Source organism: Paenibacillus sp. CF384 (assembly GCF_900106745.1).
GTDB lineage: Bacteria > Bacillota > Bacilli > Paenibacillales > Paenibacillaceae > Paenibacillus_Z.
The window spans coordinates 1-230,686 of record NZ_FNNV01000006.1 but is presented as its reverse complement, the minus strand read 5'-3'; the positions used below and the strand labels follow the sequence as shown (position 1 = coordinate 230,686).

The window sequence follows — 230,686 nt, the reverse complement described above, 5'->3', positions numbered from 1 at the left end:
CGCTCTTATTTTTACTGTTTCAAGGCGGTAAGACGTCTTTCATGTTGTTCTGTATCTTCAATGTCCTGCTGATTTATCTGGTCTTTGGCAGATGGAGCGGCATTGCGTCCGTGACCGGTGTTCGGAGGCTGAGCAACGGTACGAACTCGATCAGTGAGCAGTCGTTGTCTGCCGGAACCCGGCTTGAAGTCAGTTTGACCATGCAAATTCCAGGCGTCTGGCCCATCCCTTATGTACTCGTACGAGACCGTTTGAAGAGTATAAGCGGAACCGTGATCCCGATTGAAGCTTCCTTCGTGCCGAACTATCGCAGAAACGGCGTCGTTCAATATGTAACACCGCCGCTTGAACGCGGCGTGTACCGGTTCGATTCAACAGAATGCTCCACGCGGGATATATTCGGGTTATTCGAGCATAAGGGTTCTTTCGAATCGTCCGAGCCGTTCACGGTATATCCCCGTATCGTCGAGATTCGGCAGTGGAAGCAGATGAAACGCGGCTCGAAAGGGCCTTATTCGACCTCAGCCTCCCGTCTATCAGCGAAAGAAACGACACAGATCAATGGTGTCCGCGAGTATATTTATGGCGATCGGCTCTCTAGGATTCATTGGAACGCCACGGCTAAGACGGGGCAATGGAAATCGAAGGAATTCGAGCGTGAATCCCTTCCGCGAACCGTCGTCATGTTGGACCGTTATGCCGGCTCCTATGAGAACAAGGACCAATTCGAGCTGGCTGTGTCGGCTGCTGCCTCGCTGCTGGAATTCGGTCTTCGCAGAGCAACGGCCGTCGGGCTGATCTCCGTCGGAGCGAAGAGTGACGGGTATACGCCCAAAGCGTCGGCTGAGCAACGCGAGCTGATGATGAACCATCTGGTCCGCGTGAAAGCGGACGGGGAACAGCCTCTATATCGCGCAATCCGGCAGTCCGGGACGCTTACAGCGGCGGGCTCCTTTGTAGTCATTGTCAGTCCGCAGGTTGGCGAAGAAACCATTCGTGCCATGGAATGGCTGAATCGAACCGGCGTCGTGCCAGTTCTCATTCATTTGCAGTCCAAGGCTGCTGCCGGAAGAACCATCGCCGGTGATATCCGCGGCAACGAATGGATCAAGCTGCTGCGTAGGAGCGGCTTCGCTGTGCATATGATCAGTTCGCTGCAAGAGCTGCCAGATGCGCTTGAAGGAGGTCAGCTGTAATGAAAACCTTCAATCGTGCGGCAATCAAATGGTTTTCCGCAGACGTTTATCGTAAACTTTCGGCTATATTCTCCGCACTAATTGTCTATCAATGGATTCGATGTCTGGGCGACTACTGGTGGTCGGAGACCTATACGATCGTCAATGGCATTCTGTTCGCCGCAGTTGCCGCTAATCTGCTCATTCCTTCCAAGCTGCTTTCCGGCACCGTACAGCTGATTTCGCTGGTTGGTCTTAATGCAGCTTACTCCGGGTACATGTGGGTAGCCTTCGAAGGAGATAAACGGTCCGCCGCGCAGTGGCTGGATTGGTTCAAGCTCCAGTACGACCAGCTGACTCCGTTTATCTGGATCAGTCTTGGCGTATGGGCAGTCTTCCATGCGATCGTGCTTCTGCGTCATAAACGAGCTTATATGATGATCGTAGTGGGGCTTGCGATTCTTTCGCTGGCAGCGGCAGATTCCCTGTTTACACCGATTCACTTATGGGATGAGATCGCATGGCTTGTGTTCATCGGTCTTGGCTGGCTGGTTGCGAGCCACTTCTCTAGATTCAAGGAACGTCATCCGGAGAATTGGGCGCAGCTGCTTGAATATCCGCTCAGTTTGTTTCTGCCGATGCTGCTTATTATTACGCTCGTTATGGGAGCCGGATTGTTTGTGCCGGCTGTGAAGCCGATCTTGACAGATCCCTATACGGCGTGGAAAGAAGCGCGCGGCGAGTCCATACCGAATTTGGTCGGCGACAAGGCGATTATTGTTCCTGCCACCAAGAACAATGCAGACGGGAAATCCGGCTACAGTCGTGATGATAATGAACTCGGCAACGGATTTGAATTCGACTATACGCCGGTCATGACCGTCACCACCACCAAACGCAGCTACTGGCGAGGCGAAACCAAGGCGCTATATAGCGGGAAGGGCTGGTCGGAGGCGCCTCAGGAGAAGAAAGAGAAGGCGCTCGGCTCCATCGAAAGCAAGCAGGAGCTGCAACCAAGCGGCATTGCCGAAACAACGAATACAGAAGTTGTCGATCAGACGGTCACGATGCTGAAGAAGGATAAGTATCCGGTCCTATTCGGAGCAGGTCCGATCTCATCCGTAATTGCGGTTAATGGGAAGAATACATCACTGCCTAAACTGAATTGGATGTCTGATTCCTGGGAGATGCGGTTACCGAAGACCAGCTCGGCCAACTATCCGGAGAGTTATATTATTCAATCGAAGATTCCAATTCTTGATGTGGCTGCAATGGAAACCGGAGCACCTGCAAGTCTAAGCGAGGACATCGATCCGATGTACTTGCAGCTGCCTGATACGTTGCCGCTTCGCGTCAAACAGTTGGCTCAGAATATAACGTCTACCGTGACAACGCCTTACGATAAAGTGAACTTATTGGTCTCCTACTTGCAGGCCACCTACGCTTATACCAATACACCGGACTTGTCGAAGCGCGTGAGCGAGGATTTCGTCGATTCCTTCCTATTTGAAGTGCGCGAGGGCTACTGCGATTACTTCTCCACTTCGCTTGCCGTGATGTCACGCACGCTTGGCATTCCTGCCAGATGGGTGAAGGGGTATTCTCCGGGCTCCAAACCTGTTGATCCGGACATGCAGCGTCTCCAAGGGATGACAGGCATCGAACCGGAAGAGAGCGATGCGGGTACGTACACGGTGCGAAACGCGGATGCGCATTCTTGGGTTGAAATTTATTTTAACGGGTATGGCTGGCTGCCTTTCGAAGCGACTTCCGGATTCGCATTCCCTTATGCGGTACCGCAGGACGCTGCTGAACCCGAGCTTGCGCCAGTTCCGGTTCCGGAGTTGGACAACGAAGCACAGCCTGCAGAAGATAATGGCTTCGAAGTGAAAGCTTGGATGTTCTGGACTGCTGCCTCTGTGCTCGTGCTGTTGATTGGCGTGCTCGGCTTCCGTCCATTGCTAGGGCAATTCAAGCGATATCGCGGCGGTTCTGCCACGATTAATGAGCGCATTGTAAGAGATACGAACCGTCTAATCAAGCATTGCCGCAAGAAGGGACTCGACTACAACGAATATGAGACGGTCCGGGAAACGATGTCGCGCTGGTCGGGCAGACTCTCCTCGCTGCAGACGCAATTCCGAGAGGTTCAAGTGGCATTCGAGCAAGCGATGTACAGCAATAAAACGATGACGAGAGAAGAAGCGGATCGTTTGTCGTTGACGATGAAACATATTCGTGAGCATTTGGGATAAAAGAGCTTACAAGTCGCTAAAGAGGGGAGTTTACGCCTCTTTAGCGGCTTTTTTGCAACAAATTCACTAATTATGGTATAGTTTGCGTGATAGCGATAAGCAGGGGAGTCGAAACTATGTTTGAACGGCTGTTGCCGCACATGCGCGTCAATACCATTTATGATATCAATTTGCATACCTTGAAAGAGCAAGGAAAGAGAGGCATCATCACAGACCTCGATAACACACTCGTCGGAGCAAGAGAACCGCTGGCTACGCCGGAGCTTGTCCAATGGCTCGACGATGTGCGCGATAACCTTGGCTTCAAGGTTGTCATCGTATCCAACAATAATCAGACACGGGTTGGGAAGTTCGCGGAACCGCTGAACATCCCGTTCGTTCATGCTGCCCGGAAACCGGCAGGGAGGGCGTTTACTCGCGCGCTTAACGAGCTTGGTTTGTCAGCGGAGCAAACGGTCGTAATTGGTGATCAAATGATGACGGATGTGCTTGGCGGAAGAAGAATGGGATTGTTTACGATCCTCGTCCGTCCAATCGCACCAAATGATGAAGGAATCATGACCCGTTTCAATCGGTTTCTGGAACGCATTGCCCTGTCCCGTCTGCGGAAGAAAGGGCTATGGCCCGAGGAGGAACTTAAGAAATCATGACTACTTACCATCAAGAAGACAAACTGGCTTGCGCCGGCTGCGGCGTTAAGCTGCAAACTGAATCATCGGACAAGCTGGGGTATATCCCGCAAGCGGCGCTTGCTAAGGATCCGGCCATCTGCCAAAGATGCTTCCGCATCAAGAACTATAATGAAGCAGCGTCAATCGCTGTGGATCAAGACGACTTTCTGCGGCTGCTGAGCGGAATCGCGAATACGCAAAGCCTGGTCGTACATATTGTCGATTTGTTTGACTTTGAAGGCAGCTTGATCTCCGGCTTGCAGCGATTCGTTGGCAATAACCCCGTATTGCTGGTCGTGAACAAGATCGACCTATTGCCGAAGAGCATCAACCCGAACCGTATTCTTAACTGGGTACAGAAGCAAACGAAAGCGCAAGGCTTGAAGGTCGTCGATGTCGTGCTTTGCTCCGCGAAGCGCAATATCGGCTTTGACCGCGTTATCGAAGCCATCGGAACACATCGCGGGAAGCGGGATGTGTATGTTGTCGGCGCTACCAACGTAGGCAAATCGACGCTAATCAATAGACTGATTCGCGACTACAGCGATTTGGAGCGAGAGCTGACAACTTCCCGTTACCCGGGCACAACGCTTGATGCGGTTCATATCCCGCTGGATGATGGGAATGAAATCATTGATACACCTGGTATCGTATATACGCACCGCATGACAGAGATCGTGCCGCGCGAGGTGCTTGGTTCCTTGCTGCCGGATAAACCTATCAAGCAGCTTGTTTACCAGCTGAATGCGGGACAAACGCTGTTTGTCGGCGCATTGGCGAGGTTTGATTTCATAGAAGGGGATCGTCAATCCTTCTCCCTCTATGTCTCGAATGCGCTGCAGGTGCACCGGACGAAGCTTGAGCGTGCAGATGAGCTGTACGAAACGCATAAAGGCGAAATGCTCGCGCCTCCTAGCAAGGAGCAATTAGCGGAAATGCCGGCTTGGACGCGTCATCGGTTGACGATCAAACGCGGCACAGATACGGATGTGTTCATTTCCGGACTGGGCTGGATTCATATCAATGGCAGCAGCGGCGCATTGGTTGATGTATTCGCACCGAAGGGGATTCGAGTGCTGCAGCGTGATGCGCTGATCTAATCGAATAGGCCGATTCATCTTGCATGGGGAGAGTGGACAGAAGGATGGGCAATGCAGTGGACAGCCATACCGTGCTCTACAGTGTGATCGGGGATCCGATTCGGCATTCCAAATCGCCGATCATGATGAACAGGGCATTTCGTGAGACCGGAATCAATGGCATTTACACCGCTTTTCATATTACCGCCGACCGACTTGGCGACTTCGTAGCAGGCGTACGTGCGATGGGGATTCGCGGCGTTAACGTGACGATTCCGCATAAGCTCGATATTATGCCGCTGCTCGATGAAATCGACGAGAGCGCGCAGGCGATTGGCGCCGTGAACACAATCGTGAATACGGGCGGTCATCTGACAGGCTACAATACCGACGGTCTTGGTTACGTTCGGTCGCTTAAAGAAGAGGCGAAGTCGGATCTTACCGGCGCGAATGTGCTCATTATCGGTGCAGGCGGCGCTACACGAGGCATTCTGTATGCACTGGCCCGTGAAGGAGTCGGCTCCATCACGATCTCTAACCGTACGGTCGCTCGTGCCGAAGAGCTAGCAAATGCATTCCGTGCAATGGTGCCTTCGATACGCGCCATCGGGCAGGATGAATTGCAGGAAGCGTGCGGTCTTCATGATATCGTCATTAATACAACTTCGCTTGGCATGTATCCGAACGTGGAAGCTACACCGATCGACAGTGCTTGGCTGAAACCGGATACGGTTGCGAGCGATTTGATTTATAACCCGCTGACGACGAGATTTCTCGCGGAAGCACAGGAACGAGGCTGCCGCATACACGGCGGGCTCGGGATGTTTATTTATCAAGGCGCGTACGCCTTTGAATATTGGACGGGCTGTCCGGCACCGGTTGCCGCGATGCGGGAGACGGTGCTGGATGCGCTGATGGCCAAAAGCTAATTTGACGAGAGAAGGAATCACACATGCTAACAGGTAAACAAAAACGTCATTTGCGCTCGCTTGCGCATCATTTACAGCCGATTTTTCAAGTAGGCAAAGGCGGCACAAACGATCATCTCGTTCGCCATATCGAAGAAGCGATCGAGGTTCGTGAATTAATTAAAGTCTCCGTACTGAACAATTGCATGGATGACCCCAAAGAAGTAGGCCAATGGATTGCGGAAGAATCCGGCTCCGAGCTTGTACAAGTCATCGGCAAAACAATCGTATTGTACAAAGAATCGAAAGATAACAAAACAATCGAGCTTCCTTAAGGGTAGGTTCGGCTAAGGCGAGAGGAGTCATGTCGTTGATTAAAGTGGGATTTATGGGAGGAACGTTCGACCCCATTCATTATGGCCATTTGCTTGCTGCCGAATCGGCACGAGAAGCTTGCGGACTGGACGAGGTATGGTTTATTCCTGCCGGTCATCCGCCGCTCAAAGAAAACGGGCCTCTTGCTGATGGCCAAACTAGGCTGGAAATGGTGTACCGTGCCATTGACTTCCAACCCCATTTCCGCGGGATGGACGTGGAGCTGGAGCGCGAAGGCACCAGTTACACGATTGATACCGTCAAAGCGCTCATGGACCTTTATCCCGGCAGAGAGTTCAGCATTATCATCGGCTCGGACCGCGTCAATGACTTGCCGCAGTGGCATCAAATCGCTGAATTGGCAGCGATGGTTCGCTTTATCGGCGTACGCAGAGCCGGTGAAGAGCTGAAGATAGACGAACTTCCCGCCTATTTGCAGGAGAGGCTGACTATGATTGAGATGCCGCAGATCGGTATCTCATCGACGGATATTCGTAATCGCCGCGCGCAGGGGCGGTCGATTCGTTTCCTTGTTCCGGAGAAGGTATATTCGTTCATCAGAAAGAACGAGCTCTATGAATCGTGATGAGATGATTGCCAGGGTACAAGCCGAGATGCCGGAGCGGAGATGGAAACACACCGTTGGCGTAATGGAGACATCCGTTATACTTGCAGAGCGGTTCGGCGCCGATCCCGTAAAGGCAGAGCAGGCAGCTATTCTGCATGATGTCGCCAAATATTGGGCCACCTCCCGCATGGAAGCGATCATTCGGGAAGAAGGACTTCCCGCTGATTTACTGGCGTTTGATAAAGAACTGTGGCATGCGCCTGTAGGAGCGTTCGTCGCCGAACGCGATTATGGTGTCACAGACCTTGAAATTCTAGATGCGATTCGTTATCATACCTCCGGACGGGAGGGGATGACTTTGCTGGATAAGGTCGTCTGTTTGGCTGATTATATGGAGCCCGGGCGCGATTTTCCCGCCGTGCAAGCCATTCGGGAATTAGCAGAGCATAGCGTGGAACGTGCGCTGGTCGCGGGCTTTGATTCAACGATTACGTATTTGCTGCAGCAGGGTAAACGTATATATCCGCTTACATTTGCAGCACGCAATGATTTACTACTAACGATACGGGAGGCGGGGCTATGACGGTTCATTCCGACGAGCTGCTCAAGCTTGTAGTTAAGGCAGCCGATGATAAGAAAGCGCAAAATGTAATTGCGCTTGATTTGAAGAATATCTCGCTTGTAGCGGACTATTTTGTTATCTGTCACGGGAATTCAGACGTGCAGGTGCAGGCCATTACAACGGAAATCCGCAAACAGGCAGAGTCGCGCGGCGTACGTGTTCGCGGGATTGAAGGCCAGGATACGGGAAGATGGATATTGGTAGACATCGGCGATGTTGTCGTCCATATATTCCACCGCGAAGAGCGCGAATATTACAATATCGAACGTCTATGGTCTGACGCGAAGGTCGTGGAATTCGCATGAGCTTAATAGCCGGTACTACGATGAAGCTTAAACTGGCACGAGAAGTTTCGCCTTACGGTTATTTCATGACTGATGGCGAATCGGAGGTGCTCATGCACTATACCGAGCTTGTCGGACATCGTCCGCAAATCGGACAATTCTACGATGTATTTCTGTTCTTTGATTCGGAGGATCGCATCGCCGCAACGATGAAGACGCCTCTCATCCAGCTCGGCACCGTGGCGAGACTGGCCGTAGCGGATATTCATCCTCGCATCGGCGCGTTTCTCGAGATGGGCCTTGGCCGTCAGCTTCTGCTGCCGTTGTCAGAGCAGCCTGAACTTAAGGAGCTTCGTCCGAAACGCGGCGACGAGGTTCACGTCATTCTTGCCCATGACAAAATCGGCCGTCTGGTCGCTAAGGTAGCCTTCGAGGAAGAACTCTCGGAGCTGGCCTTCCATGCGCCGCAAGCTTGGCATAACACTTGGGTTGAAGGCTGGGTAACGAAGACGCTTAAGATCGGCTCGTTCGTGATGATTGACGGCGGCGTGATCGGTTTTGGCGCTTACGGCTTTATCCCTGCGGATGAGCGGACTCGTCTGCTTCGACTCGGTGAGCGTGTGAAAGCGCGCGTCACTTTCGTGCGTGAGGACGGACGTGTGAATCTATCCATGAATCAGCGTAAGGAAGTGGGCCGGGTTGAAGACTCGGAACGGATTCTTACCTTCTTGAAGGAGCGTCCCAACGGCGCAATGCCTTATTCGGATGAAACGCAAGCCGAGATCATCAAGGATAAATTCGGCATCAGCAAAGGCGCATTCAAGCGAGCGATCGGTAAGCTGATGCGTGAAGGACTCGTCGTCCAAGAGGGAAGCTGGACGAAGCTGACCGAGCAAGCTGCCGATACGGCGAAGTCGTCTGCTGCGGCAGACGCAGGAGAATAGAGATGGAAGCTTATCGGCACTTCGCCTCTGTATATGACAGGCTGATGGAAGAGATGCCGTATCCGCAGTGGTTGAAGTTTGCAGAGGATTGCTGGACGAGGTACGGAACGCCGAAGACCGTCGTTGAACTGGGATGCGGAACAGGCAGCATTGCGATACCGCTGGCACGAAGCGGCCACCAAGTTTTCGCGATTGATCTTTCTTCGGATATGCTGACTATTGGGCAAAGCAAGTGGGGGGATGAACCTTCACGCAGCGGCGGTACGATTACTTGGCTTCAGCAGGATATGACCGAATGGGAGATTGGCGAACAAGTCGACTCCGTCATCTCATTCTGCGATTGTATCAACTACCTGACGGAAGAAGATGAGGTTCAAGCTGCGTTCCAAGCCACCTATGAGGGTTTGAAGCCAGGCGGTTTGTTCCTCTTTGATGTTCATGCGCCGAAGACATTAGCCAGGTATGCTGCGGAGCAGCCGTTTGTACTCGATGAACCGGATGTGGCTTACATCTGGACGTGCGAGCTTGATGAAGAGCGGGTAGAAATCGAGCATCGGCTTACGATATTTGCGCAGGAGAGCGGCTCGCGAGACAACCGTTATTCTCGGATCGAGGAGATACACGTCCAGCGGGCGTATGATGCGGAGTGGATTCGGGAATCACTGCTAATGGCCGGCTTCAGCCGTGTAGATCAATTTGCGGATTTCACGATGAATGCGGCCGATTCGGAATCAGAACGGCTGTTTTTCGCGGCAATCAAGTGAATATGACAGATTCCGGGCGTTCTATGCCTTGACATGACAGGATTCGCTTCATTATAATCGAACTATCTATTTAGGTGTTGAAGAGGAGCAGTAGCTTTAGCAGCGTTTGGATCAGAGAGCCGGCGGTAGGTGCAAGCCGGACCAACGTGAAGTGAACTCGCCTTGGAGCCGCGCGTGAACACGATTGCAGTGGTAAACGTGCCGTTTCGCCTGCGTTAAGGGCAAAGAGTGAGCAGCGACAAAGCATGTCGTCTGCTAACTAGGGTGGTACCACGGGAGAATAATCTCTCGTCCCTAGCGTTGTCGCTAGGGACGGGAGTTTTTTTGTTTTCTGGGAAAGACTGGATCGGCATGGAAGAGAGAATAGGGAGGCAATTCGTATGACACAGGAACGTCAAGAGCAGGGGTATAACCCGTTAGTCATTGAACCGAAATGGCAGAAACATTGGGATGAGAACAAGTCGTTTAAGACGACTGAGGATGCCGGGAAACCGAAATTCTACGCGCTGGATATGTTCCCTTATCCATCCGGAGCGGGACTTCATGTCGGCCATCCGGAAGGCTACACCGCAACAGATATCGTCTCGCGATATAAGAGAATGCGCGGCTACAACGTGCTTCACCCGATGGGCTGGGATGCATTCGGCTTACCAGCGGAGCAGCATGCACTGGATACAGGCGAGCACCCGCGTGAGATTACGGTCAAGAACATCAACAATTTCCGCCGTCAAATTAAATCGCTTGGTTTCTCGTACGATTGGGACCGCGAGTTCAGCACAACAGATCCGGACTACTATAAGTGGACGCAATGGATCTTTATCCAGCTGTTTAATAAAGGGCTGGCCTATGTAGCTGAAGTGCCTGTTAACTGGTGTCCGGCGCTTGGAACGGTTCTGGCCAATGAAGAAGTTATCAACGGCTTGAGCGAGCGCGGCAACCATCCGGTTATTCGTAAGCCGATGCGCCAATGGGTGCTGCGCATTACGGAATACGCAGAGCGTTTGCTTGAAGATCTGGAAGAGCTGGATTGGACCGAGAGCATTAAAGACATGCAGCGCAACTGGATCGGTAAATCCAAAGGTGCTGAGGTTACGTTTGCGATCGACGGACATGATGCGTCCCTTGTCGTATTTACGACGCGTCCGGATACGCTATTCGGAGCTTCCTACTGCGTACTTGCACCGGAGCATGAGCTGGTAGAAGTTATTACAACTTCTGCGCAGCAAGCTGCTGTGAAGGATTATCAAGAGACAGCCGCACGCAAGAGCGATCTTGAACGTACGGATCTGAATAAAGATAAGAGTGGCGTATTCACGGGTGCTTATGCAGTCAATCCGGTGAACGGTGCGCTTGTTCCGATCTGGATTGCCGATTATGTCCTTGCCGGTTATGGCACAGGTGCCATTATGGCTGTTCCGGGACATGACCAACGCGACTGGGAATTCGCTAAGCAGTTCGATCTGGCGATTGTTGAAGTTGTTCAAGGCGGCGACGTGTTGGCTGAAGCATTCGCAGGCGACGGTCCGCATGTGAACTCCGGATTCTTGGACGGTCTCAGCAATGAAGCGGCGATCGCACGCGCTATCGAATGGCTGGAGGCGGAAGGCAAAGGTCAAGGCAAAATAACGTACCGTCTGCGCGATTGGCTGTTCAGCCGTCAGCGCTACTGGGGCGAGCCGATTCCGATTCTGCATTTGGAAGACGGCACAATGAAGCCGGTACCGGATGATCAATTGCCGCTGCTGCTTCCTGATGTTGAAGCAATCAAGCCATCAGGTACTGGCGAATCACCGCTTGCGAATGTGACGGAGTGGGTAGAAACCATCGATCCGGAAACGGGTTTGCGCGCGCGCCGCGAGACGAACACGATGCCGCAATGGGCCGGCAGCTGCTGGTACTACCTGCGCTTTATCGATCCGCATAACGATAAGGAGCTGTGCTCCAAAGAGAAGCAAGCCGAATGGCTTCCTGTCGATCTGTATATCGGCGGTGCCGAGCATGCCGTGCTTCACTTGCTGTATGCACGCTTCTGGCATAAAGTGCTCTACGATATCGGCGTAGTCGATACCAAAGAACCATTCCACAAGCTCGTCAACCAAGGGATGATCTTGGGCACCAACAACGAGAAGATGAGTAAATCACGCGGCAACGTCATCAATCCGGACGATATCGTAAACGTGTACGGCGCTGACACCTTGCGTATGTACGAAATGTTCATGGGGCCGCTTGAAGCGACGAAGCCATGGAACACGAACGGCGTAGAAGGTATGTACCGCTTCTTGGCTCGTGTATGGCGTTTGTTCGTAACGGACAGCGGCGAGCTTGCTGAGAAAATCGGCGGCAGCGGTGAAGTTACCGAGGCGTTCAAACGTACTTGGCACCGTACCGTGAAGAAGATCACTGATGATTACGAGAACCTTCGCTTCAATACGGCGATCAGCCAGTTGATGATCTTCGTCAATGATGCGTACAAAGCGGAATCCTTGCCTCGTGAAGCGATGGAGAGCTTCGTGCAAATGCTGTCGCCACTGGCGCCGCATATCGCGGAAGAGCTGTGGTCGAAGCTGGGACGTACGGATGCCTTGACATATGCGGCATGGCCGACTTTCGACGAAGCATTGACGGTTGACCAAGAAGTCGAAATCGTCGTGCAAGTGAACGGCAAGATCGTAGAGCGTATTTCTATTGCTGCGGATACAGAAGAAGCAGAGATGGAGCGCATCGCGAAGGAGTCCGAGAAGGTTGCGGAAGCAATCGCCGGGAAGACCGTTCGTAAGCTAATCGTCGTTAAAGGCAAGCTGGTTAATATCGTAGTAGGCTAATAAGGCGTGGGTTCTACCCGAATCCACCAATAATAAAGAAAGAGGTGAGCGACCTCTTAACGCAAAGCATGCGTTAAGGGCCGTTCACCTCTTTGCCGTATAAAGACACTTTCACGCGCTCTAAATCTTCGTTGTATTTGGCGTGTGTCGCTCGAATGAGGCGATTGAATACGCCGTCCATCTCGCGATTGAGCAGTGCCAGCGCTTGTGCGGTAATTCCGCCTGGCACGGATACACGCCTTTGCAGTTCCTCCGGAGACATACCGCCTGCCGTCAAGAGTTGGCCGGTACCTAAGAGCATTTCGCTGGCCACAATACGCGCCTCTTCACGCGGGATGTTGGTTTCCTCTACCGCTGCGTCGATGAAGCGCTGAAGGAGGTACGACATGATGGCTGGGCCGCAGCTGGATAAATCCGATACGATGCGCGTATGCTGCTCGCTGACCGGCATTGGCTCACTGATATAAGAGAGCAGATGATTTAATCGATTCTTATCGGCATCGGTCATCCGGTCGCCGAACATACACAAGGATACACCGCTGCACATATAGTTTGTGATGCTCGGAATGACTTTCGCTATTTTACAAGGAAGCGACTCTTCCAACTGCTCAATCATAACCGGGCTTGTGATCGAGATGACAATCTGCTGCGGCAGGATGACATCGCGAATTTGATCGATGACCTTCTTGAACTCCATAGGTTTGATACAAAGGAAAATCAGATCCTGATCGATGACGGCGTCGCGGTTCGAAGGGACAGCCTGAAGACCGGGATGGCGGTCAGCTAAGCAGATTGCTTTTGCTAGAGTGCGGTTGCTGGCTGTTATTTGCGACGGCTTCAAAGCTCCCGATCCGATAAACGTATCGATGAGCAAGCTGCCCATGCTTCCAATCCCGATAAATCCGACATTCATCGCAATCCCTCCTATGCGCTATAAGGCGATCAGCGCAGCTTTAACACAGTAATGGGTAAATGGCTCAATAAAGTCGTTGTGGTGCTCTTACTACGTTATGCCGGAAAGCAAGGCCATCATGACCAGCAATAACGTTAAAAATTACAAAGTTTTCTAAATCGGGGAGGGAGTATTGGTATGCTGCATATTAAATCAGGCCGATTGGATGGGCAAAAGCTGCTGATCCTCGCGTTGATTCTCGCCGCAATCCTATTGGCTGTAACAGCTATTATTCATCCAAAGGCTGAGGAGCCGCCGGGCTGGGTTTCGGTAAATGATGAGGTGGATTCGGCCTTAAAGCCGCTCGAGAAACGAATAGCCGACAAGCAAGGTGTGAAGTCTGCACCTGAGGTGACAGCTGCACAATCAGATCACTCGAGTAATCCGGAGACAGTGCCGGAAGCGGGATCTGCTGATGCAAAACCAGCCGTTGCGGGTAAGGAGGAAGAGGTGCGTTCATCCGAGACGACCGGCGGGAAGATTGATATCAACCACGCGACGGAAGGCGAGCTGGATGCGATTCCTGGCATCGGTGCCTCCAAGGCCAGATCGATTATTGAGGACCGCGAGAAAAACGGATTGTATGCCAGCATGGATGACCTGCTGCGCGTGAAAGGCATAGGCCCGAAGCTGCTTGAAAAAATGAAATCTTCCATTGTTCTCCATCCCTGATTATGCGACAATAAGAGAAATATCGGGAAGCTATTGCTATTATTGACGTACGAAGAAGGCAGTAAGGATTCGCTTATTAATGATCATACGTTCCCAAGCCCGTACTTGTGCCGCCGGAATGTATGAGAGGCATAGATGATATTTTGCATGATAGGAATCAGCGTGCAGCTTGCGAATGCAGATCGCATGGATGCACAAGGAGGAAGAGTTACAGAAATGGCAGAAGAGGTTCAAGACAGCGCCAGAAAAGACTGGGATACTTATTTTATGGATATTGCGTATATGGTTTCTACCCGCTCGCGTTGTCCGCGCCGACATGTCGGTACGGTGTTGGTACAGGGAAAGAAGCTGCTTGGTACGGCCTATAACGGCGCGCCTATGGGAGTTGCAGACTGTTCAGAGGATGGCTGTATGATCGTTGAGGAGTTTGAGATGACGCAAGTCGGTGAGGTCGAGCAGATGGTGAAGAAGCAGCGCTGCATCCGAACGATTCACGCCGAGCAGAACTTGCTTCTATTCACGGATCGGATTGACCGTGAGCGTTCGACCGTCTATGTGACGGATCAGCCTTGCTGGACTTGTGCGAATATGCTCGCTAACAGCGGCGTGCGCGAGATTGTGTATCATCGTGCATATGTCAAGGACAGCGATAAGGTAGTATCGCTTATGAGTTTGAAAGGGATTGTGTTTCGCAATCTTGCTGCTTATGAGCCGCCGGCTCAGGCAGGTATGCATGTAATCGGTTAATCAACAGCACAAGTGGGGAAGAACCTCCGACTGTGCCTAAGGAAGAGAGCTGTGCGGTGGTCCTCGATGGATCATCTAAATCGGCTGCTTTCGCGGGTATGGGCGGAGGTTTTTTGTTGTTTGCATGTTGGAAAATGGGGGGATGGGCGATGATGGCGCGAAGACCGCTCATCTGGTTTACGGTGTGTTGGGTGCTAGGCTCAAGTGCTGCCGCGGGATTAAAGGACAGCGGCGTTTATTTGACCGCTGCCGCGCTGCTTGCTGCCATGCTCGCGCTGGGGCTGCTGAAACGTGCATCATGGCCGCTTGCCGCAGCATGTTTGGCAGCTTACGTGGCTGCTGCAGGAGAGCGGATGTGGGTGGATTCACGGAATGTCACTGCGCTGCCAGAACTTCAGGCTGCTGCTTATGAGGCTATTCCTGTGGGCTCCGCCATGTTCGGGGCGGAGATCAGAGGGATTATTAGTTCAGCGGTGGAGATTGACGGTGATCAGGTTCGCTTCCGCGTTGCTGTGGCTGAGGTTGAGGTTGTGCAGGGCGGTGAGGTCAAAAGTCCCGTACAGCTCAGCGGTGAAGGAATGCAGGTGCAAGTACGATTAGCGGCTGAGGCAGAGCTTGTTGAGGCAGCTTCGTGGAAGAGAGGGCAGCAGATGTCGGCTGTCGGTGAGCTGTCCGCGCCTATGGCTGCCACGAATTTCGGCGGCTTCGATTATCGTCGCTATTTGAACAGCCAGCGCATTCACTGGCAGTTCAGTGTGGCTGGAGCCGCCTCGGTGCAGATAAGCGCCGGACCACGCTTGTCGGCCGCTGCGCTGCTCCGTTATGTCGATGACGTGCGCGCCGCGCTTGGGGCGCAAATGGACAAGCTGTATCCGGACCTCCAGTCCGGTTACATGAAAGGCCTCGTCCTCGGCATAAGCGACGATCTCGATCCCACCGTATACCGCCGGTTTGCGCAGCTGGGACTCACGCACATCCTGGCCATATCCGGCCTGCACGTCGCCGTGTTCCTCTACATGCTCGGCGGCCTGCTGCGCTTGGCGCGAATGACCCGTGAGCGCATGCTGCTGCTGCTCATGACGGCGGTGCCGCTGTACGTGCTCCTCGCCGGAGCCTCGCCGTCGGTCGTACGCTCCGGCATTATGGCCGTGCTCGGCCTAGGTGCAGCCCGCCTGCATAAGCTCGGCGACGGGCTGCACCTCCTGGCCGCCGCCGCGCTGCTCATGCTAGCATTCGACCCGTACATGCTCGGAAACGTCGGCTTTCAGCTGTCGTTTCTCGTAACGGCGGGTCTCATTCTCGGCGTGCCGCCTGTGCGCGGCTGCTTGCCTGCCGGGAAGCGCTGGTGGGCGCGCTCCCTGCTGGATTTGCTCACGGTCACTGTGGTCGCACAGCTCGTTTCGCTGCCGGTTACCATCTACTATTTCAACGCGGTACATCTGCTCTCGATCGGCGCGAACTTAGTGCTTGTTCCTTTCATTAGCTTCATCGTCATGCCGCTTGGCGGCGCTTCGATGCTGCTAGGCGCTTTATGGCATCCGGCCGGTTCGCTGCTGGCGCAGGTGACTGCCATTGGCAACGAATGGACGTTTGCATTTGTTGACCGCTTGAGCAGCTGGAACAGCTTGCGGATGATTTGGGCAACCCCGCCGCTCGGGTGGGTGGTAGGTTACTACGCCATGTTATGGATCTGCTTTGTATTGCTTGGCGGGTTGAAGCGGCGCCGACAGCCAGATTCGGAAGCAAGCTCTTCTCCTAATCCAGGATCGGATTCGGAAAAGCTGGCAGAACGGCAAGCAATCCCGTTCATAGATATGTCGGCATTGGAATCACCGCGTTCTCAACGCAGAAGTGTCGTGCTGCTGTCTCTCACGGCCACAGGCTTAAGTTTGCTTCTATTCTGGGCCTATTTCCCTGATTTCAGGGAGCGCCATGCGTATGTGGATTATATCGATGTCGGGCAAGGCGATGCGATATTGATTCGTACTGCGAGTGGAAAACATATTCTGATTGATGGGGGAGGAGCCGTTCAATTCGGCAATAAAGAGGACTGGCGGAAACGAAGGGATCCCTATGAGGTTGGCCGCAAGCTTCTCGTGCCGCTGCTGCAGAAACGAGGCGTGCACCAGCTGGATTTACTCGTCCTCTCCCATCTCGACAGCGACCATATTAAAGGCCTGCAGGCGGTGATAAGCGATATCAAAGTAAAGGCGATGATGTGGAACGGCACATTGAAAGCTTCCGAGGATGCGGTAACGCTGCTGCGGGCAGCAGTGGATGCGGATATTCCGCTCTATAAGAGTACGAGCGGTTTGGAATGGCGGGTCGACACCAGCACGACAATCCATGTGCTCGGTTTGGCGTCAGACGCCGACGAAGCCATTACGGAGGAAGACGAGCAGAACGGGCAGAGCGCAGCTTTACTCCTCGAATTGTACGATCGCAGGTTTCTATTTACGGGAGATGCAGATGCGCGAGAAGAGGGGCTTCTCTTGAAGCAGCTTCAATCCTATGATGTTGAATCGCCAGTCATGGACGGCTTCCGCCTACCGCCGCCGCTTAACCCTTTCATAGACGTCATGAAAATCTCCCACCATGGCAGTAAAACCTCGACCTCCGAGCCGTGGCTGAACTATTGGAGGCCGAAGTGGGCAGTCGTCTCCGTCGGGAGAACCAATACCTACGGTCATCCGGCTCAAGTCGTGATGGATCGGCTGGCGAATGCAAATATTCCAACGCGCCGCACGGATCGAAATGGCGAAATCCAATTTCGAATCAGCCCGGATCAAATAATCACCCGAAGAGAAAAAATCCCCGACTCCTAGCAGACAAGCTGCGAGGCACCGGGGAAACGCGTTTATTTTGTATTTAATTAGTCGTGTATCTATTTAGCCGATTAGTGAAGCGATTTAATTTTCTTCGCCAAATCCATGCGCTGAAGCTTCAAGGTTCCGATCAGCTCGCGTATCGTGCTTTCTTCGGCGGGATCGCTGCTCTGCTTCATTTGGGCAAGCAGATCCATCATTTGATGGTTGATCGTATTGAACTTATGCCACAGCTCTTCTTTGGCACTTCTTACAGCCTCTTCGCGGTCCAATGCATTCTTGTGACGCATCGCTTCGAGCAGCTCTTCCTGCCACTGCTGATCGCCAAGCTGCTTGGCGAAGTTGTAGAGGTCCAAATAATCGTCAAACCAATTGCTGGTCTTAGTCATCGTGGAGGACTCCTTTCGTGCGCTTGTCTACCTTATATTATACTGAGATTGGGATGAGAATCAAACCTTCCCGAACTTTATAAGTTTGACATCGTCTTCGGAGCGGTGGTAATCTGTGGCAAAGAACGGTTTGGAAAGGGGAACATCGCATGGGAACGATTGTGTCCGTACATCCTTTTGACGAAGAACAGGTGAAGGCCATACAACAGGCTTGTCCAAGTCTGGATTATTTATCAGTCAGCGGCTTCGGCGCCGACGAAGCAAGAGCGGCTCTTATAAAGGCAGAAGTGATTCTGGGCTGGAATCGCGATGTGCTCAAAATCATTCACGCAGAGGACATTTCGCTTCGATGGCTGCAAAACTTAGGAGCGGGAGTCGACCACATCCCGCTGGATCGGCTCCAGTCGCTCGGCGTCACATTGACGCATGCTTCCGGTGTTCATCCGAACGGAATATCGGAATCGATCTTTGCCATGCTGCTCTCCCTGACAAGAAACGTACATATCGCAATTCGCAATCAGCAAACGCAAACATGGAAACCGTCGAAGCGCATGGGGGAAGCACATGGGACAACCTTAGCGATACTCGGTACCGGCGCGATTGGACTTGAAACGGCTAAGCTGGCTCAAGCGTTCAGCATGAACGTGCTCGGTGTTCGCAAGTCTGGCGAACCGGCCGAAGGGGTAGATCGTATGTACACCATCGAACAATTAAATGAAGTTCTCGCACAAAGCGATTACATCGTCAATTGCTTGCCGCTCACTTCGCAAACGAGGCATATCGTAGGCAAGGAGCAGTTTGCAGTGATGAAGCCATCCGCGATTTACATTAATATTGGCAGAGGCGGCACGACGGATACAGCAGCACTGGTTGATGCTTTACAGCTCGAACGGATCGCAGGAGCTGGACTAGATGTATTCGAGCAGGAGCCCTTGCCGCAGGAACATCCGCTGTGGAACATGGAGAATGTTATTCTAACCCCGCATGAAACAGGCAATACGCCTTATTATATGGACCGAGCATTATCGATCGTGCTCGATAACTTAAAGCACTACAGCGTTCATGGAAAACCTTGCCGAAACCTGGTTGACTGGCAGGCGCAATACTGATTTACGTTACGTAGTCCTAAAGCCGTACTCCCGCTGGTAATATCTAGTAGGGTGTACGGTTGTTCTATTTTCTGCTATCATTTTGAATAGTATGTTTTCCTTCATCATTTCTCATTAATTGAAGCGAAAATGCATCGTTCTCCATGAATTCTCGTAGTAAGATGTGTGCCGATCGGCCCAGAAACGGCGATTAACTGCACTTTATCGGCACTTGTCCATTGAAATTCATTTGGCTTTATGACAACAGCTTAAATTTTTATAAAGAATTGTTTAGGCTTGGTGCAACATTATAACGAACCTTTCCGTCTGAAAGGTTGCAAGGGGGGATCCTCCGTGGTAGAGCCAGGCCTTATCAAAGCCGCACAAGCCGGCGATGGCGACGCTCTTATTTCTCTATTGCGCGAGATTGAGAATCATGTTTACCGGACAGCCTATTATATTGTAGGCAATGAGCAGGATGCGATGGATGCGGCTCAAGAAGCACTTATTCGTATTTATACGAAAATCGGCAGCTATGAAGAGAAAGCCCAGTTTAAAACTTGGGTACAGCGGATTGTCACTAATATATGCATCGATAAGTTTCGTCGAACCAAACCGACTGTATCCATTGACGAGCATGAAATGGTGTTCAAGGATAATCAATCGGTTGAGGAGGAAGTTCTTACTTCCTATGCTGCGCAGGATATCCGCAAAGCGATCGACAAGCTGCCTGAGCATCATCGGGCCGTTGTTGTTCTTCGCTATTTGCAGGATTTCTCGTACAACGAAATCGCCGATTCCCTTGATCTTCCGCTGAATACGGTCAAATCTTATTTATTCCGGGCAAGACAACAGCTGCAAACATACCTGCATGATTATCAGAGAGGGGGTGTCCGAGGATGAATTGTCAAGAGGTGATGGACTATATGCAAAGGCAGCTTGACGGCGATCTGGATGAGCAGGAAGCCGAATTCTTGATGACTCATACACGGCATTGCCCGGAATGTGCAGCCATGCTTGAACGGCTTGAATTGCTTTCCTCCGGACTAACCAACCTGCCGAGGGTCACGCCGAGCTACAGTTTAGTGGATGCGATACTGCCACGACTGGCAGAGCTTCAAGTCGCTCAAGATACCATTCAAGGCGATATTCCAATGCAAGACCGTGATGTGAACCAATCGGCAATGCCAAGACGAATTGCGCCAAGCACGGAGAAGAGAAGATGGACGGACCGATTCTCGATTCGTGCAATTGGCGGCATTATAGCAGCAGGTATCATAGCGGGACTGTTTATCGTCAACTACGACCCAAGCCGCTCGATGAACGATTCAGCAAAGGACATGGCCGCAGATTCTTCCAATACTTATGATACGGCGCAGAATACATCTTCAGCCGATGAATCCGCCAGTGTCAATCGTTCGGAGGAGACGACTAACGATGCAGCTACGATCAATGAGATTACGACTGAAGCTGCCGCACCGCTCGCTTCCATGTCCGATGAGAAGCCGCTGATGAAGTCAGAGAGCCGTAACGTGGATCCGAATGGTGAAACGATGCCTCCGCTCACGACAGAAACGGATGGCGGGGCGCCTCAAGTGAAAGGGCAGTCGCCTAACTACGAGGTATCCCGGACAAGTGATTCGGATTCCGGTAATGCTGCTGCTACGGACAGTGCTGCCAACGATCAGGCTGTGAACAGTAAGGCAGATAATGCCGATGCTGCAACAGGCAATAAGGGCACTAACTTTGATGCAACTAACGTAATCATGGCTTCGCCAATCTCGCCGGACAACATGTACCAAGCTTTTATTGTGGAGGATACCGTTCGCATTTACACCGTTCAAGACAGTTTAATGATTTTCCAAGGCGTGAAACGAACCGGCATTTCGAATTTGAAGTGGTCCGAAGACAGTTCCGTGTTGACGTACGAGGGAGCGGACGCGGATGGGGTTAAACAGGTGTATACCGTAGATCCCAAGAAAGCAACCGAGCAACAAGTACAATCTATTAAATAATATGGCGGTTGATGCACACTTTACGGGATGTTCGCGTATGGTGTAGGGAGCAGGAAACCAGTCATAGGACGGCACCTTGACGTCGTATGACCATTCGCAGCCGGTACCATGGACCGTTTGCTAGCGAGTGTTTATATAGATGTTCGGGGACAAAGGGATGAGTCGCAAGCTGACTTCATCCCTTTGTTGCGTTTTTTGCCAAATGGCGCTATCGTAGGGTTGGTGGTTTAAAGGGGGACTTATGCCGTGGAAATGAAGGATGTCATGAAGGAACTGAAAGCGGGAACGATCCGCCCCGTCTATGTCCTGTACGGGAAAGACAGATATCGCATGCGGCAGTTTGTGTCGAGCTTGACGGACAAGCTGCTGCCGGCTGAAGAGCGAGAGCTAGGTCTTATCAAATTCGATACATCGGAAACACCTATAGAAGAGGCAGTGGCAGAGGCCGAAACATTGCCTTTCTTCGCATCGCGCAAGCTTGTGCTTATTAGGGATTCCTCCGTGCTCGCTGCGGCTCAAGGCAAAGAAGGGAAGCTCGAGCATGGGACAGACGCGCTGATCGCATATTTGAAGCAGCCTTGCGAGAGCAGCGTCATCGTGTTTCAGGTGATGGCTGAGAAGCTGGACGAGCGTCGTAAGGTCGTCAAGCTGCTGAAGGAGCAGGATGCGTTAATCCCGTTCCAAGAGCTTCAAGAGAATGAGCTTCTGCAGTGGACGGTTAGACGAGCAGAGGAACAAGGGCGCGGAATGAGCCGTGACGCCGCACAACTGCTTCTGGCGCGCACGGGAACCAATATGCAGCAGCTGGCGCATGAAGTGGACAAGCTCTGTCTGCATGCCGGCAGCGGCGGCTCCATCAGCAGCAGTGATGTAGAGCATCTGATTGCATCGACCGTAGAAGAAGACGTCTTCGCACTTATTGACGCCATGGCATCGCTGCAGGTGGACCGAGCGCTTAAATTATATGGAGAGCTGCTGCTGCGCCGTGAGGAGCCCATTAAGATCGCAGCGTTAATTGCGAGGCAATTTCGCATCATGCTGCAGGTGAAAGAGCTGGAGCAGCATAATTATTCTCCTCAGCAGATGGCAGGGCAGCTTGGCTTGCATCCTTACGTCGTCAAGTTAGCCGCTGAGAAGGCCAGACGGTTCACCACTCAAACGCTCGGCAAACATCTGAACAAGCTGGCAGAGCTGGATTACGGCATGAAGACAGGTCGCATTGACAAGACGCTGGGTCTGGAGCTGTTTCTGCTCTCGCTTGCCGCATAAGAAGAACATAAAAAAAGTCCTGCTATTACGCACTAGGCGTAATAGCAGGACTTTCGTTTGATTGATTAGGCTTGTGCGCTAAGTGCGTTAAGCTTTTTAGCCAGGCGCGACTTCTTGCGAGCAGCTGCATTTTTATGAATCAGGCCTTTAGTTACAGCTTTATCCAGCTTTTTTGTAGCATTGATCAGAGCTGCTTTAGCAGCATCAACATCAGTAGCAACAACAGCTAGATCAGCAGTTTTAACGGCCGTGCGAAGAGCTGATTTTTGCGAAGCGTTCAAAGCGCGGCGTTTCTCGATTGTTTTAACGCGTTTGACTGCGGATTTAATGTTTGGCATTGCATTCACCTCCTGTAAAAAGGGAGAATCCCTTTGTAACAACACAACTTGACATAGTGTATCATGGGCAAAACCAAAAAGCAATAGCTCTCGCATGACTGAATCCATGTATTCCGGGCAGTAACCGCATAATTAGAGGTTCCCTTTCGCAAACTAGACACAAACGGATGGAAGGAGCGCCCTTATAACATGAGTGAGCTTGATCTGCAAGAGTTTAACGTGGGGATCGATTTGGCGCTTGAAGCAAAAGAATACGCAGAGGCAGCAGGGAACGGTCCGGTACCCGGTGTTCTATCCGATGTATCGGAGGACGACGGTATTACCATCACGAGACTAGAAGTAACAACTGAAGAAGGCTCCCGGATTATGGGCAAAATGATCGGTCATTACGTGACCTTCGAAGTGCCGGAGCTGCGCAAGCAAGACACCGTGCTTCAAGACCGCGTGGCCACGAAGCTGGCACAAGAATTTGCGGAGTTTCTTCTGCGGATTGGCATTAGCAAGACGGCGAACGTCTTAATCGTCGGACTTGGCAACTGGAATGTGACGCCGGATGCACTCGGTCCGATCGTCGTTGAGAATGCGCTTGTGACGCGTCACTTCTTCGAGCTGATGCCCAATGAGGTCGCGCCCGGCTACCGAAATGTAAGCGCGGTTGCGCCTGGCGTGCTAGGGATAACCGGCATTGAGTCGAGTGACATCGTACAAGGAATTGTAGATCGCTCGAAGCCGGATCTAATCATTGCGATTGATGCACTGGCGTCTAAGGCACTTGAGCGGGTAAACACGACGATTCAAATTGCAGATACCGGTATTCATCCCGGTTCAGGCATTGGAAACAAGCGGCGTGGGATTACCAAGGAAATTCTGGGAGTGCCGGTTGTTGCGATCGGTGTTCCAACCGTGCTGTATGCATCGACAATTGTCAGCAACAGCATTGATCTAATGCGGGAGCATTTGAAGAAACATGCGGCGGGCAAAGCGGATGGTTTCCTGGGCTTGCTTGATTCGATCGACGAGAATGAGCGGCTTCAGCTTGTCCGAGAAGCGCTCGGGCCCCTTGGTCATGATCTGCTTGTGACGCCTAAAGAAATCGACCAGTTCATTGAGGATATCGCCAACATCGTTGCCAGCGGGCTGAATGCTGCTCTGCACGAGGCAGTGGATAAGACGAATGTAGCTGCATATACCCACTAAGTTATTGAATCAAGCTACTCGCGTTACGTGAGAAGGGCACTCAGGTGCTCTTCTTTTTTGCGTTCCGATGATCCTTAATCAACTCTATTGATTTCCTATCAGTCTATTAATCTAGCAATCCTTCAAACTCTATTAAACTTTCGGTTCTATTAAATCGGCTTGCCTCATAAAGTGATACTAGCCTAGTGCGCGATGAAGCAATGCCACAATTGGAACTGGGAGGAGTACACGGAATGAAACGATGGATTGTGACCCTGAACCTTGCTAAAGGCAGCATGCGTTTGCGTCAGCTGCTGGTAGCAGGCCGTACCTTTGCGTTGTTGTCAATGGGATCGATGATCCTTGTCCTTGTAGTAGGAATTGGTGCGATTGTGCATCAGAACGCCGCGTCATCGCCGGTATCGTCGATGAAAGGGTTCGCGGCAGCGGTATCCGGCGGATTATTCAAAGACATGCTGTCGATGGAATTGCCGGGCACAAGCGATGGTTCGCCGAGAACTGCCATTAACGGCAGACAGATCAGTACGTTTCTGTTCCGATTGTTGACTGACATCAATCCGGAAGATCCGAGGAGCCTGCTCGCAAGTCAGTACCCCGGAATGAGCGGCGACACGACAGTCATCCTGCGACCGGGAACAGGTACAGATGCGGTAGTCGAATCCGGAGATCACGATTCGATTCCGGGTCAAGAGGAAGTCGGCGATGGATCAGGTCTTCCGGTCACGGACTCGGGCAGACCGGATCATGAAACGGGCGATACAGAACCGGATGTAACGGAGCCGGATACCGATGCGGAAACAGGTGAACAGCCAACGACGCCTGTGAATCCGCCGGTAGATACAAAGCCCGATTCAGATCCGGAGCAAGTAGAGCCGGTCAATCCGTCAACTCCGACAACCGGAGGTAAGAAGGTCATGTTTATCTACCATTCGCACAGCCGCGAATCCTGGTTTCCGGAAATCAGCAGCAAGAAATACGCCGAATCGCCCGTGAAGAACATTACGCTGCTGGGCAAACGACTTGCTTTTCAACTGGAGAAAAGCGGCATTGGGGCACAACAATCTTCCACAGATTATGTAACGGCGATTAAAAACTACAATTGGCTCCTATCCTATAAGTATTCGAAGAAAACGGTCGTCGATGCGATGGCCAAAAATAACGATCTTCAATTCTTCTTCGATATTCACCGAGATTCCCTGCGACGCAAGAATACGACGATCACCATAAACGGTGAAACGTATGCAGAGGTTTTCTTCATCATCGGGCTGGCCAATCCCAATTGGAAGAAGAATGAAGCACTGGCGAACCGTATGCATGAGGCGCTGGAGAAGAAATATCCGGGACTCTCTCGCGGGATTTTGGGTAAAACGACTGCCAGCGGCAATGGGGAATACAATCAATCGCTTTCGCCGGACAGCGTTCTGATTGAAGTCGGCGGAGTCGACAACACGCTTAAGGAATCCTATCGGACCATCGATGTGCTTGCGAAGATCATCTCCGATATCTACTGGGATTCAGCGAAAGTATCGGCACAGCCGGTATCGAAATTGAACAAATAGTTTAAACCATAGGGGAGAGAATCCAAATGCGTCGTCAATCGATGAAGATGGCACTGGTAGGAGGAGCGGTTGCGCTCATCATTTTGTTTGGCATAGATATGGCTTCGAGCGGTATAGAACGTGTTTATGGTCCGGTTGAAGGAAGCGTTCAAGCTGTTAACCCGGCTGGTTACTCCTCATCGATGTTGACCGATAGTGAAGAAGTATCCCGTGTATCAGATGCACCTGAAGTAACTAATATCGCCCAACTCCCCGAGAATCAAGTGGATCAAACTACACAACGACGCACCGTTGCGGATGCGCAGCATGGGAGAACAGAAGAGGAAATCCGCCAAGAATACGAGCGTAAGCTCCAAGAAGAGCTTAATAAACGACTGACAGGCTTACCTGATTTGCGCAGCGATGCGACCGTTAATAAGGTTGCAGATGGGACTGCAGGGGTGCTTCAAACAGTGTCTGCGAAGGGGATTCGGATGGTCGTTTCGTTTTTTGAATCGGTAACGGATTGATGGTGACCCTTCAAGCTGTTATACTTATAAGAATGATTAGCAATTAGGTACCTCTGGGGGTTTAGCATGGCGGACGTGCGTGACAGACAAAAACGAATTCGCAACTTTTCAATTATCGCCCATATCGATCATGGGAAATCAACGCTGGCAGACCGGATTCTTGAATTTACCGGCGCGTTGTCATCAAGAGAAATGCAAGAGCAAGTATTGGACCAAATGGATCTGGAGCGCGAACGCGGCATCACGATAAAGCTGCAAGCCGTTAGACTCGGTTACAAGGCCGATGACGGTGTAGAATACATTTTGAATCTGATTGATACACCGGGACACGTAGACTTTACATACGAGGTTTCGCGCAGCTTGGCTGCTTGTGAAGGCGCTTTGCTCGTTGTCGATGCCGCTCAAGGGATCGAAGCGCAAACGCTTGCCAATGTGTATTTGGCACTCGACAACAACTTGGAAATTATACCGGTACTGAACAAAATCGACCTGCCAAGCGCAGAGCCTGACCGCGTTAAACAGGAGATTGAAGATGTTATAGGTCTTGATGCTAGCGAAGCTGTTCATGCTTCTGCGAAAGCCGGCATCGGCATCAAGGAAATATTGGAGCAGGTTGTCAGCAAGGTTCCGGCACCAACCGGCGACCCGGACGAGCCGCTTAAAGCGCTTATCTTCGACTCGCACTATGATCCTTACAAAGGCGTTATCGTGTATGTGCGGGTTATCGACGGCAGTATCAAATCAGGCAAGAAAATTCGCTTCATGGCAACAGGAGCTGAGTTCGAGGTCATCGAAGTCGGTGCCTTCATGCCGCGCATGGGTATCGTTGACGAACTGGCTGTCGGTGACGTTGGTTTCGTCGTAGCAGGCATCAAGAACGTGAAGGATACACGTGTCGGGGATACCGTTACCGATGCGAAGAAACCGGCTCTAGAAGCACTGCCGGGTTACCGTAAGATCAATCCGATGGTATTCTGCGGCTTATATCCGATCGAAACGCAGGATTATAACGATCTTCGCGATGCGCTCGAGAAATTGGAGCTTAACGATGCGTCGCTTCGTTATGAAGCGGAGTCTTCTACAGCGCTTGGCTTCGGCTACCGTTGCGGATTCTTGGGACTGCTTCACATGGAAATCATTCAAGAGCGTATAGAGCGTGAATTCAATATCCCGCTTATTACGACAGCGCCGAGCGTAATTTATCGCGTCACATTGACGAACGGCGAAATCTTGGAGATCGACAACCCTTCTAATTATCCGGATGTCGCTAAGATTGAATATGTTGAAGAGCCATTCGTAAAAGCGGCTATCATTGTACCGAATGATTACGTTGGGGCAATTATGGAGCTTTGTCAGAACAAACGCGGTGAGTTCGTCAACATGGAGTATCTGGACACGAACCGTGTAACGATCACTTACGATATGCCGCTCTCTGAGATCGTGTATGATTTCTTTGATCAATTGAAATCAAGCACGAAGGGCTATGCTTCGTTCGACTACGAGCTGTCCGGCTATCGCCAGTCCAAGCTCGTGAAGATGGACATCATGCTCAATAACGAGCAGGTGGATGCCTTGTCCGTTATCGTTCACCGCGACCGCGCGTATCACCGCGGGAAGATCATTTGCGAGAAGCTCAAGGAGCTTATCCCTCGTCAAATGTTCGAGGTACCGGTTCAAGCATCGATTGGAAACAAAGTTATCGCTCGTGAAACGGTTAAAGCGATGCGTAAGAACGTTCTTGCCAAGTGTTATGGCGGCGATATCAGCCGTAAGCGGAAGCTGCTTGATAAGCAGAAGGAAGGTAAGAAACGGATGAAGCAAGTCGGCAGCGTTGAAGTGCCGCAAGAGGCATTCATGGCCGTGCTTAAGATCGACGAGGATTGAGTTTCTGCGTGAGAGAAGGCCTCCGGCCGGCAAGGGATTACGCTCGCTGTTGTAGTTCTGATTTCCTTGATTATGTAAGTGAGTAGATGTTGAATTCAGACTACAAAGGCTGAATGATTAGCGTGATACAAACTACGCCAATCACTCAGCCAAGGCGAACGCTATCGCTGCTACATCTCCTTGCCGGCCTCCGGCCATTCTCACGCTGAAACAATTAAGGGAGCATACAGCTCCCTTGTTTTTATTTCAAGGGAGCAATTGCACTGGAGGGAATAACCACATGTTTAACCACGCGCCGAAGGCGCTTTATATTCATATCCCGTTCTGCACGAACAAGTGCCACTATTGCGATTTTACGTCTTATGTCCTTCGCGGACAGCCTGTGGATGCCTATCTGGATGCGCTAGAGAGCGAGATGGAGCGGACTGTAGAGTCGCTTCCACCGGAAGAAATCCTGACGGTATTCGTTGGAGGAGGCACGCCTACGGTGCTCACGCCGCCGCAGATGGAGCGTTTTCTGACATCCGTGAAGAAATACTTCCCTATTCATCCGGATGCGGAATTTACGATGGAAGCGAACCCGGGGACAACGGATCTGGAGAAGCTGACGGCTATGAAGGCAGGCGGCGTAAACCGGATAAGTTTTGGCGTACAGTCATTTGATAACGGGCTGCTGGAGCGAATCGGCCGCATTCACAATGTCGAGGACGTCTATCGCAGCATCGAGAATGCGCGTACGGCCGGATTTAGTAATTTATCGATCGATTTGATGTTCGGACTCCCAGGACAGAGCGTGGAACAGCTTTCAGACAGCGTCAACCGTGCGCTGCAGTTAGGGCTTCCACATTATTCGCTCTACGGTCTTAAAGTGGAAGAGAACACGTTGTTCCACACTTTATATGAACGCAATGAGCTGCCGCTTCCTCCGGAAGAGGATGAGCTTGCGATGTACATGCTGCTGATAGACAAGCTTAAAGCGGAAGGGTTTCATCATTATGAAATCAGCAACTTCGCGAAGCCCGGCCACGAAAGCAGACATAACATTACGTATTGGCGCAACGAGCCTTATTATGGGCTTGGAGCAGGCGCGCACGGTTATGCCAGAGGCGAGCGCCATGTCAATATCAAAGGGATTCAGCCTTACATTGATGCGGCGGCCCAGCGGCTTCCGCGCCTTGAAACGAACCCGGTTCCCGAGCATGAAGCGATGGAAGATTTCATGATGGTTGGACTTCGTATGCTAGAAGGTGTGAACAATGATCGTTTCTCGGCTCAATTTCCCGGACAAACGATTGAAAGCGTGTTTGGTGAGGCGCTTGAAACGGTGCTCTCGCAAGGGCTGATTGAGCACACGGAAGGCAGCGGCGGCGGATATCGATTGTCGGAGAAAGGTATCCCGCTTGGCAATGAAGTATTCGGAGCCTTTATCAGCGGATAAGTCAGCGAATCCAGTCAAATTATTCTTGTGTTAACATTCATGATGTTGTATATTTATTCGTGTTCAAAGCAGTTTACTCTAGAGTTTATGGATGCGGAGGCGAGTGGGATGCAAGCGGTATGCAGAAAGGCGACCGAGAATGATATCGAAACATTAGTGGATTTAATAGCAGGGTACGCCGAGAAGGGAATTATGCTGCCGCGATCTCGCGATATGCTGAAGCGTCAAATTCATACATTCGTTGTGGCGGAGGTTTCAGGTGAAGTCGTCGGCTGCGGTTCGTTAACCCAGCTTGGCGCTGACCTCGTTGAAATCCGTTCGCTAGGCATATCGGAAGGCTATAAAGGTTTAGGCATCGGCAGTAAGCTTGTCGATCAGCTGCTTCATGAAGCGAAGGAACAGAACATCCCTAAAGTGATGGCGCTGACGTACGAAGTCAATTTCTTCGAGAAGAACGGCTTCACGATCGTGAACAAGGAGATTTTTCCCGAGAAGGTGTGGACGGACTGTATCCATTGTCCGAAGCAGCACGCATGTGACGAAATCGCCGTTCTAAGAATGCTGAACTAATACAGCTATAATGACCAACCATAACGCAATGAACAGCTCCATATTTCTAATCAACCACTGCGCCTTTCGATAAGGTTGCAGTGGCTTTTTTGATTCTTCCAGCCCGGAATCAGTAACTCGTTGTAAAATGTGGCTGTTTCATGCATAAACTGATCTTTCTTCCGGCCCAAAATATCGAACTGACTTGACAATCGGCAAGCGATTTTGGTATTTTTGTAGTAATGATTAGCACTCACCGATAACGAGTGCTAACGGTTGAAGGATGACCGTAATAAAGGGAAGCAGCTTTAGCATGAAACGATCTTAAGAAACCGGGAGGGACTGCGATGTTGACTGAACGGCAGCGAATGATTCTGAATGTCATCATAGACGATTATATCCGCTCAGCGGAGCCAATTGGTTCACGCAGCATTTCGAAACGAAGCGATGTCAGCTTTAGCCCGGCAACCATTCGTAACGAGATGGCTGATTTGGAAGAGCTCGGATTTCTGGAGCAGCCTCATACCTCGGCAGGTCGTATTCCATCGATTAAAGGTTACCGCTATTACGTCGATCATCTTGTAAGACTGAGTCAAGTTAATGAACAAGATGCGCAAACGGTTCGCTCTTTCTTCACGGAGAAAGTGAACCAAATGGAACAGATTATTCAACATGCAGCCATGATATTGTCCAATCTGACGAATTACACGAGCATCGTGCTTGGGCCGGAAACGTTTACGAATTCGCTTAAGCATTTCCAGCTCGTTCCGATCAGTGACGACACGGCCGTAGCGATTATTGTTACCAACACCGGTCATGTTGAGAACCGTACGATTTCCTTGCCGGATGATATGAGCATGGAGGAAATGCAGCAGGCTGTTAACATTCTTAACAGCAAATTGATCGGGGTGCCGATTGCGCGCCTCAAATCCAAGCTGTATTCCGAAGTCGGCCAGGAGCTTGGCCGTTACGCGGACCAATGCGAGCGACTGCTCGGTGTGCTGGACGATGCTCTAATGAGCGAAGACGATCACCGTGTGTTCTTGAGCGGTACGACTAACATGCTGACACAGCCGGAGTTCAAGGATGTCGACAAGGTGAAGACGCTGCTTGACCTGCTGGACGAGACGCCGACCATTATGCAAATGTTCAGCACGCTGCCAAGCGGTATTCAAGTTCGTATCGGAACAGAAAATACGCATGAGGCGATCAACAATTGCAGTCTGATTACAGCGACTTATTCGGCACAAGGCAAACAGCTGGGCACGATTGGGATTTTGGGACCGACACGGATGGATTACGGTAAAGTCATCAGCTTGCTGGATTTACTGTCCAAGGATATGGCGGTTCTGCTCGGTCGATGGTACAAATGACGCAAATTAACAAATGAGTGAAGACTTTTAGGGATTACTTTCAGGAGGTGTAAGCGCTCGTGTCTGTGAATGAACAGCATACAGATGAAGAACATAAACATGAAGAGAACCTTGCTGCTGAAGAAGCGCAGGAATCGGTGAACGAAGAGACGACAGCTCCTCAAGAAGAAGGAAGCGCAGGGGATTCCCGCGTGGAGGCTCTTGAGAAATTAGCCGAAGAGAACCAACAGCGATACTTAAGAGCACAAGCCGACTTTGACAATTTCCGTCGTCGTACGATGAAGGAAAAGGAAGAGCTTGGGCAATATGCTTCCATGAAACTAATCGGGCAACTGCTGCCGGTAGTGGATAACTTTGGCCGCGCTATTGAAGCTGCGAAGAACGGCGGCGATGGCGAATCATTCTCCAAAGGCGTCGACATGATCTTCCGCCAGCTGGAGCAAGTGCTTGAAGCTGAAGGGCTGAAAGCAATGGATGCCGTTGGACAGCCGTTCAACCCGGAATTCCATCAAGCCATTATGCAAGTCGAATCCGATGAGCATGAAGAAGGCATTGTTGTTGAAGAAGTGCAAAAGGGCTATGTCCTGAAGGATAAAGTGCTGCGTCCCGCTATGGTGAAAGTCAGCGGTTAAACGATCAGCTTGCCTATAGATGATTCCCATTATATCCATTTGAGGAGGAACTTTAATTATGAGTAAAGTAATCGGTATCGACCTTGGTACAACAAACTCTTGCGTTGCGGTAATGGAAGGCGGCGAAGCTGTCGTAATCCCGAATCCGGAAGGCAACCGTACAACACCTTCTGTTGTCGGTTTCAAGAAAGACGGCGAGCGTATTGTCGGTGAATCTGCCAAACGTCAAGCCATCACAAACCCAGACCGCACAATCATGTCCATTAAGCGTCACATGGGCTCCAGCCATAAAGAAGTGATCGACGGTAAAGATTTCTCCGCTCCAGAAATTTCCGCAATCATTCTGCAAAAGTTGAAATCCGATGCTGAGGCTTACCTAGGTCAAACGGTAACACAAGCTGTTATTACAGTACCGGCATACTTCAACGACAGTCAACGTCAAGCGACTAAAGATGCAGGTAAAATCGCGGGTCTTGAAGTGCTTCGTATCGTCAATGAGCCGACTGCTGCAGCACTTGCTTACGGTCTTGAGAAAACAGAAGATCACACGATCCTCGTTTATGACCTTGGCGGCGGTACGTTCGACGTTTCTATCCTTGAACTTGGCGATGGCTTCTTCGAAGTTAAAGCAACAAGCGGTGACAACCGTCTGGGCGGCGATGACTTCGACCAAGTGATCATTGACTACCTGGTTTCCGAGTTTAAGAAAGAACAAGGCGTTGACCTTTCCAAAGATAAAGCAGCTGTACAACGTCTGAAGGATGCTGCTGAGAAAGCGAAGAAAGAGCTTTCCGGCGTAGTGACTTCGACGATTTCCTTGCCGTTCATCACAATGGCAGACGGCGTTCCACAGCATTTGGAGCTTAGCCTGACTCGCGCGAAATTCGAAGAATTGTCGCAAGCTCTTGTAGAGCGTACGCTTGGTCCTACTCGTCAAGCATTGAGCGATGCCGGCATGTCCCCAAGCGATATCGATAAAGTAGTTCTTGTCGGCGGATCGACTCGTATCCCGGCTGTACAAGAAGCGGTTAAGAAATTGATCGGCAAAGATCCGCACAAAGGCGTTAACCCGGATGAGGTTGTAGCTCTTGGTGCAGCGGTTCAAGCGGGCGTATTGACAGGCGATGTGAAAGACGTTGTATTGCTCGACGTAACTCCATTGTCCCTTGGTATCGAAACAGCTGGCGGCGTGTTCACGAAGATGATCGACCGCAATACTACGATCCCAACAAGCAAATCCCAAGTGTATTCCACTTATGCGGATAACCAACCAAGCGTTGAAATTCACGTGCTTCAAGGTGAGCGTCAAATGGCTGCAGGCAACAAAACACTGGGCCGCTTCACGCTTGGTGATATTCCACTGGCTCCACGCGGCGTACCGCAAATCGAAGTTACGTTCGATATCGATGCCAATGGTATCGTAAACGTGTCTGCTCTTGATAAAGGCACAGGCAAGAGCCACAAAATCACGATTACGTCTTCCGGCGGTTTGTCCGACGAAGAAATCGATCGCATGATGAAGGATGCGGAATTGAACGCAGAAGAAGACCGCAAACGTCGTGAGCTTGTTGAAGCGAAGAACGCGGCTGACCAACTGGTCTATTCCGTTGACAAAACAATCAAAGATCTTGGCGATAAAGTAGATGCAGGCGAAATCGCAAAAGCGAACGAAGCCAAAGAGAAAGTGACTGCAGCGCTGGCAACAGACGATGTAGAACAAATCAATGCAGCTGCAGAAGCGTTGACTGAAATCGTGCAGAAGCTTTCCGTGAAGCTGTATGAGCAAGCACAAGCTGCAGGCGGCGCTGAAGGCGCAGGTCCTGAAGCAGGCGGCGAGTCATCCTCCAGAGGCAAAGACAACGTAGTCGATGCTGACTATGAAGTTGTAGACGACAAGAAGTAATTAGTGTAAGTTAAGTAAAACGTAAACGGTGTGCCGTCCGCTAAAATTTTGGACGGCACAGCCGTTTTTCGTGTGTCTAGATAGATAATGATTTTGCAGCGCAAATAGGAGACGGGGTGACGGAGTTGGCTGACAAGCGGGACTATTATGAGGTGCTCGGCGTCGGGAAAGACGCAGGCGAGGACGAGATCAAGAAAGCGTATCGTAAAATGGCGCGCCAATACCATCCGGACGTAAATAAAGCGGCGGATGCGGAAGATAAATTTAAAGAAGTGAAGGAAGCTTATGACGTTCTAAGCGATGATGGTAAGCGTGCTACGTATGACCGACATGGTCACGTAGATCCGAACCAAGGCTTTGGCGGCGGTGCCGGTGATTTCGGCGGCGGCTTCGGCGATATCTTCGATATGTTCTTTGGCGGCGGCGGCGGTGGCGGACGACGTGATCCTAACGCACCGCAGCGCGGTAATGACTTGCAGTACACAATGACAATCGAATTCAAGGAAGCGGTATTCGGCAAGGAAACGGAAATTACGATTCCACGCACGGAAACTTGTGATACTTGCGTAGGTTCAGGCGCGAAGCCGGGTACGAAACCGGAAACTTGTTCCGTTTGTCGTGGTACAGGTCAGCAAGAAGTGGTTCAGAATACACCGTTTGGCCGTATGGTGAACCGCAGAGCTTGTTCCAACTGTAATGGCGCAGGCAAAATCATCAAAGAGAAATGCACGACTTGCCACGGTGCTGGCAAAGTGAAGAAGCAGCGCAAGATCAACGTGAAAATTCCTGCCGGTGTCGATGAAGGCGCGCAAATCCGCTTAAGCGGCGAAGGTGAAGGCGGAACACGCGGAGGTCCAGCCGGGGACTTATATATCGTAATTCGAGTGAAGCCGCATGATTTCTTCGAGCGTGAGAATGATGACATCTACTGCGAAGTACCGCTAACGTTTGCACAGGCGGCACTTGGTGACGAGATCGAAATTCCGACGCTGACTGAGAAAGTGAAGCTGAAGATTCCTGCAGGTACGCAAACCGGCACTTATTTCCGATTGAAGGGAAAAGGCGTTCCGCGCCTTCGCGGTTACGGTCAAGGCGACCAGCATGTTAAAGTAACGGTCGTAACGCCTACTGCCCTGAATGAAGAGCAGAAGGATTTGCTTCGTCAGTTCTCCGGCGTTTCAGCAGCAGGCGGCAGTACGGATGGCGGGCAGCAAGAACACCATGAATCGATCTTCGAGAAGATGAAGAAAGCATTCCGCGGCGACTAATGGGTGAAAGCATAAGATCGCAGTCACTTGTTTATGCTAACTTTCGTGTCTGAATCAACTTCTACACGAAGGAGCATAACCATGAGCGATCAAGACTTGGAGAAACAAAACTTCGCAGAGCTGCCGATCGGCAAAAATGAAGACGTTGAATTCGCAGAGGAGCTAGCTGACGAAGCGGATAAAAAGGCGATGCAGCGTGCCGCCGAGGCCGACGCCAGAGCGCAGAATAAATGATGAGTCAGTCTCCTGTATGACAGTCATTCATGCCACGTTTCAAGACGGGGATGCAGCACGTGAGGCGCAGCTTAAGCTGATGGCACTGCGCGTGCTGAACGTGGATGGCGGCGCTGACGGCGCATCGTTAACTGCTACTGTCGGGGATGAGCTGGTCGACCGTGCTCTTCATTTGATTGAACAAACCGGAGGAACAGCTAACTTGTGAGGAATTGATAGGAATTTGGGATGCCATACCTGCAATGTTATATTGCGGTATGGTATCTTTTTTTTATCCTTGTGAAACGTTTCAACGTGTGGCAAAATTAACGTTAGTTTAACGTATGGGGAGGATGATTTTCATGCCGGTTAATTTCAAGAGTGCGACGCAAGTGTTTCCGGAGTGGAGTGAGCTTAGCCATTACGGTATCAATCATCTTAAAGTCGGTGATGTCGTTCAGCTGCATTATCATGATGCGAATGAATACTGGATTATTATAAGCGGCAGAGGGAATTGTACGACCGAAGGCGATGCCTACGAAATCGGTCCCGGGGATATGGTCCTCACGAAACGTGGAGACGAGCATTCCTTAGTCGTTACGGAGGATATGGTTGCTGTTTATATTTATGGCATTATGCCTGAAGGCGGCCGAGTGGGTTATCTATTCAGGGATAGAGGAGATGCACAATAATGACATTGAAAATCATTCAAGTGGGCCTCGGTATGCACGGGTTCGGCGTTGCGCTCCATTACGTAAAGAAGTCCGATGATTTCACCTATGCAGGCGTGGTTGAAATTAATCCGGCTCGGTTGAAGGAATGCGCGGCAGAGCTTGGCGTTGCAGAAGCGAATTGTTACACGGATTATTTGGAAGCGTTCGCATCCTGTGAGGCGGATGCCGTATTCGTAACGGCAGCTTCTCCTTATCATTATGCGATTTGCAAAGCTGCCTTGGAGCAAGGGCTCCATGTCCTGGTTGAGAAGCCTTTCGTGCTCGATATCGGCGAAGCTTGCGAACTGGTCGAGCTTGCGAAGCAGAAGCAGCTCATTCTGATGGTCAGTCAGAACTATCGCTATCAGAACCATGTCCTGTCTCTGAAGAAAGCCATCTCCGAGATGGGGAAACCGCTGTTTGTGCAGGCTCAGTTTTTCTATGATCATTTTGGCAAGGACTATCAGCAGGTTATGGAGAACTTCATGCTGCTTGAGATGGCTGTTCATCATGTGGATATGATTCGCTACTTAATGGAATCCGATATTCGGACGGTGTCCGGCAAAACATGGAATATTGAAGGAAGCATGTATAAAGGCCATCCGAATGTGCAGGCGAGCATGGAGTTGGACAACGGAATTCCGGTCTTCTACTTAGGCAGCCTCGTATCCAAGGGATTGTCAACGCCTTGGGAAGGGGATTGGCGCATTCAATGCGAGAATGGCTCGATTCATCTCGATGATCTCGGTCAAGGTTATGGCGTATATATCGTTGACCAAGAGCAGAACAAACGATTTATCTCTTATGCGGACGGACCGCTGCCAGACGACAAACAAGGCATTCACAGCGTATTGTCCGAGTTTGCCGCACGAATTAAGGACGGTGCAGAGCCAACGATTTCGGGCCGCGATAATTTGCGTACCTTAGCTGCGCTGATCGCATTCAGTGACTCCTCTCGAACAGGTGAAGTCACTTATCCGGAAAGTTACATTGTTTCGAAGTAAGGGGATGAGGACAAGTCTCTGCTGCCGACAGGCTGCGGAGGCTTGTTTTTTTGTGCGAAGCCCTTATCTGGTGTAGAATAGACAAGATAGGTTAAAAATGACTACTAGAAATGATAACGCGATCAGGGGGATTTACAAAGTGAAATGGCATGAACTGACAATCTCGACAACCGAAGAAGCGATCGAGATGATTTCCAACTTCCTGCATGAAATGGATGCCGACGGCGTATCCATTGAAGAATCAGGTACGCTGAACAAACAGCGGGACACATCGCTCGGACAATGGTATGAGCATCCGCTTAACGATATTCCTGAAGGCCAGGCGGTTATTAAAGGCTACTTCTCGGAGCTGGACTCGGACATCGACGCACTCATGGCCATATTGCCTGAGCGTATCGATCAGCTACGTGAATTCGATATTGATCCCGGCGACTACAAGATTACAAAGGCAATTGTAGACGAAGAAGACTGGGCTAATGCATGGAAGCAATATTTCAAACCGATCCGCGTGTCGGAGCGTTTGACGATTAAGCCGACTTGGGAAGAGTATACGCCATCCCCGGATGAGCGGATTATCGAGCTTGATCCAGGCATGGCATTCGGTACCGGTACTCACCCGACAACTGCGCTCTGCTTACGTACACTGGAGACGGTTATCAAAGGCGATGAAGAAGTTATCGATGTAGGGACAGGTTCCGGCATCTTGGCTATCGGCGCGATTCTGCTAGGCGCTCGCCGCGTGCTTGCACTAGATCTGGATCCGATTGCCGTTACTTCTGCTACGGAGAACACGCGTCTGAACAAGCTGGAAAACGATATTCAAGTGCATCTGAGCGACCTTCTCGGAGTATTGAATACAGAAGGCAATGGTGCGGATAAGCCGCTGAACGTGACGGTACCGGTTGACGTCGTTGTAGCTAATATTTTGGCGGAAATCATCCTGCTGTTCATCGACGATGTTTACGCAGCGCTGAAGCCGGGCGGCACCTATATTGCATCGGGTATTTTCAAGAATAAAGAAGATGCCGTTGCGGAAGGTCTTGAGCAAGCCGGCTTTACGATTATCGATCGTCAGCGTGACCAAGACTGGCTCGCGTTCATCGCGACGAAACCGGAGTAAGCTGAAGCTCCGCAAATATGTGTAGGAGGGTGAACGGTGTCGGACTTTTTGTGGTATCCGCTCAAAGATTTACCATTTATCTTTCTAGTACTAATGATTGCGTTCACGCTGCATGAGTTCGCGCATGCGTACAGCGCTTATAAGTTTGGAGATCGAACCGCATACGATGCCGGAAGGGTGACGCTTAATCCTCGCGCCCATCTGGATGTTATGGGCACCATATTGCTGCTTGTAGCGGGTTTTGGCTGGGCCAGACCCGTTCCGGTTAACCGAAGCCGCTTCAAGTATCCTCGATTGATGGGGATCGTCGTTTCGGCCGTTGGCCCGCTTAGCAATCTGCTGCTGACATTTATCGGCATTCTGGCCGTGTATGTGCTGAACCAGATTGGCTTGCTCAATGCAGGCTCCTTTGGCGTACATAGTGCAATCGTCCACTTTCTTAATTACTTAATTACGCTGAATGTCATGCTATTTATATTCAATCTTATACCTGTGCCGCCGCTTGACGGATACCGGATCATTCAGGATCTTGCTCCGACCCCGCTTCGTATGAAGATGGATCAATATGAAACATGGGGGATGTTTCTGTTCCTGCTGATCGTATTTGTCCCGCCGCTTCGCGCAGCAACGCTTGATCCGCTATTTGCCAATTCAAATTCAATTATTTCCGGCATTATGCATATTTGTGAATTGTTCTTTGACGATGTAAATTGGCCGCAGTTTGTAGCAGATTTCTACAGGTAAATACGGATAGCATCTTCGCTTCTGGAAAATGTTTAACGACCCTAGCGGAGCGAGTGTAAACCGTGTATGATGTAGGTTGGAGTTTTGACACAGTCCTTGTAGATTAGAGGGCTCGTGATTTGACTGGAAAGGTTCTACCGAAGATGCAACGATATTTTGTCACGTCCGAGCAGTTTACTGACAATTCGGTTGTTCTTACAGGCGACGATGCGCATCACGTTACGCGCGTGATGCGGATGGAAGCGGGAGATACCATCATTGTTAGTGACGGCCGCACACGTGTCGCGGAAGCGACAATAAGCGCCTTATCACCGGGCAAAGTGGAAGCTGAGATTTCCGAATGGCTGACCATGAGCGGCGAGCCGACTTGGTCGGTAACGGTAGCCCAAAGCTTGCCGAAGGGCGATAAAATGGAGATTGTCATCCAGAAGGGGACAGAGATCGGCGCAGCAAGCTTCGTGCCGTTCCAATCCCAGCGGATGATTGTTCAATATGATGACAAGAAAGAAGCCAAGCGACTTGACCGTTGGGGCAAGATTGCGAAGGAAGCTGCTGAACAGGCACACCGCAGCCGTATTCCGGTTATTGAGCCGGTTGCGTCATGGCGGGAACTGGTCAAACGGATTCCGGAGTACCACTTGGCGTTGTTTTGCTATGAGAAGGAAGGCGGTGGACTTGGTTTGCGTGACGCAATCCAGGCGCGCCGCGGAGCAGAAGAGGGCTGGAGCGACTATGAAGAGCCGCGCAATATTCTGCTCATCGTTGGACCAGAAGGCGGCTTCACTGAACGTGAAGCTGAGGAAGCAGAAGAGGCCGGTGCTGTCATTATCGGTCTTGGCAAGCGAATCTTACGCACGGAAACCGCTGCGATGGTTGGACTCGCCTGCCTCATGTATGAATCCGGAGAAATGGGAGGCGTTTAACAACTATGCCATCGGTTGCTTTTTACACATTAGGCTGCAAAGTTAACTTTTACGATACGGAAGCGATCTGGCAGCTGTTTAAGAAGGAAGGCTACGAGCAAGTCGACTTCGAAACAACTACTGCTGATGTCTATCTAATCAATACATGTACGGTAACAAATACAGGGGACAAGAAGAGCAGACAGATTATTCGTCGCGCGATTCGTCGTAACCCGGATGCGGTTATCGCGGTCACGGGCTGTTATGCCCAAACTTCACCTGCCGAAATTCTGGCGATTGAAGGGGTCGATCTTGTCATCGGAACGCAGGATCGGGACAAGCTGATGAATTATGTTACGGATTTGCAAAATGAGCGTAAACCGGTTAACGCGGTTCGTAATATTATGAAAACACGTGAGTTCGAGGAACTGGATGTGCCCGACTTTGCCGAGCGTACTCGTGCGTTCCTGAAGATTCAAGAAGGCTGCAACAACTTCTGTACCTTCTGTATTATTCCGTGGTCGCGTGGATTGTCCCGCAGCCGTGAAGCAGAGAGCGTCATTAACCAAGCCCGCCAGCTGGTGGAATCCGGTTACAAAGAAATTGTACTGACAGGCATTCATACCGGCGGTTATGGTGATGATATGGAGAACTACCGTCTCTCTGACCTGCTATGGGATTTGGATGCCATTGAAGGCCTTGAGCGGATTCGGATCAGCTCCATCGAAGCGAGTCAGATTGACGAAGCGATGATCGACGTGCTGAACCGTTCCAGCAAAATGTGCCGTCACCTTCATATTCCGCTGCAATCCGGCGATAACGACGTTCTGAAGCGGATGCGCCGCAAGTATACCGTGGAACAGTTTGCCGAGAAAATCAAGCTGCTGCACGAGGCGATGCCGGGCGTTGCAATTACGACGGATGTTATCGTTGGATTCCCCGGCGAAACGGAAGAAATGTTCGAGAACGGCTATGCGTTTATGGAACAAATGGGCTTTGCTGAAATGCATGTCTTCCCTTATTCCAAACGGACGGGTACACCTGCCGCGCGCATGGAAGATCAGATCGACGATGAGCTGAAGAACGAGCGAGTTCATAAGTTGATTGATTTGTCCGAGCGGATGCAATTGGACTATGCGAAGAAGTACGTCGGCGAAGTGCTTGATATCATTCCAGAGCGCGAGCACAAGGGCTCAGAAGGCTCCGGCTTGATTACGGGCTACTCCGATAACTATATCCAAGTTGTATTCGAGGGTTCGGAATCGCTGATTGGCGAGCTGTGCAGAGTGAAAATTACGGAAGCCGGCGTCAATGAATGCCGAGGACAGCTTGTACGCGTACTGGATAATAACCATACCGCGCCTACTGCCCGTATCGAAGCCGACTCAGAGCCACAAGCGATGCAGGCTTAAGCTTGTTCGAATTCAATAGCTTGAAGCGAGGATTCTAATGCGGCCGGGACAGGGCTGCAAGAGAGTCCTTGCTCTACATAAGAGCGCAGGTATCCAAGAAACGCGAAGGGGGAACGCAAAATGAAGGAGATTTCAGCAGGTGGCGTCGTGTTCCGTAAGGTCGGCAATGAACTGCAGGTGCAGTTGATCCAAGACCGATATGGCAAGATATCGCTGCCTAAAGGCAAAATGGAACCGGGCGAAACCATTGAGCAAACAGCCCTTCGCGAAATCGTCGAAGAGACGGGGATGGAAGGCGTCATCGTCTCGCCGATTGATCAAATCAAATACAAATACAATCATGAGTCGAAAGGATTAGTGGACAAAGAAGTTCACTACTATCTCGTGGAAGCAGTTGGCGGTAAACTTCAAGCGCAAGTGGAGGAAATTCGCGGCGTGGAATGGTTTGAGCCGATGGAAGCATGGCGCAGGCAGAAGCAATCCGGCTACAACAACAATGATCGGATTCTAGCCGGAGCGCTGCGCCTGCTTGGTTTGAACGTACAGAGCGGCAGCTAAATCAAGTTGCCGACAGCTTCCTTAGACGCGGGAGATAGCAAATCGGCAGGGCAATTAACGAGCACAGCACATTAAAGATCGTCTGGGCATGGGCAATTTGGCCGGCAGGCGATGAAGTTAATGAAGCCGCTATGGAGCCGAGCTCGCCTGCGAATGGTGCAAACAAGACAGCTCCGCCGACGTTAAGCAGCACATGAGCCCAAGCGACGAAACGGCCGGATGGCGTTCCTCCAAGTGCTGCGAGTACGGCAGTAATGCATGTCCCGACGTTGGCGCCGAGGACAATCGCGATGCCGACGTCGAGCGGCATCGCGCCGGACTGAGCGAGTCCCATAACGATGCCGATAACGGCGGCGCTGCTGTGAACGGCAGCTGTTAGCACGACGCCTGCTGCAAGTCCCCACAGGACGCTCTCTTCCGCACGGCTCATGAAGCCTTGGAAGAAAGGCGTAGCTTGTACGGCAGGCGCAACGGACTGCATGAGCCCGATGCCCAGTAACAGTAATGCGAACCCTCCTGTCACGACGGTACCGTTGCGGAATGGCTTTAGGAAGCGGCTGACCTTCTGCCCTGTGCGCGTGCCGCTGCCAAGGCCAATCTCGCCGAAGAGGGCGGTCAAGAGCCAGATGACGAGCGACAGCTTGAGCAAGGGCCAGCCTAAACTGCCTAGATTAAGGCCGATCAGCTCGGTCGTCAAGCAGGTGCCGATATTGGTGCCTAGAATGATGCCGAGCGTGCGCGGGAAGGTGAGCACTCCAGCGTTGACCAATCCAATTGCAATTACAGTAACGGCTGTGCTGCTCTGCAGTACAGCCGTTGTTGCTGTCCCCACGAGCAAACCGTGAAGCGGCGTAGCAGTGGATTTGCGCAGCACATCCTGCAGACGGTGGCCGACAGAACGATGCATGGCAAGCTCCATCGCCCTCATGCCGAGCATGAAGACGATAAACCCTCCGAGCACGCGGGCTACGATCGTGATTAGCATGGCAGTACGCTCCTTTAACAAGAATAACGATACATATGCAATAGACCGGACGAGCATGACAAGTTCGGCCCAGGTCAGCTTACGGAAAAGGATGAGGATGAACATGGAACGCGTGAAGGCAAAGGCGATATTACAGCGTGACCGCAAGAAACGATTGGAGGCCGGGCACCCATGGGTGTTTGCAGGCGAAATAAACCGTATCGAAGGAGAGGCGACTCCCGGAGATCTGGTTGACCTCGTAACGCATCAAGGCAAGTATTTGGCAACGGGCTATTGGAACCCGAAATCCCAAATTACGGTTAGGGTAACGTCTTATAAACCGATCGAAGCGATGGACGAGGCGTTCTTCCGGGAACGTTTCATGCAGTGTGCACAACATCGGAGCCGGTTCGTGCAAGGGCATGATTGCCGGATGGTTTACGGCGAGGCTGATTTTCTGCCGGGACTTATCGTAGACCGTTTTGGAGATGTGCTTGTAGTACAACTGCTGACGCTTGGCATGGAGGTTCGTCGCGATGCGATTGTTGCGGCCTTAGTTGCTGTATTTGCACCTCAGGGCATTTACGAGCGCAGTGATGTATCCGTTCGTGAATTGGAAGGTATCGAACAGCGGACAGGCGTTCTGTATGGGGAGTGTCCGCGTATCGTTGATATATTGGAAAACGGCTTGAAGATGGAAGTAGATATCGTTGAAGGCCAGAAGACCGGCTACTTCTTCGATCAGCGCGAGAATAGAGCTTCTATTGCACCTCTGATGCTCGGCTGGGGAGCACGCAGCGGCATTCAATTGAAGCCTGCTGCAGATGGCGAACCATCCTCGGCTCCGTCAGACGATACCGGCACATTGGCGGCTTTGAGCGAAGAGAAGCTAGTCCCTGTCAATGCGAATGGCAAAGTAGTCACGTTCCCGTATTGGGATGGCGCTACAGTGCTCGAGTGTTTCGCCCACACGGGCAGCTTTACGCTTCATGCCTGCAAATACGGCGCCAAGAAAGTGACCTGCCTTGATGTATCCGAGCATGCGATTGAAACGGCACGCCGCAATGTCGTTCGTAACGGCTTCGAGGAGCGAGTGGAGTTTGTCGTAGCGGATGCGTTCGAATATCTTCGCAGACAAGTGAAGGGAATCGAAGAGCGCCAAGAGCGCGGCAGTGCGAAGGCAGTGGATACGTCCAAGAAGATGGGGGAAGCAGGCCGTAAATGGGATGTAGTCATTCTTGATCCACCGGCGTTCACGAAATCGAAGAACGCAATCGAAGGCGCAGTACGCGGCTACAAGGATATCAACCTTCACGGAATGAAGCTCGTGAATGAAGGCGGCTACCTGGTTACAGCCAGCTGCTCCTACCATATGCGTCCCGAGCTGTTCCTCGAGACGATCCAAGCGGCAGCCATCGATGCAGGGAAAACACTCCGTTTAATCGATTGGCGCGCAGCGGGCAAGGATCATCCCCAAATCGTCGGCGTTAACGAGGGGCATTACTTGAAGTTTGGCATATTCGAAGTGCGAAGCCGCTAGCAGCATTTGATATTCGTTTTTAACGCCCCCTTACTTAAGTGATCGCTTAAGTAAGGGGGCGTTTTTTTTTGCTGTTTCATCCACCCTGTTGGCGGCAAAAGTGCCTTCATGTACAATGGAGGCATCCAACCAACTCCTAATCGAAAGCAGAGTGAATGACAGCGATGCGAGCATCCCTTCGAACGAAGCTCATTATCGGATTTCTGGCGGTTACGGTTCCGCTCTTTGCGCTTCTGCTTTACAACAATCTCTACGCGATGAATGTCGTGCGTGATGAAGTAGGTCAATCCAATAAGAATCTGCTCTCGATGTACCGTAATGAAATTGATCGCACGCTCGTTGATGCTGAGAGCTACTTGTATAATTTCGTCGTGTTAAATGAGGATCTGCGCAAGTACGGTAAGGCGGAGCCTGGCAGCGCGGAGTATTTCTTCTCCAAAGTGCGCGTGCAGAACAAAATGATTCAAGACATGGTGAATTATCCGAATGTCAATTTAGTGTTCACGTATGGAAAGTCGGAAGACGAGCTGCTCAGCACTTCCTTTCGCGGGGGAGATGCGGCCAAGCTTGAATCCGTCATCAACGTGCTCAAAAGCTATATGGCCGGCGAGTCGGATGCTCATCTCCACGAGAAGTCGTGGAAGGTGATCAGACAAGGCGGAGAGCTTGCCATTGTGCGGCTCGTTCCGACGGATTACGGTCAAATTGTCGGCGTCTGGACCGATATCGACAAGCTTATGGTGCCGCTTAGCTATCTAGCGCTTGGTAAGCAGGGGCAGGCAATGTTCATCGCTAGCGATGGTACACCGCTGACAAAGGCGGCCGTAAGAGGTTTAGACGCTGCAGGTACTAAACTATCCCTTCCGAGTGAGAATGAGCGCTACCGAAGATTACATACAACAGATCAAACGGATTATTTGCTCGTTTCGACCGCTTCCCGGTTCGCGCCGCTGCATCTTGCCGTGCTCGTCCCGGAGAGTACGCTTCTGCAGCAGCTGCCATATTTTCAACGATTGTTTTTCATCATTCCGTTATTCGGTCTGGCTGTTCTGGTCATTTATTTGTTGTTATTGCAGCGTGCTCTGCTCAAGCCCATGTACGAACTTATCAAAGGGATGAGGCAAATTAAACGCGGTGATCTGGAAACGAGGCTGATGGCGGGGAGTACGAGAGAGTTCGGCATCATCAACGATACATTCAATGATATGGCATCCCAGGTGCATGATTTGAAGATCCATGTATACGAGGAACAGATTCGAACACAACGAGCGGAGCTCAAGCATCTGCAGGTTCAGATCAATCCCCATTTTCTGCTAAATGCCATCAATATCATTTATAACTTGGCGGAACTGAACAAAACCGATCTCATCAAGAAAATGTCAACGCATATCTCCAAATATTTCCGCTTCGTCACACGAACGAATTTAAACAGCGTTAGCGTGAACACAGAGTTTGAGCATTTGCACAGTTACCTTGAGATTCAACAGCTGCGATTTCCGCAATATCTGCGATTCGAGATCAACATTTCACCGGGCCTGGAGAAGGAAATGCTGCCGCCGCTCATCGTTCAGCCTTTTGTTGAGAATGCCATCGTACATGGATTTGAAATGGGGCCGGAGCATTTTATGATCCGTATCGCAGCCAAACCAGCCACTGACTCAGATGCTGCTTATTACGAGGTAACGATTAGCGATAACGGTGTTGGGATTGCGGATGATCAGATGGTTGAACTGCAGCGCGGTGATATCGATGCGGATTTCGAGGACGGTCACCTCGGCATCTGGAATGTGCGGCATCGGCTAAAGCTGCAATACGGTACTTCGGCTGAACTGATATTTGAACATGGAGAGCCGAAAGGCACCGTAGTAACGCTCCGTATTCCCTATTCGGCGATAGCGACATCGTCCACAGCATAAGGAAAGGAAGGCTATCATGTATAATCTACTGCTTGTTGATGACGAATGGTTTGCGATTGAAGGACTGAAGAGCGGAGTGGATTGGCAAGGACTCAAATTCGGCGCGATCTATGAGGCCCATAACGCCGAGCAAGCCAAGCTAATCTTGCAGCAAACGGCAATCGATGTCATGGTTTGCGATATTGAGATGCCGGGAGGCAACGGAATCAGTCTCATGGAGTGGGTAAAAGAGCAGCAGCTTACACTTGAGACGATCTTCCTTACTTGTCATGCCGATTTCAAATATGCACAGCGCGCCGTCCATTTAGGAAGCTTCGATTATTTGCTCAAGCCGGTTGATTATCGTGAACTGCAAGATACGGTGCACAATGCGCTGGAGAAGGTCGCTGCCGCCCATGACGCGAAGCAGCGCAGCGAAGCTTACGAGAAAGTATACAGCAAGTGGGAAATGAGCAAGAACGTGCTGTTTGAACGGTTTTGGCAGGATTTATTCTGGCAGCGGCTACTTCCGACTCCCGGTAACATTGAACGTGCATTAACGGAAAATCTGATGCCGTTATCGCCGGAAGCGCGTGTACTCCCGATCTTGATCGGGATCGAACATTGGGGCAAGCCGCTGAACACGAGAGAAGAGGAAATGATGGAGTTCGCGCTGCGAAATGCGGCGAGTGAGATGCTGCTTGGCGGTTTACCCGGTCAGGTGCTGCAAGACGGCAGCGGCGTTCAATTCGCGTTGTTCTTCGACGATCCAAGCAGCGGAAATCGCAAGCCGCAGTATGATGAAATCAAACGAAGCTGTACCAGTTATATCGACGCTTGCGCGGCTTATTTATATTGTCACTTATCTTGTTATATCGGAGACTGGGTTCCGCTAAGCGATGTCTCCCGGCTTTATAACGCGTTGATCCAAATGGAGCATCACAATGTCACGAGGTCGCAGTCCGTTCTATTCTTCAAAGAGCAGCCGCTTGAGGCGCGCGAGACAAGGCTTCCCGCATTGTTCCAATGGTCAGAACTGCTCGAGCATGGGAAGCGGGAGGAGCTGCTGCTTCTGGCGGATGATGTGTTCGCGGATCTGCGCAAGGATACGAATGTGACTAGTGAAACGCTCCGTGCCTTCTACCATGCCCTGCTGCAAACGATCTATTATGTTCTGCATAGGCGTGGCATTTCTGTCGTTACGGTATTCCCGGGCGGCGGCCTGCTGGACGAAGCGAGTGCAACGCGCTCACTCCATGCCCTTCAAGAACGGACCCAGAGCATGATCGAAACGGTGACCATGCATATGTCGCTGCTGGACACGGAATCCACGGTCGTCGATAAAGTGAAGCGTTATATTAACGATCATCTGTTCGATGATCTATCCCGAGAAGAGCTGGCTGCTTTTGCCCACATTAATTCCGCTTATTTATCTAGGCTCTTTAAGAAAGAGGCCGGAGTAAGCTTGACCGACTTTATCGTAGAGGAACGGATGAAGAAAGCGAAGGACATGCTGCTGTACTCCGAGGAGTCTGTCAGCAATATCGCAAAAGCGTTTCACTATACCAACTTTTCGCATTTCTCCAAGCTGTTTCGCAAATATTACGGCATGAATCCTCAGGAATACCGAAGACAGTTCACAGAGGAGTAAGAGAGTCTGCTAAGGAGCAATCCTTTAGCAGGCTTTTTTTTTACATTTTTTATTCAAATGTCACAATCGGTATTGAGGATGTCACCAATCGAGTAGGTCGATATAACGGAAGTGACTAGAATAAAGCTATAGTTCACAAGAGGTTTGGAGAGATGAAGGATGCAGACGGTGCCTCAATCAGCGAAGAGATTCTCATTATGGAAGGCGTTCGTAAAATACCGCGTTTTGATTATTATGACGATCCCGGGACTGCTCTATTTTCTGATTAATAACTATTTGCCGATGTTCGGAGTCATTATTGCGTTTAAGGAGCTCAGCTACACGAAGGGGATTCTGGGCAGTGATTGGGTGGGATTCAAAAACTTCGAATTTCTGTTCAAGACGGAGAGCGCCTACATTATTACGCGAAATACAGTTCTCTATAATACCGTGTTTATCTTTATCAATGTCGTTCTATCGGTGGCCGTAGCCATTCTGCTAAATGCGATTAAACGTAAGATTGTTTCTCGATTCTACCAGAGCGTTATCTTGCTTCCGTATTTGCTCTCGGCCGTTATTATCGGTTATCTCGTATTCAGCTTTCTGAGCGTCGAATACGGCTTCGTCAACAAGCTGATCCTGGAGCCGCTCGGGATGGATACGGTTTCGTGGTACAGCGAGCCGAAATATTGGCCGTACATTCTCATTATCGTCAATGCATGGAAGAGCGTCGGATACTTCAGCATCGTATACTTGGCGGCAATCGTCGGCATTGATTCGGAATATTACGAAGCAGCTACGCTTGATGGTGCAAGCAAGTGGCAGCAAGTGAAGTCCATTACGATCCCGCTCATCATGCCGGTCATTATGACGCTGACGCTGCTGCAAATCGGACGTATTTTCAACGCAGACTTTGGCTTGTTCTTCCAGGTTCCGATGAATTCCGGTGCATTGATGTCGACTACGGATGTCATCGACACTTATGTATACCGAGCTTTGCTCCAAATGGGCGACATCGGCATGGCTTCCGCTGCAGGATTGTATCAGTCCATACTAGGCTTCCTGCTCGTATTCGGCGTGAATGCGGTCGTTCGAAAAGTCAACAAAGAGAATGCATTATTTTAACGGGGCAAAGGGGCATATGAACATGAACGTTATCTCTACAGGGCGGAGCAAGCAGTGGATCATTCATCTTCTGTTTCTGCTGTATATCGCCGCCACGATCTTTCCGCTTCTGCTCGTGTTTATGGTTTCGATCACGGAGGAGAAATCGCTGCTTATTCACGGGTATTCGATTCTCCCGCATCAGATTGATTGGAGCGCCTATCGTTATCTCTTCCATGACTCCCAAACGATTGTGCGTGCTTATGGCGTTACCATTCTAGTGACAGTTGCGGGGACGATTGGTTCGCTGCTCATGACATCCTTGTTCGCTTATCCGTTATCCAGGCGGGACTTCCCGTTTCGAACGGCACTTACCTTCTACGTATTCTTTACGATGCTCTTTAACGGCGGTCTTGTGCCATGGTATCTCGTTTATACCAAGTATCTCAGCCTGGATAATACGCTGCTCGCCTTAATTATCCCGAATTTGCTGATGAGCGGCTTCAATATCCTCATCATGCGAACCTTCTTTATGAACACGATCCCACCGTCAATCATTGAGTCGGCTTCCATTGATGGCGCCGGGGAGCTGCGAATCTTCTGGCAAATCATCCTTAGACTATCGCTGCCTGTCATGTCCACAATTGGACTGTTCTGCACGCTGGCTTATTGGAACGACTGGTACAACAGTTTGATCTTCATCAGCGATTCTCACAATTACAGCATCCAATACTTGCTGAACAAGACACTGCTGGATATTCAAGTGCTGCTCAGTCAGACGGGCAATTCCGGGCAATCTCAATTGCTCGCGAATGCACCTACGGAGACGATTCGAATGGCGATGGCCATTATCGGGATCGGACCGATCATATTGGCTTATCCCTTCTTCCAGAAATACATCGTGCAAGGCTTAACGGTAGGCGCTGTGAAAGGCTAAGTCTGGAATGTTGCGTTCCAGTTTAGTATAAAGAAACTAACGGAGAAAATCGGGAGGTTAACGAAAATGAGAAAGCACGTCAACAGGTATCATCTTGTCCTTCTTCTTCTGCTTGTCTTTTCACTGGTTGCAGCAGGTTGCAGCTCATCCGGCAACAACAACAGCAATACGAATACGGCTGCGAACACGGAAAGCAAGAACAGCAACAATGGCAAGACAGAAAGCACAGAAGCGGCAGATGCCTCCAAGCAAGATCCGTACAATATCGTCATGGTGTTCCCGGGTCCTGAACCGAAGGATCAGAAGCTTGTTCTGGATGAAGTGAATAAGATTCTTACAGCCAAAATCAATGCGACGCTGGAGATCAAATCGATCGACTGGAGCGCATGGAGCGACAAAACGAATCTGATGTTCGCTTCCGATGAACCGTTCGATCTGATGTTCTCTGCAGGCTGGTTCGGTTTCACACAGCAGGTTGCGAAAGGGCAGTTTATTCCGCTGGATGACCTGGTCAACCAATATGGCCAAGATTTCTTGAAAACGATTGATCCGGCAATCGTCGATGCGGCTAAAGTGAACGGCAAGCTGTACGGCATGGTTGCGAATAAAGAGTTCGCTGCGGATAAAGGACTTATTCTGCGCAAGGATCTGGTCGACAAATACAAATTTGATCTGTCCACAGTGAAAGAACTGGCTGATATGGAGCCCATGTTCAAAACGATCAAAGAAAACGAGCCGGGCGTTACCCCATTCATTACGACGGGCGGGGCATCTCCATCGGCGATGATTTTGGATTACGGCTACTACGATATGCTTGGCGAAGGACCGGGCGAGCTGGTTCGTACCGGTTCAGATCTAAAGGTCATCAACAAAATCGAAGATCCTAAATATATGGAATATGCCAAGCTGATGCGCAAATGGTACGAAGCGGGCTATGTCAACAAAGACGCGGCAACGCTTCAAGATATCGGTAAAGCACTCGGTGCCGGCAAAGCTTTTGCCCAAACAGGCTCGTTCAAGCCGGGCTCTAATCTTGACAATTCCCGCACGCAAGGAACCGATCTGGTAGAAATTCAACTGGCAACGCCGTTTACAAGTACTACCGACGCGACAAGCGCTGTATTCGCGATCTCCAGAACTTCCAAGGATCCGGCACGCGCTATGCAGTTTGTTAACCTGCTCTACACGGACAAAGATATTATGAATCTGCTCATCAATGGTATTGAAGGCAAGCACTATGTGAAGAAGTCCGACAATGTAATTGATTTCCCTGCCGGCGTTGATGCAGGCAGCTCAGGCTATCCGCCAACCCGAAACTGGATGCTGGGCAATTTGCCGCTCGTCTATTTATGGGCAAGTGAAGATCCGCAGAAGTGGGAAGCCTATGCAGCTTACAACAAGAGTGCCGAGAAGTCTCGTGCGTTGGGTTTCGCTTTCAACGCTGAGCCGGTGAAAACAGAGATTGCCGCAACAAGCAACGTAGAGAAAGAGTTTAAGAATATCATCGTAACCGGCTCCGTAGATCCGGAGAAATACATCCCGGACTTTACTGCGAAGATGAAGGCGGCGGGAATGGACAAAATTATCGCGGAGAAGCAGAAGCAATTGGACGAATGGGCGAAAGCCAATCAATAAGGGTTAAGGATGGGGAGCACCATGAAAGAGATTAAGATCGGTATTATCGGACTTGGCGGCATGGCGAACGTGCATATGGAGTATATGGCCAAAATCGAAGGTGTCAGCGTTACGGCTGTATGCGATTCGAATGCAGATGCAGTAGAGCGTGCTGGGGCAAAGCTTGGCATTCCGGCTGAGAAACAGTATACGAGTTATGAAGCGATTATTGCTGACAGCGATGTGGATGCCGTATTGTCCATTACTCCGAATCAAGTTCATCATGCGATTGTAAAATGCTGCTTGCAGCACGGGAAGCCGTTCATGACGGAGAAGCCGTTTACAAGGACCTATTCGGAGGCGCTTGATCTGCTCCAGCAGTATGAAGAGAACCCGATTCAATCGATGGTAGGTTTCTCCTATCGGTATGTTCCTTCTTTCCGCTATGCCCGTGATTTGGTTCGTTCCGGCAAGCTGGGGACTGTACGTCATATCTTCGTGCAGTATTTGCAATCATGGGGTGTTGCGATGGTCGGCACTCCGATGAACTGGCGCTACCGCAGTGAATTAACCGGAACAGGAGCGCTTGGCGATCTTGGCTCCCATATGGTCGATGCCGCGCGGTTTATCGTTGGCGAGATTACGGAAGTGTCTGCTCAAATGAAAACATTCATCGTGAATCGTCCGGACCCGGCTACAGGTGAGGATGGCATCGTGGATGTGGATGATTTTACAGGCTTCTTGGCAACCTTGGACTGCGGCGCTGCAGGTGTGTTCCAAACCTCCCGCAATGCGTATGGCTCCGGCAATCAGCTGGAAGTGACGATCTATGGTGACCTTGGGACGATCTCGGTCAGCTGTGAGCGCGGTCAGGAATTGACTTGGATTCAGCCGCAAACGGATGCAGCAGACCCTACTGTGAGCGTTAGTGGCGTTCATAAAGTGCCAGCGCACTATCACATTACGCAGATGCAGGATTTCATCGATATGCTCCGTGGTCAGGTTCGAGAGGAGCTTCCTTCCTTGTTGGATGGTTACCGCAATCAAGAGGTACTTGAAGCGATTCAACAAGCGGCCGAGCAGAAGAGAACCATTGCTTCAGCGGATGTCCGCGAAGCAGCAATGGCAGCAGGAGGTATAAGCTAGTATGACGCAAGTTACAATATGGAATGAGTATCGCCATGAACGGACCAATCCGGCTGCATCCTCTATTTATCCACAGGGGATACATCAGGCAATTGCAAGCGGCTTGCAGATTCATGGGTTAAACACTCGCACTGCCACATTGGATGAGGCAGAACACGGACTAACCGAAGAAGTGCTGCAGAACACCGATGTGCTAATTTGGTGGGGACATATGGCACATGATGAAGTCCGTGACGACATCGTTGAACGCGTTCACGCAAGAGTGCTGGAAGGCATGGGGTTGATCGTACTTCACTCCGGCCACTATTCTAAAATATTCAAGAAGCTAATGGGCACAACTTGCGCACTCAAATGGCGGGAAGCCGATGAGAAAGAGCGACTATGGGTTGTTGACCCCGCGCACCCGATCGCAGCGGGCATTGGCGAGTATATTGAGCTGGAGCAGGAAGAAATGTACGGTGAACATTTCGATATTCCTGCACCGGATGAGCTTGTATTCGTGAGCTGGTTCCAAGGCGGCGAAATCTTCCGCAGCGGCTGCACCTATAAGCTCGGACAGGGGAAGATCTTCTACTTCAGGCCGGGACACGAGACATACCCTACTTATCACAATCAAGACGTAATCCGTGTCATCGCGAATGCGGTGAAGTGGTCAGCAGCAGGGAATGGCGCAGCACCAAATTATGGCCATGTGCCAGTACCGCTTGAAACGCTATAAGGGGAAAGTGCAGCGCATTGTCGCTGCACTTTTTTTGTTTTTGGGGGGAACACACCGCCGAGCGCCAACTACGTACCACCGACCGCCGTGCGCCAACCACCAACCACCAACCACAACCACCAACCACCAACCACCAACCACCAACCACCAACCACCAACCACCAACCACCAACCACTTACCGCCAATCCCAACCGCCAACCCCCGTACGCAAAAATTCTAACGAACCGTAGAGGTCTTATTCGCCTCAAAACAGCTCCTAAAAAACTATAACGAACCGTGGAGGTCTTATTTGGCTGTTGTATGCATGTAGGTACTGGGCCGATTTCCCGAAATAACGCCTCTGTGGTTCGTTAGAATCTCAGCACCGAGAAATCCGGTCAAATAACGCCTCTACGGTTCGTTAGATTATCGGACCCGAGTAATGAGAGCACAATGAACAATTTACCTTATTCGAAAACGAACAAATGTTTGTGTTTTGAGGTGAAACAAGCGGAGGCGTATGGTAGAATAGTAGAATCGAATAACGAGAAGAGGTTGGCGGATTATGACGCTCCGATTTGTAATTGGCCGGTCAGGGTCGGGCAAGACCCATTATTGTTTGGATCAGATTCGCAGCAACGTGCTGGCACAGCCGGACGGGCCGCCGATTGTCATCTTGGTGCCGGAGCAGGCAACCTTCCAAACGGAATATGCATTACTGAACCATGCAGAGCTTAATGGTTCTATTAGGGCGCAGGCACTCAGCTTCCGCCGTCTTTCGTTCCGGATTATGCAGGAGACAGGCGGTACTGCACTGGTTCCGATTAGCGAGAATGGCAAGAATATGCTGCTTTACAAAATCGTCCACCGCCTTGAGGAGCAGCTGCAGCTGTTTAAAGGCAGCGAGTCGCAGCATGGTTTCATCGAGCGTCTTGGTGAACTAATGACGGAGTGGAAGCGGTACGGGATCGGCACAGATGAGCTTTCCTCTTTCGTCGAAAGCCGCATGCCTCAGAAGGGCAGCTCGCTGCTTGGGAGAAAGCTTCACGATTTACAAATGATAGCCTCAGGTCTTGAACGGGAGCTGGATGGGCTCTATGTCGATGCCGAGGATTATTTAAGCTGGCTGGTTAAGGGGTATCATCTAGCACCTTCCATGGCGGATACAGAGATTTGGGTAGATGGCTTTCACGGCTTTACGCCCAAAGAATTCGACGCGCTCGGCACGTTGATGAAGTACTCCAAAGGGATGACTGTGACACTATGCCTGGACAAGCTTTACGAACAAAGCGAACAGCCGCATGAGCTGGATCTGTTCCGGCCGACTGCGGAGACTTATATGAAGCTTCGCGATTTGGCAATCGAGAACGGTGTGGAGATCGAAGAGCCGGTATTGCTGGGCGGAACGCCGTACAGATTCAAGGAGAATCCGATGCTTGCGCATTTGGAACGTTACTACGGCGGAAGGAAGCCGCTTCAACTAACGGAGTCTGAGCTGGTGCAAGGGGGCGTTTCGCTCCATGCGGCAGCCAATCGCCGTGCAGAAGTGGAGGCTGTCGCTCGCGATATTACGCGCCGAGTACGTGACGAAGAGCTGCGCTATCGGGATATGGCCGTTATGGTACGTAATGCGCCGGATTACAACGATTATATTAAAGCGGTATTTGCTGACTACGGCATCCCCTACTTCCTCGATCAGAAGAATGGCGCGCTTCATCATCCGTTCGTCGAGTTTATTCGTTCTGCGCTGGAGATCGCGACACATGGCTGGCGTTATGAAGCCGTATTCCGATGCATTAAATCAGAGCTTCTCATCCCGGAGGACGGCAGTATAACGCGGGAAACGTTTGATTTGCTGGAAAACTATGCACTGGCATCAGGCATGAACGGCAACAGATGGACGACACTCAGCCAGTGGAAGCCATTAATGCGCGATACGCTTGATGGCGATCCCGTGCAGGCAGGCGAGAATGAGCTGCGGGAATACGATGCCATTATGGCCGCAAGGGAAGCGGTTGTACCGATTCTGCGCAAATTCGGCAGAGAGATGAAGAAAGCCGGCAGCGTCAGACAAATGTGCGAGGCCATGTACAGACTGCTGGTTACGATTGAAGCGCCGGATCGGATGGAGCGCTGGAGCCGCAAAGCCATTGCGGAAGGCAATCCTCTTCGGGCGAGAGAGCATCGGCAGCTGTGGGACGGCGTGATGGATTTGCTCGATCAGCTGACCGAAATGACGGGAAGCGAAGCGATGCCGCTCGAGCTGTTCACGGGCATGGTGGAGACGGGGCTGGAGAGCTTGAAGCTTGCATCCGTACCGCCTTCGCTGGATCAAGTACTGGTCGGAAGCATGGATCGAACGCGCTCGGGCCAAATCACAATCTGTTATTTGCTTGGCGCCAATGACGGCGTCATGCCGCAGCGCATGCAAGAGGACGGCGTACTGACCGAGCAGGAACGCGAAACGTTGGAATACGGCGGACTTGTCATGGCACCGGGCGTGCGCCGCAAGCTGCTCGATGAGCGGTTCATGATCTACAATGCTCTTACGACACCGAGCGAGCATCTGTGGATAAGCTGGCCGCAATCGGATGAAGAAGGGAAGAGCTTGCTTCCTTCGGAAATTATCCGCCATATTAAAGGACTATTCCCCGGCATGGTGGAGAAGGGAATTGCAGGCGAGCCGGTTCCCGCCATGCCGGAATCCGAGCAGCAGTCGTTTATGGCACATCCGGAACGAACGCTGTCTTACCTGATTACACAATTGCGGCTATGGAAACATGGCGGCGAGATTGCTCCGCTATGGTGGGAAGCTTACAACTGGTTTGCCGTTCGGCCGCAGTGGCAGGACAAGCTGCAGCGTCTAGTATCTTCCCTGCAATATACCAATGAAGAAGTGACACTCTCTGCGGCAACCGCCGAGCAATTATATGGGACGCTCCTGCGAGGCAGCGTGTCGCGAATGGAACGCTTCGTGTCTTGTCCGTTTCAGCATTTTGTGATCCATGGACTGCGCCTTCGTGAGAGAGCCCTCTACAAACTAGCTGCGCCGGACATCGGACAGCTGTTCCATGCTGCTCTAAACCGGCTGACGGAATCGCTTGGCGACAGCTGGGCTTCGCTCACACCGGAGCAGCTGCGTGAAGCATCAACGGAAATCGTAAACGAGCTGGCGATGAGGCTGCAATCGCAAATTCTGTTCAGCAGCAACCGCCATCAATATGTAGCGCGCAAGCTGCGCGATATTATTAGCCAAGCTGCGGTTATTCTGGGCGAGCATGCAAGGCGAGCACAGTTTAAACCGGTTGGACTTGAGATTGGCTTCGGGCCGCAAGGTCCTCTGCCGCCGGTTACGATTCCGCTGTCTAATGGAAAAATGCTGGAGATGGTCGGTCGAATTGACCGCGTTGACGCCGCGCAGACAACAGATGGGTTGCTGCTGCGTGTGATCGACTACAAGTCTAGCGCGAAACAGCTTCGCTTAGAGGAAGTTGCCTATGGCATGGCGCTGCAAATGCTAACCTACCTGGATGTTCTGTTAACGCATGCGCCGGAATGGCTTGGACAGCCTGCGAAAGCAGCGGGAGCGTTGTATTTCCACGTGCATAATCCGATGCTTTCTACCTCCAACGGAATGCCGCCTGCGAAGGCTCGCACGGAAATATTGAAGCGGTTCAAGCTTAAAGGACTCGTTCTGGCAGATGAAGAAACGGTCCGAATGATGGACGGTGCACTTTCGACGGGATATTCCGAGCTATTGCCGCTTGCGCTGAAGCGTGACGGTGGTTTCTATAGCAGTTCTTCGGTCGTATCCGATGAGCAATGGGGAACGCTGCGTCGTTCGGTAAGAGGAACACTTCGCCGAATCGGAGATCGGATCGCTGGTGGAGATGTTTCCATTACCCCGTATCGACTGGGCAATAAGACACCATGTCAATTTTGCGCGTATAAGCCGGTGTGTCATTTTGACCCCTTGGTAGAAGGCAACTGCTATACAAGGCTGAACAAGCCGGGTAAAGATGAAGTTTGGGAGCTGCTCGCGAGCGGCGAGGATACAGACGACAACAGCGATGTACAAGAGGATACAGGGAAGGAGCAAGAGTAATGACGACTACGTTAACCGAGAGTACGACCATTCCGCCAAAGCCGATCGGAAGCACATGGACGGATGATCAGTGGAGAGCTATCGTGACAGGCGGCAGCAACATTCTGGTAGCTGCGGCTGCCGGCTCAGGTAAAACAGCGGTTCTGGTCGAGCGGATTATCCGCAAAATATCGGCAGACACCGATGTCGATCGGCTGCTTGTCGCTACCTTTACGAAAGCGGCGGCCGCAGAGATGAAAGAGCGTATTCGGATCGCGCTTGAGAAAGAGCTGGATCGACATCCGGGCTCTGATCATCTGCGCCGTCAACTGGCCTTAATGGGGCGTGCCTCGATTACGACGCTGCATTCCTTCTGCCTTGATGTCATACGTCGCTACTATTCGCTCATCGGGCTCGATCCCGGATTTCGCATCGCTAATGAGACAGAAGCGGAGCTGCTTCGCATTGACGTGCTTGATGCCCTATTCGAGGAGCGTTATGGAGAGCCGGAATCGGAGGAAGGACAGGCGTTCCTTCAACTGGTAGACAAGTTTGGCGGGGAACGCGGCGATGAGCCGCTTTACGCGCTAGTTATGAAGCTCTATCACTTCTCGCAGAGTCATCCCTGGCCGAAGGTATGGCTGGAAGAGACTGCGAATGCGTTCCAAGTTCGAGATGCGGAAGAGCTCAGTCAAACCGAATGGGTGGCGAGCTTGACGGATGCCGTATCCTTGTCCCTGCAAGGCGCAGTCAGCCTACTCGAACAAGCGGAAGCTCTCACCTACCAGCCGGGAGGTCCTGATGCTTATGGCGAGACATTCCGAGATGATCTAGTGCTTGTTCGCTCCCTTCTTCAGCGCGTTGAAAGTCAGCCATGGACGACATGGCATGAAGGGTTCACCACTGCAAGCTTCGGGAAGCTGAAGAGCCAGCGCGGAGATGCATGTGATAAAGCGCTGCAGGAGCAGGTCAAAGATTTGCGCGACCGGGCCAAAACGATTATCGCCGATTTAACAGAAGAGCTGTTTACCCGTACGCCGGAGGAGTTTGCAGCGGAGCTCGCCGAAATGGCACCGCTCATGAAGACGCTGGCTTCGCTGGCTGATCAGTTCGGCAGCCGGTTCGAAGCGGCGAAGCTGGAGAAAGGTCTGATCGATTTCGGTGATATGGAACATTATTGCCTACGCATTTTGCGGGACAGTGAATCCACCGCTGAAGCGTTAGTGCCATCAGCCGCTGCTATAGAGTATCAACAGCAGTTTCAAGAGATTTTGCTTGATGAATATCAAGATACGAATATGGTTCAGGAAGCGATCGTATCGCTGATCTCGCGTTCAGGCAGAGGGAACCGATTCATGGTTGGCGACGTGAAACAGAGCATCTATCGATTCCGCTTGGCGGAACCGGGATTGTTTCTACGTAAATATAAGAGTTATCACATGGCTGGTGAAGTGGACGCTGCAGCTTCGGAGATTGTACCGGACGAGCAAGGCAGCGGAGAGTTTGGCGTTCGGATCGATTTGGCGAGGAATTTCCGCAGTCGGCAGGAAGTCGTCGATGGCGTTAACAATGTGTTTCGCGCCATCATGCGCGAGAAAGCAGCGGAAATGGACTACGATGCACGTGCAGAGCTCGTGTGCGGCGCAACGTATCCGTCATCAAGCGAAGGCGGCCCTGCGGAGCGCTATTCGGTAGAGCTTGCCGTACTGGACCGTGGCAAAGGGGAAGCGGCAGATCATTCTACTGAAGCGCAAGAAGAAACAGAATCGGATGGCGAAGGAATGTCGCAGGCTGAATCTGCGGAAGATTTGCAAACCGTGCAGCTTGAGGCGCGCTATATTGCAAGTCAGATTGTTCGGCTGAAAGGCATGCAGGCAGATGCCGCAAACGCGGAGCCGTTCGAGGTGTACGACGGCAAGAAGGGGCGTAAGCGCCCGCTTGCTTGGCGAGACATCGTTATTTTGCTGCGGGCAGATAAGCAATGGGCGCCGGTAATTATAGAGGAGCTCCAACATCATGGCATTCCTGCCTATGCAGAGCTCAGTAGCGGTTACTTTGAGGCGACAGAAGTCGAGACGATGCTCTCGCTTCTGCGCGTCATAGACAATCCTTATCAAGATATTCCGCTTGCAGGCACGCTTCGTTCGCCGCTTGTTGGGCTGACGGGGGAAGAGCTAGCTCTTATTCGAATTGCTGCGGGACGCGTTTCTTATTTTGAAGCGGTCAGAAATGCAGCGGATGATTCTGCAATACCGGAAGATACGCAGCGGAAGCTGCAAAACTTCCTGGTAACGCTTGAAGTGTGGCGTGGAGAGGCTAGACAGGGATCGCTTGCTGACTTACTATGGCGTATCTATCGCGAGACTGGCTATTACGACTTGGCAGGCGGCATGACAGGCGGCCTTCAGCGACAAGCGAATTTGCGCGCGCTTCACGACCGGGCAAGGCAGTATGAAGCGACAACGCTCAGAGGATTGTTCCGCTTCCTCCGATTTATTGATCGGATGCGCGAGAGCGGCGGTGACCTCGGAACAGCAAGAGCGCTCGGGGAGCAAGAAGATGTCGTGCGCATTATGTCGATTCACAAGAGTAAAGGGCTGGAGTTTCCGGTCGTCTTCGCTGCGGGTCTAGGCAAACAGTTCAACAAACGTGATCTTAGCAGTCCGTTCCTCATGCACAAACAGCTTGGCTTCGGGCCGCGTTATGTGGATACGGAGCTCAGAGTCAGTTATCCGACATTGCCGCAGCTGGCGATTAAACAGCGTCTGGCGATGGAAACGCTGGCGGAAGAGATGCGGATTCTGTATGTAGCCTTGACACGGCCAAAGGAGAAAATGTTCCTCGTCGGAACCGTCGCAGACGCAGCTAAGCAGCTGCAACGCTGGGAATCAGCGCTGGATGCGGACGGCGGATTAGCGGATTTCCGTATCGCCGGGGCGTCGAGGTTTCTGGATTGGCTTGGACCGCTCGCAATGGGAGCGGGAATTCCAACGGTTATGGTGAGCGAGACGGATGAAACGATGGTGGTATCCGAGGGGACAGAAGTAGGCGAAGGCGACGCGAGGGCAGAAGGTACGGAAGATTTCGATACCTCGGGAGCTATGCATGAATCGGAGGATGCAAGGACAACTGATAGAGCTGCAGAAGATGATACAAAGGTCATCTCCTTCCGCGATTGGCGGACCGCTGTCGTTCCGGCTTCGGTGCTCGGGCTTGAAGCAGCAGCCGGTACAGTGGAAGAAAGCGAAGAGGCAGCAGCATTCGCTGTGCGGATGCAGGCTGTCCAGGAGCTTGTTCCACTGCCAGAGTCGCCGGAGGCGGCGGCTGAGATTGATCGACGATTAAGCTGGCAGTATCCCTATACTGCGGCTACGATGACGGCAGCCAAAACATCCGTAACCGAGATGAAACGGCTTCATGCCGAAGCCGGCATGGACGAAGCAGCTTTCTTATTGCCGGAGCTGTCGGGAGATGATGGCTTGGCTGGCTGGGGATCTGCGGGAGAAGCAGTTGTTCATGAAGGGGCGTCTGAGGTTGAGTCGGTCCAATCATCACTTGCAGGCGTGGGGATTGAGGAGCAGGTCGAGTTTCTTTTTGACGAGGAAACGGAAAGTTTGGTTCATGAAGAGCCGAAGGCAAGGCGTCAAGTAGAAGAGACGTTAGATAAGGGACAGGAATCCGGTCATAGTGATTATACCTTCCGATTGCGCCGTCCGAAGTTCATGGAGGAAACGGCTTTAACGCCAGCCGAACGGGGGATGGTCAGCCATCTTGTCATGCAGCATATTCAACTGGCGGATGAAATATCGGAAGAGACGGTGCGTGGAACGGTCGCAAGTCTCCGTGAGCGCAATATGTTGTCTGCTCAGCAGGCGGCGGCTGTGGATATTACGGGTTCGGCGGCATTTTTTCAAAGCGATGTCGGCCTTAGACTGCTCCGGGCGCAGTGGGTGCGACGCGAGACGCCGTTTAGCTGCACGTTTCCTGCGGATCGTGTATATCCGAATGCATCGCATGTGCTGAGTGACGAACCGATCCTCATTCAAGGGGTTATCGACTGCTTGTTTCAAGATGAAGAAGGCAGACTTGTGCTGCTCGATTATAAGACAGACCGAATTACGATGAAACGATGGACGGAAGCGGCGGAGCGTCACCGTTTCCAGCTGACGCTGTATGCGGAAGCGATTCAGTCTATTATCGGACGCAAGATTGATGAATGTTACGTGTTCTTCTTCGATGGGGGAGAAGCGGTTAAATTGTTTTAAACAGAAGGGACGGGGAAACAAGCGATGCGAATACTGCATACGGCAGACTGGCACTTCGGGCGGTCGCTCGAAGGCCGCAGCCGACTAGAGGAACAAGCGGCTTTCGTCGATGAGCTTGCCTCTCTCGTCAAGGACGAAGAGATTGATTTGGTGCTGCTTGCAGGCGATGTCTATGATTCTGTCAACCCTCCGGCAGCAGCAGAGCAGCTGTTCTATGAGGCGGTTGCCCGATTGGCTGACGGAGGGAAGCGGACTGTAGCGGTTATCGCGGGCAATCACGATCATCCGGAGCGGGTGTCTGCATCCGCGCCGCTTGCAGCACGCAGCGGCATTCGGCTGGTCGGCATGCCGACAGACCAACCGCTCATCGTTGACGTTGCCCGCACCGGGGAGCAAGCGGTTATCGCAGCCTTGCCGTATCCATCGGAATCCAGGCTGCGCGAACTGCTTAGTGAAGCGACCGATGAGGCGCAGCTGCGCACGGCATACTCGGAACGAGTGGGGCGTCTTATGACGCAGCTCGGCAGTGCTTTTCGAAGCGACACGGTGAATTTGGCGATGAGCCACATCTATGTACTTGGCGGTTTGGAGACCGATTCCGAGCGTCCGATTCAAATCGGCGGTGCCTATACGGTTGATCCGTCCGCACTTCGAATCGGCGCGCAATATGTAGCGCTTGGTCATCTGCACCGTCCGCAGCGGGTAGCCGGGGATGAGACGATGCGTTACAGCGGTTCGCCGCTTGCTTACAGCTTCTCAGAAGCAGGCCAAGCGAAGTCGGTAACGGTATTTGATGCGCTGCCGGGTAAAGTGGTCGTGCCGCAGGAAATTTTGCTTAGCTCTGGCAGACCTCTGGTGAGCTGGAACGCCAAGGGCGGTCTGGCCGAAGTGTACAGCTGGCTGGAAGAAGGACGCGATTCGCGTGCATGGATAGACCTTGATGTGTGGATGACGGAAGCGATGATGCTTCAGCATATTCAGCAGCTGCGTAAGCTGCATGACGGACTGATACATATTCGTCCCATCTACCCGGAGTCTGCCGAAGCGAAGGAGTCAGGTGAACGCTCGCGTGAGCAATTGCCTGCCGAGGAGCTGTTCAGGCGATTTTTTGCCAAGCAGACCGGGGGCGGAGAGCCGGATGATCCAACCGTTCAGTTGTTCTTGGAATTGATTGCCGAAGAGGAAGATTTGCAGAGTGGCGCCGTGCCGACAGAACTTGACGGAGGTGAAAGCGCATGAAGCCGATATCCCTTCGATTAAGCGGCTTACAGAGCTACCGGGAACCGCAGGAAGTCGACTTCGAACGGCTGACCGAAGCCGGCGTCTTCGGTATCTTCGGTCCGACCGGCAGCGGGAAATCCAGCATTCTTGACGCGATTACGTTAGCGCTCTATGGCAAAGTTGAACGTGCTGCGAACGGAACACAAGGCATTATGAATCAAGCGGAGAAAACGCTCGCGGTGTCGTTCACGTTCGAGCTCTCCGGTGCCGGCGAGAAGAAGCGTTTCCGTGTCGAGCGGCAATTCAAGCGCGGCGGTGACGTGTCCGTCAGCAATACGATCAGCCGTTTCGTGGAGATTACCGAAGCGGGCGATGTCGTCCTGGCGGACAAGCTCGTTGATGTTACGCGCTGCGTGGAAGCGCAGATTGGACTTCACATGCAAGACTTCACGCGCGCGGTTGTTCTCCCGCAAGGGAAGTTCGCCGAGTTTCTGTCGCTGACCGGCAAGGACCGACGCTCGATGCTGCAGCGGCTGTTCCGCTTGGAGCGTTTCGGCGACGGCTTGGCGCTGAAGCTAAGCCAGCGCATGAAAGCGGCGGAAGCCGCGCTGAATGAGGCGGCGGCCGAGCAGCTAGGCCTCGGCGACGCCTCCGCCGAAGCGGTGGCTGCCGCGGAGGCTCGCTACCGCGAAGCGGCAGCCGCAGCTGCGGCGGCGCGCGCCGCGCTCGCGGAAGCGGAGCGGCTGCACGCGGAGCGGCTGCATGTGCGCGAGCGCCTCAGCGCGCTGCGCGGCAAAGAGGCGCTGCAAGCGCAGCTGCTCGCGGAAGCGCCGCGCGTCGCGGAGCTCGAGCGCGAGCTCGCGCGCCTCGCCGCCGCGGAGCGGCTCGCGCCCGCGCTCGGCGCAGCCGCCGCGGCCGAGGCGGCGCTGCGCGCTGCCGCCTCGCGCCGCGAGGCCGCCGGGCTGGCGCACGCTGCCCGGCTTGAGGCGGCCACGGCCGCAGCCGCCGCGCGCTCGGCGGCAGCTGCCGCGGCCGCGGACGGCGAGCCGCGCCTGGCACAGCGGCTCGAGCAGCTCGCGCAGGCGCAGCGGCTCGAAGGCGAAGCCGCCGCGCTGGCGCGGAGCGTCGCGGCCGGCGAGCTGAGCGCCCGCGACGCGGAAGAGCGCAGCCGCAGCCATGGCGAGCAGGCTGCCAAAGCGCAGGAGATGCTCGGCAAGGCCGCGGCCAAGCAAGCCGAGCTGCGCCGGGAGCTGAAGGCGGTGGAGCTCACCGCCGAGGATCGGGACAAGCGCAATGCGCTGAGCAAGCGGCTGCAGCAGCACAACCATCTAGCAGCGCTGGCTTCGACTTCGTATGAGGCACGGAACGCAGCGAGGGAGCTGCACAATCAAGCGAAGCTTCGGATGGAATCGGCGCAGACGGAGCAGCGTCAAGCGGAGAAGGAGCTGCTTGGACAGCTCCAGCAGTTGAAGCCGGTACAGGCCTCGTTGACAAGCTTGAACCGCGAGCTGAGCGAGTGGAGCCGTTCGTTACCGCAATGGATGGAGCGTGTCCGTAGGGAGCAGCGTGAACAACAACGGCTGCAGCTTGCCGCGCAATTAGCGGAGGGATTAGTTCAAGGCGAGCCATGTCCGGTGTGCGGATCATGCGTCCACCCCAGTAATCACGGGATTGCCGACGAGGAAGATAACTCAGCCCGGGATACGATCATTGCTGCATGGGAGCAGGTGATTCAACAAGCGCAGCAGCTCCAGCTGAGAGTATCGCCCCTGCATACCAAGGCTAGTTCAGCGATGGATAGATTGACGGACGTGATGGATAGCGGCTCGTTGATGATGAAGGATGCGGCAATGCCGGAGGCAGCTGCTGCATCCGAGGTCACCGAAAGGCTTTCATCGGATGCAACCGAAACAGCCTCTGCCGAGGCGCTTGCTGCTCATCAATCAGCTTTTAAGGCAATTGCTGAGATGATAACCATGCATGAAAGCTGGCTTGCGAATGCGGAGAAAGGTTTTGCAAGCAGTCGACTGCGGTTTACAGATATCAATCGCAGGAGTGAACAGATCTCCAACGACTACCGCACGCAAGCAGCGCTCTCAGACCGCGCTCAGGCTCAATATGTGCAAGCCGCAGAGGAATTGAAGCAGGAACAGGCCTTATGGCTGGAGCAGTTCGGAGCGGCATTGCAGCCTTCGCATGGGGAAGAGCGTCTACAAGAGCTGGAGCAGCGAGAAACGGCTGCCCTTGAATTAAGGAGCCGCCTTGAGCGGAGTGTCAGCTATATCGAAGAGACGACACGGACCCAGCAAGAAAGCTCGAGTCAGGCTCAGGCGGCACAGCTGGAATTCGCTACTTTATCGGCAACGCTCGCTGGCCAACAGCAGCAATTAGGCGAAAAGCGAAATCAATTGCAAGGCATTACAAACGGACTCCCAGCGGCAGATTTGATTGCGACAGCAGAACAAGAGCTGTCCATACTTCGTGCGAATTTGAAGCGGCTAACTGAGCATCATGAAACCGCCCAACAAGCGCTGTCGGATGCGGCGCAGCAGCGAAGTGCTGCTGACGAGGCGGAAATCGCAGCTGGCAACAGACAGAAGGAAACGGACACCGCTTGGCAGGAAGCCTTATCGGCCTCTCCGTTTGAGAGCAGCGAGGAAGTCACCGCATTGCAGCCGATGCTTGTCCATCAGGCTCGAATCAAAGAAGATGTCGCCAAGTATCATGAAGCACAGCAGCAGCTCGCCGCTCAGGTTGAGCTGCTTCGGGATCAATTGCAGGGACGAAGCCAGACCGAAGAAGAGTGGATAGAAGCGGTCACGCTGCTGGAGCAAGGGCGTTTGATGAACGAGAGCATGCTGCAAGCGGCAGCGAAAGCCGAGCGGGATATGGACGAGCTCAAAGCGAAGCAGGAGCGGTGGAACGGCCTGGAAGCGAAACGTCTGGAGATGGAGCAGCTTTGCGGCAGGCTGAAGTCGCTGCAAACCGTGTTCCGCGGGAATGCATTCGTGGAGTATGTCGCAGAAGAGCAGCTGGTTCAAGTATGCCGGGCAGCTTCTGAACGGCTTAGCTTCTTAACGAAGCGTCGTTATGCGCTTGAAGTCGATTCCAGCGGCGGATTTGTTATCCGAGATGATGCTAACGGCGGTATACGTCGACCGGTTTCGACGCTCTCCGGGGGCGAAACCTTCTTGGCCTCGCTGGCATTGGCGCTTGCATTGTCCGGTCAAATTCAGCTTCGCGGCAAATATCCGCTGCAATTTTTCTTCCTGGACGAGGGCTTCGGAACGCTGGATCCGGAACTGCTGGATACGGTTATTACGGCGCTGGAGAAGCTGCAGAACGATACGCTGTCTGTAGGTGTAATCAGTCACGTACCAGAACTTCGGGCACGCTTGCCAAGAAGGCTTATCGTTACCCCAGCCGAGCCTTCCGGCAGAGGCAGCAGCGTTGATCTCGAAACGATGTGACGGATCTGTTAACGTTGCTCCAATCCGGTTGCATTCCCATGCGGAACACGCTAACTTAGTGGAGGGCCCTGACGAGTAGGATAAACGTGGATGCCCATCCTGATTTGAACAAACCTTTTGGAGGTAACACCGTGGAGGAGCACAAGCCCAAACGACCGATTTTCACGCCAGTCGTCCTTATCTTGCTTACATTTAGTTTAATCGGCAATGTGTTTCTATACAGCCGCTCGATTCAACATGATAAGGATGCGCGCATTAGCCGTGGCACTTCGATTCTGCAGTCCGGCAATGACGCCAAGCTTTATTTTGATCAAGTGACGTCTGGAATTGAGGATTTGCTGAAGCATCAGGATATCCCGACCCGATTGGCGGCCAAGAGCTTGCTGATTGCCGCGTACCATAAGAGCTCTGCTATCACGACCTTTATCAAAGAGGCGGAGGCCGTGAATGGCACACCGTTTCCTGAGACTACCCGCAATGCGGCGACGTTCTTAGAACAATCGGAGAAGTCCCTGCAGACGCTCGGCAATCACACAGGTCCGCTGACGGACGAGGAACGGATCTATCTGAAATCCTTATTAGCCGTTAATCAAGCTTGCGCGGCTGAGATGGCAACCTTCAAGCATGATACGATCTCTGAAACGACTTCGCTAACGATTCTTGTCGATGAGAAGTGGGTCAATTCGGCCAAGAAGCTGGTGGAATCTATGAACAAGCCGGCGAATGTTATGTTCGGCAAGTAGACGAAGCTCTCTCGCCACAAAAGGCTGTTCCCCAAGTGCGGATAATGCACCGGAGGAGCAGCCTTTTTCTCATCTCTATTTGTTCTCCTCATCAACTCATCTCTATTTCCTCATCCCATCCCTCACCCATTCCTCAATTCTTTATCCCCTATCCGTAAGCAAAGCGGAGAGGCGCTTGTTCAAGTCTGCAGTGACCTGTTTATCGATAAGGTTGTCTTTCCCGTATTCGATTACTGTAGCTTTTAGTGCCAACCGCAGCTTAACGGTTACGTTTCCTTCGGGATTGATCGAGACATGCTTGGAGCGCTTTAACTTGACGACGTCGAAGGAGATGTACTCATTTACATCACCCGGCGCATCCTTCTTTCCATCTTCAAAATTCCGGGTCATCACGCAGATACCTTGGAGCTTGCCGCTTAGCAATAAGAGCATCATGGATTGATTCGCATTCAAGTGATACCCGGTATATTTGCGGTTATTCATCAGTGCAACTCCATCAATTTCAGCACGGGTTCCGACCTTTTTCAAGATGGGCAGAACCGAGTCGCGCCCCGGGTCGAAGAAGATGGGAAAGACAGAATGCAGGGTTACGTCCGGAATCGCTGTTTCATAACGAGCGCTAATGATGAGTTTTCTCAGGTATTCTCCTGTCGTCGCCGACCCGAATCGCTCAGACGGATTAAATCGCTGGCTTTGCCTTGAACGATGGCAACCATGGAGAGCATATGGACTGCAGAGCTTCGAAAGGTGGCATCGAGCAGAGCTGCCATGTCTTGACGTGCCAGCTTATCGCTGATGAGCATCACTTGATTCTTGGAGGTTGCGACAGGGCCGGTTAATTGCACGCCGATTTTCTGATATAGGGATTCTTCCATCGTGGCGCCTGATGCGGATATCACTTCATGTGTCGGAGCCGAGCGCTCCTTTCCCCCCGGGGATTGAATGGTTACGGTCGTTACAATCTCGTTCTTATCGTTCAAATCCAGCGAGGTGGCGTAGATAAGCTGTAAGTTTTTTATCTCATTATGATAGTTGCAACCTGAAACCGAGATGGCGGTGAGTACCACCAACATGCACAGAACAATTCGCTTCATGCAGCCTGACCTTCCTTTTTACCTGTCATCCAAGCAATCAGCAGCAGTACTATGGGGAATCTAAGCGCAAAATAAGCTCCGAATTCAACGATCTTTGTTAAGCGTTCAATCCCTGATTCCGATCTCCAGAACAACCCTGAAAGTCAGAAGAGAGGGGTCATATAGTCATCCGCTCCAGGAATGGCAGTGAGATCCCGTTCATGTAGTAAGGAACCGGCTGCGGGACGCGATCCAACGATTCCGGACTGAAGTTAAGGGAACAGGCGAGCACAACCATGAGATAGAAGAATGCAGCTGCCCCGTTTTCACATAACATCGGAGCGATCAAGCTTTTGCCATTCTTCTTGACCTCCGAACTGACGACAAACAGCAGCTCAAAGCCGAGGAACGAAATCACAGAGCTCTTCATCCCAAGCAATATGGCACTCCAACCTCTCTCACCGATAGGCAGCAAGTAACGGTAATCAAAGTTATCGTGGCCGAAGAACAATAGAGCTACCATGAGAATGAGGATGAATGAAATCATAGTATGGTATCGTGCGATGATTTGGGCGCTTTCCTTGGCGATGTAGAGGAGGATAACGCCATTTGCGATGATGACCAGCCATGGATTAGAGAATGGGAGAACCCATAATTCAACGAACACCATCTCAAGGAGAAGGATCAAAGTGGACGTCAATGCAAAATAATCAACATAGACCATGGACACTAGATTGCCTATCCATTTGCCAAGCAGAAGCGGCACAAATTCAAATTGGTTCCTCTGTGGGAACCTGGCGCAGAGTGCGATATAACCAAGCAGCAGAAGTTGAATGACAACTCCGGCCAGTATAATCGGAATCCAACCGTCCTGCCCTGCTGAACGATGCAATACATAGGGGAAAGCAAGCACGCCTAACCCGACTTGTGTTTGCAAAATAAATCCGAACAATTGAAAGCGTGACATGCCGGCTCACTCCTGCTTGGACGTCTTATTGCCAAATATCCGTACAGGCAGCTGTATAAGCGCCGGCAGCAGACGCCGGGGCTACAGACGAAGCGCAGCTTCCCGGAGCAGCTCAAGCACGATAATCATGAATAACGCTTCGATTAAGGGGTCAAACGGAATATTCTCAAGCGATGCTTTGAGTGAAAACACGAGATCGATCGGCAGCACTTCGAAATGATTGGATACGATCGCAATGTAAATTGAAGGCAGCGCAACGGTTAGCAGCATGCTGATATAACGAAGGAAGCGGAAGAATGTCCCATTCCACCATTTCGACACGTAATCGTCCGGTACTTGAAAAAAACATGAAGAAAGTAACCGGAAGAATGACCGCCATTGCATTGCCATCTATCAACAGCACAACTCTGCCCTCCATTAAATGGGACACCGTCGTATCGGGACGTTCTGAGTAAAGCGTTTGAGGGAAAAACGAGAATGTGCTGCTCTCCAGCATTTCCGTAATCTGACCGGCAGACTTTACATAATCAACCGAAATCCCGGCAACTTTGGCCGCGATTTGCTCGACCACATTCGAATCTGCGAGCCCTTGCAGATAAAGGAGGGATACGTTCAGCGTGCTCTTCTTGCCTAATACATAATTTCGTTCCACCAGCTCAGCTGACGTTAAACGCTTGCGTATAAGCTGGGAGTTAATGGCCAAATCATCGACGAATCAATCGTGCGAGCCGCGAATCGTTTGTTCGTTTTGCGGTACGGCAGCCTTGTCGGTCAGTTGGATGCTGACATCGGCCAACATGATCCCGGAGCATTGATTCACCAAAATCGCACATTTACCCTGTTTCATCCCCCTCGGCAGCGGAATGGAAGTCGTGTACACGCTTCAAATCTAATATGGGGAGCACGTCTTCAAGGCGATTCTCAGTCGCGCGCTGAAGCGGTTTAAGTACACTGTTTTGCAGACGCTCACGGTCTGTGTATGCAATATGGTAAAGGATACAGCCTTTCATTTCTTGCAGCCGAAATTCTCTGCTGTAAATATCGCCGGGAGATTTAAACATATCGGTTAAACCGCGGATATTCGACTCCAAGTCATCGGAAGTCGGCAATGTTTCACGATTAGCCATCGATTCGATCCCCCTAGTTAAAGCTCGATTAATCTCACTAAGTATGTGTATATAATGGAGTTTTCATCCAGATTTAGAACGACCGCCCAAAGCGGTCCGTTTCTCAGCTCTCTCTGCACTTCTATTATGAAAACGGGACTATAATACTATTTCACGATGAATGGCTTTCGTTTATATTTTAGTAATATATGGTAATAACCAAGGTGTAGAGCCCTATTCATAAAGCTTAAAGGGGGAGCATTCTAATGCTCCTCCTTCTCTCGGAGGGAAGTAAATTGAAAGTGAAAACGATTATAGGATTAATAAACTGATGGGAGATACGATCAAGGTAATGACGTGCAATCCCTCATAAAAAAGATGACTCCGCAACTGGTTAATCAGTCGGAGTCATCTTTTTCGCTCTTCTTAGCTTCGTTGCCTATACGTGCAATAACTCCTCTACCAGCCGCTCCGCGACCCGTCGACCGCTAGAGAAAGCCCGCTCAGCCAGCTCGCCTTTACCTTCGCAGCCATCTCCGCAGAAATAGAAGGGCATGCTCTCGATCCGATTAGGCACCAGCCGGTTGCTCGCGATGTTCTTCACGCTCTGTACCATGGCTTTCTTCGATACCCGTTTCACGGCAACGGCATCCCGCCAGTTCGGATAATGGCGATCGAATAAGGACTCCATCTGCTGCGTGCGCTCTTCCAAATACGCTTTACGGTCTTCATCGCTGCTGCTCTCCTCGCTTAAGTAGGCGATGCCCTGCAGCAGCTGACCGCCCTCCGGCACGAGGGTGTGGTCTGTGGCTGATACATCGGAAATGAACAGCTTATGGTTCATATCGCTGATATAGCTGAACGGCCTCGCTACAACATGGTCCAGTCCAATGTCGTACACCATGACTTCGGTTGCCGTATTATGCTCATACGGCTCTAGGAACGGCTCCCAAGGTGTTCCGCGCAGCAGCTTGACGACCTGCTGAATCGGCATCGCGAATATGACGCGATCGAAGGTTTCTTCCCGTGCCTTCGTTTTCAGCACGTACTTGCCTTGCTCATAACGGATGCCGTCAACGCCTTCCTGAAGCGCTATTGACCAACGCTCGGACAAATTGACTTTGTCGCGCAGCTGATTCGTAATAACCGCCCAGCTGCCCAGCACGTAATTTACAGGTCTGTGCGACAGAAACAGGTTATGATAATAGTCGCTAATAACGGGACCCGGAACACGGCGTGCATCCTCGGGCGTAATGAAGAAATTGCTGCACACCAGATGCTCCCACAGTTCTTTCACATCTTCAGCAGCACCTGATTCCGCTAAGTAATCCCCGAGCGTTGCGTAATGTTTAATTTGGTGGATATTTGCCATAATGGCTGTAATTTCACCGACGAATCTGACCTTCTGCATGGCTGTCAACAGATCTGTTTTGATTAAATTAACAAAATCAAGTGGAGCAGGCGTCAGATGTTCGCCTTTCTCATACACCACTTTGCGTTTGTCCACTTGTTTGCTGCTGAAATCCAATTTCAGCTCGCGTTCCATGACTGACAGCGTATGCCTGTCCAAGCCATAAATCGCATGTGCCCCATAATTCAGCGTGAAGCCGGCCTTCTCATACGTAAATGCACGTCCGCCAAGCTGCGGACTCCGCTCGAATAGAACACCTGTGACGCCGGACTGCTCTGATAAGTATGCGGCTGCGGTCAACCCCGCAAGTCCTCCGCCGATTATGGCAACCTTCATTTCCGATCTCCTCCTAGTGACAAGCGGCCGGGTTCTTGCATGCAAGTCTGCAGCGTGACGAGCAGCTCGTCCAATCCATCCCTTGGCAACTTATGTCCTTGTCCTTGTACATTATACGCCGCTTGTTTGGGGCCGATCTATCTCATTTCTGACTGAAAGACTTGCCGAATCGGCATCGGTTTTCTAGGGGACTCCAGCCCATTTTTAGCATGCACAGGCGCCATTTGCCTACGGGCGAATATCATGGTAGGAGAATGAAGGAGGTCATGATCCGCATGGAAAAGAAGGTTTCAACGTCGCCGGTTGGGAAAACGCCTAACCAGCCGATGTCCAATAAGTCGATGTCAAACAAATCGATGCCTAACAAATCAATGCCCAACAAATCGATGCCAAATCAGCCTATGCCCAAGCAGTCAACGGCTGTGATGCCGGCTCATCACGAGAACAAGCCAATGGTCATGCATGATATGAAGAAAATGTGCCAAGATCATATGCATCGCTATGTGTTTGTGCAAACGCATGACGGCTGGTGCTGCGATGGAATCGTTGAACATATCGACGACGAGCACGTTTGCATTGCTGTGCCGTATTGCGGTCCGCATATGGACCGCGGGTTCTTCCCAGGAGGAGGAGGTTTCTTTCCCGGAGGTGGATTCTTCCCAGGAGGCGGATTCTTTCCGCGCCGCCGGTTCGTTCGGCAAGTGTTTCCGCTTGGTGCACTGCTTGGCTTATCGCTGCTTCCGTATTATTGGTAAGCGCGATAATTGTTCCGTATCTGTTACAGCCGGCGTTCCATGGGGCGCTGGCTTTTTTGCATGTTCAAACCGTTATTCTGAATTGGACTTGCCCTTTATTATTCGCTATGATGGACGGAGAATCGTAAACTGGAGAAAAGGAGCAGAGTCATGGACTGTATATTTTGCAAAATTATAGAAGGTACTATTCCTTCAAACAAGCTATTCGAGAATGAGCGCATCCTTGCTTTCCGCGACATTCAGCCGCAAGCACCTGTACATACACTGATTATTCCTAAGAAACATATCCCGACGATGAATGATGTAACGGATGAGGATGACGCAGTAATGGCGGAATTATTCGCGGTTGCACGCCAGCTTGCAAAGGAGCAGGGGATTGCGGAATCCGGCTACAGAGTTGTCAATAACTGTAACGGGGACAGTGGACAAATCGTGTTTCACCTTCATCTTCACCTGCTCGGAGGAGAGAAATTAAAGCCTCTGGGTTAAGTGTATAAAAATAGCACAGTCTTTCAAGTTGACACTGCCTTTCCTTATAACATATAATTTAGTTTGATGAACCGTGTTAACTTTTACTGGACGGTCTGATTCGGAGGGAGGGAAAACTGGTGTCTGAAACAAAAGTTCGCAAAAACGAGACGATCGATGCTGCACTCCGCCGCTTCAAACGTACCATCGCAAAGGATGGCGTATTGGCCGAGGTGAAGAAACGCAAGCATTATGAGAAGCCTAGCGTAAAGCGTAAGTTGAAGTCCGAGGCTGCGCGTAAGAGAAAGTTTTAGGAGGATCCTTCCACAATGAACCTTAGCGAACGATTAAACGACGATATGAAGCAAGCGATGAAGAGTCAGGAGAAATTCAAGCTCACCACAATTCGAATGATACGAGCATCTATCAAGAATTTGGAGATTGACTTGAAACGTCCGCTTGAAGACGCAGAAGTGCTTGATATCCTAAGTCGTGAGATCAAACAACGTAAAGATTCCCTCCAAGAATTTCAAAAAGCCGGCCGCGACGATCTCACGAAAGATGTCGCAGCAGAAATTGAAATTATTAGTGTATACCTGCCTCAGCAGCTGACCGAAGAAGAGATCAAGTTGATTGTTCAGCAGACCATCCAGGAAACCGGTGCTTCTTCCAAAGCCGAGATGGGGAAAGTCATGAGCGCACTTTTGCCTAAAACAAAAGGGCGGGCTGATGGTAAACTAGTAAACACATTTGTGCAGCAATTTCTGCAATAAACATAGGCTGACAGCCAAGCACTCCCCTTACGGGGAGTGTTTTTTCGTTATATCTGGCCTTACTCCGGTCAAGACCTATTGACCATTTGCCTAAACTAGCCCAAAATTGAGGCTAACCTATAGAAACGAGGCATACTGCAGCATGTTGCGTAATTGGAAAGAAATTCTGGTTTTAGCAATTCCATCGCTTGTCTCTTTTGCAAGTATGACGATGACCGGTACCATTAATTTGATTTTGGTCGGGCAGCTAGGAGCGCTTATCATTGCGATAGTTGGGGTGTCCAACATCATCATGTATAACGCTTTCGCGCTGTTCTCCGGTATCGGACATACCGTCAATTATTTAGTCGCACAGAATCACGGCGCAGGCGATATGAAGAAAGGCATTCAGCGTACGTACATCGCGATGTACATGTGTCTCCTATTTGCGCTTCTGATTGCGGTTGTCGGTTGGATCGGTGCAGATGATATTTTGCGCTGGACCGGCGGCTCCAAGGAACTGGTCGAAACCGGTGATTTCTATTTGGAGCTGCGGTTTTATGCCATGTCCTTCGGTATCGTCAATTTCGCGTTCCATGGTTTTCTGCGCGGAATAGGCGCAACCAAATTGTCCATGGTCGTTTCGCTGCTCGTCAACGTACCGATTATTCTGCTCACGTACACGCTCACCTTCGGCCATTGGGGAATGCCCGACCTCGGATTAACGGGAGCCGGTATTGCCATATTAATCGGTGAAGGTTTGCAAACGCTTATTTGCGTCTTTATCTTCTTCATTCTGCTTCACAAGAAGTACCAAACTCGCAGCCGGATTGCCTTTGCGATCCAATGGGTGGAAATGAAGCTTCTTATGATCGAGAGCGGAAAACTTGGCATCCAAGAATTTTCACTCAGCATCTCGATGTACATCTTTACCGCGTTCGTGGCAAGGCTGGGCGATCATGCGCTGGCTGCCAATGAAGTGGCATTAAGCATCATGTCCTTCGGGTTCATGCCTGCATTTGCGTTCGGCTCGACCGCGACCATTCTCGTCGGTCAGCATGTCGGCAAAGGCACGCCGCTCAAGGGACGCCGAGTCGGTACCGATACCGCGATATTAGGCTCGATCTTTCTTATTTTGCTCGGCACGGTTGAATTTATTTTCGCCAAACAGATTACGCATCTCTACACGAGTGATCCCGAGGTCTATAAGCTTGCAGCGTATTTGATTCAGGTGTCTGCATTCCTGCAAATTTTCGATGGACTTCTGAACTTCTATGCAGGCGGCCTTCGCGGAATTGGCGATACAACGTTCCTGCTTCGCGTATCCTTCGTCGTAAGTTGGTTTATTTTCGTTCCGCTTGCTTATGTGTTCATCTTCGTCTTTCACTGGGGCAGTATGGGGGCGTGGCTTGCGCTCTACGCATTCCTCATGGTATTCGGCATAGCTGTGATGGTTAGGTTCTATCGAACAGATTGGACCGCAGTGCGCCTGAAGGAAGCCAGCCACTAATAACTGAAACGAATTGGTGTCATGTGCGTAACATTAACTTAGGAATGAAGCTTGTTAATGTACAAGGAGGGACTGGCGTGCAGCAAGCCCATAGGTGGAGATTGAAATTGGTGCTGCCTGCTCTGATGGCGCTGCTTTACATGTTGGCGATGGCAATTCCGGCCTTTGCCGCAGCAGGGAACTCGGACGGCGCAACAGTAGGCTCAACCATTTACGTCGTGAAAGTGAAGCAGACCGTTGAATCCGGGTTGCAGAAGACACTTGAGCGGGCTTATCAAGAGGCTGAAGAAGCTAAGGCGAAACGCATGCTGCTCGTTCTCAATACGCTCGGAGGGCGGCTGGACAGCGCACTCGAGATCGGGGAACTAATTAGAACGAGTAAAGTGCCGACCACGGTATATGTGCAGGGGAAAGCCGTTTCAGCGGGGACATACATTGCGCTGAACGCAGACCAGATCATCATGCAGCCCGGCAGCACGATTGGTGCGGCAGCGGTTGTTGATGAATCAGGCGACCTGATCACGAATCCGAAGACGCTTTCCTTCTGGACAGAGGAGATGAAAGCGGCAGCGCTGCTGAACGATCGCGATCCTAATATTGCGGCTGGCATGGTGAATCCGAATCTGGAGCTTGAACTAAGCTCTCTCGGGCGGACGAAAGCCAAGGGCGATATTCTTACGTTATCCGCCGGGGATGCCCTCAAAGTCGGGTATGCGGAGTATACAGCGGAGACAGTTGACGACGCGCTCGCGAAGTTGAACCTGCCACAGCCAAACATTGTGAATTACGAAGTTAGTGCAATGGAGCGGGTCGGACAATTCTTAACTCTGCCAATCGTAATGACGCTGCTGCTTATTATTGGAATAGCAGGCGTAACGATTGAACTGATGATTCCGGGGTTCGGAGCTCCGGGTATTATCGGAGTCATCGGTTTCGGATTGTATTTCTTCGGCCATTACATTGTCGGTTTTGCAGGACTTGAGGATGTGATCCTGTTTATCATCGGGATCTTGCTTCTTGTATCGGAACTGTTTGTACCGAGCTTCGGCATACTGGGCATACTTGGTTCCATATCGTTGATTGCCAGCGTGCTGATGGCAGCGCCGAATCCGAAGTCAGCAGGTCTATCACTCATCGTGGCTGTCATCGTCGCTGGCATTATCGTGTACATCATCGGCAAACGATTTGCCCATCGCGGGATATGGAATAAATTCATCCTTCGCGATCAGCTGACAACGGCTGAAGGATATGTCTCTACAGCAAGCAAAGTATCGTATCTGGGGATGAATGGCAAGACGCTCACACCGCTGCGCCCAGCAGGAACCATTCGAATTGGCGATGACCGGATAGACGTCGTCACTTCAGGCGAATTCATTCCATCCGGTGCCGATGTCACGGTCATTAAAGTCGAAGGCGCGAGAGTTGTAGTCGCCCAGCTTGGTGAGAATAACTAATTAATTGGAGGGGTTTACATGACACTGGATCCAACTGTAACGATTGTAATTATTGTAGTGCTTGCGGTCATCGCATTATCCGTATTTCTAACCTTCTTCCCAATTATGCTTTGGATCTCTGCACTAGCGTCCGGTGTGAGAGTCGGGATTATTACGCTCGTTGCGATGCGCTTGCGCCGCGTTGTCCCCAGCCGAATCGTCAACCCGTTAATTAAAGCAACTAAAGCCGGTCTTGGGCTTACGATTAATCAACTGGAGAGCCACTTCTTGGCCGGCGGTAATGTCGACCGCGTCGTTAACTCCTTGATTGCAGCACAACGCGCGAACATCGAGCTTGAGTTTGAACGCGCGGCTGCAATTGACCTCGCAGGCCGAGATGTGCTGCAAGCCGTTCAAATGAGCGTTAACCCTCGTGTTATCGAGACGCCAACCGTTGCCGCAGTAGCGAAGAACGGGATTGAAGTAAAGGTTAAAGCGCGTGTTACCGTTCGTGCGAACATTGAGCGTCTGGTCGGCGGCGCCGGAGAAGAAACCATCATTGCGCGTGTCGGTGAAGGGATCGTAACCACAGTCGGTTCCTCAGACTCCCATAAGGATGTCCTGGAGAATCCGGATCTGATCTCTCGTACCGTACTTGGTAAAGGTCTTGATGCCGGAACGGCATTCGAAATCTTGTCGATCGATATCGCGGATGTTGATGTAGGCAAGAACATCGGTGCTCATTTGCAAACGGAGCAAGCGGAAGCGGATAAACGCATCGCGCAGGCGAAAGCCGAGGAACGCAGAGCGATGGCTGTTGCGCATGAACAAGAAATGAAAGCGCGCGTTGTAGAAATGCGTGCACTCGTTGTGGAATCCGAGTCTCAAGTTCCGCTTGCCATGGCTGAAGCACTTAAGCACGGCAAGATTGGCGTACTCGATTATATGAACTTCAAGAATATTGAAGCGGATACCAGCATGCGTAATTCAATTGGTAAAACAGACGCATCGTCGCCGGAAAAAGAAGAACGTTAATCGCTGCCCCATTTTTGAGATGACAACGATAATCTGAAGGGGGTGAGCCTGTTGAATGAATTGATTAAGCTGTTGGTTTCCAACATCTACGTCGTCATTGTGCTCGTAGGTTTCCTGCTCACGCTCGTGAACAAAATGAGAACTAATAAGCCGGGCAATCCGGCGCCCAATCGAATGCCGACGTTTGGAGGAGAGCCTCCTCTAAGACGGCCTGGTGCGCCTCCAATCGATGCGCGTCCGGTACAGCCGCAAAGACAGGCTGTTCAGCAGCGGCCCGTAGAACGAACTCCGGAGCCGCAACAGGGCGTATATAAGTCGAAGTTCAATGCGCCCGGCGAAGAAGGCGTCAGTTCCGAATACGCGGATACTGATTTGCTGCGTACCGTGCAGCCGGTTCGTGGGAATGACAGAGCGCCGCTTCCGAAAGCCGCTCACATCGAGCAGACGAAGCAGGCGGATGCCTTCCGCGTTCCGCAAGGCGATGAGCTGCGCCGTGCATTTATATTGGCAGAAGTGCTTGGTGAACCGCGTTCGAAGCGGCCGCTGTGCAGGTAACGGAATCGAAGCAAATGGCTGTATGAAGCCGAATCAAGAAGAACCGACCCATTGGGTCGGTTTTTTTGTGTTTGATTGGATTGAAAGGCGCCATACTCCTCATATTTGGGGCCGCTCTCGCATAATTTGGTACAGTACGGGAAGGGGGCTTCTGCCTGCATGCGCCGATTAAATCGCAAACTGCGTAAGATGGCTGCGGACCTGCTTGATCTGCCGCCGGATGTCGTAATGGATTTGCCACGATTAACGATGATCGGCGATCGCCAATTATACATCGAGAATCACCGCGGCGTACTGCATTTCTCCAGTGACAAGCTGAGGCTTGCGCTCAGCAAAGGAGAATTGGAAGTAACGGGCAGCGAGCTGGTAATTCGAACGATTTGGACAGAAGAAGTTTTCATAGAAGGGGTTATTAAACATATCGAAGTGCGAGAATAGGGGGCAATTGTAATGAAAGCGACATGGATGCAGTGGCTCCGCGGATTTGTGTCAATTCGCGTGCGCGGCGGGGCTATAGAAAAGATGGTGAATGCTGCGCTCGCGAAAGGGCTGCAATTATGGTCCATTCGTCATACAAACGACCGCGAGCTCGTTTGCTATCTGCAGGTCAATGATTTCTTCCGGCTTCGCCCGATTCTGAAAGAGACAGGCTGTCGCATCCACGTCACTTCAAGGCAAGGGCTGCCGTTCTGGCTGCTGCGAGTGCGGAGACGTGTTTTTTTTGCGGCAGGGCTCGTCCTTTTCTTCGTTGGGATGTATTTGCTCTCCTCGCTCGTCTGGTCGATTGACGTGAAGGGGAATGATCGCTTATCGGAGGAGCAGATTCTTCAGGTGGCCAAGCAGGAGGGGCTGTACCCGTTTCAGTGGTCGTTCCGGCTTGACGATGCCTCCGTATTGTCCAAGCGTCTCGCTCAGCAGCTGCCTGGGGCGGCATGGGTTGGCGTAGAGAAGCGGGGGACCCGCATCACGATACAAGTGGTGGAAACGTCGATTCCATCGCCTAAGGTTGCCCAGAATCCACGGCATCTCGTTGCCTCGACGGATGCGGTTGTCACCAAAATATTAGCAGAGACCGGGAAGCCGGTCGTGAAGCGTAATATGAGGGTGAAACAAGGCGATATTCTGATCTCCGGCTTGCTCGGGGATGAGAATAATTCCGCTTCTGTGGTCGCGAAAGGCGTTGTGAAGGGAGTCGTATGGCATGAATATGATATCGTTTCTCCGCTTGAACGGAAGATGAAGGTATATACAGGCGAGAAGAAGATCGTCTGGTATGCTGTCGTAGCCGGAAGGGCGCTTAAGGTCAGCGGATTTGGCAAACCGCCTTTTGCCATGTACGAGAGCATCAAGCAGGAAGAGAAGGCAGCTTGGCGGACGATGAATCTGCCGTTTGGCAGATTGAAAGAGACCATCATGGAAGTCCGCATGGAGCACCAAACCGTCGGCGTAGAAGAGGCCAAAGCGGAAGGCATTCAGCAGGCGAGAGCGGATTTACTAGCGAAGGTAGGGCCTGATGCAGAGGTGCTGGCGGAAAACATTTTGCATGAAAAGACGGAGAATGGTAAAGTTTATATGAAAGTGCTTTTTGAGGTGGATCAGTCGATTGCGATAGAGAGACCGTTAGTTCAGATGCAAGGGGATTGAGTATTTTTGCAAAATGAATTCAAAGTAGCCAAAATTCCACTTGCAAACGCAGCGGAAGGACTTGCACTGCTTGGTCCGCAGGATAAATTTCTGCGCCTAGTCCAGCAGCAGACATCGGCGGACATTATGTCTCGCGATGCGGAAATTTCCATTTCGGGGCCAACCTCCGAGGTGGATTCTATTGAACAGCTTTATACGGTTTTGCAGCAGCTTATAAGAGGCGGATATTCGCCGACGGAGCGCGACATCGCATACGCCTTGGATCTCTCCAAGACGATGCAGGCCGAGCAATTGCTAGACCTCTTCAAAGCGGAAATAACGACCACGTTTCGCGGTAAACCGATTCGGGTAAAGACGATTGGTCAACGCCATTACGTCAAGACGATCAAGAAGATGGATATCGTATTCGGGATCGGACCCGCAGGTACGGGTAAAACGTACTTGGCAGTCGTGCTTGCCGTAGCGGCACTGAAGGAAGGCTCGGTCAAGCGGATCGTGCTGACGCGTCCTGCCGTTGAAGCGGGCGAGAATCTCGGATTCCTGCCTGGCGATTTGCAAGAGAAGGTTGATCCGTATTTACGGCCGCTGTATGATGCGCTTCATGATGTGCTTGGTCCGGATCAGACGACCAAGGCGTTCGAGCGCGGTCTCATTGAAGTGGCGCCGCTCGCCTACATGCGCGGACGGACGCTTGAGGATTCATTTATAATTTTGGACGAAGCACAGAACACGACACCGGAGCAGATGAAGATGTTTCTGACGAGGCTTGGGTTCGGCTCCAAGATGGTGATTACCGGAGACGTCACCCAAATCGACCTGCCGCGCGGCAAGCGCTCAGGACTCATCGAAGCGCAGCGCATCTTAGCGAACATCCCGGAGATCGGCTTTATCTTATTCACAGAACAGGACGTTGTACGTCACAGTCTCGTCCAAAAAATCATAACCGCCTACAATATCGACGCCGAAGTGCAAACCAACGAACCAATAGGCAAGCCTTATGACCGCAGGCCATAAGCGTCTAGCACTAGGTAAGCCTGTGACCGCAGGTCACAAAGCAGTAGGTAAGCCTTGTGACCGCAGGTCACAAAGCGATTCCTAGCACGGTAGTAACGCTAATCGCACGAAAGCAGCAGCGTTCCACCCGGGGCATCAAGCCGGGTAAGGACGCCGCATGAAGAGTGGTCCGCGTTAGCGGAGAAAAACGAGCCAACGTCGAAGTATGGTCGAAGACGGCCCAGGCGGCAGGCACGGTACATTCCGGGTCCAGGGACGGAGTCCTTGGGGTCCCCCTTAGTTAAGGGGGATTTAGGGGGATGTATCGGCAGTTGTAATCAAGTATTAATCTCTACAGGTGCATATAGGGTCCAGGGACAGTGTCCATGGGGATTTCTTTACTGTAAGGGTTCCAGGGATAAAGTCGTCCCTGGGGATCCCCTTTCGTAAGGGGGTCCGGGGGGATGTGTAGTTTCTAGGAGGATATCAACCATGGTAAATCAACAAGCCAACCCGGATGAGTCTAAGTGGACGTCATCGTCCTCCGGATGGAGTGGATGGAAGCACAGCTCGGCTGTTCGCTGGGTATTGCTGCTTCTGTTTGTTTTGCTATTTTATTTCTCTCTTGCCCCGCACGTGCTCCCCAAGACGTACAATATCGAGTTAGGCAAAGCTAGCGACCGCGACATTGAAGCGCCGGTGGATATTAAGGATGAGAAGGCTACGCTTCAGGCGCAGGAGCTTGCTGCCGATCGAGTGGAGCCGATTTATTCGATTGTGGCCCTCCGCAGCGAAGCGCTGCTGGAGCAGATTTTCGCACGCATGGAGCAGTTGAATCAGGACGACCAAGTCACGTTGGAAAATAAGGTGTCCATCTATCGCAACGAAATTCCGCAGCTGTATACGGAATACGTCGATCAATTTGTTCAGAATAACAAAGGGAATGGCACTTATAACGATACATTGCTTGATGAAATGGCAGTAGTGGTGAAATCGCAGGCTTATCGGATTCCGGAGGAAACGTATTATAAACTGCCTTCGCTCTCCGCGATTCAGCTGAGCGACATGCATCTGGTTGGCGTGAATATCGTCCGCAAGCTGATGAGCGATTCGCTCCGTGAAGCGGAGACGGCAAGAACGAAAGTCGCTGAGCTCGTCAATGCGAGTACGCTTACCGAACGCAAAACAAGGGAGATCGTGCAGGAGCTTGCCAGATACGCGATCATGCCGAATAAGTTTCTTGATTCGCAAGCAACCAATGATGCGAAAGTAGCGGCCAAAGAAAATACGACTCCTGTAGTGGTAAAGCAAGGCGATATCATCGTTCATAAAGGCGAGATCATCTCGAAGGAACTCTATGACCGTCTTTCCTCTATCGGCGTGCTTCAAACGAAGAAGTCCTATTGGCCGCAGCTTGGCTTGCTGCTGCTATCTGTACTCTTTCTGATCGTGATCTACAGTTATCTGGAGCGAGCGGCTGGATTGAGCAGCGGATCGACGAATTTGAAGTACAGCAATGCTCAGCTCTCGATGCTGCTCTTGATCTTCTTGCTCAATATTCTTGCCATGCACATCGTGGAACTGACACAAACGCAGGAGATGCCGTATGTCGGTTACTTAGCGCCTACCGCGATGGGGGCCATGCTGATCGTGCTGCTGCTGGACATTCAGCTGGCTGTTGTGAGCTCGTTTCTATTTGCCATTATGGGCAGTGTTATTTTCAATATGGAATCGGGTCAGCTATTTGACTTTAATTATGGATTCACGACTGCTGTCATCTCGTTCGCCGCAATCTTCGCGATCCATCGCGCAAGCCAGCGTTCGACGATTCTGAAGGCCGGTATCATGGTCAGCTTGTTCGGCTCGGCCTCTGTTCTGGCTATTCTATTGCTTGGCGAGCTTCCTCCCAAATCAGAAATGATCATGACGGTCGCGTTTGCGTTTGCCAGCGGGCTGTTGACGGCGATACTGGTAGTGGGATTAATGCCGTTCTTTGAAGTGACATTCGGGATTCTATCTGCCCTGAAGCTCGTGGAGCTGTCCAATCCGAACCATCCGCTGCTGCGCAAGCTGCTGACGGAGACGCCCGGAACGTACCATCACAGCGTGATGGTCGGCAATTTATCGGAAGCGGCGGCAGAGTCGATTGGCGCGAACGGTCTCTTATGTCGGGTAGGTTCGTTCTATCATGATATCGGGAAGACGAAGCGACCTAGTTATTTTATCGAAAATCAGACAAACTATGAAAATCCGCATGATTCCATTGAGCCTAAATTAAGTAAATCGATTATAATCGCCCATGCGCGCGACGGCGTGGAGATGCTCCGCAATCATAAGTTGCCGAAGCCAATCCGAGATATTGCCGAGCAGCACCACGGAACGACTTGTCTGAAATACTTTTATCACAAGGCTTACAAATTGTCTGAGGAAGCGGGCTTGGAGCCTGATTTTACAGAGGAAGACTTCAGGTATCCCGGGCCAAAAGCACAGTCGAAGGAAGCGGCGATCGTCGGCATCGCGGATTGCGTGGAAGCGGCAGTACGAAGCTTGCGTAGCCCGACCGTGGAGCAGGTAGAATCCATGATTCACAAGATCATTAAAAGCCGGCTGGACGATGATCAGTTCAATGAATGCGATTTGACGCTCAAGGAGCTGGAGAAGATCGCACAGACGTTGAAAGAAACGGTTATCGGGATTTTCCACTCGCGCATTGAATATCCGGAAGATGTTAAACAAAAGGAGCGTCTGGCATGAGTTTGAAGTTGGAATGGAGCAATGATCAAGAGAAAGTCGAAATTTCCGAATCCTTTATCGGGGTACTGGAGCAGCTGCTGCAGCTGGCTGCCGAAGCGGAAGGCATGACCGAAGGGGAAGTAACGCTCTCCATTGTGGATGATGAAGAAATTCATCAATTGAACCGCGAATATCGCAATATCGACCGTCCTACAGACGTGCTTTCCTTCGCTATGCAGGAGGAAACAGACGAAGAGCTTGAAATCATCTACGAGGTAGACGATGAGAGCGAGACGGTGCCGTTCGAAGGGATGCTTGGCGATATTATTATTTCGGCGGAACGGGCTAAACTACAAAGTGAAGAATATGGCCATTCCTTGGAGCGCGAGCTCGGATTTCTATTCGTGCATGGCTTCCTTCATTTGATTGGATATGATCACCAAGATGAGGCAAGCGAAGCTGTTATGACGGAGAAGCAGGAAGCTGTTCTCCGCCAAGCAGGTCTGACTCGTTAATGAAACGACTGCTGCGCAGCTTCTATTATGCGGGTTCAGGAATCCTATCAGCAGTGCGCACCCAAGCCAATATGCAAATTCATGTGGTTTGCGCAATCGTTGTTAATGTGGCGGGACTGATGGTCGGACTGACTCGAATAGAATGGGTTGTTATTATTGCAGCCCAAGCTGTTGTAATGGCAGCCGAACTGATGAATACGGCAGTCGAGCATGTCGTTGATCTGGCTAGTCCTAGCCAGCATCCGCTTGCCAAAGCTGCCAAGGATACAGCAGCCGGCGGTGTGCTGGTTGCTGCAATTGGGGCCGTTATTATCGGCCTGTTTGTATTTATTCCGCATCTATGGCCTTAATGAGAGGAGCTTTAAGGATGACATCAACATCAATCGGGGAATTATCGCCGGTTTGGCAGCAGCTCATGCAGCAAGCCATAGAAGCTCGCAGCCGGGCTTATGTGCCTTATTCCGGTTTTCAAGTCGGAGCGGCGCTGCTGGATGCCGAGGGCGGCGTGCATTTTGGCTGCAACGTAGAGAATGCAGCTTACAGTCCGACAAACTGCGCGGAACGTACGGCTTTGTTTCGGGCTATTGCAGACGGACATCATGCCGGCTCATTCGAAGCGATTGCGGTCGTCGGAGATACGGATACACCTATTACGCCTTGCGGCGTGTGCAGACAAGTAATGGTGGAGCTTTGCCCGCCGGACATGCCCGTCATTATGAGCAATATGAAGGGAGAATGGCGTGTATCGACAGTAGCGGAGCTGCTGCCGGGTGCCTTCTCATCGGATGCATTAACGAAAGCGTAAGAACGCGCAACATTCCGGAAGGGGATAAAGGAACAGCTTATGAATTCATCATCGTCAGGATCAAAAGGATCTAAAGGATCCAAGGAGAAATACCATTCCGGTTTCGTCGCGATTATCGGCAGACCAAACGTCGGCAAATCGACTTTAATTAACGAGGTTATCGGGCAGAAAATCGCCATCATGTCCGATAAGCCACAGACAACGCGGAACAAAATTCATGGCGTCTACACAAAGGACAATTCCCAAATTGTATTCCTGGATACGCCAGGGATACACAAACCGACTTCCAAGCTAGGGGACTTCATGGTGAAGTCCGCTGTAGGCACGCTTGGCGAGGTTGACGCAGCCCTATTCCTAATCGATGCTTCAGAGGGAATCGGTGGAGGAGACCGTTTCATTATTGAGGCACTTAAGAAAATCAAGACGCCGGTGTTCCTCATCATGAACAAAATTGACAAAATTGAGCCGGAAGCGCTGCTGCCGCTCATTGTGCAATATAAAGATCTGTATGATTTTGCGGAAATTATCCCGATCTCTGCGCTGAAAGGCAACAACGTGGATACTCTTCTTCGAGTGCTCAGCGGCTATTTGCCGGAAGGGCCGCAATATTATCCTGCCGATCAAGTAACGGATCATCCGGAGCAATTCGTATGTGCGGAGCTTGTCCGTGAGAAAATTCTTCATCTGACGCGCGAAGAGGTGCCGCATTCCATCGCCGTTGCGATTGAAACGATGAAGGTGCAAGAGAACGGCGTCGTCAATATCGGAGCTGTTATCTATGTCGAGCGTGATTCTCAGAAGGGAATCGTTATCGGCAAGCAAGGCGCATTGCTCAAGCAAGTTGGTAAAGAAGCGCGCCGCGACATCGAAACCTTGCTCGGCTCTCGCGTTTTTCTGGAGCTATGGGTGAAGGTGAAGAAAGATTGGCGTAACCAAGATCGAGTGCTGAAGGATCTTGGTTTCAGAAACGATTAGCCAGTTTCCTTTCTTCGGGAAAATGTCCGTAATTTGTCTGGCATAGCGTCATCATCTTCATCGCATCCTAATCCGTGAGCAACATTCTTGAGCGCGGAAAGGATGAATACGAATGCGAGACTTTTCGTGGAAGTATTTTACGCTGACCGGGGATGTGGAAGCTTTCATGCTTTACAGGGAGATGGACGAGCAGGCAGCTTCTCCGGAAGCTGTCGGCAGCGAGGAAGAGGGAGAACCAGCGCCCGAAACGGATTCCGTTTAGGACGCGCAGGTTGGGGGAGAAGCGATATGCAGTACCGAGTCGAAGGCATTGTCATCCGGAGCATGGATTATGGGGAAGGCAATAAAATCATTACGCTGCTGACGAATACGCACGGCAAGATCGGAATTGTCGTGCGTGGCGCCAAAAAACTAAAGAGCAGGCATGGATCGCTCGCGCAATTATTTACGCACGGCGAATATCTATTCTTCCGAAACAGCGGTCTGGGAACGTTAACGCATGGTGAGATTATTGAATCTCACCATGTTTTGCGTGAACAGCTGGATAAAACCGCCTATTCTTCTTATGCCGTGGAATTAGTAGACCGCGCGCTGCAGGAAGAGGACTTGGGTTCATTCATGTATGAGCAGTTAAAGGCTTGCCTGATCGCGATTGGCGAAGGAAAGGATTTACTGATTACGATCCAGCTCTTCGAGATGAAAATTCTTGCCGCAGCCGGATATGCTCCGGATCTTAGTGCATGTATCTCATGTGGTAATGAGAGCGGTCCCATGGCACTAAGTGTAAGAGGCGGCGGCATCATCTGCGGAAGATGCCGCTACAAAGACACTTCTGCAATCGAGCTTAGCGAAGGTGCTCTTAAGCTGCTGCGATTATTCTGGCAGCTCGATATGCGCAGACTTGGCAACATTCAAGTGAAGGACGAGACGAAGCAGCAATTGAAGCACATCATGCGTTCGCTAATGGACACTCATATTGGCTTGCAGCTGAAATCCCGCTCTTTTCTGGATCAAATGGATCGTTATTCGCTGTAATTAAGCCAATTAGGCAGGAGGTACAGTTTCGCTATGGCTTCACAGTCGACACCGAGAATTTGGTCGCTGACATGGCCGATTATGATTGAGATGATGCTGCAATTCATGCTCGGAACAGCAGACACCTTGATGGTTAGCCGAATTTCGGATGATGCCGTCGCTGTTGTCGGGATATCGAATATGTTCTTCAATGCGGTCATTATTTTGTTCACGCTTGTGACGAGCGGGGCCGGCATTCTTATCGCCCAGAAGCTGGGCGGGGGCAAGCCGGACGAAGCGCGCAAAATCGGCATTATGTCCGTTTCCATCACTGTATTATTAGGCATTATCATTAGTGTTTTATTGATTTATGGGACTCCGTTATTTACGACAGCCTTGCATGTGCCGGATAATTTGAAAGGTATGTCTCATACCTACATGTCGATCGTCGGCGGTGGGATGGTCATCACGGCGCTCAATTTATCGATGAGCACGGCTGTCAGAAATACAGGAAATACTCGTTCTCCCATGTATATTGCGCTTGGTATGAATGTCCTGCATGTTGTACTGAACTATGCATTTATATTCGGGGCGTTCGGTCTGCCGGAGCTTGGACTAATGGGGGTTGGAATTTCGACCATTATTAGCCGGACGGTAGCCTTCTTCTTCCAGCAGCATTTGTTCCGGCATGCATTTGGAGCACCGGTCTTGCTTCGTGAATTCGGTCGCTTTCATGCGAGGCTGCTCAAAGAAGTCATTAAGATCGGCTGGCCAATCAGTGTGAACGGTGCTTCATGGACGTTCTCGCAGGTTGTTATTTTCAGTATCATTGCCTCTATGGGTGAACAACCGCTTGCCGCTCGTACCTATATGAACACCATGGAGTCATTCGCCTTCACATTTGGCTGGTCGCTCGCGCTTGCTGCCCAAATCCAAATCGCGCATTTGTATGGAGCGAAGAAACTAAGGCAAGCATACTATAGTGCATATCGAGCCTTAGGCTTCGGGGTTATCGTTGTCCTTGCGAATACAGCCCTGCTGCTGCTGTTCCGAACTTCGATCATTTCGACATTTACGAAGGATCCTTGGATTATCGACATGGCCGTATCTCTTCTCTGGCTTAACTTAGCACTGCAGCCCGGCAAAATGCTGAATATGGCACTCGGTCAGTCGCTTGGTGCTGTAGGCGACAGCCGCACGGTTATGACTTACTCGTTGCCGAGCATGTGGATCATTGCGGTTGGGGTTTCCTATATCCTTGCCGTCCCGATGCATTGGGGGCTCTATGGTATTTATATAGGGATGATCAGCGACGAATATCTGCGCGGTGCGTTATGTTATTTGAGGTGGCGCAAGCATCGCAAGAAGCTGCTGTTTGCTGACGCATTCCGTGAAGATAGAAAGCTCGGCACCGCCGGAAATAGCAGTGATGCTGTGCCGCTGTAGGTGAATGAAGTTTCTCGTTGACACAAGTGGTTAGAATTGCTAAGATAGGATATTATGAAATATGAACGATGATGGAGAAAGTAATCACGTACAGTCGTCAGACAAGCGAGCCGGGGACAGTGGGAGCCTGGTCGGACGTTCGCGATGAAAGGCACTCCGGAGTTTATGCAAGCTTAGAAAAGAGGGTTTTCAAGCATCCGTGCGGATTAGCGCTTGAAGGCCAAGTAGGGTGGAACCGCGGGAGCGTAATAGCTTTCGTCCCTATGTCTGACATCAGACGTAGAGGCGAAGGCTTTTTTATATGCCTTTACATACGTATCGTTCAGACGCCATGCATGGCAAACAATTCGATAGGAGATGAATGACATGAACTTTCAAAACATGATTCTGACGCTGCAGCAGTTCTGGGCGGAACAAAATTGCATTCTCGTTCAGCCATACGACACCGAGAAGGGTGCAGGCACGATGAACCCGATGACATTCCTTCGTTCGATCGGCCCTGAGCCATGGAACGTTGCGTATGTGGAGCCGTCCAGAAGACCGGCAGACGGCCGTTATGGCGAGAACCCGAACCGTCTGTATCAGCATCATCAGTTCCAAGTCATCCTTAAGCCATCCCCGGACAACATACAAGAGCTGTATCTGGAAAGCTTGAAGCGCCTGGGAGTGGATCCGCTTCACCATGATATTCGCTTTGTTGAAGACAACTGGGAATCGCCTACACTTGGCGCTTGGGGTCTTGGCTGGGAAGTTTGGCTGAACGGCATGGAAATTACGCAGTTCACGTATTTCCAACAAGTCGGCGGCATTGATGCCAACCCGGTTGCGGTTGAAATCACGTACGGCATGGAGCGTCTTGCTTCGTACATTCAGGAGAAAGAAAATGTGTTCGATTTGGAGTGGGTAGACGGCGTCACCTATGGCGATGTATTCCTGCAGCCGGAATTCGAGCATTCGAAATATACATTCGAAACTTCCGATACGGCCATGCTCTTCTCGCTCTTCAACATGTACGAGGAAGAAGCGAAGAAAACGATGGAGCATAAGCTTGTATTCCCGGCTTACGATTATGTGCTTAAATGCTCGCATACATTCAACTTGCTTGATGCAAGAGGGGCAATCAGCGTAACGGAGCGGACCGGTTACATCATGCGCGTTCGTAACCTGGCACGTGCATGTGCGGCGACTTACCTGGAAGAACGCGAACGCCTCGGATTCCCGATGTTGAAGAAAGGAGTGAACGATAATGGCTAAAGACCTTTTACTTGAAATCGGCTTAGAAGAGGTACCGGCACGATTCGTCCGCGGTGCCATGAATCAATTGAAAGAAAAGATGACTAAATGGCTGGAAACATCCCGTATCGGTCATGGTGCTGTGGAAGCTTATGCGACTCCGCGCCGCCTTACCGTCCTCGTTCGCGATGTAGAAGAGAAGCAGGCTGATGTAAGCGAAGAAGTAAAAGGTCCTTCACGCAAAATCGCACTGAACGAGCAAGGCGAATGGAGCAAGGCGGCACTCGGCTTCGCTCGCAGCCAAGGCGTGGCGCCTGAGGATTTCTTCTTCAAGGAGCTTGCAGGCGTAGAGTATATCTACGCGAACAAGAGCAGCATCGGTACAGTAACGAGCGATGTGCTTCCGGAAGGTTTAGTATCGCTTATCACTTCGATGTCATTCCCGAAGAACATGCGTTGGGGCAACTATGATCTTCGTTTCGTGCGTCCGATACGCTGGCTGGTAGCATTGTTCGGCCAGGATATTGTTCCGATCGAAATTACGGCTGTACAGAGCGGCAGAACGACTCGCGGCCATCGTTTCTTGGGCAGCGAAGCCGTCATTGCAGAGCCTTCGCAATATGTAGAGCGTCTGAGAGAGCAGCAGGTCATCGTAGATACTGCTGAGCGTGAAGCGCTGATCGTTTCGCAAATTAATGCACTTGCAGCCGAGAAAGGTTGGCAAATCGGCATTAAAGAAGATTTACTCGAGGAAGTCGTATTCCTCGTAGAAACGCCGAATGTCTTGTTCGGTACGTTTGACCCGTCGTTCTTGAACATTCCACAGGAAGTGCTGATTACTTCGATGCGCGAGCATCAACGTTACTTCCCGGTGTTGGACGACAACGGCAAGCTGCTGCCATTCTTCGTAACGGTTCGCAACGGCGATCGTACTTCGATCGAGAACGTTGCTAAAGGAAATGAGAAAGTGCTGCGCGCACGCCTGTCGGATGCCAAGTTCTTCTATGGTGAAGATCAGAAGCTCGCCATCTCCGATGCGCTTGCGAAGCTTACTTCGATCGTTTACCATGAGGAGCTTGGTACAGTGGCCGATAAAGTCGCGCGTATCGTAGCTACTACCGAGAAGCTGTCGCAGGCACTGAGCACGGATGCTCAAACTGCAACGGATGCGGCTCGGACTGCAGCGATTTGCAAATTCGACCTGGTGACGCAGATGGTCTACGAATTCCCTGAGCTTCAAGGCATCATGGGCGAAGATTATGCACGTAAAGCCGGTGAGAGCGAGTCGGTTGCCAGAGCGATCAATGAGCATTACCAGCCGCGTTTTGCCGGTGACAGAGCACCAGCTTCATTGGTAGGAGCACTGGTTAGCCTTGCGGACAAAATCGATACCATTGTCGGCTGTTTCTCCATTGGAATCCTGCCAACAGGTTCGCAAGATCCGTATGCGCTGCGCCGTCAAGCTGCCGGTATCGTTCAAATCGTGCTTGCCCATGGTCTGAAGCTGCCGCTTAGCACATTATTTGATCTATCGCTTGAAGTTCATGCTGCGCGTTCGTTGAAACGCGATGCGGCTGAAATACGTAAAGACTTGTATGAATTTTTCTCGCTCCGCGTGAAGAACGTGCTGTCGGAGCAAAGCGTTCGGTACGACGTAGTCGATGCAGTAATGGCGGTCGGTTACAATGATTTGCGTCAGACGGTTGACCGTGCGGCCGCTGTAATGGCTGCTGCTGCAGGAGATCGCCGCGAGGAGTTTAAAACGGTGGTTGATTCGCTTAACCGAGTTTGCAACCTTGCATCGAAAGCAACGTCTAAGGAAATAAGTGAAAGCTTGTTCGTGGACGAGGCGGAAGGCGCGCTGTATGGTGCATGGTCAGAGGTTCGTAATGATATTGCTGTTCAGGTGGAAGAAGGTCGTACAGGAGAGGCGCTTGCAAAACTTGCCAGCCTGAAGATGCCGATCAACGTATACTTCGATAAAGTCATGGTAATGGCTGAGGACGAAGCTGTGCGGGCTAACCGACTTGCAACACTTGCTGCTATTGCCGGCAGTGTCACGAAAGTAGCGGATTTCTCGAAGATCGTTTGGTAGGAGGGGTAGAAATGGCTACAGATTCGCAGCCTGAAGTGATTATTTACGTCGTTTCCGATTCCGCCGGTGACACCGGCGAGCTTGTCGTCCGGGCTGCGATAGCCCAATTTCATCCCATCAACGCCGATATCCGCAGAGCGCCGTTCGTCCATGACGAAGCGTCGCTCGAGCGGTTCGTGCTGCAAGCTAAGGAGCATAGCGCGATCATGCTTTATACGCTTGTGCTTCCGGGGCTGCGTGACCGGATGGTGGAGTTTGCCCGCATTCACGAGGTAACCGCCATCGATCTGCTTGGCTCGCTAATAACGAGTCTCGAAAGCAAAACAAACCGCAAATCCAGGCAAGAGCCCGGACTCAATCATGTGCTCGATGAGGATTATTTCCGTAAAGTCGAAGCAGTTGAATTCGCCGTTAAGTACGATGATATGCGCGATACGACCGGAATTCTAAAGGCGGACATTGTGCTCGTCGGTGTTTCGCGCACATCCAAGACGCCGCTTTCTATGTATTTGGCGCATAAGCAGTTTAAGGTGGCTAATGTTCCGCTTATGCCGGAGCTTGACCCGCCTGATGAATTGTTCCAAATTCCCAAAGAAAAGGTAGTCGGACTTACCATTGATATCAATTATTTGAATGGCATTCGCAAAGAACGATTGAAAGCATTGGGGTTGCCGGACAGCGCTGCCTATGCAACGACAGCCCGGATCGAGCGAGAGCTGAAATACGCGGCGCAAATCACTGATCGCATCGGTTGTTTAGTCATTGATGTCTCCCATCGAGCTGTCGAAGAAACAGCAAGTTTGATTTTGGAATATATAGAATCCAATTGATGCAAGAGCGGGTGCAGGATTTTTTGGTTATTTGCCGTATATAATAGTACGGTAGTTACAAGAAGATGCGGTGATGCAACGAATGACAGCCATACCAACGATTGTAGTAGATGCTGATGCGTGTCCGGTTAAGCGGGAAATTGTCGAAGTGGCGCGAAAATTCGCGGTTCCTGTTCTGATGGTCGCTTCTCATGATCATCGGCTCCAAGAAGAAGAAGGCGTCGCGATTATGCAGGTCGATCGAAGTGACCAATCTGTCGATTTGTATATCGTCAACCATATTCGGCGCGGCGATATTGTCGTCACGCAGGATTTTGGACTAGCTACCATTGTATTGTCGAGAGGCGCGATTGCACTATCTCCGCGCGGCCAACAATATGATGACAGCAACATCGATTATCTAATGGAGCGCAGGCACGAGCTGGCGAAGAGACGTCGCAGCGGCGGAAGAACGAAAGGGCCGAAGGCGATGTCTAACGATGACCGTGCGTATTTTCTGCAAAACCTGACAAAAGTTTTGCAAACTCGGCAGGAGAATGCCAAGCCGTAGCGAATAGTATTACTTGTCATTTAGGATGAAGGTGAAGGTGTATGGCTTACGGGAAAATACCGGATTCTGTCATTGAAGCGGTGCTTAAGCATCACGATATTGTAGAGACGGTAGGAAAGTACGTTCACCTCTCGAAGCACGGGAAATACATGAAGGGGCTCTGCCCGTTTCATTCAGAGAAGTCCCCGTCGTTTACCGTCACACCGGAGAAAGGTATTTTTTACTGCTACGGGTGCGGTAAAGGCGGCAACGCCATTAAGTTTATTGAGGAGATTGAGGAATACTCGTTCCCGGAAGCTATTCGTGTAATGGCCGAGGAAGCGAATATCCCCGTCACCTGGTCAGGGTCGCAGGAACATCAACAATCCGCTGATGGGGGAGATCGCGATACTCTGATTGAAGCGCATGAGCTGTCCGTTAAGTTGTATCATTATTTATTAATGAATACGACGCATGGACAGGCTGCTCTGCAATATTTACGTAATCGTGGAGTAACGGATAAGCAGATCGATCATTTTATGATCGGGTATGTGCCTCCGGAATGGGACACACTTACGCGTTTTCTCGAGAAGCGGGAATACGATCTCGCGCTGATGGAGAAAGGCGGACTGCTCATTGCCAAGCAGGACAAGAGCGGCTACATTGACCGGTTTCGTGATCGGATCATGTTTCCGATCTGGAACCGTGACGGCAAGGTTATCGCCTTGGCTGGCAGAATGCTCGGTGAAGGTCAACCGAAATATTTGAATTCACCCGAGACGATGCTGTTTAACAAGAGCCGTAACCTGTATAACTTTCATCATGCCCGGACAGCTATGCGTAAGAGCAGGCGAATTGTTCTGTTTGAAGGTTATATGGATGTCATCAAGGCGTGGAGCGCTGGCGTGCATAACGGTGTAGCCTCTATGGGGACGGCACTGACAGAAGAGCATGCCTCGATATTGCAGCGCAATGTCGAAGAGGCGGTGCTCTGTTATGATGGCGATAATGCTGGACAGACTGCGGTGCTGAAGTCACTCCCGCTATTGGAGCGAGCGGGTTTGCGCGTTCAGGTTGCCATGCTGCCTAGAGGCATGGATCCGGATGAGTACATCGAGAAGCATGGAGCAGATGCGTTCATGCGAGAAACGATTGAACATCCGGTATCCGCAACTAAATTTAGACTACTATATGCTAAGAAAAACCATATACTCCTAGAAGAAGAGGGACAGAAGAACTACCTGCTCGAAGCGGTCGGCATCATTGCCGTGCTCGATTCTCCGACAGAGCGGGAGTTTTATCTGAAAGAGCTGTCCCGTGAGTTCGATATGTCTCTGGATTCATTGAAGCAGGACTGCTTTGATCGACGGCAGCAGCTGCAAAAAATGAAACCGCAAAGGGATAATAACGACAATTCGTGGAATAATGGTAGGAATGAAAACCGCGAGAACCGTCGTACGTCCTCTGCACCGCCTGTTTTGCCTGCTTATCAGGTCGCTGAACGCAAGCTGTTAGCACAGATGCTGCAGGATGCTGATACAGCAAACACGGTGCATCAGAAGCTCGGAGAGGCTTTTAATGTAGAGGATCACGCAGCGCTTGCTGCTTACTTATATGCTTACTATGCGCAAGGACATGATCCGGATGTTAGTCGGTTTATCGCTTCGCTCCAAGATAGCCGGCTTGAACGGACAGCTGCTTCCATATTGATGACGGACGATGACATTCCGTTCGACGAGCATTTGCTCGTTGATTATGTGAATGAAATCTTGAAGGTGCCAAAGTTTCGGGAAATCGAACAGCTGAAAGAAGCAATGGTACGTGCGGAACGTTCCGGGGACATGTTGAAAGCAGCACAAATTGCAATTGAAATGAATGCCCTAGAGAGACAGCTAAAAGGTCGGCAGGATGATCGTTTCTAGGGAGGAGGGAGTCGGATTATGGCGAATGATCAACATACTGAATTGGATACTGAACAGAAGCTGGAACTTGTCAAGGAACAGCTGATTGAACATGGGAAGAAAAGATCCTCCTTAACGTACAAAGAGATTATGGAGAAGCTTTCACCTTTCGATCAGGATCCGGAACAAATCGATGAGTTTTTTGAGCAGCTCGATGATATCGGCATTGAAGTGGTGAATGAGAACGACGATCTTCCGATAAGCAATCGGGATGATCAAGAGCGTGAACATGACGACTTCAACTTCGATGATGATCTGGCGCTACCGCCCGGCATCAAAATCAACGATCCGGTTCGCATGTACTTGAAAGAAATCGGACGTGTACCGCTGCTATCGGCAGATGATGAAGTCGAGCTCGCTAAGCGGATTGAGAATGGGGACGAAGAAGCGAAGCGCAGACTAGCCGAAGCGAACCTCAGACTCGTGGTCAGTATCGCCAAACGTTATGTTGGACGCGGCATGCTGTTTCTGGATCTCATTCAAGAAGGCAACATGGGTCTAATTAAAGCGGTTGAGAAATTTGACCATACCAAGGGCTACAAGTTCAGTACTTATGCAACTTGGTGGATCAGACAAGCGATTACGCGTGCGATTGCAGACCAAGCACGTACGATCCGGATTCCGGTTCATATGGTCGAAACCATTAATAAACTTGTTCGGGTTTCCCGTCAGTTGCTGCAGGAACTTGGACGTGAGCCAAGCCCGGAAGAAATTGCGGCTGAAATGGATTTGAGCACCGAGAAAGTGCGTGAAATCATGAAGATCGCACAGGAACCGGTATCGCTTGAAACGCCGATCGGGGAAGAAGACGATTCACATCTAGGCGACTTCATCGAGGATCAAGAGGCACTCGCGCCGGCAGATGCTGCGGCATACGAGCTGCTGAAGGAACAGCTGGAGGACGTGCTGGATACGCTAACGGAGCGTGAAGAGAACGTACTGAGACTTCGTTTCGGACTTGATGACGGTCGTACGCGTACGCTGGAGGAAGTCGGCAAAGTATTCGGCGTTACACGTGAGCGGATTCGTCAGATTGAAGCGAAAGCACTTCGCAAGCTTCGTCATCCATCCAGAAGCAAACGTTTGAAAGATTTTCTCGAGTAATAACCAGGACCTTTCTGCTTGAAGCAGCAAGGTCTTTTTTCCACCTTGTGAAATGAATAGTTGTCACTTCTAAGAATCCACCATGAGAGGAATCACTGTGACGTTATGGATCAAGAGCGCCGCAAGAGTATCGTAAGAGAGATCGAGCATTGGCAGCGCAGTAAACTGCTCCCCGAGCAATATTGTGATTTTCTGCTCAACTTGTATTTGGATGAAGGGGAGAAGCGCGCTCCGACGACCTTTGCGGGTCGAGCAGCGGTTGCAGTGAAAGGAGCGTCTGTTAAACAATGGCTCCTGACATTTGGTATTTTTTCCTTGATCTGTTTTGTTTTTCTTTATTTTACTGTTTTTCATCCGCTATTGCAAATTGCGCTGTCGGTAACCGGCGTCTACATCCTGCTCTTCATTGGACAACGATACCGCGCCAAAAACGAGTCGGTAGGAATCGGATTAATCGGGACCGGGATGCTGCTTATGTTAGGTGCAGGCTTATATATGCTGCAGCTCCATACGCTAGAAGCATGGGGATGGAAAGCCGGACTTCTTGCTTTCTGTTCGTTATTCTGGATCGCATTTGGTATTGGAGGCCGAATTCCGCTGCTGCATTTGTGCGGCTGGATGGCTTCCTTCCTCGTCTATGCATGGCTGTTGTTTAATAATACGGAATCGCCCAAATGGTTTGAAATTCAGCTGTACTGGCTGCCGGCTTCGTTCGTATTTGGCTGGTGCAGCTGGTTCTTCCATCGCTGGTCAAGACCGGTGGCGTCGATTCTGTTTGTTGCCGGTGCGCTCGTCTGGTTCATGCCTGAGCTGTACGCTGCTGTATTCGCAGATGCAGAGTTTGGATTACAGCTTCAATTAATGGTCAAAATTATGGCGGGGGGAGCACTGCTCTTCTCCCTTCGAAAACAATGGATTGCGTGGGTTGCATGAGATGATAAAGTTGTCTAAACGTTTACAGCAAATTGCAGATTTGGTTTCGGCACAAGCACGAATTGCGGATATTGGTTCCGACCATGCGCTGCTGCCGGTGTACCTGCTGCAAAGCGGTAAATGTCCATCCGCTATTGCGGGAGAGTTGAATACAGGGCCGTTTCAAGCTGCTAAGAAACAGGTAGCCGAAGCTGGTCTGACGAAGAAGATTGAGGTTCGACAAGGTGATGGACTAGCTGTTCTTGCCCCAGGTGAAGCAGACACGGTTACGATTGCCGGAATGGGTGGCAGCTTGATGGCCGATATTCTAGAAGCAGGTCGTCAGGCTGGCAAACTTGTAGGCGTTCGTGAGCTAGTGCTTCAGCCGAATGTCGGCGAAGAGATCGTTCGGAAGTGGCTCGTGCAGCACGGTTATGTCCTGCAGGATGAAATGATCCTCGAAGAGGATGGCCGTATCTATGAAGTACTGCACGCGCTGCATGAGCAATATAGCCCATCCGCAATTACTAATGAGGGCGTCTATCAGGCGTCGTTCCTGGAAATCCCGGCGATGACAGAGGCCGCGAAGCAGGAGTGGCTTTATCGCATGGGTCCCTATTTGCTGAGACGGCCAAGCGATTGGCTTCATAACAAATGGCAGCATGAGCATGGGAAGCTTGAGCGGATTTGCCGTCAATTGGGACAGTCGGACCTCGCGGAATCGCGTGAGAAGGAAGCGCAGCTGCGCGGTGAAATGAAAGGGATAGAGGAGGTGCTGACATGTTTGCGAACGGCCAAACCGTCATCCAGCTAATCGAGCAGCTGGCTCCCAAACATATCGCAATGGAGAACGACAAAATCGGTCTTCAGCTCGGCACTTTGCAGAAGGTAGTCAGTAAGGTGCTTGTCGCACTCGATGTTACCGACGAGGTAGTCGATGAGGCCATTGCACTCGGCGCAGAATTGATCATCGCCCATCATGCGATCATTTATAGACCCCTTGCGAAGCTGGATACTTCAACTCCGGCAGGCAAGCTGTATGAGAAGTTAATCAAGAATGACATCGCCGTTTATATCGCGCATACCAATCTTGATGTGGCCGACGGCGGGATTAATGATTGGATGGCTGATCTGCTCGGATTGCCGGCCGAAGGCCGCGCTTCCCTTGAAGATGTTCATTCAGACAAGCTGTTCAAGCTGGTCGTCTTTGTTCCGAAGACACATCACGAACAAGTGCTTCAAGCGATATGGAATGCCGGCGCAGGAGAAATCGGCGGCTACAGCCAGTGCAGCTTCAATATCGAAGGTGTCGGCACTTTCCTGCCGGGTGATACGGCCGAACCGTTTATCGGGGAGAAGGGCAAGCTTGAGCGCGTACAGGAAATCCGCGTGGAAACGATTGTTCCTGCAAGCGTGCAGCGTAAAGTTGTACAAGCGATGCTGAAGGCACATCCCTACGAGGAAGTGGCTTATGATTTGTATCCTGTCGATATGAAAGGACGCGTGTTCGGACTTGGCCGCGTAGGCAAGCTGCCTGCGGCAGTGAAGCTTCGCGAGCTTGCTGAACGGGCGAAAGCCGTATTCGAAGTTCCTGCGCTGCGCGTCGTTGGCGAGCTGGATCGCGATGTACGCAAGGTGGCGGTGCTTGGCGGCTCCGGTGCCAGATATGTACGCCATGCGTTGTTCGCCGGCGCTGATGTGCTCGTAACGGGCGATATGGACTACCATACGGCGCATGATGCGGCGATGGCAGGGTTGGCGATCATCGACCCCGGCCACAATATAGAGAAGCTGATGAAGCCTCGCGTTGCCGACTGGCTGCGCAGAGAACTCCAGCAGCGCAAATATGCGACGGAAGCGATTGCTTCGCAGGTGGAGACCGAACCATTCCAATTCCTGTAATCAACCTTCGCTCGTCTTGGTGGAAATCATTCAGACCTTGAGCTTTTCCTCCGATCAGCGTATACTGTGTTGTACACGGAAAGTTTGACAGACAATCGCTGGCGGCCTTGTTGCCGCGAGAGGAAAGTCCGGGCTCCGTAGGGCAAAGATGCTGGATAACGTCCAGTCGGCGCGAGCCGAAGGATAGTGCCACAGAAATGGACCGCCGATGGCCGGATGCAAATCCGGTACAGGTAAGGGTGGAACCGTGGTGTAAGAGACCACGAGCGCCATTGGTGACAATGGGGCTGGTAAACCCCATCTGGAGCAAGACCGAGAGAACGCAGCAGCCTAGAGCTGCACCTCTGCCCGGGGAGCGTTCGGGTTGGTCGCTTGAGCTGATTAGCAATGATCGGCCTAGATAGATGATTGTCGCTTCAAACGTGGGAGGGTAGTTCCCGTCACACCACAAGAGGCACAGAACCCGGCTTACGGCAAGCTTTCCACATGCTCAAGAAACCCGCAAGGCTTATGCCTTGCGGGTTTCTTCGTTTTCGATGAAGACCGTCCGACGCTAAACAGGTCAGACGGTTTTCATCCTATTTATTCATATTTGCTCGCGATCTGAGCCAACCGCCGTTCAACCTGCTGCGGAAATTGCTGCAGCGATACTTTCGACTGCTGCGCAGCTTTGAGCGCATTGACGACGTCGATTTGGCCGTAGCCGAAGTACTTATCCTTGCCTTTGTCGCCGAGATCCTTGGCAGACTTTCGCATGATATCCATGACTTCCACATTGGTCAGATCGGGGTTGATCGACCGAATGAGTCCGGCAAGCGCGGCTACATGCGGACTTGCCATTGAAGTGCCGGAGAGCGCAGCATATTGGCTGCCCGGATAGGTGCTGGCGATGCTGAAGCCCGGTGCGGCCACATCGATATAGCTTCCGTAGTTGGAGAATGTCGAGCGTGTGCCGTCCGAATTAGTGGAAGCTACCGCGAACACCTCGGGATACGCAGCTGGATAACCGGGGCGCTCTGTATTGTCATTGCCGCTTGCCGCTATCAGCACAACGCCTTTGTCATAAGCATATTTGATCGCATCGTGCAGAAACTGAGCTTCCGCGTAGTTGCCCAAACTCATATTGATGACTTTGGCTCCATGATCAGTTGCCCATATGACGCCTTCCGCGACCGTGTAGGTAGAGCCTGCGCCGCTGCTGTCCAGCACTTTGACCGGTAACACTTTGTTGTACCAGGTCATGCCCGCGACGCCTTCTCCATTATTGACAGCCGCGGCGATAATTCCTGCGACATGCGTGCCGTGACCGACATCGTCATCCGGCGTCGCATCGGGGACGACCAGGTTGGTGCCTTTTGCAAGCTTGCCTTTCAGATCGGGATGATCCATTTGCACGCCGGTATCGAGTACCGCAATAACGACGTTATTGCTGCCTTTTGAAACGTTCCAGCCCTTCTCGGTTTCGATGACAGGCAAATTCCATTGATATTCCGAATAAAGCGCATCGTTAGGGATAATATCCAATGTCGCATTCGTCATATATAAGTAGTGAGGCTCGGCATACACGACATGCCAGCTCGTTTGGAAGTAACGCATCATCGATTCCGCATCCATCACTCTGGAGCGGAAAACATACGTATACCCAAGCTTCTTCATGGAGAGAGCGGTAATATCCTGTTTGATTTGAGCTAATTGATCTACCGTTGGCGGTTGACGGAACTTCACCACAACCTCGTTCATATGGTAGTGACTGGCATTGCCGTTGTCTTCACCGGTTCTAACCGTAATATCTTCCGTAGAATTCGGTTTGACGGACTCGATCTTGTATTTGCCTTCAGCCGGATAAGGGACAAGCCGCAAGTTGCGCTGTTGGTGGCCTTGTACTTTCGTTACGATGTCCTGCAGCAGAATTGCGGCAATGCCGTCGCCTCTGTGCAACTTATCAGGCTCACCGATGATCATGTATCGATGTCCGTTTAATTGAAGCGGAGAGGAGGAATAAGCCTTCCCTGCAATGACATGCTGCTTCGCTTTCATCATTTCTTCGTTGAGCTGGGATGAATCACGCTTGCTGCCTTTCGTGATGGAATGACTTTGATGTCTCCACCAGACGTAAATCATTTGTTTATGCATCTTCATCAAGTGCGTGAGATGATGCTCGTTCGTTGCTGCCGAGGCTTCGTGCTTCATCAGCTTCTGGAAATTCTTCGCGCACTCCGCATGGCATAAAACTGCCGTAGCATCCATATCATGCTTTACCGTTGCCAGCTTGAGCTGACGCTCACGGTGCGCGGACATGGTGCGCATTTCGGGTTTCTTTTCTTTATTGGCGGGACTTGGCGAGCTGAACCAAGGTGTGAGCGGAATGAGCAATGCGGCAGCTGCCAGAATACAAAACCAGCCGACCCATTTGCGCCTCGTCATGGTGAATACCCCCTTGAATAACTGTACTTGCTAGGTTTGACTGAAAGCCCAGGTGGGCTGCTTGTCTTAGGGTGACGTCGGGTAGGTGAAAATATACGGGGGCGATTCGGCAATCCGGAGTACCATCTGTTTGCTATTTGTGGTACGATGTTGATGATTTAAGTATTGTTTGCGATGATGAAAGGGGATCTACCATAATGCCTTCGACTAACGTAAAAGCGATTAGCGAATCAACGAGAGACAAATTAAAACTTGCGGTCGGCCATTTGGAGACGTTTCTGAACCAGTATGCGCTCCCACAGCTAACAGAAGAAGATCAAGGAAGCGATTCCGAGCTTTTCTATAAAGGCTTGCTGGCAGATCTCAGACACATGCTTGTATTCTCGGAAGTTGCTTACGAAAAATTGGGTGTGGCGATAAGACGTCCTAATTTCGATATTGATTTTGCAGAGCGTGGTCTATACGAAGCTTATCATCAATGTGTAAATGCATTTTTCTACCCTAAGAACGAATGTTATTCCGAGGATGGCCGTTACGCTTACACTGGACAAGATGCGATCCGTTTCCGTAAGAAGCCGGTACGTGCCGCTCGTGATATCGTACTTACTGTATCGAAAATTTATGAAGAGCTCCGCGATGATCTATCTTACTATGAGAGCGACTACATGACTCAGCGCCGCATGCAGGGTCAAAAATAAGGAAAGCATACATCACCCCCGGTACGGGCAACTTGATACCGGGGGTGATTTTTATGCCGAATGGCGTAAGCTGCAGTGTTGCCAACTGTTCGTTCTGGAAAGAAGGAAATCAGTGCAATGCCGCGAAAATTGAAATCGACATCGACAGTCATGCGAACAATCATTTCGGATCTGAATTTGCTGAAGAGGGCTTTGGCGGTAACCATCAGGATACCGCAGCGAATCAGGCAGCTACTTGCTGCCATACCTTTAAAGCGAAGGAGTGAGGCTTGATGGAACGCGAATCAGAAGGGCAGTTCTCCCATAGCCCGCATGATGACTCATCGACTAATCCTTTGTATCATCCAGACATGAGGGCTTACAACGAAGAAATGTCTGCCGAAATTGCAGTACCGCGTCAGGCGATCCATTCCTATCCAACCCGCGAGAGCAATCATCTCACGAATGATGCCGTTCGTGAAACGAAATCTGCCGGCCGTGCTACAGGCTGGGCAGCGCTTATATTAGCGGCATTGTCTTGGGTGGTATGGCCTGTTGTGCTCGGTGCTACGGCAATCATTGTCGGTTTCATTGCTTACAGGCAGGGTGCTCGCGGTCTTGGCGTTTGGTCCATTACGCTGGGATTTATAGCTGCTGCCGCTTACTTGGTACTTGTTCCCCTTTATTACGCGATAACCTAATGGATCTGGAGCCGGTCAGAGATTAATCTCTGCCGGCTTCTTTCATGAAACCACATGATAACTTAATAAACGGCCTTCTATTAGCCGGGACTAATTGCTTACTGGCGAATCCTGCGAAAAAGTTGTAAAATAGTGTTATCTAATGTCGAATCGCCAAAGTGAATGTGGAGGTACACCATGAGCATTGATCCGCGAATAATGAAATCATTGCTGCAATTGCAGATGATGCCTAGTCTGGATTTGAACGGGAATGAGAATGTCCTATCTTCTGCGAGCGGCCAAGACGGGTCCTCCATGTTCGATTCATTGCTTCAGCAATACATGGCAGGCGGGACAGGCTCTTCAGCGCTCGCTGACATGACTGCACAGCCCGGAATGATCTCACTCGAGGCGCTGGGCGGATTAGTCCCTATGCTTCAATCTGCACCCGTTCAAAGCACAACAGAGGGCGACAGCAGTCCATCTGAATATGACGCTTATATTAACGCAGCAGCTTCCAAATATGGCCTTGATCCAGCTCTAATTAAGGCTGTTATACATACGGAATCTTCCTACAATCCAAACGCGGAGTCTTCTGCAGGGGCGAAAGGTCTTATGCAGTTGATGGATGGCACCGCTCGTGGTCTCGGCGTAACGAATTCCTTTGATCCGCAGCAGAATATTGAAGGCGGAACCAAATTTCTTGCTTACCTCATGCGCAAGTATGAAGGTAATGAACAAACGGTCTTAGCTGCTTATAATGCCGGTCCAGGGAGAGTCGACCGTGCCGGAATCAAGAGCAATGAAGACTTTACAGCGATGATGTCATTGCTGCCTCATGAAACACAGCGCTATGTAGCCAAAGTACAGCGCGCCAAAGATCAATACGACAGTTCGATTTAAGTATGCCGGCGCTTTGCAGCCAGCCGCAAAAGAACGTTAACGGTTGGAGAGAATAAGAAATCACGGGGATCAGCATTTTCGCTGATCTTTTTCGTTTGTTGTCAGAAGGATGAGAGGAAGCTGGATAAGATGTATTATTTTGACCACTGTGCTTCAACGCCTCCGCATGAAGAAGTCATTAGAACGATGGCAGAAGTCATGGCGAAGCATTATGCGAATCCGTCGTCGCTTCATAGAAGCGGCCAAGAAGCGGGTAATTTGCTCGAACGTGCAAGAGGAGCAATCGCATCGATATTTCCGGGTACGGATAATAAAGAATGGATCTTCACCTCAAGTGGGACGGAAAGCAATAATATCGCTATTATTGGGGCGGCCAGAAGCAGTAAGAAACGCGGCAATCATTTGATTACAACGGTTGTGGAGCATCCCTCTGTTTATGAATCATTCAAAGCGCTGGAGCGCGAGGGCTTTGACGTGACGTATTTACCGGTGGATTCGTTTGGCGTTGTATCTGTTACTGACCTTGAAGCCGCATTGACGAAAGAGACCATACTGGTAAGCGTCATGCATGTCAATAATGAAGTTGGAGCGATTCAGCCGATTAGGGAAATCGGTGAGCTGCTGAAAGGACGTAAAGGTGTTTGGTTCCACGTGGATGGCGTTCAAAGCGTCGGTAAACTGACGGTTGATCTTGTTGGATGGGGCATTGATATGTTCTCGGCTTCGGCACATAAAGTGAACGGCCCGCGAGGTGTTGGTTTATTATACGTCCGGCAAGGCGTGATGTTGGAGCCATTGATAAGAGGCGGCGGCCAAGAAAGCGACCTTCGTTCGGGGACGGAGAACGTTCCGGCAATTGTTGCTTCCGCAAAGGCGTTCCGCCTTGCCGTGGAGAGCAGCTCCGCAAGAGCAGAGCGTATGTACAAGCTTAGGGAACGGCTTATTGCTTCCATCATAGAGATGCCGGAACTGTTCCTAAACGGCAGTACCGATTGCAAAATCGGCAGTATAGCAGCGCCGCATATCGTGCATTTCTCATACCCCGGCATGAAGCCGGAGGTCATCATTCATATGCTGGAGAAACAGGAAATTATGGCATCGACCAAATCTGCATGCTCATCCAAGAGCGATGAACCAAGCCGCGTGCTGCAAGCCATGCAAACTTCCTATGAACGAGCAGTGAGCGGCATTCGCATTAGTTTCGGGGATGAGCATGGCGAGAAAGAGCTGGAATGGCTCTGCCAGAAGCTGCGTTTGGTCGTTCAGCAGCTAAAGCCGCTCGAGAGAAAGGGGTAAACGCTTCATGAATCCGGATATGATCCTAATTCGTTTCGGCGAATTTACGATGAAAGGCAAGAACCGCGACCGTTTCGATAAACGAATGGTTGAACAAGTAAGACGGTCATTGCGCAGTTACGCTAATGCTGAAATTACGCGTACCTACGGAAGAATCTATATCACTTTAAATGGTGAGCCCTATGAGCAAATTGCAGTAAAACTCAAGGATATTTTCGGAATTGCGACGTTCAGTCCGATCCGGAAAGTCGTGAATGAACTAGAGGCCATTCGTTCTGCCGCATTGGAAGTGATGCAGGCGCTCCCGTCGCAGCCCGCGACATTCAAAGTGTCGACAAAGCGGGTGGAGAAACAGTTTCCGCATGATACGCAAGAGATGAACCATTTGGTTGGCGGTCATGTGCTGCGCGAAACACCTGGGCTAAAGGTGAATGTTAGGGAACCGGAAGTTGAACTTCGCGTTGAAATTCAACCTGAAGGCACTTACGTCTTCAGCAGCGTCGTACAAGCTTCCGGAGGCTTCCCTTACGGCACGAATGGCAAAGCGATGCTGCTGCTCTCCGGCGGGATTGACAGCCCTGTAGCGGGCTATCTGGCGATGAGACAGGGTCTTGAGATCGAGGCGGTGCATTTTCACAGCTATCCGTTCACGAGCGATAAAGCGAAGGAGAAAGTCATTGACTTGGTCAGACGACTGTCGCACTACAGCGGAGTGCCCATCAAGCTTCATTTGGTTTCGTTTACCGAGATCCAAACGGCACTGGCGCAGTCCGGACAAGATCCACTGATCATAACGCTGATGCGCCGCTCGATGCTTCGAATCGCGGAGTTGATCGCGGAACAGGTCGGTGGATTCGGCCTCGTGTCCGGAGACAGCTTGGGCCAAGTAGCAAGCCAGACGCTCGGCAGCATGAATGTTATTGGACGTTCCACGCAGCTGCCGCTGCTTAGACCGCTCATTACGATGGATAAGAATGAAATCATTCGCATCGCTCGTAAGATTAATACGTTCGAGACATCGATTCTGCCTTATGAGGATTGCTGTACGTTATTTGTTCCGAAATCACCAAGCACCAATCCGAATTTGGCCATCGTAGAGAAAACCGAGCAGGCCATTGCCGGGCTGGATGCCATGATCGCGGAGGCAGTTTCAAGCGTGGAAGTGATGCATATTACGCCGGAGGTTCGGAATGCGGTTGAGACGGCAGGCGAGGATCGTTGGTTCTAAAATCGGTTTAAATAAAAAAGCAAGGAGCCCCAAATTAATGGGATTCCCTGCTTTTTTCCATTCCGGCTTCCTGTTGTTTGCGTGAAGCGTTCTTCCAAAGACCTGCTACGATAATCACGATGACGATCAAGATCAGGAACGACCATTCAAACGCGGGGTTATTCTTGAAGAATTCTTCGAGCTTGATTTCGTGCGTAATCATTTTGGCTGCCGTATAAGCGAGCACGCCGGATCCTACATAAACAATCCATGGGATCTTGTTGATCAGCTTAATGAACAGTGTACTGCCCCATACAACGATTGGAATGCTGATGATAAGTCCGAGCAGAACCAGTAGCACACTGCCATGAGCCGCGCCTGCGACCGCGATGACATTGTCTAAACCCATCGCTGCATCGGCAATAATGATGGTACGTACAGATTGCCATAAGGTGTTGCCTGCCGTGATATTGTCATGTGCTTCATTATCGACCAGCAGCTTGTAAGCAATCCAGAGCAGCAGTATGCCGCCTGCCAGCATGAGCCACGGAACATTGAGCAAGTATACAACTAATGTGGTAGCGATGGCTCGAATACCGACGGCACCGACTGTCCCCCATATAACGGCTTTCTTTTGCTGTTCCTTAGGCAGTTTTCGAGCTGCAAGCCCGATTACGATGGCGTTATCCCCGGCAAGAATGAGGTCGATAAAGACGATGGTAACCAGTGCAGATAGAAATTCAAGTGAGAAAAAGTCCATTGCCTTTCTGTCCTCCCTTTCTTTAGAGCGCTATGATGTTTATCGTTCTTACGTTTAAAAACAAAGAAGGATTCAAAAATTCCTAAACATAAGCTGTCCACTTGGGACATACACGTCATAGACGAGTACTTTCCTAACGCAGGAAGAAGCTCCATCGCCAAAAGGACGGCCAAAGCCGTTTCTTCTTGAGGAGGCGTAATTTGTGGACAGCTTACTTATTTTCGTTCAAATTATGTTTATCAATTTGCTCTTGAGCGGCGATAATGCCGTAGTAATCGCTCTGGCGAGCCAGCAGCTTCCGAAAGCCCAGCGGCGCAAGGCCGTAACATGGGGTGCTGCCGCTGCAGTATTGCTGCGCTGTTTGCTGACGCTAATCGCGCTGACGCTGCTGCAGGTACCGTATCTTCAGGCTGTCGGCAGCATCTTGTTGTTCATGATTGCCATCAAGCTGGTAACGGACGCATCGTCACATGCTGAGGAATTTCACAACATGCGCAAGGTGACCTCCCTTTCCAGCGCAATCCGTACCATTGTGATCGCTGATTTCATTATGAGTTTGGACAATGTCTTGGCCATTGCCGCTGTGGCAGAGGGGGAGCCCGTACTTATTGTACTCGGGATTGCCCTTAGCATACCTATGATTATTTGGGGAAGTCAGCTACTTAGTACCATGATTCGCAAATTTCCTTCTTTTGTTTACATCGGAGGGGGATTACTCGGTTATGCGGCAGGCGAAATGCTGGTGCATGATCCAGCGATTCACAAGTTATTTACGAATGAATTATCGGTTCTGTTAACGGCGATTCCGGTTCTTTGCATCCCTTTGGTCATTATTGTGGCATTGCTGCGAATAAAAAGATAAGGTAAACTATATTTTTAGAGTAAATGTAGCAGTAACACTGGTTTTTTGCCTGCTGTTCCAGTACACTAGTAGATGTTAAAAAAGTGCCAGAGAGAAAGGAACATAGGCATGTCGAAAAACCAATACACCATCGGTCTTTTGTTTTTGATCGCGGGTGCTGTTATTTTACTCGGAAAGCTTGGATTGTTTGGGTTTATCGGCACAAACTTCTGGCCGCTTTTCGTTCTGATTCCCGGCATATTGCTGCACGTGCTGTTTTTTGGACGACTGCTTCCTCCGATTGTTCTAATCCCGGGAGCGATTCTGACAATTAACGCCTTTATTTTTTTCTTCTGCATTGCGTTCGGATGGAGCAACATGCACTACTTATGGCCATTATTCATTTTTGCGGTTTCCATCGGTTTATACGAGTATCATTTGTTTGATACGTACCATCCGAAGTTTCCTCGAACACTTGCCATTATCCTTGCTCTTGTTTCAGCGTCGTTTTTTGGCATCATGCTAGTGTGGGGCTGGGGCTTATACCTTATTGCCATCGCATTTCTCGCGCTTGGTGCTTGGCTCGTTGCGGGACGTAAAGCTCGCTGGTAAAGGTTCAATTGTTTAACACGTTTGTCGCAAGCCCGCACACAGCAGACTAATAAATAAAAAAAGTTGGAGTGGATTCTTAACATGCAAGTCAGAGAGAACATCAGGAATATCGCAATTATTGCGCACGTTGACCATGGTAAAACTACGCTAGTCGACAAATTGCTTCAACAATCCGGCACGTACCGTGACAATGAAACGGTTCAAGAACGCGCCATGGATTCCAATGATTTGGAACGGGAACGCGGCATTACCATCTTGGCTAAGAACACAGCAGTAAACTACAAAGAGTTTCTAATCAACATCGTGGATACTCCTGGACATGCTGATTTCGGCGGTGAAGTAGAGCGGATCATGAAAATGGTTGACGGCGTTCTTCTGGTCGTTGATGCATTCGAAGGCTGTATGCCACAGACGAAATTCGTACTTCGTAAAGCACTGGAAAGCAATTTGACTCCGATTGTTGTTTTGAACAAAATCGACCGTCCGAATGCAAGCCCAGAGCAAGTTGTTGACGAAGTATTGGATCTATTCATCGAGCTTGGTGCTAGCGATGAGCAGCTTGAATTCCCAGTCGTGTATGCTTCTGCTTTGATGGGTACAGCTAGCTTGAATGTCGACAAACAAGACGAGAACATGCAGGCGCTGTATGAGACAATCATCGAGCAAATTCCAGCTCCGACAGAAAGCGTAGACGAGCCGCTTCAATTCCTCGTTACGTTGCTTGATTACAACGAGTACCTAGGCCGTATCGCAGTTGGTCGTGTAAACCGCGGTATCATCCGTCAAGGCCAATCCGTAGCGGTTATCAACCGCGAAGGTGTGACGAAACAAGCGCGTATTGAGAAGCTGTTCGGTTTCCAAGGGCTGAAGCGTGTTGAGGTTGAAGAAGCGGGCGCAGGCGATATCGTTGCCATTGCCGGTATTCGTGAAATCAACATCGGTGAGACGATTGCAGATCCTGCTAACCCAGAGGCGCTGCCGGTTCTGAAGATCGATGAGCCGACACTGCAGATGACATTCCTTGTTAACAATAGTCCGTTCGCGGGCCGCGAAGGGAAATGGGTAACTTCCCGTAAGCTTCGTGAGCGTCTGTTCAAAGAGCTAGAAACTGATGTAGCCCTTCGTGTAGAAGAAACAGACAGCCCGGATGCATTTGTCGTTTCCGGCCGCGGTGAGCTTCACCTTGGTATCTTGATCGAGAACATGCGTCGTGAAGGCTTCGAGCTTCAAGTTTCCAAACCGGAAGTTATCGTGAAGGAAATTGACGGTCAGAAGAATGAGCCTTACGAGCGTTTGCTTATCGACGTACCGGAAGAAAGCACTGGCGCAGTAATGGAGAGCCTTGGTTCGCGTAAAGCCGAGATGGTCAACATGATCAATAACGGTACAGGTCAAGTGCGTATCGAATTCATCATTCCAGCACGTGGATTGATCGGATACCGTACGAACTTCTTGACACTGACTCGCGGTTACGGCATCATGAACCACGCATTCGACAGCTACGGTCCGCTTGCTGGCTCATCTGTCGGTGGACGTCATCAAGGTGTTCTTATTTCCAGTGAGAATGGCGTAACGACTTTCTATGGCATGATGGGCGTAGAAGATCGCGGCGTTCTGTTCATGGAGCCAGGTACTGATGTATACGAGGGTATGATTGTCGGCGAACATAACCGCGATAACGACATCATCGTTAACATCTGTAAAGAAAAGGCGCTGACTAACGTTCGCTCCGCTGGTAAAGACGACACCGTTCGTTTGAAAACACCAATCTTGTTCTCCCTTGAGCAAGCGCTGGAATATTTGAACGATGATGAATATTGCGAAGTAACGCCGAAGTCGATTCGTCTTCGTAAGAAGCTTCTTAATAAGAGCGAGCGCGAGCGCGCTGAGAAACAACGTAAGACAGCACAAGCTGGCGTTTAAGAGGTTTACAATCGCCATTGATGGCACTAGATGACAGGCAGGGCCAGCAGCGCTCTCTTCATGCAGAAGAGTTCGTTGTTGCCCTGCCGTTTCTCGTCCGTGACCATGTGGAAGTCATTTCAAGTCATTCGGGAGGTAGAAGCATCATGCAGAACTGGTTTCACGCTCATCCTATTTTGACCTATCTAATTATTCTGGCGTTGACCATTTATATTTTTAATGCTGTATTTCGTGTACAACGTTTGCCGATTCTCAAAGAAATACTCGTGCATCTCGTGATGGCGGGCGGATCGTTCGTGCTGTTCGTCCTGCAATTCGATAAATTGCCAATTATCCAGTGCATGTCCGTTGCCGTGTTTATGATGGCCCTGCTTCGGGGTAGACAATTCTATGACAAGCTTAAAGGGAAACGCGGTGGAAGCAGCAGTTCGGATACGGGAGGGGCTTAACTTGCGGTTTGAGGATGCCTTATTCAATTGGCTTCAAATTCATCTGGTAGCAGAAGCAAGACCGGAAGACCGTGCTGCAATCGACACCCGTGATTTCTTCCTCGAGATTCTGACAGAGGATCACGGGATATCGAATCTGCACATACATACGGTAGATGATACGATGATTCATTTGAGGTTTGACAAGGATAATAAGAGCAAGCTGCAAATGTTTCCCCGAGAAGCCGGAGAACAGCTGCTTCAAGATATCAACGAAAATCCGAAATATAACTGATGAAGGTGGAAGTCATGACTAGGGGATCCGATTTGTCTCCACGTAAGGATAAGCGCAAGAAGAGATATTGGCTGCGCCGAGTGATGGTACTGTTTCTGGCTTTGCTGATTGGCGTTGCAGGGTATCTGGGCTATTTGTATAAGGTTTCGAAGGATGTACTTGGTGAAATTACGACGGATGCCGATCCGGCAGTAACGGTGTCTGCGAACCAGTCGGTTAAGGTAAAGCCGGTATCGATTATGCTGCTTGGGGTAGATACGCGCAAGGAAACCGGCAGCTTGAATACGGATGTCATGATGATTGCGACGTTTAACCCGAACACGAAGTCCGCAGTCGTTGTGTCCATTCCACGTGATTCCAAGATTGAACTGTCCGGCTACAATAGCCGTAAAGCCAATGCGTATTATTCGAAATTCCTCGCAGGTGCAAGAAATGACGGTTTGAAAGGGAAGGACGCGGAGAGGCAAGCGAAGCAGGATTTGCGCAAAATGTTCAGCAAATATTTCGATATCCCGATCGACTATACGGCAACGATCAACTTTCAAGGTTTCGTTGATGTCGTAGACGCGCTTGGCGGCGTCGATGTTGATGTGGACATGGACATGCGTTACGTCGACAATGCTGACGGCACGAGCATTGATCTGAAGAAGGGCCCTCAGAAGCTGAAGGGGGATGATGCGCTTGATTTCGTCCGTTACCGCAAGTCCAATGACGGCACGAATATGTCGAGCGACTTTGACCGCAATCGCCGCGAGAGTCAGGTGCTCGGTGAAATCGCGGATAAGCTCAAATCCTTCTCCAGCGTCCCCAAAATGGCGAATGTCATTAAGGCGGTAGGCAACAATATGCGTATGGATATTCCTAGTGACGAAGTCGAAAATATGATGAAAACGTACTTCGGCATCAGCAAAAGCGATATCACCTTTATCCCGCTCGAAGGGGAATGGCGCTCGCCTTTTGTACATCTGAATGAAGCTAAGCTTCAGGAAGCGAAATCAGCGCTGGCATCCAAATTGGCGGAATGAATGTGGTAGTACGACGTATGCTATGGTATAATAAAACCATCGAAGCACTTACACATTAGGCAAGGAGGACTGCGGATGACTGAACTTGTCACCGTACTTACTGACGAGTTGCTAAGTGGCCTGGAGAAAGAGCCGTTTGTTCTGTTGCACACCATTGATGCAGACAGCGGAGTTCCGACTTCCAGCGTAATATCGTGGATTTATGCGGTCAACCGCTCCACGCTGCGTTTTGCCATTGATGGCCGCTCGCGCCTAACGGTGAATATGACTTCGAAAGTGGATGTTAGCCTCACTGTGTTTGCGCCGGGTACTGTTCAAACGATCTACGGCACGGCACGGCTTGTAACGGAAGCTCTTGAGGACGTGCCATTCAAATTGGTATGTTTCGACATCGATATTGCTTCGGTACGCGATGCGATGTTTTACGGCGCACGCTTGTCCGCTAGACCCGAGTATGAGAAAACTTACGACAGAAGAGCTGCAGACAAACTGGATGGACAGGTGTTTGCTGCCATGAAGAAAGCCTAGTGAGGAATCACTAGGCTTTTTGTGTTCTTATACCGACTCTCACGGAGCCGGTGTCTTCGTAAGTTTAAAGTTTTTGTTTCATTTTTTGTTTATCTGTCTTAGCTGGATCCGGTTGCTCGGGTTGGATATCTCGCGGAACTTGAGGGACGATCCGCCCTATGATGTCGGCCATCTCTTCGGCAAATCCGGCAATGGGCCTGCCGCGCTTCATGCCGGCTTGTACTTCTTTCAACCGGGTCCCAATGTCGATATCGGCCGTCACGATGGCATTAATCCCATAGGGGTCTTTACGGAAAGCTTCTGCAACCGCATATTTGATCGTGCCAACACGGGATCGTTCCAAATTGCCTGCTACATCAATGCCAACGATCGCTGTATTTTTAAACACGACACAGTGAGCGGCTTTCACGCCGGGTACATGCCGCGCCAGATCCTCTAAATGAGCTGCGACTTGTTTAGGGCTGCTGATTTGCTTCTTCTGCGGAGCGCTCTGCTGTGCACGAACGCGTTGATCATTCTGTGGAGAGGGTGATGTCTCATTGCGGGCGACAGTATTACAGCCTGTTGCCAGCAAGCAAAGGATCATAGCGGGCACCAGCCACTTTCTCATATTCGCCACCTGACCTTTCTAGAGTCTGCAAAGTTTGTTCAAGCATAGTTTGCCTAGATGCAGGCTGCGCTATGTACGCCTTTGAACGAAATTCCAACGCCAGGAGGGCTCACGATGAAAAAGATATTCGTGCTCGACACCAATGTACTCTTACATGATCCGCAAGCGATCTTCGCTTTCGATGACAACGAGATCATTATACCCGCGGTGGTGTTGGAAGAAATTGATTCAAAGAAGAGATTGGCTGATGAGCTTGGCCGAAACGCACGGCATGTGTCCCGGCTGCTGGACCAAATGCGGATGACGGGACGATTGCACGAAGGAATTGAACTTGATAACGGGGGCGTTCTCAAGGTAGAACTGAATCATCGCAGCTTTATGCGCGTACAGGAAATGTTCGGTGAAATGTCTAACGACAATCGAATCCTTGCGGTAGCGCTCAATTATCATCTCGAAGAGCAGGACAAAGGAGACCCGCGTCCTGTTATCATAGTCAGTAAAGATGTACTCGTCCGCATTAAAGCAGATGTACTGGGGCTTGAAGCGCAAGATTATTTATCCGATCAGGTGGTTGCGCCATCGGATGTGTATGCAGGTTATTTAACGCTTAAAGTGCATCCTTCGGTCATTGATGAATTTTATACGTACCGTTTTCTTACGATCAAGAATCTTCTGCTCAATTCACGACTGCACCCTAACGAATTCGTCATTCTACGAGATGAGATGGGGACGTCCAAATCCGCTCTGCTCAAAGTAAGCCAAGACGGAGCGAGACTGGAGCCGCTCTATCTAAGCAATGATCCGGTGTGGGGGATTACCGCCCGCAATGCGCAGCAGCGTATGGCGCTGGAGCTATTGCTCAGTGACGACATTCCGCTCGTGACGCTGACCGGTAAAGCCGGAACAGGGAAGACGCTCCTGGCGCTTGCTGCAGGTCTGATGAAGGTGGAGGATGAGCACAAATACAAGAAGCTGCTGATCGCAAGACCGGTCGTTCCAATGGGGAAGGATATTGGCTATTTACCGGGTGAGAAGGAAGAGAAGCTGCGTCCGTGGATGCAGCCGATTTATGATAATTTGGAGTATTTGTTTGATACGAAGAAGTCGGGCGATATTGATAAAATATTAATGGGGCTCGGCAGCATTCAGGTAGAGGCGCTCACTTATATTCGGGGGCGTTCGATACCGGGGCAATTCATTATCATCGATGAAGCGCAAAACTTGACTAAGCATGAGGTCAAAACGATTGTTTCGCGTGTCGGGGAAGGAAGTAAAATCGTCCTGATGGGCGATCCGGAGCAGATCGACCATCCTTATCTGGATTCGATCAGCAATGGCCTCACGCATATTGTGGAACGCTTCAAGCAAGAGAGCGTCAGCGGTCATATGACGCTCGAGAAAGGGGAACGTTCGAGACTCGCCCAGCTGGCGGCGGATCTGCTCTAGTCGGCTGCTTCCAGAACCGTTTCGGAGCTGCAGCGATAGGCTCGTGCAATTCCCTCAATAAGCGCAACCTGATGACGGTCAATGGCGATCAGCCTGCGGCCGTCATTTTGTATGTGAAGGGCAATGGCATGCTCGTCCGCTTGTTCAGCGGCTGATGCAAACTCAGCATCAGCCGCAGTGCCGGGGATTAAGCATACGATAGATGCCAGCAGTAAATCGAGATAGCGATTGTCAGATAGCGTAATGAGTCCATAGTCCGTGAAGTTGCGGCTGTTAAGCGACCATGACTTATCAAGCCGAACCCATTTTCCTTGCTCGCAGTCAACCTTATAGGAGTGTGCGAATGCTTCAACAGCGTCCGCGTCTGCTTGGCTGCTAACGAAGAGCAGGGTGCCATCGCGATCCAGCGAAGTGATCGACGTGTCGGAGATGGCTAGCACCATTTGCTCGAAGTCGGTTGGCAGCATGTCCTTCGGTAATTGCAGGTCTACACTGTAAATCGGTTGCATGAATGCATCCACCTCGCAAAGGGTAGTTTTCTCCAAGTATGACGGATTCTGAGGTGCGAAGCAATTTGATAATCGGTCGATAGACGCAATTGACACGCGACAAAAAAGCGCTTTCTTGCTAAAATAAAGATTAGCTAAAATTTATGTTAGTAGTGAGAGTTTGTCGCAGGACAAACGGAAGCAGTGAGAGTTTGTTTCCAACAAACTCCCTATTAGCGTCAGCAGTGAGAGTTTGTCTCCGACAAACTCCCTATTAAAGGAGGGACACAGTGTCACGCAGAAAATATGTCATGCTGCTGCTGAGCGTATTTACGATTTGCGCTGCGCTGCTTGTTCCCATGTTCGGTAAGCCGGGATCGCCGGTCACTCACTCCGATGACGGTCAACTATCGACCGATAAACCGGAGGTCGTTGATGGGGACGAGCAGGATCGAACGACACTTTCAATCGCTGTCTCGATGGACGAGACTGAATATCAATATTGGCAGGATGAGAATGAACGTTTTAAGCTGTCCCATCCTCGAATCAGCATTCAAATGACGAACATACATAACGAAGATGCTGATGAGGCAAGGAAGAAGGCAGCGGAGAATGGCGAGCCGTTCGATCTGATGCTGCTCGACAACGATCGCGTGCGGGAATTTGCCGTGCAAGGGTTTCTGCTCCCCGTTGATGATATCGTCTCGGGAGATACAGCTGCCGACCAAATGGAAGCGCTAACAAGCATCGTGAAGTGGAATGGCTCGCTATGGGGAGTTCCGCTCGATTGTAATCCATTGCTAGTGGTTTGGCAGAAAAATATACTTAAGGATGCCGGTTTAAGCGCGCCGCCTAAAGATCTGGAAGCACTGAAGGCTGCCGTTGCGACAGTAGTGGCAACGAACCCTCAAATCAGTCCGTTTAACCTCAATACGGCCGATCCCAAGGAAATGGCGGCATGGATGGGCATGTTTAAGGAAAACAGTGAAGCGGCTGCTAATCTATCTCCGTTCACCATTACGCAGAAGGAACAGCTCTATTATGCCGCTGAATCTGCTGCTCAGATTTACAGGCTTGCGCCAGCTCAACAGAAGAATCAACTGCTAGGCGCTTTTGGTGCTGGTACGCTCCTGTCTGCCATAATGCCTTGGACGCTCTATAGATCCTTGTCAAATGAGGAGAGAGGACTGCTGACAATAGGTTCTACTACCGGTCCTGTCGTTCGCGCCAATGGGAGAAGCTTCGTCATGCTGGCCGGGACAGAGAGGCTGAGCGAAGCCAATGCGTACATTACAGAGATGACCACTACAGAGTCGCAATTGGATCATTATCGCTCACTGGGACGATTGCCTTCTCGAATATCGGCGATGACGAATGAATTTGAATATAGCGACATCGATAAGCGACCTCCGCATTTCCTTGTTGGCATGTTGAGCAGGGCTTCCGTAACGCCAGATCCTTCTTGGCGGGAAAGATGGGAACGTTGGTCGAAGCTGCTTGTTACGCTCGGAGGAAATCAGACGCTTCTATCGCCTGAGCTGGCGAGCACCTTTATCTCACAGTGGAACGGGGTGCCGGAACGACCAATAGGCGATGCCGAAGCACCGCCCGAGGAGCCGTCAGAGACTGATGCTAAGCTTAATCAATAGCTTGCCGTCTTCTACGGTGACCGATTTGGTTTTGAGGAAGGATACGATTTTGGAAGGGTAGAAGCCGAGATCGAATTCTTTCTCGAGTGCCGTTCTTGTCGTGTCTGGAAGTTCCAGGCCGTTAAAAATTAACGAATCGACATGAAATAAGATAGAACCGTCCTTCTCTAGTGAATAATGCCCCGTTAATTGCACTTCCATGTTGTCTCGTTTGCCGGTTACAATGACTTCGTCCGGTTTGAAGGTAAAGGAGAAATTGTTAAACAGCTCGTTCTGCTCTCGGAGGAAGGCGTTAAGTTTATCATCCGGGATGGAGAGGGAATAATTGAAGCCGTCAATATCGAGCATGTCTTTATTGTTTTGCACCCAAGCCGGCATTTTCTTCATCGCTTTGGACAAGGCGCTGAAATAACGTTTTACCTCTAACAATCCGACATTCTGCCAGAAGTCCGTAAATTCGGTGATAAGCAGTTTGAGATTGTCAGCATCAGACCGGCCGCTTAGCGAGGAATCGACATCCTTCTGAAGCGCAATAACGCGGTTTCGCTGCGTAGTAAGGCGTTCTTCGACTTCGGCAAGCTGTTCAGACTGCGTATCGAGCTTGCTGATGTTTTTCTTGAGCTCTCGATATTGCTTCATGTAGGTGTTCAGCGTAAGCTTGTCATTAGATAAGATGAGATCAAAAAAATCAAGCAGCTGCAGCAGCTCCGATAAATTGTCCGAGGAAACAAGAGCCGTCAGAAAAATATCCCGTTCACCGGTGTAGTAGGCGCGAAGTACCTTCCCTGCCTCTTCACGTTTCTTCTCGATCGTTTGTTCTTGGCTTGCCAGCTTCGCTTTGGAATCATCCAGCTGTGCAAGGATTGTCTGCTGCTGTTCTTTTACGCGTGCAATTTCTTTGTCAATTTCAACGACGGAGAGGCTTTTCTCCAGTATCGCTCGGACCTCTTCATCCTTAGGAGTTGCCGGGTCGGCGAATACGGGGTAAATGGTCAGCCAAACTGCGAGCGCGCAAACGGCGAACGCCGCAATCCGGCGGCGTATCGTTCCTTTCACGAAGGGCTCCCCTTTCTTCACACTTTGCATGCACTACTATATGCATGTACCAATTCTATTATATCTGCAGGCATTAATTTTGTCCTTGATTTGGAGGGATTGCATGAACAGAAACAGCCGACGATTATCCTTAACGATTGAGGAACAAATTGCACAAAGTCAGTTGAGGGGCAGGGTTTCCGTACACGATAGGGAGAATGCTGAAGTCAGCTGCATTTCGTTTCACGATTATATGGCCATATGTTTATATGACGAGAAAGAAGGGTATTATCGTTCCGGAGACGTGCGCGTCGGCAAGAAAGGCGATTTCTATACGAGCTCTGCGATCGGCTCCATTATGGGAGAGAAGCTGGCAAGCTGTGCGGCCGAATTGGCAAACTGCCAGAAGGATTCCGTGGTAAGGTTTGCGGAATGGGGGGCGGGTACAGGTCTGCTCTCCGAGCAAATGATAGCGGCTTGGTCCTCCGCTCGCCACTCGTGGTTGTCACAAGTACAGCATTACATCGTGGACAGCAACCCCGTGCATCTAGAAGCGGCTCAGTCGAGGCTGGAGCTGGCATTGGCTGACCTCGACACTATAGCTGCTCCGCGGCCTCAACTGCATTACGTGACGCCGCAAGAGGCCAAGAATGTTATGAATGAGACAACCCGCAGCAATGGAGCCGCATCGACGGCGAGGCCGTATACCATCATCATTGCGAATGAGCTGCTGGATGCTTTTCCGGTGCATCGGGTCGTCATGAAAGAAGGTAGGCTGTGGGAGCTTGGCGTAGCTGTGAATGTCAGCGATGATGAAGAAGTGCTTCGCTACGTTTATACAGCCCTAACCGACGAACGGATTGCAATGGTACTGCATCGGGATGGAATCGAGTTGCTGGAAGGGCAGATTACCGAGGTGAACCTTGCTGCCGAGCAGTGGATTACAGAGCTGGGCCAGCTGGTAGAACATGGCGCATTATTGCTCGTGGACTATGGCCATGAGGTGCCGGAAATTACGGCATCGCATCGTATGCACGGGACACTGCTATGTTATAAGGATCATATGGCGCATGACCGTCCGTTCATCCTTCCGGGAGAGCAGGACATGACCTCGCATATCAACTTCACGGCTTGCAGACATGCAGCTGAACAGGCGGGCTGGCAGGTGCAATATTATGACACGCAGAAGCAATTCCTTCTTGATCAAGGCTTACTGCAGGACTTAGTCGCCCATGACGGGACTAATCCATTCAGCGAAGCGGCTAGACGCAATCGATCCATTCGTCAGCTGCTGCTGAGCGATAATATGAGCGAGTCGTTTAAAGTGATGGTACTGGTCAAAGGCGTATAAGCGGGGAAACGAAAAAAGGCTGTTCCGGAGATGGTCGTCCATCTTCTCGGAGCAGCCTTTTGGCTATTTGTGAATGTCGGAAGGTCCGTTTTATTAGAATGGGTTACCCATTACAAATACGGTCCAATACGTGAAGCTGACGAACGAGATAAACATGTATCCCCAGAACATCAACATATAGGTTCTTTCGGAAAAGTTCAAATAGCCTAACAGGACAAACACGACGGTTTGAATAAAGAACAAGAGTGCCATCTCGGTCATATGCCCTGCAAACGCCATTAGCGCGATTACAAGCGTCCAGAAACCGAGCACTCGGAACATGCGTGCCATGATTTCATCCCCCTTCTCGTCAATCTCGACCCAATTACTATTGCCCATTATAACGTTTCAGGTAACATGTGTAAACTGTTTCAGTCGTGACGAATTGGCAAACTTTTCGCCTTCTTTTCACGCTCTCATACAAGTTTGCTTCAAATTGCAATAAAACATGTATGAGCCGTCAAAAAAATGGATATACAAATTAGTATCCGATAGATTCTATGAACTCTACCAAGGGCATAGAGATAAAGTAAGCGCCTAATGTTAGGAGGTTTTGGTTGCATGACAGCAGTCAGACAAGATGCCTGGAGCCCGGATGACGATCTCATCCTAGCCGAAGTGACGCTGCGGCATATCCGCGAGGGAAGCACGCAGTTGGCCGCTTTTGAGGAAGTAGGAGAGCGGATCGGCCGAACTTCGGCCGCATGCGGATTCCGCTGGAACAGCTGTGTCCGCAAACGCTATGAAGATGCGATACAAATTGCAAAGCAGCAGCGTCAGAAGCGGAACTATATGAAAAAACAAACGTACGTTGCAACACCTCATGTATCCGCAATCAGCATGATCGACACAGAAGAGCGTGCATTCAAGAATGATCCGTTGACGGAAGAATCGCTATCCATTGATACCGTTATCCGATTTCTGCGGCAATGGAAAGGTACTTATCAAGAGCTCAATCGCCAGATCAAGACGCTTGAACGCGATCTGCGCGAGAAGGATGAAGAATTATTCACCTTGCGTGAGCTCAATGAAAGGTTGTCGCTTGAAGTCAACAATGCCCAAACGGATTATCGTGCGGTCAATGACGACTACAAGACACTCATTCAAATTATGGACCGTGCACGCCGCTTGACCGTGCTGACAGAAGAAGATGAGGCTAAACCTCGCTTCAAGATGGATGCAAACGGTAACTTGGAACGAATCGAATAGCCGGCTTGATTGCTTGAAGGCGGCTCTCCAAAATCTCTCCGAACCTGCTATAGGTGCGGCGGGATTTTTTAGTTTGCTTCTGTTACGATAAGTTTAATCAGGCAGAGGAGAAATGAGGCAAACCAGTGAGAATGATCATCGTAGGCGCGGGGGCGCTCGGACTTTTATATGGGGCAAGGCTGGCGGATGCTGGAATGGAAGTTGTCTTATTGACGCGATCCGAAGAGCAAGCGAAGATGCTGCGCGAGGAAGGGATCCGGTTGACCAAACGGGATGGCGGGCATTGCCAGGTTCGGGTACAGGCTTCGACGATTGATAGCTATGTTCCGGATGCATTGCGACAAGAGGATTGGATATGGCTGACCGTTAAGCAAGTGCATCTGAGCGATCATCTGCTGCGTCAGCTAGGAGCTATGACCGCTCGGGGTTGTTCCGTTCTTGCGCTTCAGAATGGGATTGGGCATCTGGATTTGCTCAGGAAGGTGTGTCCCAAGGAGCAGCTGAATGCCGCCATAACAACAGAAGGTGCGATGCGAATCGACGAATATTCTGTTCACCATACAGGAAGCGGGACGATTACGTTCGGCAGTTGGCCGAAAAACGAAGAAAAAGCGAGCAAACCTCAAAAAATGTTGTTAAAATCGCTATTTGGTGCAGGAATTGAAGGCAAACTGTCGAATGAGATGGAGAATGTTGTTTACAGGAAATTACTGATCAATGCTGTCATTAATCCACTGACAGGCATATTCGCGGTGAAGAACGGAGAGCTTCCTTCTGAGCCAAGCCGGTTGCGCTGGATGAAAGCTTTGCATGAAGAGAGCGAGCATATCCTTACTCTTGCCGGGATGACGAAGGACGCAGACAGTTGGGAACAGCTGCTTCGCATTTGTGAAGCGACCGCAGGGAACCAATCTTCCATGCTGCGAGATGTACAGGCAGGACGCATAACCGAGATCGATTGGATTAACGGCGGCATCGTGTCGCTGGCCGGGACCATGCAAGTATCTGCACCTATGAATGAAGCCGTCCTGACACTCATTAAAACACTCCAGACGAACTAATAACCGTAGAGAGGGGCGAACCGAGGATGCATTGGATTTGGGAAAGCATCAAGAATGTCTACGCTTTTCTTGCCGTTCTTCCGATTATACCGTTTCTTCTCGTTTATTTTGGTTATGGAGCTTTCACTGGTGATAAGAAGCGTGCATTCAGCACCGCTATGGATGTAACTACGGCACTCCTGATCGGCTGCGTGGCCGTATTGTTTGAAAAAATATTCAACAGTTCATTTGGTATTTATGGGATCTTGCTCGTCCTTCTTCTAATTGGCGGGCTGCTCGGTAACGTGCAGTACCGAATAAAAGGCAACATCAATATGCGCCGTATTATACGCGCGATCTGGCGTCTCGGTTTCTTTCTCATGAGTCTTTGCTACGTCATACTGATGTGTATCGGCATCGGGAAGAGTTTTTTTAACGTGTAATCGTTGTCAGTTGATCAATAAGAGAATAGATGACCGCTCTCCAATTAAGGAGGGTGGTTTTTTTTGACGGTGCGCTTTACGTTGTGTACAATGAATGAGAAAAACCGGACTTATTAAGGTTGATATTTACGAGGGAGAAAGGTAGAGACTATCCATGATAATCGATACGGTTCAGCTGCCTTTCGGACAGCCTGTCACCGAAGCTTATATACATCGAAGTCACCCCGGCGTAGAGGCGCTGTTCGGCAGCCACGCGGCAGAACATACGCACTGGAAACGCAGGATGAGCTGGCTCTCGGAGAATGCACATAAGCGCACGGATGCCCGTCTTCTTGGGGACACGCTTCAAACGTACAATACACGTTACAACAACGAAGCTGCGGTCATGGCGAATATTGACGCGATCCGCTCGGGGGCGCCGGTTATTGTGACCGGTCAGCAGGCAGGCTTATGGACAGGTCCGATGCTCGTCATTCATAAAGCGGTTACGACGATCTCCGCAGCGAAGGAAGCTTCAGCGCGGCTAGGTTCCATTGTTGTGCCGGTGTTCTGGATTGCCGGTGAAGACCATGACTTCGATGAAGTCAATCATGCTTATGTGCGGGGAGAAGCAGCTGCTTTGACCCGATTGGCCGTTCAACGACCGAAAGGTGCTCGCACTGCTGTCAGCAGGACGAAGATCACGCAGGAGACGTTCACGGAAGCTGTACAACTCCTTAGTACTGCATTGCCTGACACATCATTTAAGCCAGAGCTCCTTGAGAAGCTTGGCCAATTCGCGAAACAATCCGAGACGTTGTCCGAATTGTTCGCTTATTTGCTCGGGTGGCTGTTTGGCAGCCAAGGGCTTATTCTGCTCGATGCGGATGATGCGGCCATACGGAAGCTGGAAGCACCGATGTTCGGTCAAATGCTGGCACGCAACGATGAGCTCGAATCGGCATACTTCCACAGCGCCAGCCAGCTTAGAGAGCATGGATTCACGCCTGCAGCGGATGTTACGCAGGGCAGCGCGAATTTGTTTCTCTTCGACGAGGAAGAACGGATTCTGCTGCATAAGCAGGAAGGTCAGTATCGGAATCGTAAAGGCACCAAATCATGGCCTGTAGAGCAATTGCGTGAATGGGCAGAGCATGAACCTCAGCGCTTCAGCAACAATGTTCTGACAAGGCCGATCATGCAGGATTATGTGCTGCCTGTTCTGGCTGCGGTTCTAGGTCCGGGCGAGGTTGCTTATTGGTCGTTGACCGGAGAAGCCTTCAAGGTGTTAGGCATGCAGATGCCGATTGTTGTGCCGCGGATGTCCTTTACGTTGGTAGAAGACAAAACGTCGAAGTATATGTCCAAATACGGATTGTCTTTCGAGGAAGTTGCATTCCGATTCAAGGCCTGTAGAGAAGCATGGCTCAAGGAGCGGGATGAAACCGGCATTGAAGCTGGTTTCGCAGCAGCCCTTGCAGGAATTGAAGCACTCTACGAGCCCGTTAAGGCATTAACCGTTTCTGTTGAGAATGGCCTAGGGGATTTGACGGATCAGAATCTGCTTCGCATCAAGGATCAAATCTCGTACCTTGAGAAGCGAACCATGGATGCGCATGCCAAGAAGTTCGGAGCCGCGCTTCGACAATTGGACTGGATCGCCTTGTCATTATGGCCGGAGGGCAAGCCTCAGGAACGCGTATTGAATATGATGGAATTCTATAATTCATATGGAAGATCATGGATCGACAAATTGTTGGACATTCCCTATGATCAACAGAGCGGCCATCATTTGATTTCGATTTAATGCAAGGACCGACAACTAGAACGTAGAAGAAAGGGTGCTGAAGAACAATGACCGTTAATGCGAAGCAGAACAGTATCGTACGTGATATGGCGCTTGCGCCGGAAGGACACTTGAAAATTGATTGGGTTGCAGCCCATATGCCTGTCCTGAATCGAATCCGCGAGCAGTTCGAGAAGGAGCAGCCTTTTAAAGGACTGAAGGTTGCGATCTCCCTTCACTTGGAGGCCAAAACAGCCTACTTGGCTAAAGTCGTTCAAGCCGGTGGCGCGGAAGTCACGATTACAGGCAGCAACCCGCTGTCCACGCAAGACGATGTATGTGCGGCGCTCGTTGAAGACGGCATCACCGTGTTTGCCAAATACAATCCGGAGCCGGCAGAATACAAGTCTCTGCTAGTTAAGGCGCTTGAAACGAAACCAGACCTAATTATCGACGACGGCGGCGATTTCGTCTCGATCCTCCACGCTGAACGCCCTGACCTTATGGAGAATATTCGCGGCGGTGCGGAAGAAACAACGACAGGTATTCTGCGTCTTAAAGCGATGGAGAAGGATGGTTCACTGAACTTCCCGATGGTTGCCGTGAATGATGCGTTCTGTAAATACTTGTTCGATAACCGTTATGGCACAGGCCAATCCGTATTCGACGGTATCAACCGGACGACAAACCTTGTCGTAGCCGGCAAAACAGTCGTTGTTGCAGGTTATGGCTGGTGCGGTAAAGGGGTAGCGATGCGTGCGAAAGGTCTTGGCGCGCAAGTTATCGTAACGGAGATCGATGCAATCCGTGCAGTAGAGGCTTACATGGATGGTTTCACAGTCCTTCCGATGATTGAAGCGGCTAAGCTAGGCGACTTCTTCGTTACCGTAACGGGCAACAAAGATGTCATTCGGGGCGAGCATTTCGAAGTGATGAAGAATGGCGCGCTTCTGTCCAATGCCGGTCACTTTGACGTAGAAGTGAACAAACCTGAGCTTGACGCACTTTCCAATGGCAAGCGTACAGTACGCCGCAACATTGAAGAATACCAATTGAAAGACGGCCGCAGCATTTATTTGCTGGCAGAAGGTCGTTTGGTCAACTTGGCAGCAGGCGATGGCCACCCAGCGGAAATCATGGATATGACGTTTGCTCTGCAAGCGATGTCGCTTAAATATGTGAACGACAACTATAACAGCATCGGCAAGAAAGTCGTAAACGTTCCTTACGCGCTGGATGAGCAAGTAGCCCGCTACAAGCTTGAAGCGATCGGTACGGGCATCGACAAGCTATCGGATGAGCAGAAGGCCTATCTGGACAGCTGGCAAGAGCATTAATACATTTCAGTAGTAGAAGACGCATGAACATGAGTTCCAATCGGAACCGGTTCATGCGTCTTTTTTCTCCCACAATATGCAACTTCTGGCTTTCTCCCAACGTTTGATAGGTAGGTCGATCAAATGACAAAGAAAAGTGGGGGTTGTCTCATGAACATGCTTCATGGCGGAGGCGCAACAAAAAAGAGAAGCGTCAGATGGTTTATGCTGGTTGGCATTGCAGTCATGGTATGGATGTTGGCGGGTTGCTCTTCGAGCAACAGCGATCAGAATGCGAAGAGCGACGGGTATGCAGGCAGCGCAACTAGCGATAATGCTGCGGCCAGCACGGAGGCAGCGGCGCCGATGGCAGACGGCGATACCGAAATGACCACGTCGTCCTCAAACTCAAGTGCAAATACAGCTGAAAGCGCCGAAGAGCCGCCTGCAGCGGGGATGAGCGACACGGGCAGCAATATTCCGGATGGCGAGTCCAGCTTCACTCGGAAGATCATTTATAAAGCGAACGTGAACATGGAGGTTGAAGACTACGGCAAAGCTCAAACCTCGCTGCGCAATTTGATTCATTTGTCAGGCGGGTATCTGCTCTCCTTCTCGGATAAGAAGACAACCTCCGAGCTGGGCGGGACCTATACCATTAAGGTACCGGCTGCCGGATTCGATACATTCATCAGCGAGCTGGAGAAGATCAAACACGAAGGCTTCGAGAGCAGTGCACAAGGAACGGATGTGACGGAGGAATACGTCGATATGGAGGCAAGGCTGAAGGCTCGCCAAGTGGTTGAAGCCCGTTTGACTGCATTCATGGAGAAAGCGACGAAGACGACGGATCTGCTGCAAATCTCAAACCAGCTCGGCGAAGTGCAAACGGAGATCGAACGGATTAAAGGGCGCATTCGGTATTTGGACAAAAACGTGGAATACTCCACCATCGATCTGAGGATGTATCAGCTGCTGGAGCCTCTAAAGGCTAAAGATGAAGAGGAACAGGGGTTCCTTGCTCGAATTACGGATGCCATGTCAGGCAGCACGAATGTGGTATACGCGTTCATTCAAGGCGTATTTATATTCATTGCAGGGGCTTTACCGGTATTGGCGTTGGCTGCAATCGTAGGTATTCCTTCTTATTTGGCTTACCGAAGCAACCGGCGTAAGCGTCATTCGCATCAGGCAGCCGGCACACTAAAAGTCCCGGCGACTGAGACTGCGGAACCGAATAAAGAGGAATCAGACGTTTAGTAGTCCTAGGAAGCAAACCAAAGAGCTGCATCACATGTCCCCGGCGGCGTGTGGTGTCAGCTCTTTTTGCCGTGTTTGGCTGCTGCCCGCAGCATGCTGAAGGGCAACAGTTATGGCGGTTTTCCTAGCGATCGCAGAGCGTTCCTCCTCGGAAGCTTCCAAGAAGATGGGGTTGCGGAATAGAGCGGTCAGTGCTTCCTCGCTGGCAGCCGCTGCTTGTTCCTCACTGCGAAGTAAATAATGCGTTACTTGATAACAAAGCAGCTCGACCTTGCGAAGAAGCTTGATTTTATAGGTCAAGGCGGAAGTGCCGGTCACAGGCAGGCCCCCTTATGTATGATTCATCCAGCATTTCTTTTCTAGTGTACACGATCCAAAGCACTAAAAAGTTTCAAAATCGTTACAAGGTTAATCCCATGAATTATTTTATTAAATCCTGCTAAAGGAGCAGGATTTCAATGGTTGGTGGCGAATAGTTCAACCTTAGTGGTGGAAAGTGGGGTTAAGTGGAGGATTTGGGGGAAGGGGTGGAGCGGTTCAATGTTTATGGGCGAACATCAGCATAGCATTGACGAGAAAGGCCGCATCATTATCCCGGCTAAATTCCGCGAACAACTCGGAGACCACTTCGTTGTCACGCGTGGACTTGATAACTGTTTGTTTGTTTATCCGCAAAGCGAGTGGAGCTTGCTTGAACAGAAGCTGAAATCGCTGCCCATGATGAAGTCGGATGCACGTGCGTTCTCTCGGTTTTTCTTCTCGGGCGCAACGGAATGCGAGCTCGACAAACAGGGAAGGGTAAACTTACCGAATACGCTGTGCGAATATGCCAAACTAGACAAGGACTGCATTGTGCTTGGCGTTTCGAACCGCGTAGAGATTTGGAGCAAACCGATCTGGGAGAGCTATTTCAAGCAATCCGAAGAGACCTTCAATGATATTGCAGAGAAACTTGTTGATTTTGATTTTAATTTTTAGCTCGCTTGCCCAATCAGTAAGGATGAGCGAGGGGTTTAGAGCAGGGAGGATTACAGCATGTTTCAACACATCACGGTATTGAAAGAAGAAGCAGTAGATGGACTTGCCATTAAACCGGACGGCATCTACGTGGATTGTACACTCGGAGGAGCAGGTCACAGCGAGCTTATCGCATCCAGGCTTGGACCTAAGGGACGACTTATCGCATTAGATCAGGACGACTGGGCACTCGATAACGCGCGCGTCAGGCTGTCCGCTTACATGGATCGTGTCACGCTGGTCAAAAGCAACTTTCGTTATTTAGCGCATGTGCTGAAGGATTTGGGCATTTCCGGTGTAGACGGCGTATTGTTCGATCTGGGCGTTTCCAGCCCGCAGCTTGATGAAGGCGAACGCGGCTTTAGCTACAATCATGATGCGCCGCTTGATATGCGGATGGATCAAGACGGCATGCTGACAGCAGATGATATTGTCAATACATGGGACGAACGTGAAATCTCCCGTATCATTACGAACTACGGTGAAGAACGTTTTGCCAGATCAATCGCTCGTAAAATCGTAGCTGCCAGAGAGCAGAAGCGAATCGATACGACCGGTGAGCTGGTTGAGATCATTAAATCAGGTATTCCTGCCGCTGCAAGGCGGACTGGCCCGCATCCCGCCAAGCGTACGTTTCAAGCGCTGCGCATTGCGGTTAACGATGAGCTTGGTGCAGAAGAGGAAGGTCTTGAACAGACGATAGACGTATTGAATGCCGGAGGACGAGCTTCTGTCATTACGTTTCATTCCCTGGAAGACCGCATTTGCAAGCAGCTGTTTGCGAAATTTGTTGAAAAATGCACCTGTCCAACCGACTTCCCGATGTGTGTTTGCGGCGGAGGCGGCAAGCTTAAGTTAGTGAATCGCAAGCCGATTCTTCCTAGTGAAGAGGAACTGGAGCAGAATAAGAGATCACGTTCAGCGAAGCTGCGCGTTGCCGAGAAATTATAATCGCATAGAAGACAACACACCATAGATGAAGATGAAATAGTAACAGAGAAGGGGAGAGGGAATAGCAATGGCATATGTGAATGGGAATCTGGCGATGCAGCCCAAGCGAAAGCCGGAGCAGCGGCCGCAGTTCCGCGAGACCAAAAAAGTCGTCATCAAACGGAAGTCGCTGCCGGTGCAGGAGAAACTGCTGTACATGTTTACGATTCTCGTTTGTGTGGTTGTAGCTTTCGTCGTGATTTTCCGCTATGCGCAAATCTATCAGATGGAGCTTGAAATCAAGCAATTGACGAAGCAGCATGAGAAGTTGACCGAGGAGGTCGCTTTCTTGACATCTGAATACGAGAAAGCAAATGACCCGGCTAGTATTCGGAAGAAAGCAGCGGAAGATGGCTTGGAGCCGGATGATAATCCGATCAAAGTCAGTGTGGCGGAACCAAAAGCAACGAATGCAAGTGGGAAGAAATAGGTGGCAGCTATGACAAAACGGATACGAATACGAACATTGTTGGTCGGAGGGTTTATCACCCTCCTTTTTCTTTTATTGGTTGGCCGAATCTATTGGGTTCAAGTTGTGAATGCCGACTTCTGGTCGGAGAAAGCCAGGGACGTATGGTCGAAATCGGAGAAGCTTATTCCGGTTCGCGGTACGATTTCGGATCGGGACGGTAATGTACTTGCCATGGATGTTGCGGCCTATACCGTCGCGGTTAATCCGAAGGTCATTCATGACTTGAAGCTGGAAAATGTCATCATTAACAAGCTTAGCGGCGTACTTGGCAAATCGCAGATTACGCTGCGTGAAATTGTCGAGGCCAAACAAAAGAACGGCGAATACTATCAGCAGCGCGAGGTGCGCAAAGAAGGCTGGAAGATTGACAAGTCGGTTGCGGATCGGATTCTCCGTTTCCGAGACCAGCTCGTGGAACAAACCGGCCATAAGGATGTAGGCATCTACTTGATTGATCAACAGAAGCGTTCCTACCCTAAAGGCAGCTTGGCCTCGCATATTCTTGGTTATGAGAACAAAGAAGGCAAGGCTATAATGGGGCTTGAAGCCTCGCTGGATGAGCAGTTGAAAGGTACTGAAGGTGCGATCAAATACGAGCGTGATGGCAATGGTGTCATTCTGGAGGATGGAACCGTCAGCTTTAAACCTTCCGTGGACGGTAAAAATGTAAAGTTGACCATTGATATTGAAATTCAGCACTACATCGAAGAAGCAATTAAAGAAACGTATGATCAATATAAGCCGAAGAGCATCACCGCGATTGCGGCTGACCCGCAAACGATGGAAATTCTCGGAATGGCGAATTTGCCCAATTTTAACCCGAACATGTACTGGACTGCACCGCAAGAGAACTTTTACGATCATTCCATTAAGTCCCTGTACGAACCTGGTTCGACGTTTAAGATTGTGACGCTCGCGGGTGCTGTTCAGGAAGGAATGTTTAACCCGGATACGACCTACAAATCCGGTGCTATTAAAGTACCCGGCGGCACGATCCATGACATAAACAGAGAAGGCTGGGGAACCATCACCTATTTGGAAGGGTTAAAACGCTCCAGCAACGTAGAATTCGTAAAGCTGGGCTATGAAGGGCTAAAGGCAGATAAGCTCAGAGACTATATCAACAAGTTTGGATTTAATCAAAAAACAGGCATTGAGTTGTCAGGAGAGCTGCCAGGACTTGTTCAATTTAAGTATCCGAGGGATATAGCTGCTGCGGCCTTTGGGCAAGGCGGTGTTCAAGTAACTCCGATTCAACAGGTTGCAGCTGTAGCTGCTGTAGCCAATGGCGGTAAGCTGCTCGTACCGCATCTGGTCAAGGAAATACAAGATCCAGTCTCGAAGAAAGTTGAAGTGATCAAACCGCAGGTTGTTCGTCAAGTAATCACGGAACAAACGGCTAAGAAAGTGGATGAATACCTGGAGCAAGTCGTGTCTGACCAAGAGATTGGTTCCGGTCGCAGAGCCTATATCGAAGGCTACCGTGTAGCGGGCAAAACAGGTACGGCTCAGAAGGTTGTCAACGGCCATTATGCGGAAGACAAATACGTGATCTCTTTCATTGGTTTCGCGCCGGTGGGCAATCCGAAGATCGTCCTTTACCTCGTCATGGATGAACCGAATGATCGGTTAGCGTCCGGCGGTACGGTTATGGCACCTGTATTCAAGAAGATCGTGCAACAAAGTCTTCGCCATATGGATGTCGATCCCGTTACCAAAGTGAAAACAACCGCTTCAAACACGCCGAACCAAGAGCAAACCGTCGAAATTCCGAACTTGAATAAGCTGGATTTAACGGTTGCGACCAATAAATTGAAATCGAGTAAGCTCAATTACGAAGTGGTCGGTAAAGGGAAAACCGTCCTGCAGCAAATTCCGAAGGCGGGCACGTCCGTCGGTCCGGATCAACGGATTTATCTCTTAACCGAAGAGAGAACGAAGCTGCCGATTCCGAATATGAAAGGCTTATCGCTTCGTGACGCGATGGAGATGTGCTCGATTCTGCAGATCCGCGTGATGACGACAGGAGAAGGTTTCGTAACCTCGCAATCCTTGGCGAAGCAGGGAGAGAACAAAGTTCTTAAGCTTGTTCTGTCACCGCCGGCGTTGCAAGTCTCCACGCAGTCAGGCGAAGGCGAGGATGCGACAAAAGAAGCAACAGACAACAGCAAATCGGGTACTACTTCTGGGGGATAGGCTTGTTCTAACCCCCTTTTTCTTTGAATAGGCTTGGATTAGGAAACGGTTGGACGAACGTTCCCGTTTTACGAGCTATTCGGAGGGGATGTTAAGTGAAAGTTTCGAGTGTGACGATCAGGCGCAGGCTGTTTACGGCGCTTCTTATTGGCATTCTTGCATTCTTGCTGCTTGCAGGACGTCTGGGATATGTACAGCTGTGGAAAGGCGAGGAGCTGGCAGCCAAAGCGGAGGATTCCTGGCGCAGGGAAATTCCGTTCTCGGCGAAGCGGGGCGAGATTTTGGACCGAAACGGCACGATGCTTGCGTATAATATAAGCTCGCCTACCGTGATGGCGATTCCCGCGCAAATCAAGGATGCAAAGTCGACTGCCGCTCAGCTTGCCGGCGTACTGGATATGTCGGAGGATGTTATCTATACCACGATCAAGAAGAAGCAGATGATTGTTAGTCTTAAACCCGGCGGACGCAAGATCACGACGGAGAAGGCGCAGCAAATTCGGGATCTGAATTTACCTGGCATTGTGGTAGCCGAAGATAACAAACGCTACTATCCACTTGGAAGCTTCGCTTCGCATGTGCTCGGATTTACCGGTATTGATAATCAAGGCTTAACCGGAATAGAAGCCAAATATGACGATATGCTGGAAGGCATCAATGGGAATATTTCCTTCTTATCGACGGCCGGGGGCAAGCAAATGCCCGGTTCAGGCGATACGTATTTGGAGCCCAAAGACGGACTTAATCTAGAACTGACGATAGACAAGCAGATTCAAACGATCATGGAACGGGAGCTTGACCAAGCCATGGTCAAATTCCAGGCCGATGACATCATTGCCATCGCCATGGACCCTACGAACGGAGAGATTCTCGGAATGGCCAGCAGGCCAACCTACGAACCGGACAAATATCGCGATGTTGATCCGGCCATCTACAATCGCAATTTGCCGATTTGGATGACGTATGAGCCGGGGTCCACTTTCAAAATTATTACGCTGGCAGCTGCTTTGGAAGAGAAGAAGGTCAATCTCACAAGTGAGCATTTCTTTGATCCGGGTGCAGTTGAAATTGGCGGGGCAAGGCTGCGCTGCTGGAAGAAAGGCGGCCACGGCAGCCAGACCTTCCTCGAAGTCGTACAAAATTCGTGTAACCCGGGCTTCGTTGCGCTCGGTAACAGACTTGGCAAAGAGAAGCTGTTCGATTATATTAAGAACTTCGGCTTCGGTAAGAAGACCGGCATTGACCTCGGCGGCGAGGAGAACGGTATCATGTTCAAAATGAGCCAGGTCGGACCCGTAGAGCTTGCGACTACTGCATTCGGTCAAGGGGTGTCGGTTACACCGATCCAACAGATCACGGCTGTTTCGGCAGCGATCAATGGGGGTACACTTTATAAACCGCATGTCGCCAAATCATGGATTAATCCGGAGACAGGCGATACCGTAAGCACGGTACAGCCGGAAGTCGTTCGAAACGTCATATCCGAGAATACGAGCAAGCAGGTGCGAGAAGCGCTTGAGAGCGTCGTAGCCAAAGGAACAGGACGCAATGCGTTCATAGACGGCTATCGCGTCGGCGGCAAGACAGGTACAGCCCAGAAGGTTATTAACGGCCGTTATTCTCCGAACGAGCACATCGTTTCTTTCATCGGCTTCGCTCCGGCGGACGATCCGAAGATAGTGGTCTATGTCGCAGTCGATAACCCGCAAGGCATTCAATTCGGGGGCGTCGTTGCCGCACCGATCGTACACAACATTTTGGAAGATGCACTGCCGTACATGGGCGTTGCTCCGCGGAAGGATCAGCTGAGCAAGGAGTATAAATACGGGGAGACACCGATCGTGGAAGTGCCGAATCTCATCGGTAAGACCGTCTCCGATATCTATGAAGATTTGAATATGAATTTCACCCTTACCACGGCAGGGAGCGGAGACACCGTGATCAGACAGTCGCCTGCTGCCGGTACGCGAGTCGATCGAGGGTCAACCATACGGATTTATTTAGCAAAAGACGATGATGAAAGCTCTGTTCGCTGACTATAATGAGTATAGATAGATGAAGTAGGCCGCGACCCAATTTTGCTGCTTCTTCATAGGCGGCCCTGCGCAGATTTGATCTGCTCACGGGAGGGGACTTAAGCGATGCGTGTGGAACACTTGGCTGCACTGCTGCTCACATCTGTTCTTGTCGGTGAAGGGACCGTGGAGGTTGATGGAATTGAGACCGATTCCCGCCGCGTCTTGCCCGGCTGCGTCTTTATCTGTTTGCGTGGACATAAGGTTGATGGGCATGCATATGCCGCGGAGGCCGTTGCCAGAGGGGCCATTGCCCTGGTGGTTGAGAGGCAGCTTGATCTGCCCGTTCCTCAGTTAATCGTCAAAGACAGCCGTTATGCGATGGCCGTGATCGCCAATCATTATTTTGATTATCCGAGTCGGAAGCTGAGATTAATCGGCGTTACGGGCACGAACGGGAAAACAACGACAACCTATCTAATTGAGAAAATCATGAGTGATGCCGGGTTCAGCACCGGCGTTATTGGAACGGTAGAAATGCGCTACGCCGGCAATACGCTGCCGATGTCGGGAACGACACCTGAAGCGCTGGAGCTGCAGCGCTCGCTTGCAGCTATGGTAGAGGCCGGCACGGAGTATTGCGTCATGGAAGTTTCCTCGCATGCGTTGGAGCAGGGACGGGTGAAAGGCAGCCGGTATCGGATCGCCATCTTCACCAATTTAACGCAGGATCATCTCGACTATCATGCTACGATGGAACGGTATGCAGCAGCGAAAGGGCTGTTGTTCTCCAGACTTGGCAATGAATTCGGGCGTGCGCCGGAGGATCGTTTGTTTGCGGTGCTGAATGCGGATGACGAAGCCTCGCCGAAGTATGCGGATGTTACGACAGCTGAGGTCGTTACCTATGGCATCGATCATGATGCGGATGTGCGTGCCGACAAAGTCCGCATAACTGCGCACGGGACTGCTTTTCATGTAGAGACGTTCGCCGGATCTGCGGATATTACGCTGCGTATGGCCGGTAAATATAATGTATACAATGCGTTAAGCGCCATCAGCGCAGCCCTGATTGAAGGGGTGTCGCTGAAACAGATCAAGCAAAGTCTGGAAGATATCCCCGGTGTTCCGGGCCGCGTGGAGTCGGTGCAAGCCGGACAGAAGTTCGCGGTCATTGTGGATTATGCGCATACGCCTGACGGATTACAGAATGTGCTCACTGCGGTCAAGGAATTTGCGGTAGGGCGCGTCATTTGTGTATTTGGCTGCGGTGGCGACCGTGATCGGACGAAGCGGCCGCTTATGGGCCAAATTGCGGCGCAGCTGGCGGATTATTGCATCCTAACATCGGATAATCCACGTACGGAGGATCCGGAGCGTATCCTGCTGGACGTTGAAGCAGGGCTTGTGCAGAACAATGTGGCCGCGAATCGTTATGAGCTGCTTGTTGACCGCAGAGAGGCGATACAAAAAGCGGTTGAAATGGCGAGGCGTGACGATGTAGTATTAATTGCGGGGAAAGGCCACGAAACCTATCAGGATATCGGCGGCGTCAAGTATGACTTTGACGACCGCGAGGTGGCTAAAGAAGCGATAAGGAGTCTTTCATAGTGATTACACGTAAATTAAGCGAGATTGCCGCCATGTGCGGTGGAACGATACAAAACGATACAGATGCCGGCAGTATTGAAATAGCCGGCGTCTCCATCAACTCCCGGCGCATGTCGCCGGGTCAGTTGTTCATTCCGATCAAAGGCGAGAATTTTGACGGCCATGCTTTTGCAAGCAGTGCCATTGAAGGCGGAGCAGTCGCTACCTTGTGGCAGCGGGACAAAGAGCTTCCTGAGGCGCTGACGAGCGGAGTGCCTCTTATTCTCGTGGACGATACTACTGAAGCGCTGCAGCAGCTTGCGTCTGCCTATCGAGACGAATTACAAGTACGCGTTGTCGGCGTTACGGGCAGCAATGGCAAAACGACGACAAAAGATATGGTCGCAGCGCTGCTGTCGGGCTTTTTTCGCGTGCACAAAACAGATGGCAACTACAACAACCATATCGGCTTGCCGCTAACGCTTCTGGCGTTAGAGGAAGGCGTGGAAGTTGTGGTGCTTGAGATGGGGATGAGCGAGTTCGGCGAAATCGATCTGCTGACTCGCCTTGCGAAACCCGATGTCGCGATCATTACGAATATCGGCGAATCCCATATGCTCCAGCTTGGTTCACGTGCAGGCATTACACAAGCGAAGCTTGAAATTGTGGCGGGCTTGAAGCCAGGGGGTCTGCTGCTTATCAACGGCGATGAACCGCTTCTGCACGAGGGGCTTAAGGGGCTTGCGCTGCCGGAGCTGACAGAGGTACAAACCTTCGGTTTGCAAGGGGATAATCGTTGGGCGGCCGAGAACGTGATCGTGAACGCTACGACTTCCTCCTTTGATGTGCGCGGCGATAATGGGCTTCAGCATGTTGAACTTCCTGTGGCCGGGACGCATAATGTATCCAATGCGCTCGCGGCTATTGCGACAGCGAAAAAATTCGGATTGACGGATAACGTCATTCGCCAAGGATTTGCTGGGCTGAAGCTGACAGCGATGCGCATTGAGCCAGGTGTTGCGTATAATGGAGCAATGCTACTTAATGATGCCTACAATGCCAGTCCGACTTCCGTCCGCGCCGCGATTGATCTCGTTGCAGGGCTGTCCGGTTATCACTGCAAATGGCTCGTCCTCGGCGATATGCTGGAGCTCGGGCCGGATGAAGAAGCGATGCATGGTGAAATCGGCGCCTATGTGAATCCGTCCAAGGCAGATCGGGTGCTGACATTCGGCAAGCTTTCACAGCATATTGCTGCTGAAGCTGCAAAGCAATTTGCTGACGGCTCCGATCATATTCGCGCATTCGAAGACAAGCAACAACTTATAGAATGGCTCCGCGCACATCTCGTGCCGGAAGATCTCGTACTGGTGAAAGGATCCCGCGGCATGCGCATGGAAGAAATCATCCATGACCTGCAGCGTGCATAGAGGTGAAAATATGGACGTAAAGGTCATTCTTCTGTCAATCGGCGCTTCCTTCATGCTTGCATTACTGTTCGGACCTTTGTTCATTCCGCTGCTGAAACGGTTGAAATTCGGCCAGCAGATCCGTACAGACGGCCCGCAAAGCCATCTGAAAAAATCAGGGACACCGACGATGGGCGGCATCATTATTATGCTGGCTGTGCTGCTGGCGTTTCTGAAGTTCTCGGATAAAACGTCTTCTTTCTGGGTGCTGCTCGTTGCATCGCTCGGCTTTGGGCTGGTCGGATTTCTGGATGACTATATCAAAATCGTATTTAAACGGTCGCTCGGCCTGACAGCGATGCAAAAGCTGGTTGGTCAGCTGATATTCTCCGTCATTATATGCGTACTGCTCTATCAAATGCATCACAGCACGGTAATCGGCATTCCGGGAACATCCGCGGAGCTTGATTTCGGATGGTTCTACTATCCATTCGTCGTTATCATGCTGTTTGCCACAACGAATGCGGTTAACTTCACGGACGGCGTTGACGGATTGTTGGCAGGGACAGGCGCAGTGGCGTTCACCGCCTTCGCGATCCTAGCGCTTCATGCAAGCGAACACGAATCGGCGATCTTCTCGGCTACCATGATCGGCGCGATGCTGGGCTTCTTAGTGTTCAACGCGCATCCGGCTAAGGTGTTCATGGGTGATACAGGCTCACTGGGCATCGGCGGCGGTATGGCAGCTGTGGCGATTCTCACCAAGACCGAAATCCTGCTGGTCATTATCGGCGGTGTTTTCGTTCTGGAGATGCTGTCGGTTATACTGCAAGTAGGATCTTTCAAACTTCGGGGCAAACGTATCTTCAAAATGAGTCCGATCCATCATCATTTCGAATTGTCCGGCTGGTCCGAGTGGAAGGTTGTTACTTCCTTCTGGTTCGTGGGCATCGTCTTCGCCGCGATCGGCTTGCTGCTGGGGAGATAACAACTGGGAGTGCGGCGCTGCGCGGATTGTAGAGCATTTGACGCTGGGAGTACAACGCTGCGCGTGCGGATCATTGTTACGATCGCTGTTGTCTGTCGGAATTCTTGATTATGTAACTGATTTAATGGTAGAATTCCGCCCGACAAAGGCGAACGCTTACGCTTCTACACAACGACCGCCCGCTCCGCTCCTGTACCCGGCTATTCTTTATAAGTCCCGAAGGGACAAGGCAACGAAGTTGCCGACACTAACCCTGCGCGGAAATGGGAGCGTGTCCCGGAGGGACGAAAACGGGCACTACGCATAGGTTGCAACAACGCCGCGCCTCTGTTGCCCGAACGTTATCATGTGACGGAGTCAACAGGCAACACGGGAGCGCCAAAATGAGAGTTAGTCCCGCAAGGGACTTCGAGCACCCCACCAACTGAAGCTAGGAGCGTTCCTCTGGAGCACCAACGTTATACCTTCCGGGTGTCCAGAGGGCTGGGGCCCTCGGGGTCCCCCTTTCAAAGGGGGATTTAGGGGGATTGTCATGAAGTGGATTGTCATGTAAGAAGAAAGTTACGCTTGGTCGAATTTTAAGGGAGTTGGCACATAGATGAAACATCCATCCTTATACAAGGATCAACAGGTTGTCGTCCTCGGCTTAGCCAGAAGCGGGGTCAGCGTCGCGAAGATATTCCACAAACTCGGCGCAAAGGTAACCGTCAACGATATGAAGGAACGTCATTTATCTCCCGAAGCGGACGAGCTGGACGCTTTGGGCGTTTCTGTTATTTGCGGCAGTCATCCGGCGGATCTTATTGATGCGGATACGGCGCTGGTGGTGAAGAATCCGGGTATCCCTTACACGTCACCACCGGTTAAGCAAGCGGTGGAGCTGGGCATCGAGGTCGTGACGGAAGTCGAGGTGGCTTATCTATTGTCGCCTGCGCCCATCATTGGGATTACCGGTTCCAACGGCAAAACAACGACAACAACATGGATCGGCGAACTGCTGGAAGCAGCAGGGCTTAATCCGATCGTAGCCGGCAACATTGGGACGCCTCTGTGCGAAGCGGCGCAGACGGCATCGAGCGAAGATTGGATTGTTGCCGAGCTTAGCAGCTTCCAATTGAAAGGCACAACGGCGTTTCGGCCGCGGATCAGCATGCTGCTCAATGTGGTGGAGACCCATCTGGACTATCACGGCGGCATGGAAGACTATGTGGCGTCCAAAGCGAAGCTTTTTGCGAACCAGACGCCTGAGGATACAGCGATCTTAAATGCGGATGATCCGGTTTGTCGCGAGCTGATGCATGCTGGGTCGATTCGAGCCCGTATATTGCCTTTCTCTACAACCAAAGAGCTTACATATGGCCTATGTGTCATTCCGCCGTACCCGGCTGATCTGACAGAGCCAGTAGGAGATGTGAATCGTCAACTTGTATGGCGTGATGAGTTGGGGCAGTCCCATGACATTATCTCGGTGGATGAAGTCGGCATCCCGGGACGCCACAATGTCGCGAACGCGCTTGCGGCCATCGCAGCTTGTATCACAGCAGGGGCTAACCTCGAAGCGGTGGCAGAGCCGCTTCGTCAGTTCCGCGGCGTGGAGCACCGGATGGAGTTTGTGCGCAATCATGGCGGAATCGCTTACTACAATAATTCCAAAGCAACGAACGGAACGGCTACGATTATTTCGCTGCGTTCCTTCCAGGACCGCAGCATTGTGCTCATTGCCGGCGGGCTGGACAGAGGCTCCGATTATATGGAGCTGCTGCCGCATTTCCGCGATCAAGTGAAAGCGGTAGTTGCTATAGGCGAAACCCGCGGCAAAATTGCCGAAGTCGCAAGACGCGCAGGTTTAACGACCATTAAAGTCGTCGAACCTGTGGAGGACGCCGAAAGCACGCTGCAGCTCGCCGTTCGAGAAGCAGCAGCCCTCGCGGAGCCCGGAGATACCGTTCTCCTGTCTCCGGCCTGTGCAAGCTGGGATATGTTCAAATCCTATGAAGAACGAGGGCGCATTTTTAAGGAATCGGCGCATAACTTGTAAGTAGGGGGCTTGTCCCTACTTAAGCTTGCAAGAGGTGTTCGCGCTATGGCAAAAGCCAGGTCTGCCCCGGATATGTGGATGATCATTGCGATTGGACTCATTTTGGCTATCGGACTTGTAATGGTGTACAGCGCCAGTGCGGTGCTGGCCTTCCATGAATTTGGAGACAAATTTTATTATGTGAAACGACAGGTGCTGTTTGCTGCGCTCGGCATCGGGGCAATGATCGTCACGATGAACGCAGACTATTGGATTTGGCGCAAATGGGCGAAGCTCGGTCTATTCGTTTGTTTCGGCATGCTGCTGCTCGTCTTGATCCCCGGCATCGGGGTCGTGCGCGGCGGTGCGCGAAGCTGGCTTGGTATCAGCTCGTTCGGCATTCAGCCATCCGAGTTTATGAAGCTTGCGATGGTTATCTTTCTCTCGAAGCTGCTTGCAGACAAACAGCAGGCAGTAACGCAGTTTACGAAAGGCCTTCTGCCGCCGCTTGGTATTATGGGACTGGCCTTCGGGCTCATCATGATGCAGCCGGATCTGGGCACAGGAGCCGTCATGATCGGCGCTTCGCTGCTCGTTATTTATACTGCGGGTGCGCGGTTGACGCATCTGGGATCGCTGGCTTTAGTAGGGGTAGCCGGCCTTGTCGGACTTATTCTGGCAGCGCCATACAGGCTGCAGCGAATTACAGCATTTCTTGATCCATGGGCAGATCCGCTCGGAGCAGGCTATCAGTCCATTCAGTCGCTTTATGCGATTGGACCAGGGGGTTTGGTAGGCCTTGGCCTCGGAATGAGCAGACAGAAATTCAGCTATCTGCCCGAGCCGCAAACTGATTTTATTTTCTCGATTGTGTCGGAGGAACTTGGCTTCATAGGCGGAACTACGATTATTACCTTGTTCGCCATCCTGCTATGGCGAGGCATGCGGACAGCTATTGCAGCTCCCGACACGTTCGGCAGCCTGCTGGCCGTCGGCATTATCGGCATTGTTGCCGTACAAGTGTTTATTAATATCGGGGTTGTTATCGGCATGATGCCAGTTACGGGGATCACGCTCCCGCTCGTTAGCTATGGCGGTTCCTCGCTGACACTGCTTCTGACATCGTTAGGTATTTTACTGAATATATCCCGTTACTCGAGGTGACTTATACATGCGTATCGTATTGACAGGCGGCGGAACAGGCGGCCACATCTATCCCGCGCTTGCAATTGGCAAGCAGGTGATGGAGGAGCAGCCGGACTCGTCCATCCTGTACATCGGCTCTCCGAAGGGACTTGAAAGCCGTATCGTGCCCGCGCAGGGCATTCCCTTCGAATCGGTCGAAATTACAGGCTTTAGTCGAAAGCTTTCGTTCGAGAATGTCAGGACGGTCATGCGTTTTCTGAAAGGCGTGCGGAGGTCCAAGCAGCTGCTGCGGGAGTTTAAGCCGGACGTAGTCGTCGGTACTGGCGGTTATGTGTGCGGACCCGTCATCTATGCGGCTGCCAAGCTTGGCATCCCGACTCTCATCCATGAGCAGAATGCGGTTGCAGGCTTGACCAACCAGTTTCTCTCCCGATATGCGAGCAGCGTAGCGGTCAGCTTCAAGGATGCGTTGTCGCAATTCAAGCGGCAGCCGAATACGCTATTTACCGGAAATCCGTGCGCGACCAGCGTCGTTCGCGCTGATAAAGAGCAAGGCTACGCCAGGCTAAACATTCCGGCAGGCAGTCAAGTCGTGCTGCTTGTAGGAGGCAGCCGAGGGGCGAAAGCGATAAATGATGTCATGGTGGACATGGCACCGCTGCTTAAGCGGCTGCCAGACGTCCATTTTGTGTTTGTGACCGGAGAAAGCTATTACGAGAATACGAACCGCCGCATAGAAGAGGTGCTGCCGGCACGTTCCGAGCGCCTTCAAGTGCTGCCGTATTTGCATCACATGCCAGAGGTGCTGGCGATTTCCGATTTAGTAGTCGGAAGAGCCGGCGCATCCTCGATCGCTGAACTGACGGCACTTGGCATCCCATCGATTCTGATTCCGTCGCCGAACGTGACGAACAACCATCAGGAAGCGAATGCCAGAAGTCTGGTAGATGCCGGAGCAGCCGAAATGATCCTTGAACGCAACCTGAACGGTGAGCTCCTCTTCGAGCGAATCAGTCAGATTATGCATAGCAAGCAGAAGCAGACGGCGATGAGTTCCGCCGCGAAATTACTGGGCGTGCCGGATTCGGCAGCGCGGATCGTCAATCAATTGAAGCAATTAACAACAAGACAATAATAAGACTGTCCTATAGGCGATTGTCACACTCCTGTGCGGGTAGGCATAGTATATGGCATAATCGTGACCGTCACCCGGCGGGCCTCTCAGCCTTTGCTTCAGCGGCAAGGCGGCGGGCCACCCGGAGGAGCGAACGAGCGCCAGGCAAGTTTCAATCGCTATAGCAGAAGGAGGTACGACAGATGGAGCAGTTTTTGGCGGAGCTAAGCGAAATAGATGCAGGGAAAGTCCTGTTTAACAAGCCACTCTCCGAATTTACAACTTGGAAAATCGGTGGACCGGCAGATGTACTTATTATTCCGAATACCGAAGACCAGCTGGTGTCGGTCGTCCGGTTGCTCCATAAACATGGGGTACAGTGGACCAATCTCGGACGCGGCTCCAACATGCTAGTCAGCGACAAAGGAATCCGCGGCGTCGTCGTTCAACCGGGTGAAGCATTCGATTATGCACGATTTGATGGCACGCTCGTTCATGCAGGTGCCGCTTATTCCTTTATCAAGCTGTCGGTTCTGGCAGCCAAAGAAGGATTGTCCGGATTGGAGTTCGCGGGGGGAATTCCAGGATCGGTAGGCGGAGCTGTCTATATGAACGCCGGCGCTCACGGGTCGGATGTGTCACGTATCTTCAAATCAGCTGACATTGTACTGGAAACAGGGGAATTGGTTCGCTACGAAGTAGAGGATATGAAGTTCACTTACCGTCATTCATGTTTGCATGAACGACCGGGCATCGTCATTGGAGCCGTGTTTGAGCTTGAGCAGGGAGAGCGTAAAGACATTATGTCGACTACTTCCTCTTATAAACAGCGTCGTCTGCTGACTCAACCGCTGCAATTGCCATGTGCCGGAAGTGTGTTCCGCAATCCGCCGAATGATTTTGCCGCAAGGCTCATTCAAGAAGCGGGTCTCAAGGGAATGCGCTGCGGTGGCGCCGAGATCTCAAACCTGCATGCCAATTTCATTGTCAACACCGGGCAAGCGAAAGCTGAAGACGTTCTCACCCTGATGAAAACCATTCAAAGCACCGTGAAGGACAAATTTGGAGTCGAACTGGTGGCGGAGGTACTGGTTATGGGTGAGCGGTAATCCGGAGGTGATAAATTGGACAAATTGGTGATTGAAGGCGGGAAACCTCTCTCAGGAACCATTGTTATCCAAGGCGCGAAAAATGCCGCTTTGCCGATTTTAGCTGCTAGTATGCTGGTAGAAGGAAAAGTGACGATCGATCATGTACCGAAATTGCTTGATATCGACGTCATGCTTAACATTTTGCGCGAACTTGGCTGCCGGGCTGAGCACGAGGACGAAACTGTCACGCTCGATACGTCAAGCTTGCATTCTTCCCACATTCCTGAGGCTCTTATGCGTCAAATGCGATCATCCATTTTTCTTATGGGGCCGCTGTTAGCAAGGTTTGGCGAAGTAACGATATATCAGCCAGGCGGCTGCGCGATCGGAGAACGGAAAATCGATTTGCATCTTAGCGGCCTTCGGGCGCTGGGGGCGCAGGTCGACGAGGAAGACAGCCGAATAGTCTGTTATGCAAAACGGTTGATAGGCGCGGAAATTCACCTGGATTTCCCGAGCGTCGGAGCTACGGAGAACATTATGATGGCCGCGGTGCTTGCCGAGGGGCTGACCACGATCAGCAATGCTGCTCGTGAACCGGAAATTCAAGATTTACAGCATTTCTTGAACAGTATGGGTGCTAAGATATTCGGTGCCGGTACGGATACGATTACGATCGAAGGAGTAGAGAAGCTGACGCCTTGCCGCTATCAAGTCATTCCGGACCGAATTGTAACCGGGACGGTGATGGTAGCCGCTGCCGCAACGCGCGGGCAGGTGACGCTGCTGAATACATGTCCTTCGCACTTAACCTCTCTCATCCATGTGCTTAGACGCACAGGTGTTCAAATAACGGTTGACGATGATATAATCAAAGTAGGTACAGCAGCACGCCCTAAAGCTGTTGACCGCATCGTAACCTCGCCTTATCCAGCATTCCCTACCGATTTGCAATCGCAAATAATGGTTCTGCTTGCACTGGCAGACGGTGTAAGCGTCATGAAAGAAACGATTTTTGAAGGCAGATTCAAGCATGTCGACGAGCTCTCGCGCATGGGAGCGGACATCCGCGTTGATCTGAACTCCGCCTTCATCCGAGGCGTGTCACGCTTGTATGGCGCTACGGTGGAGGCAACGGATTTACGCGCCGGTGCAGCTCTAGTTATTGCCGGGCTTGCCGCGCAAGGCAAAACCGTCGTGGAGCAGGTGCATCATATCGACCGCGGTTATGACCGGATTGAGACGATGCTGGGCAGGCTGGGAGCCAGAATTACCCGCTATTCACCTGTGCCGAACAACCAAATCGTTCCATAACATCGTGTGTGGACAGATATAAGAAGGCGTAAGCGGCTCTTGCCATGATTGGCGGGAAGCCGTTTGCGTTTATACAAAGAGGGGACAAGCTATGCAAGAGAAGATGCCCGTGCTGCGCGAACCCGTGAAACGGCGCAGAAGCGGCAAGAAGCTGTTAGCGGTGCTTTTCTTATTATTCGTCGTCATTCTTGGTGTACTATTCTTTAATTCTTCGATCAGCAAAGTAGCGACTGTCACTATTGAGGGCCAGCATTACCTGAATGCAGCCGATATCCGCAAGGTAGTCGGCATTGCCGCAGGAGACTCTTTCTTCGGCACATCCGAGAGCAAACTAGAAGCAAGAGTGCATACGATCAAGGCCATCGAGAATGTAAAAGTAACCAAATCGTTCCCCGGCAGCATTACGATCCATGTGCAGGAGTTCGAAACAGTCGCCTATACATTGTCGAAGAACGGCGAAATCACCGCGATTTTGGCTAATGGCACAGGGATTGCAGCCGGGTCCGAAATGATTGTCGACAAGCCGATTCTGTCCGGTTGGAAGTCGGATGACCCTATTCTGGCTGAGCTTTGCAAAACGCTGTCTACGATTCCGGAAGATGCTATAGCAGACTTCTCAGAGATTAAACCAGAACCGTCCCCTTCGTATAAGGATCGGATCAAAATCTACACCAGGACGCGTTTCGAGGTCATTACTGCGGTGTCTCTGCTGCCTGAGAAAATCCCAACGCTGAATGCGGTGATTGAAATTCAGCCCCCGGGACTAATTACTATGCTGCTTGCGGATAAATATGCATCGTTTACGCCTGAAGTCGCAGATAATCAGGGTATTTCCCAAAAAGAGACTACTCAATAGCCTCAAAGAATGATAGAATTTTAGTTATGTAGATTTAATTGCCCTTTTTGCATTTTTTCGGAAGAACATCAACCAGAGCATGTACATTCATGTAATGGACGTATAAATAAACCTTGAAAAAATTGTAGAAAAAAGAGGGATATTCAGGATTGCGTTGAATTAAAAAGAAATGCATAGCAGTCACGACAATTAATGTGCCTAATTAATGTACCTAATTAATGTTGAACGGAGGTGCCAGAGGTTGAGCAGCAATGACATCATCGTCAGTTTGGACATCGGTACATCCAAGGTTCGTGCTATTATTGGCGAAGTGAATAACGGCGTCATTAATATTATTGGAGTTGGATCTGCCGACTCGGAAGGTATCCGTAAAGGGGCTATCGTTGATATTGACCAAACCGTTCAATCCATTCGCAATGCGGTGGATCACGCCGAGCGTATGGTCGGTATTCAAATAAGCGATGTATATGTAGGCATTCAAGGCAACCATATCGGTTTGCAAACGAATCACGGCGTTGTCGCCATCTCCAACGAAGATCGTGAAATCGGAGAAGAAGACATCGAACGCGTATTGCAAGCGGCGAAAGTCGTAGCTTTGCCTCCGGAACGCGAAATCATTAACCTAGTTCCAAAGCAGTACTTGGTTGACGGTCTTGAAGGTATCTCAGATCCTAGAGGCATGATCGGTGTTCGTCTGGAAGTAGAAGCAACGCTCGTTACCGGAGCCAAAACAGCCATACATAACTTAGCCCGGTGCGTCGAGAAAGCCAATTTGCGTATTGCCGGCATTATTCTAATGTCATTAGCGTCTGGACAAATGGCGCTCACCAAAGATGAGAAAATGATGGGTACTGTCCTCGCAGACATTGGCGCCGGATCGAGTACCATTGCAATTTTTGAGCAAGGAAGCATTGTAGCAACTTCCACGCTGCCGGTTGGCGGCGAGTATGTGACTAGCGACATTTCCTACGGACTCCGTACTCAAACCGAACAAGCCGAGAAAATCAAGCAGAAATTCGGCTGTGCACTTATCGATGATGCGGCTGAAGATCAGAAATTCAAAGTTATGCGTATGGGCAGTAACGTGGAGAAGGAATTCTCTCAGGTTGACCTGGCCAACATCATAGAACCACGCATGCAAGAAATTTTCCACTTGATCCGTCAAGAAGTACGCCGACTTGGCTACGGGGATAAGATCAATGGATTCGTTCTAACGGGCGGTACAGTGACGATGCCGGGAACATTGGCACTGGCCCAACACGAGCTGGAAGCAAGCGTACGCATTGCGGTGCCGGATTATATCGGCGTTCGCGATCCTGCTTTTACCAGTGGTGTTGGTATGATTCAATATGTATCGAAGTATATGAAAGGTAAGGTAGTTTCTTCGCCTAAGAAGAGTACCAACCGGAAGTCCAGTTCAACGAATTCGCCCTCGAAGCCTGGTCTTTTTGAAAAATTGAAAAATATGTTTAGTGAATTTATTTGATCGGGGGAGCAACAACATGTTGGAATTTGATTTCGATAATGAGCTGATGGCCCAAATCAAAGTCATCGGTGTAGGCGGCGGCGGAAGCAATGCTGTTAACCGGATGATCGAGAATGGAGTCAAAGGCGTAGAGTTTATAACTGTGAATACAGATGCGCAAGCATTGCATATGGCGAAATCGGAGCAGAAGCTTCAAATCGGCGACAAGCTGACTCGCGGACTAGGTGCAGGTGCAAACCCTGAGGTTGGTAAGAAAGCAGCTGAAGAATCACGTGAGTCGGTCATGAACACGCTCAAAGGCGCGGACATGGTATTCGTTACAGCGGGTATGGGCGGGGGAACCGGCACAGGTGCTGCTCCCGTAATCGCTGAGATCGCACGCGAATGCGGCGCGCTGACAGTCGGTGTTGTAACACGTCCCTTTACGTTCGAAGGACGCAAACGCTCCGGACAAGCCGAGCTAGGCATCGAAGCGCTTAAAGAAAAAGTAGACACCTTAATCGTAATTCCGAATGACCGTTTGCTTGAGATCGTTGACAAGAAGACTCCGATGCTTGAAGCATTCCGCGAAGTCGATAACGTACTGAAACAAGCGGTGCAGGGTATCTCCGACTTGATCGCGATGCCAAGTTTGATCAACCTTGACTTCGCCGACGTGAAGACGATTATGGCGGAGCGCGGCTCCGCTCTGATGGGTATCGGCAACGCTACAGGCGAGAACCGTGCTGCAGATGCAGCTCGCAAAGCCATCCAAAGTCCGTTGCTTGAAACGTCCATCGACGGCGCCCGCGGTATCATCATGAACATCACTGGCGGCGCTAATCTCTCGCTCTATGAAGTGAATGAAGCTGCTGAAATTGTCATTTCGGCTTCCGATCCGGACGTAAACATGATCTTCGGTGCTAGCATCGATGAGAATTTGAAAGAAGAAATTAAAGTAACGGTTATCGCAACAGGCTTCGAGCACCGTAACAGAGCTGAGGTTCGTCGTCCCGTAGCTGGACAACCTGAACCAACAAGCACTGAAGCTCCGCGCCAACAAGCTGCAAGCACGGGTCCTAAACCGTTCGGCAGCAATGCATCCAGCAGCGATCAACTCGATATTCCGGCATTTCTTCGCAATCGTCGCAACACCTAGTCAATCATAATAAGGACTTTAGCCGCTTTCCGGTTCACCGGGAGGCGGCTTTTTTGCTATTTTACCTGCTCCCGGCTAACGTCAATGGACGCAAACCAATCACCTTTGCACTAACCGATCGCCGTATATTGGCGATAACAGTTAGTGCTTGAGGGTGAATGCTGCATCCCCTGACTCACGTCAGTGCACGCAAACCAATCACCTTTGCACTAACCGATCGCCGTAAATTGGCGATAACGGTTAGTGCGGCATCGACAAAAAAAGATCACTCCTGACGGCATGTTTAGACAGACATTGTAATAGGATTTAACTATACTAGACACAAGCCGCAAATCCTCGCTAAGCTTTTACGAGGGAAACGGCGAGCAGGGAAGTGCGGCAGGAAGGTGAATGCACTGGATGCAGTTTATCTCGACGTATTATTCATGGTCAACCTGCTCATAGACGGCTCGAATTTGCTTCTCACTGCTTGGGTACGAAGCATACGTGCGAAGTGGTGGCGAGTTCTCCTCGCTGCCGGTGTAGGCAGCTTGTATGCCGTCATGATTGTGTTTCCGCCGTTGTCGTTCTTGTTTACCATCGTCATCAAGGTCGCGCTGTCTATCATCATGCTGCTCATAGCGTTCGGATTTGGAAGCGTTCAATATTTTGCTCGTCATGTCGGAGCGTTTTACGGCGTCAACTTCGCCGCCGCTGGTGCTGTAATCGGAGCCCATTACTTGTTTATGAACAGCTCGAATAAGCTCTGGCACACCGTCGCCACTGTAAATGGGAAATTATATTTCATGCTGAAGCCATCGACGATCTTTGTCTTCAGTCTTATTGGCGTCGGCTATTATATCTACCGATCGGTGATGACACAGCGCAAAGAACGTGATTTGGTCACCAATCATCTCGCGGAGGTGAAGGTTCGAATCGAGGATAAGGAGCATAGCTGCACAGGTCTGATCGACACGGGTAACCAGCTGTACGAACCGCTGACCCGAACGCCGGTCATGGTTATGGAAGCTGCCGTTTGGCAAGATGTGCTGCCTGCTTCATGGATTGCTCAAATTCGGGAATCGCAGGTCGATAAGCTCTTAGCGAGCATGACGGATGATACGCCCTTCATTTGGCGAGACCGGCTAAGACTAGTGCCTTATCGTGGTGTGAATCGCGGCGCACAGTTCATGCTGGCGATTAAACCGGATCTAGTCATCATCAATCGCGATGGTGAAGTCTATGAATCCAAGAAAGTGCTCATTGGTTTAGACGCCGGTAAACTCGCCCATGACGGCACCTACCAGGCGATCATCCATCCGTCACTTCTTCAAAGTCGAAGTGTCACGATCGATACAATACACAGTTCTTCGGGAAGGGATGGAACAGCATGCTCGTCAAATGGAAATTGATCCTGCAGTTATATTATTATCGCGTTTTGTTTTTATTCGGATTAAAGAGCGAGGAAATTTATTATATCGGCGGGAGCGAGGCACTGCCACCCCCGCTCACGCGTGAAGAAGAGGAGTATTTGCTCGAGAAGCTGCCATCGGGCGATTCCGCGATCCGGGCGATGCTGATCGAACGCAATCTTCGTTTAGTCGTGTACATTGCCAGGAAGTTCGAGAATACGGGCATTCATATCGAAGACTTGGTGTCCATCGGTGCAATCGGGCTCATTAAAGCGGTCAACACGTTTGATCCAGAGAAGAAAATCAAGCTCGCTACGTACGCCTCACGCTGTATCGAGAATGAAATATTGATGTACTTGCGCCGCAATAGCAAGACTAGGACGGAAGTCTCTTTTGATGAACCGCTCAATATCGATTGGGATGGCAATGAACTGCTCCTATCCGATGTGCTCGGAACTGAGAATGATACGATCTACCGCAATATTGAAGAGCAGGTAGACCGTAAGCTGCTTCATAAAGCACTGGATAAGCTGACCGAGCGCGAACGGATTATCATGGAGCTGCGTTTTGGCCTTGCGGATGGGGAAGAGAAAACCCAGAAGGATGTCGCCGATTTGCTAGGTATCTCGCAGTCCTATATCTCAAGGCTGGAGAAACGAATCATTAAACGGCTGCGCAAAGAGTTTAATAAAATGGTCTAATTGGTGAACAAAAGCCCGCAATTCCCATAATCATGGGGATTGCGGGCTTTTTACGGTGAAGTAGCAATTCAATCCAGTGACAAAGCGTGTGAAAGTTGTTTATAATGCAGGTTGTTCTTTCAACATACGAAGGATGGCAGGAGGTTTTACCGCTGATTGAGCTCTTAGACATAAGCAAGTCATATGGCACTGGCAAGTCGAAGGTAGATGCGATAACCAATATCAATCTTACTATAAATAAAGGCGATATATTCGGCATCATCGGACACTCCGGAGCAGGCAAAAGCACATTGCTGCGTTGTGTGAATCTATTGGAACGCCCTACCGCGGGGACTGTAACGGTTGGAGATGTAGAGCTGACGAAGCTCTCTACGACACAATTGCAGCAGGAACGCCGCCGAATCGGAATGATTTTTCAGCATTTCAATCTGCTCTCGATGGCGACGGTTCGCGATAACATTGCTTTCCCGCTAGAATTGGCGAAACAATCAAAGTCGACGATTAAGCGAAGAGTAGACGAGCTATTGAAGCTGGTAGGCTTGGAGCAGCATGCAGACAAATATCCGGCCCAGCTCTCAGGCGGGCAGAAGCAGCGTGTCGGCATAGCTAGAGCGCTTGCCAACAATCCGGATGTGCTCCTCTGCGATGAAGCAACTTCGGCATTGGATCCGCAGACGACAAACGCGATTCTATCACTACTCCTTGATATTAACGAGAAGCTCGGCATAACGATTCTACTGATTACGCATGAAATGCATGTCATTCGTTCGATTTGCGATCGCGTCGCCGTCATTGACGGTGGAGAAATCGTAGAGATGGGGAATGTGCTGGATGTATTCCTTAAACCCAAGCATGCCATCACGATGGATTTTGTCAGCCAGATTGCAGATTCCTTCGATCCGCGTGAACTGATCGGCACGCGCAGCGGTCGACTCGTGAAGATGAACTATGTCGGCGAAGTCACGTATGAGCCGCTTCTGTTTAACGCCGTTAAGTCCACCACCGTGGAATTTACGATATTGCAGGGGACCGTTTCACGAATGAAAAATACGCCGTACGGCCAGCTTGTGATCGAATTTATCGGCAATGACCGTGAGATTGACGAAGTGCTTGCAGGCCTGCGCGATAAAGGGCTGGAAGTAGGTGAGCTGAAATGATGCTGAAACAGGGAATCGACTGGTCGGATGTTCGGCCGGAGGAAGTATGGAAGGCGACCAAGGATACGCTGACCATGCTTGGTGCATCGTTGCTGTTCACCATTATTCTGGGCTTGATTCTGGGGGTCGTTCTATTCCTCACTTCCAGAAGACAACTGCTGGAACAGCCGTTTGTCTATGCAGCGCTTTCGCTTGTTGTGAATATCCTTCGTTCTGTCCCTTTCATTATTCTCATGATCATGATCATGCCGCTAACGAAAGTCATAACCGGTACAACGCTTGGCGTACAGGGCTCGATCCCGCCGCTTGTGATTGCTGCCGCGCCGTTCTTCGCAAGGTTGGTGGAGACTTCGCTGCGCGAGGTTGACCGAGGCGTAATCGAAGCCGCGCAGTCGATGGGAGCTTCCCGCATGGACATTGTAAGGCGTGTGCTCCTGCTTGAAGCAAGGCCTGGTTTAATAGCGGCCATTACAATAACAGCTGTTACACTCGTTTCCTACACGGCGATGTCAGGCGTAATCGGAGGCGGCGGTTTAGGTGACTTGGCACTGCGATACGGGTATCAGAGATTCCAGACCAGCGTCATGATTGTTACAGTGGCTTGTCTTATCATTTTGGTTCAGATCCTGCAGATGGCCGGTGATTATTTGGTACGCCGATTTAGCCGGAAGTAAGGTGAACAACATAGAAAGCTTTATACAGATGGAGGAATGAAGAATGAAGAAGGTAAGTTTTGCACTACTGCTTCTGGTTCTCGTTGTGGCGTTGTCCGCATGCGGAGCAAAAAATAACGAAGCAACTAATTCGAATGCAGGGAATACGACTGCAAATAATGGCAATAACGCCGCTCAAGAAGTAACACTCAAGGTGGGCGCTTCACCATTGCCGCATGCGGAAATTCTTAATTTCATCAAGCCGGCATTGAAGGCTAAAGGCATTAATCTTGAAGTTGTCGAATTCAATGACTATATACAACCGAACACACAATTGTACGAGAAGCAATTGGATGCAAACTTCTTCCAGCATACACCGTACTTGGACCAATTCAACCAAGATCAAGGCTATGATCTCGTTAATGTTGCCGGCGTCCACATTGAGCCATTCGGTGCTTATTCGAAGAAAGTGAAAAGCGTAGATGAACTGAAAGACGGCGCGAAGGTTGTTATTCCTAATGATCCGACCAACGGTGGACGTGCGCTTGCTTTGCTTGCAGCTAACAATGTCATCAAGCTGAAAGACGGCGTAGGCGTCGCAGGTACTGTTCACGATATTACGGAGAACCCGAAGAACCTGGCGTTCACCGAGGTTGAAGCTGCGACTCTGCCACGTGTTCTGGATGAAGTAGACCTTGCGCTGATCAATACGAACTATGCACTTGAAGCAGGTCTTGTACCGACGAAGGATGCGCTCTTCATCGAGGGCAGCGATTCCCCGTATGTGAACATTCTTGTTGCTCGTCCGGATAACAAAGATTCGGATGCGATCAAGGCACTAACAGAAGCGCTGCACTCCGCAGACGTGAAGAAATTCATCGAAGACAAATACGAAGGCTCGATTATTCCTGCCTTTTAATTAAACGAATGTACGCAAAGCACTGTCTCTCCCTAATTTAATGGGGCGGACAGTGCTTTTTATTTTGCGGAGCAAGGCAGTTGACAAGGGAGTGTACTACGGGTATAGTACACATATAAGGTGTATGAACTAAGTAGTACACACACTATTAAGACGGAGTTGGAGCGTATGCATGATGTCGAAGGCAGCGCGGAGTTGAAGTTCAATAACCGCGACCCTGTCTATCTTCAGGTAGTCAGGCACTTTAAGGAAGAGATCGCAACGGGGCGGTTGGAGAAAGGGCAGGTCATCCCGTCGCGCCGCGAAATAGCGGGTAAGCTGAGAATCAACCCGAACACGGCACAGAAGGCTTACAAAGAAATGGAGGAACAGGGATTGATCGTAACGGAGGGCAATTCCCCAAGCCGGATTACCACGGACGAACAGGTATTAAGCTTGATTCGAAGTGAACTTATTACAGATGCCGTCGATGCATTTGTTCAATCTATAGCCAAGATCCAAGTACCGGTCGATGAGCTGTTAGCCATCGTCAAGAGCAAAGTAGAAACAAGCTATACGCAAGCAAAGGAGGGGCAAGCATGATCGAGTTTAAATCGGTTCGCAAGAAATACGGCCGCAGAAAAGTGCTTCAAGATGTATCGTTTACGGCGAAAAAAGGTCATATTACGTGTTTGATCGGTATAAACGGGGTAGGCAAATCCACCGTTCTGAAAGCCATCATGGGACTGACACCAATTGACGGCGGCAGCATCCAAGTGGACGGAATGCCGGTGGGCAAGCATATTTACGAGCATGTCGCATACGTTCCGGACAATATCACAATGCCTCCTAACATGACCGTCGGTGAGAGCATGCAGTTCATGAAAGATTTCTACGCCAGCTGGAACGAGGCGCGCGCGGAAGAGATGCTGGTATTCTTCAAGCTGAAGCGGACCGATCGGATTTCCGAGCTTTCCAAAGGAAATACGGCCAAGCTGAATCTGCTGCACGGTCTGTCGCTGGATGTGGAGTACGTGCTGATGGACGAACCATTCTCGGGCATCGATGCGTTCAGCAGGGAGCAAATCGCAAACGTGTTTACAAGCAAGCTCGTGGAAGACAGAGGCGTTATTATTACGACGCATGAGATTAACGATATCGAGCATCTAATCGACGAGGTCGTGCTGTTGGACAACGGGGTCGTGATGAGGCAATTCAATTGCGAAGACATGCGCATGCAGGAAGGCAAGTCGGTTATGGATGTTATGAGAGAGGTGTACAACGGATGAATCGTTTTATGAAGCTGCTTCATATGGAGGTTTCTCGTTTTTGGAAGCTGTATATCACCTTGTTCGTGATGACGCTGCTCATGCAAAGCGGCGGCATTCTGTACGAGAGCAATAAATACATGCAGGTCGTAAAGGATAAAATGGGGCCGACTACGTCAACGTTTGCAAAGTTTGCTGCCGAGAACGGCGTAGTGACCTTTTCCGATATGATGGGCAGAGCGAACTTATTTATTCTTGCCCCCATCGCGCTTTGCATCGGCGGAATCGCGCTTTACGTATTTCTGATTTGGTATAGAGAATGGATGGGCAAAAACATGTTTATTTATCGGCTGTTGATGCTCCCTACGGAAAGACGCCATTTGTATTTGGCTAAGCTAAGCGCAATTCTGCTGTTCGTCTTCGGATTAGTGGCGTTTCAACTGCTCATTCTGCCGCTTGAAGCCCAATTGTTTACGGCTGTCGTTGACCCGGAATTGAGAGGGGTCTCCGAAACATTGACAACAGTCATCCAGAATCACTCGTTTCTTCAAGTTCTTGTGCCCCGTACCTTAACGGAATTTGTGTTGTACTATGGCAGCGGTGCCTTGTTCGTCATCATATTGTTCACAGCGATCCTGCTTGAGCGGAGCTACCGGTTGAAGGGGATCGTGGCAGGCGTCATCTACATCGGCGTTGCATGTCTGCTTCTGGTTGCACCGATGCTCATCATGAATCGAGATATTAACGATTATTTATACCCGAACGAAATTTTCATCATCGAGTTCGTTATTGCCGCATTGATCGGCGTAATGTCTCTTGCAATAAGCTTCTTCTTAATGAATAAGAAGATATCGGTATAGGAGGTTACTACACAATGAAACGCTATTGGTTTTCCATCTTGCTCGTCATCTTTATCCTTGGGAGCATAGGCACCTATTACGTGGGGGCTGCTACGCGAAGCTACCCGGACTTTAACCTGCTGACCGTTTCCGGTGACGATAATGAGGCGAAATCGCTTGTTCTGGATGGCATGACAAAGGCCTATGGTTCCCTTGTCATTAGTTCCAAAGGGAGCACGTATAAGCAGGAGGAGTCTTATTTCGAACAATTCTCGATGGCCAAGCGATACAGCTATAGTCAGGAAATGGTTCAACTGTTTAAAGAGCACCACGGCTTCATGCGGGCCAAAAGAAGCTCGAACTCCTTCTATCAAGATGAGAAGACGCTTGCCTATGCCTCCTTTAATAGCGGTTATGTAGACCGGAATTCGAAGTTCAACATCGCTACGCTTGACTTGACAACGAAGGATGAACAAAGCTTCGTAGCAGCGGTGCCTAACTATGAGCAATACGGCTATGCTTACGTGATGGATGTACAGCTGGATGGCAAGATGTTATACGTCTTTACCGTCAATTACCGAAAGAATGCCGATAACGGCCAAGGCTTTGGGAACCAGGAGATTCATAAATATACGGTGGATCTAAACGCGAAGAGCATTGCCAAAGATGACGTGATTCTGGCCGATAAGAAGCTCGATAATGGTCAATTCGTAAGATACACGATGGAGAGTTCAACACCTTATAACGCGCCTAATGATGTGCTTGTATTTAGACAACAGACGGAGAAGCACGTGAAGGATAAAGACGGAAATGAGATCGTAGAAAACACGAAGTCGGAGCTGCTCACGATGAATTGGAAGAGTGGACAAACGACGGAAGTGCCTGCTGTTGACCCGAGCATTTCCGACTATTGGGTGAATGCAACTACAGATTCGATCATTGTGATCGTGAAGCAAGAGAAGTCAGCCCTTGTGAAGCATTATGATCTGAAGACGCGCGAAATCAAGGAGCTCGTAATCCCTGTTCAGTCCTTATCGAGCTCGATGGTCAGTGGGGACCGGTTATATCTGATGTCCAAGGAAGCCGATGCCATCGATGTTGTCATTGCCGACTTGAAGCAAAGTAAAGTCGTCTATACCGGCAAAATCGACATTAACAAGCAAGGTGCGGAGCGTACAAAGCTTCTTAACGACCTGCAAATTTACTCGATGTATGTGATCAAATAATAGGAATGCCAAGGCCCTCGGAATCCCTCCGGGGGCTTGTTTGCGTTTACATTGCAGGTCAGCTTTGAGAATGACTTTCTTCTTGCGGGAGGGGGAATAAATTGGGGGGGCAAGGAGATACTGAACATTAATGTTTCTCCTTGGGAGGTAATCACGTTGACCCGAAACAAAGTCGAGATTTGTGGAGTGGATACCGCGAAACTGCCTGTCCTCACAAATGCGGAGATGCGGGAGTTGTTTACCGCATTGCAAACGCAGAACGAGTGGGCAGCAAGAGAGAAATTAGTCAATGGCAACTTGAGGCTAGTGCTTAGTGTGATTCAACGGTTTAATAACCGCGGGGAATTCGTCGACGATCTCTTCCAAGTCGGCTGCATCGGCCTCATGAAAGCAATCGACAATTTCGATCTCAGTCAGAATGTTAAGTTTTCCACCTATGCGGTTCCGATGATTATCGGTGAAATTCGCCGTTATTTAAGGGACAATAACCCGATTCGCGTGTCGCGCTCCTTGCGTGATATCGCGTATAAGGCACTGCAGGTGCGGGATAGCTTGACGAACAAAAACTCAAGGGAGCCGACGATTTTTGAAATTTCCGAGGCGCTGAACGTTCCGAAAGAGGATGTCGTTTTTGCGCTCGATGCCATTCAAGACCCGGTATCATTGTTCGAACCGATTTATCATGATGGGGGAGATCCCATCTATGTGATGGACCAAATCAGTGATGACAAAAACAAAGACGTGTCGTGGATTGAGGAGATTGCTCTTCGAGAAGCGATGCACAAACTAAATGAACGCGAAAAAATGATTCTGTCGATGCGTTTCTTCGAAGGGAAAACGCAAATGGAGGTAGCCGACGAAATCGGCATCTCACAAGCGCAAGTATCCCGGCTCGAGAAATCCGCGATCCAACAGATGCAGAAGCATGTTAAAACGTAAATCAACCAAAAGTGAAACGGCGCCTAGCGCCGTTTTTTTGCTATGTATCAGAACAGCTATAATTAGTGGCAAGCAGGACATTTTGCCCATTTAGCACATATATTGATAATAAGGTGATGAGCAGTTCTTTCGGAAGCGTGGTGAACGGTTAATGAAAATTTCGGATTTTCAGACGAAAGACGTTATCAATATTGTAGATGGACGCAAGCTGGGGCAGGTCAGCGACTTGGAGCTGGATTTGCGGCAGGGACGCATTGATTCCATCGTTGTACCGAACTACTCTCGTTTCTTCGGCTTGTTCGGCGGCGGCACCGATGTCGTGATCCCTTGGCGCAATATTGTAAAGATTGGCACGGATGTCGTACTCGTACGGATTGACGATGCGAAGGTGTACAAGACGGAGGAAGACGATGTGCAGGTTCGATAAGTTCGTCGATCTCAGCGCCTTGCGGGCGGGATGGCCGCTCGCAAGGAGGCTGCCATGCGTGGTACACTGGAAGTTGAGGTGATCGTATCATGGAACCATTTAAACATGTTGATGCAGCGAAGAGCCCTTCGCTTTTTTTATTGCCGCAATGGATAGAACGGTTTGATGGTTTGACGGTCGGGTTCTCCGGACGGGAAGGAGGCGTCAGCAGCGCTCCTTGGGAATCCCTGAATTGCGGGCTTCATGTCGGAGACGTACAGGATGACGTTGTACGCAATCGCGGCTTGCTCGCGGAGTCGCTCGGCTGGCCATTTGAAGCATGGACCTGCGCAGAGCAAGTACACGGCAATCATGTGCATATTATAGAAGCCGATGATCGCGGCAAAGGAAGAGCAAGCCGCGCTTCTTCAATTGCGGATGCCGATGCACTAGTCACCGACCGGAAGAATGTATTGCTGACTTCTTTCTACGCGGATTGTGTTCCGCTCTATTTCTTCGATCCTGTTCGTGAAGTGATTGCGCTTGCCCATGCCGGCTGGAAAGGAACCGTGCTTGAAATCGCCAGGTTGACCATCGAACGAATGGTCTCGGCCTTCGGCTGCGATGCAGCATCCATCCAAGCTGCGATTGGTCCTTCCATTGGGATGTGCTGCTATGAGGTGAACGATGTCGTGCTGGATCGCGTAATGCCGCTTATTGCTGGGTGGAATGTAGATCCTGCTGACATGGTCGTACCGACCACTGAAGGAAAAGCTAGGATAAACTTGAAAGAATTGAACCGACAGATTATGATAAAAGCAGGAATTTTGCCGAGCCGTATCGAATGTTCAGAGTGGTGCACCGGTTGTGCCACGAATCTGTTCTTCTCTCACCGAGTAGAAGGCGGTGCGACGGGCCGAATGGTGAGCTGGATCGGCATGAAAGAAGGAGACAAGTAAGGCGTGACGACTTTATCACATCGTATTGAAGAAGTGGAACGACGGCTCGCAGAAGCATGTGCAAGAAGCGGCCGGCAGCGTTCGGAGATTGGACTGATTGCAGTAACAAAGTACGTAGGCGTCCCCCAGACGCAAGCGGTCTTGCAGCAAGGTCTCGTTCATATGGGGGAGAATCGTTGGCAGGACGCGGCTGAGAAGTGGAACGCGATTACGGGCAGCCAGTGGGATACAAGCTTAGACCATGCGCCGTCCGGACAAGCTGTATGGCATTTCATTGGGTCACTGCAAACGAATAAGGTTAAAGAAGTCATAGGGAAATTTACATACATCCATTCCTTGGATCGTCTTTCATTAGCGGAGGCAATCGAGCGTAAAGCCGCGCAGCTTGCTATCAAGGTGCCTTGCTTTATACAAGTCAATGTAGCCGGAGAAGACAGCAAGCATGGCCTTCAGCCCGAAGAATTAATCCCTTTCGCCAAGCAGCTAGTGGCCTTTCCTCATATCGAGCCGGTTGGGCTGATGACGATGGCGCCGCTTGACGGCGAAGCCGAGCAATCCCGTCCCGTATTTCGCGGGTTAAGACAGCTTCGTGACGAACTGAATCGCAGCGCAGTATTAAGCAAGCAGATTGATGGTTTGTCGATGGGCATGTCGGGGGATTTCGAAGTAGCTGTAGAAGAAGGCGCAACATGGTTAAGACTAGGTACGGTATTGGTAGGACACAGCTAAGGATGCGTTACAGCAAGCGAGTACTTGGCACAAGCAGATTATTAGGGAAAGAGGGCGACGGGCATGATGAATAAATTTATGAGTTTTCTCGGCCTGCAAGAGGAAGAGGAAGTCGTAGAGCGCGAACGGATTGACAATCATGACGATCAAGATAATGAAACTTCTCCCTTCGAGCAACGTAAACAACCTGCAAAGGGAAATAATATCGTCAGTATTCATTCGCAGAAGAATGTGCGCGTTATTCTGAACGAACCCCGTTCGTACGAAGAAGCACAGGATATTGCGGACCACTTGCGCTCGCGTCGTTCAGTCGTTGTGAACCTGCAGCGCGTTCGTTCGGATCAAGCCGTGAGAATCGTTGATTTTCTCAGCGGTACGATTTATGCGCTCAACGGCGGCATTTCGAAGCTTGGTCCTAATATTTTTCTTTGCACGCCTGACTCGGTTGAAATTCAAGGCGCAATAACGGAAATGCTGGCAGATGAGCAAGATTACAAAAAAATGAGGTGACCTTGAGTTGGACGTAGGAAGTTTAATTTTAAACCTTTCACAGATTTATCAGTATATGATCATTGCTTACGTACTGTTGTCATGGCTGCCGAGCCTGCGTGAGAGCTTCATCGGCGAATTATTGGGTAAGCTGGTTGAGCCGTATTTGGCACCATTCCGCAGATTTATCCCCAATATCGGCGGAGTGATTGATATCTCCCCGATCGTTGCTTTGTTTGCCCTTCGTTTCGTGGCTTTGGGATTGATTTCGGTCATCGAGATGTTTATCTAATGAAAAACGACATTTATGTCCATTTCCATCCGGATGAGCGGCCCTTCGTGGACCGCGCCTCGGAATGGATTGAACGAGCAGCATTCGGTCACGAAGTGAAAGTGACCGATTTTCTCGATCCAAGGCAGGCCGATATCGTAGCGTCATTAGTCAATCGGCGTGCAGATGTTGGTCTTCGCTTTGTAGGCGGCTATGAAGGCGCGGAGCGTAGAAGGGCCATTATTGCGCCTGATTACCGCGATCTCGAGAATGAGCCCGAAGGGATTGCCTTAATCGAAGTGACCGGCGGTACGCAAGGTCATTTGGAGCTGGATCATGGCGATTACCTGGGTGCACTACTGGGACTGGGCATTAAGCGTGATCGGATCGGTGATCTTCACGTTCATGAGGACAGCTGCCATTGTTTAGTCGTTTCGGAAATTGCCGATTATATTAATATTCATTTGCGACAAGTCCACCGTGTTCATGTCCTGACGGACATCCTTCCTCTGCACCAGCTGCGGCCTGCGATTTCCGCGATGGAGGAAATGAATTTGTCGGTGGCTTCTTTGCGTCTTGATGGTATCGCCAGTGACGTTCACCGAATCAGCCGAACCAAGATTGTGGATCCTATTAGGGCCGGAAGATGCCGCGTGAACTGGAAGGTAGAAGAGGATCCTTCCACGCCGCTCAAGGAAGGCGACGTCATTTCGATGCAGGGACTTGGCCGTTTCAAAGTGCTTATTGTAGAGGGGATTACGAAGAAAGGCAGAGTTCGGGTCAAAATCGGCAAATTTATCTAATCGTTTGCAGGAAAATGGCTCCATCTGTCGAAATTAGAAGTAAACTCAGGAAGGATACGGCTTAAGGCGCTAGTCCCACACGGGGATACCCTAAGCATGGTCCCCTTCGACTACAATCAGGAGGTGCCCCAATGCCGCTTACGCCATTGGACATACATAACAAGGAATTTGGCAGACGACTTCGCGGATACGATGAAGATGAAGTAAATGAATTTCTTGATCAAGTCATCAAAGACTATGAGGCGCTCATTCGCGAGAACAAGGAAATTCAGAATCAAGCATTGTCCATGCAGGAGAAGCTGAATCATTTCTCCAACATTGAAGAAACGTTAAGTAAGACGATCATTGTGGCGCAAGAAGCGGCTGATGAAGTGAGAAGCAATGCGAAGAAAGAAGCGCAGCTCATCGTCAAGGAAGCCGAGAAGAATGCGGACCGCATCATCAATGAGTCGCTTAGCAAGTCCCGTAAAGTGGCGCTTGAGGTAGAGGAGCTTCGTAAACAAGCTTCGATCTATCGTGCCAGATTCCGGACGCTCGTGGAAGCGCAGCTTGAGCTGCTAAGCCATGACAGCTGGGATACATTGGATGGTCCGGCTAGCTTAACGAGTGAAATCGCCCGCGGCGTGTAATTATTGTTGCGAATGGTTTGACAATTGTTTAGGATTCGCGTATAAATGGTAATAATCAATCTATACGATCAATTCGTTGACGAGAACGAGTACGTTTCTGTAAGCTCCACAGAGAGCCGGTATTTGCTGAAAGCCGGTGTGTGAACAGTTGCGGAATATCCTCTCCGAGAAGAACCGCCGAACCTTATGGATGCCATAAGCAGTAAGCAGTTCCGGAAGTCCACCGTTACAAGGAACTCGGATGCATGCATCCGTGACGAAGGTGCCAAGCATAGCGGCGCGTCGATTTGCCGTCTCCGGAAGAGAGCGGTGAAGAAGAACGCAGCTACACTTGGAACAAGGGTGGTATCGCGAGCTATAGTCTCGTCCCTTTACAGGGGCGGGGCTTTTTTTATTTTTCAGGAGAATGAAAGGGGTATGAGCGTATGCAACGCGTCGATGTCAAAGAGAAAGCAAGAAGTCGTGACTCCAGGGTACTGGCCAAATGGAGAGAAGAAGAGACGTTTAAGCAGTCGATCACGAACCGGGAAGGCAAGCCGAATTTTGTCTTCTATGAAGGGCCGCCGACCGCGAACGGAGCTCCGCATATCGGTCACGTGCTGGGACGCGTAATCAAGGATTTCATCTGCCGCTACAAGACGATGGATGGCTACCGTGTCGTTCGTAAAGCAGGCTGGGATACGCACGGATTGCCGGTCGAGCTTGGCGTTGAGAAGCAGCTTGGCATCTCCGGTAAACAGGAAATCGAGAAATACGGCGTAGAAGCCTTCATCACGAAGTGCAAAAACAGCGTATTCGAATATGAGCGTCAATGGCGTGAACTGACAGAAGCAATTGGCTATTGGACCAACATGGATGATCCGTATATCACGCTGAACAATAACTACATTGAGAGCGTATGGCATATCTTATCGACGATTCATGGCAAAGGACTTCTTTACCGCGGTCACCGAGTTAGTCCATACTGCCCTTGCTGCCAAACGACACTTAGCTCGCACGAGGTTGCGCAAGGGTATGAGGATGTTAAGGACCTAAGCGCTACTGTGAAGTTCAAACTGGTTGATTCCGAGGAGTACGTACTCGCTTGGACGACAACTCCTTGGACGCTGCCCGCGAACGTGGCGCTTGCCGTTAATCCGAACTTGGATTACGCGCGCGTGCTGAAGGATGGTCAAGTTTATTTCGTCGCTGAAGCGCTTGTAGAGAGCGTAATGAAAGGCGATTTCGTCATCCAGTCCACTGTAAAAGGGGCAGAGCTGGTCGGCAAGAAATACGAGCCGCCATTCAAGTACGCACAAATCGAGAACGGCCACTTCGTCATCCCGGGCGACTTTGTCAGCGATACGAGCGGTACAGGTATCGTGCACATTGCTCCTGCGCACGGCGAAGAAGATTACAAGGCAGCCCGCCTGAATGGCGTCAGCTTCTTGAACGTGGTGGACAATGCAGGCCGTTATATCGATGTGGTTACGGATCTGGCCGGACGTTCCGTGAAAGAATGCGATGTCGACATCGTGAAGATGTTAAGCGAACGCGGCTTGCTCTTCTCCAAGGAGCGTTATGAGCACAGCTATCCGTTCTGTTGGCGCTGCAAAACGGCGCTGATCTATTATGCAACAGACAGCTGGTTCATCGAGACAACTGCGGTTAAAGATCAACTGATCGCGAACAACGCAGGTGTAGAATGGTATCCGGGCCACATCCGTGAAGGCCGTTTCGGTAAATTCCTCGAGGACTTGGTCGATTGGAATATCAGCCGTAACCGTTACTGGGGAACGCCGCTTAACGTGTGGATTTGCGACAGCTGCGGCGGGCAGCATTCACCGGGCAGCAGGGCGGACCTGGTTGCGCGCTCCACATCGCCAATCTCAGAAGACATTGAGCTTCATAAGCCATACGTGGATGAAGTGAAGCTGCACTGCCCGCATTGCGAAGGCGGCGTGATGACGCGTACTTCCGAAGTCGTGGACGTTTGGTTCGACAGCGGTTCTATGCCATTCGCGCAATACCATCAGCCGTTTGAGAAGCAGGAAATCTTCGCTGAGCAATACCCGGCGGACATCATCTGCGAAGGTATTGACCAAACGCGCGGCTGGTTCTTCAGCTTGCTGGCTGTATCTACGCTGTACAACGGTAAGGCTCCGTATAAAGCGGTTATTTCCACCGGTCATATTCTGGATGAGAACGGACAGAAGATGTCCAAATCCAAAGGGAATGTTATCGACCCTTGGGAAATCATTAACGAATACGGAACGGACGCATTCCGCTGGGCGCTTCTGGCTGACAGTGCGCCGTGGAACAGCAAACGGTTCTCGCGCGGTATTGTAGGCGAAGCCAAATCCAAAGTCATCGATACCATCGTCAATACGCATGCGTTCTTCGCGCTGTATGCTTCGATCGACGGTTACGATCCTGCTGCACAACCGGCACGCGTATCCGCGAACAAGCTGGACCGCTGGATTGTATCCCGCTTGAACAGCTTAACTGCACAAGTGGAGAAGAGCCTGTCCGTCTATGACTTCCTCAATGCTGCGAAGGGCATTGAAACTTTTGTAGACGAGATGAGCAACTGGTACATCCGTCGTTCCCGTGACCGTTTCTGGGGCAGCGGGCTGACAGATGACAAGTTGGATGCCTATGGCACACTTCGTACCGTATTGCTTACGGTTTCCCGCTTAATCGCGCCGTTCGCACCGCTGGTAGCCGAAGATGTATATACGAATCTCGGAGATGGCAGCAGCGTACATCTGGCGGACTACCCGAAAGCCGACGAAGCGGCGATTGATGAAACGCTGGAGCGCGATATGGAAACAGCGAGACAAATCGTCGAGCTTGCCCGCAATGTCCGCAACGAAACGGGCATCAAAACACGTCAGCCGTTATCGGAGCTAATCGTAGCGCTTGACAATGAATTTGACCTTTCGCCGTATGAAGCGATCATCAAGGATGAAATCAATGTGAAGTCGATCACGATTGCGAGCGGCGACACCGGATTCGTTGACTTTGCGTTTAAGCTCAACCTTAAAGTAGCAGGGAAGAAGTACGGCAAACATGTCGGACCGATCCAAGGCTACTTGAAGTCGCTGACGCCGGAGCAAACGAGCGGCATTATGAAAGCAGGCGTGCTGACATTCGCGTCGCCGGATGGAGAGTCGCTTGAGATCGCTCTTGATGAGCTGCTCGTGGAGAAGCAGGCTAAATCCGGTTTTGCGTCGGCATCGGGTTACAATTTAACGGTTGCGATCAATACCGATATCACGCCTGAGCTGGAGCAGGAAGGTTTGGTTCGCGAAGTGATTCGTGCCGTGCAGGATACGCGCAAGAAACTTGATCTTCCGATTGAAATGCGCGTTCATCTCGTTCTGGATGTCGATGCGGAGCTGCTTGCAGCGCTGCAAGCCTTCGAGTCGGTGCTGTTCGAGAGCGTTCTGCTGCGCAGCGTGGAGTACGGCAGCCAGGCAGACATGGAGCGCGTATCGCTCGGAGAGAAAGAGATTGGAATTTCTGTCGTAAGGGTATAGTAACCTCATAACAGCAAACAACACGAACGCCCATGAAGACGAACGGCGAGCGGCAGCATTGCCGCTCCCGAACTGCTGCATGGGCGTGATTCTTGTTTGCTTTAAGCCCTGGGGAGGGATCCTTCATGACAGAAGAAAATAAAGATTTAATCGGCGTTCGTCACGCTTTGGATGCGCTCGAGAAACGGCTGCAGAAAGTTGCCTCAGAGATGGAGCGTTCGCAAATCGCAGATTATGTGCAGCTTCTTAACCGCCCATACTCGCTCATGTGGCGCAATTTGCTCGGCGGCACGGCGCGAGGCGTCGGAATCGCAATTGGATTTACGTTCTTTGCGGCAACGATACTCTATGTGCTGCAGCTGCTCGGTGCACTTAATTTGCCGATCATCGGCGATTATATTGCAGACATTGTCCGCATCGTCCAGCATCAGCTGGAGGGGAAGACTTATTAAGCGTAAGGACTTCATTGCTGTTCGAGCATATGATCGCCTTCCTCATGCTCCATATAGTTATAATATTCCCGATTGCGGACAACACTGATATGCTTACCTGTAATGTCTGTAGCCAGGAAGCTTTCGAGCGGCTCCACATAGCCGTCGGCTTCGCCCGATTCGATGCCGATCTCGTCGTAAGATGAAACATTCGCATTCTCGGACATGGCCGGCGAGTCGGAGTTGCCCCAGCTCTCCACGATTTGCCAGGCATCCTCTCCGTCGAAGCCGTTATATCCATCTTCGTGCTCATCCATGCTGGAGCGGCCAAATCCCGGTGCAAGGAATTGTTCCTCAATCGGACGATGCTCAGAAATGTCTTGCCTAGGTGAATGCGCAACGCAGTACAGTGAATCAGGCAGGGCTTGCAAGCGTGCGAGCGGAATATCACTCCCGCATGTTCGACAAGTCCCGTAGCTGCCTTCTTCCATAGCGGTTAGTGCAGCATCGATGCGGCTAAGATGTAATTCCTCTTGTTCATGAAGAGCGAGGTCTTTCCCGCGCTCATACGTCTCTGTTGCGGCATCCGCGGGATGATTATCATACGCCGACAAATCGCCGGATTCATCTCTGAGCGATGCGGAGAATCCATAATGCTCGCTGCTTGCAAGCCGCTGTTCACTCGCAGCTTTCTCCACGACAAGGCGGCTGCGTAAATTTTGGAGCTGGGAATTCGTAAGGTTCGTCATGATAAGTGCCCTCTCTTCACATTGGCATGATGGCATGCTTGATGTCGTTTAGTTTCCCAATAAAGGCGCTGTTTTAGAGGCGGGTATTCATGGATGAAATGGCAAAGGCATGCGGAAATTGTCCTAGTCTGTATGAGCTCTCCTATGCTACAATGTTGAGGACAAGGGGGCATATGCGATGAAATATTATTACTATTGGCTAGCGGTTATTGTATTCGCAATTGACTACGTGACCAAACAATGGATTGAGAAAAGCCTAACGATCGGTGAAACGAAGCATGTGCTCGGCGATTTCTTTATCATTACTTCCATCCGCAACAGAGGTGCCGCGTTCGGCATTCTGCAAGAGCAGCGTTACTTGTTTATCTTGATTACGCTTATCGTTCTGGGCGGTATCATCTGGTATATGATGAAGAACCGCGATTCCGGTAAAGGTTTGCTGCTTGCTGGTCTTGGTCTCGTACTAGGCGGTGCACTTGGCAATTTCTTGGAGCGTGCGCTTTACGGCGAGGTTGTCGATTTCCTGCAGTTTACGTTCGGCAGCTATGTATTCCCTATATTCAACATCGCCGATTCCGGTATTTGTATCGGGGTAGGTATGATTTTGCTGGATGCGCTTCTGACATCCAAGAGAGAGAACGGAGATTCAAAACCAAATGGACAAGAAGAACCTAATGGACAAGGGCACCAATTTATTCAATGATGAGGCTTTGAGTTTTACCGCGATTGAAGCGGACGCCGGCGAACGGCTTGATAAATTTGTTACAGAGAGCATTGAAGAAGGCTCCGTATCCCGCACGATGGTGCAGGATTGGATTAAATCCGGCGCCGTTCTGGTCAATGAGCGTCAAGTGAAAGCGAATTACAAGCTAGCCGTGGCCGACGTGGTCACGGTTATTATTCCTGAACCGGAAGAAGCGGTAATTGAGGCGCAGAACATTCCGCTGGATGTCGTTTATGAAGACAGTGATGTCATTGTCATTAACAAACCGCGCGGCATGGTCGTTCACCCTGCACCTGGTCATTATTCAGGAACAGTCGTGAATGCGCTCATGTACCACTGCAAAGATCTGTCCGGTATTAACGGTGTGCTTCGCCCGGGGATCGTGCATCGGATCGATAAGGATACTTCCGGCCTCATCATGGCCGCGAAGAACGATCTGGCGCATGCTTCACTGGCTGCGCAGCTTAAAGCCCATACGGTGACGAGAAAATATCTCGCCCTCGTGCACGGAACGATGCCGCATGAGCATGGTACGGTTGATGCGCCAATCGGGAGAGACCCTCAGGATCGGAAGGTCTTTATGGTAACTCAGCGGGGCAGTAAAGAAGCGGTGACGCATTTCCAAGTGGCGGAGCGTCTCGGTGATTTTACACTGCTCGAGCTGAAGCTGGAGACAGGACGGACACACCAGATTCGCGTGCATATGAAATACATCGGGCACCCGCTTGCAGGCGATCCAATTTACGGCCGCAATAAGACAATTGGTCTTAAAGGACAAGCGCTGCATGCGGCTGTTCTCGGTTTCGATCATCCTCGCACAGGGGAATACATGGAGTTTTCTGCGCCGATTCCACCTGACATGGAACATGAGCTGATGATCCTGCGTCAACGGTAGTTGTGTAATAGTACAAACTTTTCACTATTTTCTTTATGTGGTTCAAGGCTTACGTTACGCTATGATGATATCAAACTGTAAGCAGTGACAACGAAAGGTGAGATGGATCAAATGACTCAAATCAATCACAACTATACGCAGCTGCAAGGGAGCTACCTGTTCTCTGAAATTGCAAAGCGCCGTACTACGTTTATTCAAAACAATCCGAATGCTCAAATTATCAGCCTCGGTATCGGCGACGTAACACGTGGTCTGCCGGATGCGGTAACGAAAGCGATGCACGCTGCTGTTGATGAGCTGGCGAATCCGGGTTCATTCCGCGGCTATGGTCCGGAACAAGGTTATGACTTCCTGATCAATGACATCATTAACAATGACTATAAAGCGCGCGGTATCGACATTGCGACGAATGAAGTATTCGTCAGCGACGGTTCCAAATGCGACGTGGGCAACATTCAAGAAATTTTCAGCCAAGATGCGGTTATCGCGGTTCAAGATCCGGTATACCCTGTATACGTGGACACGAACGTTATGGCTGGCCGTTCCGGCAAGTTCAACAAAGAAACGAACCAATACGAGAACATCGTCTATCTGAAATGCGACGCGTCGAACAACTTCACGCCAAGCCTGCCGGAGCGCAAAGTGGATCTGATCTACTTGTGCTACCCGAATAACCCGACAGGTATGACGCTGTCGAAGGAAGAGCTGAAGCGCTGGGTTGACTTCGCCAAAGCGAACGACTGCATCATCTTGTACGATTCGGCTTACGAGGCATTCATTCAAGAAGCAGATGTTCCACGCAGCATCTATGAAATTGAAGGCGCCAAAGAAGTAGCCATCGAATTCCGCAGCTTCTCGAAGACCGCCGGCTTCACAGGCGTTCGTTGTGCTTACACCGTTGTTCCGCGCGAGCTGAAAGCCAAGGACGCAGACGGTAACGTAATGCTCGTTAATGATCTGTGGAATCGCCGCCATACAACGAAGTTCAATGGCGTTTCCTATGTGACACAGCGCGGTGCTGCTGCGATCTATACGCCGGAAGGCAAAGAACAAATCGGAGCGATCATTGACTACTATATGACGAATGCGGGCATTATCCGTGAAGGTCTTGCGTCGCTTGGTCTTGAAGTGTTCGGCGGCGTTAACGCGCCTTACATCTGGCTTAAGACTCCTAACGGTCTTGACTCATGGGCATTCTTCGATAAGCTTCTGTCTGAAGCGAATATCGTGGGTACGCCGGGCGTCGGCTTCGGTCAAAGCGGTCAAGGCTACTTCCGCCTGACAGCGTTTGGCAGCCGCGAGAATACGGAGAAAGCCGTAGAGCGGATTACAAAGCTTAGCCTATAGTAGAAGAAAACTTACGCAGCGTCTTCGGACGGGGCGTAAGTTTTTTCTTTATGGAGCAATATACATAGTATTGAATATAAATCCGCCACCCGTGCAAAAGAACCTTGACAGCTTTTGTCGAACGTGGGATAATTCTTCTGATAAACAATATGTACCTTTAACTCAGTCCAGAGAGGCTGGCAAGGTAACGTGAATCGTTTATTCGCATCTTATAGCAGGACAACTTCCCACTTGCGCTGTGTGCGCAAGTGCAGCTTGTCTAACAGCTGCTTAGATGCGAGTCTAATGAACGTGAAACTCCTTGCGCACCCGCAAGGAGTTTTTTTGTGTGATAGTCGTTGATGGCATGGACTCAAGGAGGCGGAAGAAGCGCATGGATGAGCAGCATCGCGTCATTATGGATGAGACGGCAATACGCCGCGCGCTGACTCGAATTGCCCATGAAATTGTCGAGAAGAACAAAGGAATCGACAATTGTGTACTCGTAGGCATTCGAACGCGCGGCATCTATTTGGCACAACGTATCGCGGAACGGATTCACGAAATTGAAGGACTTCCAGTCGAAGTTCAAGAGCTCGACATCACCTTGTATCGCGATGACCGAGAAGCAGGCAGTTCAGGAGCAGCACAAGGCAGTGCGACGACCGTGAGTGTAAAGAATAAGCGAGTCATCCTCTTCGATGACGTTCTCTACACGGGCAGAACCATCCGAGCAGCCATGGATGCGTTGATGGATATGGGCAGACCGCAATCGATACAGCTCGCCGTGCTGGTTGATCGAGGCCATCGCGAGCTGCCGATCAGACCGGATTATGTAGGGAAGAACGTACCGACCTCTAAACAGGAGCAAATCGAGGTTTTTCTCCAGGAAGTCGACGAGAACGATCAAGTGACGATTATCCATTAAGGGGGTAGGCTTTAATCATGACAACCGCAACATTAGTCAAGCAGAGAAGCTTGCTGGGACTTAAAGAACTGAGTAAAGAAGAAATCAGCTCCATCTTGGACCGCGCCGCTTATTGGGAGGCAAGCTCCACGAAAGTCGAACCGGTTCAGCAAGGCAAGTTTGTCGCCAATATGTTTTTTGAGAACAGCACCAGAACGAGATTCTCCTTCGAGGTTGCCGAGAAACGACTCGGTACGGAAGTGCTGAACTTCTCCGCCGCGGTCTCGAGCGTTCAGAAGGGCGAATCGATTTACGATACGGTACGCACGCTTGAATCCATGGGAATCGACGCAGGCGTCATCCGCCTTAAGCCAATCGGCGTTCTGGCCGAACTCGCACAGAAGATTAAAGTGCCTCTGATCAACGCAGGCGATGGAAACAACGAGCATCCGACACAGGCGCTGCTCGACCTATATACGATGCGCAAACAATTCGGCGAGTTGAAAGGGTTGACGGTATCGATCATCGGAGATATTCAGCACAGCCGGGTTGCACGCTCCAATTTGTACGCTTTGCAGAAGTTTGGCGTCAATGTCCGCTTCTGCGCTCCCGATACGATGAAGGCAGCCGAGCTTGATGCCCCGTATGTTTCGATAGAAGAAGCGCTTCGCTCCGATGTCGTCATGATGCTGCGCGTGCAGCTCGAACGCCACGAGAGCGGCATACTAAGCTCAGCAGAATCCTACCGCGAGCAATTCGGATTGACGGAAGAACGAGCGGCGACATTAGCGCCGCACGCCATCATCATGCACCCTGCACCAATCAATCGCGACGTTGAAATCGACGACGCACTGGTCGAACATCCGCAATCCCGCATTTTCCCGCAAATGGCCAATGGCGTACCGATTCGGATGGCGGTCATCGAACGAGCACTAGCATAACTAACTGTGGAAGCCGAAAGGAGAAAACGATCATGGCACTATGGATATTAAACGGACTCGTTTGGGACGAACAGACAGGTGAGACAGCACGAAAGCACGTTCGAATTGAGAATGGACTGATCGCTGCGATTGCCGATGCGGCTTCCGGTGAGCCGGATACTACCGGCCACGACATTATTGATGCGCAAGGAAAGCTGATCTCCGCAGGTTTCATCGACATGCATGTCCATCTGCGCGAGCCGGGCTTCGAATATAAAGAGGATATCGCAAGTGGTACACGCTCCGCGGCTAGAGGCGGTTTCACAACGATCGCATGTATGCCGAACACGCGTCCCGTAACGGACACGCCGGAGACGGTGCGCTACATACTGGATAAGGCCAAGAGCGCAGGAATCGTTAACGTGCTTCCTTATGCAGCCATTACGAAGAACGAGCTTGGCCGCGAGCTGACCGACTTCGCAGCACTCAAAGAAGCTGGCGCGATCGGGTTTACCGATGACGGCGTCGGCGTACAGAATGCACAAATGATGAAAGATGCGATGAACCTGGCTGCTTCGATGAACATGCCGGTAATCGCACACTGTGAAGACGATTCGCTCGTTGTCGGAGCTGCCGTAACGGAAGGCAAGTTCGCAGCAGCGAACGGGCTTAAAGGAATTCCGAACGAGTCCGAAGCGATCCATGTAGGACGCGACATTTTGCTGGCAGAAGCCACTGGGGTTCACTATCATGTCTGTCACGTAAGCACGGAGCAATCGGTTCGCTTAATCCGAATGGCTAAGCAAATCGGCATTAAAGTGACAGCTGAGGTTTGCCCGCATCACTTGATTCTCTCCGATGAGGATATCCCAAGCATGGATGCCAATTGGAAAATGAACCCGCCGCTGCGCACGCCGCGCGACGTACAAGCGGTTATCGAAGGTCTAGAAGATGGCACGCTGGACATGATCGTTACGGACCACGCGCCGCACAGTGCGGAAGAGAAGGCACGCGGCATGATGCTGGCGCCTTTCGGCATCGTCGGTTTCGAAACGGCATTCCCGCTTATGTATACGAAATTCGTCCAAACAGGCAAATGGTCGCTAGGCTTCCTGCTTAAGCGGATGACATCAGACCCGGCGCGCGTCTTCGGACTTCGCAGCGGTGTTCTGGAAGCAGGCGCACCTGCTGACTTGACCATTGTTGATCTCGAGAATGAGCGTGAGGTTAACCCGGAGAGCTTCGCATCGAAGGGCAGAAATACACCATTTGGCGGCTGGAAGTTGTCCGGCTGGCCGGTAGTTACCATCGTAGACGGAAATGTCGTTTGGACAGAGACACAAGAATAGTAAGCAACTTGATAACTAGGAGTGATACGGATGCAAGCAAGATTGTTGTTGGAAGACGGCACGCTGTTTACAGGACTCGGCTTTGGCGCTGAGGGTCAATCTGCCGGCGAGGTTGTTTTTAATACAGGGATTACAGGTTACCAAGAGGTACTTTCCGATCCGTCCTATTGCGGACAGATCGTCACGATGACATATCCTTTGATCGGCAACTACGGCATTACGCGCGACGATTTCGAAGCGGTACGCCCTTACATTCACGGCTTCGTCGTTCGCCGCCATGAGCCGGTACCAAGCAACTGGAGAGCGGAATACACGCTTGATCGTTTGCTGAAGGAATACGGCATTATCGGAATCAGCGACATCGATACTCGGATGCTGACTCGTAAGCTGCGCCACTACGGCACAATGAAAGGGATGCTGACAACAGGCAATGAGCGTATTGAAGAGCTTGCTGAGCGTTTATCCCTGACTCCGCTGATGCGCGATCAAGTTGCTCGCACATCGACGAAGAGCATCTTCTCCAGCCCAGGCGAGCGCGAGCGTATCGTACTGGTCGACTACGGCGCGAAGAGCGGTATTCTCCGCGAACTTACGAAGCGCGGTTGTGATGTAGTCGTGGTTCCTCACGATACAACAGCAGAGCAGATTCGTCGCCTGAACCCGGACGGCATTCAATTGTCGAACGGCCCTGGGGATCCGAAGGATGTACCTCATGCGGTTACGATGATTCAAGAGCTGCTTGGCGAATACCCGATCTTCGGGATCTGCCTTGGCCATCAATTGTTCGCACTTGCATGCGGCGCCGATACGGATAAGCTGAAATTCGGTCACCGCGGTGGTAACCACCCGGTTAAAGAACTGGCAACAAGCCGCTGCTACATCACCTCGCAGAATCATGGTTACACGGTTCTAGAGGGTTCCGTAGCCGGAACGAAGCTGGAAGTTACGCATATCAACAACAATGACAAGACGATCGAAGGTTTGAAACATAACGAATTCCCTGCCTTCTCGGTTCAATACCATCCGGAAGCCGCACCTGGACCTTACGATTCCAGCTACCTGTTCGATGAATTCCTAGAGATGATTCGTGAACATAAAAGAAACAACCCGCAAAAGCCTCGTCAAGCACAATTGGCGGCATCATTGAGAGGAGAGCTGCAATATGCCCAGAAATAATAAGCTGAAGAAAATTCTCGTTATCGGTTCCGGTCCTATCGTCATCGGGCAAGCTGCAGAGTTCGACTATGCAGGCACACAGGCTTGCCAAGCACTTAAAGAAGAAGGCTACGAGGTTGTTCTGATCAACAGCAACCCGGCTACAATCATGACGGATACGAACATGGCGGATAAAGTATACATCGAGCCGATTACACTTGAGTTCGTCACTCAAATTATCCGTCAAGAACGTCCGGATGGTTTGCTGCCAACGCTTGGCGGCCAAACCGGTCTTAACATGGCTGTTGAACTGGCGCGCGCCGGCGTACTGGAACGCGAGAACGTTCAACTGCTGGGTACGCAGCTTACAGCAATCGAGAAAGCGGAAGATCGTGATCTATTCCGCGATCTGATGCGCGAACTGGAGCAGCCGGTACCTGAGAGCGTTATTGTAACAACGGTACAAGAAGCTGTGGAATTCGCTAACGAGATTGGTTACCCGATCATTGTTCGTCCGGCCTATACGCTGGGCGGAACAGGCGGCGGGATTTGCGCAAGCGAAGAAGAGCTGCTTGAAACGGTAGCTTCCGGTATTCGCTACAGCCCGATCGGCCAATGTTTGATCGAGAAATCGATCGCAGGCATGAAAGAAGTCGAGTATGAAGTTATGCGCGATGCGAACGATAGCTGTATCGTCGTATGTAACATGGAGAACTTTGATCCGGTGGGCGTTCATACAGGCGATTCCATCGTCGTAGCGCCAAGCCAAACGTTGTCCGACCGCGAATATCAAATGCTGCGTTCGGCGTCGCTGAAGATTATCCGCGCACTGAACATCGAAGGCGGCTGTAACGTACAGTTCGCATTGGATCCGTTCAGCTACCAATACTATGTCATCGAAGTTAATCCGCGTGTAAGCCGCTCGTCGGCGCTCGCGTCCAAAGCGACTGGCTACCCAATCGCGAAGATGGCTGCCAAGATCGCAATCGGCTACACGCTTGACGAAATCGTCAACCCGGTAACCGGTCAAACCTATGCATGCTTCGAGCCAACGCTGGATTACATCGTATCGAAGATTCCTCGCTGGCCGTTCGATAAATTCATCTCGGCAAACCGTAAACTGGGTACCCAAATGAAAGCGACTGGCGAGGTTATGGCGATCGGCCGTACGTTCGAAGAGTCCATTCATAAAGCGGTTCGTTCCCTGGAAATCGGCACACACCGCATTCACCTGAAAGAAGCACATGAGCTGCAAGACGATGTGCTGCGCCTTCGCCTTGCGAAGCCGGATGACGAGCGGATGTTCCTCGTAGCGGAAGCATTCCGCCGAGGCTACAAGCTGCAGGACATTCAAGATTTGACGAAAATCGACTGGTGGTTCCTTGACAAAATCGAAAGCATCGTCGCATTCGAAGCTGAGCTTCGCAGTGCAGCTGTTCTGACGAACGAGCAGCTCTATGCTGCAAAACGCAAAGGCTTCTCTGACCGCTCCATTGCAGAGATTCGTAAAGAAGGCAACCAAACAACGTTCACGAACGAACTGGAACTGCGTCAGCATCGCCTTGCGCAAGGCATCAAACCGGTCTACAAAATGGTTGATACTTGCGCAGCTGAGTTCGAAGCAACGACACCTTACTACTACTCGACGTATGAAGTAGAGAATGAAGTAACGGAAACAACGAAACAGAAAGTGCTCGTGCTTGGCTCCGGACCGATCCGGATCGGTCAAGGTATCGAATTCGATTATTCGACTGTACATGCGGTATGGGCGATTCAGAAAGCCGGCTATGAAGCGGTAATCATCAACAACAACCCGGAAACCGTATCGACGGATTTCAGCACTTCCGACCGACTGTACTTTGAACCGCTCTTCTACGAGGATGTTATGAACGTCATCGAACAAGAGAATCCGATTGGCGTTATCGTTCAATTCGGTGGTCAAACAGCGATTAACCTTGCTGCACCACTGACCAAAGCAGGCGTTCGCATCTTGGGCTCCAGCCTGGAGAGCATCGATGCTGCCGAGGATCGCAAGAAATTCGAAGTGCTCTTGAATGAACTGAACATTAAACAACCGAAAGGCAAAACAGTCATTTCCGTGGATGAAGCGGTTGAGACTGCACAAGGCCTAGGTTATCCGGTGCTTGTTCGTCCTTCGTACGTCCTGGGCGGACGGGCTATGGAAATCGTATATTCCGATGAAGAGCTTCTCACGTACATGGTGCAGGCGGTCAAAATCAATCCGGAGCATCCGGTACTGATCGACCGTTACATGCTGGGTAAAGAAGCAGAGGTTGATGCGATCTGCGACGGCGAAACGGTTCTGATTCCAGGAATCATGGAGCATGTTGAGCGCGCAGGGGTTCACTCCGGCGACTCGATCGCGGTGTACCCGCCGCAATCCATCTCGGCGGAATTGCAGCAGAAGATGGTCGACATTACGATCAAAATCGCTAAAGGCTTGAACGTTATCGGATTGGTGAACATCCAATTCGTTATCTTCCAAGACGAAGTCTATGTAATCGAAGTAAATCCGCGCTCCTCGCGTACGGTTCCGTTCCTGAGCAAAGTAACGAACATTCCGATGGCGAACCTGGCGACGAAGGCAATCCTGGGCGAGAAGCTCGCTGATCTTGGTTACGAAACAGGTCTGTGGCCTGAAGATGACTATGTATCGGTTAAAGTTCCTGTCTTCTCCTTCGCGAAACTGCGCCGCGTTGACCCTACACTGACGCCGGAAATGAAATCGACCGGTGAAGTTATGGGCCGCGATCAACAATACGCGAAAGCTCTATACAAAGGCTTGGTTGGCGCCGGCATGCGTATCCCGCCAACAGGCTCCATCATTGCTACGGTAGCGGATAAAGACAAACCGGAAGCGATCGAAATTCTGCGCGGCTTCTACGAACTGGGTTACAACATCGTCGCAACGGGCGGTACCGCAACAGCGCTTGAAGAAGCGGGACTGCGCGTACAAACCGTGAATAAACTGAGCGAAGGCTCGCCGAATATCTTGGATCTGATCCGCGACGGTAAAGCACACTTCGTAGTGAACACGCTGACGAAGGGTAAGACACCTGAGCGCGACGGCTTCCGGATTCGCCGTGAAGCGGTGGAGAATGGCGTCGTATGTATGACATCGCTCGATACCGTTCGCGCGCTGCTTAACATGCTGGAGACCATCAACTTCTCCTCGCGTCCAATGCCTGTACTTGCACAGAAATAACCAATAGAATGGCCGTAATTGGCCGCGAAAGCCTGCCTTCAAGCAGGCTTTCGCCATGCCTGTAAAGACATAGGAAGGGGCTGACGAGAGATGAAGCTGAGCAGAGAAGAAGCGGCTGGCCGCATTATGGTTGCACTGGATTACCCGGATGCAGCTGCTGCAGAAGCGTTGGTGAACAGCTTAGAAGGTATTCCGTGCTACATGAAGGTTGGCATGCAGTTGTTCTATGCGGCAGGTCCAAGCTTCGTGATTGGACTGAAGGAACGCGGCTATAAAGTGTTCCTGGATCTGAAGATGCATGATATTCCGAACACGGTCAAAGGCGGAGCTAACAGCATTACGAAGCTTGGCGTGGATGTGTTTAATGTACATGCAGCAGGCGGCGTGGAAATGATGAAAGCCGCCATGGAAGGTGTGGAACAAGCGCTTGCGAGTGATTCCAGACTGGCTCGGCCTCTTGTTATTGCCGTCACACAGCTGACAAGCACAAGCAAACAAGTCCTCAACGAAGAGATCGGCATCAGCGGTTCGGTTGAAGAAGCTGTCGTTCGCTACGCGCAGCTGGCTAAACAAGCCGGACTTGGCGGCGTTGTGGCATCACCGCAGGAAGTACAAACGATTAAAGCGGCTTGCGGTGCGGATTTCCGCACGATTACGCCGGGTATTCGCCCGGCAGGAGCTGCTCTGAATGACCAATCCCGCATTATGACGCCTCGCGAGGCGATTGAGCAAGGTACCGATTATATGGTTATCGGAAGACCGATTACCGCTGCCGAGAACCCGCGGCTTGCATTGGAATCCATTATTGAGGAGCTGATCTGATTGACTACACCTATATTGGAACAATTACCACGCGAGATTGCCAAAGGATTGCTGCAAATTAACGCCGTTGCCCTTCGCCCGAATGAGCCGTTTACATGGACAAGCGGGATGAAATCTCCGATCTATTGCGATAACCGCCTCACCATGTCCTACCCGGAAATTCGCGACCTAATTGCAGAAGGTTTTGCAACGGTTATCCGCGAGCAATTCCCGGATTGCGAAGCAGTTGCCGGTATCGCAACAGGCGGCATCCCGCATGCGGCGTGGGTGGCACAGAAGTTGAACCTGCCGATGCTCTATGTACGTGACAAAGCGAAGGGCCATGGCAAGACGAATCAGATCGAGGGTGCCTTCAAGCCGGGGCAAAAGGTTGTCTTGATCGAGGATTTGATCTCCACAGGCGGAAGTTCCTTGAAAGCCGCGGTTGCCGTTCGTGAAGCAGGCTGCGAGGTGCAAGGGGTTGTAGCCATCTTCACCTATCAGTTCCCGAATGCGATCGCAGCATTCGCCGAGGAAGGCATTCCGCTTGCAACGTTGTCGAACTATTCGGCGCTGATCGAAGTTGCAGCCGAGCAAGGGATTGTTCAGCAGAGCGATATCGCGGTGCTGCAGTCGTGGCGTGAGAATCCGCAAGCATTTGGCGTATAAGAATAGGGAAGTTAGGGTCCGGAGCAGCTGCTCCGGATTATTTTTTTATTATTAACATTTGCTCCGAATTGTTTCATCCGTCTCTTAATCAGGTTATATTTAGGTTACACACGTCATAGACTAGCCTATACCAAATAAGAGATTGCGAGGAAGCCACTTATGAATACGATGTATGAAAGGCTGCTCAGATCGACCGAGGATTTGCTTTATCGTGTGCGCATTTACGATCGTAACTTGACCAGAAGCGAGGAAATCACGCAATTGGATGAGGCGTATGGGTTGATGAGCACGGCCCTGCTTCGTTCCCAAGGCAGTGATGATCATAGCATGGAATATTTGGCCTCACGACTGCAGCAAGTTAGACTGCGCTTAATCACGATGATGGAGGATCTCCTTCATCCTGCATAAACCGTTTACGAGCTTCCGGAAAAATGTCTTGCCAACCTCGAAATCGGCTGGTAATATGTTACATTAAACGGAAGGGTTTCTAGGGATCCGCACATGGCGAACCGAGCGAAACCGGCAAACGACGATATGTCATGCTACACCGTAGGGATAAAAGACCTTCGGCAAGTTCCGCCTTACAAGGATAAGGCGGTGCTCGCAGGAGGTCTTTTTTGCTTTACCGCAGCACCGTACGCAGACAGGGGGAGAATACGATGTCGACAGCAGCGTTGCAGACACATGGATTAAGCAAGGTCTTTGCCGTAAAGCGCAAGGATGCCGGACTTTCGGGGAGCATCCGCTCCCTCATTCGGCCGCAATGGGAAGAGAAGGTGGCCGTAAGGCAAATCGATCTGACGGTTGCCAGAGGGGAACGGGTAGCTTTTCTAGGACCGAACGGGGCAGGTAAATCGACAACGATTAAGATGCTGACAGGGATACTCCATCCTTCTTCCGGTGAAGCGCAAGTGTTGGGCTTAACACCTTGGCGCGATAGGGCGAAGCTGGCTTTTCGAATCGGTGCTGTATTCGGACAGAAATCGCAGCTGTGGTACCACCTGCCGCCGATCGATACGTTTGACTTGATCAGTCGGGTCTACGAGCTGAACAGAAGCGACTATCTAGACAGGCGAGCAGATTTGATCGAGCGCTTCGAGCTGGGTCCATACTTGAATATCCCGGTTCGTAAGCTCTCGCTCGGCGAACGGATGCGCTGCGAGATCGCGGTTTCCTTCCTGCACAGGCCGCAGCTGTTGTTTCTGGATGAGCCAACCATAGGACTTGATGTCGTCGTGAAGCAGCGCATTCGCGAGCTGATTCTGGAAGCGAACCGCGAAGAGGGAACGACGGTCTTCCTGACTTCTCACGATGCGGGAGATATGGAGGAGCTGTGCTCGCGGGCTGTCGTTATCCATCATGGCGGAATATTACTCGATGCGCCGGTTGAGCGGTTGAAGCGGGAAGTGCTCAGCCGCAAAATCATTTCGCTGACGCTGTCAGATTCTTTTGCACCGGGTATGCTTCCTGATCTTCAAGGCATGGAAATCCTTCAATCGGAAGGTCGTCGCTTGAAGCTGGCTGTGGACCTGAAGCAAGTCGGCATTGAATCCGTTGTCAGCGCATTAATGGGCAGGTTCAAGCTGGACGACATGACAGTGGAAGATCCGCCGATGGAAGAAATCATTACGCATATTTATGGGTCGGGAGGGTAGTGCGATGGTCATGCAGAACTTGGACCCCTTGTGGCTTCGAAGAAGCAAGAAAATAGGAGCGGTTGCTCAAATTACGATGCGGCAGCAAATGGCCTATAAGACGGATTTTATTATGCGGGCGTCGTTTCTGCTGCTGATCTTGTTTGTTTTCGTTCAGCTGTGGAGTGCTGCCTATGACGGTGACAGCACCCGCGTTATTAATGGTTATACGATGAAGCAGATCATTTGGTATTTGGTATTCACAGAGGCGATTACGATGGGCGTGCCCGCCCTATGTACGGCCATAGAGAATGAGGTGAAGAGCGGCGATATTGCGATCAGGCTCATCAGACCTATCTCGTATGTCGGCTATCAATATGCCGCGTATCTATCAGAAGCGGTATTCCGATTCTTCATTCACTTGGCGGTTGGCGGCATTATCGCATGGACCTTCGTGGGTCCGCCGAATTTTGGCCTTGGTTGGGCAGGCCTTCTTTCCCTTACGCTAGGAGCGATTACGATTGCGTTTCTGCTGAACATGATCGTTGCTTTGTGCGCCTTCTGGGTGGAGGAAACGCGCGGGATGGAGTTTGTTCTCCACAAGCTGCAATTCACAGTTGGCGGCATGCTGCTGCCGCTTGATCTGATGCCGGAGTGGCTGCAGCGGATATGCGCGTGGCTGCCTTTCCAAGCAATGTTATATTTTCCGGCAAGAACGGCTGTGAACTATGGATCTGCTTCGTTAGTGCAGCAAATTGCCATTCAGGCAGCTTGGATAGCTGTGCTCACAGGCTTCACGATCATGATGTACCGGAGAGGAGTGGCGAAACTTCATGTCAATGGCGGTTAACGGAGAGAAAGAGAAAGACCAAGATCGTTTTCAAACGCCTGCAGGGACGATTCGTTTTCTGCTGACCTGCTGGAAAGTGAACTTAGCATCCTCGATGGAGTATCGCATGAGCTTCTTCCTGATGGCCGGAATGATGTTTATTAATAATTTCATGTGGCTGTTCTTCTGGACCCTGTTCTTTGATCGGTTCCAGGTGGTAAACGGTTGGGAATTATCCGATGTGATGATGCTCTGGGCAGTCGGGGCAGGCGGCTTTGGCTGGGCGAATATGCTATTTGGCAATTTCCATCGCATTGCTCCGGTTGTCTCAAGTGGTCAGCTCGATGTGTATTTATCGCAGCCGAAGCCTGTGCTGCTTCATGTATTGGCCAGTCGAATGTCGCTAACGGCCGCAGGGGATTTTCTGTTCGGGCTGGCCGTGTACGCTTGGGTTGGCAATCATACCTTGCTTGGCGCGGTGCAGTTCGGACTGGGGCTGCTTATAAGCGGCTTGATCTTTATGGGCGTCATGATTATTGCCGGCAGCTTCGCGTTCTTCTTCGGCAATGCCGAGGGAATAGCAGGGCAAGTGTTCAATAGCTTCGTGGCGCTCTCGACGTATCCTTCCGGGATCTTCCGCGGCGCTGCCAAGCTGCTCTTGTTCACAATTGTTCCGGCAGGGTTCATCAGCTATCTGCCGATTGGCCTGATGCGCGATTTCGATCCGGTCTTCTTCTGGCAGTCGATCGCGATGACGATCGGTTTATTGACAGCAGGTACGTTGATATTCCGGCTCGGACTCAAACGGTACACCTCGGGCAATGCCATCGCTATGCGAGGCTAGAGCATCATTCACGTTCATTGTTCTCCTTCCCGGGACCGAGACCATTTCCCTCCACAGGCGGTTCTTGCTTTGATTTTCCAATGATAAAGTAATGGGAGAGGTCGGCGAGAAGGAAGGGGAATGATGGCTGGTGACAAAGCATGAGGCAGGCGAGACGGTACTTACCGTAGAGGATCTGCGCAAGTCATTCGGTGGAACGGTTGCGGTGGACGGGATTAGTTTCTCGGTGAAGAAGGGCGAGGTATTCACCATCATCGGACCTAACGGGGCAGGCAAAACAACGACGCTTGAAATGATTGAAGGGCTGCAGGAGCCTGATCGCGGAACGGTATCCGTACTGGGCATGAACTGGGCCGCAAACAAGTCTCAGATCAAGATGACGATCGGCGTACAGCCGCAGACGAGCGCGTTATTCGATCTGCTGACGGTGGAGGAGAACCTCGAAACCTTCGCTTCCTTCTACAACAGACGGCGGCCGACAGACGAAATATTGGGCTATATCAACATGGCAGACCATCGTAAAAAGAGAGTCAAGGCGCTCTCCGGCGGTCAGAAGCAGCGATTGGCCATCGGGCTTGCGATGATCAGCGATCCGGAGCTGATCTTCCTGGATGAACCGACGACAGGGCTGGATCCTCAAGCCAGACGCAACATTTGGGACATCGTACTCAAGCTCAAAGCGATTGGCAAAACGACGATTCTTACCACGCACTACATGGAGGAAGCCGATAAACTCAGCGATCGCGTGTGCATCGTAGATCAAGGCCGAATCGTAGCGCTCGATACGCCAAAAGCATTAATTGGTCGTCTTACGAAGGAACGGGAGATCCATCTCACGTTTACCGGCGGGGTAGAGCATGCATCGCTGGCGGAGCATATTGCACTGAGCAATTCGGCCGTAACGCGCGTGAAGCGAAGCGGCGATCATCTGGTTGTATGGTCGCTGCAGCCGGAGGAGACGCTGTATCAATTGTTTGGTTTTACATCCCAGCAAGGCATCGGAGTCGAACAGGTATCCATTCGCGAAATGAGCTTGGAGGACGTCTTCATCGCGTTCACCGGCAAAGAATGGAGGGACTGAGCCCATGAATCGAAACGGATGGAAGCAATTCCGGATGCTGTTTGGCGCACAGTTCAAAATGACGTTCCGCGATAAGAATGTGTGGTTTTGGTCGATTTTCTACCCCGTTCTTCTGCTGGTTATCTTCATCATGATCTTCGGTGGCAGCTCTGGCAGCAGCTTCACGGCGAAGATCGCGCTCGTTGAACCCTCTTCCAATACACTGGCTGAGGATGTGCGCAGCGGCTTGAAGCAGATCGACATCTTCGAATATAAGTCTGATATGCCGGTCAGCCGCAAGAAGGCGGAGGAGTGGCTGAAGGATCGCGATGTGGATGCGGTTATAGTACTGCCGCAATCCGCAGATTCTTCATCGCTGGAGCTGCTGCTGAATAAGGAGAAGCAGAACTCGCCTTCCTCGCAAGCGCTGCAGAGTATTCTGAACAATATCGTTCTGCAGATGAACAGTGCCGCTTCCGGTGTTGCTCCCGCATTTACGCTGAAGACGGACTTCGTATCCGCAGGCAGCGAAGAGCTGAAGTATACAGACTTCCTGCTCACCGGATTAATTGCGCTTGCCATCTCGCAAGCCGGATTGTTCGGGATGGTAGCTATGGTCGAAATGCGGCGCAACGGCCTGCTCAAGAGACTGATTCTGACGCCTGCGAGCATGGGACTGTTCGGGATTAGCGGCATTGCGGTCAAGTTTATTCTGAGTGCGATTCAGATCTTCCTCCTGACGCTGATCGGCGTTCTCGCATTCGGTGCACATATCAATATGAACGTGCCTGCATTCTTGATCGTCTTCCTTGTAGGCACGCTGTCCTTTGCAGGGATCGGATTTATGCTCGCAGGGTTTAGCAAGACGATGGAAAGTTATTTCGGCATGGCGAATTTAACCAGCTTTATCATGATGTTCATCAGCGGCGTTTTCTTCGACATCAACGTATTGCCGAGCTACATCAAACCGCTTGCGAATGTCATGCCCCTGACATATTTCGCTAACGGCATCCGAGACAGCATGGTGTATGATCTAGGTATGCTGAATGCAACATTCTGGATGAATATCGGAATTATGCTGGCGTGGGGCCTTGTTTCGGTCCTCATCGGGTCGAAATTTTACAATTGGAAGCAGCCATAATGTGTTAGTCTTAAGAGAGAGCTTCTGCGCCATAAAGCGGATCATGTCCGTTTTTGCGGCTCAGAGGCTTTTTTAGCAAATATTTAACGAATTTGGTATCGGAGCGCGTAACTTTTTGATTGGTTGCTCCGTCTAAACGTTATTGAGATTAAAGTTTTTTAATAGGAAGGGGGGTCTCTGCAGCCGCGATGGGATGGTGGAGAAGCAAGCAAGCAACAAAGGAAGCTGTAGAATCCGACGCAACAAGGGAAACTGACGCTCCGTACATACCAACAATCGAGACCAAACCGCTTCTCACCGTAGAGTCGGTTGAACGAACATTCCAGGTTGGCGGGCAGCCGCTTCATGTGTTGAAGGGAATCGCGATGGAGCTTCGTCCGAGGCAGCTCGTGATGCTCCGCGGACGTTCCGGCTCCGGTAAAACAACGCTGCTCAATATGATCGGCGGGCTCGATCAACCAACGAAGGGCCATATCTTCTTTCAGGATTTGCCCTTCCATAGCATGAATGATGATGAACGCACGAAGGTAAGGCGCAAGCACATCGGGTTTATTTTTCAGGCGTATGCCTTAATGCCGCTCTTATCTGCTTATGAGAATGTCGAGCTGTCGCTGCGTATGGCAGGTATTCCGTCTCAGGAATGGAAGAAGCGCGTTGAGCATTGCTTGGATCTTGTCGGTCTTGCCAAGCGAATGCATCACCGTCCGTTCGAGTTATCGGGGGGTGAACAGCAGCGTGTTGCGATCGCGAAGGCTATCGCACATCGTCCGAGTATGCTGCTTGCCGACGAGCCGACCGCTGAGCTTGACTCCCAAATGGCCGCACAAATTATGTCGGTATTCCAGACCATCATTCGCACGGAACAAGTTACGATTTGTATGACAACGCACGATCCCACGATTCTGGAGGTTGCCGATCATGTTTACGAAATGGTTGACGGGAAGTTCATTTAAGACTGCAGCTGTTGTAGTTCTTGGAGCTTCTCTTATTATCACGAGCGGATGCTCATTGCTGCCTAACGAGGATAACGAAGAATCATTGCCTGCTATTGCGCCGCCGCAAATTTCGAAGAAGCCGGAGTACGAGGTAACGACTGCTACGCTCGAATCGAAGAAGACGGGAATCGGGAAGCTGATCTCGCTTCAGGAAGAAACGCTGTATTTTACACTCGACGGCAAACGATTGAAGGAACTTCATATTAAAGTCGGCCAGAAAGTAACAGCAGGCCAAGTGATCGGTTCCCTCGATGTGGACGATATGAAGAAACAATTGCGCTCGGATAAACTGCAATTCTCGCGAGACGAACTGCAAATGAAAGAAACGCTGCGCAAGAAGGACGAGATGGATCCGGTAGAGTTCGAGCTTGCCAAAATCACCTTCGAAGAGAAACGCCAGAAGTTAGTAGAATCGCAGCTCGAAATCGACAAAGCGATTCTGAAAGCGCCTTTCAGCGGTACAGTGGTTTCGTTGAACGTCATGAAAGGCGACTTGATCAAAGCCTATGACCCGGTTTGTATCATCGCGGATACGGGTCAGCTGACCGCAGCAGCCAAAATGACCGAAGATGAACTGCAAGGCATCTCCGTAGGCATGCCTGTCGTCGTTGACATCAACGGTGCCGGACAGGTCAAAGGCAAGATTGCTCAGCTTCCGATTCAGAAGGATGACGGAGGCGGTGGCGAAGGCGGCGGCGGCAACGGTGGTGCGGGCGGCAATAAACCGGAGCGACCTGAGGATTTCCTGACGGTGAAGCTGGATAAAATGCCTACAGGCGTGACGCGCGGAACGCCGCTGTCGATCTCCATTATTATGGACCGCAAAGAAAATGCAATTGTCATTCCGCCATCTGCATTACGTTCAATCGGATCTCGTACTTATGTGCAAGTCATCGATGAAAACGGCAAACGCGAGGTGGATGTTGAAGTAGGGCAGCAAACGGCAACGCAAGTTGAAATCCTCAAAGGATTGACACCGGGGCAGAAAGTCGTAGGTCGATAAGCTATGGGGATGCCGCTATTTCGCTTTCTGCTTCGCAAAATGTGGAACACGCGATGGATGACGCTCAGCTCGCTGGCCGGCTTGATCATTGCCGTCGCCTTTGCGACCAGTATCCCGATGTACGCGGATGGAGCGCTGAAGCGCGTTGTGGCACAATCGCTCATGGAAGAGAGCAGCGGGCTGCCGGCGGGATCGCTTCTGATGCGTTACCAGGAAACGACCGGTAAGACGGATTTGAATGCGTTGACCGAGGTGTCCCGTTATATCCGCGAGGATGTGCCGAGTGAAGTTGGATTTCCTTTCGGCACCTACGTACAAAGTTTGGCTATTCGTACGGCTGAGCTGACGCCGGAAGATCCAACGACCGTCGATGCGAGCCGGGTTCGTCAGATGGGACTTACATCGATGAGCGGCCTCGATAAGAAAACAGAATTAACGCAAGGTCGTTGGTACACGGACACGGTTGGCGACGATGACACGATTGAAGCGGTCATTCTGGAAGAGGCGATGTACCGCAGTGACATTCATATCGGCGATGTGTTTGAATACCCGATCTATAGCGGGTTGAATCTGACACTTCGCGTTAAGATCGTCGGTGCGTTCAAGCCGCTTAGCGATACGGATCCGTATTGGTATCAAGGGCTTGAAGGCTTGATGAGCACGCTGCAAATCGGCGAGAAGGCTTTCCAGAACGGGCTAATGAAGGATCGGAAGATTCCGGTTCATACAGCCAACTGGTATTATGCATTCGATTTGAAAGATATCAAGACAAGTCAATTGTCGCCGCTTAATCAGACGCTGGAACGGTTGAACATCGAGCTGTATCAGCGTTTGAAGGATACGAGAGTTGAGATCTCGTTCGCGAAGCTGCTGAACGAATTCCGCAAGTCGAGTCTCCAGCTGCAGCTGCTGCTCTTCACATTGGCTGCGCCGATGCTGGCGATGGTGTTCTACTTTATTGCGATGAATGCTCGGCAATCACTCGATAAACAGCGCAGTGATATCGCTGTATTGCGCAGCCGGGGAGCGGGAACCAGGCAGATCATCGGCATTTATATGCTGGAAGGATTATTGCTCGGGATCATCGCTCTCCTGATAGGTCCGTTAATCGGTTGGTTTATGGCGAAGAGCATCGGCTCGGCCAATGGATTCCTGGAGTTTGTCAATCGGAAGTCAATTCCGATCGGATTCGGAACTGAGTCGATTCTCGCAGGTGTCGGCTCCGTGGTGCTTGCCCTTCTTGCGACGATCATTCCAGCGGTAATCTATGCCCGGGCATCGATCGTGGACTATAAGAAACAGATTGCCCGGTCGGACCGCAAGCCGCTCTGGCAGAGATGGTATGGCGATGTGCTGATGCTTGGTGTCGCAGCGTATGGCTGGTACTTGTTTAATGAACGCCAGCTCATCTCGTTCAAAAGCAAAATGACGACGGATCAGCTGAACGTACAGCCTTTTCTGTTCTTTGTCCCGGCGCTGGCGATCTTCGCAATGGGATTGTTCTTCCTTCGCGTATTCCCGTGGCTGCTGAAGCTCTTTAACTGGATCGGCAAGAAGGTATTACCGGTGCCGCTCTACTTGACGCTGACGCAGTTGTCGAGATCTTCGAAGGGGTATTATCCGCTGATGATATTGCTCATCTTAACGCTTGGACTTGGGGTTTATAATGCTTCTGCGGCTCGAACGATCGATCTGAATTCTACAGAGCGGACGCTCTACAAATTCGGAACGGACGTTGTCATGCAGACGGTATGGGAAGGAACTGCTGAAGTCATCGACACCGGAGGCGGAGATGCCGGCGGTGGCGGTGGAGAAGGAGCCGGCGGCAATGGCGGTGGAGGCAATGGAGGAGGCGGTAACGGTGGAGGTGGCGGCGGCGGACAAGGCGGCGGTTCTACGGTACCGACTCGGATCAACTATTCGGAGCCTCCATTTGAAGTGTTCCGCAAGCTGGACGGGGTAGAGGCGGCGGCGCGCGTGCTGCAGACCAAAGCCAATATCGTTGTTTCAGGACGATCGGCCGGTCAAGGAACCGTAATGGGTATCGACAACGTCGATTTCTCTAAGGTTGCTTGGTTCCGCGACGATCTGTATCCTTCACATCCATTCAACTACTTAAACTACTTAGGGCTCTATGAACAAGCGGCTATTATTCCTTCCAACGTGGCCGAGAAATATCAGCTGAAGCTGGGCGATACGATCTCTGCCGGTTTGCAGGAAGGGATGATTGACTTCGTCGTCGTCGGTATCGTACCGTACTGGCCGAGTCAGTATCCGGACTCATCGCCGTTTATCATCGCGAATCTGGATTATATTTATGACCAAGTGCCGATCATTCCTTACGATGTATGGCTGAAGATGAAACCAGGTGCGCTTACCGCTCCAATCATGAAGCAGCTGCAGGATGAGGGCATTGAGCTTGCGAATGTTCAGGACGTGCGCATTGAGCTCGCCGTGCAATCGAAGCATCCGACACGCGGCGGCGTATTCGGAATCCTAAGTCTCGGCTTCCTCGTTTCCATCATCGTGTCGCTGACAGGTTACATTCTGTTCTGGTTCTTTAATTTATCAGGGCGGATCGTACAGTTTGGTGTTCTTCGCGCGATGGGACTCTCCAGGAAGCAGTTGACCGGTATGCTGCTCCTTGAGCAGGTGTTTACAGCGGGGCTGTCCATCGGACTCGGTATCCTAATCGGCAAAATCGCGAGTTTGCTATTCTTGCCATTCCTGCAAACGACCGATAACGTTGCAAACTCCGTACCGCCATTTAGGGTCGTATTCGATTCCAAGGACACGACGCAGCTCTACATCGTGGTCGGATGCATGATGCTGATGGGTGCAGCGCTTCTGCTCATTCATATCCGCAGATTGCGCGTACATCAAGCCGTTAAGATGGGAGAGGAGCGTTAAGACCTCATGATTACTTGCGAGGGACTCGTTAAAATTTACAAATCAGATGATCTTGAGGTCGTTGCATTGCAAGGGCTGAACCTTCATGTACGTGAAGGCGAAATGATGGCGATTATCGGCAACAGCGGCAGCGGGAAATCGACGCTTCTCAATATACTGGGCGGTCTTGACCGCCCTTCTGCCGGCCAAGTGAGCGTTGGGCCATGGGATTTGCTCAAGATTACCGATGAGCAGCTCGTTTCCTATAAACGCGATACCGTCGGTTTTATCTGGCAGAGTAATGCACGCAATTTGCTCCCGTATTTAACGGCGCTCGAGAACGTGGAGATGCCGATGATGCTGTCCTCCAAACTGGATCGCGCTTATGCGAAGCAGCTGCTGGAGTGGGTGGGGCTGAAGGAGCGCATGCACAATAAGCTGCACCAGCTCTCAGGCGGTGAACAGCAGCGGGTTGCAATTGCGATTTCGCTGTCGAACCGGCCGAAGCTGCTGCTTGCCGATGAGCCGACAGGCTCCGTCGATACGCGGACTTCGGATCTCATCATGGATATCTTCCGCAGGCTTAATCGCGAGATCGGCATTACGATCGTTATCGTTACGCATGATTTATCGTTAGCCGGTAAGGTTGACCGCGTCGTGGCGATTCGGGATGGACTAACCAGTACCGAATTTATTAAGCGGAACCCGAATCTGGACGATAAAGATCAGATAGGCGACCACTCGACTCTCGGCGGCGCTGAAGCCATTCATGAAGAATATGTCGTCGTTGACCGGGTAGGCAGACTTCAAATTCCGAAATCGTATTTAACAGCCTTACAAATTACAGATAAAGCATCAATGGAATTTGACGGTGAGCGCATCATTATCTCGCCGCCTAAATCACTGGAGGGGTAGAACCAATGGAGAAGAAAGTAAGACGTTCACGGGGAAAACTAATTATGAGGACTTCTGCTTTGGCGGTTACAGCAGGTCTGCTGGCATCAAGTCTTGCAGCATGCAGCAAGGGAGACAGTGGTAACGAAGCAGAACGTCATGTACTGAGAATCGGCTTTATGTATTCCAACTCCGATAATGAACCTTATCTGCGTCAACAGTTCACGGATGGTTACGAACTGACACATCCGAATATCGACATCGAAATCGCAGCCGCTATCAACTATGACGACCAGCGTTTCGAAGAGCCCGATCCGAACAAGAAGCAGCCAGACCCCTATGAGAAGCTGAAAGAGATGATCAACGGCAAGAACCCGGTCGATGTTGTTGTACTGGAATCTTCTTATCTGAAACGTCTGGTAGAAGACAATCTACTTAAACAGCTGGACCCGCTAATCCAAGAGAGTGAATTTGATATCGAGGACTTCGTACCGACGGTTATCGATGGTATCAAGGATGCGGGAGGCGGCAGTCTCTATGCGCTTACGCCAACCTTCAATGCTTCAGCGCTCTATTACAATAAGAAGTTGTTTACCGATGCCGGTGTTACGCCGCCGACAGACGGCATGACTTGGACAGATATCCTTACGAAGGCCAAACAGGTAGCGAAGGGCGAAGGGGCAGAGCGTAAATTCGGCTTCTCGTTCAATCGTTGGAGCGGAGACCCGTTCTGGGATTCGCAAACCTACTCGGCACCTCTTCAGCTTAAGATGTTTGACAATAAAGCAGAGAAGATGACCGTAGATACACCGCAATGGCGCAAAGTGTGGAGTGAAGTAGCCGGACTGTACCAAGAGAAAATCGTACCTACTCAAGAAGATATGAACAACGGCGGCGGTGGTATTGTCAGAGACAAAGATGCCGCATTTAATCCGTTCCAGAACGATCTATTCATCAGCGGTCGCATCGCAATGATGATTGGCGGCTATGACTACGTGAATGAGCTGTCCAGAGCCAAAGATTATGCGGCTAAGAATCCTAAGATCCCATCACCAGACTGGGATGTCGTGACGATCCCGACTTTCGAGGAAGCTCCGGGCGTTGGCGGCAGTATCTACTTGAACAACCTAATGGCGATCAGCGCCAATGCACAGAACAGCGACGATGCATGGGACTTCATCCAGTTCAACAACAGCAAGGAATGGGCGAAGCTGAAATCCCGCAGCACGTATGAGATGGTAGCGCGCAAATCGTTCCTGAAGCCAAAGGACGGCATGAACTATAACATCGAGGCCTTCTACACCCTTAAACCGATTCCACCGCAAGATATCACGCTTGAGAAGCTCTACCGTGAGAAGCCGAACCTCTATCAGGTTCAACAGTTTGCACAGCCACTCTTCCAGGAAGTCATTCAGAAGAAGAAATCCGTCGAAGAGGCGCTTAAAGAATGGCAGACCAAAGGTGATGCCATGCTCCAGAAGATCAAGGACAATCCGAATGGTCCGCTTGAGCCAGTTGATGGTGGAGGCGGCGTAGGCATTAATGTTTACGGCGGTAAAGGCTAAGGAATAACGAAGGAACCGCATTGGCGCATCTTGCGTCGATGCGGTTTTTTATATCTTCGTTAGATCGTTCAGAGCAGATGCTTGTTTTTTCCGAAATTGGGGCATTCTAAGCGAAACGGCGAAGAAGGGAGTAAGTGACATGAAGTGGATATATTGGGGGCGTCTGTACGAAACCAAATTTCAAGCCGGCTGTCTGGTTAGACGGATGGAAAACGACTGGTGGGTATACGGTTATGAATGTCCGCAAGAGATCGAAGTATTTCGTTCGCGCAAGGGAAGATTCGGCGTTCGATTCCTTCCATAAAAATATGCTTGACTTATTCATGCATCATATAGTATATTATTTCTTGTCGCCATTGAATGATTTGTAGTGAATGCGTGTTATCGCGGGGTGGAGCAGCTCGGTAGCTCGTCGGGCTCATAACCCGAAGGCCGCAGGTTCAAATCCTGCCCCCGCAACCAACCTTTCGATTATTATCGTAAGGGCCCTTAGCTCAGTTGGTTAGAGCGGTCGGCTCATAACCGATTGGTCGGGGGTTCGAGTCCCTCAGGGCCCACCATTCCACAATCATGAACATGCCGGGGTGGCGGAACTGGCAGACGCACAGGACTTAAAATCCTGCGGTGGGTGACCACCGTACGGGTTCGATTCCCGTCCTCGGCATCCAACAAGAAACCTTGATGATTCAAGGTTTTTTTCTTTTGTAGCGCAATGCTAAGGAGGGTACTGATATGGGAATCCCGATAAAGGTATGGGAGAACAACGAATTCATTAAAGAATTCATTAGTCTGCAAGCAGTGTATCGGTATTTTAAAAGTAAAACTTCTCTTAGCGGAGATAAACTTTATGATCCAATCAATTTTGGGATCGACGATGATAAGCCGTGGAATTATAGTGCAGACTTGGTTTATAGATTTGAAACAACGGCAGAACATAAAGCAGCTAGGAAAGATAGGAAGACAAGAAAGTACATATGAATTCAATCCAATTCTTTTCTAAACTTTGGCAACATTCATCGAATCAATGACATATGGTTTCCTTGACCAAATAGTAGGCTCATGCAATTTTTGCATGGGTCTTTTTGATTTGTGCTAGCTTCATTTCAATCTAAATAAAGAGGCGTAATCGGAGCTGCAACATGTTTTGTCCGAAAATCGTAGAATAGTTCATTTTCTCCTATTATTGCTGACTCTAAAATACAAGTTAACAACGAATAAGAGCTGCATCTTGAAGCCTGTTTTTGGGGATTGAAGCGTTTTTTCTCTACAAACGATAAGACAACATGTTGAGAGGGGCGGGAAGCTAGATTATCTCTGCTTGCAACACGTCGAAAAAAGTATTGGGAAATAGGGGAGACGAGGTGAAGTAACATAGCCATCATGAGAAATCTTGATAGATTCACAAAATAGACCATTGAAGGGAAGATCATATGAACAAGCACAGACTGACATCACGCTTGGCTTCACGTCTGACATCTTTGGTTCTCAGTATTTTGCTAGTAACACTAACACTGCTGCCCGCGACTGCTTTCGCAGAAACCCCAGCCGGCGGCGATCCCTTCCAAGGGGAGATTCTATTCCCCTTCAATGAGGGGAATGGCTCGACCTCCAGTGCCCTGTCGGGCGATCAAACAGCGACATTAAACAACTATGCATGGAATCCAAACGGTCGGGGCGATACGCCTGCGATCTCCAATGACCAAACGGGCCAGAACGGAATTACAATCGACTACGGCACTTCTTTTGCGAGTGTAAATGATCTTACGATGGGCGTTTGGGTCAAGCCCTCAGCACCTAATTCCGGACAAACGAGCTCTTTAATGGCCCCGCCTTATGCCGGTACTACAGGCAATTGGGGATTCAGTAATGGCGAAATCTGGTGGAGTATCAACTGGGGCACCAGTGCAAACAGCTTCGCTGACACAAGTATAAGCTTCCTATCTTACGGATCCGATGGTTCCGAATGGGATGGCGGCATTTCAGCGCCGGCAGGGAATCTGGCTGATGGCAACTGGCACTATTTGGCGTACAGCTTGAGTGCGACGGCGAAAACCATCGCTCTGTATGTGGATGGCAATCTAATCGGCGAGAAAGATTATAGCTCCCTATATCCAGTCAATCTGCAAGCTTACAAATGGTTCGGAGGGAATGGGTACCAGGCTAAGTCGTACACAGGCCTTCTGGATGAGCTCTCCGTGTTTCCTTCCGTTCTTGACGGCTCTGCGCATGAAGCTCTATATAACAGGGCACCTAATACTAGCAATCCGGGCAATCCAGGCAATCCTCTCCAAGGCGAGATTCTATTCCCCTTTAATGAGGGAAATGGTTCGACCTCCAGCGCCAATTCGGGTGATCTGACAGCCACATTGAACAACTATGCGTGGGATATCGATCACAATGGCAGGGGCGGAACTTCCGCGATTTCCAATGACCAAATAGGCCAGAACGGGCTCACGATCGACTACGGCGCTCCGTTCGCGAGTGTAAATGATCTTACGATGGGCGTTTGGGTGAAGCCCTCCGCTCCGAGTCCTGGAACCTCCAGTTATTTAATGGCTCCGCCTTATGCCGGTACCACTGGCAATTGGGGATTAAATAATGGAGAAATCTGGTGGAATATCGGATGGGGCACCAGTGCAAACAATTACGCTGACACAACGATAAACTTCACGTCTTACGGATCGGATGGTTCCGAGTGGGGAAGCAGTTTATCAGCGCCAGCGGGAAATCTGGCAGACGGCGACTGGCACTATGTGGCTTTCTCCTTCAGCGCGACAGCGAAAACAGTCAATCTGTATGTGGACGGCAGCCTGATCGGAAACAAGACTTACACATCCACATTTCCTATTAATCTGCAAGCATACAAATGGTTTGGCGGGGCTGGCTATAATGGAAGCGGGTATACGGGCCTGCTGGATGAGCTTTCCGTTTTCCCATCCGTTCTTGGGGATACCGCTCATGAAGCCTTGTATAACAGAGCTCCTAATACAAGCGGCGGTGGCAATTCGGGCGATCCCTTGCAAGGCGAGATCCTCTTCCCCTTCAATGAGGATAATGGTTCGACCTCCGGCGCGCTTTCGGACGGTTTGACGGCCACATTGAATAACTATGTGTGGGATATCGATCACAGCGGCCGAGGCAATACTTCCGCAATTTCCACGGACAGCAGAGGTGCGAGCGGGCTCACCATCGACTATGGTACTCAGTTCGCGAATGTGAATGATCTCACCATGGGCGTTTGGGTCAAACCATCAGCTCCTAGTCCAGGAACATCCAGTTCATTAATGGCCCCGCCTTATGGGGGCTCCGATGGCAGTTGGGGGTTACATGCCGGAGAAATCTGGTGGAGTATCGGCTGGGGTACGAGTGAAAACAATTACACCGACACCAAGATAAACTTCCTATCTTACGGATCGGATGGCTCCGAGTGGGATAGCAGCCTTTCAGCGCCAGCGGGCAATTTGGCCGACGGCAACTGGCACTATCTGTCGTTCTCCTTTAGCGCGACGGAGAAAACAGTCGCTCTTTACCTGGACGGCAGTCAGATCGGTGAGAAAACATATACGTCCACATTCCCTGTAAATCTGCAAGCATACAAATGGTTCGGCGGAGGCGGCTACAATGAGAGCGCGTATACCGGCCTTCTGGATGAGCTTTCGCTCTTCACCTCTGCGCTGGGCAGCACCGCACATGCAGCGCTATTTAACAGAGCGCCGAATACAGATGGCACCGGCCAGCAGACAGATCCTGCCGACACCGATCAGGTAGGCGACAAAACTTATCATGTGGCCAAGAGCGGCAGCGACAGCAACCCCGGCACCGAGGCCGAACCATTCCTTACGATTCAGAAGGCAGCTAATGTTCTTCTGCCGGGCGAAACCGTCATCATTCACGAGGGCGTTTATGAGGAATCCGTACGTCCGAAGTACAACGGTACAGCTGATCACCCTATTGAATATAAATCTGCCGACGGCGAGAAAGTGGTCATCTCCGGCGCGAACTTGATTACCGAGGCATGGCAGACGGCGTCAAACCCGAGCGCGGTGGAATATGACGCTGATGACGCCAACCTCTGGAAAGTAAACGTTAGCTTGCCGATGGGCAATTACCGCAATCAAATTTTTGTGGACGGCGAAGCGATGCTGCCTTCACGGTATCCGAACGTTACGAAGGAAGATGCGTACTATCGTCCAAATTGGCTGACATATGAGTTCGACGGCGAGAATGCCAGCACCGGCGGATGGTCTACTCCAACGGGCAAACTGCGCGATCCCGAGATGAACCAACCTGCAGGTACATGGGACGGAGCAGCCATCGTGGGCATGGACAACCGCGGATGGAACTTATCCGGTGCGGAAGTCGTCTCATCCACGCCTGGCTGGCTGAATCTAGCAAACATGAACTTCTACGAGCTGGGTCCAACCGGCTACGCATCAGGCGACGATTTCCATTACTATATCCAGAACGCAATGGCGGCTCTGGATGCGCCTTATGAGTGGTTCTATAACCAGAATAGCGAAACGCTGTATATGCAGCTCCCGAACGGCATGAACCCGGGCGATCTGGATGTTCGTTACAAAGCACGTGAATGGGGCTTGGATTTGTCCAGCCGTAAGTACATCCATATCGAAGGTATCGACCTGAACGGCTGCAGTCTGACTATGCGTAACGGCGTGAGCAATGTAGTGGACAAAATGACAGCCAAGTACGTCACCGAATTCCTGTCCCCACAGAGTGAGCGGGGAGGCATCATCGTAGGTGGTAAGAACAACACCTTGATCAACAGTGAGATCGCCTACTCTGCAGGTGCGCTGGTCACTGTCGAAGGCGAGGGCAACAAGATCGTCAACAGCAAGCTGCATGACGCTACTACCGGCCCGACATTGTTTACTTTCTCGATAACCATCTCGGGAATCAACCACTTGATCAGCCACAACCAGATTTATAACGCCAGCGGAACTCTGATTGGCGGCAGCTTCTACGCCAGCGAAATCTCCTACAATGATATCCATGACGGTAACTGGCACAGCACCGACGCAGGACTGATGTATTTTGCTTATAACGATTTTGGTAACAGCCAAATTCACCACAACCAAATCCATGATTCCCACAGCGAATTTTCCAATGGCGTGTACTTTGATCTGGGCTGCAAGAACGCCTTGGTATACGGCAATGTGTTTTGGAATTTGCCATGGACGGCTGTTTTCATTAACTCTAGCTCCGAATTTATATCTGTGGTCAATAACACCGTTTATAAAGGAGCAACTAATCACTCGAACCCTGAAATTTACACGAACTCCCCGGGCGACGCTTACATGGACGTTTTTATGAACAACATCGTGGATTCCCGCGGCGTGGGTACGGATAACGTTAACGCCGGCGCGGTGGTGTTGGAAAACTACAGCAGGCCAAACGACGACAGCGATGGAACCGCAACGTTCAGCAATCCATCGGCGTTTGACTTTACCTTGAAATCCGGAACCGTCGCGGTCGGTATGGGCGCCTATCAGCCGGGAGATAGCTGGTCTGCCGGACTGAAGGGTACTCCGGTAACGGCCGAAGAAGTTAGCAGCGGTCCGCAGTTCCTGCCTTATGCGAACCGAAACCTGCTGTTCAACAGCGGTTTTGAGTGGCCGCGCGTCGACTTCCCGAGCATGGGCTCAATGCCGTATTGGACCAAGGCAGGGACAGGAAGCGCATTCATCGTCAGAGCCGGTTCATCGGCCGACAACGCTCACGCCCGCGATCAGAACGCAGTGGAGCTGACCGGTCAGAACATCGGGCTCGAGCAAGAGATTACCGGTCTAGAGCCTGGTAAAGAATACGTTCTGCGCGGCTTTGCCCGGATGGGTAACGGCAGCAGCGCCGAAGGGCAGAAGGTGGAAATAGGTGTAATCGTCGGTGCAGATACTCTCAAAGATGAACTGGACCGGCCCGCATGGCGATCGGTGTCCATCACATTTACTGCAGACGAGACCGGAACAGCCACAGTCTATGCCACAAAGACAACATCCGGCTCACGAGCACTGATAGACGACTTCTCGGTTGTGCGTGCTGACCTCACGCCTGACCAAGGACCTGTCAGTGACGATCTGTACCCGATGCTGATTTCCCCAGTGGCACTGCTGGACGATATGCTGTTTGCCAATTCCAAATGGACGGCAGCCAACCAATCGTCGTTTGTGAAAGACGAACCGACCGGCCTCACTCTGGATGCTGAGGCTGGCAAGTCTGCTGCCGCGTTCTATACGCAGGAAAAGTACAGCAACAAGGACTTCTATTTGAAACTAGCAGAGAATGAAGATCTTGACGCTCTTGACCTGAACGTCATACTTCGGGCAAATGCAGCTACGAGAACGGCCAACAGATATGAGATTGCTATTCAAGGCACGACAGCCACATTGACCCGTTATTACAACGGCCAGGGTCTCCAATTGGGGCAATGGACGGTAGACATTAACGACCGGCTCTTGAAGGCCGGAGCAGTATGGGATGATGTCAACGAAAGCGGGTACGGCGGCGTGACTGTGACGCTCGAGAGCGGAAACGAGACGCTGTTCTCTGTTCGAGATGAGAATAACTTAAACGTTTCCTCCCCCGGTTACTTCGGCCTGGCGACTGAATCCTCCATCAAACTCGGACGCGTGACCGAATATGTGGATATGGGCACAGTCATTGCGGATAAGGCTAATTGGAAATCCGGAGGGACTTCAATCAACTGGGAGAATAACGATACCAAGTTGACTCCCGTCGGAGCCGGAACTGCAGGTTACACGGGTAGAACATTCGGCGACGCAGAGTTCGTGGTAGGCTTCGAGTCCGGTATGAACACCGGGGCATTCCCGAACTTTACGCTACGTGCTCCGTCCGAGGAGGATCTTCTAAACAACCCTTGGAGCGGCTCCAAATACAGTGTTATCTTCAAGGAAGGCTCCTTTGAGATTCAGCACTGGCCGGAACTTTGGAAGCCCGGTTCAAGCATTCTGTCGGACGACGGCAGATCCGCGCTTGCGGATAACAAAGGTTTTGTTCCGGCGTACACAAACACACTAGTTAAAATAAGTACAGTGAACACCGAATATGGCGTGTGGATCCGCGTCAAGGCAGGCGACACGATCGTCGCAAGCTGGATTGACGAGAACAATTATCTTTCGGACGAAGGGTATTTGGGCATCTGCGGCTACACCGAGCCAATGACGATCTCAGCGCCAAGCGAAAGTGCTTATATTCCTGTCGACATTGGGAACCCGGACGATAAGCCCGGCAGCGGAGCGGATGTAGCTGTGACAGAAATCGCCGTAACAGGCGCGAACGGAGCAAACTCGATTGCGAGCCTCGGAGGGACGATGCAAATGTCCGCAATCGTAACGCCTGACAATGCGACCGATAAATCCGTCGCCTGGACGGTCATCGGCACGAATGGCAGCGCAACGAATAAAGCGACAATCGACGAGAACGGCGTGCTGACCGCTGTTGCGGACGGCATGGTTAATGTCGTCGCCACGGCGAAGGATGGATCGGGCGTAACGGGTGAAACGCTCGTCACGATTGATTCGACGCCGCCGGTCATCGTTGCGCCGAGCGATTTGTCGTTCCTCCAAACGGAAGCAGTAGCGATTGCGTTCTCTGCAAGCGACAGCGGAAGCGGATTGCAATCGTTGACCGTATCCTTTAACGGCAAGACGACATCCGGAACGGTTTCCGTAGAGCCGCTCGGCCTCGAGGTTGGAACCTATCCGATCGTCGTTATAGCGAGGGATAATCTCGGTCATCAAACAACGCATACATTCAGCTTGGAAATCACGATCGAAGTCGCTCAATTAGACGAACTGGTCTCTCTCGGGGCAAGCCGCGGTTTGATCACGGACGCCAAAACCGTAAAGTCGCTTCAATCGGATATCGACAAAATCCAAAAGGATCAAGCGAAAGGCAAGCTTGAAGCGAAAGACTTCAAACAGCTGGAAAAGGATATCAACAAGGAGAAAGGCAAAAAGATCAACGCTGCCTTCGCTGATCAGTTGCTACAAAGCATCGAAGCGTTAAAGAGTTTCCTGTAATAATAAGCGGTAAACAAAAAGCCGACTTGCCTGCGAGCAAGTCGGTTTTTGTTCCTTAATCGGCGACTATCTGAATATTAGTATTGCCATATCCCATCTACTGGAAATATAATCGCATTAGTCATCGATTTCTCAAGTAATCCCTAAACTTCAGCGAGGTGAAACAATTGCAACTTCTGCGAACAATTACAGACAGTGACTTTGATGGCGGTGAGCCGGAGATGCTGGAGCTGGTGTCTAGGCACGCTTCAAGAGGCGTCCTTATGAATGACCACTTTCAAGTCGCGATGATGTATATGGCTAAGCTTGGTCTTTATAAACTACCCGGCGGCGGGATCGAAGCGGGGGAGGACGCCGAGGAAGCGTTTATACGTGAGATAAGAGAAGAAACGGGCTGCACGGCATCCATTGTTCAAGAGCTGGGTTATATAGATGAACATAAGAATAGGAATCGGTTTTTCCAGCGCTCGTTCAGCTACATCGCGAAAGTGGTAGATTTGCCCGGTGCTACATCTCTGTCAGACAATGAAATCAAGCTCGGCATGCAAGTGAAGTGGGTCCATCTCAATCAAGCAATCGTATATATGAACAGCCCCGTTAGCGATTATTCAACTCGGTTCATGATGCTGCGAGATCGAATCATCCTTGAAGAGGCGGTACACTGGTTGAATAAACAAACAAACCTCCATCGCGGTATCTGATTCAATCAGGTACTCGCAATGGAGGTTATTTATATAGCTGGTTTGATGAGTGCATTACTGTGAATATCCAGCAGCGAGAAGGCTCTTCCGATCATCTCTTTATCTTTCGCATAGAGATGCGTTGCCTTATCGAAGATGCCGCTTGACTGGGCTACATGATTTAATTGTTGGACCATAAACTCGGAATTACAGAGGGCTACCACTCGATTGCTATATTTGGTTAACTCCTGTTGGAAGACGGTAGCGAGTTCCGCAATTTCAGGAGAATAGACAACGGCTTCGCCATCTGCGGCTTTCATCTCGCGATGATCGACCAGTATATTCAACTCATTCTGCCCATAGGCGGAACAAATCCCCAAGATGACGGAAGATACATAATCCACGTCCTGCTTGCCTGAGAATAACCCGCTAACCGAGAATGCCAGCACTCTCTTCTCCGGATCCAGATGGTATTGAAATCGCTCTTTAAAGGGGACTTTGAAATCTCTGGGAAGGTAGGTAGGCGTTAAAGAGAACCGCTCTCCAGAGAACATATAGGACATGGTGACTTGAAGCGCAGCGGTAATCTTCTGGATGTTTACAAGACTAATATTACGTTCTCCCCGTTCAACTCCGCTTATGTACGTACGGTCTAGTCCAGATCGATATGCGAGCTGTTCCTGTGACATTCCGCTTCTGGCTCGGAGTTCTTTCACTCTTTGTCCAAACTCCAGGCATATATCCATTGCCGACTATTAACCCCCTATTATTTCCCATATATACATTAAGAGAGTATCGGCAATGTGACGTAAAGTCAACAGACGGACTTCTCAAATCTCGTTATTATTTATTATATCTGTGAGAAATGCTATAAAAATAATAAAAGGAGTCATGAACAGTGAGAATTAGTTATGCTTGCAGGAGTTTTTTGAGGCTCTCTATATTTTTACTGCTCTGCCTCGTTGGGCTGGTTACATGGCTGTTCTGGGGGAATCACTTGTACATCAAGCTTACCCCTTTGTGGTGTGTGGTGTTGCCAATTCTCTATAATACCATGGAAAACCTTAAGCGACAGAGATGTGAGCGGCTCATTCGCAAAGAATACAAGGAAATGCCAATCATGTCGGTTGAGGCATGGGGAGATGCCGGTTACGGCTTCTTGTCGGTGACGAAGGAATCGATCTATTTTGTTCCATCGAAGGGGTCTGTATTTTACTTGCCGCATCATGAAACCAGCACTTACGGCTACGACTTTATCGGAACAGCTAAGGACAGCACCTTCTCGATGATCAGTGAGTTGAAATGCCGTTCGAGAAGGCCGAAAATCCCTGTATTTTATGTGGATTTCACCGATCACCGGTTTTACTTTCAATCGAATAAAAACAAACAATTTTATCATGAGGTCGAGCTGGTGAATCGCGCGGCGGTTCAACATTTTTAATACAGGCTGTATAAAGCGAGTCCGTTCGGAGCATCATAATTGTTGACGGTGTGAAGAGAGGTGTGGTTCCGTTGGACCTTATGGTGCTAGGGCTACTGGAGGAATTTATTTAATCACTTCACGTTAGGGAAGCGAGGGGTTGTGTCGCAGAGCAGATCTGAACACACGCGCTGATAACGATCCGGGTAAAGCCGGTGAGTACTAAGCGGTGCCCAAGTTACTCAAAGAAGTTTAGTGTGAGAATGGAAGAATTCAACGATCGATCACCGTCGAGGAGGAGCCTGCAAAGGCTCCTTTTTCTATTGTAAAGCTGGCGCTGAACTTTTTGTATTTCGCCTATGCAGTATGTTAAAATAATCGTATTCGATTCATAACAGACAACCTCCTTTGCACTACTTCTGATTGCACTCAGAATGACGGCGAAGGAGTTTTTTATTTCAATTATTGGGGGACGAAATGACGTTGCAACTTAGAAACGATTGGGCTGAAATATTGAATGGGGAATTGGAGAAGCCGTATTTTCGCGATTTGAATTCGCAGTTAGCGAAGCAATATGAGACGGAGCTGGTTTACCCGGAGCAAGGCGCGATATTCAATGCACTCCACTACACCTCGTATCAGGATACGCGTGTAGTTATTATCGGTCAGGACCCGTATCACGGACCTGGGCAGGCACATGGACTTAGCTTCTCGGTGCTGCCCGGCGTGAAGACGCCGCCATCCTTGCAGAACATTTATAAAGAATTGCAGTCAGACCTTGACCTGCCAATCCCTGATCATGGATTTCTGGAGGCGTGGGCTAAGCAAGGCGTACTGCTCCTTAACAATGTATTGACGGTAAAAGCAGGATCGCCGGCATCCCATCAAGGCATGGGGTGGGAGCGCTTCACAGATGCGGTGATCGCCAAGTTAAACGAACGTGAACAGCCTGTCGTATTTGTGCTGTGGGGAAAGCATGCACAGGAGAAAGCGGCATCGATCAATCAGGAACGCCACTTTGTCATCTCCTCGGCACATCCGAGCCCGTTTGCGGCACGCCGCGGCTTCTTCGGCAGTCGTCCTTTCTCTCGCGTGAATCATTATCTGCGGGAGCTTGGCGTCAGTGAAATCGAGTGGCGCATCCCTATGTTTGCCGAGCTGCAGGGAACGTTAACCTAGAGGGGGAGCGAAATGACTGCATCTGCATCCGAACCTGGCAAGAAGAAGCAAGCGGCGGTTCGCTTCCTCAATCCGGCCTCAGGTTATTTGACGGGTTACGCGTATACGCTCAATCCCTATGTGGGCTGTTCGTTCGGCTGCTCCTACTGTTATGTTAGGCGAATGCCGATTGCGATGTTTCGCGGTGAGCCATGGGGAGAGTGGGTTGAACCGAAACGGTTCGAGGAGGATGCTTTCCGCAAGGAATGGCGCAAGGCGCTTGCCAAAGGTAATGTCACCGTATTTATGTCATCCGCCACCGACCCCTATCAGCCGGCAGAATACAAGGAAGGCGTGACAAGGAAGCTGCTCGAAATCATGGCCGAGGAGCCACCGCAGTTTCTGCTCGTTCAGACTCGAAGTCCATTGGTAATTAGAGATATCGATCTGTTCAGAACCCTCGGTGACCGAATACGAATAAGCATGACCGTCGAGACAGATCTAAAGTCGATTCGCAAGAAGATGACTCCGGACGCGCCGCCTCTGGCCGCGAGGTTGCGGGCAATCCGTGAGCTGAGAGAAGCGGGCATTCCGGTGCAGGCGGCGGTATCGCCTCTGCTTCCATGCAGCGATAAATTTGCTGGAATCATCGCGGCCAGCGTAGAGAGAGTCGTTGTGGATGATTTCTTCCGGGGCGATGGCAGCGGGGGCAAACGGACAGCGCAGCTTAAGATGGTTGAACGCTATCAGGAGCTTGGCCACGAAGCGTTATATACGCCGCAGACAGCCGATCTCTTCCTGCAGCAGCTGAGCGAGTTGATGCCGCATGGCACCGTATATTTTGGCCAACAAGGATTTCTGCCCTAACACAAGAAACCCCTCAAAGCATCTTTGCTTTGAGGGGTTTTCCTGTTCTGTTTCACAATCATCGAAGCCGATTATTGGCCAACTGCCATATCCGGCGCTTGGGAGCTGGCAGAAGTACCGTTACCGCCAATAATGCCGGTCGATCCGCCAACGGATGCACCCGTATCACCGAGCACCGGTTTGAAGCCGGAAGCGATATAGGTGACGGCTTTTACATTTGTAATCACCTGTGCGTAAAATTTGTCTTTATCCGGATAGATCGGTTCGACATGGATGTTCGCTTGATCGCCTTCGAATGAAATCGAAGCGATACGCAGCCCATAACCGGGGTTTGGCGCTTGAGCAGATACGGTCACCTCAGTGATCTCACTGTTAACCGCCTTGGAGGAAAGCTGCAAATCGTAGAGCGGGAACGGCACCGGTTCTTCTATCGCCGGGACAGGCGGTGTATTCTTGACGAATTGGATGGCCCCATGCAACCAACCGGCTGCCTCGCTGCGCGTAATCGCTGCTTTAGGCGAGAATTTCTGGTCTTTGTCCAGCTGTGCAATCTTGAGAATCAGGAGCTTCTGAATGCTGTCCATGTAGGCCTGCTCGACATCTGCTTCATCCTTCAAGATGACATACAAATCGATGAAAGCAAAGTCGCCTTGACGAAGGATGCCCTTCATCAGATGGTGAGCAAATTGCTCTTTCGTCATCAGAGCGGAAGGATCGGTGTCTCTTGGGATATCCAGTCCGTTCAATGATGCGATGATAAAAGAATTAGCATACCAAGCATCGTTCTTCATCTTCGGGAAACTATCCGTTACTTTGGGTTCCTTAATGAATCGGATGTTGTCGATATTGAGTCCGAGCCCTTTCACAATCATCGAAATGCCTGCAGCGTAAGTAAGCTTGCCCTTCGGCTGGAACACATCGGTCGTGCCGCTTCCGGACAGAATGCCCATCTTCTGAAGCTCCGTAATCTTCGCTTCATTGGGATCGTTCTTGATATCCGAGAATGCCCAAACCGATTGGGATGCTGACAGGAATAGCAGCAGCATCATCGTAAACAGTGCGAACCGTTTCAACATGAGTGGATTCACCTCTTAATGGATGGATTGTCTTGTTTATGTAGACGCACCTTCACCCGATAAAGTTGCAACAGAAGGTGCAGAACATGCGGAATTAGGGCCGAATCGTAACCCTTGTATTCACCGGCACAAGTGCGGATAGCGCAAGCACATCATTATTGTACATTCGGATGCAGCCATGGGAGACTTCTCTTCCTATGGAGCCGGGGTCATTGGTGCCGTGAATGCCGTAATGCGGCTTAGATAAGCCCATCCACAACACGCCGAAAGGACCACCGGGATTCTCCTGTTTATTGATGATTGTGAACTCTCCGGTCGGCGTACGCGTGAGCATTTTGCCTATGCCAACGGGGAAGCCTCGAACGACGATATTGTCGTCAAGCAGGTAGAGGTGGCGATCAGATAAATCGACGATAATTCTGTAATTGGGCATGCTTGAATACCTCCTCTTCGTCAGCATATGAGACAGCAGATGAGGAGGAGCCCTAGCGCGGGTGAAGTTAGGCTTAAATTGTATATTTTGAGCGAAGCGCTATAATGGTACTATTCTGCGTTGGAGGACTTCATGTGATTGTGAATTTATGGAAAAAGCTTCATGTTACTATCGCGAGCAAGCTTCGCAACCAGCTCATTATGCTGTTCTCAGCTATTGCAGCATGCATTGTTATTCTGCTCTCTTACTTGTCCTACCTGCAATCGGCGGGCATGAATCGTGACCATTTCATCGAGAGTAATCGCAAAATCCTCAAGCTGGTCAATCAGAATCTAGACGGTTATTTGGACCGAATCGATGAGCTCTCGATCTCGCTGCGCAAAGATTCGCAGTTCATGGATGCCATTATTTCCAAGGAATACGGCAGTCAGCTCTATATCCAGAATCAACTGAAGAACTTATACTACTCCAGTGACGACATTGAAGCGCTGTCCATCTACACACCGAAGACGGGCTTGCAATACACCATGTCCAAAGCGTTCATCAACCTTCGCCAAGAGGCAACGAATGCCCCTGAGGCAGAGCGCTGGTACAGGGAAGCGGCGCAAAGTCATAAGTTCAGGAGCATGGAGTCAGGTTATGGCGTAAGCGAAAAGGACGGCGGCAACTTTCTCGTGTTTCATCGGATTCTGATTAATATTGCGGATAAGAAGCCGCTTGCGGCGATATCAATTACTTATAATTTAAAAGAAATCAAACGGATCCTGCAGGATATGACCGGCGAATCCGGGGAATACATCGGTATTTTCAATGAAGCCAATGAACTGTTCTATGCAGAAGGTCCTCATCTTGCGGCAGATGCTACAGTTCAGCTCGTGCGAAGCATTCCGTTAAACGCAGTTGAAACGGAGCAGAGAAGCTGGACGATCCGTGATACCCGCTATCTGGCGATTTATAATGTATCCCCGCACAACGGCTGGAAGCTGGTTACGTTGACGCCATATAGCGTGCTCAATGAGGATGCAGCAAATGCGCGCCGGATTAATCTCATTGTCGGTTCCGGAGCAGTTGTATTGCTTATTTCGGTCATTATGATTGCGGCAAACGCGATAACGAGACGGCTAATGCAGCTGTCCCGGCAAATTGTGATGCTCGGAGATGGGATTTTCGAGGTGCAAGGCGAGATCAAGGGGAGCGATGAGATTGCCCACCTCTCGCGCAAGTACAACCAAATGATTGTGAAAATCAATGATCTAATTGGCGAACGGTACGAGATGCAATTGAATGAGCGCAACGCGCGGCTGATTGCATTAGAGGCACAAATCAACCCTCATTTTCTATACAATTCGCTTCAAGCGATTTCTACCGAGGCGATCATCAGCGGGATGGACCGCATTCAGGATATGGTGGATGCGCTCGCGTCTTCCCTGCGTTATTCGATCAAAGAAGCAGAGACGGTACGGGTCAAAGAGGAGTTAACCCACATCAGCAACTATATGCTGCTTCAGCAAGCACGCTTCGGCTCCAGACTGCGGCTGCATGTTGAGGTGGAGGACGTCGTCAAGGAAGCATGGATTCCGAAGATGGTTGTCCAGATCTTAGTGGAGAACACGATCAAGCATGGACTGGAGCAGATGACCGGCGATATGGATGTCGTCGTGAAAGCAACGACCCATGAAGGTCTGTTAATCTTAACCGTAACCGATAACGGCCCGGGCATATCCGAGGCTCGCTTGACCGAGATTCGTTCCTTCCTGGATCGTCATTTAGTCGAATATCGGGAAGGTATTGGACTTAACAATGTGAATGCGAGAATTAAGCTGTTGTTTGGTCCGGAGTTCGGACTGACTATTGCCAGCGAACACGGCGCTGGAACGGAAGTCATCGTTACACTGCCTTTGAAGGAGGAGAGACCGTATGTACAAGGCTATCATCATTGACGACGAGCAGCCCGCCCGCCTTGCTATTCGGGCTCTTGGAGAATGGGACAACCATGGGATCGAAATTGTCGCGGAAGCGGGTAACGGGCAGGAAGGGATTCGACTGCTTGCCGATCACAAGCCGGATATCGTATTTGTCGATATGAAAATGCCGCTGATGGGCGGAGAAGAGTTTCTGGAGCAAGCCAGAACCGCGCATCCGGATGCGTGCTACATTGTCATCAGCGGTTTTGATGATTTTGCTTATGCCCGCAGCGCGATGCAAGCCGGGTCCATCGATTATTTGCTGAAGCCGATTCGCAAAGCGGAGCTTAATGACGTGATCGAGCGTGCCATCTCATTGATTAACAAGCGTCGCGAGCAGCTGCTCGTTGACAGCAGCTCGCGGATCTACCGCAATTTGTCAGCACCTCTTGTCAAAGAGAAGATCTATTCATCGATCATCGACGGTAACGGCCGTTTTCATCATATCCGGGAACTGGAAGCCGTTCTGGGCACAGAAGCGGGAAAGGCACTCTGCCGAGTCGTTGTTTTCAAGCTGCTGAATGCAGCGGAGGTTATTGAACGCAAGTTCTACGGCGATACCCATACGTTCTATTACGCATTAACGAATGCGGTAGACGAGCTTCTCGGGCGTTTCGGAAAGTCGTTCAGCTTCAAAAACACCCGTGACGCGATGGAAATCGTGGCTGTTGTTAATTTATCGGAAGCAGGAACGAATCAGAGTATCGGGATTTGGGGAATGATCGATAAGCTGACAGCCTTGTTTACGATTAAGCTTGTCGCCTCTGAAGGACATCTTGCCCAGATCGAGGACCTCGGGGAATCGTATGCCGCAGCTTTACGTTCGTTGATGGCACTAAATATGATCGATCTGCGGCCGACAGTGAAGGAAGCGGAGGGGGAGCGTCCGTCGATCTTGGATCGATCGAATTTATTCGAACAAACGATTGAATCGGGCAGCGAGCGTCAAGCGATGCATGAGCTGCGCAAATGGTTGGAAGAGATCGAAGCTTCCGGCGTCGTTACCATGAGCGGCATGCTGGCGATGGAAGATGAATTGCGGATGTTCGCGGAGATGTTGATTGCTCAGCTCAAGGCTGATACGCCTTCCGATTCCCCTTCCGATTCTTTATCCGCGATGGCATTGGGCCAATTTGACCGTTCGCTCCGAGGCAGAGTATTCGAATATGCGATCTTCAAAGACACGGTGCTGACGTATTTCCATCCGCTCTTTACGGCGCTTGCGGAATCGCGCCGATCTGAAAGCGGTTCAACATCGGTGCCGGAGCGAATTAAAGGGTATATAGATCTGCATTATTACGAGGAACTGCCTGTTTCGTTCTTCGCGGAACGGTTTCATATGAGCAAGGAGCATCTGGCTCGTACCTACAAGCAGAGATACGGCATTGGCATTCATGAGTACCAGCTGCACATTCGGATGGCCAAAGCGAAGGAATGGCTGAGCGACAAATCGCTCAAAATTCAAACGGTCAGCGAAAGGGTCGGTTTTCGCGATCAGAATTATTTTAGCAAAGCGTTCAAAAAATATACCGGTCTCACTCCTCAAGAGTTCAGGGTGAAGATGGAATGATAAGAGCGAGTGGACATTAATTGTCCACTCGTCATTTTTTTACCCATAAGGTGCTTGTTTTTTACATTGTTCGCAGGGGCGATTCAGACGAAAATAAGGGAGCAGCAAGATAAGAATACTAGTTTGTAAGCGTTAAACAACCAGGGGAGGCTTACGATTATGGCAGCAAAAAGATGGGTAACACTGGCAGCGACCGCAGCGCTTGTACCAGCACTATTAACGGCATGCGGAAGCAATGCGAACAGTAACGATACAGGAAACAACACGAGTACCAATGAAAACAGCGGCAACAGCACGGAACCGGTAGAAATCAACATTCTCCAGTACGCGCCGGAGATGACGGAAGCGATCAATAAGCTGGCTGCCGATTACAAGAAAGAACATCCGAACGTTACGATTACGGCAACGATTCATCAGGATGACTATCCGACCTTGTTGAAATCCCGCATTAATTCAGGCGATATCCCAGATATCTTCATGACGGGTGCTTATAACGAGAACAAGACCTATCAAGATTATGTGTATGACTTGACGAACGAGCCGTTCATGAAGAACATCGTGCCGACTGCGCTTCCGGGCGTTACGCTCGATAACAAAGTGCTTGGTTTCCCGCTCGTCCTGCAGGCTCATTCTTTCGTTTATAACAAGAAGCTCTTTGCAGATGCAGGCATTACGGAACTGCCGAAAACATTCGCAGAGCTCGAAGATGCAGCTAAGAAATTGCAAGCCAAAGGCATCATCCCATTCTCTAACGGCTACAAAGAGTGGTGGGTACTGGAGCAAACCTTCACGCAGGTGCTTGCATCTATGGGCGGCGACTACGCGAAGACGTTTGACGAATTGAGTGCAGGCGACAAGAAGCTGTTTGACATTCCGGCAGCCGCTAATGTCTTCAAACTAATCGATTTGACTACGAAATATGGCAATCCAAAGCCGCTCGAAACCGATCTGAACTCGCAGGTTGCGTTGTTCGCAGAAGGCAAAGCAGCGATGATGCATCAAGGGACATGGGTTGAGGATTCCGTTCGCAAGCTGAACCCAAGCATCGATATGGGCTTTATGCCAGGTCCGGTCGGAGATGACGGTTCCAAAGCAGGACTTATGGTCGACTCCAATATCGTATGGCGTGTCAACAAAGATTCCGAGAACTTGAAAGAAGTGCTGAAGTTCCTGGATTGGATGACGACTTCCGAAGCAGGCAAAGCCTTCATTCCAGTAGGGACAAAACAAATTTCTACCATCGCAACGGCTCCGTTCCCAGACGCGCAGCTGTCCAAAGAAACGCAAACGATTCTTAAAGACGGCGTAACGTACCCGTGGGTTAAAGGCTACTGGCCGGATGGTTTCGAACAGAAAGCCGGCGAAATTCTGCAGAAGTACATTGCAGGCGGTGCAAGTGTAGACGAAGCCAAAGAAGAAATGAACAAAACCTACCGTACTTTAGCGGAAGCTGCAGAATAACAATCGTTTAATCGGCAGTTTAACATCTAGTAGGCAGTCCGGCCGGAAGCAACCTTCCGGCCATGGCTGTCATTACAGCATTCGGGTGGAGTGAGATGATGAAGACACGCAACAAATGGGGAAGCAGAATTGAGTTTGGCGTATTCGTCGTACCGGCCATGGTATGCATTCTGATTTCGGCCATCATTCCTTTTATGATGTCCATGTACTACTCGTTAACCAAATGGAATGGCGTAGGCAAACATATTAAATTTATTGGATTGAAGAACTTCAAAGAACTTCTAACTTCAGACACAAACGCGCTGAAGGCGCTTGTCTTCACGCTAGAATACACGTTGCTTGCCGTTGTGCTGACGAATGTCGTAGCCATCTTGCTCGCGGTAGTCTTGACGAAAGCGCTCAAATTGCGGGGCTTATATCGGACAGCATTCTTCGTGCCTTACATCATCAGCTTGATTATTATCGGCTTCATCTGGCGCTTTATCTTCACGAAAGGCTTCGACGTCTTGTATTCGGCTACGGGCTGGGACGTGTTTCAATGGAGCTGGCTCGGGAACGCGCATCTGGCGTTCTGGTCGATCTTGTTCGTAGGGATTTGGCAGTCGGTCGGATTCTACATGATGATCTACATTACGGGCTTACAGTCCGTTCCCGGTGATTTGCTCGAGGCAGCATCCATTGACGGTTGCGTGGGCATCAGTCGTTTCTTTAAGATAACGCTGCCGCTGCTTATGCCTTCGATCACGGTCGCGTTGTTCCTGTCCTTAGCGAACTCGCTCAAAGTATTTGACATCATCTATACGTTAACCTTCGGTGGACCGGGCGGCGCTACGAATAGCATCACGATTGATATTTACAACGAAGCCTTCGTCAATAATCGCTTTGGTTATGCAACGGCTAAATCGCTGGTGTTCGTTGTGCTCATCCTGCTCATTACAATCATTCAAGTTCGCATTACGAAAAGCAAGGAGGTGGAGGCATGACACATCGCAGTCAAAAGAGATTTAATTTCATTCTGGAGATTGTCATCGCGATCTTGGCCCTGTTGTTCTTGTATCCGCTCTTCCTTGTAGTCTTCAACTCATTCAAGACTTATGAGCAGGTTCTGACTAACATCCTCGCGCTTCCGAAGACGCTGATGTTCGATAACTATCAGGCCGTATGGGGCCTTATGGGGTATCCGAAGCTATTCGTTAATACCTTCTTACTTACTTTGCTAAGTGTTACCGGGATTGTTATTTTCGGTTCCATGGCGGGATATAAGCTGTCTCGGACCAAATCGAGATTAAGTACGGTTCTGTTCTTCCTGGCGATATCGCCAATGATGATTCCGTTCCAATCCTTCATGATTACGTTGACGAAGCTCGCCAAGACGTTCCATCTTATCAATTCGCTTGGTGGCTTGGGCATTATTTACTGGGGCCTTGGCGCTCCGCTAGCGGTATTCATGTTCCACGGGTTCGTGAAGTCGCTGCCAATCGAGCTTGAAGAGAGCGGCGCTATCGATGGCGCTTCGCGGTATGGCGTGTTCGTTCGCATTGTATTCCCGGTCATGGTTCCGGTTATCAGCACCGTTATCATCCTGAACGTCATGTGGATTTGGAATGACTTCCTGCTGCCGCTGCTTATGCTCAATGGCAAGCAGGCGACATTGCAATTGGCATCGTATAAGTTCTTTGGTCAGTATAAAAGTGAGTGGCAGTACGCATTAACGGCTGTCGTATATACCTCGATTCCACCGATTGCAGTCTTCTTGTTCCTGCAGAAGTATATCATCAAAGGGATGGTTGCCGGAGCGGTTAAAGGTTAATGGTGAAGCGGAAGGATAACAGGAAGAAGCCCGTCTCAACTTTTGTTGAGACGGGCTTTTTGTTAGAGGTGAATTAGAATTGAACAAGCTGCTTCAAAAGGCATAGGTTGCACTTTTGAAGCAGCTTGTTTGGTATTGATTGGAGAATTAAGCTAGCTCGATCACCAATTTGGATGCTCCGGCTAAAGGAATAATGCGAGCGCCTTCTGCAGCCGTGTCGGTTTGTCCGCCTTGTACGGAAGCTACGGCATGTTCGCCATGGAGAAGTACACTCCAGCCTTCGGATGTGCCTGCTGTATCGATCGTAATGATGGAACCGCTGCGGCTTGCTGCAGCTGTAAATGCAGTTTCACCTGTAACGGTTGTCACCACAGAGGTTGCCGTTGCGCCATCTTGAAGCGCGTACAGCGAGAGCGTAACGCCAGTCGCATAATCGTAATCCGGGCGACTGTCTTCGGAGCCTACTGCGATCAGCGAGTTCTCGCGGACAAACAGCGGCATGCTGAAGTAATCATACGTTTCTGTACGCCATACGCCGCCTTCCACTTGCTCGCCGCTCAAGTAATGCGTCCATGTGCCTTTTGGCAAGTAGAACGTGGACTCACCGTCAGAATTGAAGATCGGGGCAACGAGCATGGAATCGCCAAGCATATACTGGCGGTCAATGTAATCGCAGGTTGGATCTTCGCCAAATTCAAGCACCATTGCGCGCATCACCGGCAGGCCGATCTTAACGGATTGCACGGATTGACCAAACAGGTACGGCATCAAGCGCAGTTTAAGCTTCGTATAGTGGCGAAGGACATCGACTGCTTCTTCATCATACAGCCAAGGCACGCGGTACGATGTGCTGCCGTGCAGACGGCTGTGACTGGAGAGCAAGCCGAATGCGACCCAGCGTTTGTATAGATCCGGTGGTGAGCTCTGCTCGAAGCCGCCGATATCATGGCTCCAGAAGCTAAAGCCGGACAAGCCAAGAGATAGGCCGCCGCGAAGGCTCTCCGCCATCGATTCATACGTTGCTTCGCAGTCGCCGCCCCAGTGTACCGGGAATTGCTGACCGCCGGCCGTCGCGGAACGAGCGAACAATGCTGCTTCGCCTTTACCGCGTTTTTCTTCCAGCAGTTCGAAGACGACTTTATTGTACAGCTGTGTATAGTAGTTATGCATTTGCTGTGGATCGGAACCGTCGAAGTAGACGACGTCTGTCGGGATACGCTCGCCGAAATCGGTTTTGAAGCTGTCCACGCCCATATCGAGCAGCACAGCCAGTTTACTCTTGAACCAGTCGCAAGCGGCAGGATTCGTGAAATCTACGATACCCATGCCATATTGCCACATATCGGTCTGCCATACGCTGCCATCCGGCCGTTTCAACAGATAACCGTGCTCGGCCGCTTCGTCAAACAAAGGAGAGCGCTGTGCGATATAGCTGTTAATCCAAACGCAGATATGAAGGCCTTTTGCTTTCAGTCGCTCCAGCATGCCTTTCGGATCCGGGAATACACGCTCGTCCCACTCGAAGTTGCACCACTCGTATTCCTTCATCCAGAAGCAATCGAAGTGGAATACGGCAAGCGGAAGATCGCGTTCAGCCATGCCGTCGACGAAGCTTGTCACTGTCGCTTCATCGTAATTCGTTGTGAACGATGTGGTGAGCCATAAGCCGAACGACCAAGCAGGCGGTAGCGCAGGCTTGCCGGTGAGCGATGTATAGTTCGATAGAACATCCTTAAGCGTATCGCCGCCTACGACATAATATTCGAGCGACTCGCCTGCAACGCTGAATTGAGCCTTGGATACTTTCTCCGACGCCACTTCATAGGAAACGAGCTCGGGATGGTTCACGAATACGCCATAGCCGCGGTTCGTCACATAGAATGGAATGTTTTTGTACGATTGCTCGGTAGCCGTGCCGCCGTCCTGGTTCCAGATATCGACGACTTGACCATTCTTCACGAATGGCGTGAAGCGTTCGCCGAGGCCGTATACCGTCTCGCCGATGCCAAGGTCAAGCTGTTCGCGGAAATGATGTTTGCCGTTGTCTGCTTTGACAAAACCGGTCGAACGGAAGCCGCTGCGCGTGAGCTTCTTCCCTTTGTAGGTGTAGGTGATCGAAAGCGGATGCGCTTTGGTAATTGTAACTGCGGCATCCCCGCTCTTGAGCGTTACGGCATCAGCCGAATCTTCGATCTCAACAGGCGCTTGACTGGCTTCGAGCAGCGGGAATGAAGAAGGACCTAGGCGGCGAGCGCCTTTGTGGTGATAAAACTTCGCGCGGATAATATCTTTCATCGGCGAAGAGAATTCCATTGTCATAAGAGGCGCGTTCAACGTATTGCCGCGGTGCTCCAAATGGCTGTGTGTGGCGTAAACAGTGATGCTATTGCCTGAAACCTCTACGTTATGCACTTCGTAAGGGGTAAGTACTTGATAGCCTTCGCGCGTCATCCAATATCCGTCGCTGAATTTCATATTAGATTTAGTCATCCTTTCAAATTCGGTTTAATTGTGCGATTATAATAACAGTATACTGATTTAAAAATAGTTTATCTTGTATTATTATGCTATTTATTAATACGATTCTGATAATCGGAGTAGTGATAATGGATATCCATCATTTGCATGAAAACAGGCGGCATGGCAGTCCCGGACTTCCGGTCGGCATCTATCGAATGGAGCAGGGGGCCGGCGAGCCGATTCTCGATAACCATTGGCATGAGGAAGCGGAATTTCTGGTGGTGGAGAGCGGGGAAGCGGTGTTCCAAATCGGGCTGTCGACGTACACGGTTCGGGCCGGAGAGGTATTGTTCATCCCCGGCGGTGAGCTGCATGGCGGATATTCGCCGAGTGGCGGGGCATGCTCTTATTCGGCGCTTGTCTTTGATTTGGATTGGTTGATGAGCCAAGGGGACAGCTTGACCGGTCAATTTCTTGAACCGATTAAGCGAGGACGATTAGTGCCTGAACCGCATGCTGCCTTGGAGTCAGAGCTAGCCTTGTCATTGCTCCGGCAGTTGACCCCTCTGCTTGCGCTTGAACATTCGGAAGAGCCGGCGAAACCATTGCGGCTGAAAGCAGGGCTGTACCAGCTGTTCGCGGAATACGTGTCGCAAGCCGCATTCGTGCGCAGAGAGCCGCGTTCATCGCTCGACATGCATACGCAGGAAAGGCTCAAGACCGTATTGTCTTACATCGACGGCCACTATGCACGTAAGCTGACCATCAAGGAACTGGCTGCCGAGGCGGGCATGAGCGAGGGACATTTTACGCGGGTATTCAAGTCCTTCATGCGCAAAACTCCGATCGAGTATATTAATTTGCAGCGCATTCGGATTGCGGCAGCACTGCTTGCAGACAGCAACACTTCAGTCGGTGAAGCGGCACTGGAGTCGGGCTTCGACAACTTTAGTTATTTTTGCAAAATGTTTCGTTCTGTATACCAGTGCACGCCTTCCGATTATCGACATCGACATGGAGCGGAGTAACGCGAATAATAAAAACGACCACTAGATGTGGTCGTTTAAGTTTGACGATCTATTAACGTTTAGAAGTCGATGGAGAAATCTTAAACGAAGACAGACGACGCGGATGCCAATCACGTTCAATTCGGACATCGTGTTCATTGTACTCTTCTACAAGTCCCGAACCGACAATTACGCCATCCCTCTCAACGATGACATGGCTGCCGAACCACATGCTGTGATCAAATTCAAAGTCAAACGTAACTGTGCGCATCTGTAAAGGCTGAGTTAGGTCTGAACGTTCTGAATCGGAAAGTTCCTTGCTTTGCTCAGATTTGGAGGGAAGCGGTAGATGACCACTTCCATCGTAGTATAAGGGCTTGTCCTGCTGGTCATCATTCACTTGTAAAAACCTCCTTTTGATTCCATTATTATACTTTTGAAAGCGTTAACTTTCAATAGAAACTTCGTCTTAGGAAACGAAAAGACCCATAGAAATGGGCCGCTCTGAAGGAAATCAGATTTCAATCATTCATTACGTGGAGGGACTGTATTCGGCGTGCTATTACTGCCGCGTGAGCCATTGCTGCCCCGCGAACCGTTACTGCCGCGTGAGCCGTTGCTGCCCCGCGAGCCGTTGCTGCCACGTGAACCGTTGCTGCCGCGCGAACCGTTGCTGCCCCGCGAACCATTGCTGCCGCGCGAACCGTGCGAACCATCGGAACCACGAGAGCCCCGTGAGCCGTTGCTGCCGCGTGAGCCATTACTGCCATTGGAGCCATTGCTATCTCGCCATTCCCACCAGCCGTTGCTATTGTTTTCCCAACCGTTGTTTTTGCCTTGTGAATTGCTATTGCTGTTGTTAGTTGAACCTGCCATAAGAATCAACTCCTTTCATTGGATCATAGTAGTATATGTAACGAATCTATTAAATGTTATTGTTGTGCGTATTTAGTAGAGAAGAGGCTATTCTTTCTTATATGGACCGCGGCCGTGTACAAACCAAAAAAGCCTTGATTCTCAAGGCTTTCGGTTTTCTTATCATCAACTATCCGCTTATGTCTAGATTTCCGCCTAAATGTGGCTGTACACTTCGTTCCATCATTTGAACCAGTTGCTGTGACTGGCTCTTAGCTTGATCATTAGCCAAATTTAGAACGCTGATTCCAACCGCTTGGGATACATTGATTTGGGCTAAGGATGTTGATAACGCTGCAATGTCCATGTCTCTCCTCCTGACTTAGTTGATCAACTTACATTTTATTATCGGGATCTACCTATTCAATCTTTAATCATGTTGGCGATCTTTATCTTATCTTTATCTCAACTGAATGTATTCTTGATATTGAATTCGTACAATGGGACATTGAGGGGACGCAGCAGAAATTATGTTTACGCTCGTCCGTTTGTTAAACTGATTTTAGAAAACCGTGAAACGGGAGCGGCAGCATGAAAACCATATTGATTGTTGAAGATGAGGAAATATTGCGCGAGATCAGCAAAGATTATTTCGTAAGCGATGGATACAGAGTACTTGAAGCGGCTGATGGGAAAGCTGCGATGGCGTTGTTTCAAGAACATGAAGTGGATCTGATCGTGCTGGACATTATGCTTCCGGAATTGGATGGATGGTCGGTATGCCGCAGAATTCGCAAATCCTCGGATGTCCCTATCATCATGTTGACCGCCCGTGCTGATGAAGACGACACACTGCTTGGCTTCGAACTGGGTGCCGACGACTATGTCACGAAGCCATACAGTCCCCCGGTGCTGCTCGCAAGGGCAAAGCGACTCATCGAGAGTCGCAGCCGAATCGGAAAACAGGCACAGTCGGAGGACGCGTTAACGAGGAATGGGATCAAGGTTCATTTTCCATCGCGGACTGTAACGATCGAAGGAACTTTAATTACGCTCACACATACCGAATTCGAGATTCTCACCTACCTGATGAACAATCAGGGGATCGTCATTACAAGGGAACAGCTGATTTCGAAAATATGGGGGTATGAGTATGCCGGGGATGACCGCACGGTGAATACGCATATTCGCAATTTGCGCACGAAGCTAGGCGATAAGGCTCATTTGATCGTTACGATTGTTCGGACAGGCTATAAGTTCGAGGGGCAGCTATGAGAAGCGGCATTGTACTGAAATTGTTCGTGCTTACGACTACGCTGTGTATGCTCATACTGGCGACGATTTATATCGGGCAAACGGTTTTCTTCCAAGAGTACTACGCGAATCGTAAAGTGAGCGACTTGCAAGCGAAGATCGGCGAATTTAAGAATGCTTATTTGGAAGCAGGAGGAAATGCGCTTGCTGTCCAATCGCTGGAGCAGGACTTCTACAGGAATAACAATGTAACCATCACAAGCCTCGATCACGATGGTAACTTAAAGCATATAAACGACTTCTATATGGAAATGCGATTGCTTAAAGCTATGAACAAAGAGGAGGAGAAGCAGCGCTTTAAAGTTCCTCTCTATCAGCTCATGAGCGTGGAAGAAGCCGCTTCAGGTCAATCATTGCTTACAGCCGGAGTCGAGCTGATTATTCAAGGGATAAGGAGTCGATCCTTGCTTATCCCGATTACGCTGCATCATCCATCCGGGGAAATCATATATGCCAATGAGACTTTTAAGCGTAAGGCTTTTGGAGTCGGCGATAAAATAGGGATAAGGAAACCAAGTGCCTCGGGAACTTCGTCATATGTGAGTCTGTTCGGAGTCGTCACGGACATCCGGCTTCCGCAAGGCGGAGGATTATCGGACGTGATCTATTCCAATCCGCTGTTCCTGGAACAGATCAATGCGTTTCAAGAACAGCTGTTATTTGAGAAGCTTCAACTTGCCGATTCACTGGTCATTCAGGATTATGAGCAAAATAACGTAAAGTACAAGCTGTTCATCCAGCCGGTGCATTATGACAATGGGACGACAAACTATATCTTCGCCATGGCATCGCTGCAGCCGGTAGATGAAGCCGTACAGATGATGAAGGACTATTATGTGTATATCGTCGTGTTTGTATTGGTGCTCATCTTGATTGCATCGCTTTACTTTTCCATGAAGATCGCAAGACCGCTGCTGCGCATCAATCAGACGACGAAGAAAATCGCAAATCTCGACTTCTCCGAAAGCATTCCTGTTCGTTCCAAGGACGAGATCGGGGATCTGTCGCGCAACATCAACCAATTATCTGCAACGCTGCATTCTTACATCGGTAAGCTGCGGGAAGATATCGAGAAAGAAAAGCAGCTGGAGCGAACGAGGAAAGATTTTATCGCAGGCGTCTCCCACGAGCTCAAGACTCCGCTCAGCGTCATGAAAAGCTGCATTTCAATACTCAAGGATGGCGTAGCGGCGCATAAGAAGGACCATTACTTCGAAGCGATGGAGCAAGAAGTCGACAAGATGGATCATCTCATCGTCGATATGCTGGAGCTGGCAAAATACGAATCCGGAACGTATAAGATGCAGATGGACGAGTTTTATATCGAAAGGTCGATCGAATTGATTTGCGAGCAGTTGGCGCGCGAAATTTCGGATAAACGACTGCGGTTAAGCCTTCAGCTTGTTCCCGCTTTGGTTGTAGCCAATCAACATCGCATCGAGCAGGTGATAACGAATTTCATGACGAACGCGATACGCTACACGCCGGAGAAGCAAGAAATCATCGTCTCCGTGGCAGAGGAAGCGACCGGGATTGCCGTCCGCGTCGAAAACAAAGGCGTCCATATTCCGGAGGAGCAGCTTGATAAAGTGTGGGATCGCTTCTATCGGGGAGATACGGCAAGGCAGCGAGAGGGTGGCGGGACGGGACTCGGACTTGCCATTTCCAAAAATATTCTGGAGCTGCACGGTGCTGAATATGGCGCGGACAACACACAGGATGGTGTCGCATTCTACTTTAGCTTGAAGAAGAAACTTTAATGAAGTGTGATGTCTGTAAAGCTTGTCACGAAGGTGCTCGTCGCCTCCTAGACAAGCTTTTTTTAGTTGCGCTAGTAATCTTTATTTCATCTTTATTTCGGCTCCATGTGGTCTTGATTGGCGCCAATTATGATGGATATATGAAAACAACACCTAAATTAATTGCCATAGCCGTTGTCTTGATCATCGTATCGACCAGTCTCTTTCAACTTCAAACGGAAGGTGCAACGAAGCCGAAACCAATCGAAGCAGAGCCATTAGTGATGGATAGTGATGCCAATTTACCCTTGAAAGGAAAAACGATTGTTCTCGATCCCGGGCACGGTGGCAAGGATGTCGGTTCCACAGGCGCTCAAGGAACTTATGAGAAGGATGTAACGCTGCTAACCGCGCTAAATGTAAGAAAGAAACTAACCGAGCAGGGAGCAGCTGTTGTCATGACGAGGCAAGACGATACGACGATTTCGTTGAAAGCACGAACGGAAGTGGCGCAAGCCGAGAACGCGGACTTGTTCATTAGTATTCATTTCGATGCCTATCAAACAAGAGATGTGTACGGGATGACAACGTACTTTAACAAACCGCAGGATCAGGAGATTGCCGAGATCATGCATGATCAATTATTCAAGCAGGACATGCATACGAAGGATAGAGGTGTTCAGTTCGGCAATTATTATGTGATTCGCGAGAACACGAAACCGGCTGTTTTACTCGAGCTCGGCTACATCTCGAATCTGAATGAAGAAGCGGCAATGCAAACCGAGACATTTCAAGACCAAATATCGTCTGCGATCACCAGCGGCGTGATTGAGAGTCTTCGTTAAGGAGAAGGAGAGAGGGGATGTCATGTTTCGTATCATTATGCGGCGGCACAGTGTCGTTGCAATCTTATTTCTTGCCCCGAGTGCGATCGGATTCTCAGTCTTTTACTTGATTCCGTTCGTGATGGGGATTTGTTACTCCTTTATGAATCGATCGACCGATGGATCGTTCGTAGGCTTCACCAATTATAAGGAGCTGCTTGCGAGTGATTCCTTCCTTCAAGCATCGAAGAACACGTTTCTGTTTACTTCTATCAGTGTTCCGATCACAATTGCTATTTCGTTGTTACTGGCCTTGTTGTTGAATCAGAACATCCATTTCCGCAATGGGCTTAGAACCGCCTATGTATTGCCGCTTGTCGTTCCTGTCGCTTCCGTTGTCCTAATCTGGCAAGTGCTGTTCGATTGGAACGGGGCTGTGAATAGCTGGCTGCATGGTCTTGGCGTGCCAAGAATCGATTGGATGAAGTCTCAATGGGCACGAGCCGTGCTTTCCGTCGTCTATGCTTGGAAAAACATTGGGTACAACATCATCCTATTCTTAGCCGGTTTGCAGAGTATTCCGAAGGATTATTACGAGACGGCGGAGCTCGAAGGAGCGGGCATCGTTCATAAATTCACGCGAATTACACTCGTCTATTTGACGCCGACGATGTTTTTCGTTGTCTTGATGGGGTTGATCAGCTCGTTTCGGATATTCAGGGAGACGTATTTGATCGCGGGAGATTATCCGCACGACAGCATTTATATGCTGCAGCATTATATGAACAATATGTTCTTGTCGCTCGATATTCAGAAGCTTACGTCTGCCGCTGCGATCATGGTGGTTTGCCTGCTCGTTTTTGTTTCAGGGATGTTTGCATTAGAACGGCGTTTCACTAATTACTTGGAGTGATGGGGAGAATCAATGAAACTGAAAGCTGCCACTACTAAAGTGGCGATCTCGATTCCACTAGCGTTGATCGCATTCGTTATGCTGCTGCCAATCATCGTATCCTTCACCAATTCGCTTATGACGGAGCACGAAATCCAATCGAACTATGATTTGATCGGGAAGATGACAGCTGCGGCAGCCGGAGGCAAGGATGCGTTTGTGAATCTGAAGCTTATACCTAACTGGGTTTCGTTCGAACAGTACAGCAAAGTGCTGATCGATACCCCGACGTATTTAAATCTGTTTTGGAATTCGGTTTACATGGTTGCGCTCATTATCGCGGGGCAGGTTATCGTTGGCTCACTGGCTGCCTATGCTTTTGCTAAGCTCCGCTTTCAAGGTCGGGACCGGATGTTCTTCGTTTATCTGGTGGCGATGTTAATGCCGTTTCAAGTGACGCTCGTACCCAACTATATTATTGCTGATCAATTAGGTCTTCTGAACAGTGCAAGTGCTATCATTCTACCCGGTATTTTTGGCACGTTTGGCGTGTTCATGCTTCGGCAATTCATGTTGTCGATCCCGAATGCTTACGTGGAGGCGGCCTATATGGACGGAGCGGAGCATTTTCGCATCTTCCTTCAAATCATAGTTCCACTTATTAAACCGGGATTCGCGGCGCTGATCGTGCTCTTGTTCGTCGATTACTGGAATATGGTGGAGCAGCCGCTCATCTTTCTCGATGATACCTTCAGACAGCCATTGTCGGTGTATCTCTCCGTCGTTCAGCAGGAAGCAAGGGGCATAGGTTTCGCCGCATCCGTCTTCTACATGTTGCCGATGGTGCTGTTGTTTCTATATGCGGAATCATATTTTATCGAAGGCGTTCAAATGTCCGGCATTAAAGGGTAGGAGGTTTGTTGGAAGTGGAAAGGCAAGAAATCGAGCAAGAACTTACGGGCAGGAAGAAGAAAATTCGGCTGCTCGCCATCTTGTTTGCCAGTGGATTAATCGTGCTTACCCTATTCAGCAATACGCTGCAAACGATGAATTTAACGAAGGTGTGGACAACCATCGGACGGCAAGAAGAGCTTGTTCAGACCTTTACCGGAAGCGGTGTATTGGAGCCGATTACTGAAGCTTCGTTATCGAACAAAGCAGGCTGGAACGTAAAAACCGTTAAGGTGAAAGCAGGAGAAAGCGTGAAGAAGGGGCAGTCGCTCGTCATTTACGAGAGCCTTGAAGCTAATAATCGTTATCTGGATGCCAAAACCCAATTGGAGCAGCAGCAATTATCCATACAAGGCTTACAGGACCGATATGTTGAAGCCGCAAACAGCGATGATGCGATTCAGCTGCGCAGCGCGAAGCGGGAACTCGATAGCGCACGTCTGACGCTGGCCATGCAGCAGCGTAATCTGGACAGCATGAAGGCGGATCTGGTCAGGAACCGCGAGCTGAAAGCACCTTTCGACGGAATTGTGATGGACGTGAGTGCCGTGGAAGATATGCTATCCGCCAGCGCAGGTGCTGATGTTCGTATCGCGTCCTCCAGTCAAGGATATCGGATGGAGCTGGCGGTACCTGCTGAGATTAGCGAGAGGTTGAGCATTGGACAGAAGCTGGATGTCCAAGTCGGTCACACGGAAGATGCGAAGCAGCTGGAAGGGTTCGTTACGGAAATCCACAACAAAGAAAATCAAATGAATATGGTAGTTGCCGTAAAACATGATTCGCTCCGTGGAGGTGAACAAGGACGAATTGACCTCAGATTTGCATCTTCGCCTGCTAATGGCGGCATCGTTATTCCGAGCAGCGCCATTCACCTTGAGGGTGAAGATGCTTATGTTTATGTCGTTGAGGAGAAGAAAGGTCCACTTGGCGATACAAGTCATGTCCGCAAAGCGATAATCAAAGTCGGTGATTCGAATGAAACCGATACTGTGGTGCTGCAAGGGATTTTTCCGGATTCACCGATCATTCTGGAGAGCAGCGCACCTACTGTTTCAGATGGAGAGCGTGTTCGGGTAATGGTCCATTAATTCTTATCAAATGAGGAAAGCGGGAATAAAGATGACAAGAGTACTTATTGTAATCATGAGCTGCATCGTCATGTTTAGTTTAACAGCATGCGAGGGCAGTAGGAACGAGAATAGTCCTAACGGAAATTCATCACAATCCGAGGCAACTGAATCGCAAAAGAATACAAGTAATGATTCAAAACCTGCTGAGAAAGTAATAGCTGACGCATCCCCGCAGGGGCTGGAACCGCTTGACGATAAACCGAAAACGATTGTCGTTTCTATTCTTGGAACTACCGACATCTACAAGCTGGCGAAAGAGAAGTATGAAGCGCTGCATCCGAATACAACGATTCAATTTAAAGAATTTGAAACCAAAGGCAGCATGATGAGCGCATCTGAAGTGGAGAGATATATCAAAACGACGACGACGGAAGTGTTGTCCGGCAAAGGGGCGGACTTATTCGCATTTACGACCGTGGAGCTGCCTATTGATAAGTACGTCACTAAAGGCGCGTTCGAAAACGTAGGCGATTGGATGAAACGAGATCCCAGCTTCGATCAGCAGCAATACCATATGAACATTATGGATGGTTCTCAAATGAACGGCGGCTTGTATATTATGCCTGTAGAATTCTATTTGGAAGCATTGTACGGAGATGCGGTGGGGATCAAGAATGCCGGCATTACAATAGATGATAAAAACTGGACATGGAGCCAGTTCGCCGAAATCAGCAAGCAGGTGACAGACGGGACCGGACATACCTATTCCATGAATTTTTTGCCGCCTGAGGCGATGATCAATAATCTCGTGTCTGACAACTATACCCGATTAATCGATGGTGCTAACGGCAAGGCATCGTTTGACACTCCTTTTTTTACGGATTTACTGACGGGAGTAAAGGAGATGTATGAGGAGAAAGAGTTAAGAAGTGATGCGGCGGAATTCACCAAAAGTTATTTATCCTATTCATTAATGACATCTCCAAGCGATTATCTTCTTCGACTGGCCATGTATTATAAAGATGGGAAAGTTTATCAGAAGCCGCATGCTGCGGATCAAAAGTCGGGCATTTCGTTTCTTGTAACGAATCAAATTGCCATGAACGCCAATTCAGAGGTGAAAAGAGACGCATGGGAGTTTATGAAGTTTCTGCTGTCCGAAGAGATGCAATCCTACCCGAAACAGCAGGGAGCTTCAGGATTCTCGATGAATAAAGCGGTGAATGAGAAGGCCATCGAAGCTGTCCAAGCAAATGGAATTGATAAGGCTGTAGCCGGTAAAGGCGGAGATGTTAAGATCAAAGTAACGGAGGAGAATCTACAGGTTCTCCGTGACATGCTGTCCGAAGCCAGCTTAAGAAATATAGGCTATGAGACGACCGTACAGAGAATCATTGCAGAGGAAGTCAAAGCGTTCTTCGCGGGGCAGAAACCTGCGGATGCAGTAGCCGAGTTGATCCAGAATCGGGTAATGACGTATTTGAATGAGTGATAGGGACGCGCCGCATTTGTTTGTGGCGCGTCTGTTTCTTTTCGGAAATAGAGGTAATTCTGACCAGCATATAACGACATAGGTGAGCGTAATTTAGTGAATAAGCTAATGAGAGGAGCGCCTATGTAAATGACTACGCTTTCCATGATTAAGGCCTTAGCTTTGCTCATCGGAATGATGAACAATACGCCCACTGAAGTTTCCGTGTATACCATGATGGAATGCCCCCATGAGCATTGCTACGATGCAATCAATGACACAGGAGATCACTGTTTGTTCAGTGAGACTAATTTCCGGCAGGAAACACGATTAAATGAAGGCGACAAAATCTTTGCTATCTTCCTTCAAAATGACGAACATAGACTGGTGCGCGTTGTCAAAGCGGAGCAGTGAACGAATATCTCTAGTACTTTCCAGGTCGTTCGGACATGATTCCGACGGCTTTTTTTGCGTTCATGGCACTTTTTATCGTTCCGGGTCCTGAAAATAATAGAAATTCATACGGCTCGTCAATTATTCCAACAAAAAGACACCATAGAGTGACAATTTAATCACCTAATAAATGGTAATATAAATCTAGAATCTCATATTATATGAATGGAGCGCATTCAGATGACCCAAGACAATCAGCAGCAACTTCATGATTTCGTAAAACTTATCCAAGGTTTTTCCGAATTGACCAACACGATTAGCTTGGAATGGTCGAATTTGAACAATGCAAATTGGGTAGCCGTTAATTTGCGCGAGTATCCGTTTCCGTATTCAATCGATGTCATGAAAGTGAAAATCAACCAATGGGCAGAAGCGCTCTCCAATCAAGCCGAATCACGAGCAATTGTAGTAGATAACTGGCTGCATCCGGTACAGGTTGAATCCAGTTACTAATCAACAAAGGTTCACCATCATCTCTACATAGTCAAATACTAAACCGCCTTTTACAAAGGCGGTTTTCTTATGTTTATTTATAATAATTGGAAATTAACATTTGCTTTTCTAATAATTGGACGTTCTTCTCGTCACCACTAATGCTCGTCCCCGTATACTGATAGAGACGCTGATTCTTTTCTAAGGAGGGAAAAGATGAAGAAATGAACTTTACGAGCATTCCTCTGCATCGCAGCGTTGCTCGCGTTAATCTGGAGCGGAGGGAAAGCAGGTTATATTAAGGAGGCGAATGAGGCAATGGGAACCATTACGGTTAAATTGACTGAAACGCCGGAAGCATTCAATAATCCGATCATGGGTTTTAGACCATCTCGTAACATAAACGATACTTCTTTCCCGAATCGGGAATATGCGGATATTTATAAACACTACATCAAATACACCGATCTGGAAATGAATGCAACGGACACCGTTCAGAAGATCAAGGATTGGAGCAACAAGTCTTGGGTTGGTATTGAAAAGAAGAATATTAAGGTAGTTCCACGAGTCATCATTGTTTTCCCTAATGTCGGGGAATATTGGCCGAATGGGATCACGCATGGTGATCCAGTCAATCAGTGGCTGACCGATGTCTTGAAATCAAGGCTCGTGGCGTTTATCGCGAAGATTGGGCAAGCTTGGGATAATGATCCACGTGTTGCTTTTGTCGAGCTTGGCTTGTATGGCAAATGGGCGGAGCACCATATTTATCCCAATAAGTTTCCTGACGGAACCCACATTATTCCGCTAAGTTTCCAAAAGGCTTTAGGCGATGCAGCTGTTGCAGCATTTCATAACAAAAAAATGCTTGTCCGCTATACGGATACGTTCAAGGCTTATAATTTCGGGATTTATTGGGATTCTTTTGCGTTGCCGGATGATGCTGTCACCGGGAATGGGGAGATTGCGCGGAATAATTGGCAGACGCAGATTAACAGCGGAGAAGTGGCCTATAACTGGGGGAACCAGACTAATTTAGGCGGCAGTCCTAATGGAACGCTGAGCAGTGTTTCCAATACGAACTATGTCATTGACTGGATTATGAAGACGCATACTTCGAGCTTAGGGTGGATTTCGGATTATACCGCGAGCAATCCCGCCGTAGAAGTCGGAGCAACCGCGATGCAGAAGGTGCTTGGCTATCGCTTCGTGTTGAATCAAGCAACGTTTACGAGCAATGTATCGCCTGGAGGGACGATGAGCGTATCGTTCCAGGTTACCAACAGAGGTTCCTCTCCATTCTATTATGATTGGCCGGTAGAGGCGAATCTGCTGAAGAGTGACGGGACTGTTGCATGGAAAGGCGTATTCCAAGGGGATATTCGAACATGGCTGCCCGGTTCAGACTGGAATAGCGCGACTCGTGCGTACAATCAAGCTCCGGCTGCCAACACCGTGAACGGTGCATTCAAGATTCCGACCACATTGGCGAATGGAACCTATACACTCACATTGTCCATTCTGGATCCGGCTGGCTGGCAGCCAGGCGCACGATTCGCCAATACCAACTACTACACGGGAGGCAGAACGCCGATCGGCAAAGTAGGCATCGGCATGGAACCCTCCAATCAAACGCTGGGATCGTTCGCAGGCTTGAAATCAGATGCGACACTTGGTTATAGTCTGCAAAGCGGCGCGTACACCGGATCAGTCGGAAGCACAGACACACAAGCGCCGACAGCTCCTGCGAAGCTAACTTCGACAGGAAAAACAACAAGCAGCGTCAGCCTTAGTTGGTCGGCTTCAACAGATAACGTAGGCGTAGCTGGATACGATGTCTATCGGAATAACAGTTTTGTCGGCAGCACAACAAGCGCTTCCTATACCGATACCGGACTTACAGCATCGACGAGCTATAGTTATATGGTAAGAGCGAAAGATGCCGCAGGTAATGTTTCGGGGAACAGCAACGTTATTAGCGTAACGACGAATACAGCCAGTACTTCAATTTCGATTGAAGCGGAGTCTTCGGCTAATACACTTGCCGGCGGTGCAATCGTAGTATCGTGCAGCTCCTGCTCAGGCGGCTCAAAGGTCGGTTATGTCGGCAATAATCGCGGTACGCTTCAGTTCAATGGAATTAACGTAGCAACCGCGGGGACTTATACGTTAATCATTTCATATATCAACGGTGATGCGACAGCAAGAGCGGCTCGAATCACCGTAAATAGTGCAATTGCGAACTTAAGCTTCCCATCTACGGGCAGTTGGTCTACAGTAGGCACTTACCAAGCTTCGGTTCAATTGAAAGCAGGAAACAATACGATTAAGTTTGCAAATGCCAGCGGATGGGCGCCGGACTTCGACCGGATCCAAATTAATCAAAGGGTGTAACAATGAAAGGGATCCCCGGTCATGCGGAGGATCCCTTTTTTCAGTAAATTTCAATTATAGATCAGCCCTCTCCGTTCCAAGAACAGCATTGAAATCCGGTATGAATTCCCAACCATGAATTCCGATTAAGCAGAGCCGCGGCGAGCATGATAACAATCGAAGGAATTGACTGGGTGGTTGAACGTACAGGATCCGATTTATTGAGAGGACGATTTCGATATGCGTAAGACTTTAGCTATAACTACGGTGCTGCTATCGGCTTCATTGGCTTTGTCCGGCTGTAAGATGGATAACGGCGATTCGGATCAGATAAATATTCACTCACAAGAAGTAACACCTAAAGAAACAACTAAAAGTCGAATGATTCCAACCAAGCTATCAGAACCGAAAGTGAAGCTGTTTGGGCTAAATACCTTTAAATTGACGGAAACGTCGGAAGCATTCAATAATCCGATCATGGGCTTTAGACCATCACGCAACATAAACGATTTGTCTTTCCCGAATCGAGAATATGCAGATATTTATAAACACTACATTAAGTACACCGATCTGGAAGTGAATGCGGACTCTGTTCAGAAGATCAAAGATTGGAGCACTAAGGCTTGGGCGGGCATCGAAAAGAAGAATATTAAGGTGGTGCCGCGAGTTATCATTGTTTATCCCGGTGCCGGGGAGTTTTGGCCAACTGGGGTCGTACATGGCGATCCCGCCACTCAGTGGCTGTCAGATTCCTTGAAAGCCCGACTGGTGGCGTTTATTGGGAAGCTAGGGCAAGCGTGGGACAATGATCCTCGAGTTGCTTTTGTAGAGCTCGGCTTGTATGGCAATTGGGGCGAGCACCATATTTATCCTAATAAGTTTCCTGACGGAACCCACATTATTCCGCCAAGTTTCCAAAAAGCGCTTGGTGATGCTTATACAGCAGCTTTCCGTAACAAAAAAATGCTTGTCCGCTATACGGATACGTTCACGGCGTATAACTTCGGGATTTATTGGGATTCTTTTGCGTTGCCGGATGATGCTGTCACTGGGAATGGGGAGATTTCGCGTAATAATTGGCGGACGCAGATTAACAGCGGTGAAGTCGCTTATAACTGGGGGAACCAGTCTAATCTCGGCGGCAGTCCCAATGGAACGTTGAGCAGTGTTTCCAACACGAACAATGTCATTGACTGGATCATGAAGACGCATACCTCGAGCTTAGGGTGGATTTCGGATTATACCGCAACCAATCCAGCCGTAGAAGTCGGGGCAACCGCGATGCAGAAGGTACTTGGCTATCGCTTCGTGTTGAATCAAGCAACGTTTACGAGCAATGTGGCGCCGGGAGGAACGATGAACGTTTCGTTCCAGGTTACTAACAAAGGTTCCTCGCCATTCTATTACAACTGGCCGGTGGAGGCTAATCTGCTTAAGAGTGATGGGACTGTTGCATGGAAAGGCGTATTCCAAGGTGATATTCGAACTTGGCTGCCCGGTTCAGACTGGAATAGCGTGACTCGTGCTTACAACCAAGCTCCAACTGTCAACACTGTGAACGGTGCATTCAAGATTCCGACCACATTGGCGAATGGAACCTATACACTGACATTGTCCATTTTGGATCCTGCTGGCTGGCAGCCGGGCGCACGATTCGCCAATACCAACTACTACACCGGAGGCAGAACGCCGATCGGTAAGGTAGGCATCGGCATGGAAGCCGCCAATCAAACGCTGGGATCGTTCGCAAGTTTGAAATCGGATAAAACGCTTGGCTATAGCTTGCAAAGCAGTGCCTATAACGGATCAGTCGGAAGCACAGACACACAAGCGCCGACAGCTCCTGCGAAGTTAACATCGACAGGTAAAACGGCAAGCAGTAACAATATCAGCTGGACGGCTTCGACGGATAATGTCGGCGTGACCGGTTACGAAATCTATCGGAACGGCAGTTATGCCGGCACAACAACAAGTACTTCCTTCTCCGATACCGGACTTAAAGCAGCGACGAACTATAGTTACATGGTAAGAGCGAAAGACGCGGCAGGTAATGTTTCGAGTAACAGCAACGTTATTAGCGTAGCGACGAATGCAGTCAGTACCTCAATTGCGATTGAAGCGGAGTCTGCTGCCAATACGCTTGCAGGCGGTGCTATCGTAGTGTCTTGCAGTTCATGCGCAGGCGGATCCAAAGTCGGTTACGTTGGCAACAACAGCGGTACGCTTCAGTTCAACCGTATTAATGTGGCCACTGCCGGGACCTATACGCTGATCTTGTCCTACGTGAATGGGGATACGACAGCGAGGGCGGCTCGAATCCATGTAAACGGAACAATACTTAACTTAAGCTTCCCTTCCACAGGCAGTTGGTCTACACTCGGCACTTTACAATCAACGGTTCAACTGAAAGCAGGAGACAATACGATAAAGTTTTCAAACGCCAGCACTTGGGCACCGGACTTCGATCGGATCCAAATCCGCAGCAGAGGTTAATATTCAAATCCCTTACATAGAAGAGGACCTGGATGATGGGGTTCTCTTCTTTTTTGTACCATCGAAATTTCCAAATAAATGGATATCAGGCCTATTCCCCAGCTAGTTGTCCAATCACAGCTTCATGATCATCATAGAATACAGTGTGTCCGCTTTTTATTGTATAGGAGGGAAGGTAATGCCGAATTACGCGTATGTAGCACAATCGAATAGCAAAGTAGCTATCGTGGATACAGATACCAATGTTGTTGTTTCTACGATTGTTATTGGATTTAACACCAATTGGATCGCACTTACTCCGGATGCCAAGACGGCATATCTGGCAAACCAAACGAACAGTACCGTTGCTGTGCTTGATTTAATGAGCGAGATTATAGTCGGAGTTATTTATCTCGGGATAACGAATAACCAAGCAAACCAGCCCAAACAGATTATCGTTCACCCTACTAACGGGCTCGCGTATATTGCGAACGTCAGCGGTACAATTTCGATCATCGATACGGCTGCATTGACGTTACTTTCAACGGTAATAGTAGCTTCAGGTTTATCCGTCATGGCGCTGTCTCCGGATACGAACTACCTTTACATTGGCACAGGACCGGAAGTTTCCGTTTTCAGCACGATCACGAATACGGTAATAGACAACATACCTCTTCCGCCGCCATTACAAGCCGGTGATCTCGCGCTGACTCCGGATGGGAGTTTAGTCTATGTAGCTTCACCGGGAACGATCCTAACGCCCGATAACAAAGTTGCTTCCCTAAGCACGATAACGCGTGCCGCAATTGCAACGGTTACAGTGGGAACTAGGCCTGTAAAGGTTAACGTGAATCCTCTGGGTACTCAAGTGTATGTCGTGAATCAAGACAGTCACAATGTATCCGTCATTGATATCGCATCCAACACGATCGTAATTACGATTCCAATCTCCGGCACTTTAGCTGCTGTTCAAGCTCTTACACCGGATGGCAGTCGGGACTTTGTTTCAAGTCCTTCTCTCGGACGTCTGCTAGCAATAGACACCACAACATCTTCTCCCATTAATGTATTTATTGGCGGTGTACCGACAGGACTAGCCGTTACTTCAGATGGCTCCAAAGTACTTGCAACGGTTGCCGGTACGTTCATCGCAGTCGTCAATACACAGACGAACACCCTCATCACTCAAATCGGCTTGGATGCAAGTGCAACCTTCATTACTATCCCTCCGCAGATTTCTCCGGTACAACAAAGGGTTCACACGACCGGCATCATCATGAATACGGAGGATGACGTATGTTTAGCTAAGTCCGTTTCTGTTAACGTGTTGAATGAAAGTTATTTACAAGCCGCCATTATCGAAATTATTGGATTTGCCATTCCCAGCACGCCGGGACCGAAAATCACAATCGCGCATTATCTGTATTTATTGCCTCCTAATACAGCAGATATGAAGAAGGTGACCGTTTTGGATGCAGGCGCATACGAAATTCAAATTAAAGCATCCACGCTATATCTTGCCGATGTTGTTCTTTCGCTAAACGGACTTGATAGTGAAGGGAATGTCATACCGGAACAAAGAGAGCTTCAAGCGGGTCTGACCGTAATTCGTGGATTATCGTACGCTCCTTAAAACATGGGGAGAAGGACATAGTCCTTCTTAGAATGTCGAGAAACCCAACGTTTTTTTTCAAACGTTGGGTTTCTCTTTGGTTTTAGGGTTGGTTTGTGGAGGTCGAAGGGCGTTAAGCCTCCTT

The 230,686-nt window shown here is 50.6% G+C and carries 208 protein-coding genes, 3 tRNA genes, 1 other RNA gene, 1 pseudogene and 2 other annotated features (1 of these 215 cut by a window edge); of the genes and pseudogenes, 186 read left to right on the top strand and 27 right to left on the bottom strand.

The annotated features are described in order from the left end of the window. The 12 genes from BLW29_RS12910 to leuS form a co-directional block, all read left to right on the top strand. Positions 1 to 1,196, top strand: partial view of a DUF58 domain-containing protein gene (locus tag BLW29_RS12910; RefSeq protein WP_090980037.1) — the 3' portion only. The gene continues 61 nt to the left of window position 1, outside the view; only the last 1,196 of its 1,257 coding nucleotides appear in the window; the start codon falls outside the window, past its left edge; it ends in the stop codon at positions 1,194 to 1,196. Further along, positions 1,196 to 3,430 carry a DUF4129 domain-containing transglutaminase family protein gene (locus tag BLW29_RS12905; protein WP_090980035.1) on the top strand — a complete coding sequence of 745 codons (2,235 nt, stop codon included), beginning with the start codon at positions 1,196 to 1,198 and terminating at the stop codon, positions 3,428 to 3,430. The genes BLW29_RS12910 and BLW29_RS12905 overlap by 1 nt, the downstream gene beginning before the upstream one ends. Positions 3,431 to 3,525: 95 nt before the next feature. After that, positions 3,526 to 4,080, top strand: a complete 555-nt coding sequence (locus BLW29_RS12900; RefSeq protein WP_305728485.1) for a YqeG family HAD IIIA-type phosphatase — start codon at positions 3,526 to 3,528, stop codon at positions 4,078 to 4,080. After that, the gene (gene yqeH, locus BLW29_RS12895) at positions 4,077 to 5,201 is read left to right on the top strand and encodes a ribosome biogenesis GTPase YqeH (RefSeq protein WP_090980033.1); all 1,125 of its coding nucleotides are present in this window, start codon (positions 4,077 to 4,079) and stop codon (positions 5,199 to 5,201) included. Before BLW29_RS12900 ends, yqeH begins: the two co-directional genes overlap by 4 nt. A 44-nt stretch (positions 5,202 to 5,245) precedes the next feature. Then, entirely contained in the window at positions 5,246 to 6,109 is an 864-nt protein-coding gene (gene aroE / locus BLW29_RS12890) for a shikimate dehydrogenase (RefSeq protein ID WP_090980031.1), read from the top strand. A gap of 23 nt (positions 6,110 to 6,132) precedes the next feature. Further along, positions 6,133 to 6,423 carry a ribosome assembly RNA-binding protein YhbY gene (gene yhbY / locus BLW29_RS12885; RefSeq protein ID WP_090980029.1) on the top strand — a complete coding sequence of 97 codons (291 nt, stop codon included), beginning with the start codon at positions 6,133 to 6,135 and terminating at the stop codon, positions 6,421 to 6,423. 38 nt (positions 6,424 to 6,461) lie between these two features. After that, complete coding sequence (gene nadD / locus BLW29_RS12880; protein ID WP_090980180.1) at positions 6,462 to 7,049, top strand: nicotinate-nucleotide adenylyltransferase; 588 nt, start codon at positions 6,462 to 6,464, stop codon at positions 7,047 to 7,049. Further along, a complete protein-coding gene (gene yqeK, locus BLW29_RS12875; RefSeq protein ID WP_090980027.1) occupies positions 7,039 to 7,614 on the top strand; it encodes a bis(5'-nucleosyl)-tetraphosphatase (symmetrical) YqeK in 576 nt (191 codons plus the stop codon). The genes nadD and yqeK overlap by 11 nt, the downstream gene beginning before the upstream one ends. After that, positions 7,611 to 7,958, top strand: a complete 348-nt coding sequence (rsfS, locus tag BLW29_RS12870) for a ribosome silencing factor (RefSeq protein ID WP_090980025.1) — start codon at positions 7,611 to 7,613, stop codon at positions 7,956 to 7,958. The genes yqeK and rsfS overlap by 4 nt, the downstream gene beginning before the upstream one ends. After that, positions 7,955 to 8,881, top strand: a complete 927-nt coding sequence (locus BLW29_RS12865; protein ID WP_090980021.1) for a CvfB family protein — start codon at positions 7,955 to 7,957, stop codon at positions 8,879 to 8,881. The genes rsfS and BLW29_RS12865 overlap by 4 nt, the downstream gene beginning before the upstream one ends. A 2-nt stretch (positions 8,882 to 8,883) precedes the next feature. Beyond that, complete coding sequence (locus BLW29_RS12860; protein WP_090980019.1) at positions 8,884 to 9,645, top strand: class I SAM-dependent DNA methyltransferase; 762 nt, start codon at positions 8,884 to 8,886, stop codon at positions 9,643 to 9,645. A gap of 68 nt (positions 9,646 to 9,713) precedes the next feature. Further along, positions 9,714 to 9,944, top strand: a binding site (T-box leader). A gap of 81 nt (positions 9,945 to 10,025) precedes the next feature. Continuing rightward, positions 10,026 to 12,467 (top strand): leucine--tRNA ligase, encoded by a 2,442-nt coding sequence (gene leuS, locus BLW29_RS12855; RefSeq protein ID WP_090980018.1) that lies wholly within the window; start codon positions 10,026 to 10,028, stop codon positions 12,465 to 12,467. A gap of 73 nt (positions 12,468 to 12,540) precedes the next feature. Here the strand turns inward: leuS and comER are convergent, their stop codons facing one another. Beyond that, a complete protein-coding gene (comER, locus tag BLW29_RS12850) occupies positions 12,541 to 13,380 on the bottom strand; it encodes a late competence protein ComER (RefSeq protein ID WP_090980017.1) in 840 nt (279 codons plus the stop codon). 177 nt (positions 13,381 to 13,557) lie between these two features. Between comER and BLW29_RS12845 the strand changes: the two genes are divergently transcribed. From BLW29_RS12845 to BLW29_RS12835, 3 genes are all read left to right on the top strand, one after another. Beyond that, the gene (locus BLW29_RS12845; RefSeq protein ID WP_090980016.1) at positions 13,558 to 14,091 is read left to right on the top strand and encodes a ComEA family DNA-binding protein; all 534 of its coding nucleotides are present in this window, start codon (positions 13,558 to 13,560) and stop codon (positions 14,089 to 14,091) included. A 216-nt stretch (positions 14,092 to 14,307) separates the two neighbouring features. Continuing rightward, on the top strand, positions 14,308 to 14,838 hold the full coding sequence (locus BLW29_RS12840; protein WP_090980178.1) for a deoxycytidylate deaminase: 531 nt from the start codon (positions 14,308 to 14,310) through the stop codon (positions 14,836 to 14,838). A gap of 149 nt (positions 14,839 to 14,987) precedes the next feature. Further along, a complete protein-coding gene (locus BLW29_RS12835) occupies positions 14,988 to 17,663 on the top strand; it encodes a ComEC/Rec2 family competence protein (protein ID WP_177186606.1) in 2,676 nt (891 codons plus the stop codon). A 71-nt stretch (positions 17,664 to 17,734) separates the two neighbouring features. On the opposite strand, the gene BLW29_RS12830 is transcribed toward BLW29_RS12835, so the two are convergent. Continuing rightward, a complete protein-coding gene (locus BLW29_RS12830; protein WP_090980014.1) occupies positions 17,735 to 18,052 on the bottom strand; it encodes a hypothetical protein in 318 nt (105 codons plus the stop codon). Between the two features lie 149 nt (positions 18,053 to 18,201). Between BLW29_RS12830 and BLW29_RS12825 the strand changes: the two genes are divergently transcribed. The 4 genes from BLW29_RS12825 to holA all read left to right on the top strand — a co-directional run bounded on the left by BLW29_RS12825 (position 18,202) and on the right by holA (position 22,424). Continuing rightward, positions 18,202 to 19,161 carry a D-2-hydroxyacid dehydrogenase gene (locus tag BLW29_RS12825; RefSeq protein WP_090980013.1) on the top strand — a complete coding sequence of 320 codons (960 nt, stop codon included), beginning with the start codon at positions 18,202 to 18,204 and terminating at the stop codon, positions 19,159 to 19,161. Positions 19,162 to 19,494: 333 nt separating this feature from the next. After that, complete coding sequence (locus tag BLW29_RS12820) at positions 19,495 to 20,043, top strand: RNA polymerase sigma factor (protein WP_090980011.1); 549 nt, start codon at positions 19,495 to 19,497, stop codon at positions 20,041 to 20,043. Beyond that, positions 20,040 to 21,155, top strand: coding sequence for an anti-sigma factor family protein (locus tag BLW29_RS12815; protein ID WP_090980009.1), 1,116 nt, complete (start codon positions 20,040 to 20,042; stop codon positions 21,153 to 21,155). Before BLW29_RS12820 ends, BLW29_RS12815 begins: the two co-directional genes overlap by 4 nt. Positions 21,156 to 21,407: 252 nt before the next feature. Further along, the gene (holA, locus tag BLW29_RS12810; protein WP_371264716.1) at positions 21,408 to 22,424 is read left to right on the top strand and encodes a DNA polymerase III subunit delta; all 1,017 of its coding nucleotides are present in this window, start codon (positions 21,408 to 21,410) and stop codon (positions 22,422 to 22,424) included. A 65-nt stretch (positions 22,425 to 22,489) separates the two neighbouring features. Here holA and rpsT read toward each other — a convergent pair whose 3' ends face one another. Beyond that, on the bottom strand, positions 22,490 to 22,762 hold the full coding sequence (gene rpsT / locus BLW29_RS12805; protein ID WP_090980003.1) for a 30S ribosomal protein S20: 273 nt from the start codon (positions 22,760 to 22,762) through the stop codon (positions 22,490 to 22,492). A 189-nt stretch (positions 22,763 to 22,951) separates the two neighbouring features. Between rpsT and gpr the strand changes: the two genes are divergently transcribed. The 19 genes from gpr to BLW29_RS12710 all read left to right on the top strand — a co-directional run bounded on the left by gpr (position 22,952) and on the right by BLW29_RS12710 (position 41,740). Further along, the gene (gene gpr, locus BLW29_RS12800) at positions 22,952 to 23,959 is read left to right on the top strand and encodes a GPR endopeptidase (RefSeq protein WP_090980002.1); all 1,008 of its coding nucleotides are present in this window, start codon (positions 22,952 to 22,954) and stop codon (positions 23,957 to 23,959) included. Between the two features lie 233 nt (positions 23,960 to 24,192). Next, the gene (gene spoIIP, locus BLW29_RS12795) at positions 24,193 to 25,518 is read left to right on the top strand and encodes a stage II sporulation protein P (protein WP_090980000.1); all 1,326 of its coding nucleotides are present in this window, start codon (positions 24,193 to 24,195) and stop codon (positions 25,516 to 25,518) included. 26 nt (positions 25,519 to 25,544) lie between these two features. After that, entirely contained in the window at positions 25,545 to 26,027 is a 483-nt protein-coding gene (locus tag BLW29_RS12790) for a hypothetical protein (RefSeq protein ID WP_090979998.1), read from the top strand. Between the two features lie 66 nt (positions 26,028 to 26,093). Beyond that, positions 26,094 to 27,911 (top strand): translation elongation factor 4, encoded by a 1,818-nt coding sequence (gene lepA, locus BLW29_RS12785; protein ID WP_090979996.1) that lies wholly within the window; start codon positions 26,094 to 26,096, stop codon positions 27,909 to 27,911. 280 nt (positions 27,912 to 28,191) lie between these two features. Further along, positions 28,192 to 29,349 (top strand): radical SAM family heme chaperone HemW, encoded by a 1,158-nt coding sequence (gene hemW / locus BLW29_RS12780; protein ID WP_090979994.1) that lies wholly within the window; start codon positions 28,192 to 28,194, stop codon positions 29,347 to 29,349. A 108-nt stretch (positions 29,350 to 29,457) separates the two neighbouring features. Then, positions 29,458 to 29,919, top strand: coding sequence for an N-acetyltransferase (locus tag BLW29_RS12775; RefSeq protein WP_090979992.1), 462 nt, complete (start codon positions 29,458 to 29,460; stop codon positions 29,917 to 29,919). Between the two features lie 326 nt (positions 29,920 to 30,245). Continuing rightward, positions 30,246 to 31,271 (top strand): heat-inducible transcriptional repressor HrcA, encoded by a 1,026-nt coding sequence (gene hrcA, locus BLW29_RS12770; protein WP_090979990.1) that lies wholly within the window; start codon positions 30,246 to 30,248, stop codon positions 31,269 to 31,271. 65 nt (positions 31,272 to 31,336) lie between these two features. Further along, on the top strand, positions 31,337 to 31,903 hold the full coding sequence (gene grpE / locus BLW29_RS12765) for a nucleotide exchange factor GrpE (RefSeq protein ID WP_090980176.1): 567 nt from the start codon (positions 31,337 to 31,339) through the stop codon (positions 31,901 to 31,903). A 58-nt stretch (positions 31,904 to 31,961) separates the two neighbouring features. Continuing rightward, entirely contained in the window at positions 31,962 to 33,806 is a 1,845-nt protein-coding gene (gene dnaK, locus BLW29_RS12760) for a molecular chaperone DnaK (RefSeq protein WP_090979988.1), read from the top strand. A gap of 125 nt (positions 33,807 to 33,931) precedes the next feature. Further along, the gene (dnaJ, locus tag BLW29_RS12755) at positions 33,932 to 35,074 is read left to right on the top strand and encodes a molecular chaperone DnaJ (RefSeq protein ID WP_090980174.1); all 1,143 of its coding nucleotides are present in this window, start codon (positions 33,932 to 33,934) and stop codon (positions 35,072 to 35,074) included. A gap of 81 nt (positions 35,075 to 35,155) precedes the next feature. Continuing rightward, entirely contained in the window at positions 35,156 to 35,308 is a 153-nt protein-coding gene (locus BLW29_RS12750; protein ID WP_143044396.1) for a YfhD family protein, read from the top strand. A 16-nt stretch (positions 35,309 to 35,324) separates the two neighbouring features. After that, positions 35,325 to 35,516 carry a hypothetical protein gene (locus BLW29_RS12745; protein ID WP_090979986.1) on the top strand — a complete coding sequence of 64 codons (192 nt, stop codon included), beginning with the start codon at positions 35,325 to 35,327 and terminating at the stop codon, positions 35,514 to 35,516. A 133-nt stretch (positions 35,517 to 35,649) separates the two neighbouring features. Next, positions 35,650 to 35,979, top strand: coding sequence for a cupin domain-containing protein (locus tag BLW29_RS12740; protein WP_177186605.1), 330 nt, complete (start codon positions 35,650 to 35,652; stop codon positions 35,977 to 35,979). Continuing rightward, positions 35,979 to 37,004 carry a Gfo/Idh/MocA family protein gene (locus tag BLW29_RS12735; protein WP_090979983.1) on the top strand — a complete coding sequence of 342 codons (1,026 nt, stop codon included), beginning with the start codon at positions 35,979 to 35,981 and terminating at the stop codon, positions 37,002 to 37,004. Before BLW29_RS12740 ends, BLW29_RS12735 begins: the two co-directional genes overlap by 1 nt. A gap of 139 nt (positions 37,005 to 37,143) precedes the next feature. Beyond that, positions 37,144 to 38,124 carry a 50S ribosomal protein L11 methyltransferase gene (prmA, locus tag BLW29_RS12730; RefSeq protein WP_090979981.1) on the top strand — a complete coding sequence of 327 codons (981 nt, stop codon included), beginning with the start codon at positions 37,144 to 37,146 and terminating at the stop codon, positions 38,122 to 38,124. 36 nt (positions 38,125 to 38,160) lie between these two features. After that, positions 38,161 to 38,868, top strand: a complete 708-nt coding sequence (locus BLW29_RS12725; protein WP_256208579.1) for a site-2 protease family protein — start codon at positions 38,161 to 38,163, stop codon at positions 38,866 to 38,868. 143 nt (positions 38,869 to 39,011) lie between these two features. Next, positions 39,012 to 39,791, top strand: coding sequence for a 16S rRNA (uracil(1498)-N(3))-methyltransferase (locus BLW29_RS12720; RefSeq protein ID WP_090980169.1), 780 nt, complete (start codon positions 39,012 to 39,014; stop codon positions 39,789 to 39,791). Between the two features lie 5 nt (positions 39,792 to 39,796). Then, the gene (gene mtaB, locus BLW29_RS12715) at positions 39,797 to 41,182 is read left to right on the top strand and encodes a tRNA (N(6)-L-threonylcarbamoyladenosine(37)-C(2))-methylthiotransferase MtaB (protein WP_090979979.1); all 1,386 of its coding nucleotides are present in this window, start codon (positions 39,797 to 39,799) and stop codon (positions 41,180 to 41,182) included. A 120-nt stretch (positions 41,183 to 41,302) separates the two neighbouring features. Next, on the top strand, positions 41,303 to 41,740 hold the full coding sequence (locus BLW29_RS12710; protein WP_090979977.1) for an NUDIX hydrolase: 438 nt from the start codon (positions 41,303 to 41,305) through the stop codon (positions 41,738 to 41,740). Position 41,741: 1 nt separating this feature from the next. Here BLW29_RS12710 and BLW29_RS12705 read toward each other — a convergent pair whose 3' ends face one another. Further along, on the bottom strand, positions 41,742 to 42,725 hold the full coding sequence (locus BLW29_RS12705) for a Na/Pi cotransporter family protein (protein WP_090979975.1): 984 nt from the start codon (positions 42,723 to 42,725) through the stop codon (positions 41,742 to 41,744). Between the two features lie 103 nt (positions 42,726 to 42,828). Between BLW29_RS12705 and BLW29_RS12700 the strand changes: the two genes are divergently transcribed. The 13 genes from BLW29_RS12700 (at position 42,829) to BLW29_RS12635 (ending at position 67,051) form a co-directional block, all read left to right on the top strand. Then, positions 42,829 to 44,244, top strand: coding sequence for a class I SAM-dependent rRNA methyltransferase (locus BLW29_RS12700; protein WP_090979973.1), 1,416 nt, complete (start codon positions 42,829 to 42,831; stop codon positions 44,242 to 44,244). 155 nt (positions 44,245 to 44,399) lie between these two features. Continuing rightward, positions 44,400 to 46,160, top strand: a complete 1,761-nt coding sequence (locus BLW29_RS12695; RefSeq protein WP_090979971.1) for a sensor histidine kinase — start codon at positions 44,400 to 44,402, stop codon at positions 46,158 to 46,160. 16 nt (positions 46,161 to 46,176) lie between these two features. Further along, on the top strand, positions 46,177 to 47,790 hold the full coding sequence (locus BLW29_RS12690; protein ID WP_090979970.1) for a response regulator transcription factor: 1,614 nt from the start codon (positions 46,177 to 46,179) through the stop codon (positions 47,788 to 47,790). Positions 47,791 to 47,949: 159 nt separating this feature from the next. After that, positions 47,950 to 48,894: an ABC transporter permease gene (locus tag BLW29_RS12685; RefSeq protein ID WP_256208578.1), complete on the top strand. Its 945-nt coding sequence runs from the start codon at positions 47,950 to 47,952 to the stop codon at positions 48,892 to 48,894. A gap of 22 nt (positions 48,895 to 48,916) precedes the next feature. Then, complete coding sequence (locus tag BLW29_RS12680; protein WP_090979968.1) at positions 48,917 to 49,810, top strand: carbohydrate ABC transporter permease; 894 nt, start codon at positions 48,917 to 48,919, stop codon at positions 49,808 to 49,810. A gap of 66 nt (positions 49,811 to 49,876) precedes the next feature. After that, positions 49,877 to 51,445 carry an ABC transporter substrate-binding protein gene (locus BLW29_RS12675; RefSeq protein WP_090979966.1) on the top strand — a complete coding sequence of 523 codons (1,569 nt, stop codon included), beginning with the start codon at positions 49,877 to 49,879 and terminating at the stop codon, positions 51,443 to 51,445. Positions 51,446 to 51,466: 21 nt separating this feature from the next. After that, complete coding sequence (locus BLW29_RS12670; RefSeq protein ID WP_090979963.1) at positions 51,467 to 52,570, top strand: Gfo/Idh/MocA family protein; 1,104 nt, start codon at positions 51,467 to 51,469, stop codon at positions 52,568 to 52,570. A 1-nt stretch (position 52,571) separates the two neighbouring features. Continuing rightward, positions 52,572 to 53,288 carry a ThuA domain-containing protein gene (locus BLW29_RS12665; protein WP_090979961.1) on the top strand — a complete coding sequence of 239 codons (717 nt, stop codon included), beginning with the start codon at positions 52,572 to 52,574 and terminating at the stop codon, positions 53,286 to 53,288. 545 nt (positions 53,289 to 53,833) lie between these two features. After that, complete coding sequence (gene addB / locus BLW29_RS12655; protein ID WP_090979957.1) at positions 53,834 to 57,373, top strand: helicase-exonuclease AddAB subunit AddB; 3,540 nt, start codon at positions 53,834 to 53,836, stop codon at positions 57,371 to 57,373. Next, a complete protein-coding gene (addA, locus tag BLW29_RS12650; RefSeq protein WP_090979955.1) occupies positions 57,373 to 61,617 on the top strand; it encodes a helicase-exonuclease AddAB subunit AddA in 4,245 nt (1,414 codons plus the stop codon). The genes addB and addA overlap by 1 nt, the downstream gene beginning before the upstream one ends. 24 nt (positions 61,618 to 61,641) lie before the next feature. Beyond that, complete coding sequence (locus tag BLW29_RS12645) at positions 61,642 to 62,856, top strand: exonuclease SbcCD subunit D (protein WP_090979954.1); 1,215 nt, start codon at positions 61,642 to 61,644, stop codon at positions 62,854 to 62,856. Further along, a complete protein-coding gene (locus tag BLW29_RS12640) occupies positions 62,853 to 66,308 on the top strand; it encodes an AAA family ATPase (RefSeq protein WP_090979952.1) in 3,456 nt (1,151 codons plus the stop codon). The genes BLW29_RS12645 and BLW29_RS12640 overlap by 4 nt, the downstream gene beginning before the upstream one ends. Positions 66,309 to 66,439: 131 nt before the next feature. Next, positions 66,440 to 67,051, top strand: coding sequence for a hypothetical protein (locus BLW29_RS12635; protein ID WP_090979950.1), 612 nt, complete (start codon positions 66,440 to 66,442; stop codon positions 67,049 to 67,051). Between the two features lie 141 nt (positions 67,052 to 67,192). Here the strand turns inward: BLW29_RS12635 and BLW29_RS12630 are convergent, their stop codons facing one another. The 8 genes and pseudogenes from BLW29_RS12630 to BLW29_RS12605 form a co-directional block, all read right to left on the bottom strand. Continuing rightward, positions 67,193 to 67,579: a Ger(x)C family spore germination C-terminal domain-containing protein gene (locus BLW29_RS12630; RefSeq protein ID WP_256208576.1), complete on the bottom strand. Its 387-nt coding sequence runs from the start codon at positions 67,577 to 67,579 to the stop codon at positions 67,193 to 67,195. 107 nt (positions 67,580 to 67,686) lie between these two features. After that, the gene (locus BLW29_RS12625) at positions 67,687 to 68,145 is read right to left on the bottom strand and encodes a Ger(x)C family spore germination protein (RefSeq protein ID WP_090979946.1); all 459 of its coding nucleotides are present in this window, start codon (positions 68,143 to 68,145) and stop codon (positions 67,687 to 67,689) included. Between the two features lie 157 nt (positions 68,146 to 68,302). Then, complete coding sequence (locus BLW29_RS12620) at positions 68,303 to 69,091, bottom strand: GerAB/ArcD/ProY family transporter (RefSeq protein WP_090979944.1); 789 nt, start codon at positions 69,089 to 69,091, stop codon at positions 68,303 to 68,305. Between the two features lie 81 nt (positions 69,092 to 69,172). Further along, positions 69,173 to 69,475 carry a spore germination protein gene (locus BLW29_RS31770; RefSeq protein WP_256208589.1) on the bottom strand — a complete coding sequence of 101 codons (303 nt, stop codon included), beginning with the start codon at positions 69,473 to 69,475 and terminating at the stop codon, positions 69,173 to 69,175. Continuing rightward, positions 69,450 to 69,794: pseudogene (locus BLW29_RS32115) on the bottom strand (spore germination protein); the annotation flags it as partial. The gene BLW29_RS31770 and the pseudogene BLW29_RS32115, both read right to left, overlap by 26 nt. Positions 69,795 to 69,806: 12 nt before the next feature. After that, on the bottom strand, positions 69,807 to 69,938 hold the full coding sequence (locus BLW29_RS31765) for a spore germination protein (protein ID WP_143044395.1): 132 nt from the start codon (positions 69,936 to 69,938) through the stop codon (positions 69,807 to 69,809). After that, complete coding sequence (locus tag BLW29_RS12610; RefSeq protein ID WP_090979940.1) at positions 69,925 to 70,218, bottom strand: hypothetical protein; 294 nt, start codon at positions 70,216 to 70,218, stop codon at positions 69,925 to 69,927. The genes BLW29_RS31765 and BLW29_RS12610 overlap by 14 nt, the downstream gene beginning before the upstream one ends. 418 nt (positions 70,219 to 70,636) lie before the next feature. Further along, entirely contained in the window at positions 70,637 to 71,944 is a 1,308-nt protein-coding gene (locus BLW29_RS12605) for an FAD-dependent oxidoreductase (protein ID WP_090979938.1), read from the bottom strand. A gap of 275 nt (positions 71,945 to 72,219) precedes the next feature. Here BLW29_RS12605 and BLW29_RS12600 point away from each other — a divergent pair, with 275 nt between their 5' ends. The 29 genes from BLW29_RS12600 to rnpB all read left to right on the top strand — a co-directional run bounded on the left by BLW29_RS12600 (position 72,220) and on the right by rnpB (position 99,629). Then, positions 72,220 to 72,699, top strand: a complete 480-nt coding sequence (locus tag BLW29_RS12600; protein ID WP_371264712.1) for a hypothetical protein — start codon at positions 72,220 to 72,222, stop codon at positions 72,697 to 72,699. A gap of 150 nt (positions 72,700 to 72,849) precedes the next feature. Continuing rightward, positions 72,850 to 73,188, top strand: a complete 339-nt coding sequence (locus tag BLW29_RS12595) for a histidine triad nucleotide-binding protein (protein ID WP_090979937.1) — start codon at positions 72,850 to 72,852, stop codon at positions 73,186 to 73,188. 119 nt (positions 73,189 to 73,307) lie between these two features. Beyond that, a complete protein-coding gene (gene rpsU / locus BLW29_RS12590) occupies positions 73,308 to 73,481 on the top strand; it encodes a 30S ribosomal protein S21 (protein ID WP_090573672.1) in 174 nt (57 codons plus the stop codon). 15 nt (positions 73,482 to 73,496) lie between these two features. After that, the gene (locus tag BLW29_RS12585; protein ID WP_090979935.1) at positions 73,497 to 73,940 is read left to right on the top strand and encodes a GatB/YqeY domain-containing protein; all 444 of its coding nucleotides are present in this window, start codon (positions 73,497 to 73,499) and stop codon (positions 73,938 to 73,940) included. Positions 73,941 to 74,082: 142 nt separating this feature from the next. Next, positions 74,083 to 75,429, top strand: coding sequence for an MATE family efflux transporter (locus BLW29_RS12580; RefSeq protein WP_090979933.1), 1,347 nt, complete (start codon positions 74,083 to 74,085; stop codon positions 75,427 to 75,429). A 77-nt stretch (positions 75,430 to 75,506) separates the two neighbouring features. After that, positions 75,507 to 76,883 (top strand): NfeD family protein, encoded by a 1,377-nt coding sequence (locus BLW29_RS12575; protein ID WP_256208574.1) that lies wholly within the window; start codon positions 75,507 to 75,509, stop codon positions 76,881 to 76,883. A gap of 18 nt (positions 76,884 to 76,901) precedes the next feature. Further along, positions 76,902 to 77,897 (top strand): flotillin-like protein FloA, encoded by a 996-nt coding sequence (gene floA / locus BLW29_RS12570; RefSeq protein ID WP_305728483.1) that lies wholly within the window; start codon positions 76,902 to 76,904, stop codon positions 77,895 to 77,897. A gap of 51 nt (positions 77,898 to 77,948) precedes the next feature. After that, complete coding sequence (locus BLW29_RS12565) at positions 77,949 to 78,452, top strand: hypothetical protein (RefSeq protein WP_090979931.1); 504 nt, start codon at positions 77,949 to 77,951, stop codon at positions 78,450 to 78,452. Between the two features lie 159 nt (positions 78,453 to 78,611). Continuing rightward, positions 78,612 to 78,890, top strand: coding sequence for a sporulation protein YqfC (yqfC, locus tag BLW29_RS12560; RefSeq protein ID WP_090979929.1), 279 nt, complete (start codon positions 78,612 to 78,614; stop codon positions 78,888 to 78,890). 12 nt (positions 78,891 to 78,902) lie between these two features. After that, complete coding sequence (gene yqfD, locus BLW29_RS12555) at positions 78,903 to 80,096, top strand: sporulation protein YqfD (protein ID WP_090979927.1); 1,194 nt, start codon at positions 78,903 to 78,905, stop codon at positions 80,094 to 80,096. Positions 80,097 to 80,102: 6 nt separating this feature from the next. Next, positions 80,103 to 81,110 (top strand): PhoH family protein, encoded by a 1,008-nt coding sequence (locus BLW29_RS12550; RefSeq protein ID WP_090979925.1) that lies wholly within the window; start codon positions 80,103 to 80,105, stop codon positions 81,108 to 81,110. A 471-nt stretch (positions 81,111 to 81,581) separates the two neighbouring features. Then, the gene (locus tag BLW29_RS12545) at positions 81,582 to 83,843 is read left to right on the top strand and encodes an HD family phosphohydrolase (RefSeq protein ID WP_090979923.1); all 2,262 of its coding nucleotides are present in this window, start codon (positions 81,582 to 81,584) and stop codon (positions 83,841 to 83,843) included. After that, positions 83,840 to 84,337 carry an rRNA maturation RNase YbeY gene (gene ybeY, locus BLW29_RS12540; RefSeq protein ID WP_090979921.1) on the top strand — a complete coding sequence of 166 codons (498 nt, stop codon included), beginning with the start codon at positions 83,840 to 83,842 and terminating at the stop codon, positions 84,335 to 84,337. Before BLW29_RS12545 ends, ybeY begins: the two co-directional genes overlap by 4 nt. Continuing rightward, on the top strand, positions 84,337 to 84,687 hold the full coding sequence (locus BLW29_RS12535) for a diacylglycerol kinase (RefSeq protein ID WP_090979919.1): 351 nt from the start codon (positions 84,337 to 84,339) through the stop codon (positions 84,685 to 84,687). Before ybeY ends, BLW29_RS12535 begins: the two co-directional genes overlap by 1 nt. A 17-nt stretch (positions 84,688 to 84,704) precedes the next feature. Then, positions 84,705 to 85,142, top strand: coding sequence for a cytidine deaminase (gene cdd / locus BLW29_RS12530; protein WP_090979917.1), 438 nt, complete (start codon positions 84,705 to 84,707; stop codon positions 85,140 to 85,142). A 39-nt stretch (positions 85,143 to 85,181) separates the two neighbouring features. After that, the gene (gene era, locus BLW29_RS12525) at positions 85,182 to 86,117 is read left to right on the top strand and encodes a GTPase Era (protein ID WP_090979915.1); all 936 of its coding nucleotides are present in this window, start codon (positions 85,182 to 85,184) and stop codon (positions 86,115 to 86,117) included. Positions 86,118 to 86,229: 112 nt separating this feature from the next. After that, positions 86,230 to 86,379 carry a YqzL family protein gene (locus BLW29_RS12520; protein ID WP_090979913.1) on the top strand — a complete coding sequence of 50 codons (150 nt, stop codon included), beginning with the start codon at positions 86,230 to 86,232 and terminating at the stop codon, positions 86,377 to 86,379. Between the two features lie 26 nt (positions 86,380 to 86,405). Further along, positions 86,406 to 87,152, top strand: coding sequence for a DNA repair protein RecO (gene recO, locus BLW29_RS12515; protein WP_090979911.1), 747 nt, complete (start codon positions 86,406 to 86,408; stop codon positions 87,150 to 87,152). Between the two features lie 33 nt (positions 87,153 to 87,185). Continuing rightward, positions 87,186 to 88,577 (top strand): MATE family efflux transporter, encoded by a 1,392-nt coding sequence (locus BLW29_RS12510; RefSeq protein WP_090979909.1) that lies wholly within the window; start codon positions 87,186 to 87,188, stop codon positions 88,575 to 88,577. A 366-nt stretch (positions 88,578 to 88,943) separates the two neighbouring features. Continuing rightward, positions 88,944 to 89,831 (top strand): glycine--tRNA ligase subunit alpha, encoded by an 888-nt coding sequence (gene glyQ / locus BLW29_RS12505; protein WP_090979907.1) that lies wholly within the window; start codon positions 88,944 to 88,946, stop codon positions 89,829 to 89,831. Further along, a complete protein-coding gene (gene glyS, locus BLW29_RS12500; RefSeq protein ID WP_090979905.1) occupies positions 89,824 to 91,905 on the top strand; it encodes a glycine--tRNA ligase subunit beta in 2,082 nt (693 codons plus the stop codon). The genes glyQ and glyS overlap by 8 nt, the downstream gene beginning before the upstream one ends. 11 nt (positions 91,906 to 91,916) lie before the next feature. Beyond that, positions 91,917 to 92,735 (top strand): pyruvate, water dikinase regulatory protein, encoded by an 819-nt coding sequence (locus BLW29_RS12495; RefSeq protein ID WP_090979903.1) that lies wholly within the window; start codon positions 91,917 to 91,919, stop codon positions 92,733 to 92,735. A gap of 82 nt (positions 92,736 to 92,817) precedes the next feature. After that, positions 92,818 to 93,285 (top strand): YaiI/YqxD family protein, encoded by a 468-nt coding sequence (locus tag BLW29_RS12490; RefSeq protein WP_090980160.1) that lies wholly within the window; start codon positions 92,818 to 92,820, stop codon positions 93,283 to 93,285. A gap of 41 nt (positions 93,286 to 93,326) precedes the next feature. Continuing rightward, entirely contained in the window at positions 93,327 to 95,186 is a 1,860-nt protein-coding gene (gene dnaG, locus BLW29_RS12485; RefSeq protein ID WP_090979901.1) for a DNA primase, read from the top strand. 18 nt (positions 95,187 to 95,204) lie between these two features. After that, positions 95,205 to 96,329: an RNA polymerase sigma factor RpoD gene (gene rpoD, locus BLW29_RS12480; protein WP_090979899.1), complete on the top strand. Its 1,125-nt coding sequence runs from the start codon at positions 95,205 to 95,207 to the stop codon at positions 96,327 to 96,329. Between the two features lie 105 nt (positions 96,330 to 96,434). Next, positions 96,435 to 97,262 carry a hypothetical protein gene (locus BLW29_RS12475; RefSeq protein WP_090979897.1) on the top strand — a complete coding sequence of 276 codons (828 nt, stop codon included), beginning with the start codon at positions 96,435 to 96,437 and terminating at the stop codon, positions 97,260 to 97,262. A 1-nt stretch (position 97,263) separates the two neighbouring features. Next, on the top strand, positions 97,264 to 98,055 hold the full coding sequence (locus tag BLW29_RS12470; protein ID WP_090979896.1) for a tRNA (adenine(22)-N(1))-methyltransferase: 792 nt from the start codon (positions 97,264 to 97,266) through the stop codon (positions 98,053 to 98,055). Continuing rightward, a complete protein-coding gene (locus tag BLW29_RS12465) occupies positions 98,022 to 99,143 on the top strand; it encodes a Nif3-like dinuclear metal center hexameric protein (RefSeq protein ID WP_090979894.1) in 1,122 nt (373 codons plus the stop codon). The genes BLW29_RS12470 and BLW29_RS12465 overlap by 34 nt, the downstream gene beginning before the upstream one ends. Before the next feature lie 79 nt (positions 99,144 to 99,222). After that, an RNA gene (gene rnpB, locus BLW29_RS12460) (RNase P RNA component class A) lies at positions 99,223 to 99,629 on the top strand. A 96-nt stretch (positions 99,630 to 99,725) separates the two neighbouring features. Here rnpB and BLW29_RS12455 read toward each other — a convergent pair. Continuing rightward, positions 99,726 to 101,567 carry a S8 family peptidase gene (locus BLW29_RS12455; RefSeq protein WP_090979892.1) on the bottom strand — a complete coding sequence of 614 codons (1,842 nt, stop codon included), beginning with the start codon at positions 101,565 to 101,567 and terminating at the stop codon, positions 99,726 to 99,728. A 197-nt stretch (positions 101,568 to 101,764) separates the two neighbouring features. Between BLW29_RS12455 and BLW29_RS12450 the strand changes: the two genes are divergently transcribed. The 6 genes from BLW29_RS12450 to thiI all read left to right on the top strand — a co-directional run bounded on the left by BLW29_RS12450 (position 101,765) and on the right by thiI (position 106,351). Then, positions 101,765 to 102,265 (top strand): YpuI family protein, encoded by a 501-nt coding sequence (locus tag BLW29_RS12450; RefSeq protein ID WP_090979890.1) that lies wholly within the window; start codon positions 101,765 to 101,767, stop codon positions 102,263 to 102,265. A gap of 53 nt (positions 102,266 to 102,318) precedes the next feature. Then, a complete protein-coding gene (locus BLW29_RS12445) occupies positions 102,319 to 102,531 on the top strand; it encodes a DUF1540 domain-containing protein (protein ID WP_090979888.1) in 213 nt (70 codons plus the stop codon). Between the two features lie 6 nt (positions 102,532 to 102,537). Further along, positions 102,538 to 102,945 carry a DUF4190 domain-containing protein gene (locus BLW29_RS12440; protein WP_090979886.1) on the top strand — a complete coding sequence of 136 codons (408 nt, stop codon included), beginning with the start codon at positions 102,538 to 102,540 and terminating at the stop codon, positions 102,943 to 102,945. A gap of 177 nt (positions 102,946 to 103,122) precedes the next feature. After that, entirely contained in the window at positions 103,123 to 103,827 is a 705-nt protein-coding gene (locus BLW29_RS32020) for a lytic transglycosylase domain-containing protein (protein ID WP_090979884.1), read from the top strand. Between the two features lie 129 nt (positions 103,828 to 103,956). Next, positions 103,957 to 105,123 carry a cysteine desulfurase family protein gene (locus BLW29_RS12430; protein ID WP_090979882.1) on the top strand — a complete coding sequence of 389 codons (1,167 nt, stop codon included), beginning with the start codon at positions 103,957 to 103,959 and terminating at the stop codon, positions 105,121 to 105,123. Between the two features lie 7 nt (positions 105,124 to 105,130). Continuing rightward, positions 105,131 to 106,351, top strand: coding sequence for a tRNA uracil 4-sulfurtransferase ThiI (gene thiI, locus BLW29_RS12425; RefSeq protein ID WP_090979880.1), 1,221 nt, complete (start codon positions 105,131 to 105,133; stop codon positions 106,349 to 106,351). Positions 106,352 to 106,385: 34 nt separating this feature from the next. Here the strand turns inward: thiI and BLW29_RS12420 are convergent, their stop codons facing one another. After that, a complete protein-coding gene (locus BLW29_RS12420) occupies positions 106,386 to 107,090 on the bottom strand; it encodes a TerC family protein (protein WP_090979878.1) in 705 nt (234 codons plus the stop codon). Positions 107,091 to 107,292: 202 nt separating this feature from the next. Here BLW29_RS12420 and BLW29_RS12415 point away from each other — a divergent pair, with 202 nt between their 5' ends. From BLW29_RS12415 to BLW29_RS12385, 7 genes are all read left to right on the top strand, one after another. After that, positions 107,293 to 107,952 carry a TerC family protein gene (locus tag BLW29_RS12415; protein ID WP_090979876.1) on the top strand — a complete coding sequence of 220 codons (660 nt, stop codon included), beginning with the start codon at positions 107,293 to 107,295 and terminating at the stop codon, positions 107,950 to 107,952. Positions 107,953 to 108,060: 108 nt separating this feature from the next. Further along, positions 108,061 to 108,543 carry a hypothetical protein gene (locus tag BLW29_RS12410; protein ID WP_090979874.1) on the top strand — a complete coding sequence of 161 codons (483 nt, stop codon included), beginning with the start codon at positions 108,061 to 108,063 and terminating at the stop codon, positions 108,541 to 108,543. Positions 108,544 to 108,624: 81 nt separating this feature from the next. Beyond that, complete coding sequence (gene typA / locus BLW29_RS12405) at positions 108,625 to 110,466, top strand: translational GTPase TypA (RefSeq protein ID WP_090979872.1); 1,842 nt, start codon at positions 108,625 to 108,627, stop codon at positions 110,464 to 110,466. A 20-nt stretch (positions 110,467 to 110,486) separates the two neighbouring features. Continuing rightward, the gene (locus BLW29_RS12400; protein WP_371264715.1) at positions 110,487 to 110,915 is read left to right on the top strand and encodes a YlaH-like family protein; all 429 of its coding nucleotides are present in this window, start codon (positions 110,487 to 110,489) and stop codon (positions 110,913 to 110,915) included. A gap of 1 nt (position 110,916) precedes the next feature. Then, positions 110,917 to 111,189: a hypothetical protein gene (locus BLW29_RS12395; RefSeq protein WP_090979867.1), complete on the top strand. Its 273-nt coding sequence runs from the start codon at positions 110,917 to 110,919 to the stop codon at positions 111,187 to 111,189. A gap of 14 nt (positions 111,190 to 111,203) precedes the next feature. Further along, positions 111,204 to 112,214: an LCP family protein gene (locus BLW29_RS12390; RefSeq protein ID WP_090979865.1), complete on the top strand. Its 1,011-nt coding sequence runs from the start codon at positions 111,204 to 111,206 to the stop codon at positions 112,212 to 112,214. 75 nt (positions 112,215 to 112,289) lie between these two features. Then, positions 112,290 to 112,742 (top strand): pyridoxamine 5'-phosphate oxidase family protein, encoded by a 453-nt coding sequence (locus tag BLW29_RS12385; RefSeq protein WP_090979863.1) that lies wholly within the window; start codon positions 112,290 to 112,292, stop codon positions 112,740 to 112,742. 64 nt (positions 112,743 to 112,806) lie between these two features. On the opposite strand, the gene BLW29_RS12380 is transcribed toward BLW29_RS12385, so the two are convergent. Then, positions 112,807 to 113,352, bottom strand: coding sequence for a YhcN/YlaJ family sporulation lipoprotein (locus tag BLW29_RS12380; protein WP_090979861.1), 546 nt, complete (start codon positions 113,350 to 113,352; stop codon positions 112,807 to 112,809). A 114-nt stretch (positions 113,353 to 113,466) separates the two neighbouring features. Here BLW29_RS12380 and BLW29_RS12375 point away from each other — a divergent pair, with 114 nt between their 5' ends. After that, positions 113,467 to 114,798 (top strand): PhoH family protein, encoded by a 1,332-nt coding sequence (locus BLW29_RS12375; RefSeq protein WP_090979859.1) that lies wholly within the window; start codon positions 113,467 to 113,469, stop codon positions 114,796 to 114,798. Here BLW29_RS12375 and BLW29_RS12370 read toward each other — a convergent pair. Further along, positions 114,795 to 115,307 carry a hypothetical protein gene (locus tag BLW29_RS12370; RefSeq protein ID WP_090979857.1) on the bottom strand — a complete coding sequence of 171 codons (513 nt, stop codon included), beginning with the start codon at positions 115,305 to 115,307 and terminating at the stop codon, positions 114,795 to 114,797. The genes BLW29_RS12375 and BLW29_RS12370 overlap by 4 nt on opposite strands. 269 nt (positions 115,308 to 115,576) lie before the next feature. Between BLW29_RS12370 and BLW29_RS12365 the strand changes: the two genes are divergently transcribed. After that, a complete protein-coding gene (locus BLW29_RS12365; RefSeq protein ID WP_090979855.1) occupies positions 115,577 to 116,935 on the top strand; it encodes an ABC transporter substrate-binding protein in 1,359 nt (452 codons plus the stop codon). Here BLW29_RS12365 and BLW29_RS31410 read toward each other — a convergent pair. After that, entirely contained in the window at positions 116,906 to 117,991 is a 1,086-nt protein-coding gene (locus BLW29_RS31410) for a coiled-coil domain-containing protein (RefSeq protein WP_177186604.1), read from the bottom strand. The two genes, BLW29_RS12365 and BLW29_RS31410, sit on opposite strands and share 30 nt — an antisense overlap. A gap of 103 nt (positions 117,992 to 118,094) precedes the next feature. On the opposite strand from BLW29_RS31410, the gene BLW29_RS12355 reads away from it, so the two are divergent. After that, the gene (locus BLW29_RS12355; RefSeq protein ID WP_177186603.1) at positions 118,095 to 119,321 is read left to right on the top strand and encodes a class I SAM-dependent methyltransferase; all 1,227 of its coding nucleotides are present in this window, start codon (positions 118,095 to 118,097) and stop codon (positions 119,319 to 119,321) included. 93 nt (positions 119,322 to 119,414) lie between these two features. Here BLW29_RS12355 and BLW29_RS12350 read toward each other — a convergent pair whose 3' ends face one another. Then, positions 119,415 to 119,651: a DUF2626 domain-containing protein gene (locus BLW29_RS12350; protein WP_090979850.1), complete on the bottom strand. Its 237-nt coding sequence runs from the start codon at positions 119,649 to 119,651 to the stop codon at positions 119,415 to 119,417. Between the two features lie 270 nt (positions 119,652 to 119,921). Here BLW29_RS12350 and BLW29_RS12345 point away from each other — a divergent pair, with 270 nt between their 5' ends. The 6 genes from BLW29_RS12345 (at position 119,922) to BLW29_RS12320 (ending at position 126,393) form a co-directional block, all read left to right on the top strand. Then, positions 119,922 to 120,569, top strand: coding sequence for an RsfA family transcriptional regulator (locus tag BLW29_RS12345; protein ID WP_090979848.1), 648 nt, complete (start codon positions 119,922 to 119,924; stop codon positions 120,567 to 120,569). A gap of 131 nt (positions 120,570 to 120,700) precedes the next feature. Then, positions 120,701 to 121,630, top strand: coding sequence for a ketopantoate reductase family protein (locus BLW29_RS12340; protein WP_090979846.1), 930 nt, complete (start codon positions 120,701 to 120,703; stop codon positions 121,628 to 121,630). Positions 121,631 to 121,656: 26 nt separating this feature from the next. After that, positions 121,657 to 122,052: a DUF3397 domain-containing protein gene (locus BLW29_RS12335; RefSeq protein ID WP_090979844.1), complete on the top strand. Its 396-nt coding sequence runs from the start codon at positions 121,657 to 121,659 to the stop codon at positions 122,050 to 122,052. 154 nt (positions 122,053 to 122,206) lie between these two features. Further along, a complete protein-coding gene (gene bshC, locus BLW29_RS12330) occupies positions 122,207 to 123,838 on the top strand; it encodes a bacillithiol biosynthesis cysteine-adding enzyme BshC (protein WP_090979843.1) in 1,632 nt (543 codons plus the stop codon). Positions 123,839 to 123,885: 47 nt separating this feature from the next. Further along, positions 123,886 to 125,154, top strand: coding sequence for an adenosylhomocysteinase (locus tag BLW29_RS12325; protein ID WP_090979841.1), 1,269 nt, complete (start codon positions 123,886 to 123,888; stop codon positions 125,152 to 125,154). Between the two features lie 150 nt (positions 125,155 to 125,304). Continuing rightward, a complete protein-coding gene (locus BLW29_RS12320; RefSeq protein WP_177186602.1) occupies positions 125,305 to 126,393 on the top strand; it encodes a DUF4349 domain-containing protein in 1,089 nt (362 codons plus the stop codon). A gap of 30 nt (positions 126,394 to 126,423) precedes the next feature. On the opposite strand, the gene BLW29_RS12315 is transcribed toward BLW29_RS12320, so the two are convergent. Further along, positions 126,424 to 126,711 carry a hypothetical protein gene (locus BLW29_RS12315; RefSeq protein ID WP_090979837.1) on the bottom strand — a complete coding sequence of 96 codons (288 nt, stop codon included), beginning with the start codon at positions 126,709 to 126,711 and terminating at the stop codon, positions 126,424 to 126,426. Positions 126,712 to 126,933: 222 nt separating this feature from the next. Here BLW29_RS12315 and mraZ point away from each other — a divergent pair, with 222 nt between their 5' ends. The 35 genes from mraZ (at position 126,934) to BLW29_RS12140 (ending at position 164,563) form a co-directional block, all read left to right on the top strand. Further along, positions 126,934 to 127,371, top strand: a complete 438-nt coding sequence (mraZ, locus tag BLW29_RS12310; protein WP_090979835.1) for a division/cell wall cluster transcriptional repressor MraZ — start codon at positions 126,934 to 126,936, stop codon at positions 127,369 to 127,371. 57 nt (positions 127,372 to 127,428) lie between these two features. Continuing rightward, positions 127,429 to 128,361, top strand: a complete 933-nt coding sequence (gene rsmH / locus BLW29_RS12305; RefSeq protein WP_090979833.1) for a 16S rRNA (cytosine(1402)-N(4))-methyltransferase RsmH — start codon at positions 127,429 to 127,431, stop codon at positions 128,359 to 128,361. A 67-nt stretch (positions 128,362 to 128,428) separates the two neighbouring features. Continuing rightward, the gene (ftsL, locus tag BLW29_RS12300; protein WP_090979831.1) at positions 128,429 to 128,830 is read left to right on the top strand and encodes a cell division protein FtsL; all 402 of its coding nucleotides are present in this window, start codon (positions 128,429 to 128,431) and stop codon (positions 128,828 to 128,830) included. Between the two features lie 9 nt (positions 128,831 to 128,839). Next, the gene (locus BLW29_RS12295) at positions 128,840 to 131,068 is read left to right on the top strand and encodes a penicillin-binding transpeptidase domain-containing protein (protein WP_090979829.1); all 2,229 of its coding nucleotides are present in this window, start codon (positions 128,840 to 128,842) and stop codon (positions 131,066 to 131,068) included. Positions 131,069 to 131,163: 95 nt separating this feature from the next. Then, on the top strand, positions 131,164 to 133,104 hold the full coding sequence (locus tag BLW29_RS12290) for a stage V sporulation protein D (protein ID WP_090979827.1): 1,941 nt from the start codon (positions 131,164 to 131,166) through the stop codon (positions 133,102 to 133,104). Positions 133,105 to 133,209: 105 nt separating this feature from the next. After that, positions 133,210 to 134,694: a UDP-N-acetylmuramoyl-L-alanyl-D-glutamate--2,6-diaminopimelate ligase gene (locus tag BLW29_RS12285; protein WP_090979825.1), complete on the top strand. Its 1,485-nt coding sequence runs from the start codon at positions 133,210 to 133,212 to the stop codon at positions 134,692 to 134,694. Next, positions 134,694 to 136,103: a UDP-N-acetylmuramoyl-tripeptide--D-alanyl-D-alanine ligase gene (murF, locus tag BLW29_RS12280; protein ID WP_256208563.1), complete on the top strand. Its 1,410-nt coding sequence runs from the start codon at positions 134,694 to 134,696 to the stop codon at positions 136,101 to 136,103. The genes BLW29_RS12285 and murF overlap by 1 nt, the downstream gene beginning before the upstream one ends. Positions 136,104 to 136,113: 10 nt before the next feature. Beyond that, positions 136,114 to 137,070: a phospho-N-acetylmuramoyl-pentapeptide-transferase gene (mraY, locus tag BLW29_RS12275; RefSeq protein WP_090979823.1), complete on the top strand. Its 957-nt coding sequence runs from the start codon at positions 136,114 to 136,116 to the stop codon at positions 137,068 to 137,070. Positions 137,071 to 137,668: 598 nt separating this feature from the next. Next, positions 137,669 to 139,108, top strand: coding sequence for a UDP-N-acetylmuramoyl-L-alanine--D-glutamate ligase (murD, locus tag BLW29_RS12270; RefSeq protein ID WP_090979821.1), 1,440 nt, complete (start codon positions 137,669 to 137,671; stop codon positions 139,106 to 139,108). 45 nt (positions 139,109 to 139,153) lie between these two features. Beyond that, a complete protein-coding gene (gene spoVE / locus BLW29_RS12265; RefSeq protein ID WP_090979819.1) occupies positions 139,154 to 140,251 on the top strand; it encodes a stage V sporulation protein E in 1,098 nt (365 codons plus the stop codon). A 7-nt stretch (positions 140,252 to 140,258) separates the two neighbouring features. After that, on the top strand, positions 140,259 to 141,368 hold the full coding sequence (gene murG / locus BLW29_RS12260; protein WP_090979817.1) for an undecaprenyldiphospho-muramoylpentapeptide beta-N-acetylglucosaminyltransferase: 1,110 nt from the start codon (positions 140,259 to 140,261) through the stop codon (positions 141,366 to 141,368). Positions 141,369 to 141,550: 182 nt separating this feature from the next. Then, entirely contained in the window at positions 141,551 to 142,456 is a 906-nt protein-coding gene (gene murB / locus BLW29_RS12255) for a UDP-N-acetylmuramate dehydrogenase (protein ID WP_090979815.1), read from the top strand. A 15-nt stretch (positions 142,457 to 142,471) separates the two neighbouring features. Next, positions 142,472 to 143,752, top strand: a complete 1,281-nt coding sequence (murA, locus tag BLW29_RS12250) for a UDP-N-acetylglucosamine 1-carboxyvinyltransferase (RefSeq protein WP_090979813.1) — start codon at positions 142,472 to 142,474, stop codon at positions 143,750 to 143,752. Between the two features lie 91 nt (positions 143,753 to 143,843). Then, positions 143,844 to 144,608: a cell division protein FtsQ/DivIB gene (locus BLW29_RS12245; protein ID WP_090979811.1), complete on the top strand. Its 765-nt coding sequence runs from the start codon at positions 143,844 to 143,846 to the stop codon at positions 144,606 to 144,608. Between the two features lie 241 nt (positions 144,609 to 144,849). Further along, positions 144,850 to 146,094, top strand: coding sequence for a cell division protein FtsA (gene ftsA, locus BLW29_RS12240; protein ID WP_090979808.1), 1,245 nt, complete (start codon positions 144,850 to 144,852; stop codon positions 146,092 to 146,094). Positions 146,095 to 146,110: 16 nt separating this feature from the next. Then, the gene (ftsZ, locus tag BLW29_RS12235) at positions 146,111 to 147,232 is read left to right on the top strand and encodes a cell division protein FtsZ (RefSeq protein ID WP_090979806.1); all 1,122 of its coding nucleotides are present in this window, start codon (positions 146,111 to 146,113) and stop codon (positions 147,230 to 147,232) included. 386 nt (positions 147,233 to 147,618) lie between these two features. Continuing rightward, on the top strand, positions 147,619 to 148,623 hold the full coding sequence (gene spoIIGA, locus BLW29_RS12230; protein ID WP_256208561.1) for a sigma-E processing peptidase SpoIIGA: 1,005 nt from the start codon (positions 147,619 to 147,621) through the stop codon (positions 148,621 to 148,623). Next, positions 148,602 to 149,324, top strand: a complete 723-nt coding sequence (gene sigE / locus BLW29_RS12225) for an RNA polymerase sporulation sigma factor SigE (RefSeq protein ID WP_090638315.1) — start codon at positions 148,602 to 148,604, stop codon at positions 149,322 to 149,324. The genes spoIIGA and sigE overlap by 22 nt, the downstream gene beginning before the upstream one ends. Before the next feature lie 152 nt (positions 149,325 to 149,476). Continuing rightward, entirely contained in the window at positions 149,477 to 150,481 is a 1,005-nt protein-coding gene (locus BLW29_RS12220) for a methionine ABC transporter ATP-binding protein (protein ID WP_218147101.1), read from the top strand. Next, positions 150,478 to 151,155, top strand: a complete 678-nt coding sequence (locus BLW29_RS12215) for a methionine ABC transporter permease (RefSeq protein WP_090979801.1) — start codon at positions 150,478 to 150,480, stop codon at positions 151,153 to 151,155. The genes BLW29_RS12220 and BLW29_RS12215 overlap by 4 nt, the downstream gene beginning before the upstream one ends. Before the next feature lie 43 nt (positions 151,156 to 151,198). Beyond that, a complete protein-coding gene (locus BLW29_RS12210; RefSeq protein ID WP_090979799.1) occupies positions 151,199 to 152,053 on the top strand; it encodes a MetQ/NlpA family ABC transporter substrate-binding protein in 855 nt (284 codons plus the stop codon). 168 nt (positions 152,054 to 152,221) lie between these two features. Next, positions 152,222 to 152,635 carry a GntR family transcriptional regulator gene (locus BLW29_RS12205; protein ID WP_090979797.1) on the top strand — a complete coding sequence of 138 codons (414 nt, stop codon included), beginning with the start codon at positions 152,222 to 152,224 and terminating at the stop codon, positions 152,633 to 152,635. Beyond that, complete coding sequence (locus BLW29_RS12200) at positions 152,632 to 153,321, top strand: ABC transporter ATP-binding protein (RefSeq protein WP_090979795.1); 690 nt, start codon at positions 152,632 to 152,634, stop codon at positions 153,319 to 153,321. Before BLW29_RS12205 ends, BLW29_RS12200 begins: the two co-directional genes overlap by 4 nt. Further along, positions 153,318 to 154,160, top strand: coding sequence for a hypothetical protein (locus BLW29_RS12195; RefSeq protein WP_090979793.1), 843 nt, complete (start codon positions 153,318 to 153,320; stop codon positions 154,158 to 154,160). The genes BLW29_RS12200 and BLW29_RS12195 overlap by 4 nt, the downstream gene beginning before the upstream one ends. A 14-nt stretch (positions 154,161 to 154,174) precedes the next feature. Next, positions 154,175 to 155,365 (top strand): hypothetical protein, encoded by a 1,191-nt coding sequence (locus BLW29_RS12190; RefSeq protein WP_090979791.1) that lies wholly within the window; start codon positions 154,175 to 154,177, stop codon positions 155,363 to 155,365. A gap of 156 nt (positions 155,366 to 155,521) precedes the next feature. Beyond that, positions 155,522 to 156,304, top strand: coding sequence for an RNA polymerase sporulation sigma factor SigG (gene sigG, locus BLW29_RS12185; RefSeq protein WP_090573745.1), 783 nt, complete (start codon positions 155,522 to 155,524; stop codon positions 156,302 to 156,304). A gap of 151 nt (positions 156,305 to 156,455) precedes the next feature. Then, positions 156,456 to 156,731, top strand: a complete 276-nt coding sequence (locus BLW29_RS12180; RefSeq protein ID WP_090979788.1) for a YlmC/YmxH family sporulation protein — start codon at positions 156,456 to 156,458, stop codon at positions 156,729 to 156,731. 89 nt (positions 156,732 to 156,820) lie between these two features. Further along, positions 156,821 to 157,669, top strand: a complete 849-nt coding sequence (gene pgeF, locus BLW29_RS12175; protein ID WP_090979786.1) for a peptidoglycan editing factor PgeF — start codon at positions 156,821 to 156,823, stop codon at positions 157,667 to 157,669. Between the two features lie 3 nt (positions 157,670 to 157,672). Continuing rightward, positions 157,673 to 158,398: a YggS family pyridoxal phosphate-dependent enzyme gene (locus BLW29_RS12170; RefSeq protein ID WP_090979784.1), complete on the top strand. Its 726-nt coding sequence runs from the start codon at positions 157,673 to 157,675 to the stop codon at positions 158,396 to 158,398. Between the two features lie 63 nt (positions 158,399 to 158,461). Continuing rightward, on the top strand, positions 158,462 to 158,908 hold the full coding sequence (locus BLW29_RS12165) for a cell division protein SepF (RefSeq protein WP_090979782.1): 447 nt from the start codon (positions 158,462 to 158,464) through the stop codon (positions 158,906 to 158,908). A gap of 7 nt (positions 158,909 to 158,915) precedes the next feature. Further along, on the top strand, positions 158,916 to 159,179 hold the full coding sequence (locus tag BLW29_RS12160) for a YggT family protein (RefSeq protein ID WP_256208555.1): 264 nt from the start codon (positions 158,916 to 158,918) through the stop codon (positions 159,177 to 159,179). Then, positions 159,179 to 159,961, top strand: coding sequence for a YlmH family RNA-binding protein (locus BLW29_RS12155; RefSeq protein ID WP_090979778.1), 783 nt, complete (start codon positions 159,179 to 159,181; stop codon positions 159,959 to 159,961). Before BLW29_RS12160 ends, BLW29_RS12155 begins: the two co-directional genes overlap by 1 nt. Positions 159,962 to 160,092: 131 nt before the next feature. Continuing rightward, entirely contained in the window at positions 160,093 to 160,590 is a 498-nt protein-coding gene (locus BLW29_RS12150; RefSeq protein ID WP_090979776.1) for a DivIVA domain-containing protein, read from the top strand. Positions 160,591 to 160,657: 67 nt separating this feature from the next. Further along, positions 160,658 to 160,964: a binding site (T-box leader), on the top strand. 51 nt (positions 160,965 to 161,015) lie between these two features. Continuing rightward, on the top strand, positions 161,016 to 164,111 hold the full coding sequence (gene ileS / locus BLW29_RS12145; RefSeq protein ID WP_090979774.1) for an isoleucine--tRNA ligase: 3,096 nt from the start codon (positions 161,016 to 161,018) through the stop codon (positions 164,109 to 164,111). 125 nt (positions 164,112 to 164,236) lie between these two features. Next, on the top strand, positions 164,237 to 164,563 hold the full coding sequence (locus BLW29_RS12140; protein WP_090979772.1) for a DUF5665 domain-containing protein: 327 nt from the start codon (positions 164,237 to 164,239) through the stop codon (positions 164,561 to 164,563). A gap of 11 nt (positions 164,564 to 164,574) precedes the next feature. On the opposite strand, the gene BLW29_RS12135 is transcribed toward BLW29_RS12140, so the two are convergent. Next, a complete protein-coding gene (locus BLW29_RS12135; RefSeq protein ID WP_090979770.1) occupies positions 164,575 to 165,291 on the bottom strand; it encodes a TraR/DksA C4-type zinc finger protein in 717 nt (238 codons plus the stop codon). A gap of 178 nt (positions 165,292 to 165,469) precedes the next feature. Here BLW29_RS12135 and lspA point away from each other — a divergent pair, with 178 nt between their 5' ends. The 28 genes from lspA to BLW29_RS12000 all read left to right on the top strand — a co-directional run bounded on the left by lspA (position 165,470) and on the right by BLW29_RS12000 (position 198,875). Next, positions 165,470 to 165,994 (top strand): signal peptidase II, encoded by a 525-nt coding sequence (gene lspA, locus BLW29_RS12130; RefSeq protein ID WP_090979769.1) that lies wholly within the window; start codon positions 165,470 to 165,472, stop codon positions 165,992 to 165,994. Further along, positions 165,948 to 166,910, top strand: coding sequence for an RluA family pseudouridine synthase (locus BLW29_RS12125; protein WP_090979767.1), 963 nt, complete (start codon positions 165,948 to 165,950; stop codon positions 166,908 to 166,910). The genes lspA and BLW29_RS12125 overlap by 47 nt, the downstream gene beginning before the upstream one ends. Positions 166,911 to 167,021: 111 nt before the next feature. Then, complete coding sequence (locus tag BLW29_RS12120) at positions 167,022 to 168,257, top strand: LL-diaminopimelate aminotransferase (protein WP_090979764.1); 1,236 nt, start codon at positions 167,022 to 167,024, stop codon at positions 168,255 to 168,257. Between the two features lie 373 nt (positions 168,258 to 168,630). Next, positions 168,631 to 169,164 (top strand): bifunctional pyr operon transcriptional regulator/uracil phosphoribosyltransferase PyrR, encoded by a 534-nt coding sequence (pyrR, locus tag BLW29_RS12115; RefSeq protein WP_090979762.1) that lies wholly within the window; start codon positions 168,631 to 168,633, stop codon positions 169,162 to 169,164. Positions 169,165 to 169,181: 17 nt separating this feature from the next. Beyond that, entirely contained in the window at positions 169,182 to 170,084 is a 903-nt protein-coding gene (locus BLW29_RS12110) for an aspartate carbamoyltransferase catalytic subunit (protein WP_090979760.1), read from the top strand. 32 nt (positions 170,085 to 170,116) lie between these two features. Beyond that, on the top strand, positions 170,117 to 171,412 hold the full coding sequence (locus tag BLW29_RS12105) for a dihydroorotase (RefSeq protein WP_090979758.1): 1,296 nt from the start codon (positions 170,117 to 170,119) through the stop codon (positions 171,410 to 171,412). 30 nt (positions 171,413 to 171,442) lie between these two features. After that, positions 171,443 to 172,588, top strand: coding sequence for a glutamine-hydrolyzing carbamoyl-phosphate synthase small subunit (gene carA / locus BLW29_RS12100; RefSeq protein WP_090979756.1), 1,146 nt, complete (start codon positions 171,443 to 171,445; stop codon positions 172,586 to 172,588). Further along, positions 172,575 to 175,793, top strand: coding sequence for a carbamoyl-phosphate synthase large subunit (gene carB, locus BLW29_RS12095; RefSeq protein WP_090979754.1), 3,219 nt, complete (start codon positions 172,575 to 172,577; stop codon positions 175,791 to 175,793). The genes carA and carB overlap by 14 nt, the downstream gene beginning before the upstream one ends. 90 nt (positions 175,794 to 175,883) lie before the next feature. After that, positions 175,884 to 176,615 (top strand): orotidine-5'-phosphate decarboxylase, encoded by a 732-nt coding sequence (gene pyrF, locus BLW29_RS12090; RefSeq protein ID WP_090979753.1) that lies wholly within the window; start codon positions 175,884 to 175,886, stop codon positions 176,613 to 176,615. Next, the gene (pyrE, locus tag BLW29_RS12085) at positions 176,616 to 177,263 is read left to right on the top strand and encodes an orotate phosphoribosyltransferase (RefSeq protein ID WP_090979751.1); all 648 of its coding nucleotides are present in this window, start codon (positions 176,616 to 176,618) and stop codon (positions 177,261 to 177,263) included. It begins immediately after the preceding gene. Positions 177,264 to 177,422: 159 nt separating this feature from the next. Further along, complete coding sequence (locus BLW29_RS12080) at positions 177,423 to 177,671, top strand: hypothetical protein (RefSeq protein ID WP_090979749.1); 249 nt, start codon at positions 177,423 to 177,425, stop codon at positions 177,669 to 177,671. 251 nt (positions 177,672 to 177,922) lie between these two features. Next, positions 177,923 to 178,918: an ABC transporter ATP-binding protein gene (locus BLW29_RS12075; protein ID WP_090980154.1), complete on the top strand. Its 996-nt coding sequence runs from the start codon at positions 177,923 to 177,925 to the stop codon at positions 178,916 to 178,918. 4 nt (positions 178,919 to 178,922) lie between these two features. Continuing rightward, complete coding sequence (locus BLW29_RS12070; protein ID WP_256208552.1) at positions 178,923 to 179,747, top strand: ABC transporter permease; 825 nt, start codon at positions 178,923 to 178,925, stop codon at positions 179,745 to 179,747. Then, the gene (locus tag BLW29_RS12065) at positions 179,731 to 180,570 is read left to right on the top strand and encodes an ABC transporter permease (RefSeq protein ID WP_256208551.1); all 840 of its coding nucleotides are present in this window, start codon (positions 179,731 to 179,733) and stop codon (positions 180,568 to 180,570) included. The genes BLW29_RS12070 and BLW29_RS12065 overlap by 17 nt, the downstream gene beginning before the upstream one ends. Positions 180,571 to 180,700: 130 nt before the next feature. Then, complete coding sequence (locus tag BLW29_RS12060; protein ID WP_090979747.1) at positions 180,701 to 181,651, top strand: ABC transporter ATP-binding protein; 951 nt, start codon at positions 180,701 to 180,703, stop codon at positions 181,649 to 181,651. A 4-nt stretch (positions 181,652 to 181,655) separates the two neighbouring features. Continuing rightward, positions 181,656 to 182,771 (top strand): ABC transporter permease, encoded by a 1,116-nt coding sequence (locus tag BLW29_RS12055; protein WP_256208550.1) that lies wholly within the window; start codon positions 181,656 to 181,658, stop codon positions 182,769 to 182,771. Positions 182,772 to 182,959: 188 nt separating this feature from the next. Then, positions 182,960 to 183,724, top strand: a complete 765-nt coding sequence (locus BLW29_RS12050) for an ABC transporter ATP-binding protein (protein WP_090979745.1) — start codon at positions 182,960 to 182,962, stop codon at positions 183,722 to 183,724. After that, positions 183,690 to 184,769, top strand: a complete 1,080-nt coding sequence (locus BLW29_RS12045; protein WP_090979743.1) for an efflux RND transporter periplasmic adaptor subunit — start codon at positions 183,690 to 183,692, stop codon at positions 184,767 to 184,769. Before BLW29_RS12050 ends, BLW29_RS12045 begins: the two co-directional genes overlap by 35 nt. Before the next feature lie 3 nt (positions 184,770 to 184,772). Further along, positions 184,773 to 187,679, top strand: coding sequence for an ABC transporter permease (locus BLW29_RS12040; RefSeq protein WP_090979741.1), 2,907 nt, complete (start codon positions 184,773 to 184,775; stop codon positions 187,677 to 187,679). Positions 187,680 to 187,685: 6 nt separating this feature from the next. Next, a complete protein-coding gene (locus tag BLW29_RS12035; protein WP_090979739.1) occupies positions 187,686 to 188,573 on the top strand; it encodes an ABC transporter ATP-binding protein in 888 nt (295 codons plus the stop codon). A gap of 5 nt (positions 188,574 to 188,578) precedes the next feature. Continuing rightward, positions 188,579 to 190,117, top strand: a complete 1,539-nt coding sequence (locus BLW29_RS12030; RefSeq protein WP_090979737.1) for an ABC transporter substrate-binding protein — start codon at positions 188,579 to 188,581, stop codon at positions 190,115 to 190,117. Positions 190,118 to 190,256: 139 nt separating this feature from the next. Beyond that, positions 190,257 to 190,421 (top strand): hypothetical protein, encoded by a 165-nt coding sequence (locus BLW29_RS31405; RefSeq protein WP_177186601.1) that lies wholly within the window; start codon positions 190,257 to 190,259, stop codon positions 190,419 to 190,421. A gap of 81 nt (positions 190,422 to 190,502) precedes the next feature. Continuing rightward, a tRNA-Met gene (locus BLW29_RS12025) sits at positions 190,503 to 190,579 on the top strand. 21 nt (positions 190,580 to 190,600) lie between these two features. Beyond that, positions 190,601 to 190,677 (top strand) — tRNA-Ile (locus BLW29_RS12020). 18 nt (positions 190,678 to 190,695) lie between these two features. Then, positions 190,696 to 190,781 (top strand) — tRNA-Leu (locus BLW29_RS12015). A gap of 68 nt (positions 190,782 to 190,849) precedes the next feature. Beyond that, positions 190,850 to 191,095 (top strand): hypothetical protein, encoded by a 246-nt coding sequence (locus BLW29_RS12010; RefSeq protein WP_090979735.1) that lies wholly within the window; start codon positions 190,850 to 190,852, stop codon positions 191,093 to 191,095. A 452-nt stretch (positions 191,096 to 191,547) separates the two neighbouring features. Then, on the top strand, positions 191,548 to 198,174 hold the full coding sequence (locus tag BLW29_RS12005) for a LamG-like jellyroll fold domain-containing protein (protein ID WP_090979734.1): 6,627 nt from the start codon (positions 191,548 to 191,550) through the stop codon (positions 198,172 to 198,174). A gap of 167 nt (positions 198,175 to 198,341) precedes the next feature. Beyond that, on the top strand, positions 198,342 to 198,875 hold the full coding sequence (locus tag BLW29_RS12000; protein WP_090979732.1) for an NUDIX hydrolase: 534 nt from the start codon (positions 198,342 to 198,344) through the stop codon (positions 198,873 to 198,875). 29 nt (positions 198,876 to 198,904) lie between these two features. On the opposite strand, the gene BLW29_RS11995 is transcribed toward BLW29_RS12000, so the two are convergent. Then, positions 198,905 to 199,600, bottom strand: coding sequence for a helix-turn-helix domain-containing protein (locus tag BLW29_RS11995; protein ID WP_090979730.1), 696 nt, complete (start codon positions 199,598 to 199,600; stop codon positions 198,905 to 198,907). A gap of 374 nt (positions 199,601 to 199,974) precedes the next feature. Between BLW29_RS11995 and BLW29_RS11990 the strand changes: the two genes are divergently transcribed. The 3 genes from BLW29_RS11990 to BLW29_RS11980 all read left to right on the top strand — a co-directional run bounded on the left by BLW29_RS11990 (position 199,975) and on the right by BLW29_RS11980 (position 202,299). Next, positions 199,975 to 200,295, top strand: a complete 321-nt coding sequence (locus BLW29_RS11990; protein WP_143044393.1) for a hypothetical protein — start codon at positions 199,975 to 199,977, stop codon at positions 200,293 to 200,295. Positions 200,296 to 200,751: 456 nt separating this feature from the next. Then, the gene (locus BLW29_RS11985; RefSeq protein ID WP_090979727.1) at positions 200,752 to 201,453 is read left to right on the top strand and encodes a uracil-DNA glycosylase; all 702 of its coding nucleotides are present in this window, start codon (positions 200,752 to 200,754) and stop codon (positions 201,451 to 201,453) included. 12 nt (positions 201,454 to 201,465) lie between these two features. Then, positions 201,466 to 202,299 (top strand): SPL family radical SAM protein, encoded by an 834-nt coding sequence (locus BLW29_RS11980; protein ID WP_090979725.1) that lies wholly within the window; start codon positions 201,466 to 201,468, stop codon positions 202,297 to 202,299. 71 nt (positions 202,300 to 202,370) lie between these two features. Here BLW29_RS11980 and BLW29_RS11975 read toward each other — a convergent pair whose 3' ends face one another. Further along, on the bottom strand, positions 202,371 to 203,375 hold the full coding sequence (locus tag BLW29_RS11975; protein ID WP_090979724.1) for an S-layer homology domain-containing protein: 1,005 nt from the start codon (positions 203,373 to 203,375) through the stop codon (positions 202,371 to 202,373). A 94-nt stretch (positions 203,376 to 203,469) separates the two neighbouring features. After that, positions 203,470 to 203,808: a L,D-transpeptidase gene (locus BLW29_RS11970; protein WP_090979722.1), complete on the bottom strand. Its 339-nt coding sequence runs from the start codon at positions 203,806 to 203,808 to the stop codon at positions 203,470 to 203,472. 140 nt (positions 203,809 to 203,948) lie between these two features. On the opposite strand from BLW29_RS11970, the gene BLW29_RS11965 reads away from it, so the two are divergent. The 5 genes from BLW29_RS11965 to BLW29_RS11945 all read left to right on the top strand — a co-directional run bounded on the left by BLW29_RS11965 (position 203,949) and on the right by BLW29_RS11945 (position 210,613). Beyond that, complete coding sequence (locus BLW29_RS11965) at positions 203,949 to 205,748, top strand: sensor histidine kinase (RefSeq protein WP_177186600.1); 1,800 nt, start codon at positions 203,949 to 203,951, stop codon at positions 205,746 to 205,748. Continuing rightward, the gene (locus BLW29_RS11960) at positions 205,726 to 207,342 is read left to right on the top strand and encodes a response regulator transcription factor (RefSeq protein ID WP_090979718.1); all 1,617 of its coding nucleotides are present in this window, start codon (positions 205,726 to 205,728) and stop codon (positions 207,340 to 207,342) included. Before BLW29_RS11965 ends, BLW29_RS11960 begins: the two co-directional genes overlap by 23 nt. A 159-nt stretch (positions 207,343 to 207,501) precedes the next feature. Beyond that, a complete protein-coding gene (locus tag BLW29_RS11955; protein ID WP_090979716.1) occupies positions 207,502 to 208,803 on the top strand; it encodes an ABC transporter substrate-binding protein in 1,302 nt (433 codons plus the stop codon). 95 nt (positions 208,804 to 208,898) lie between these two features. Then, entirely contained in the window at positions 208,899 to 209,786 is an 888-nt protein-coding gene (locus tag BLW29_RS11950) for a carbohydrate ABC transporter permease (protein WP_090980146.1), read from the top strand. Beyond that, positions 209,783 to 210,613 carry a carbohydrate ABC transporter permease gene (locus BLW29_RS11945; protein ID WP_090979714.1) on the top strand — a complete coding sequence of 277 codons (831 nt, stop codon included), beginning with the start codon at positions 209,783 to 209,785 and terminating at the stop codon, positions 210,611 to 210,613. Before BLW29_RS11950 ends, BLW29_RS11945 begins: the two co-directional genes overlap by 4 nt. A 147-nt stretch (positions 210,614 to 210,760) precedes the next feature. On the opposite strand, the gene yicI is transcribed toward BLW29_RS11945, so the two are convergent. Further along, positions 210,761 to 213,088: an alpha-xylosidase gene (yicI, locus tag BLW29_RS11940; RefSeq protein WP_090979712.1), complete on the bottom strand. Its 2,328-nt coding sequence runs from the start codon at positions 213,086 to 213,088 to the stop codon at positions 210,761 to 210,763. Between the two features lie 131 nt (positions 213,089 to 213,219). On the opposite strand from yicI, the gene BLW29_RS11935 reads away from it, so the two are divergent. After that, the gene (locus BLW29_RS11935) at positions 213,220 to 214,101 is read left to right on the top strand and encodes an AraC family transcriptional regulator (protein ID WP_177186599.1); all 882 of its coding nucleotides are present in this window, start codon (positions 213,220 to 213,222) and stop codon (positions 214,099 to 214,101) included. 52 nt (positions 214,102 to 214,153) lie between these two features. On the opposite strand, the gene BLW29_RS11930 is transcribed toward BLW29_RS11935, so the two are convergent. The 3 genes from BLW29_RS11930 to BLW29_RS11920 all read right to left on the bottom strand — a co-directional run bounded on the left by BLW29_RS11930 (position 214,154) and on the right by BLW29_RS11920 (position 215,302). Then, positions 214,154 to 214,480 (bottom strand): hypothetical protein, encoded by a 327-nt coding sequence (locus tag BLW29_RS11930; RefSeq protein ID WP_090979708.1) that lies wholly within the window; start codon positions 214,478 to 214,480, stop codon positions 214,154 to 214,156. Between the two features lie 125 nt (positions 214,481 to 214,605). Then, positions 214,606 to 214,956 (bottom strand): hypothetical protein, encoded by a 351-nt coding sequence (locus tag BLW29_RS11925; RefSeq protein WP_090979706.1) that lies wholly within the window; start codon positions 214,954 to 214,956, stop codon positions 214,606 to 214,608. A 169-nt stretch (positions 214,957 to 215,125) separates the two neighbouring features. Continuing rightward, positions 215,126 to 215,302 (bottom strand): YjfB family protein, encoded by a 177-nt coding sequence (locus BLW29_RS11920; RefSeq protein ID WP_090979704.1) that lies wholly within the window; start codon positions 215,300 to 215,302, stop codon positions 215,126 to 215,128. Positions 215,303 to 215,526: 224 nt separating this feature from the next. Here BLW29_RS11920 and BLW29_RS11915 point away from each other — a divergent pair, with 224 nt between their 5' ends. The 12 genes from BLW29_RS11915 (at position 215,527) to BLW29_RS11860 (ending at position 230,562) form a co-directional block, all read left to right on the top strand. Beyond that, the gene (locus tag BLW29_RS11915) at positions 215,527 to 216,210 is read left to right on the top strand and encodes a response regulator transcription factor (RefSeq protein ID WP_090979702.1); all 684 of its coding nucleotides are present in this window, start codon (positions 215,527 to 215,529) and stop codon (positions 216,208 to 216,210) included. Continuing rightward, a complete protein-coding gene (locus tag BLW29_RS11910; protein WP_090979700.1) occupies positions 216,207 to 218,009 on the top strand; it encodes a sensor histidine kinase in 1,803 nt (600 codons plus the stop codon). The genes BLW29_RS11915 and BLW29_RS11910 overlap by 4 nt, the downstream gene beginning before the upstream one ends. Before the next feature lie 140 nt (positions 218,010 to 218,149). Next, positions 218,150 to 218,833 carry an N-acetylmuramoyl-L-alanine amidase family protein gene (locus BLW29_RS11905; protein WP_256208548.1) on the top strand — a complete coding sequence of 228 codons (684 nt, stop codon included), beginning with the start codon at positions 218,150 to 218,152 and terminating at the stop codon, positions 218,831 to 218,833. A 22-nt stretch (positions 218,834 to 218,855) separates the two neighbouring features. Next, positions 218,856 to 219,725 (top strand): carbohydrate ABC transporter permease, encoded by an 870-nt coding sequence (locus tag BLW29_RS11900; RefSeq protein WP_256208547.1) that lies wholly within the window; start codon positions 218,856 to 218,858, stop codon positions 219,723 to 219,725. Positions 219,726 to 219,737: 12 nt separating this feature from the next. Next, a complete protein-coding gene (locus BLW29_RS11895) occupies positions 219,738 to 220,616 on the top strand; it encodes a carbohydrate ABC transporter permease (RefSeq protein ID WP_090979698.1) in 879 nt (292 codons plus the stop codon). Positions 220,617 to 220,630: 14 nt separating this feature from the next. Next, positions 220,631 to 221,746: an efflux RND transporter periplasmic adaptor subunit gene (locus BLW29_RS11890; RefSeq protein ID WP_090979696.1), complete on the top strand. Its 1,116-nt coding sequence runs from the start codon at positions 220,631 to 220,633 to the stop codon at positions 221,744 to 221,746. A gap of 31 nt (positions 221,747 to 221,777) precedes the next feature. Then, positions 221,778 to 223,220, top strand: coding sequence for an ABC transporter substrate-binding protein (locus BLW29_RS11885; protein WP_177186598.1), 1,443 nt, complete (start codon positions 221,778 to 221,780; stop codon positions 223,218 to 223,220). A gap of 129 nt (positions 223,221 to 223,349) precedes the next feature. Then, the gene (locus tag BLW29_RS11880; RefSeq protein WP_090979692.1) at positions 223,350 to 223,613 is read left to right on the top strand and encodes a hypothetical protein; all 264 of its coding nucleotides are present in this window, start codon (positions 223,350 to 223,352) and stop codon (positions 223,611 to 223,613) included. A 219-nt stretch (positions 223,614 to 223,832) separates the two neighbouring features. After that, on the top strand, positions 223,833 to 224,105 hold the full coding sequence (locus BLW29_RS11875; RefSeq protein ID WP_090979690.1) for a hypothetical protein: 273 nt from the start codon (positions 223,833 to 223,835) through the stop codon (positions 224,103 to 224,105). 297 nt (positions 224,106 to 224,402) lie between these two features. Beyond that, the gene (locus BLW29_RS11870) at positions 224,403 to 226,478 is read left to right on the top strand and encodes a DUF4832 domain-containing protein (protein ID WP_090979687.1); all 2,076 of its coding nucleotides are present in this window, start codon (positions 224,403 to 224,405) and stop codon (positions 226,476 to 226,478) included. A gap of 219 nt (positions 226,479 to 226,697) precedes the next feature. After that, on the top strand, positions 226,698 to 228,950 hold the full coding sequence (locus BLW29_RS11865) for a DUF4832 domain-containing protein (RefSeq protein WP_090979685.1): 2,253 nt from the start codon (positions 226,698 to 226,700) through the stop codon (positions 228,948 to 228,950). 178 nt (positions 228,951 to 229,128) lie between these two features. Beyond that, positions 229,129 to 230,562 carry a beta-propeller fold lactonase family protein gene (locus BLW29_RS11860; RefSeq protein WP_090979684.1) on the top strand — a complete coding sequence of 478 codons (1,434 nt, stop codon included), beginning with the start codon at positions 229,129 to 229,131 and terminating at the stop codon, positions 230,560 to 230,562. Positions 230,563 to 230,686 lie beyond the last annotated feature (124 nt).

Coding starts and splice junctions, on each gene's coding strand:
- BLW29_RS12905 (WP_090980035.1), top strand. CDS start 1,196: ATGAAAACCTTCAATCGTGCGGCAATCAAATGGTTTTCCGCAGACGTT.
- yqeH (WP_090980033.1), top strand. CDS start 4,077: ATGACTACTTACCATCAAGAAGACAAACTGGCTTGCGCCGGCTGCGGC.
- aroE (WP_090980031.1), top strand. CDS start 5,246: ATGGGCAATGCAGTGGACAGCCATACCGTGCTCTACAGTGTGATCGGG.
- yhbY (WP_090980029.1), top strand. CDS start 6,133: ATGCTAACAGGTAAACAAAAACGTCATTTGCGCTCGCTTGCGCATCAT.
- yqeK (WP_090980027.1), top strand. CDS start 7,039: ATGAATCGTGATGAGATGATTGCCAGGGTACAAGCCGAGATGCCGGAG.
- rsfS (WP_090980025.1), top strand. CDS start 7,611: ATGACGGTTCATTCCGACGAGCTGCTCAAGCTTGTAGTTAAGGCAGCC.
- BLW29_RS12865 (WP_090980021.1), top strand. CDS start 7,955: ATGAGCTTAATAGCCGGTACTACGATGAAGCTTAAACTGGCACGAGAA.
- BLW29_RS12860 (WP_090980019.1), top strand. CDS start 8,884: ATGGAAGCTTATCGGCACTTCGCCTCTGTATATGACAGGCTGATGGAA.
- leuS (WP_090980018.1), top strand. CDS start 10,026: ATGACACAGGAACGTCAAGAGCAGGGGTATAACCCGTTAGTCATTGAA.
- comER (WP_090980017.1), bottom strand. CDS start 13,380: ATGAATGTCGGATTTATCGGGATTGGAAGCATGGGCAGCTTGCTCATC.
- BLW29_RS12845 (WP_090980016.1), top strand. CDS start 13,558: ATGCTGCATATTAAATCAGGCCGATTGGATGGGCAAAAGCTGCTGATC.
- BLW29_RS12840 (WP_090980178.1), top strand. CDS start 14,308: ATGGCAGAAGAGGTTCAAGACAGCGCCAGAAAAGACTGGGATACTTAT.
- BLW29_RS12835 (WP_177186606.1), top strand. CDS start 14,988: ATGATGGCGCGAAGACCGCTCATCTGGTTTACGGTGTGTTGGGTGCTA.
- BLW29_RS12830 (WP_090980014.1), bottom strand. CDS start 18,052: ATGACTAAGACCAGCAATTGGTTTGACGATTATTTGGACCTCTACAAC.
- BLW29_RS12825 (WP_090980013.1), top strand. CDS start 18,202: ATGGGAACGATTGTGTCCGTACATCCTTTTGACGAAGAACAGGTGAAG.
- BLW29_RS12815 (WP_090980009.1), top strand. CDS start 20,040: ATGAATTGTCAAGAGGTGATGGACTATATGCAAAGGCAGCTTGACGGC.
- holA (WP_371264716.1), top strand. CDS start 21,408: ATGAAGGATGTCATGAAGGAACTGAAAGCGGGAACGATCCGCCCCGTC.
- rpsT (WP_090980003.1), bottom strand. CDS start 22,762: ATGCCAAACATTAAATCCGCAGTCAAACGCGTTAAAACAATCGAGAAA.
- gpr (WP_090980002.1), top strand. CDS start 22,952: ATGAGTGAGCTTGATCTGCAAGAGTTTAACGTGGGGATCGATTTGGCG.
- spoIIP (WP_090980000.1), top strand. CDS start 24,193: ATGAAACGATGGATTGTGACCCTGAACCTTGCTAAAGGCAGCATGCGT.
- BLW29_RS12790 (WP_090979998.1), top strand. CDS start 25,545: ATGCGTCGTCAATCGATGAAGATGGCACTGGTAGGAGGAGCGGTTGCG.
- lepA (WP_090979996.1), top strand. CDS start 26,094: ATGGCGGACGTGCGTGACAGACAAAAACGAATTCGCAACTTTTCAATT.
- hemW (WP_090979994.1), top strand. CDS start 28,192: ATGTTTAACCACGCGCCGAAGGCGCTTTATATTCATATCCCGTTCTGC.
- BLW29_RS12775 (WP_090979992.1), top strand. CDS start 29,458: ATGCAAGCGGTATGCAGAAAGGCGACCGAGAATGATATCGAAACATTA.
- hrcA (WP_090979990.1), top strand. CDS start 30,246: ATGTTGACTGAACGGCAGCGAATGATTCTGAATGTCATCATAGACGAT.
- dnaK (WP_090979988.1), top strand. CDS start 31,962: ATGAGTAAAGTAATCGGTATCGACCTTGGTACAACAAACTCTTGCGTT.
- BLW29_RS12750 (WP_143044396.1), top strand. CDS start 35,156: ATGAGCGATCAAGACTTGGAGAAACAAAACTTCGCAGAGCTGCCGATC.
- BLW29_RS12745 (WP_090979986.1), top strand. CDS start 35,325: ATGACAGTCATTCATGCCACGTTTCAAGACGGGGATGCAGCACGTGAG.
- BLW29_RS12740 (WP_177186605.1), top strand. CDS start 35,650: ATGCCGGTTAATTTCAAGAGTGCGACGCAAGTGTTTCCGGAGTGGAGT.
- BLW29_RS12735 (WP_090979983.1), top strand. CDS start 35,979: ATGACATTGAAAATCATTCAAGTGGGCCTCGGTATGCACGGGTTCGGC.
- BLW29_RS12720 (WP_090980169.1), top strand. CDS start 39,012: ATGCAACGATATTTTGTCACGTCCGAGCAGTTTACTGACAATTCGGTT.
- mtaB (WP_090979979.1), top strand. CDS start 39,797: ATGCCATCGGTTGCTTTTTACACATTAGGCTGCAAAGTTAACTTTTAC.
- BLW29_RS12710 (WP_090979977.1), top strand. CDS start 41,303: ATGAAGGAGATTTCAGCAGGTGGCGTCGTGTTCCGTAAGGTCGGCAAT.
- BLW29_RS12705 (WP_090979975.1), bottom strand. CDS start 42,725: ATGCTAATCACGATCGTAGCCCGCGTGCTCGGAGGGTTTATCGTCTTC.
- BLW29_RS12700 (WP_090979973.1), top strand. CDS start 42,829: ATGGAACGCGTGAAGGCAAAGGCGATATTACAGCGTGACCGCAAGAAA.
- BLW29_RS12695 (WP_090979971.1), top strand. CDS start 44,400: ATGACAGCGATGCGAGCATCCCTTCGAACGAAGCTCATTATCGGATTT.
- BLW29_RS12690 (WP_090979970.1), top strand. CDS start 46,177: ATGTATAATCTACTGCTTGTTGATGACGAATGGTTTGCGATTGAAGGA.
- BLW29_RS12685 (WP_256208578.1), top strand. CDS start 47,950: ATGCAGACGGTGCCTCAATCAGCGAAGAGATTCTCATTATGGAAGGCG.
- BLW29_RS12680 (WP_090979968.1), top strand. CDS start 48,917: ATGAACGTTATCTCTACAGGGCGGAGCAAGCAGTGGATCATTCATCTT.
- BLW29_RS12675 (WP_090979966.1), top strand. CDS start 49,877: ATGAGAAAGCACGTCAACAGGTATCATCTTGTCCTTCTTCTTCTGCTT.
- BLW29_RS12670 (WP_090979963.1), top strand. CDS start 51,467: ATGAAAGAGATTAAGATCGGTATTATCGGACTTGGCGGCATGGCGAAC.
- BLW29_RS12665 (WP_090979961.1), top strand. CDS start 52,572: ATGACGCAAGTTACAATATGGAATGAGTATCGCCATGAACGGACCAAT.
- addB (WP_090979957.1), top strand. CDS start 53,834: ATGACGCTCCGATTTGTAATTGGCCGGTCAGGGTCGGGCAAGACCCAT.
- addA (WP_090979955.1), top strand. CDS start 57,373: ATGACGACTACGTTAACCGAGAGTACGACCATTCCGCCAAAGCCGATC.
- BLW29_RS12645 (WP_090979954.1), top strand. CDS start 61,642: ATGCGAATACTGCATACGGCAGACTGGCACTTCGGGCGGTCGCTCGAA.
- BLW29_RS12640 (WP_090979952.1), top strand. CDS start 62,853: ATGAAGCCGATATCCCTTCGATTAAGCGGCTTACAGAGCTACCGGGAA.
- BLW29_RS12625 (WP_090979946.1), bottom strand. CDS start 68,145: ATGAAGCGAATTGTTCTGTGCATGTTGGTGGTACTCACCGCCATCTCG.
- BLW29_RS12620 (WP_090979944.1), bottom strand. CDS start 69,091: ATGTCACGCTTTCAATTGTTCGGATTTATTTTGCAAACACAAGTCGGG.
- BLW29_RS31770 (WP_256208589.1), bottom strand. CDS start 69,475: ATGCAATGGCGGTCATTCTTCCGGTTACTTTCTTCATGTTTTTTTCAA.
- BLW29_RS31765 (WP_143044395.1), bottom strand. CDS start 69,938: ATGAAACAGGGTAAATGTGCGATTTTGGTGAATCAATGCTCCGGGATC.
- BLW29_RS12610 (WP_090979940.1), bottom strand. CDS start 70,218: ATGGCTAATCGTGAAACATTGCCGACTTCCGATGACTTGGAGTCGAAT.
- BLW29_RS12605 (WP_090979938.1), bottom strand. CDS start 71,944: ATGAAGGTTGCCATAATCGGCGGAGGACTTGCGGGGTTGACCGCAGCC.
- BLW29_RS12600 (WP_371264712.1), top strand. CDS start 72,220: ATGGAAAAGAAGGTTTCAACGTCGCCGGTTGGGAAAACGCCTAACCAG.
- BLW29_RS12595 (WP_090979937.1), top strand. CDS start 72,850: ATGGACTGTATATTTTGCAAAATTATAGAAGGTACTATTCCTTCAAAC.
- BLW29_RS12585 (WP_090979935.1), top strand. CDS start 73,497: ATGAACCTTAGCGAACGATTAAACGACGATATGAAGCAAGCGATGAAG.
- BLW29_RS12580 (WP_090979933.1), top strand. CDS start 74,083: ATGTTGCGTAATTGGAAAGAAATTCTGGTTTTAGCAATTCCATCGCTT.
- floA (WP_305728483.1), top strand. CDS start 76,902: ATGACACTGGATCCAACTGTAACGATTGTAATTATTGTAGTGCTTGCG.
- yqfC (WP_090979929.1), top strand. CDS start 78,612: ATGCGCCGATTAAATCGCAAACTGCGTAAGATGGCTGCGGACCTGCTT.
- yqfD (WP_090979927.1), top strand. CDS start 78,903: ATGAAAGCGACATGGATGCAGTGGCTCCGCGGATTTGTGTCAATTCGC.
- BLW29_RS12545 (WP_090979923.1), top strand. CDS start 81,582: ATGGTAAATCAACAAGCCAACCCGGATGAGTCTAAGTGGACGTCATCG.
- ybeY (WP_090979921.1), top strand. CDS start 83,840: ATGAGTTTGAAGTTGGAATGGAGCAATGATCAAGAGAAAGTCGAAATT.
- BLW29_RS12535 (WP_090979919.1), top strand. CDS start 84,337: ATGAAACGACTGCTGCGCAGCTTCTATTATGCGGGTTCAGGAATCCTA.
- cdd (WP_090979917.1), top strand. CDS start 84,705: ATGACATCAACATCAATCGGGGAATTATCGCCGGTTTGGCAGCAGCTC.
- era (WP_090979915.1), top strand. CDS start 85,182: ATGAATTCATCATCGTCAGGATCAAAAGGATCTAAAGGATCCAAGGAG.
- BLW29_RS12520 (WP_090979913.1), top strand. CDS start 86,230: ATGCGAGACTTTTCGTGGAAGTATTTTACGCTGACCGGGGATGTGGAA.
- recO (WP_090979911.1), top strand. CDS start 86,406: ATGCAGTACCGAGTCGAAGGCATTGTCATCCGGAGCATGGATTATGGG.
- BLW29_RS12510 (WP_090979909.1), top strand. CDS start 87,186: ATGGCTTCACAGTCGACACCGAGAATTTGGTCGCTGACATGGCCGATT.
- glyQ (WP_090979907.1), top strand. CDS start 88,944: ATGAACTTTCAAAACATGATTCTGACGCTGCAGCAGTTCTGGGCGGAA.
- glyS (WP_090979905.1), top strand. CDS start 89,824: ATGGCTAAAGACCTTTTACTTGAAATCGGCTTAGAAGAGGTACCGGCA.
- BLW29_RS12495 (WP_090979903.1), top strand. CDS start 91,917: ATGGCTACAGATTCGCAGCCTGAAGTGATTATTTACGTCGTTTCCGAT.
- BLW29_RS12490 (WP_090980160.1), top strand. CDS start 92,818: ATGACAGCCATACCAACGATTGTAGTAGATGCTGATGCGTGTCCGGTT.
- dnaG (WP_090979901.1), top strand. CDS start 93,327: ATGGCTTACGGGAAAATACCGGATTCTGTCATTGAAGCGGTGCTTAAG.
- rpoD (WP_090979899.1), top strand. CDS start 95,205: ATGGCGAATGATCAACATACTGAATTGGATACTGAACAGAAGCTGGAA.
- BLW29_RS12475 (WP_090979897.1), top strand. CDS start 96,435: ATGGATCAAGAGCGCCGCAAGAGTATCGTAAGAGAGATCGAGCATTGG.
- BLW29_RS12470 (WP_090979896.1), top strand. CDS start 97,264: ATGATAAAGTTGTCTAAACGTTTACAGCAAATTGCAGATTTGGTTTCG.
- BLW29_RS12465 (WP_090979894.1), top strand. CDS start 98,022: ATGTTTGCGAACGGCCAAACCGTCATCCAGCTAATCGAGCAGCTGGCT.
- BLW29_RS12455 (WP_090979892.1), bottom strand. CDS start 101,567: ATGACGAGGCGCAAATGGGTCGGCTGGTTTTGTATTCTGGCAGCTGCC.
- BLW29_RS12450 (WP_090979890.1), top strand. CDS start 101,765: ATGCCTTCGACTAACGTAAAAGCGATTAGCGAATCAACGAGAGACAAA.
- BLW29_RS12445 (WP_090979888.1), top strand. CDS start 102,319: ATGCCGAATGGCGTAAGCTGCAGTGTTGCCAACTGTTCGTTCTGGAAA.
- BLW29_RS12440 (WP_090979886.1), top strand. CDS start 102,538: ATGGAACGCGAATCAGAAGGGCAGTTCTCCCATAGCCCGCATGATGAC.
- BLW29_RS32020 (WP_090979884.1), top strand. CDS start 103,123: ATGAGCATTGATCCGCGAATAATGAAATCATTGCTGCAATTGCAGATG.
- BLW29_RS12430 (WP_090979882.1), top strand. CDS start 103,957: ATGTATTATTTTGACCACTGTGCTTCAACGCCTCCGCATGAAGAAGTC.
- thiI (WP_090979880.1), top strand. CDS start 105,131: ATGAATCCGGATATGATCCTAATTCGTTTCGGCGAATTTACGATGAAA.
- BLW29_RS12420 (WP_090979878.1), bottom strand. CDS start 107,090: ATGGACTTTTTCTCACTTGAATTTCTATCTGCACTGGTTACCATCGTC.
- BLW29_RS12410 (WP_090979874.1), top strand. CDS start 108,061: ATGTCGAAAAACCAATACACCATCGGTCTTTTGTTTTTGATCGCGGGT.
- typA (WP_090979872.1), top strand. CDS start 108,625: ATGCAAGTCAGAGAGAACATCAGGAATATCGCAATTATTGCGCACGTT.
- BLW29_RS12400 (WP_371264715.1), top strand. CDS start 110,487: ATGGCACTAGATGACAGGCAGGGCCAGCAGCGCTCTCTTCATGCAGAA.
- BLW29_RS12390 (WP_090979865.1), top strand. CDS start 111,204: ATGACTAGGGGATCCGATTTGTCTCCACGTAAGGATAAGCGCAAGAAG.
- BLW29_RS12385 (WP_090979863.1), top strand. CDS start 112,290: ATGACTGAACTTGTCACCGTACTTACTGACGAGTTGCTAAGTGGCCTG.
- BLW29_RS12380 (WP_090979861.1), bottom strand. CDS start 113,352: ATGAGAAAGTGGCTGGTGCCCGCTATGATCCTTTGCTTGCTGGCAACA.
- BLW29_RS12375 (WP_090979859.1), top strand. CDS start 113,467: ATGAAAAAGATATTCGTGCTCGACACCAATGTACTCTTACATGATCCG.
- BLW29_RS12370 (WP_090979857.1), bottom strand. CDS start 115,307: ATGCAACCGATTTACAGTGTAGACCTGCAATTACCGAAGGACATGCTG.
- BLW29_RS12355 (WP_177186603.1), top strand. CDS start 118,095: ATGAACAGAAACAGCCGACGATTATCCTTAACGATTGAGGAACAAATT.
- BLW29_RS12350 (WP_090979850.1), bottom strand. CDS start 119,651: ATGGCACGCATGTTCCGAGTGCTCGGTTTCTGGACGCTTGTAATCGCG.
- BLW29_RS12345 (WP_090979848.1), top strand. CDS start 119,922: ATGACAGCAGTCAGACAAGATGCCTGGAGCCCGGATGACGATCTCATC.
- BLW29_RS12340 (WP_090979846.1), top strand. CDS start 120,701: ATGATCATCGTAGGCGCGGGGGCGCTCGGACTTTTATATGGGGCAAGG.
- BLW29_RS12335 (WP_090979844.1), top strand. CDS start 121,657: ATGCATTGGATTTGGGAAAGCATCAAGAATGTCTACGCTTTTCTTGCC.
- bshC (WP_090979843.1), top strand. CDS start 122,207: ATGATAATCGATACGGTTCAGCTGCCTTTCGGACAGCCTGTCACCGAA.
- BLW29_RS12325 (WP_090979841.1), top strand. CDS start 123,886: ATGACCGTTAATGCGAAGCAGAACAGTATCGTACGTGATATGGCGCTT.
- BLW29_RS12320 (WP_177186602.1), top strand. CDS start 125,305: ATGAACATGCTTCATGGCGGAGGCGCAACAAAAAAGAGAAGCGTCAGA.
- mraZ (WP_090979835.1), top strand. CDS start 126,934: ATGTTTATGGGCGAACATCAGCATAGCATTGACGAGAAAGGCCGCATC.
- rsmH (WP_090979833.1), top strand. CDS start 127,429: ATGTTTCAACACATCACGGTATTGAAAGAAGAAGCAGTAGATGGACTT.
- ftsL (WP_090979831.1), top strand. CDS start 128,429: ATGGCATATGTGAATGGGAATCTGGCGATGCAGCCCAAGCGAAAGCCG.
- BLW29_RS12295 (WP_090979829.1), top strand. CDS start 128,840: ATGACAAAACGGATACGAATACGAACATTGTTGGTCGGAGGGTTTATC.
- BLW29_RS12285 (WP_090979825.1), top strand. CDS start 133,210: ATGCGTGTGGAACACTTGGCTGCACTGCTGCTCACATCTGTTCTTGTC.
- mraY (WP_090979823.1), top strand. CDS start 136,114: ATGGACGTAAAGGTCATTCTTCTGTCAATCGGCGCTTCCTTCATGCTT.
- murD (WP_090979821.1), top strand. CDS start 137,669: ATGAAACATCCATCCTTATACAAGGATCAACAGGTTGTCGTCCTCGGC.
- spoVE (WP_090979819.1), top strand. CDS start 139,154: ATGGCAAAAGCCAGGTCTGCCCCGGATATGTGGATGATCATTGCGATT.
- murG (WP_090979817.1), top strand. CDS start 140,259: ATGCGTATCGTATTGACAGGCGGCGGAACAGGCGGCCACATCTATCCC.
- murB (WP_090979815.1), top strand. CDS start 141,551: ATGGAGCAGTTTTTGGCGGAGCTAAGCGAAATAGATGCAGGGAAAGTC.
- BLW29_RS12245 (WP_090979811.1), top strand. CDS start 143,844: ATGCAAGAGAAGATGCCCGTGCTGCGCGAACCCGTGAAACGGCGCAGA.
- ftsZ (WP_090979806.1), top strand. CDS start 146,111: ATGTTGGAATTTGATTTCGATAATGAGCTGATGGCCCAAATCAAAGTC.
- sigE (WP_090638315.1), top strand. CDS start 148,602: ATGCTCGTCAAATGGAAATTGATCCTGCAGTTATATTATTATCGCGTT.
- BLW29_RS12215 (WP_090979801.1), top strand. CDS start 150,478: ATGATGCTGAAACAGGGAATCGACTGGTCGGATGTTCGGCCGGAGGAA.
- BLW29_RS12210 (WP_090979799.1), top strand. CDS start 151,199: ATGAAGAAGGTAAGTTTTGCACTACTGCTTCTGGTTCTCGTTGTGGCG.
- BLW29_RS12205 (WP_090979797.1), top strand. CDS start 152,222: ATGCATGATGTCGAAGGCAGCGCGGAGTTGAAGTTCAATAACCGCGAC.
- BLW29_RS12200 (WP_090979795.1), top strand. CDS start 152,632: ATGATCGAGTTTAAATCGGTTCGCAAGAAATACGGCCGCAGAAAAGTG.
- BLW29_RS12195 (WP_090979793.1), top strand. CDS start 153,318: ATGAATCGTTTTATGAAGCTGCTTCATATGGAGGTTTCTCGTTTTTGG.
- BLW29_RS12190 (WP_090979791.1), top strand. CDS start 154,175: ATGAAACGCTATTGGTTTTCCATCTTGCTCGTCATCTTTATCCTTGGG.
- BLW29_RS12180 (WP_090979788.1), top strand. CDS start 156,456: ATGAAAATTTCGGATTTTCAGACGAAAGACGTTATCAATATTGTAGAT.
- pgeF (WP_090979786.1), top strand. CDS start 156,821: ATGGAACCATTTAAACATGTTGATGCAGCGAAGAGCCCTTCGCTTTTT.
- BLW29_RS12165 (WP_090979782.1), top strand. CDS start 158,462: ATGATGAATAAATTTATGAGTTTTCTCGGCCTGCAAGAGGAAGAGGAA.
- BLW29_RS12155 (WP_090979778.1), top strand. CDS start 159,179: ATGAAAAACGACATTTATGTCCATTTCCATCCGGATGAGCGGCCCTTC.
- BLW29_RS12150 (WP_090979776.1), top strand. CDS start 160,093: ATGCCGCTTACGCCATTGGACATACATAACAAGGAATTTGGCAGACGA.
- ileS (WP_090979774.1), top strand. CDS start 161,016: ATGCAACGCGTCGATGTCAAAGAGAAAGCAAGAAGTCGTGACTCCAGG.
- BLW29_RS12140 (WP_090979772.1), top strand. CDS start 164,237: ATGACAGAAGAAAATAAAGATTTAATCGGCGTTCGTCACGCTTTGGAT.
- BLW29_RS12135 (WP_090979770.1), bottom strand. CDS start 165,291: ATGACGAACCTTACGAATTCCCAGCTCCAAAATTTACGCAGCCGCCTT.
- lspA (WP_090979769.1), top strand. CDS start 165,470: ATGAAATATTATTACTATTGGCTAGCGGTTATTGTATTCGCAATTGAC.
- BLW29_RS12125 (WP_090979767.1), top strand. CDS start 165,948: ATGGACAAGAAGAACCTAATGGACAAGGGCACCAATTTATTCAATGAT.
- BLW29_RS12120 (WP_090979764.1), top strand. CDS start 167,022: ATGACTCAAATCAATCACAACTATACGCAGCTGCAAGGGAGCTACCTG.
- pyrR (WP_090979762.1), top strand. CDS start 168,631: ATGGATGAGCAGCATCGCGTCATTATGGATGAGACGGCAATACGCCGC.
- BLW29_RS12110 (WP_090979760.1), top strand. CDS start 169,182: ATGACAACCGCAACATTAGTCAAGCAGAGAAGCTTGCTGGGACTTAAA.
- BLW29_RS12105 (WP_090979758.1), top strand. CDS start 170,117: ATGGCACTATGGATATTAAACGGACTCGTTTGGGACGAACAGACAGGT.
- carA (WP_090979756.1), top strand. CDS start 171,443: ATGCAAGCAAGATTGTTGTTGGAAGACGGCACGCTGTTTACAGGACTC.
- carB (WP_090979754.1), top strand. CDS start 172,575: ATGCCCAGAAATAATAAGCTGAAGAAAATTCTCGTTATCGGTTCCGGT.
- pyrF (WP_090979753.1), top strand. CDS start 175,884: ATGAAGCTGAGCAGAGAAGAAGCGGCTGGCCGCATTATGGTTGCACTG.
- BLW29_RS12080 (WP_090979749.1), top strand. CDS start 177,423: ATGAATACGATGTATGAAAGGCTGCTCAGATCGACCGAGGATTTGCTT.
- BLW29_RS12075 (WP_090980154.1), top strand. CDS start 177,923: ATGTCGACAGCAGCGTTGCAGACACATGGATTAAGCAAGGTCTTTGCC.
- BLW29_RS12070 (WP_256208552.1), top strand. CDS start 178,923: ATGGTCATGCAGAACTTGGACCCCTTGTGGCTTCGAAGAAGCAAGAAA.
- BLW29_RS12065 (WP_256208551.1), top strand. CDS start 179,731: ATGTCAATGGCGGTTAACGGAGAGAAAGAGAAAGACCAAGATCGTTTT.
- BLW29_RS12055 (WP_256208550.1), top strand. CDS start 181,656: ATGAATCGAAACGGATGGAAGCAATTCCGGATGCTGTTTGGCGCACAG.
- BLW29_RS12050 (WP_090979745.1), top strand. CDS start 182,960: ATGGGATGGTGGAGAAGCAAGCAAGCAACAAAGGAAGCTGTAGAATCC.
- BLW29_RS12045 (WP_090979743.1), top strand. CDS start 183,690: ATGTTTACGAAATGGTTGACGGGAAGTTCATTTAAGACTGCAGCTGTT.
- BLW29_RS12040 (WP_090979741.1), top strand. CDS start 184,773: ATGGGGATGCCGCTATTTCGCTTTCTGCTTCGCAAAATGTGGAACACG.
- BLW29_RS12035 (WP_090979739.1), top strand. CDS start 187,686: ATGATTACTTGCGAGGGACTCGTTAAAATTTACAAATCAGATGATCTT.
- BLW29_RS12030 (WP_090979737.1), top strand. CDS start 188,579: ATGGAGAAGAAAGTAAGACGTTCACGGGGAAAACTAATTATGAGGACT.
- BLW29_RS31405 (WP_177186601.1), top strand. CDS start 190,257: ATGAAGTGGATATATTGGGGGCGTCTGTACGAAACCAAATTTCAAGCC.
- BLW29_RS12010 (WP_090979735.1), top strand. CDS start 190,850: ATGGGAATCCCGATAAAGGTATGGGAGAACAACGAATTCATTAAAGAA.
- BLW29_RS12005 (WP_090979734.1), top strand. CDS start 191,548: ATGAACAAGCACAGACTGACATCACGCTTGGCTTCACGTCTGACATCT.
- BLW29_RS11995 (WP_090979730.1), bottom strand. CDS start 199,600: ATGGATATATGCCTGGAGTTTGGACAAAGAGTGAAAGAACTCCGAGCC.
- BLW29_RS11990 (WP_143044393.1), top strand. CDS start 199,975: ATGTCGGTTGAGGCATGGGGAGATGCCGGTTACGGCTTCTTGTCGGTG.
- BLW29_RS11985 (WP_090979727.1), top strand. CDS start 200,752: ATGACGTTGCAACTTAGAAACGATTGGGCTGAAATATTGAATGGGGAA.
- BLW29_RS11980 (WP_090979725.1), top strand. CDS start 201,466: ATGACTGCATCTGCATCCGAACCTGGCAAGAAGAAGCAAGCGGCGGTT.
- BLW29_RS11975 (WP_090979724.1), bottom strand. CDS start 203,375: ATGTTGAAACGGTTCGCACTGTTTACGATGATGCTGCTGCTATTCCTG.
- BLW29_RS11970 (WP_090979722.1), bottom strand. CDS start 203,808: ATGCCCAATTACAGAATTATCGTCGATTTATCTGATCGCCACCTCTAC.
- BLW29_RS11960 (WP_090979718.1), top strand. CDS start 205,726: ATGTACAAGGCTATCATCATTGACGACGAGCAGCCCGCCCGCCTTGCT.
- BLW29_RS11955 (WP_090979716.1), top strand. CDS start 207,502: ATGGCAGCAAAAAGATGGGTAACACTGGCAGCGACCGCAGCGCTTGTA.
- BLW29_RS11950 (WP_090980146.1), top strand. CDS start 208,899: ATGATGAAGACACGCAACAAATGGGGAAGCAGAATTGAGTTTGGCGTA.
- BLW29_RS11945 (WP_090979714.1), top strand. CDS start 209,783: ATGACACATCGCAGTCAAAAGAGATTTAATTTCATTCTGGAGATTGTC.
- yicI (WP_090979712.1), bottom strand. CDS start 213,088: ATGAAATTCAGCGACGGATATTGGATGACGCGCGAAGGCTATCAAGTA.
- BLW29_RS11935 (WP_177186599.1), top strand. CDS start 213,220: ATGGATATCCATCATTTGCATGAAAACAGGCGGCATGGCAGTCCCGGA.
- BLW29_RS11925 (WP_090979706.1), bottom strand. CDS start 214,956: ATGGCAGGTTCAACTAACAACAGCAATAGCAATTCACAAGGCAAAAAC.
- BLW29_RS11920 (WP_090979704.1), bottom strand. CDS start 215,302: ATGGACATTGCAGCGTTATCAACATCCTTAGCCCAAATCAATGTATCC.
- BLW29_RS11915 (WP_090979702.1), top strand. CDS start 215,527: ATGAAAACCATATTGATTGTTGAAGATGAGGAAATATTGCGCGAGATC.
- BLW29_RS11910 (WP_090979700.1), top strand. CDS start 216,207: ATGAGAAGCGGCATTGTACTGAAATTGTTCGTGCTTACGACTACGCTG.
- BLW29_RS11905 (WP_256208548.1), top strand. CDS start 218,150: ATGAAAACAACACCTAAATTAATTGCCATAGCCGTTGTCTTGATCATC.
- BLW29_RS11900 (WP_256208547.1), top strand. CDS start 218,856: ATGTTTCGTATCATTATGCGGCGGCACAGTGTCGTTGCAATCTTATTT.
- BLW29_RS11895 (WP_090979698.1), top strand. CDS start 219,738: ATGAAACTGAAAGCTGCCACTACTAAAGTGGCGATCTCGATTCCACTA.
- BLW29_RS11885 (WP_177186598.1), top strand. CDS start 221,778: ATGACAAGAGTACTTATTGTAATCATGAGCTGCATCGTCATGTTTAGT.
- BLW29_RS11880 (WP_090979692.1), top strand. CDS start 223,350: ATGACTACGCTTTCCATGATTAAGGCCTTAGCTTTGCTCATCGGAATG.
- BLW29_RS11875 (WP_090979690.1), top strand. CDS start 223,833: ATGACCCAAGACAATCAGCAGCAACTTCATGATTTCGTAAAACTTATC.
- BLW29_RS11870 (WP_090979687.1), top strand. CDS start 224,403: ATGGGAACCATTACGGTTAAATTGACTGAAACGCCGGAAGCATTCAAT.
- BLW29_RS11865 (WP_090979685.1), top strand. CDS start 226,698: ATGCGTAAGACTTTAGCTATAACTACGGTGCTGCTATCGGCTTCATTG.
- BLW29_RS11860 (WP_090979684.1), top strand. CDS start 229,129: ATGCCGAATTACGCGTATGTAGCACAATCGAATAGCAAAGTAGCTATC.